The sequence below is a fragment of the Nostocoides sp. genome (assembly GCF_037045025.1).
Taxonomy (GTDB): domain Bacteria; phylum Actinomycetota; class Actinomycetes; order Actinomycetales; family Dermatophilaceae; genus Nostocoides_A.
Window position 1 is genome coordinate 227586 of sequence record NZ_JBAOHM010000007.1, and the last position, 227667, is coordinate 455252.

The 227667-nt window shown below is 69.0% G+C and carries 220 protein-coding genes, 5 tRNA genes and 8 pseudogenes (2 of these 233 running past the window's edge); 126 read left to right on the top strand and 107 right to left on the bottom strand.

From position 1 onward, the window contains the following. Positions 1-17, top strand: the end of a protein-coding gene (locus V9G19_RS05715; protein ID WP_462284524.1) for a type II toxin-antitoxin system Phd/YefM family antitoxin. It extends 229 nt beyond the left edge of the window; 17 of the gene's 246 nt are visible here — the last part of the coding sequence; its start codon lies beyond the left edge, outside the window; its stop codon occupies positions 15-17. Then, entirely contained in the window at positions 14-271 is a 258-nt protein-coding gene (locus V9G19_RS05720) for a Txe/YoeB family addiction module toxin (RefSeq protein WP_462284525.1), read from the top strand. The genes V9G19_RS05715 and V9G19_RS05720 overlap by 4 nt, the downstream gene beginning before the upstream one ends. 48 nt (positions 272-319) lie before the next feature. Here V9G19_RS05720 and V9G19_RS05725 read toward each other — a convergent pair whose 3' ends face one another. From V9G19_RS05725 to V9G19_RS05745, 5 genes and pseudogenes are all read right to left on the bottom strand, one after another. Further along, complete coding sequence (locus V9G19_RS05725) at positions 320-1696, bottom strand: ABC transporter permease (RefSeq protein WP_462284526.1); 1377 nt, start codon at positions 1694-1696, stop codon at positions 320-322. A 25-nt stretch (positions 1697-1721) separates the two neighbouring features. Continuing rightward, a pseudogene (locus tag V9G19_RS05730) lies at positions 1722-2231 on the bottom strand (FtsX-like permease family protein); the annotation flags it as partial. After that, on the bottom strand, positions 2228-2908 hold the full coding sequence (locus V9G19_RS05735; RefSeq protein WP_462284527.1) for an ABC transporter ATP-binding protein: 681 nt from the start codon (positions 2906-2908) through the stop codon (positions 2228-2230). The pseudogene V9G19_RS05730 and the gene V9G19_RS05735, both read right to left, overlap by 4 nt. Then, a complete protein-coding gene (locus V9G19_RS05740; protein ID WP_462284528.1) occupies positions 2905-3522 on the bottom strand; it encodes a PadR family transcriptional regulator in 618 nt (205 codons plus the stop codon). Before V9G19_RS05740 ends, V9G19_RS05735 begins: the two co-directional genes overlap by 4 nt. Positions 3523-3708: 186 nt before the next feature. After that, a complete protein-coding gene (locus V9G19_RS05745; RefSeq protein ID WP_462284529.1) occupies positions 3709-4872 on the bottom strand; it encodes a DUF4349 domain-containing protein in 1164 nt (387 codons plus the stop codon). Between the two features lie 136 nt (positions 4873-5008). Here V9G19_RS05745 and hemG point away from each other — a divergent pair, with 136 nt between their 5' ends. Genes hemG through V9G19_RS05760 form a run of 3 tightly spaced genes read left to right on the top strand, consistent with a single transcriptional unit; the run spans position 5009 to position 7806 of the window. Continuing rightward, complete coding sequence (hemG, locus tag V9G19_RS05750) at positions 5009-6430, top strand: protoporphyrinogen oxidase (protein ID WP_462284530.1); 1422 nt, start codon at positions 5009-5011, stop codon at positions 6428-6430. 4 nt (positions 6431-6434) lie between these two features. After that, complete coding sequence (gene hemQ, locus V9G19_RS05755) at positions 6435-7166, top strand: hydrogen peroxide-dependent heme synthase (protein ID WP_462284531.1); 732 nt, start codon at positions 6435-6437, stop codon at positions 7164-7166. A 1-nt stretch (position 7167) separates the two neighbouring features. Continuing rightward, positions 7168-7806 carry a M23 family metallopeptidase gene (locus V9G19_RS05760; RefSeq protein ID WP_462284532.1) on the top strand — a complete coding sequence of 213 codons (639 nt, stop codon included), beginning with the start codon at positions 7168-7170 and terminating at the stop codon, positions 7804-7806. A gap of 24 nt (positions 7807-7830) precedes the next feature. Here the strand turns inward: V9G19_RS05760 and msrB are convergent, their stop codons facing one another. After that, complete coding sequence (gene msrB, locus V9G19_RS05765; RefSeq protein ID WP_462284533.1) at positions 7831-8259, bottom strand: peptide-methionine (R)-S-oxide reductase MsrB; 429 nt, start codon at positions 8257-8259, stop codon at positions 7831-7833. A gap of 104 nt (positions 8260-8363) precedes the next feature. Between msrB and V9G19_RS05770 the strand changes: the two genes are divergently transcribed. Further along, the gene (locus V9G19_RS05770; protein ID WP_462284534.1) at positions 8364-9572 is read left to right on the top strand and encodes an alpha/beta hydrolase family protein; all 1209 of its coding nucleotides are present in this window, start codon (positions 8364-8366) and stop codon (positions 9570-9572) included. A 305-nt stretch (positions 9573-9877) separates the two neighbouring features. On the opposite strand, the gene V9G19_RS05775 is transcribed toward V9G19_RS05770, so the two are convergent. Beyond that, positions 9878-10984, bottom strand: a complete 1107-nt coding sequence (locus V9G19_RS05775; protein WP_462284535.1) for an IS110 family RNA-guided transposase — start codon at positions 10982-10984, stop codon at positions 9878-9880. A 455-nt stretch (positions 10985-11439) separates the two neighbouring features. Further along, complete coding sequence (locus tag V9G19_RS05780) at positions 11440-12138, bottom strand: dihydrofolate reductase family protein (RefSeq protein WP_462284536.1); 699 nt, start codon at positions 12136-12138, stop codon at positions 11440-11442. Positions 12139-12185: 47 nt separating this feature from the next. Between V9G19_RS05780 and V9G19_RS05785 the strand changes: the two genes are divergently transcribed. Beyond that, positions 12186-13169: a polyphosphate kinase 2 family protein gene (locus V9G19_RS05785; protein WP_462284537.1), complete on the top strand. Its 984-nt coding sequence runs from the start codon at positions 12186-12188 to the stop codon at positions 13167-13169. Here V9G19_RS05785 and V9G19_RS05790 read toward each other — a convergent pair. Next, on the bottom strand, positions 13166-14812 hold the full coding sequence (locus V9G19_RS05790) for an acyl-CoA dehydrogenase family protein (protein WP_462284538.1): 1647 nt from the start codon (positions 14810-14812) through the stop codon (positions 13166-13168). The two genes, V9G19_RS05785 and V9G19_RS05790, sit on opposite strands and share 4 nt — an antisense overlap. Before the next feature lie 113 nt (positions 14813-14925). Here V9G19_RS05790 and V9G19_RS05795 point away from each other — a divergent pair, with 113 nt between their 5' ends. The 6 genes and pseudogenes from V9G19_RS05795 (at position 14926) to V9G19_RS05820 (ending at position 17601) form a co-directional block, all read left to right on the top strand. Beyond that, on the top strand, positions 14926-15453 hold the full coding sequence (locus tag V9G19_RS05795; RefSeq protein ID WP_462284539.1) for a hypothetical protein: 528 nt from the start codon (positions 14926-14928) through the stop codon (positions 15451-15453). Between the two features lie 119 nt (positions 15454-15572). Further along, positions 15573-16331: pseudogene (locus V9G19_RS05800) on the top strand (YihY/virulence factor BrkB family protein); the annotation flags it as partial. A gap of 225 nt (positions 16332-16556) precedes the next feature. Further along, positions 16557-16629, top strand: a tRNA-Gly gene (locus V9G19_RS05805). A gap of 21 nt (positions 16630-16650) precedes the next feature. After that, positions 16651-16721, top strand: a tRNA-Cys gene (locus V9G19_RS05810). Positions 16722-16740: 19 nt separating this feature from the next. Next, positions 16741-16812: transfer RNA gene (locus V9G19_RS05815), tRNA-Val, on the top strand. A gap of 234 nt (positions 16813-17046) precedes the next feature. Continuing rightward, the gene (locus V9G19_RS05820; RefSeq protein WP_462284540.1) at positions 17047-17601 is read left to right on the top strand and encodes a hypothetical protein; all 555 of its coding nucleotides are present in this window, start codon (positions 17047-17049) and stop codon (positions 17599-17601) included. Here V9G19_RS05820 and V9G19_RS05825 read toward each other — a convergent pair. The 15 genes from V9G19_RS05825 to V9G19_RS05895 form a co-directional block, all read right to left on the bottom strand. Next, complete coding sequence (locus tag V9G19_RS05825) at positions 17570-18613, bottom strand: hypothetical protein (RefSeq protein ID WP_462284541.1); 1044 nt, start codon at positions 18611-18613, stop codon at positions 17570-17572. The genes V9G19_RS05820 and V9G19_RS05825 overlap by 32 nt on opposite strands. 464 nt (positions 18614-19077) lie before the next feature. Beyond that, positions 19078-19848, bottom strand: coding sequence for an IS21-like element helper ATPase IstB (gene istB, locus V9G19_RS05830; RefSeq protein ID WP_462284542.1), 771 nt, complete (start codon positions 19846-19848; stop codon positions 19078-19080). After that, positions 19845-21257 (bottom strand): IS21 family transposase, encoded by a 1413-nt coding sequence (gene istA / locus V9G19_RS05835; protein ID WP_462284543.1) that lies wholly within the window; start codon positions 21255-21257, stop codon positions 19845-19847. The genes istB (V9G19_RS05830) and istA (V9G19_RS05835) overlap by 4 nt, the downstream gene beginning before the upstream one ends. 79 nt (positions 21258-21336) lie before the next feature. Then, positions 21337-22077, bottom strand: a complete 741-nt coding sequence (istB, locus tag V9G19_RS05840; protein WP_462284544.1) for an IS21-like element helper ATPase IstB — start codon at positions 22075-22077, stop codon at positions 21337-21339. Next, the gene (istA, locus tag V9G19_RS05845; RefSeq protein WP_462284545.1) at positions 22074-23597 is read right to left on the bottom strand and encodes an IS21 family transposase; all 1524 of its coding nucleotides are present in this window, start codon (positions 23595-23597) and stop codon (positions 22074-22076) included. Before istA (V9G19_RS05845) ends, istB (V9G19_RS05840) begins: the two co-directional genes overlap by 4 nt. 220 nt (positions 23598-23817) lie before the next feature. Beyond that, entirely contained in the window at positions 23818-24126 is a 309-nt protein-coding gene (locus V9G19_RS05850) for a hypothetical protein (protein ID WP_462284546.1), read from the bottom strand. A gap of 383 nt (positions 24127-24509) precedes the next feature. Further along, complete coding sequence (locus tag V9G19_RS05855; RefSeq protein ID WP_462284547.1) at positions 24510-26315, bottom strand: bifunctional DNA primase/polymerase; 1806 nt, start codon at positions 26313-26315, stop codon at positions 24510-24512. Then, positions 26308-26688: a hypothetical protein gene (locus V9G19_RS05860; protein ID WP_462284548.1), complete on the bottom strand. Its 381-nt coding sequence runs from the start codon at positions 26686-26688 to the stop codon at positions 26308-26310. The genes V9G19_RS05855 and V9G19_RS05860 overlap by 8 nt, the downstream gene beginning before the upstream one ends. Beyond that, positions 26685-26834, bottom strand: a complete 150-nt coding sequence (locus tag V9G19_RS05865; protein WP_462284549.1) for a hypothetical protein — start codon at positions 26832-26834, stop codon at positions 26685-26687. The genes V9G19_RS05860 and V9G19_RS05865 overlap by 4 nt, the downstream gene beginning before the upstream one ends. Before the next feature lie 14 nt (positions 26835-26848). Then, positions 26849-27109, bottom strand: a complete 261-nt coding sequence (locus V9G19_RS05870) for a hypothetical protein (protein ID WP_462284550.1) — start codon at positions 27107-27109, stop codon at positions 26849-26851. Positions 27110-27462: 353 nt separating this feature from the next. Then, positions 27463-27867 (bottom strand): hypothetical protein, encoded by a 405-nt coding sequence (locus V9G19_RS05875; protein ID WP_462284551.1) that lies wholly within the window; start codon positions 27865-27867, stop codon positions 27463-27465. Further along, positions 27864-29015 (bottom strand): tyrosine-type recombinase/integrase, encoded by a 1152-nt coding sequence (locus tag V9G19_RS05880; RefSeq protein WP_462284552.1) that lies wholly within the window; start codon positions 29013-29015, stop codon positions 27864-27866. Before V9G19_RS05880 ends, V9G19_RS05875 begins: the two co-directional genes overlap by 4 nt. 221 nt (positions 29016-29236) lie before the next feature. Further along, positions 29237-29683 (bottom strand): TA system VapC family ribonuclease toxin, encoded by a 447-nt coding sequence (locus V9G19_RS05885; protein ID WP_462284553.1) that lies wholly within the window; start codon positions 29681-29683, stop codon positions 29237-29239. Continuing rightward, on the bottom strand, positions 29680-29934 hold the full coding sequence (locus V9G19_RS05890) for a hypothetical protein (protein WP_462284554.1): 255 nt from the start codon (positions 29932-29934) through the stop codon (positions 29680-29682). Before V9G19_RS05890 ends, V9G19_RS05885 begins: the two co-directional genes overlap by 4 nt. Before the next feature lie 52 nt (positions 29935-29986). After that, a complete protein-coding gene (locus tag V9G19_RS05895; RefSeq protein ID WP_462284555.1) occupies positions 29987-31963 on the bottom strand; it encodes a hypothetical protein in 1977 nt (658 codons plus the stop codon). A 281-nt stretch (positions 31964-32244) separates the two neighbouring features. Here V9G19_RS05895 and V9G19_RS05900 point away from each other — a divergent pair, with 281 nt between their 5' ends. Then, positions 32245-32661, top strand: a complete 417-nt coding sequence (locus V9G19_RS05900) for an ester cyclase (protein WP_462284556.1) — start codon at positions 32245-32247, stop codon at positions 32659-32661. A gap of 28 nt (positions 32662-32689) precedes the next feature. Here V9G19_RS05900 and V9G19_RS05905 read toward each other — a convergent pair whose 3' ends face one another. Beyond that, positions 32690-33331 (bottom strand): CoA transferase subunit B, encoded by a 642-nt coding sequence (locus V9G19_RS05905; protein ID WP_462284557.1) that lies wholly within the window; start codon positions 33329-33331, stop codon positions 32690-32692. Between the two features lie 3 nt (positions 33332-33334). Then, complete coding sequence (locus tag V9G19_RS05910) at positions 33335-34126, bottom strand: CoA transferase subunit A (protein WP_462284558.1); 792 nt, start codon at positions 34124-34126, stop codon at positions 33335-33337. A gap of 173 nt (positions 34127-34299) precedes the next feature. Between V9G19_RS05910 and V9G19_RS05915 the strand changes: the two genes are divergently transcribed. Genes V9G19_RS05915 through mnhG form a run of 6 tightly spaced genes read left to right on the top strand, consistent with a single transcriptional unit; the run spans position 34300 to position 40633 of the window. After that, positions 34300-37185, top strand: a complete 2886-nt coding sequence (locus V9G19_RS05915; RefSeq protein ID WP_462284559.1) for a Na+/H+ antiporter subunit A — start codon at positions 34300-34302, stop codon at positions 37183-37185. Continuing rightward, positions 37182-37688: a Na(+)/H(+) antiporter subunit C gene (locus tag V9G19_RS05920; RefSeq protein WP_462284560.1), complete on the top strand. Its 507-nt coding sequence runs from the start codon at positions 37182-37184 to the stop codon at positions 37686-37688. The genes V9G19_RS05915 and V9G19_RS05920 overlap by 4 nt, the downstream gene beginning before the upstream one ends. After that, complete coding sequence (locus tag V9G19_RS05925) at positions 37685-39397, top strand: Na+/H+ antiporter subunit D (RefSeq protein WP_462284561.1); 1713 nt, start codon at positions 37685-37687, stop codon at positions 39395-39397. Before V9G19_RS05920 ends, V9G19_RS05925 begins: the two co-directional genes overlap by 4 nt. Further along, on the top strand, positions 39394-39951 hold the full coding sequence (locus tag V9G19_RS05930; RefSeq protein WP_462284562.1) for a Na+/H+ antiporter subunit E: 558 nt from the start codon (positions 39394-39396) through the stop codon (positions 39949-39951). Before V9G19_RS05925 ends, V9G19_RS05930 begins: the two co-directional genes overlap by 4 nt. Then, complete coding sequence (locus V9G19_RS05935) at positions 39948-40277, top strand: monovalent cation/H+ antiporter complex subunit F (protein WP_462284563.1); 330 nt, start codon at positions 39948-39950, stop codon at positions 40275-40277. The genes V9G19_RS05930 and V9G19_RS05935 overlap by 4 nt, the downstream gene beginning before the upstream one ends. After that, the gene (gene mnhG / locus V9G19_RS05940) at positions 40274-40633 is read left to right on the top strand and encodes a monovalent cation/H(+) antiporter subunit G (RefSeq protein WP_462284564.1); all 360 of its coding nucleotides are present in this window, start codon (positions 40274-40276) and stop codon (positions 40631-40633) included. The genes V9G19_RS05935 and mnhG overlap by 4 nt, the downstream gene beginning before the upstream one ends. 44 nt (positions 40634-40677) lie before the next feature. Here the strand turns inward: mnhG and V9G19_RS05945 are convergent, their stop codons facing one another. From V9G19_RS05945 to V9G19_RS05955, 3 genes are read right to left on the bottom strand one after another with little or no spacing between them, the layout of a single operon-like run. Continuing rightward, entirely contained in the window at positions 40678-41139 is a 462-nt protein-coding gene (locus tag V9G19_RS05945; RefSeq protein WP_462284565.1) for a hypothetical protein, read from the bottom strand. Further along, a complete protein-coding gene (locus tag V9G19_RS05950; RefSeq protein ID WP_462284566.1) occupies positions 41133-41387 on the bottom strand; it encodes an LLM class flavin-dependent oxidoreductase in 255 nt (84 codons plus the stop codon). Before V9G19_RS05950 ends, V9G19_RS05945 begins: the two co-directional genes overlap by 7 nt. Positions 41388-41406: 19 nt before the next feature. Further along, positions 41407-43386: a spermidine synthase gene (locus tag V9G19_RS05955; protein WP_462284567.1), complete on the bottom strand. Its 1980-nt coding sequence runs from the start codon at positions 43384-43386 to the stop codon at positions 41407-41409. Between the two features lie 50 nt (positions 43387-43436). Here V9G19_RS05955 and V9G19_RS05960 point away from each other — a divergent pair, with 50 nt between their 5' ends. Continuing rightward, complete coding sequence (locus tag V9G19_RS05960) at positions 43437-43916, top strand: acyl-CoA thioesterase (RefSeq protein WP_462284568.1); 480 nt, start codon at positions 43437-43439, stop codon at positions 43914-43916. Positions 43917-43981: 65 nt separating this feature from the next. After that, positions 43982-44503 (top strand): methylated-DNA--[protein]-cysteine S-methyltransferase, encoded by a 522-nt coding sequence (locus V9G19_RS05965; protein ID WP_462284569.1) that lies wholly within the window; start codon positions 43982-43984, stop codon positions 44501-44503. Positions 44504-44585: 82 nt separating this feature from the next. Here the strand turns inward: V9G19_RS05965 and V9G19_RS05970 are convergent, their stop codons facing one another. From V9G19_RS05970 to V9G19_RS05980, 3 genes are all read right to left on the bottom strand, one after another. After that, a complete protein-coding gene (locus tag V9G19_RS05970) occupies positions 44586-46127 on the bottom strand; it encodes a catalase (protein ID WP_462284570.1) in 1542 nt (513 codons plus the stop codon). A 126-nt stretch (positions 46128-46253) separates the two neighbouring features. Further along, positions 46254-47954 (bottom strand): CSLREA domain-containing protein, encoded by a 1701-nt coding sequence (locus V9G19_RS05975; RefSeq protein WP_462284571.1) that lies wholly within the window; start codon positions 47952-47954, stop codon positions 46254-46256. A gap of 180 nt (positions 47955-48134) precedes the next feature. Next, entirely contained in the window at positions 48135-49829 is a 1695-nt protein-coding gene (locus V9G19_RS05980; protein ID WP_462284572.1) for a right-handed parallel beta-helix repeat-containing protein, read from the bottom strand. Positions 49830-49998: 169 nt separating this feature from the next. Between V9G19_RS05980 and V9G19_RS05985 the strand changes: the two genes are divergently transcribed. After that, complete coding sequence (locus V9G19_RS05985) at positions 49999-50736, top strand: DNA-3-methyladenine glycosylase I (RefSeq protein WP_462285033.1); 738 nt, start codon at positions 49999-50001, stop codon at positions 50734-50736. Here V9G19_RS05985 and V9G19_RS05990 read toward each other — a convergent pair. Continuing rightward, positions 50729-51976 (bottom strand): annotated as a pseudogene (locus V9G19_RS05990) (family 4 glycosyl hydrolase); the annotation flags it as partial. The gene V9G19_RS05985 and the pseudogene V9G19_RS05990 overlap by 8 nt on opposite strands. Before the next feature lie 18 nt (positions 51977-51994). Here V9G19_RS05990 and V9G19_RS05995 point away from each other — a divergent pair. Further along, complete coding sequence (locus V9G19_RS05995) at positions 51995-53104, top strand: carbohydrate kinase family protein (RefSeq protein ID WP_462284573.1); 1110 nt, start codon at positions 51995-51997, stop codon at positions 53102-53104. A 267-nt stretch (positions 53105-53371) separates the two neighbouring features. Then, a complete protein-coding gene (locus V9G19_RS06000; RefSeq protein ID WP_462283955.1) occupies positions 53372-54682 on the top strand; it encodes an ISL3 family transposase in 1311 nt (436 codons plus the stop codon). A 6-nt stretch (positions 54683-54688) separates the two neighbouring features. Here V9G19_RS06000 and V9G19_RS06005 read toward each other — a convergent pair whose 3' ends face one another. From V9G19_RS06005 to V9G19_RS06030, 6 genes are all read right to left on the bottom strand, one after another. Next, on the bottom strand, positions 54689-55540 hold the full coding sequence (locus tag V9G19_RS06005) for a carbohydrate ABC transporter permease (RefSeq protein ID WP_462284574.1): 852 nt from the start codon (positions 55538-55540) through the stop codon (positions 54689-54691). 1 nt (position 55541) lies between these two features. Next, entirely contained in the window at positions 55542-56447 is a 906-nt protein-coding gene (locus tag V9G19_RS06010) for a carbohydrate ABC transporter permease (protein WP_462284575.1), read from the bottom strand. Further along, the gene (locus V9G19_RS06015) at positions 56444-57754 is read right to left on the bottom strand and encodes an ABC transporter substrate-binding protein (protein ID WP_462284576.1); all 1311 of its coding nucleotides are present in this window, start codon (positions 57752-57754) and stop codon (positions 56444-56446) included. The genes V9G19_RS06010 and V9G19_RS06015 overlap by 4 nt, the downstream gene beginning before the upstream one ends. A gap of 478 nt (positions 57755-58232) precedes the next feature. After that, positions 58233-59201 carry a zinc-binding dehydrogenase gene (locus tag V9G19_RS06020; RefSeq protein ID WP_462284577.1) on the bottom strand — a complete coding sequence of 323 codons (969 nt, stop codon included), beginning with the start codon at positions 59199-59201 and terminating at the stop codon, positions 58233-58235. A 132-nt stretch (positions 59202-59333) separates the two neighbouring features. After that, entirely contained in the window at positions 59334-60476 is a 1143-nt protein-coding gene (locus V9G19_RS06025) for a CapA family protein (protein ID WP_462284578.1), read from the bottom strand. A 44-nt stretch (positions 60477-60520) separates the two neighbouring features. Next, positions 60521-61012 (bottom strand): DUF2231 domain-containing protein, encoded by a 492-nt coding sequence (locus V9G19_RS06030; protein ID WP_462284579.1) that lies wholly within the window; start codon positions 61010-61012, stop codon positions 60521-60523. A 79-nt stretch (positions 61013-61091) separates the two neighbouring features. Here V9G19_RS06030 and V9G19_RS06035 point away from each other — a divergent pair, with 79 nt between their 5' ends. The 5 genes and pseudogenes from V9G19_RS06035 (at position 61092) to V9G19_RS06055 (ending at position 66179) form a co-directional block, all read left to right on the top strand. After that, a complete protein-coding gene (locus V9G19_RS06035) occupies positions 61092-62108 on the top strand; it encodes a chorismate-binding protein (RefSeq protein ID WP_462284580.1) in 1017 nt (338 codons plus the stop codon). Further along, positions 62105-62902 carry an aminotransferase class IV gene (locus tag V9G19_RS06040; protein ID WP_462284581.1) on the top strand — a complete coding sequence of 266 codons (798 nt, stop codon included), beginning with the start codon at positions 62105-62107 and terminating at the stop codon, positions 62900-62902. Before V9G19_RS06035 ends, V9G19_RS06040 begins: the two co-directional genes overlap by 4 nt. Before the next feature lie 48 nt (positions 62903-62950). After that, positions 62951-63424, top strand: a complete 474-nt coding sequence (locus tag V9G19_RS06045; RefSeq protein WP_462284582.1) for a TIGR02611 family protein — start codon at positions 62951-62953, stop codon at positions 63422-63424. Between the two features lie 110 nt (positions 63425-63534). Beyond that, a pseudogene (locus V9G19_RS06050) lies at positions 63535-64827 on the top strand (acetyl-CoA C-acetyltransferase). Positions 64828-64829: 2 nt separating this feature from the next. After that, a complete protein-coding gene (locus V9G19_RS06055; RefSeq protein ID WP_462284583.1) occupies positions 64830-66179 on the top strand; it encodes a 3-oxoacyl-ACP reductase in 1350 nt (449 codons plus the stop codon). 64 nt (positions 66180-66243) lie between these two features. Here the strand turns inward: V9G19_RS06055 and V9G19_RS06060 are convergent, their stop codons facing one another. Next, positions 66244-66552, bottom strand: a complete 309-nt coding sequence (locus V9G19_RS06060; RefSeq protein WP_462284584.1) for a hypothetical protein — start codon at positions 66550-66552, stop codon at positions 66244-66246. Positions 66553-66683: 131 nt separating this feature from the next. Between V9G19_RS06060 and V9G19_RS06065 the strand changes: the two genes are divergently transcribed. The 3 genes from V9G19_RS06065 (at position 66684) to V9G19_RS06075 (ending at position 68530) form a co-directional block, all read left to right on the top strand. After that, a complete protein-coding gene (locus V9G19_RS06065) occupies positions 66684-67034 on the top strand; it encodes a MaoC family dehydratase (RefSeq protein ID WP_462284585.1) in 351 nt (116 codons plus the stop codon). A gap of 90 nt (positions 67035-67124) precedes the next feature. Beyond that, positions 67125-67198, top strand: a tRNA-Val gene (locus tag V9G19_RS06070). Positions 67199-67849: 651 nt separating this feature from the next. Next, a complete protein-coding gene (locus V9G19_RS06075) occupies positions 67850-68530 on the top strand; it encodes an alpha/beta fold hydrolase (RefSeq protein WP_462284586.1) in 681 nt (226 codons plus the stop codon). An 85-nt stretch (positions 68531-68615) separates the two neighbouring features. Here the strand turns inward: V9G19_RS06075 and V9G19_RS06080 are convergent, their stop codons facing one another. Together V9G19_RS06080 and V9G19_RS06085 are read right to left on the bottom strand one after the other, a co-directional pair. Further along, entirely contained in the window at positions 68616-69344 is a 729-nt protein-coding gene (locus V9G19_RS06080) for a response regulator (protein WP_462284587.1), read from the bottom strand. 17 nt (positions 69345-69361) lie between these two features. After that, on the bottom strand, positions 69362-70990 hold the full coding sequence (locus tag V9G19_RS06085) for a sensor histidine kinase (protein WP_462284588.1): 1629 nt from the start codon (positions 70988-70990) through the stop codon (positions 69362-69364). A 124-nt stretch (positions 70991-71114) separates the two neighbouring features. Between V9G19_RS06085 and V9G19_RS06090 the strand changes: the two genes are divergently transcribed. Genes V9G19_RS06090 through V9G19_RS06105 form a run of 4 tightly spaced genes read left to right on the top strand, consistent with a single transcriptional unit; the run spans position 71115 to position 74591 of the window. Further along, positions 71115-72134: a Bug family tripartite tricarboxylate transporter substrate binding protein gene (locus V9G19_RS06090; protein ID WP_462284589.1), complete on the top strand. Its 1020-nt coding sequence runs from the start codon at positions 71115-71117 to the stop codon at positions 72132-72134. Continuing rightward, positions 72131-72658: a tripartite tricarboxylate transporter TctB family protein gene (locus tag V9G19_RS06095; RefSeq protein ID WP_462284590.1), complete on the top strand. Its 528-nt coding sequence runs from the start codon at positions 72131-72133 to the stop codon at positions 72656-72658. Before V9G19_RS06090 ends, V9G19_RS06095 begins: the two co-directional genes overlap by 4 nt. After that, complete coding sequence (locus tag V9G19_RS06100) at positions 72659-74191, top strand: tripartite tricarboxylate transporter permease (protein ID WP_462284591.1); 1533 nt, start codon at positions 72659-72661, stop codon at positions 74189-74191. It begins immediately after the preceding gene. A gap of 1 nt (position 74192) precedes the next feature. Then, entirely contained in the window at positions 74193-74591 is a 399-nt protein-coding gene (locus tag V9G19_RS06105; protein ID WP_462284592.1) for a universal stress protein, read from the top strand. A gap of 47 nt (positions 74592-74638) precedes the next feature. Here V9G19_RS06105 and V9G19_RS06110 read toward each other — a convergent pair whose 3' ends face one another. After that, positions 74639-75241: a DedA family protein gene (locus V9G19_RS06110; protein ID WP_462284593.1), complete on the bottom strand. Its 603-nt coding sequence runs from the start codon at positions 75239-75241 to the stop codon at positions 74639-74641. 133 nt (positions 75242-75374) lie between these two features. Further along, a complete protein-coding gene (gene idi / locus V9G19_RS06115; protein WP_462284594.1) occupies positions 75375-75977 on the bottom strand; it encodes an isopentenyl-diphosphate Delta-isomerase in 603 nt (200 codons plus the stop codon). Between the two features lie 132 nt (positions 75978-76109). Between idi and V9G19_RS06120 the strand changes: the two genes are divergently transcribed. Both V9G19_RS06120 and V9G19_RS06125 read left to right on the top strand, forming a co-directional pair. Next, positions 76110-78485: an ATP-dependent DNA ligase gene (locus V9G19_RS06120; RefSeq protein WP_462284595.1), complete on the top strand. Its 2376-nt coding sequence runs from the start codon at positions 76110-76112 to the stop codon at positions 78483-78485. Between the two features lie 23 nt (positions 78486-78508). After that, positions 78509-78856, top strand: coding sequence for a hypothetical protein (locus V9G19_RS06125; protein ID WP_462284596.1), 348 nt, complete (start codon positions 78509-78511; stop codon positions 78854-78856). On the opposite strand, the gene V9G19_RS06130 is transcribed toward V9G19_RS06125, so the two are convergent. Together V9G19_RS06130 and V9G19_RS06135 are read right to left on the bottom strand one after the other, a co-directional pair. Beyond that, complete coding sequence (locus V9G19_RS06130; RefSeq protein WP_462284597.1) at positions 78844-80205, bottom strand: GH1 family beta-glucosidase; 1362 nt, start codon at positions 80203-80205, stop codon at positions 78844-78846. The genes V9G19_RS06125 and V9G19_RS06130 overlap by 13 nt on opposite strands. A 36-nt stretch (positions 80206-80241) precedes the next feature. Continuing rightward, positions 80242-81156, bottom strand: coding sequence for a hypothetical protein (locus tag V9G19_RS06135; protein ID WP_462284598.1), 915 nt, complete (start codon positions 81154-81156; stop codon positions 80242-80244). A gap of 78 nt (positions 81157-81234) precedes the next feature. Here V9G19_RS06135 and V9G19_RS06140 point away from each other — a divergent pair, with 78 nt between their 5' ends. Then, positions 81235-81873: an HIT family protein gene (locus V9G19_RS06140; protein ID WP_462284599.1), complete on the top strand. Its 639-nt coding sequence runs from the start codon at positions 81235-81237 to the stop codon at positions 81871-81873. Here V9G19_RS06140 and V9G19_RS06145 read toward each other — a convergent pair. Continuing rightward, positions 81791-82672, bottom strand: a complete 882-nt coding sequence (locus V9G19_RS06145) for a hypothetical protein (RefSeq protein WP_462284600.1) — start codon at positions 82670-82672, stop codon at positions 81791-81793. The genes V9G19_RS06140 and V9G19_RS06145 overlap by 83 nt on opposite strands. Next, the gene (locus V9G19_RS06150; RefSeq protein ID WP_462284601.1) at positions 82669-83163 is read right to left on the bottom strand and encodes a hypothetical protein; all 495 of its coding nucleotides are present in this window, start codon (positions 83161-83163) and stop codon (positions 82669-82671) included. The genes V9G19_RS06145 and V9G19_RS06150 overlap by 4 nt, the downstream gene beginning before the upstream one ends. A gap of 97 nt (positions 83164-83260) precedes the next feature. Here V9G19_RS06150 and pgsA point away from each other — a divergent pair, with 97 nt between their 5' ends. The 6 genes from pgsA (at position 83261) to V9G19_RS06180 (ending at position 88129) form a co-directional block, all read left to right on the top strand. Beyond that, a complete protein-coding gene (gene pgsA / locus V9G19_RS06155; protein WP_462284602.1) occupies positions 83261-83872 on the top strand; it encodes a phosphatidylinositol phosphate synthase in 612 nt (203 codons plus the stop codon). 9 nt (positions 83873-83881) lie between these two features. Further along, the gene (locus V9G19_RS06160; protein WP_462284603.1) at positions 83882-84799 is read left to right on the top strand and encodes a phosphatidylinositol mannoside acyltransferase; all 918 of its coding nucleotides are present in this window, start codon (positions 83882-83884) and stop codon (positions 84797-84799) included. Continuing rightward, the gene (locus tag V9G19_RS06165; RefSeq protein WP_462284604.1) at positions 84799-85944 is read left to right on the top strand and encodes a glycosyltransferase family 4 protein; all 1146 of its coding nucleotides are present in this window, start codon (positions 84799-84801) and stop codon (positions 85942-85944) included. The genes V9G19_RS06160 and V9G19_RS06165 overlap by 1 nt, the downstream gene beginning before the upstream one ends. Further along, complete coding sequence (locus V9G19_RS06170) at positions 85935-86513, top strand: hypothetical protein (protein ID WP_462284605.1); 579 nt, start codon at positions 85935-85937, stop codon at positions 86511-86513. The genes V9G19_RS06165 and V9G19_RS06170 overlap by 10 nt, the downstream gene beginning before the upstream one ends. Positions 86514-86712: 199 nt before the next feature. Then, positions 86713-87612, top strand: coding sequence for a pyridoxal 5'-phosphate synthase lyase subunit PdxS (pdxS, locus tag V9G19_RS06175; RefSeq protein WP_462284606.1), 900 nt, complete (start codon positions 86713-86715; stop codon positions 87610-87612). After that, on the top strand, positions 87602-88129 hold the full coding sequence (locus tag V9G19_RS06180) for a hypothetical protein (protein ID WP_462284607.1): 528 nt from the start codon (positions 87602-87604) through the stop codon (positions 88127-88129). Before pdxS ends, V9G19_RS06180 begins: the two co-directional genes overlap by 11 nt. Before the next feature lie 47 nt (positions 88130-88176). Here the strand turns inward: V9G19_RS06180 and V9G19_RS06185 are convergent, their stop codons facing one another. Both V9G19_RS06185 and V9G19_RS06190 read right to left on the bottom strand, forming a co-directional pair. Then, complete coding sequence (locus V9G19_RS06185) at positions 88177-88638, bottom strand: N-acetyltransferase family protein (protein ID WP_462284608.1); 462 nt, start codon at positions 88636-88638, stop codon at positions 88177-88179. Positions 88639-88845: 207 nt separating this feature from the next. Continuing rightward, positions 88846-90300, bottom strand: a complete 1455-nt coding sequence (locus V9G19_RS06190; protein ID WP_462284609.1) for an MFS transporter — start codon at positions 90298-90300, stop codon at positions 88846-88848. Between the two features lie 139 nt (positions 90301-90439). Here V9G19_RS06190 and V9G19_RS06195 point away from each other — a divergent pair, with 139 nt between their 5' ends. Next, the gene (locus V9G19_RS06195; RefSeq protein ID WP_462284610.1) at positions 90440-91282 is read left to right on the top strand and encodes a TetR/AcrR family transcriptional regulator; all 843 of its coding nucleotides are present in this window, start codon (positions 90440-90442) and stop codon (positions 91280-91282) included. Next, positions 91275-91886 carry a pyridoxal 5'-phosphate synthase glutaminase subunit PdxT gene (gene pdxT, locus V9G19_RS06200; protein ID WP_462284611.1) on the top strand — a complete coding sequence of 204 codons (612 nt, stop codon included), beginning with the start codon at positions 91275-91277 and terminating at the stop codon, positions 91884-91886. Before V9G19_RS06195 ends, pdxT begins: the two co-directional genes overlap by 8 nt. A 170-nt stretch (positions 91887-92056) precedes the next feature. Here pdxT and V9G19_RS06205 read toward each other — a convergent pair whose 3' ends face one another. Together V9G19_RS06205 and V9G19_RS06210 are read right to left on the bottom strand one after the other, a co-directional pair. Then, positions 92057-92302, bottom strand: a complete 246-nt coding sequence (locus V9G19_RS06205) for a hypothetical protein (RefSeq protein WP_462284612.1) — start codon at positions 92300-92302, stop codon at positions 92057-92059. Further along, entirely contained in the window at positions 92283-93074 is a 792-nt protein-coding gene (locus V9G19_RS06210) for a type IV toxin-antitoxin system AbiEi family antitoxin domain-containing protein (RefSeq protein ID WP_462284613.1), read from the bottom strand. The genes V9G19_RS06205 and V9G19_RS06210 overlap by 20 nt, the downstream gene beginning before the upstream one ends. A 368-nt stretch (positions 93075-93442) precedes the next feature. Between V9G19_RS06210 and V9G19_RS06215 the strand changes: the two genes are divergently transcribed. From V9G19_RS06215 to V9G19_RS06255, 9 genes are all read left to right on the top strand, one after another. Next, on the top strand, positions 93443-94198 hold the full coding sequence (locus tag V9G19_RS06215) for a YebC/PmpR family DNA-binding transcriptional regulator (RefSeq protein WP_462284614.1): 756 nt from the start codon (positions 93443-93445) through the stop codon (positions 94196-94198). Between the two features lie 132 nt (positions 94199-94330). Continuing rightward, positions 94331-94948, top strand: a complete 618-nt coding sequence (ruvC, locus tag V9G19_RS06220) for a crossover junction endodeoxyribonuclease RuvC (RefSeq protein ID WP_462284615.1) — start codon at positions 94331-94333, stop codon at positions 94946-94948. Beyond that, positions 94945-95535, top strand: coding sequence for a Holliday junction branch migration protein RuvA (ruvA, locus tag V9G19_RS06225; RefSeq protein ID WP_462284616.1), 591 nt, complete (start codon positions 94945-94947; stop codon positions 95533-95535). The genes ruvC and ruvA overlap by 4 nt, the downstream gene beginning before the upstream one ends. A 95-nt stretch (positions 95536-95630) precedes the next feature. Beyond that, positions 95631-96737, top strand: a complete 1107-nt coding sequence (ruvB, locus tag V9G19_RS06230) for a Holliday junction branch migration DNA helicase RuvB (RefSeq protein ID WP_462284617.1) — start codon at positions 95631-95633, stop codon at positions 96735-96737. 303 nt (positions 96738-97040) lie between these two features. Continuing rightward, a complete protein-coding gene (gene yajC, locus V9G19_RS06235) occupies positions 97041-97451 on the top strand; it encodes a preprotein translocase subunit YajC (protein WP_462284618.1) in 411 nt (136 codons plus the stop codon). Next, positions 97451-99325 carry a protein translocase subunit SecD gene (gene secD / locus V9G19_RS06240; RefSeq protein WP_462284619.1) on the top strand — a complete coding sequence of 625 codons (1875 nt, stop codon included), beginning with the start codon at positions 97451-97453 and terminating at the stop codon, positions 99323-99325. Before yajC ends, secD begins: the two co-directional genes overlap by 1 nt. Then, entirely contained in the window at positions 99322-100632 is a 1311-nt protein-coding gene (gene secF / locus V9G19_RS06245) for a protein translocase subunit SecF (protein ID WP_462284620.1), read from the top strand. The genes secD and secF overlap by 4 nt, the downstream gene beginning before the upstream one ends. After that, entirely contained in the window at positions 100629-101186 is a 558-nt protein-coding gene (locus tag V9G19_RS06250) for an adenine phosphoribosyltransferase (RefSeq protein WP_462284621.1), read from the top strand. The genes secF and V9G19_RS06250 overlap by 4 nt, the downstream gene beginning before the upstream one ends. 94 nt (positions 101187-101280) lie before the next feature. Next, the gene (locus V9G19_RS06255) at positions 101281-103683 is read left to right on the top strand and encodes a RelA/SpoT family protein (protein ID WP_462284622.1); all 2403 of its coding nucleotides are present in this window, start codon (positions 101281-101283) and stop codon (positions 103681-103683) included. On the opposite strand, the gene hisS is transcribed toward V9G19_RS06255, so the two are convergent. Then, entirely contained in the window at positions 103657-104973 is a 1317-nt protein-coding gene (hisS, locus tag V9G19_RS06260) for a histidine--tRNA ligase (RefSeq protein ID WP_462284623.1), read from the bottom strand. The genes V9G19_RS06255 and hisS overlap by 27 nt on opposite strands. After that, positions 104970-105677, bottom strand: a complete 708-nt coding sequence (locus V9G19_RS06265) for an MBL fold metallo-hydrolase (RefSeq protein ID WP_462284624.1) — start codon at positions 105675-105677, stop codon at positions 104970-104972. Before V9G19_RS06265 ends, hisS begins: the two co-directional genes overlap by 4 nt. Before the next feature lie 169 nt (positions 105678-105846). On the opposite strand from V9G19_RS06265, the gene V9G19_RS06270 reads away from it, so the two are divergent. From V9G19_RS06270 to der, 11 genes are all read left to right on the top strand, one after another. Continuing rightward, on the top strand, positions 105847-106677 hold the full coding sequence (locus V9G19_RS06270) for a peptidylprolyl isomerase (protein ID WP_462284625.1): 831 nt from the start codon (positions 105847-105849) through the stop codon (positions 106675-106677). Between the two features lie 3 nt (positions 106678-106680). Then, positions 106681-108300, top strand: a complete 1620-nt coding sequence (locus V9G19_RS06275; RefSeq protein WP_462284626.1) for a DUF349 domain-containing protein — start codon at positions 106681-106683, stop codon at positions 108298-108300. A 395-nt stretch (positions 108301-108695) separates the two neighbouring features. Continuing rightward, entirely contained in the window at positions 108696-109811 is a 1116-nt protein-coding gene (ald, locus tag V9G19_RS06280) for an alanine dehydrogenase (RefSeq protein WP_462284627.1), read from the top strand. After that, complete coding sequence (locus tag V9G19_RS06285) at positions 109808-110749, top strand: site-specific tyrosine recombinase XerD (RefSeq protein WP_462284628.1); 942 nt, start codon at positions 109808-109810, stop codon at positions 110747-110749. Before ald ends, V9G19_RS06285 begins: the two co-directional genes overlap by 4 nt. Positions 110750-110809: 60 nt before the next feature. Further along, positions 110810-111700 (top strand): ParA family protein, encoded by an 891-nt coding sequence (locus tag V9G19_RS06290; protein ID WP_462284629.1) that lies wholly within the window; start codon positions 110810-110812, stop codon positions 111698-111700. 5 nt (positions 111701-111705) lie between these two features. Further along, the gene (locus tag V9G19_RS06295) at positions 111706-112569 is read left to right on the top strand and encodes a segregation and condensation protein A (protein ID WP_462284630.1); all 864 of its coding nucleotides are present in this window, start codon (positions 111706-111708) and stop codon (positions 112567-112569) included. A gap of 109 nt (positions 112570-112678) precedes the next feature. Then, positions 112679-113254: an SMC-Scp complex subunit ScpB gene (gene scpB / locus V9G19_RS06300; RefSeq protein ID WP_462285034.1), complete on the top strand. Its 576-nt coding sequence runs from the start codon at positions 112679-112681 to the stop codon at positions 113252-113254. Then, a complete protein-coding gene (locus tag V9G19_RS06305; RefSeq protein WP_462284631.1) occupies positions 113251-114105 on the top strand; it encodes a pseudouridine synthase in 855 nt (284 codons plus the stop codon). Before scpB ends, V9G19_RS06305 begins: the two co-directional genes overlap by 4 nt. A 30-nt stretch (positions 114106-114135) precedes the next feature. Next, on the top strand, positions 114136-115230 hold the full coding sequence (locus V9G19_RS06310) for a prephenate dehydrogenase (RefSeq protein ID WP_462284632.1): 1095 nt from the start codon (positions 114136-114138) through the stop codon (positions 115228-115230). Between the two features lie 69 nt (positions 115231-115299). Further along, positions 115300-116004: a (d)CMP kinase gene (gene cmk / locus V9G19_RS06315; RefSeq protein ID WP_462284633.1), complete on the top strand. Its 705-nt coding sequence runs from the start codon at positions 115300-115302 to the stop codon at positions 116002-116004. Further along, positions 116001-117443, top strand: coding sequence for a ribosome biogenesis GTPase Der (gene der / locus V9G19_RS06320; RefSeq protein ID WP_462284634.1), 1443 nt, complete (start codon positions 116001-116003; stop codon positions 117441-117443). The genes cmk and der overlap by 4 nt, the downstream gene beginning before the upstream one ends. Here der and V9G19_RS06325 read toward each other — a convergent pair. Next, on the bottom strand, positions 117440-118066 hold the full coding sequence (locus V9G19_RS06325; protein ID WP_462284635.1) for a hypothetical protein: 627 nt from the start codon (positions 118064-118066) through the stop codon (positions 117440-117442). The genes der and V9G19_RS06325 overlap by 4 nt on opposite strands. A 95-nt stretch (positions 118067-118161) precedes the next feature. Here V9G19_RS06325 and V9G19_RS06330 point away from each other — a divergent pair. After that, a tRNA-Pro gene (locus V9G19_RS06330) sits at positions 118162-118238 on the top strand. Positions 118239-118386: 148 nt separating this feature from the next. Here V9G19_RS06330 and V9G19_RS06335 read toward each other — a convergent pair. Both V9G19_RS06335 and V9G19_RS06340 read right to left on the bottom strand, forming a co-directional pair. Continuing rightward, positions 118387-120723 carry an ATP-binding protein gene (locus tag V9G19_RS06335; protein WP_462284636.1) on the bottom strand — a complete coding sequence of 779 codons (2337 nt, stop codon included), beginning with the start codon at positions 120721-120723 and terminating at the stop codon, positions 118387-118389. 287 nt (positions 120724-121010) lie between these two features. Next, entirely contained in the window at positions 121011-121541 is a 531-nt protein-coding gene (locus tag V9G19_RS06340) for a YbhB/YbcL family Raf kinase inhibitor-like protein (protein ID WP_462284637.1), read from the bottom strand. Positions 121542-121670: 129 nt separating this feature from the next. On the opposite strand from V9G19_RS06340, the gene V9G19_RS06345 reads away from it, so the two are divergent. Further along, complete coding sequence (locus V9G19_RS06345) at positions 121671-122714, top strand: chymotrypsin family serine protease (RefSeq protein ID WP_462284638.1); 1044 nt, start codon at positions 121671-121673, stop codon at positions 122712-122714. Between the two features lie 102 nt (positions 122715-122816). Here V9G19_RS06345 and V9G19_RS06350 read toward each other — a convergent pair whose 3' ends face one another. Continuing rightward, positions 122817-123962, bottom strand: coding sequence for a MalY/PatB family protein (locus V9G19_RS06350; RefSeq protein WP_462284639.1), 1146 nt, complete (start codon positions 123960-123962; stop codon positions 122817-122819). A gap of 45 nt (positions 123963-124007) precedes the next feature. Between V9G19_RS06350 and V9G19_RS06355 the strand changes: the two genes are divergently transcribed. The 13 genes and pseudogenes from V9G19_RS06355 to V9G19_RS06415 all read left to right on the top strand — a co-directional run bounded on the left by V9G19_RS06355 (position 124008) and on the right by V9G19_RS06415 (position 133603). After that, positions 124008-124610: a CDP-alcohol phosphatidyltransferase family protein gene (locus tag V9G19_RS06355; RefSeq protein WP_462284640.1), complete on the top strand. Its 603-nt coding sequence runs from the start codon at positions 124008-124010 to the stop codon at positions 124608-124610. Continuing rightward, positions 124607-125464, top strand: a complete 858-nt coding sequence (locus V9G19_RS06360; RefSeq protein ID WP_462284641.1) for a DUF881 domain-containing protein — start codon at positions 124607-124609, stop codon at positions 125462-125464. The genes V9G19_RS06355 and V9G19_RS06360 overlap by 4 nt, the downstream gene beginning before the upstream one ends. Further along, positions 125461-125793 carry a small basic family protein gene (locus tag V9G19_RS06365; RefSeq protein ID WP_462284642.1) on the top strand — a complete coding sequence of 111 codons (333 nt, stop codon included), beginning with the start codon at positions 125461-125463 and terminating at the stop codon, positions 125791-125793. Before V9G19_RS06360 ends, V9G19_RS06365 begins: the two co-directional genes overlap by 4 nt. Beyond that, positions 125790-126572, top strand: coding sequence for a DUF881 domain-containing protein (locus V9G19_RS06370; protein ID WP_462284643.1), 783 nt, complete (start codon positions 125790-125792; stop codon positions 126570-126572). The genes V9G19_RS06365 and V9G19_RS06370 overlap by 4 nt, the downstream gene beginning before the upstream one ends. Before the next feature lie 63 nt (positions 126573-126635). Then, on the top strand, positions 126636-127025 hold the full coding sequence (gene gcvH / locus V9G19_RS06375; RefSeq protein ID WP_462284644.1) for a glycine cleavage system protein GcvH: 390 nt from the start codon (positions 126636-126638) through the stop codon (positions 127023-127025). A gap of 50 nt (positions 127026-127075) precedes the next feature. Continuing rightward, positions 127076-127576 (top strand): FHA domain-containing protein, encoded by a 501-nt coding sequence (locus V9G19_RS06380; RefSeq protein ID WP_462284645.1) that lies wholly within the window; start codon positions 127076-127078, stop codon positions 127574-127576. A 10-nt stretch (positions 127577-127586) separates the two neighbouring features. Further along, positions 127587-128279 (top strand): transcriptional regulator FtsR, encoded by a 693-nt coding sequence (ftsR, locus tag V9G19_RS06385; RefSeq protein ID WP_462284646.1) that lies wholly within the window; start codon positions 127587-127589, stop codon positions 128277-128279. A gap of 74 nt (positions 128280-128353) precedes the next feature. After that, positions 128354-128836: a bifunctional nuclease family protein gene (locus tag V9G19_RS06390; RefSeq protein WP_462284647.1), complete on the top strand. Its 483-nt coding sequence runs from the start codon at positions 128354-128356 to the stop codon at positions 128834-128836. Between the two features lie 140 nt (positions 128837-128976). After that, positions 128977-129555: a MerR family transcriptional regulator gene (locus V9G19_RS06395; RefSeq protein ID WP_462284648.1), complete on the top strand. Its 579-nt coding sequence runs from the start codon at positions 128977-128979 to the stop codon at positions 129553-129555. A 76-nt stretch (positions 129556-129631) separates the two neighbouring features. Next, positions 129632-132507: pseudogene (gcvP, locus tag V9G19_RS06400) on the top strand (aminomethyl-transferring glycine dehydrogenase). An 87-nt stretch (positions 132508-132594) separates the two neighbouring features. After that, positions 132595-132792: pseudogene (locus V9G19_RS06405) on the top strand (sigma factor); the annotation flags it as partial. 94 nt (positions 132793-132886) lie between these two features. Then, positions 132887-133264, top strand: a complete 378-nt coding sequence (locus V9G19_RS06410) for a hypothetical protein (protein WP_462285056.1) — start codon at positions 132887-132889, stop codon at positions 133262-133264. 18 nt (positions 133265-133282) lie between these two features. Then, on the top strand, positions 133283-133603 hold the full coding sequence (locus V9G19_RS06415; RefSeq protein WP_462284649.1) for a hypothetical protein: 321 nt from the start codon (positions 133283-133285) through the stop codon (positions 133601-133603). A 27-nt stretch (positions 133604-133630) separates the two neighbouring features. On the opposite strand, the gene V9G19_RS06420 is transcribed toward V9G19_RS06415, so the two are convergent. Both V9G19_RS06420 and V9G19_RS06425 read right to left on the bottom strand, forming a co-directional pair. Further along, entirely contained in the window at positions 133631-136816 is a 3186-nt protein-coding gene (locus tag V9G19_RS06420; RefSeq protein ID WP_462284650.1) for an AAA family ATPase, read from the bottom strand. A gap of 1 nt (position 136817) precedes the next feature. Then, complete coding sequence (locus tag V9G19_RS06425) at positions 136818-137999, bottom strand: exonuclease SbcCD subunit D (RefSeq protein WP_462284651.1); 1182 nt, start codon at positions 137997-137999, stop codon at positions 136818-136820. 133 nt (positions 138000-138132) lie between these two features. On the opposite strand from V9G19_RS06425, the gene V9G19_RS06430 reads away from it, so the two are divergent. After that, positions 138133-139605, top strand: a complete 1473-nt coding sequence (locus tag V9G19_RS06430) for a glutamate--cysteine ligase (protein WP_462285035.1) — start codon at positions 138133-138135, stop codon at positions 139603-139605. A gap of 40 nt (positions 139606-139645) precedes the next feature. Here V9G19_RS06430 and V9G19_RS06435 read toward each other — a convergent pair whose 3' ends face one another. Then, positions 139646-140281: a histidine phosphatase family protein gene (locus tag V9G19_RS06435; protein WP_462284652.1), complete on the bottom strand. Its 636-nt coding sequence runs from the start codon at positions 140279-140281 to the stop codon at positions 139646-139648. A 94-nt stretch (positions 140282-140375) separates the two neighbouring features. Here V9G19_RS06435 and V9G19_RS06440 point away from each other — a divergent pair, with 94 nt between their 5' ends. From V9G19_RS06440 to V9G19_RS06450, 3 genes are all read left to right on the top strand, one after another. Further along, on the top strand, positions 140376-142307 hold the full coding sequence (locus tag V9G19_RS06440) for an alpha-amylase family protein (protein ID WP_462284653.1): 1932 nt from the start codon (positions 140376-140378) through the stop codon (positions 142305-142307). A 61-nt stretch (positions 142308-142368) separates the two neighbouring features. Next, the gene (gene tpx, locus V9G19_RS06445) at positions 142369-142866 is read left to right on the top strand and encodes a thiol peroxidase (protein ID WP_462284654.1); all 498 of its coding nucleotides are present in this window, start codon (positions 142369-142371) and stop codon (positions 142864-142866) included. 4 nt (positions 142867-142870) lie between these two features. Then, positions 142871-144469 (top strand): fatty acyl-CoA synthetase, encoded by a 1599-nt coding sequence (locus V9G19_RS06450; RefSeq protein ID WP_462284655.1) that lies wholly within the window; start codon positions 142871-142873, stop codon positions 144467-144469. A gap of 24 nt (positions 144470-144493) precedes the next feature. Here the strand turns inward: V9G19_RS06450 and V9G19_RS06455 are convergent, their stop codons facing one another. Further along, entirely contained in the window at positions 144494-145627 is a 1134-nt protein-coding gene (locus V9G19_RS06455; protein ID WP_462284656.1) for a methyltransferase domain-containing protein, read from the bottom strand. A gap of 34 nt (positions 145628-145661) precedes the next feature. Here V9G19_RS06455 and V9G19_RS06460 point away from each other — a divergent pair, with 34 nt between their 5' ends. The 3 genes from V9G19_RS06460 to V9G19_RS06470 are packed head-to-tail and all read left to right on the top strand — an operon-like array spanning position 145662 to position 147632. Further along, positions 145662-146282, top strand: a complete 621-nt coding sequence (locus tag V9G19_RS06460; RefSeq protein ID WP_462284657.1) for an L-threonylcarbamoyladenylate synthase — start codon at positions 145662-145664, stop codon at positions 146280-146282. A gap of 7 nt (positions 146283-146289) precedes the next feature. After that, the gene (locus V9G19_RS06465) at positions 146290-146802 is read left to right on the top strand and encodes a MaoC family dehydratase (protein WP_462284658.1); all 513 of its coding nucleotides are present in this window, start codon (positions 146290-146292) and stop codon (positions 146800-146802) included. After that, a complete protein-coding gene (locus V9G19_RS06470) occupies positions 146799-147632 on the top strand; it encodes an HpcH/HpaI aldolase/citrate lyase family protein (protein ID WP_462284659.1) in 834 nt (277 codons plus the stop codon). Before V9G19_RS06465 ends, V9G19_RS06470 begins: the two co-directional genes overlap by 4 nt. Here V9G19_RS06470 and V9G19_RS06475 read toward each other — a convergent pair. From V9G19_RS06475 to V9G19_RS06485, 3 genes are all read right to left on the bottom strand, one after another. Continuing rightward, complete coding sequence (locus tag V9G19_RS06475) at positions 147604-148440, bottom strand: SDR family NAD(P)-dependent oxidoreductase (RefSeq protein ID WP_462284660.1); 837 nt, start codon at positions 148438-148440, stop codon at positions 147604-147606. The genes V9G19_RS06470 and V9G19_RS06475 overlap by 29 nt on opposite strands. Positions 148441-148614: 174 nt before the next feature. Next, the gene (locus V9G19_RS06480) at positions 148615-150891 is read right to left on the bottom strand and encodes a dehydrogenase (RefSeq protein WP_462284661.1); all 2277 of its coding nucleotides are present in this window, start codon (positions 150889-150891) and stop codon (positions 148615-148617) included. Between the two features lie 88 nt (positions 150892-150979). Continuing rightward, positions 150980-152443 (bottom strand): WS/DGAT domain-containing protein, encoded by a 1464-nt coding sequence (locus V9G19_RS06485; protein WP_462284662.1) that lies wholly within the window; start codon positions 152441-152443, stop codon positions 150980-150982. A gap of 105 nt (positions 152444-152548) precedes the next feature. Between V9G19_RS06485 and V9G19_RS06490 the strand changes: the two genes are divergently transcribed. After that, positions 152549-154189 carry a succinic semialdehyde dehydrogenase gene (locus V9G19_RS06490; protein ID WP_462284663.1) on the top strand — a complete coding sequence of 547 codons (1641 nt, stop codon included), beginning with the start codon at positions 152549-152551 and terminating at the stop codon, positions 154187-154189. A gap of 23 nt (positions 154190-154212) precedes the next feature. Here the strand turns inward: V9G19_RS06490 and denD are convergent, their stop codons facing one another. The 6 genes from denD to V9G19_RS06520 form a co-directional block, all read right to left on the bottom strand. Further along, positions 154213-155223: a D-erythronate dehydrogenase gene (gene denD / locus V9G19_RS06495; protein WP_462284664.1), complete on the bottom strand. Its 1011-nt coding sequence runs from the start codon at positions 155221-155223 to the stop codon at positions 154213-154215. Between the two features lie 30 nt (positions 155224-155253). Next, positions 155254-156693 (bottom strand): four-carbon acid sugar kinase family protein, encoded by a 1440-nt coding sequence (locus V9G19_RS06500; RefSeq protein ID WP_462284665.1) that lies wholly within the window; start codon positions 156691-156693, stop codon positions 155254-155256. A gap of 69 nt (positions 156694-156762) precedes the next feature. Then, the gene (locus tag V9G19_RS06505) at positions 156763-157617 is read right to left on the bottom strand and encodes an N-acetyltransferase family protein (RefSeq protein WP_462284666.1); all 855 of its coding nucleotides are present in this window, start codon (positions 157615-157617) and stop codon (positions 156763-156765) included. Positions 157618-157726: 109 nt separating this feature from the next. After that, positions 157727-158158, bottom strand: coding sequence for a TA system VapC family ribonuclease toxin (locus V9G19_RS06510; protein WP_462284667.1), 432 nt, complete (start codon positions 158156-158158; stop codon positions 157727-157729). Next, complete coding sequence (locus V9G19_RS06515; protein ID WP_462284668.1) at positions 158155-158400, bottom strand: hypothetical protein; 246 nt, start codon at positions 158398-158400, stop codon at positions 158155-158157. Before V9G19_RS06515 ends, V9G19_RS06510 begins: the two co-directional genes overlap by 4 nt. 523 nt (positions 158401-158923) lie before the next feature. Beyond that, positions 158924-159073: a hypothetical protein gene (locus V9G19_RS06520; RefSeq protein WP_462284159.1), complete on the bottom strand. Its 150-nt coding sequence runs from the start codon at positions 159071-159073 to the stop codon at positions 158924-158926. Between V9G19_RS06520 and V9G19_RS06525 the strand changes: the two are divergent. The 4 genes and pseudogenes from V9G19_RS06525 to V9G19_RS06540 form a co-directional block, all read left to right on the top strand. Then, positions 159051-159803, top strand: a pseudogene (locus V9G19_RS06525) (transposase); the annotation flags it as partial. The gene V9G19_RS06520 and the pseudogene V9G19_RS06525 overlap by 23 nt on opposite strands. A gap of 5 nt (positions 159804-159808) precedes the next feature. Then, complete coding sequence (locus V9G19_RS06530) at positions 159809-160471, top strand: transposase (protein ID WP_462284669.1); 663 nt, start codon at positions 159809-159811, stop codon at positions 160469-160471. A gap of 191 nt (positions 160472-160662) precedes the next feature. Next, on the top strand, positions 160663-161226 hold the full coding sequence (locus V9G19_RS06535) for a transposase (protein ID WP_462285036.1): 564 nt from the start codon (positions 160663-160665) through the stop codon (positions 161224-161226). A gap of 15 nt (positions 161227-161241) precedes the next feature. Beyond that, positions 161242-161637, top strand: coding sequence for a hypothetical protein (locus tag V9G19_RS06540; RefSeq protein WP_462284670.1), 396 nt, complete (start codon positions 161242-161244; stop codon positions 161635-161637). 451 nt (positions 161638-162088) lie between these two features. Here the strand turns inward: V9G19_RS06540 and V9G19_RS06545 are convergent, their stop codons facing one another. The 7 genes from V9G19_RS06545 to V9G19_RS06575 form a co-directional block, all read right to left on the bottom strand. Continuing rightward, on the bottom strand, positions 162089-162421 hold the full coding sequence (locus V9G19_RS06545; protein ID WP_462284671.1) for a helix-turn-helix domain-containing protein: 333 nt from the start codon (positions 162419-162421) through the stop codon (positions 162089-162091). Continuing rightward, a complete protein-coding gene (locus V9G19_RS06550) occupies positions 162418-162768 on the bottom strand; it encodes a tyrosine-type recombinase/integrase (protein WP_462284672.1) in 351 nt (116 codons plus the stop codon). The genes V9G19_RS06545 and V9G19_RS06550 overlap by 4 nt, the downstream gene beginning before the upstream one ends. A 186-nt stretch (positions 162769-162954) precedes the next feature. Next, positions 162955-163212 (bottom strand): PIN domain-containing protein, encoded by a 258-nt coding sequence (locus tag V9G19_RS06555; RefSeq protein WP_462284673.1) that lies wholly within the window; start codon positions 163210-163212, stop codon positions 162955-162957. Beyond that, complete coding sequence (locus tag V9G19_RS06560) at positions 163209-163463, bottom strand: type II toxin-antitoxin system Phd/YefM family antitoxin (protein WP_462284674.1); 255 nt, start codon at positions 163461-163463, stop codon at positions 163209-163211. The genes V9G19_RS06555 and V9G19_RS06560 overlap by 4 nt, the downstream gene beginning before the upstream one ends. Before the next feature lie 233 nt (positions 163464-163696). After that, on the bottom strand, positions 163697-164056 hold the full coding sequence (locus V9G19_RS06565) for a cysteine hydrolase family protein (protein ID WP_462284675.1): 360 nt from the start codon (positions 164054-164056) through the stop codon (positions 163697-163699). A 236-nt stretch (positions 164057-164292) separates the two neighbouring features. Then, complete coding sequence (locus tag V9G19_RS06570) at positions 164293-164685, bottom strand: TA system VapC family ribonuclease toxin (protein ID WP_462284676.1); 393 nt, start codon at positions 164683-164685, stop codon at positions 164293-164295. Beyond that, complete coding sequence (locus V9G19_RS06575) at positions 164682-164912, bottom strand: hypothetical protein (protein WP_462284677.1); 231 nt, start codon at positions 164910-164912, stop codon at positions 164682-164684. Before V9G19_RS06575 ends, V9G19_RS06570 begins: the two co-directional genes overlap by 4 nt. Before the next feature lie 191 nt (positions 164913-165103). On the opposite strand from V9G19_RS06575, the gene V9G19_RS06580 reads away from it, so the two are divergent. From V9G19_RS06580 to V9G19_RS06615, 8 genes are all read left to right on the top strand, one after another. After that, positions 165104-165394 (top strand): EutN/CcmL family microcompartment protein, encoded by a 291-nt coding sequence (locus V9G19_RS06580; protein WP_462284678.1) that lies wholly within the window; start codon positions 165104-165106, stop codon positions 165392-165394. 7 nt (positions 165395-165401) lie between these two features. Next, positions 165402-166850: an ethanolamine ammonia-lyase reactivating factor EutA gene (locus tag V9G19_RS06585; protein ID WP_462284679.1), complete on the top strand. Its 1449-nt coding sequence runs from the start codon at positions 165402-165404 to the stop codon at positions 166848-166850. 60 nt (positions 166851-166910) lie between these two features. Next, positions 166911-168275, top strand: coding sequence for an ethanolamine ammonia-lyase subunit EutB (locus V9G19_RS06590; protein WP_462284680.1), 1365 nt, complete (start codon positions 166911-166913; stop codon positions 168273-168275). Between the two features lie 4 nt (positions 168276-168279). Beyond that, entirely contained in the window at positions 168280-169197 is a 918-nt protein-coding gene (eutC, locus tag V9G19_RS06595; protein ID WP_462284681.1) for an ethanolamine ammonia-lyase subunit EutC, read from the top strand. Then, on the top strand, positions 169197-169853 hold the full coding sequence (gene eutL / locus V9G19_RS06600; protein WP_462284682.1) for an ethanolamine utilization microcompartment protein EutL: 657 nt from the start codon (positions 169197-169199) through the stop codon (positions 169851-169853). Before eutC ends, eutL begins: the two co-directional genes overlap by 1 nt. Position 169854: 1 nt before the next feature. Further along, positions 169855-171360 (top strand): aldehyde dehydrogenase family protein, encoded by a 1506-nt coding sequence (locus V9G19_RS06605; RefSeq protein WP_462284683.1) that lies wholly within the window; start codon positions 169855-169857, stop codon positions 171358-171360. A gap of 76 nt (positions 171361-171436) precedes the next feature. Continuing rightward, positions 171437-171697: a BMC domain-containing protein gene (locus V9G19_RS06610; protein ID WP_462285037.1), complete on the top strand. Its 261-nt coding sequence runs from the start codon at positions 171437-171439 to the stop codon at positions 171695-171697. A 31-nt stretch (positions 171698-171728) separates the two neighbouring features. Continuing rightward, positions 171729-172403 carry a cupin domain-containing protein gene (locus V9G19_RS06615; RefSeq protein ID WP_462284684.1) on the top strand — a complete coding sequence of 225 codons (675 nt, stop codon included), beginning with the start codon at positions 171729-171731 and terminating at the stop codon, positions 172401-172403. On the opposite strand, the gene V9G19_RS06620 is transcribed toward V9G19_RS06615, so the two are convergent. Further along, complete coding sequence (locus tag V9G19_RS06620; RefSeq protein WP_462284685.1) at positions 172376-172762, bottom strand: hypothetical protein; 387 nt, start codon at positions 172760-172762, stop codon at positions 172376-172378. The two genes, V9G19_RS06615 and V9G19_RS06620, sit on opposite strands and share 28 nt — an antisense overlap. Beyond that, entirely contained in the window at positions 172759-173211 is a 453-nt protein-coding gene (locus V9G19_RS06625) for a hypothetical protein (RefSeq protein ID WP_462284686.1), read from the bottom strand. The genes V9G19_RS06620 and V9G19_RS06625 overlap by 4 nt, the downstream gene beginning before the upstream one ends. A 233-nt stretch (positions 173212-173444) precedes the next feature. Here V9G19_RS06625 and V9G19_RS06630 point away from each other — a divergent pair, with 233 nt between their 5' ends. From V9G19_RS06630 to V9G19_RS06645, 4 genes are all read left to right on the top strand, one after another. Next, positions 173445-174071 (top strand): hypothetical protein, encoded by a 627-nt coding sequence (locus tag V9G19_RS06630; RefSeq protein ID WP_462284687.1) that lies wholly within the window; start codon positions 173445-173447, stop codon positions 174069-174071. After that, the gene (locus V9G19_RS06635; RefSeq protein WP_462284688.1) at positions 174058-174192 is read left to right on the top strand and encodes a hypothetical protein; all 135 of its coding nucleotides are present in this window, start codon (positions 174058-174060) and stop codon (positions 174190-174192) included. Before V9G19_RS06630 ends, V9G19_RS06635 begins: the two co-directional genes overlap by 14 nt. After that, positions 174167-174379 carry a hypothetical protein gene (locus V9G19_RS06640; RefSeq protein ID WP_462284689.1) on the top strand — a complete coding sequence of 71 codons (213 nt, stop codon included), beginning with the start codon at positions 174167-174169 and terminating at the stop codon, positions 174377-174379. Before V9G19_RS06635 ends, V9G19_RS06640 begins: the two co-directional genes overlap by 26 nt. 111 nt (positions 174380-174490) lie before the next feature. Continuing rightward, positions 174491-176086 (top strand): amino acid permease, encoded by a 1596-nt coding sequence (locus V9G19_RS06645; protein ID WP_462284690.1) that lies wholly within the window; start codon positions 174491-174493, stop codon positions 176084-176086. Between the two features lie 27 nt (positions 176087-176113). Here the strand turns inward: V9G19_RS06645 and V9G19_RS06650 are convergent, their stop codons facing one another. Continuing rightward, the gene (locus V9G19_RS06650; protein ID WP_462284691.1) at positions 176114-177088 is read right to left on the bottom strand and encodes a DUF6895 family protein; all 975 of its coding nucleotides are present in this window, start codon (positions 177086-177088) and stop codon (positions 176114-176116) included. A gap of 85 nt (positions 177089-177173) precedes the next feature. Here V9G19_RS06650 and V9G19_RS06655 point away from each other — a divergent pair, with 85 nt between their 5' ends. Together V9G19_RS06655 and V9G19_RS06660 are read left to right on the top strand one after the other, a co-directional pair. Beyond that, positions 177174-177344 (top strand): GntT/GntP/DsdX family permease, encoded by a 171-nt coding sequence (locus tag V9G19_RS06655; protein WP_462285038.1) that lies wholly within the window; start codon positions 177174-177176, stop codon positions 177342-177344. Between the two features lie 148 nt (positions 177345-177492). Beyond that, the gene (locus V9G19_RS06660; protein WP_462284692.1) at positions 177493-178404 is read left to right on the top strand and encodes a universal stress protein; all 912 of its coding nucleotides are present in this window, start codon (positions 177493-177495) and stop codon (positions 178402-178404) included. A 24-nt stretch (positions 178405-178428) separates the two neighbouring features. Here V9G19_RS06660 and V9G19_RS06665 read toward each other — a convergent pair whose 3' ends face one another. Genes V9G19_RS06665 through V9G19_RS06675 form a run of 3 tightly spaced genes read right to left on the bottom strand, consistent with a single transcriptional unit; the run spans position 178429 to position 180546 of the window. Further along, positions 178429-179526 carry an SIS domain-containing protein gene (locus V9G19_RS06665; protein WP_462284693.1) on the bottom strand — a complete coding sequence of 366 codons (1098 nt, stop codon included), beginning with the start codon at positions 179524-179526 and terminating at the stop codon, positions 178429-178431. Further along, positions 179412-180248: a glutamine--fructose-6-phosphate aminotransferase gene (locus tag V9G19_RS06670; RefSeq protein ID WP_462284694.1), complete on the bottom strand. Its 837-nt coding sequence runs from the start codon at positions 180246-180248 to the stop codon at positions 179412-179414. The genes V9G19_RS06665 and V9G19_RS06670 overlap by 115 nt, the downstream gene beginning before the upstream one ends. 28 nt (positions 180249-180276) lie before the next feature. Beyond that, the gene (locus tag V9G19_RS06675) at positions 180277-180546 is read right to left on the bottom strand and encodes a hypothetical protein (RefSeq protein ID WP_462285039.1); all 270 of its coding nucleotides are present in this window, start codon (positions 180544-180546) and stop codon (positions 180277-180279) included. 125 nt (positions 180547-180671) lie between these two features. On the opposite strand from V9G19_RS06675, the gene treS reads away from it, so the two are divergent. Next, positions 180672-182909, top strand: coding sequence for a maltose alpha-D-glucosyltransferase (treS, locus tag V9G19_RS06680; RefSeq protein WP_462284695.1), 2238 nt, complete (start codon positions 180672-180674; stop codon positions 182907-182909). 21 nt (positions 182910-182930) lie between these two features. Here treS and V9G19_RS06685 read toward each other — a convergent pair whose 3' ends face one another. Further along, a complete protein-coding gene (locus tag V9G19_RS06685; protein WP_462284696.1) occupies positions 182931-183476 on the bottom strand; it encodes a single-stranded DNA-binding protein in 546 nt (181 codons plus the stop codon). Positions 183477-183815: 339 nt separating this feature from the next. Here V9G19_RS06685 and V9G19_RS06690 point away from each other — a divergent pair, with 339 nt between their 5' ends. After that, entirely contained in the window at positions 183816-185141 is a 1326-nt protein-coding gene (locus V9G19_RS06690) for a D-alanyl-D-alanine carboxypeptidase family protein (RefSeq protein WP_462284697.1), read from the top strand. Between the two features lie 88 nt (positions 185142-185229). Further along, positions 185230-186621: an MFS transporter gene (locus V9G19_RS06695; RefSeq protein ID WP_462284698.1), complete on the top strand. Its 1392-nt coding sequence runs from the start codon at positions 185230-185232 to the stop codon at positions 186619-186621. Positions 186622-186685: 64 nt separating this feature from the next. Here V9G19_RS06695 and V9G19_RS06700 read toward each other — a convergent pair whose 3' ends face one another. From V9G19_RS06700 to V9G19_RS06730, 7 genes are all read right to left on the bottom strand, one after another. Then, positions 186686-187042, bottom strand: coding sequence for an RNA polymerase-binding protein RbpA (locus tag V9G19_RS06700; protein WP_462284699.1), 357 nt, complete (start codon positions 187040-187042; stop codon positions 186686-186688). 309 nt (positions 187043-187351) lie between these two features. Further along, complete coding sequence (locus V9G19_RS06705) at positions 187352-187864, bottom strand: FxsA family protein (protein WP_462284700.1); 513 nt, start codon at positions 187862-187864, stop codon at positions 187352-187354. After that, a complete protein-coding gene (locus V9G19_RS06710) occupies positions 187849-188658 on the bottom strand; it encodes a polyprenol monophosphomannose synthase (protein ID WP_462284701.1) in 810 nt (269 codons plus the stop codon). Before V9G19_RS06710 ends, V9G19_RS06705 begins: the two co-directional genes overlap by 16 nt. Next, the gene (gene lnt, locus V9G19_RS06715; protein WP_462284702.1) at positions 188630-190228 is read right to left on the bottom strand and encodes an apolipoprotein N-acyltransferase; all 1599 of its coding nucleotides are present in this window, start codon (positions 190226-190228) and stop codon (positions 188630-188632) included. The genes V9G19_RS06710 and lnt overlap by 29 nt, the downstream gene beginning before the upstream one ends. Before the next feature lie 51 nt (positions 190229-190279). Then, entirely contained in the window at positions 190280-191872 is a 1593-nt protein-coding gene (locus V9G19_RS06720; protein WP_462284703.1) for an SLC13 family permease, read from the bottom strand. A gap of 93 nt (positions 191873-191965) precedes the next feature. Then, positions 191966-192310: a hypothetical protein gene (locus V9G19_RS06725; protein ID WP_462284704.1), complete on the bottom strand. Its 345-nt coding sequence runs from the start codon at positions 192308-192310 to the stop codon at positions 191966-191968. A 117-nt stretch (positions 192311-192427) separates the two neighbouring features. Further along, positions 192428-193738 (bottom strand): ISL3 family transposase, encoded by a 1311-nt coding sequence (locus tag V9G19_RS06730; RefSeq protein ID WP_462283955.1) that lies wholly within the window; start codon positions 193736-193738, stop codon positions 192428-192430. Between the two features lie 151 nt (positions 193739-193889). On the opposite strand from V9G19_RS06730, the pseudogene V9G19_RS06735 reads away from it, so the two are divergent. Further along, positions 193890-194393: pseudogene (locus V9G19_RS06735) on the top strand (ISAzo13 family transposase); the annotation flags it as partial. A gap of 300 nt (positions 194394-194693) precedes the next feature. Here V9G19_RS06735 and kal read toward each other — a convergent pair. The 5 genes from kal to V9G19_RS06760 all read right to left on the bottom strand — a co-directional run bounded on the left by kal (position 194694) and on the right by V9G19_RS06760 (position 201274). Further along, positions 194694-195083 (bottom strand): 3-aminobutyryl-CoA ammonia lyase, encoded by a 390-nt coding sequence (gene kal, locus V9G19_RS06740; RefSeq protein WP_462284705.1) that lies wholly within the window; start codon positions 195081-195083, stop codon positions 194694-194696. Beyond that, positions 195080-195913: a lysine 5,6-aminomutase subunit beta gene (gene kamE / locus V9G19_RS06745; protein WP_462284706.1), complete on the bottom strand. Its 834-nt coding sequence runs from the start codon at positions 195911-195913 to the stop codon at positions 195080-195082. The genes kal and kamE overlap by 4 nt, the downstream gene beginning before the upstream one ends. Further along, the gene (kamD, locus tag V9G19_RS06750; protein ID WP_462284707.1) at positions 195910-197499 is read right to left on the bottom strand and encodes a lysine 5,6-aminomutase subunit alpha; all 1590 of its coding nucleotides are present in this window, start codon (positions 197497-197499) and stop codon (positions 195910-195912) included. The genes kamE and kamD overlap by 4 nt, the downstream gene beginning before the upstream one ends. 242 nt (positions 197500-197741) lie before the next feature. Further along, positions 197742-198653 (bottom strand): type IV toxin-antitoxin system AbiEi family antitoxin domain-containing protein, encoded by a 912-nt coding sequence (locus tag V9G19_RS06755; RefSeq protein WP_462284708.1) that lies wholly within the window; start codon positions 198651-198653, stop codon positions 197742-197744. Positions 198654-198856: 203 nt separating this feature from the next. After that, positions 198857-201274, bottom strand: coding sequence for a phosphoketolase family protein (locus V9G19_RS06760; protein WP_462284709.1), 2418 nt, complete (start codon positions 201272-201274; stop codon positions 198857-198859). 131 nt (positions 201275-201405) lie between these two features. Here V9G19_RS06760 and V9G19_RS06765 point away from each other — a divergent pair, with 131 nt between their 5' ends. Both V9G19_RS06765 and mgrA read left to right on the top strand, forming a co-directional pair. Further along, positions 201406-203124 carry an NAD-dependent malic enzyme gene (locus tag V9G19_RS06765; protein WP_462284710.1) on the top strand — a complete coding sequence of 573 codons (1719 nt, stop codon included), beginning with the start codon at positions 201406-201408 and terminating at the stop codon, positions 203122-203124. Positions 203125-203158: 34 nt separating this feature from the next. Beyond that, positions 203159-204205 carry an L-glyceraldehyde 3-phosphate reductase gene (mgrA, locus tag V9G19_RS06770; protein ID WP_462284711.1) on the top strand — a complete coding sequence of 349 codons (1047 nt, stop codon included), beginning with the start codon at positions 203159-203161 and terminating at the stop codon, positions 204203-204205. A gap of 376 nt (positions 204206-204581) precedes the next feature. On the opposite strand, the gene kdd is transcribed toward mgrA, so the two are convergent. Then, positions 204582-205649 carry an L-erythro-3,5-diaminohexanoate dehydrogenase gene (gene kdd, locus V9G19_RS06775; RefSeq protein ID WP_462284712.1) on the bottom strand — a complete coding sequence of 356 codons (1068 nt, stop codon included), beginning with the start codon at positions 205647-205649 and terminating at the stop codon, positions 204582-204584. Between the two features lie 89 nt (positions 205650-205738). Between kdd and V9G19_RS06780 the strand changes: the two genes are divergently transcribed. From V9G19_RS06780 to ybaK, 6 genes are read left to right on the top strand one after another with little or no spacing between them, the layout of a single operon-like run. Further along, on the top strand, positions 205739-207184 hold the full coding sequence (locus V9G19_RS06780; RefSeq protein ID WP_462284713.1) for a KamA family radical SAM protein: 1446 nt from the start codon (positions 205739-205741) through the stop codon (positions 207182-207184). Between the two features lie 56 nt (positions 207185-207240). Then, positions 207241-208305 (top strand): biotin synthase BioB, encoded by a 1065-nt coding sequence (gene bioB, locus V9G19_RS06785; RefSeq protein ID WP_462284714.1) that lies wholly within the window; start codon positions 207241-207243, stop codon positions 208303-208305. Between the two features lies 1 nt (position 208306). Continuing rightward, positions 208307-209653, top strand: coding sequence for an adenosylmethionine--8-amino-7-oxononanoate transaminase (bioA, locus tag V9G19_RS06790; protein ID WP_462284715.1), 1347 nt, complete (start codon positions 208307-208309; stop codon positions 209651-209653). Beyond that, positions 209650-210927: an aminotransferase class I/II-fold pyridoxal phosphate-dependent enzyme gene (locus V9G19_RS06795; RefSeq protein WP_462284716.1), complete on the top strand. Its 1278-nt coding sequence runs from the start codon at positions 209650-209652 to the stop codon at positions 210925-210927. The genes bioA and V9G19_RS06795 overlap by 4 nt, the downstream gene beginning before the upstream one ends. After that, on the top strand, positions 210924-211598 hold the full coding sequence (gene bioD, locus V9G19_RS06800) for a dethiobiotin synthase (RefSeq protein ID WP_462284717.1): 675 nt from the start codon (positions 210924-210926) through the stop codon (positions 211596-211598). Before V9G19_RS06795 ends, bioD begins: the two co-directional genes overlap by 4 nt. 46 nt (positions 211599-211644) lie before the next feature. After that, the gene (ybaK, locus tag V9G19_RS06805; protein WP_462284718.1) at positions 211645-212139 is read left to right on the top strand and encodes a Cys-tRNA(Pro) deacylase; all 495 of its coding nucleotides are present in this window, start codon (positions 211645-211647) and stop codon (positions 212137-212139) included. A gap of 1 nt (position 212140) precedes the next feature. Here ybaK and V9G19_RS06810 read toward each other — a convergent pair whose 3' ends face one another. After that, on the bottom strand, positions 212141-212563 hold the full coding sequence (locus tag V9G19_RS06810; RefSeq protein ID WP_462284719.1) for an Lrp/AsnC family transcriptional regulator: 423 nt from the start codon (positions 212561-212563) through the stop codon (positions 212141-212143). Between the two features lie 70 nt (positions 212564-212633). Here V9G19_RS06810 and V9G19_RS06815 point away from each other — a divergent pair, with 70 nt between their 5' ends. Continuing rightward, positions 212634-213566, top strand: a complete 933-nt coding sequence (locus V9G19_RS06815) for a 5'-3' exonuclease (RefSeq protein ID WP_462284720.1) — start codon at positions 212634-212636, stop codon at positions 213564-213566. Here V9G19_RS06815 and V9G19_RS06820 read toward each other — a convergent pair. Next, a complete protein-coding gene (locus tag V9G19_RS06820; RefSeq protein ID WP_462284721.1) occupies positions 213558-214505 on the bottom strand; it encodes a GlxA family transcriptional regulator in 948 nt (315 codons plus the stop codon). The genes V9G19_RS06815 and V9G19_RS06820 overlap by 9 nt on opposite strands. 334 nt (positions 214506-214839) lie before the next feature. Between V9G19_RS06820 and V9G19_RS06825 the strand changes: the two genes are divergently transcribed. Further along, positions 214840-215835 (top strand): TolB family protein, encoded by a 996-nt coding sequence (locus V9G19_RS06825; protein WP_462284722.1) that lies wholly within the window; start codon positions 214840-214842, stop codon positions 215833-215835. Positions 215836-216097: 262 nt separating this feature from the next. On the opposite strand, the gene V9G19_RS06830 is transcribed toward V9G19_RS06825, so the two are convergent. After that, the gene (locus V9G19_RS06830; protein ID WP_462284723.1) at positions 216098-217093 is read right to left on the bottom strand and encodes a right-handed parallel beta-helix repeat-containing protein; all 996 of its coding nucleotides are present in this window, start codon (positions 217091-217093) and stop codon (positions 216098-216100) included. 266 nt (positions 217094-217359) lie between these two features. Between V9G19_RS06830 and V9G19_RS06835 the strand changes: the two genes are divergently transcribed. After that, the gene (locus V9G19_RS06835) at positions 217360-218352 is read left to right on the top strand and encodes a TolB family protein (protein ID WP_462284724.1); all 993 of its coding nucleotides are present in this window, start codon (positions 217360-217362) and stop codon (positions 218350-218352) included. Positions 218353-218593: 241 nt separating this feature from the next. Then, positions 218594-219364, top strand: a complete 771-nt coding sequence (locus tag V9G19_RS06840; protein WP_462284725.1) for a TolB family protein — start codon at positions 218594-218596, stop codon at positions 219362-219364. A 19-nt stretch (positions 219365-219383) separates the two neighbouring features. Here V9G19_RS06840 and V9G19_RS06845 read toward each other — a convergent pair whose 3' ends face one another. The 6 genes from V9G19_RS06845 to V9G19_RS06870 all read right to left on the bottom strand — a co-directional run bounded on the left by V9G19_RS06845 (position 219384) and on the right by V9G19_RS06870 (position 226576). Beyond that, positions 219384-222134: a DEAD/DEAH box helicase gene (locus tag V9G19_RS06845; RefSeq protein WP_462284726.1), complete on the bottom strand. Its 2751-nt coding sequence runs from the start codon at positions 222132-222134 to the stop codon at positions 219384-219386. 14 nt (positions 222135-222148) lie between these two features. Beyond that, positions 222149-223048, bottom strand: a complete 900-nt coding sequence (locus V9G19_RS06850; protein WP_462284727.1) for a diacylglycerol/lipid kinase family protein — start codon at positions 223046-223048, stop codon at positions 222149-222151. 34 nt (positions 223049-223082) lie between these two features. Next, complete coding sequence (tatC, locus tag V9G19_RS06855) at positions 223083-223928, bottom strand: twin-arginine translocase subunit TatC (protein ID WP_462284728.1); 846 nt, start codon at positions 223926-223928, stop codon at positions 223083-223085. A gap of 3 nt (positions 223929-223931) precedes the next feature. Further along, on the bottom strand, positions 223932-224234 hold the full coding sequence (gene tatA / locus V9G19_RS06860; RefSeq protein WP_462284729.1) for a Sec-independent protein translocase subunit TatA: 303 nt from the start codon (positions 224232-224234) through the stop codon (positions 223932-223934). A 153-nt stretch (positions 224235-224387) separates the two neighbouring features. Then, positions 224388-225587, bottom strand: coding sequence for a helix-turn-helix transcriptional regulator (locus V9G19_RS06865; RefSeq protein WP_462284730.1), 1200 nt, complete (start codon positions 225585-225587; stop codon positions 224388-224390). Further along, positions 225584-226576 carry a helix-turn-helix transcriptional regulator gene (locus tag V9G19_RS06870; RefSeq protein ID WP_462284731.1) on the bottom strand — a complete coding sequence of 331 codons (993 nt, stop codon included), beginning with the start codon at positions 226574-226576 and terminating at the stop codon, positions 225584-225586. Before V9G19_RS06870 ends, V9G19_RS06865 begins: the two co-directional genes overlap by 4 nt. Positions 226577-226626: 50 nt before the next feature. Between V9G19_RS06870 and V9G19_RS06875 the strand changes: the two genes are divergently transcribed. Next, a protein-coding gene (locus V9G19_RS06875; RefSeq protein WP_462284732.1) for a DUF3866 family protein crosses the window boundary here: on the top strand, positions 226627-227667 show its 5' portion. It continues 75 nt past the right edge of the window; the window shows 1041 of its 1116 coding nt (coding positions 1-1041); its start codon is at positions 226627-226629; its stop codon lies off the right edge, out of view.

Genomic DNA, 227667 nt, shown 5'->3' on the forward strand with positions numbered 1-227667 from the left:
ACGAACTTGCCGAGTGAGGCTCGTCTTCACGCCACACGGATGGGATGACTACAAGCACTGGCTTCATGCGGATCGACAGATCCTCAGGCGCATCAACCGGCTTATCGATGACGCCCTCCGTGATCCGGCTGCCGGAATCGGGAAGCCAGAGCCGCTCAAGCACCTGCTCGCGGGCGCGTGGTCGCGACGGATCACCGATGAGCACCGGTTGGTCTATCTGGTCGATGGTGAAGACCTGGTCATCATGCAGGCGAGGTTCCACTACAAGTGATCCCCTGAGGTTGTCGGCGGGTCCCCAGATCGGGTCTCGCTCACCGGGCTATTCGCGCCGGAGCAGCTGCGGGGTCAGCCCGCGACCGAGACCGAGGACGCTGATTCCCGCAACGATTGCCGCGCCGACGAGCGAGGCGAGCAGCATCGCCACGACGGCCCCGGTGGGCCGTTGGCTGCTCCGGTCGTAGCCGAGATAGGCGCTCAGCGCGAGGTAACCCAGGGCGATCGCCGCGAGCTGCCCGACGACCAGGGGGACGAGCACCTGCAGGGCCTGACTGAGTCGCAGGATGCGCCCCGGGACACCGAGCGCGCGTTGCGCCGCCACCTGGCGCCGGCGTTCGACCGCATGGTCGATCGCGGTGAGCAGCACCGACGTCAGGCCGATGCCGAGGACGATCGCCGCGAGCGTCCACAGGAGCACGGCATACCCGTTGACGACGTCATAGTCCTCCATGGGCTGGAGGTTGATGCCGAGCCCCATCCGCTGGGTGGTTGCCGTCAGCCGGTCGCGGACCGCAAAGCCGGGCCCCGACAAGATCTCGTATGCCGTGGGCTCGCCGGCGAGGGAGGCCAGCCCGGGGTAGTCGGGCGGGACGATCGCCGCCGGATGCGTGTCGTCGGGGAAGATCTCCTGGGTCGCCGCGATGTCGACGTCCCAGACAGCGCCCTTGATCGCCAGGGTTGCCGCCGCTTGCTGGGTGTTTCCCAGGTCCCTCGTGATCTCGAAGTTGCCGGATGCCGGACGGGGAGCCGCTTGGCCGTCCGGGTTCGATAGCAGCGCCGCAATGCCATCTCGGCAATCGGGCACCACGACCCGCAAGGCCAGCTGGGCACAGGATCCGACGAAAACTTCGCCGCAGATGTCTATCCCGTCGTCTTTGCAGGCTATCCAGATCGAGTAGTCGGGGTGCACGTCGAGGACCCCGTCGACGTCTCGGATCGCGGCGGCCTGCTCGGGGGTGGGCGTGGGACCCCCGACTTCCCACGGATTGTCCCCGAGATGGTGGTGCTGGGGTCCGTGCTCGATCGCATGCGCGGGCCGGCGGTATTGGCCCACCGACTCGAAGGCGGTGAGCACGCCGAGCGCACCGGTGACCAGGAAGCTCGAGACGGCCAGGCCGGCGATGACTCGGGCGGTGGCCGTCGGCGTGGTCTGCAGGGTGCGGGCGGCGAGCTGGATCGCGGGCGAGGGGCTCCACCGGGCGCCGAGGTCGGCCACGGCGCGGCCCGTGGGCGGGACCGCGATCGGAACGGACAAGCCGGTGATCGCGATCCCCGCGAGGAGGGCTTTTGCAACGCCGGCCGCGCCCACGGCGGAGGTGTCGCTCACCTGGTAGTGGATCACCCAGGTCAGGACGCCGGCCCCGACGGCGAGTGGAAGCAGCCGCCACAGGGACGGTCGTCTCGGGGCACCCCTGCGCACCCCGAGCGACCGTCCGGCGAGAGCCCCGGGTCGGCGCCAGCGACACGATCATCGACAGCACCGCAACCGCCGCGACGACGGTGAGGGTCGGCGTGAGGCTCGCGTGGATGTCCCGCTGGATCCAGTTGCGGGCGAGCGCAATCCGGGAGACGAGCGGAGCGAGAACGACGCCCAGTCCGGCGCCGACTAGGGAGCCGGCCAGGGCGAGCAGGCCATTCTCCAGCGCAGCGATGGTGCGGGTGCGACCGGGCGTGACGCCGATCAACCGCAGGGCGGCCAGGCGCCGGTCCCGGGCCGACGCGCTCAGCCGGCCGATGCTCAGCAACAGGACGGCGATCGGGACACACAGGAAGACGACGACGACCTGGACAAGGCGCCGATGGCTGGGATCGAGCGTGCCGGCGCTTGCGGCTCGCGGGATCGCCACTGCGAGAACGAGAATCAGTGCGCCAATGGCGTTGCCGAGCACGACCGCCACGCCGCGGCGGAGCCCGCCGGCCCGGGCGAGCAGGACGGCGAACTGCAGCGACCTCATGCCACGACCCGGTCGGAGCCGACGACCTGCCCGTCACGCAGGACCACTTCGCGAGCGGCATACGAGGCAATCCGATGGGAGTGGGTGACGACGAGGACGGCGCTGCCCTGCTCGGTGGCCGCACCCACGAGGGCGTCCATGACGACCTCGCCGGAGAGGGTGTCCAACGATCCGGTCGGCTCATCCGCGAGGACAACCGCGGGAGTATGCGCGAGTGCCCGGGCCACGGCGGCGCGCTGGTGTTGTCCGCCGGAGACTTCCATCGCCCGGCGGTCGGCGACCGCGTCGATGTCGAGTCGCCGCAACAGGTCGCGGGCGCGGTGACGCACGGTCGACCTCGGCGCGCCGGCGAGCCACAGCGGGAGTTCGACATTCTCCCGCAACGTCAGCTCGGGGACGAGATCGCCGTTCTGGAAGACGAACCCGATCCTGCGCAGGCGCCGGTCGCTTCGGGCGCGCTCGCTCTGGGTGTCCAAGCGGGTTCCTTCGAGAAACACCTCGCCCGAGTCGGGACGAATCAGCCCGGCGAGGCAGTGCAGCAGGGTGGACTTGCCCGAGCCGCTCGGCCCGAGCAGCGCGACCACCTCACCAGCCTCGATCGCGATGTCGACGCCGCCGAGCACGAGCGTCGGGCCGAATGCGAGCGTCAACCCCTTGCCCTCGGCGGCGGTGGTCACTGATCGGCCTCCCCCGCGGCCGTTGGGTTCTGGGGCCCGCTCGCGGTGTCCTCGGGCGCAATCACGGTGTCCTTGGGCGCATTCACGGTGTTCTGGGAAGCAATTTCCGGGTTCTCGGCCAACCGCCTGCCGGCCAGTTCCACCCACGCCAGGTCGGCCTCGAGGTGGGCGAGTTCCAGGTCACGGGCGAGTCGGTCGACGACATCGCCGCTGCCGCGGGCTCCGGTGAGTTCGCGCATCCGGGCGAGGTAGACCGCGCGGTGGGAGTCGAGGACCTGGGCGGCCGAGCGTCCCGAGATCAGCGCGAGCACGACGCGAGTGAACAACTGCCCCGGGCGGCCACCCGGGAGCTCGGGCGTGGCGAGCCACTCCTCCAAGGCGGTGACCCCCTCCGCCGTGATCGCATAGAGCTTGCGGTCGGGCGCCCCTGCTTGTTCCACCCCGACCCCTCGGGCGAGCCCGTCGCGTTCGAGCCGGACGAGCGTCGAGTACACCTGTCCGTACTTCAGCTCCTGCCCACGGCCGAGAACATCGTCGTAGCGGTGTTTCAGCGCGAAGCCGTGCGCCTCGGGCGTGCTGTCCAGCAGGGCAAGAAGGGCCATCGGCACGGTCATGGAGCCTGATTATACACTCAGTGTATTCACTCAGGGGGTTCCGGAAGTCGAGCGCGCCGCGTCGCCAGAGGCGGTCGTCGAGTCGCTGCGCCCGAAGCGATGTTGTGGTGGCTTGTGGCCACGGCTTCCCCAAACCACCACAAGATCGCGCTCGTCGGGGCCTCCGCTCGGTCCCGAGATCCGTGACTACCGGGCGCCGGCGGGTTCCTTGGGCGCCGGGGCTGGGTCGGGTTGCGGCTCACCCGGGTGGTTGGGTGGGGCCGGGCTCGCGCCGGACGGGCCGCTGGGGCCTCCCGGGCCCCCTGAACCTCCCGCGTTTCCCGGGCCTCCCGGGCCTCCGGGGAAGCCGTGCGGACCGGACGGTCCGGAGGGGCCGGGCGGGGGATAGTAGGCCGTGGCGACCGGACGCTTGGGCCGGCGGGCGCGGACGCGTCGCCACAGCCAGATCAGCGGGATGCCGACCAGCGCGGCGAACAGCACGAACGGCAAGAGCGCCCCGACGATCGCCATCAACGCGACGAGCGAGGCCACGAACGCCTTCCACCCGGCCTTCAGGCCACCGACGAAACCCTCCGCTGGCGTCGCGCCGTCGTCGATCAGGTCGGGCTCGGTCGCCAAGTTGATGGTGATCGGCGAGCGGGCCGTCTGGCGGTCCAAGCTGGCCAGCCGGGCCTCGACCGCCTCCAGGTCGGCTTGCCGCTGCGAGAGTTCCTGCTCCAGGCGCATCAACTGGTCGATGTCGTTGGTCTGGTCGATCAAATCCTGCACCCGGGCGACCGACTTGTTCATCGAGCCCACGCGCGCCTGGACATCGACATATTCCGCGGTGACATTTTCGGTGTCGGAGCGACGGTCGAGAACCTTGCCGACGTTCTGCAATTCGTCGAGCGTCGCATCGAGCTTCCCGACTGGCACCGAAATCACGAGCACGGCATACGTGCTCGGGTTGACGCCCTCCTTGGGTTCGGTGGCAGCGTCACGATAGCTGCCGATATTCTCCGAAATAATCACGCCGTCGGCTGCCACGTTCACGGCCCGCACCTTGGCGGTCGCCTCACCGATGTCCTTGACCTGCAGAGACAAGGTGGCATTGCGAACGAGCTTCTGAGCGGCAACCTCGGTCGTTGTCTCACCGGCCTTTGCCCCGGAGGCGCCACCACTTCCCTGACTCGCCGCGGAGCCGCTGTCGGCGGCGCCGCCCTCGGCAGCCGGGGCCACGCCACCTTGAGTCTGCGCCGACGTCGAGTCACCGCTGCCGCTGCACCCGGCGAGCAGGGCGGCGACCGCAACCCAACCGGCGACGAGAACCAGCAGGCGCCGCCAACGCGGCGGTGCCGGCGCTGAACACACGGGCCCTGAAGACGAGGGGTGAGGTGATCGCATCGGCGGGATCCTTTCGCGCAAGTGTCGATGGCGCTGGGTGTCGATGGCGCTGCGACGCACCCTGCCTGCAAACCGTTCCCCAGGGGCGATCTAAGTTGGAGATATGCACCGGATCGTTATCGTCGGCGGCGGCATGGCCGGGCTGACCGCCGCCGTCGACCTCCTCGCCAGCTCCGCCGGCACCGACTTGGACGTCACCGTGCTCGAGGCGACCGATCGCCCGGGCGGCAAGCTGCGCCAAGAGACCATCGCCGGGCACCTCGCCGACGTCGGCGCCGAGGCGATGCTCGGGCTGCGCCCAGAGGCCCGCGACCTGATCGAGCAGATCGGCGCCGTCGACCAGATCGTCACCCCGGCCACGATGGCCGCTTCCATCTATTCGTATGGCGCCCTGCACCCCATGCCGCCCCGCTCGCTCATGGGCATCCCCAACTCCCCGGACGACGCCCGCGGCATCCTGAGTCCCGAGGACCTCGCCCGGCTCGCCGCGCCCGTCCAGCAGCCGCCAATCGACGGCGACGCCTCGGTCGGGGATTATGTCGCCGCCACCCTCGGCGACGCCGTCGTTGACCGGCTCGTCGACCCGCTGCTCGGCGGGGTGTATGCCGGATCCGCCCGCGACCTGTCCCTCGCCGCGACGCTGCCGATGCTCTATCCCCGCGCGCTCGCCGGGGAGCCACTGCTCGGCGCCGGCGCCGGCGCCGCGCCGGCCCGACCGGCCAGCCGCACCGCGGGAAGCCCTGCGCCGCCGCCGGCGTTCATCGGCCTGCGCGGCGGCGTCGGCCGCTTCCCCGACCTGCTCCAAGAGGCGATCGAGCAGCGCGGCGGGACCGTCCGCACCGGCGTGACCGTCCGCGAGCTGCGCCGCACCGACCGCGGAACCTGGTCGCTGACAACCGGATCCACCACCGACCCCGCGACCGTAGAGGCGGACGCGGTCATCCTCGCCACTCCGGTCGCCCCCACCCGCCGCCTGATCGCCGACCTTGCCCCCGCCGCCGCGGAGCAGCTCGCCGGGATCGAGAGCGCGTCGATGGTTGTGGCGACCTTCGCCTTCCCGGCCGCAGACATGCCGCCGCTCGATGGCTCCGGCTTCCTCGTCCCGCCAGTCGAGGGCCGCTTCGTCAAGGCGAGCACGTTCAGCTCCAGCAAGTGGGGGTGGCTGCCGCAGCTGGCCCCCGAGGTCGTCTATGTCCGCGCCTCCTTCGGCCGCCACGGCGAGGAAGCCGCCCTGCAGCGTCCCGACGACGAGCTGCTCCACGCAGCGCTCGCCGACCTCACCGGCATCCTCGATCTTGCGCTGCCCGATCCCATCGACACCCACATCCAGCGCTGGGGCGGCGGCCTGCCCCAGTATGCCGTCGGCCATCTTGACCGGATCGCCTTGGTGCGCAAGGCGATCAGCGAGGTGGAGCGGCTGGAGGTGGCCGGAGCGGCATACGACGGAGTTGGCATCCCCGCCGTGATCGGCTCGGGGCGGCGGGCGGCTGGTGTCATCCGCGCGCAGCTCGGCTTGCCAGACTAGGGGCATGAGCGAACGCCCGACCGAACGCCCGACCCCGAGCAAACCGAGCCCCGCGCGGATGCGCGAGATCAACGACACCATCCGGTATGCGATGTGGTCGGTCTTCGCCGTCGAGACCCGCCTCGGCGACGCCGACCGGGCCGCCCTCGCCGGCGAGGTCGAGGACCTGGTCGGCAAGCTCGCCGCCGACGGGGTCGTCGTGCGCGGGGTCTACGACCTCGGCGGGATGAGGGCCGATGCGGACCTGATGATCTGGTGGCACGCCGAGCGGATCGAGGCGCTGCAAGCGGCATACCGCGCGCTGTTGAAGACCCAGCTCGGCGCTCACCTGAAACCGGTGTGGTCCAATGCCGCGCTGCACCGGCCGGCGGAGTTCAACAAGAGCCACATTCCGGCGTTCCTCGCCGACGAGGAGGCCCGCGACTTCGTCTGCGTCTATCCGTTCGTGAGGTCCTATGACTGGTATGTCATCGACGACGACGAGCGGCGCGACATGCTGCGCGAGCACGGCCAGATGGCCCGCGACTACCCCGACGTGCGGGCCAACACGATCGCCGCGTTCGCGCTCGGCGACTACGAGTGGATTCTCGCGTTCGAGGCCGACGAGCTGCACCGCATCGTCGACCTGATGCGCGAGCTGCGCGCCTCCCGCGCCCGGCTGCACGTGCGCGAGGAGATCCCGTTCTTCACCGGCCCGCGTATGCCGATCGCCGACCTGGTCGTCGGGCTGCCCTGACGTGTCGGCACCCGGGCTGGTCCTGCGCTTCCCGCTCGACGGGCCCTGCCTGGTGCAGAACAGCCCGGCCAACCGGGTGCCCAGTCACGGCAGCGACGCCTTCGGCAGCTCGCACGCCATCGACCTGGTGCCGCTCGGGGCTCACGGCCGATCGGCGCCGAGCAGCTGGCGGCGCTGGCTGAGCAGCGAGCAGCCGGAGATCTTCGCGGGCTTCGGTATGCCGGTGCTCGCCCCGCTCGCCGGATCGGTCGCGGCCGTCCACGACGGCGAAGCCGACCACGAGGCGCGTCGCTCGGTGCTGACGACGATCCCGTATCTGCTCACCCAGGCCGGGCGGGCGCGCGGTGGCGCGGGTGCGCTGGCCGGCAACCACGTGGTCATCGCGGCCGGTCCCACTGGTCGGTATGTGCTGCTCGCCCACCTCCAGCGCGAGAGTGCGGTGGTGGCCGTGGGTCAGCGGGTCGAGGCCGGCGAGGTGATCGGCGCGTGCGGGAACTCGGGGAATAGCACCGAGCCGCACGTGCACCTGCAGGTCAGCGACTCCCTCGACTGGGCGAGCGCCCGAGGCGTGCCGTTCGCATTCGAAGGCCCCTGCGGGCCGTGGCTGCCCCGCAACGGCGAGATCGCCGAGCCCACCTGAGCAGGTGTCCTGTCGCCTGCGCGGCTACTCGGCCGGCTTGAGCGTCAGGCTGATCGAGTTGATGCAGTAGCGCTGGTCGGTGGGGGTGGGATAGCCCTCGCCCTCGAAGACGTGCCCGAGGTGGCTCCCGCAGTTCGCGCAGCGCACCTCGACGCGGGGGCGTCCGAACAGCGAGCGGTCCTCGATGTATTCGACGCTGTCCCCGGCGAGCGGCGTGAAGAAGGACGGCCAGCCGCAATGACTTTCGAACTTGGTCTCGGAGGTGAACAGCTCGGCCCCGCAGGCTCGGCAGGCGTAGACACCGGTCGTCTTGGTGTCGGTGTATTCGCCGGTGAACGGTCGTTCGGTCCCGGCCTGACGCAGCACGTGGAACTCCTGCGGGGTCAGCTCGGCGCGCCACTCGTCGTCGGTCTTGGAGACGGCATAGCGGCTCGGCTCGGTGCTTGCGGTCATCAGCGCTCCTGCCACGAAGGGGACATGACCGACTCATTATCAGGGACGAATTTCCGCTCGTGCGATGGGGAAACGCGGTGGGAATGCAGTGCGAGAATGCGCGCATGACGGAGCGGTCGGTCGCGCGCAAGGCGGTGACGGGTGTCGCCGTCGCGTCCGCGGGTGCGGCGATGGGCACCGGCGCGGCCTCACTCGCCGGCGCCGCCTACTTCGCCCGGCGGGTGTTGACCCCTGACCGGCGCCGCCCCGACGACACGAATGTTGTTGACGTGACGGCCGATTATCTCGACCTCGAACTCACTCCCGAAACCGTCGTCCCGGGCCGGTATGGACTGTGGATCGACGGGGGCCGTGGGCATCTGCGACTCGGCGAGATCCTCGCCGTCGACGAGCGGCGCGGCGTGGTGCGGCGGGTGGTGGAGGGCGTCGACGTGGGGGAGCCCGTGCCCGGGCCGGCCCGGTGGAATGGCTACTACTACGGCACGGCTCCGGATCGAAGCCTCGGCGTTCCCCTGGACCACGTGGCGATCGACAGCCAGGTCGGGCCGATCCCCGGGTGGGAGATCCCCGGAGCGGACCCGAGCCGCTGGGCGATCCTCGTGCACGGCCGGGGCGCGACCCGGCACGAGTGCTTGCGGGGGGTGGCCGCGGCGCGGGAGCTGCGGCATACCTGCTTGATCCCGGCCTATCGCAACGACGAGGACGCGCCGGCCGGGCCCGACGGCCGCTACAACCTCGGCCTGTCGGAGTGGCGCGACATCGACGCCGCGATGACGTATGCCGTGGGCAAGGGCGCGACGTCGATCGTCCTGTTCGGGTGGTCGATGGGTGGGGCGATCGTCCTGCAGACCCTCGACCGGTCGGCGTTGGCGCACCTGGTCACCGGCGTCGTGCTCGACGGGCCGGTCGTCGACTGGGTCGACGTGCTGCGTCACCATGCCCGCCAAAACCGCGTGCCGCCGCCGATCCACCGGCTGAGCAGCACGATCATGGGCCGGCAGTGGTCGCGCCGGCTGGTGGGTGTGCACGAGGCCGTCGACGTCGCCCGCACCGACTGGGTCACCCGCGCCGCCGAGCTGCGGCACCGAATCCTGTTGGTGCACAGCCGCGATGACGAGTTCGTGCCCTGTGGTCCGTCGCAGGAGCTGGCCCGGTTGCGGCCCGATCTGGTCACCTGGGTGCCCTGGGATACCGCCCGGCATTGCAAGGAATGGAATACCGACTGGCGGCGGTGGGAGCACGTTGTGCGCGACTTCCTGGGCGGGCTGGAGCAGGGTGGGCGCGGGTCGGGCGAGCCGAGGAACCTCTGCTGATATGTAGGGCCCGTTTGTCAAGTGGCAGGGTGAAGCGGGGTCCTCTCTGGCCGGAGGGGACCCCGCTTCGTCGTTCATCGGAAAGTGGTGGCCGGGAGACAGCGTGTCAATCGACGCGCGGTCAGTCTGATATACGCGGGTTGGTTACCGCAGGGCCCTGGTTTCGGCTGGAGAGTCTCGGCTGGTCTAGGGTCGAGCGTCGCCCCGGCAAGGCTCCGGGGTTACTCATAGCAGGTTCGCTGGTTCTCTCCTCGCGCTGCTGCCCGGACACCAGGGGTGTTCCGTGAACGAGGCGTGGTGTGCGGTTAGGTGTCCATGGTGGCCAAAGACCAGCACCAGCCGGCCAGTTCGCGGGCGATGGCGGTGTTGGCGACGGTGTGCCGTTTCTTGTGTGCGGTCATCCGCTGCCAGGACCGGTGCAGCCGCCGGTTGCCGGCGTCACCGCGTTCAGCGGCCACGGCCGGTGCCAGCGCCCACCGTTGCTGCATGGTTTTCCCGGGGGTGTAGGCCTTCTTGTGGTGCCAGGCGGCCTCGATCAGCAGCCGCCGGGCGTGGCTGTTGCCGGTCTTGGTGATCCCTCCTTGGACCCGGCTGGCGCCGGAGGACGACTCGGACGGCACCAGCCCGAGGTAGGAGCCGATCGAGGACCCGGTCAACCGGTGCCAGTCCCCGATCTCCACCGCTAACGCGAACCCCGTCAGTGTCGAGATCCCCCGCAGGCACCCCAACCGTCGGGTGATCGCGGTGTACTCGCTGTCCGCGGCCAACGCCAGGATCTGCTCATCGAGCCGGTCGCGGCGGGCCAGGAGCTGGGTGACCGCGGTGTAGCCATCATCGAACGCGGCCCGTGTCCCCACGCCGTCAGCCCCCAGCTCGTGCGTGCCGATCCGGCGCAGCCACCGGTCATGGCCACCGGTCCAGGCCTTGCCCTGCAGGTAGACATAGCCGTGCCGCAGCAACAACTTCGACAGCTGGTGGCGGGCGCTCATCAACGCCGCCCGGACATCCTCGCGGGCCCGGACCAGATCCCGGGCCGATTCCTGCGCCGGCGTCGGGATGGTCACCGCGACGATGTCGTCATTGCGGGCCAACCGCGCCAACAACATCGCATCCCGCCGGTCGGTCTTAACCCGCTCCCCGCTCGGACGCAACAACTTCGACGGAGCCGCCACCTGCGTGCGGTGACCAGCGGCTAGCAACCCCCGCGCCAGGCCATACCCGGTCGGGCCCGCCTCATAGGTCACCAGCACCGGACCATGCTGCCGCGTCAGATCCGTGACGAACCCGACCACATCCACGGTCCGCGGCCAGACCACCCGCTCGATCACCTCACCGGTCCTCGTGTCGATCGCGGCCGCCCGCACCGACCGGGCGTGGACATCCAACCCAAGACTTGTACGCTCGGTAAACACCGGAGCCTCCTATCCATCGGCCACCAGCCAGCCCTTCTGGCCAGGTGATCCCCGAGTTGTGGCATACGCGAGGCTCCGGCCACAACCCCCACAAGATCATCCACTCACCGGACCCGGGCCAAACCTGCCAACGCGCCAGAGGAGTCAACGTGGAGCACGCGCAGCGCAGCGAGCATGAACGACGTTGACACCGACAAGCGATGGCAGACAATCACCCGCGCCGGCGAATGGAACCTTGCCGAGACCGAACACCCGGAACACTCGCCAACCCCCATAGGGTCTAGCAGCAGTTCCTCGACCTCCCAATAGGTTGCAAGGTATTGGCAGGCTTGGAACTTCTGCTAGCAGAAGTTCCTTCGGGCGGAGGAGTTCGGGCGGAGGAGTTCGGGCGGAGGAGTTCGGGCGGAGGAATTCGGGCGGAGGAGTGCGGCGGGGACGTGCGGGCCGGGGGCGGCTCAGCGCTGGATGTCCCAGAGGCCGAGCAGCGTCCCGTCGATATCGAGCAGGTGGCGGCGGCTCAGCGTGACGTCGAGCGCGCCGCCGTCGACGATCCGCGGTCCCGGCCCGCCGACCAGGCTCGGCACCCAGGACAGCGCGACTTGCCCGACCAGTCCTTCGGCGAGCAGCGCGGCGTGCAGGCTGGGGCCACCCTCGCACAGGATGCGCGCCCACCCGCGAGCGGCCATCCGGGCCACGAGTTCGGCCAGGTCGACACGGTCGCGGCCGATGCGCCATACCTGCTCCTCTCCCAGTGCCTCGACAGCGCGAGCCAGCGGGGCGGCGGCGATCGACTCGGGCACGACGAGGATCGCCCCGCCGCCTTGCTCGGGCTGGGCCCAGGCGCTTGGAAGCTGGCCGTGATTGCTCGCCGCGACGATCGGCGGCGCGCCGGGGCCGGCCGGGCGATAGCCCTCGGCATCCGCGGTGCGCGCGCCCACGAGGACGACCTGGCACAGCCGCCGGTTCAGGTCATAGACGAGCTTGTCGGCGGCATTGTTGATCGAGCCGGACAGGCCGTTACTGCCCGTCGCGCCGCCGTCGATCGTGGCGACGAAGTTGGTCCGAACCGTCACGCCCGCTGGGAATTCATAGAGTCGCGCCAGTTCTGCCAGCTCCACCGGGGCATCGAGGACGGCAAGCTTGCGGATGTGCACCGGGCCAGTCTGCAGCAATTGTCCGTTACTCCTGACATGATGCGGGGATGGCGAAGGACAAAACGAGCGACAAGGGCAAGTCCAAGGGCAAGAAGGCCAAGAAGCTGAGCAAGGAAGACCAGGTCAAGCTGGCCGCCGCCAGGGCCATCGTCGAGGAAAAGCGCGCCGAGATGGCCAAGGCGCCCAAGAAGGCCAGCCCCGGCGACTTCGCCAAGGCGCTGCGCGCCGGGCCCGGGTTCGTCCTCGCCGACATCGACACCTCGAGCACGCCCGGCTTCTCCGGCGATCGGGCGCTCGGCGAGTCGCTCATGCCCGATCTGGCCGCCGCCGTCAGCGACCTGCAGGAGCGGCTGTATGCCGAGTCCAAGGAGGGCGGCAAACGCGCCGTCCTGCTCATCATCCAGGGCATGGACACCTCCGGTAAGGGCGGAATCATGCGGCACGTCGTCGGGGCGGCCGACCCGCAAGGCGTGCAGATCACCTCGTTCAAGAGCCCGACCGCCGAGGAGCGGGCCCACCCCTTCTTGTGGCGGATCCGCAATGCCCTGCCCAAGCCGGGGATCATCGGGGTCTTCGACCGCTCGCATTATGAAGATGTCCTGATCGTGCGGGTCCACAATCTCGTCCCGCGCGCCCAATGGGCCCGGCGCTATGCCCAGATCAACGCCTTCGAAAAGAAGGCCGTCGCCGACCAGATCACGGTCGTCAAGGTCATGCTGCACATCTCCAAGGACGAGCAAAAGGCGCGGCTGGGAGCCCGGCTGGACAACCCGGAGAAATACTGGAAGTACAACCCGGGTGACATCGACGAACGCGCCAAATGGGACGACTACATGGCCGCCTATCAGGTCGCGATCGACAAGTGCTCCACCGACGTGGCGCCGTGGTATGTCGTGCCCGCCGACAAGAAGTGGTATGCCCGCCTGGCCGTGATGAACCTCCTGGTCGCCACCTTGCGTGGGCTCGACCCGCAGTGGCCACCCGCGGACTTCGACGTCGCCGCCGAGCAGGCTCGCCTGAAGGAGAGCTAGCCGGCCGCGTGGGGCATCGAGCGCTCCAGCAACGTCCGCCCGGCGCGCTCGACGATGCCCGGGTCGAGCGTGCCGAGGATCCGGCCCTCCCCGCCGAGGCGGGAGGCGACGAAGGCTTCGGCGACCTCCGCGGGGGCATGCTGCACCAGCAGGCTGGCTTGCAGGGTCAGCGCGAGTTCGGCGACGAGGGAGCGGGCCTGCAGTGGCGCGTCCGCGGCATACGCGAGCGTGGCGAGGGACTCGATCCGGTCGATCCGGGCGTCCAGCTGGCGGTGGGCGCCGCGGGCCATCCCGGCCTCCTTGGCCAAGGCGGCGACGCTGGCGGGCTCGCGGACCGTCGCGCGCAGCACGTCAAGCGCGTTGACATTGCCCGACCCTTCCCAGATCGAGTTCAGCGGCGCCTCGCGATAGAGCCGGGCGAGGCCGTTCTCCTCGACATAGCCCATCCCGCCGAGGCATTCGAGGGCCTCGGCGGCCATGATCGCGGTGCGCTTGCACACCCAGAACTTGCCGATCGCCACGCCGATCCGGGCGAAGTCGCTTTCGCCGGCGTCGACGGCGTGCGCCAGGCGCAGCGCGAGCAGGGTGGCTGCCTCGGACTCCAGCGCCAGATCGGGCAGCACATTGCGCATCAGCGGCTGGTCGGCCAGCCGGGCGCCGAAGGCCTGCCGGTGGCTGGTGTGGTGAGCCGCCCGCAGCAGCGCCTGGCGCATCGTGGCGGCCGAGCCGAGGATGCAGTCCAGCCGGGTCGCGGCGACCATGTCGATGATCGTGCGGACCCCGCGGCCCTCCTCGCCGACCAGCGCCGCCCAGCTACCGTCGAACTCGACCTCGCTGGAGGCGTTGGCCCGGTTGCCGAGCTTGTCCTTCAGCCGCTGGAGGGCGAAGGCATTGCGGGTGCCGTCGGGCAGGACCCGGGGGAGCAGGAAGCAGGTCACGCCGGCCGGGCGCTGGGCCAGGACGAGAAAGGCGTCGCTCATCGGGGCCGAGCAGAACCACTTGTGCCCGGTCAGGCGGTGGCTGGTCTCACCGAGCGGGCCGGCCGGGTCGGGCGTTGCGGTGGTGGTGTTGGCGCGCACATCCGAGCCGCCCTGCTTCTCGGTCATCCCCATGCCGGCGATCGCGCCGTTCTTGTCCTGCAGCGCGATCAGGCGGGGATCGTAGTCGCGGGAGGCGAGTTTCGGGATCCACGTCCCAGCCAGGGCGGGGGCCGCGCGCAGGGCGGGGGCGGCGGCATACGTCATCGAGATGGGGCATAGGTGGGCGGCCTCGACCTGGGACCACAGGTAGAAGCCGGCCGCCCGGCGCACGTGCGCGCCGCTGTCGGCAGGCGCCGTCCACGCCTGCGCGCCGAGCCCATGCCCGACGGCCACGCTGATGAGTTGGTGATAGGCCGGGTGATAGTCGACCTCGTCGATCCGGTTGCCGACGCTGTCGTGCGTGCGCAATTCGGGCGTATGCCGGTCCGCCTGCGCCGCCCACACCGCCGGCTCGGGGCCGGCCGCGCGCTCGGCGAGGGACCGGGCGTCCCCGTGAGCGCCGGGCGACCAGCGCTCCAGCGCCGCGACCAGGGTTGGGTCGCTGGCGAGCAGGTCGTAGCCGCCGAACGGGGGAGGTTGGTTCAGGACGTCGTGCGTGGCCACCGCGCCAGGGTATGCCCGCCCCGCTCGGAAACCCCGACCCCCTGGGCTCAGGGTGGGACCGGCTGAGTAGTGCGACTCAGGCGCGGGTGAGGGCGTGGTCTCATCCTGGACCCATGCGACGTGGCGCGAGTGCGGTGCTGACGCTGGCCACGGCCGGCGCGCTGACCGGGTGCGGCAACTGGATCACCACCGACATCGTCGGGGCGATCGCCATGACGGCCGACGCCCAGGGCAACCCGGTGGTGATCGTCGCCCGCTGCGGCGCCCCGATCGACATGGTCGAGGTGTCCCAGCACCCGGATGTCGCCTCGGCCACCGGTGGCCCGGACGCCGACCCGATCGTGCTGCGACTGACCGCGCCCGAGCCGCCCAACGACGTCTTCACGGTCTCGCTGACCGATCCGGGACCGCCGTGGCAGGCCGAGGGGCGGTTCGACCCGGCGGCCCAGGAAATGTTCTGGGTCTCCGGCGCGGTGTCCGACAAGGACATGGCGACGACCGTGACGCAGGTGACGCGGGCGGCATACGAGGGCCTGGATGCCGAGCACGTCGTCATCCGCGAGGGCGAGGTGTGGACCCGTGCGGAGTTCGACGCGCGCGCGTGCAACCGTGAATCCTGGCCCGTCGTGACCGAATCGTGACCCGGTGAGGTGACTCGCGTGGGGGGCCTCGACGTGTCGTCACACGGGGAACATCCGTCACAGTTACGGTGGTCGACGTGGTCGAGAAGAAGCAGGCCGTGAAGCGGGCGCTCGCGCGCGTGCCCGGCGGGCTGCTCCTTGCCCGGCTGGTCGCCGAGACCGTCCGCGTCTGCCTGCGTTATCGCGTCACTGGCCTGGCCTCGGAGGCGGGGTTCTTTGCGCTCTTGTCTTTCCCGCCGCTGGTGCTCGGCCTGTTCGGCGGCGTCGGCTACCTCGGCTCGTGGATGGGCGATGTCACGATCGAGAGCTTCGTGCATCAAATCCAGCTGTATGCGGGCAACTTCCTCACCCAGGACATCATCGACGACCTGTTGTTGCCGACCGTCAACGACGTGCTGAGCAGCGGTCGCGGCGACCTGCTCTCGATCGGGTTCCTGCTCTCGCTGTGGTCCGGCTCGCGCGCGTTGAACGTCTTCGTCGACACCATCTCGATCATGTATGGCCAGTCCGGCGTGCGCGGGATCGTCCGCACCCGCGCGCTCAGCTTCAGCCTCTATATCGCGACGTTGATGGTCGGAGTTGTCGTGATCCCGCTGCTGCTCATCGGCCCCAGCCTGCTCGGCCGGATGCTGCCCGAGCGGCTCGACCCGATCGTCTCGCTCTATTGGCCGGTCGTCACCGTGCTCGTGGTCGCCACCTTGACGACGCTCTATCAGATCGCGACGCCCAAGCGGCGGCCGTGGGTGCGCGACGTGCCGGGCGCGGTGTTGACGCTGCTGTTGTGGGTGATTGCCTCGTATGTGCTGCGTGGCACGATCTCGGCATCGCTCGGCGGCAGCTCGATCTTCGGCCCGTTGTCGACGCCGATCGTGCTGCTGATCTGGCTGTATTTCATCGCCATCTCGGTGCTCATCGGGGCGGCGTTCAATGCCGCCACCGTGCAGGTCCGCCCGAGCGAGCGGGAGGCGGTTCGCCTGCGCGAACGCATCCGCCAACCGCTCACCCCCTTCCCCGAGGGAAGCCACCCGCCGCGATTTGGGGATGCGGTCGTGGATCGGCTAAGGTCACTGAGCGCGCGTCACCGCGACCCGGTGGCGCCGCGCGCGGATGTAGCTCAGTTGGTAGAGCGCAACCTTGCCAAGGTTGAGGTCGCCGGTTCGAGGCCGGTCATCCGCTCGGAGGGTTAGCCGCCCCCACGGTGGAGTGGCCGAGAGGCGAGGCAGCGGCCTGCAAAGCCGCGTACACGGGTTCAAATCCCGTCTCCACCTCGTAATACCCGCAAGTCCCGGGCGATTAGCGCAGTGGTAGCGCGCTTCCTTGACACGGAAGAGGTCACTGGTTCAAACCCAGTATCGCCCACTAGTAAAATCGCAGGTCAGGACATGTTTCCTGACCTGCGGTTTTCGTTTGTGCCAAACCCGTGCCAAATGTTGTTCTTCCGGCCTCCGCTTCAGCGCAGGCGCTGAGCCAGTGTGACCTTGGTCCCACCGCAGCGTCACGGTCGGCCGTGAATGGCGGCAAATGGGAAAGTTCGCTACTTTGGCGTTCAACTACTCGGGCGTAGGTGCCGCCCATTCTTGAACGGAAGTGGTCATGAGGAAACTGCTGGTGGCTTTGCTCTTCTCTACGGCGGTGCTCGCTGGGTGCGGGAGCAACGCGCCGACTAGTACCCCGGCCCAGCCCGCCACGTCAGGTTCAGCTGGAGCGACCGCTGCGGGCGACGCAACAAGTGCTCCTCCGAAGGCCGACGAACTCACAAAGCAGTTTGGATCGACCTTTAAGTGGGACAACGGTATTGAGTACACACTCGGTGCGCCCCAGCCGTTCACCCCATCCGAGTTCGTAACGCAGATGATTCAGAACAAGGATCTAACGGAGTACGTCGTGATGGACGCGACCCTGGTGAACGGCACCAAGGAGCCCATCCCCGCGATGGCTGCCGTCCACGAGACCGGCACCACGGGAGATGTTTCCGCCGAACAGATCTTCGACTCCGCTCAGAACGTGGGCTTGCCTTCCGGCGACGTTATGCCTGGAGCAACGCTGAAATGGAAGATCGCTTGGGCGCGCCTGCCCGGTCAGCCCTTCGTGGTGGCTGTCTCGAATATGTCTGACTTCACGTCGAAGAAGGGCTATTACAAGGAGTAGCCACGCGGCGACGAACGAGGATGTGCTCCCACGGCTTCTCGTTGGGCGGCACAGGTGGCCGTCCGGCGCTGGTCTCGCTCAGGTCGTGCCCGGCCCAGCCGATGAGGCGGGGCACCGCGCCTTGGCGGATCGAGGCCACCTCGTCGGTCCTGCCCTCGGACCGTAGCGCTCGCAGGTAGGACCCCTCCATCGCCTCGGCTCCCACCGCCCCGGCCTTGGTGGTCTCGTCGGAGCACACCGGGCAGAGATTGCCCTGCTGGGCCGATGGGGTGCGTGGTCCGCCGAGGACGTGGGCGTTGAACCGGACCGGTCGCCACACGTGCTCTCGGGCTCTGACTGTCCCGCCGTGGCAGTGGACCTCTGCGGCGCTCACCTCGACCGACCCAACCCCGCACATGGCACAAGCTTGGGGGTCTCCCTCGGGCGGGGCCAGTCGCGGCGGCGGGGACACTCGGGCCACCCGGTCGGCCAACAGTGCCCCGTACCCCTCGCGGAGGGCGGCGCGTTGCTCGGTGGTCAGGTGGCTCCACGGGTGCAGGGCTGACGTGGCGGGGTCGGCGTCGGCTGCCATGACCGGCGCGAACCGGGCTGCCCATCGTGCCGACCCACCGGGGATCGTCAGGTGCCGCATCAAGGCGCTGACCTCCGCCGCGTCGAGCTTGTCCGGGGGCCGGTGACCGAGGGCCGCGAGCCCGTCGAGCGCCAGCCTGAGCCGGTGCTTGGCGTTGCCGTGGCCGTACCGCGCCGCGACCCCCGGCAGGGCCACGAGGGCGGCGTGGGCCACATCGTCCCGGTCCCGGCAGGGCCAGCACTCGCGGAAGGTCACGGTCTCCTCTACCGCCTGCACCTTGGTGACCCCGAGAGCGGGGAGGAACACCACCCTCCCCGTCACGTCCAGCGTTGTCACGGCGCTGTCCTCGGGCACACCTTGTCCACAGGCGAGGCAGGCCAGCGACCCGGCGAACAGGGTTGCCACGAGGGGGACGGTGGGCTTGGTTGGGCTGGTGCTCATCGGCTCGACCTCCCCAGTCCTCGGACCTCACGGCGGCGCTGGTCGCTGATGCGTGGCCCACACACGGCGATGTGCTCCATCCGTGCGACCTCCGGCGCTCCTGCCGGGATCGTCCAGCAGGGCAGCCCCGCCCGTGCCTCGTGCGTGGCGCACGGGACCGAGCAGAACCGGAGCAGAGTCCGCCTGTGCATGGCCGCTGAGGCGAGGTCGTCCAGCTCCATCCGTGGCCGGGGCGGCGGCGGTGTCGGGTGTCAATGGCCATGTGGAGGTCCCCGGTTTTGGCCAGGTGAAAGTCCCCACCCTCTGCGGGTTGTTCAGGGGGTCAGGGGCGGTCCTCCTCGACGTTGGCGGGCTTGGAGCATGCGGTAGGACTGGCCGTTGGTGATGACGGTGGTGGCGTTGTCGGCGTACGACCTCATATGTCGTGGGGGGTACGGCCTGACGTGTCGGTCCTGGCGTGGTGATCATGGCATGGGTTCTGTTCCGGTGACCAGGGTGAGGCGGTCTTTGAGGCGGTAGGAGGGCCCGTTGATGGCGATGACGTCGCAGTGGTGCAGGAGCCTGTCGAGGATGGCGGTGGCCAGGACGTCGTCGCCGAGTACGCCGCCCCATTCGGTGAAGCTCTTGTTGCTGGTGACGATCATGGTTCCGCGTTCGTAGCGGCGGGTGATGAGTTGGAAGAACATGTTGGCTTCGGCGCGGTCTAGGGGCAGGTAGCCGACTTCGTCGACGACCAGGACAGCGGGCCGTAGGAACGCTTGGAGTTGTCGGTTGAACCGGCCGGTGGCTTCGGCGGTGCGCAGGCGGCGGACCAGGTCGTCCAGGGTGGTGAAGTAGATGGAGAACCCGGCTTGGCAGGCGGCGACGGCCAGGGCGACGGCGAGCATGGTTTTGCCGACCCCGGGCGGGCCGAGGAGGGCGACGTTGGACTTGGCGCGGATGAACTCCAGGGTGGCTAGGTCGCGGACTTTGCGACCGTCGAGGTCGGGTTGGAAGGCGAAGTCGAACTCGTCCAGGGTTTTGTGGTGGGGCAGCCCGGACAGTTTCAACGCGTTGCGGAACCGGCGGGATTCGCGCAGCCCGACTTCTTCTTCCAGGAGCAGGTCGACGAACTCCAGGTAGCCCAGCTGGGCGGTCTCGGCGCGTTCGACGAGGGCTGTGATGGTTTCGGTCAGGTGGGTCAACCCGAGTCGGGTGGCGTGGCTGCGGATCCGGTCGGTGGTCAGGGCGTTCACGGGTGTTCTCCTTGGGTGGCGGCGGTGTACGTGCTCAGGGGGCGGGTCGCAACCGGGATGTCGGCGCGGTGCCGGGTCAGCACGTCGGCGATCAACGAGGTGGCCGCCGGGGCTGGGGTCGGGCCGGGCCGGTCCGGGCCGGGCGGGTCGGTGGTGACGGCGCGGGTGTGTCCATCGGGCAGGCCGGCCCAGTGGGTGGGGTCGGTCACCCAGGCGCCGCGGAGCTTGGCCCGGGGGTGGCTGGCCAGTTGAGCGCCAGCAGCGCCGGTTTCGGCGGTCAGGGCGTGGATGGTGAGGGTGTCGGCGGACACGCGGACAGCGACGCGTTGGCCGGGGCGGACCCGGGCGGCGGGCACGGAGTACAGCGATGCCTCGAAGGAGATCAAGGCGTCCTTGCCGACCCGCCGCAGGTGTTGTTCGGCGACCAGGTACGGCGTGGCTGGCAGGGGGCCGAGCGCGGCCCGGTCGGTCTCGGCCCGGACGGCGATGACCTGCCCGTGGGTGCGGTGGACCTGGGCCCGGCGGATCGGCAGCCAGGCCGCGAACGCCCCGTCCAGGTCGCCGATCGAGCCGAACCGGCGCCCGGTGATGACGTGCTCGCGCACGATGTTGACCTGTCGTTCGACCCGGCCCTTGCCGGTGGGCCGATAGGCGGCCAACACGTCGATGACGAACCCGTAGTGGTCGGCGAACGCGGCCGCTTCGGAGTGCACAGGGACCGCAGCTCCGGGTGCGACGTGCCGTTTGACGACGGTCTTGGTCCGGTCGTACACGATCGCGCCGGGAACGCCACCGAAGTGGGCGAACGCCCGCCGGTGGCAGTCCCAGAACGTGGCCAGATCCATGCTGGTCGTGTACGCCACGAACGGGTCCCGCGAGTACGACAGGGTCATGTGGAAGGAGTAGACGTTCCCGACACCGACGTGTCCGAGTAGGTCGCCTTCCTCGCCCCAGTCGACCTGGGCCTGCGCGCCCGGGACGACCTCGAAGCGGCGGTGCAACCCGGTCAGCGGGTTCTCGTCCCCGACCGCCAACTCAGCGGCCAGCCGGGGCCGTTCCTTGGCCAGGTACTCCTTGACCCGCTGGTAGGAGCCGGTGAACCCGTACTCGGCAACCAGCCGCTCATGGACCACCGCCCCCTTGATCGTGATGTCGGCGCGCAGCCACGACTCCACCACGGCCACGAACGGGTCGATCAGCCGAGGCTGGGTACCAGCCCGCGACGGCGCCCGAGGCGGGCCGACCAGCCCGTCCTGGGCCAGATACTTCTTCACGGTGCGCCAGTCGCAGGAACATTCTCGAGCGATCTCGGCCAACGGGGTGCCCCGCTCATGCAGGGCACGGAAACGACGGACATTCATCCAGGACACCTCATCGAGGATCATGAGCAGGTCACCCTTCGGGCTCATCACTTGGCAGTGGATGAACCGAAGGGTGGCCCCGCTCAACGGGCGAGCAGAGGACGACTCGCCAGGACCGACCTACACGTCAGCCCGTACCCCGACCTACACGTGGGGTCGTACGCCGACAGGCGTGGTGGAGGAGCCGATCGAGCATGGAGACGGCGGTGGTGTGTTCGGGCAGGAACCGTCCCCAGTCCTCGAAGGAGTGGTGGGAGGCGACGCCGAGGGAGCGGCGTTCGTAGGCGGCGGCGACGAACCGGAACAGGAGCTGTGCGCCGGTGTCGTCCAGGGGCGCGAACCCGATTTCGTCGATGAGCACGAGGTCGTTGCGGAGCAGGGTGTCGATGACTTTGCCGACGGTGTTGTCGGCGAGTCCTCGGTAGAGGGTCTCGACGAGTTCGGCCGCGGTGAGGTAGCGGACGCGGTGTCCGCGGGTGACGGCGGCGTGTCCGAGGGCGATGAGGGTGTGCGACTTGCCGGTGCCGGCCGGCCCGATCAGGGCGAGATTCTCGGTGGCGTGGATCCACTCCAGCGAGGTGAGGTAGGCCCAGGTCGGGGCGGGGATCGAGGATGCGGCCAGGTCGAACTCGTCGGTTGTCTTGACGACGGGGAAGGTCGCGGCCTTGAGGCGGGCTCGGGCGTTGGAGTCGTCGCGGGCGGTGATTTCGGCCTCGACCAGGGCGCGGAGCACCTCTTCGGGTGTCCAGCGTTGGGTCTTGGCCGTGACGAGCAGCTCGGGCGCGAGCTGACGCATCGCGGCGAGCTTGAGGCGGCGCAGGCCCGCGGTCAGGTCGGCGTCCAGGGCCGGGACGGTCGCGGCGCTCACGAGGACACCGCCGTCGGCGCGTACTCGGTCAATGGTCGCGGGTGCGCGACGGGGAGGTCCACGACGAGGGCGTCCCCGGCCGAGCGCGGGCTGGCCACGCCGAGGCCGGCCTGCAGGATGGAGCGGACGTCACTGGCTTTCCACCGTCCGAACGCGACCGCTCGTTCCAGCGCTGCGGTCACCGCGGCTTCGCCGTGGGCGGCGGTGAGGGCATTCAGGTCGGCCAGCTCCGGTCCGAGGCGGGTGTGGCCGGCGGCGGCGGCGCCGGCGATGAACGCCTCCGCGGCGGGTCCGAGCGCGCAGAACTGTTGCTCGGCAACGGTTCTCGGGCGGATCGCACGCACTGGGGTGGCCGGGCGCGGGCCGCCGTAGTGGTCGTCCAGGATCGAGGTGGCACCCGGCCCGAGGAGCGGGTGCTCGGCGTGGACGACACCGGTGGCGGGGTCGATCAGCAGGACCCGGGCCCCGTCGACGATGACCGCGACCTGGGCGCCGACCAGGGCCTTCGGCGCGGAGTAGCGGGCCGAGCCCCACCGGATCGTGGACAGCTTGTCGACCTTCCGGGTCGCCGGCGCCGGCCCGATCCGCGGCCTCAGCGACGGCAACGGCGTCAACAGCCCCGCCTCGGTGACCAGCCGCTCCTTGGGGACCGTGCACGTCTCGGAGTGTTCGGTCGCGTTGACCTGCTCACACCACTCGGCCGCGGCACGGTTCGCCGCGGCCAGGTCGGCCAAGACCGTTGCGGCAGCGGCGGTCTCGTCGCCGCCGAGCCGCTCGGCGTGCTCCAGCAGCAGTGGCCGGAGCAGGTCGGACTTGCCATACCCGACCAGGTTCTCCACGATCCCCTTCGAGGCCGGGTCGGCCGCCTCGCAGAAGTCGGGCCGGAACCGGTAATGCGTCGCGAACCGGACGTACTCACTCGTCGGGACGACCCGGTTGGCGACGACGCCGCCCTTGAGGCAGCCCATCCGGTCGGCCAGCACCACCTTCGGGGCCCCGCCGATCACCTCGAAGCACTCGGCGAGCATGCCCATCGTCGTGGCCGCCTTCTCATCCGCGGCGAACCGGACGAACCGGAACCGTGACCACGCCAGGACCGCGCAGAAGACGTGGACGCCGGCAACGACACCCCAGTCGATGACCAGGTGCTCACCCGGAGTCCACACCGCCGGACGACGCGGGTGTCCCCGCTCGGCCCGGAAGGTCTTCTTCTCCGCCGCGACCAGGCGGCGGAAGTTCCGCGGCGACCCGGCATAGCCAGCCGCGCGGGCCCTGGGCAGGAGCCGCTTGGCGCTGACCCGGCCCCGCGCCGACCGGACGGCCTCGGCAACCAGGTCACGCACGCACTCGTAGTTCGCCGGCCGCGGCTCCCGCCCCGGGCGGACCTCGCCCGAGGCGTGCCGTTCCACGACCCGCTTGACCGTCTTGTGAGTCGTGCCGCACACCTGCGCCGCGCCACGGTAGGTGCCCACGTTCTCGTAGGCGGTGATGATGTCCAACTCTTCCCTCATGTTCTTCAATGGAGCTCCCCTGGGCGGTGCGGTGACTGGCTAGACACCGCCACCGTTCACCGTCCAGGGGCTCAGCTCACGGACGACACGAGCAGAGGGTGGGGACTTTCACTTGGCCACCAACGGGGACCTCACATGGCCACCAGCGGGGACTTTTCCATGGCCACGGACATCGGTGGCCTATTCGTCGGCTTGGTGGTGGCGTCGGTGGTCTGGGTCGTCTGGGTCGTCATGGCTTGGGGTCCTTTCGAGACGCGAACTTGGCGCGCCTCATGGCTGGGTGAGTACTGAGCAGGTAGCGCACGGCCTCCGCCTCTTCGGCGTTGAGCACGAGGCCACCGGGCGGGGCCTTGGTCGCGGGTACCTGGGCCTTGGGTGCCGGGGGCTTGGTGGGTGGCGGCTGCTGCTGCTTGGGCTTCGTCGCGGGGGCTTGGGCCGGTGGTGCTGGCTCGGCCCACCGCTCGTTGTCGGCTCTGGCTCGGGCCTCTGCGGCTGTCGTCCGGTCGTGGCTGGCGACGATGCGCCGGGGCTCAGCCATGACGGATCCCCATGGCCCGAGCCGGATTTTGCAGCGTACTACGGTGACCGGCTCGTCCTTCGGCATAATGGGTACATACCCCTTGGGGGTATCGACTTCGAGGACACGGAGGTCCACCGATGGCCCAGAACCCGAACCCGCCCCAGCGTCCGACCCCAGCGGAAGCGCTGAGGGCATCTGCATCGCTTCGGCGCGTGGATGAGCGCGGCATCGTCATTGGCCCATGGTCCGACCGGGTGATCCGTGCCAACCGGCTGTACTGGTCATCTCCGCGTCGGCTGCGCCGGGTCTGACCCTTCCGTTCCATCCGTTCCGTTCCTAGGGTCTGTCCGTTCCGTACGGAGAGGAGGGGGAGAGACTTCGTCTCTCTCCCCATCCCTCCCTCACTCATCCGAGACGGTTGAGGCATCCGGTCCCACTCCCTCCATGAACTCGTCCCATTGGGTGCCCTTGAAGAGGCCGAGCCGGGGGCGATGCTTGATCACGTGGTTACTGACCAAGGTGTCCTTGATCAGGGTGAACTCCGGCGCTCGGATCTGGAGCTCGTCCCGCGCGGCCTCGACCTTCACCCCCTCGTGGTCACCCACGTAGGCAGCCACACGCCGTCGCTGTTCGACCGGGTCGCTGGCACTGGTGAGGTCAACGGCCACCACGCCGGGATCGGTGGGCCGCAACTGGAATGGGCCACCTCCTCCGAACTCGTAGTCGAGGATCGCCCGGTCCACGTCGTGCAGGCCCTTGCGGTCCTTGGTCACAGTCAGCCGTCCCATGCCGCGACGCTGGCGGCTGATCGGGCTGATGATCTCGGTGTTGAAGAGGGCGTCTGCGAACGCTCCCTTCCGCTGGCTCCCGATGGGGTCGCGGGACTTCCCCTGCGCCTTGGGCACGTGGTCGATCAGGACGATGACGGCCTGAGGCCACTGACCCTTCATCCACATCGGCATGGAGAGTGCCCATTTGGTGGCGTCCATGTCGCTGTTTGAGTCGAGTCCGGCCATGCCCATGCCCATGCCGATGGAGTCGATCACCACGAGGGACGGCGCAGTGTCCTCAAAGCGGCTCAGGATGAGGGCTCGTGCCGCGTCACTGATCGGGCCGGGCGGTTGGAGGTAGACGACTCGCTGGGCCGTCTCTTGTGTGACTCCGAGTTCGTAGAGCCGGCGCATCGACTCCTTGAAAGACATCTCGTAGTCGATGATCGCGGCACGGTTACCCTTGGCGACCTCTTGGGTGACTCCGACGTAACAGAGCCAGGTCTTGATGCTGGCCCGGTCCCCGAACACGATGTTGATGCCCGGCGCGAAGACGTGGCAGCCGGGCGCGTACTCCAACACGCAGGCCACCGGCTCCGGGGTGTCCGGGTCGAAGGTGTCTCCTGTCACCCCGAACCATGCGTCGGCACTTTCTGCCGCCTGGCTCTCGGTGAACTCGATCAGGGCCTGTTCACGTACCCGGAGCCGGCGAACCTCTCGCTCCACGTCTTGACGGAACTCTCGATCCCCGCCGTACTCGCGCCGGACCCTCGTCCACATCTGCTCCGGTGTTGTCTCGGTGTAGGACGGCACGCATCGCTTGAAGGCGTCTCGAAGGAGAACCAGCGCCTCGTCGTCGTGAACGTTTCGGCTCACAAGCGATGAGGCGTAACGAAACAAGGTGTCGTTCCTCGATCCGTTCGGGATCGTCTCCGGCAGCACGAACGAGGCACGCGACAGATCGAGTTCGACTCCGTTGGAATGCCTGTCACGTCGTGGCAGCCGACTCTTGATCTCCTCTGGGAGCGGTATCGGCTCCACGTCACGTTCCAACCCGTAGACGGCCCCGGTCTCGTGAGTCGAGCCAACTGCGAGGACTTGTGACCCATGCGCCCGCACATCAAGGCCGGGCGCGAAGCCAGGGCGATTGATGAACTCGTCGCGGTCATGCCGGAAGTAGTAGTGCTTCCCCTTCCCTGTCGTGACGGTGTAGGTGCTCGGCACGAAGCCGAAATGCCTCTCGAACGCACCCGGCTCGTCCTCATCAATGACGACCAGACCGGACTTGCCGCAGTCGATCCCGGTGTTCACGTCGCCTGACGGCCACTTCTCGCCCCATTGATCGCGTGGCCGCGACTCGTTCCGCCAGTCGGCCACGATGGGGACCTTCCCGCCAAACTTCACCGGCAGCACGGCCCATTGGCTCGTGTCAGTCACTCCCCACCGCCTCTCGGTAGGCGGCATACGCCGCAACCATCTCGGCGCGGATGCTCTCCGGCGTCACGGTCCGAAGGGCTTCCTGCCGCTCTCGCTCCCGTCGGGCGCGCCGCTCGCCGTGGAAGCAAGGCCGCGAGCAGAAGAACCGCCGCGACCGCGTGACCTTGAACAAGGTCCCGCAGTGTCGGCAGGGCTGCACCTTGTAGTTGATCAGCGCCGGGGCGTGCTCGGCGTTCAGCACGAGGCCGTACCGCCAGTCCGTCATCTGGGCCAGTGGGCGTGTGGCCGCGAACTCGGTTAGGGCACAGACGAACTCGCGCTGGTCGTCTACGCTGAGGGTCTTCTCCTTGGATACGAGCGGGGCGGTGATCATCGGCGGTCACCGCCCTTGCTCGTGCCCTCTGCCTTGTCGATGGTGATCGAGAGCAGTTGGGCCACCTTGTGCACCTGGGCATCGGTCAGCGGCGGCAGCGTCGCCGCAATCTCGACGGCGGCGGCTCGGATCTCTTCCTTGGTCATCACTTGTCACCTCCTCACACGTTCTCGGCCCGAACGACTGGGATGATGCGCGACTTCTCGCCGTAGACCTTGCGACCGTCACGGGCCTTGGTGGCGGGCACCATCTGGAGCATCGCCTCAATCTCGTTGAGGTCAACGCGAATCTGGCGAGGCCCGAACCGGAAGCCGGTGATGTAGCCCTGCCCGATCCAGTTCCGGATCGTGCGGTCGGTGACTTGGAACTTGGCAGCGGCCTGCTGCTGAGTCGCGTACTGGCGACGGATTGTGGTGGACATGATGGCGAACTCCTCGGATGCCGAGTGGTTCGCACGCCCGCTGTTGGTCTGGTGACGGCCTGCTCAGCGTCGGGACCGCGCCCTCTGTGGCGGTCGTACCTCCGGCTGAGCACTCTTCCGGGGGCCTCTCATGGGAGCGGCTCCAGCGCGTGCCTCGTGCGATGAGGGGCGTTGTCGGACAACCTTTTTCCCTCGCTTCCGATTCTATCGGATTGGTGGAACGGTGCCTAGTGGCCGATGGCGTCCCGTAGGGCGCTTCTCCCGCGAGTTCGGTTGCCCGGTGGGGGATTCTGCCCGGTCGCTCGGTTTGGGCGTTCCTGAGCGTTTTCCGCTCGACGGTGGGGGCGTCGCCGTCACTCGTCAGCGGGCGGCAGCCGCAGCGCGTCCAGTCGTCTTGTGTCGAAGTCTCGTTGAGGTCCGTAGGTCCTGTCGGCGGTGGCGAGGTTGATGAGGTCGGCGTCAGTCTCTTGCGGGTCGTCGCCCCACATGGCCCAGAACTTCAGGGCACGGGGTCCGAGTTGGATGGAGTCTGCGTAGAGGTAGAGGTTCGTGTACGAGTAGAACTTGCCCGGCTCTCCGAACGTGCGGATCACTCGTCCTGCTCGTAGGCAGTCATCGAGGGTCAGGCCCGGCGTCTTGTTCCCGAGGACGGTGACGTACCAGTGGGGTGCGCTCTTGGCGTAGGTCTTGGCGAAGGTCCATGTCAGGGTGGGCGCTAGGTCTAGCCACCACCGAAGATCGGCCTTCGACACCCTCACGACTTGTTGCCTCCCAGCGCCGCCATCTCGCTGAGCCTCGCGGCGATCAGCGCGTCTCGATCCATCCCCACGTGCTGGTAGCGGAGAGCCGCTTGTGAGGTCGAGTGGCCGAGTCGGCCCATCAACTCTGCGAGCGTTGCCCCGGTCTGAGCTGCCAGCACCGCCCCGGTGTGGCGGAGGTCGTGGAACCGGAGGTCTGGCCTCTCAGCCTTGGCTCGCGCTGGGTAGTAGACCCTCGCCAGACTCGATTGCCTCAGGTGCTCCTTCGGGTCTTGACGGGAGGGGAACAACAGCCCGTCCGGGCCGGGGGCGGTGTGCTGCAACAGGTGCTCGCGAAGGGCTGGGAGCAGGTGTGGCGGGATCGCCACGTCGCGGATGCCGGCGTCGCTCTTCGGCTCCTTCACGATGAACTTGCCATTGGCGAGTACCACGGCACGTCGAACTCGCAGCACCCCTTCCTTGCTGTCCACGTCCGACCGTCGCAACTCGGTCAACTCACCGAACCGGAGGGCGCACCATGCGGCCAGCAGGATCATGAGTCGGTACCGAGCGGGCATGGCCTCGGTCAGCGCCTCCAACTCGGGGAGGGTCGCCGGTCGCACCTTGTGCTTCCGCTCGGCCTGCCCCGCGCCTCTGATCCTCGCGGGGTTCTGGCTCATGTGGCCCTCATCGACCGCGCTGGCGAGGATCGTCCGCAGCAGTGAGTAGGCCCGCGCTCGATAGGTGGACTTGTCCGAGGGGAGGGCGTCGTACCACTTCTCGACCTGCTCACGGGTGATCGTATGGACCGGGTAGGTCCCGAAGGTGTCGAGGATGAAGCGGTCGAGCAGGTCCTGGTATCCCTCGCGCGTCCGGTCTCCCAGCGCTCGGCCCTTGACCTTGCGGTGTTCCAGCCACGCTGGGGCGTAGTCCCGGAACCGGACCGCCGTGCTCTTCTCGGCCGGGTTGTAGGTGCCTCGACTGATGTCGGCGTGCTGCTGGGCCAACCACATCTCCGCGTCCTTGGCGGTCTGGAAGGTCTTGGACCGGGCGAGACCGTCGGGGTCGAGGAACCGGGCTTGGAACTTCTTCGAGGGCAGGTGCCGCAGCCCCTTGCTGTGGGCCTTCCTCCGGCAGACCGAGCACTTCGCGCTCTTGGGGCGTGCCATCCCGGTCCTTTCCGTTGTGCCAAATACATGCCAAATGGCGTTACCCCTCAGTGTACCTTGTTTCCACTCATTTCCAGACTGTTTCCGCAGGTCAAACGGTGTTTTCGCAGGTTGGGGGAATATACCCGATTCTCTTTCAAACCCAGTATCGCCCACCAGATTTCAGGCCCCAGGCTGGGCTAGGGAAACAGTGAGCCGTCGGGGATTCGCCGTCTCGCTGGTCAAGGAGCCGGTGCTCCACGGGTCAGCGGGTCCACCCAGCGAACGCCGGGGAAGCGGCCGAAGTCGCTGTCGTTTGAATGGATCGTGCCGCCGAATTCGATGGCATAAGCCGCGAGTTGGGCGTCGGTGGTCAGGTTGCCGCCCGTGCCAACCCCCTGAAGCAGACCGAGGGCCAACTCGACGTGCCTGGGGCCGGGAGCCAGGAACCGGGCCTGCGGGCGCAGCAACCACTCTCGGACGTACTCGCCTGCTTGGGCCACGGTCAACGGATGCTCATGAACCCGGCTGCTCGTGCCGAGGCGAACGAAGCCGAAAAGCGCCGGCCCGGTGAGGCCGACATCTTCCGAGCCGCTGAAGATCTCGCTGAGCCACGCCGCCGCCCGGGCATGCAGGGGATATCCGTCGAACACCGCATAGACGAGAACGTTGACGTCGGGCACGATCACGGTGACCGGCCGGCCAGGAGTTCGTCGTCCTCCAGCTCGTCGGCCAGGCGATTCAGGGCGGTCATCTCGACGCCGGCACGCACCCCGGAGCGGTGCGGTCGCACCCGGTAGGGAGCGACGTCGGTGCCCGTCTCGAGCAGCCCACGACGCAGAGCCTCGTTGACCACCTGTTTGAACGACTTGCGCTCGCGATGTTGGGTGTCCTGGACCAGGCGTGCCACATCGTCGTCGAGGGTCACGGTCGTTCGCACCCAGGCATCATAGCATCAGAACCGAAGGCATCATGATGCGTCCGGGGAACCCTCAGCGGATCAGGAAGGCGTTCTCTGTGGTCTCGGTGAACCGCGAGCCATCGCTCCCCCGGACGGTGACGCGCAGGTTCGCGGCCGTGCGGCCGGTGGCCTTCGTGGGGACCGTTAGGGTGGCGGCATACGAACCGGATCCGGTGTCCCGCACGGGGACTGACAGCCATCCCGAGCCGTAGTCGACCTCGGCGGTGACCGAGGCGATGCCCGTCGGAACGCGACGGCCGACCTGAGCGACCTCCAATCTCAGCGTTCGCGAGCCCGCGCTCACGTGCCCGGTCAGGTCGACGGGGAGCCGGTAGCCGAGCGTGACCAGGGGAACCACCCGGCAGGCGCCGTCCAGCGGACACTCCCACCCGGCCGGCAGGGCAGCCGCCGAGCGCAGCGGCTGGGACCAGGTCGAGGTGAGTTTCGTCGACGTGGTGAACGGCGCGCCGCGCCGCGAGACGATCGTGGCCCCGAGGACGCGGGTGTTGGCCGGCAGCGTGAACGGACCGTCGAAACTCGCCAAGTAGTCCTCGCCGGTCGCGACATTGCGCCCATCCGCGGTCAATCGCCAGGTGACGTCGGGGCGGCCGCCGGGACGGTCGGCATACACGATGTGCCAGGGGTAGCTGTCCCCGCGGAAGATGTTCAGCATCAGCTTGTCGCCGAAGACGCAGGCGAAGCAGACCGGTTTGTCCGGAGCGAAGACGTTCGGTGTGCTGAAAATGAACGACGACAGGGGGGCACGCAACCACTCCTCGGTGTAGGAGGTCGGGTGGGGCAGCGGCCGCCACTCCGACTCGACGACCCCGCTCTCCTCGCCGGTCGCGGCGTCGAAGTGGCTGGTCAGGAAGGCCTTGGCGCGGACATCCGTTCCCGTGGAGAGGTATTCCGTGATCCGGCCGGGCGTGTCGACCGGTTCGCCGAAGAACCAGCCGCCCAGGTGATACGGCAAGACGGCGCGTTCATACAGGGAGGTGAGCCCGCCGGCGGGTCCGTGGATGACGCTGGCGACCGTGCTCAGGCTGGAGCGTGGTGTCGTCACCGTGAGGGGTGTGGCCGGAATCGCTCCGGAGCGGACCTCGTTCAGCGCATAGCGTCCATCCGCCGCCCCGGAGCGGGCGTAGGCCAAGGTGTTGTTTTGCAGCAGGATCTCGCCGAGGGCCGGCTTCCGCGTCGGCGTGACGAGCACTCGGGTTTGGCCGTCGCCGGCGGTTCCCAACGACGCGCCGGAGCGTTGCTCACCCGTGCCCACCAGGCGCAACAGCGAGGTCGCGGACCGCACATACTCGACCGGCGCGGCCACGCCGAAGGTGACCGGCGTGGTCGCCGAGCGGATGTCGATCCGGGTCGTCGTGGGGCCGGTCACCGCGAAGTCGGGTGTCATCGCCAGCGAACTCATGCCGGTGGTTGTGTTCAGCTGACTGCCCAGCAGGGTGTAGCGGCCGGCGGGCAGGCTGAGCTTGGTCCGCCCGTTGACGATGAACGCGATGGCGCCGCCCTTGGCTGGGTCGTCGACGGCGAGCGCGATGACGATGTCGTTCAACGGTCGGCCGTCCACGCCCGTGGCCTCGATCGTGACCGTATGCATGGGCCACCGCTGTGCGTTCGCCGCTCCTGCGACGGGACCGGCCACGCGCGCGACCCCAGTGAAGAGGTCCTGGGCGGACCGCGTGCTCAGCTGCCGCCGCAACGCGCGCGCCGAGGCTGGTGTGATAACCCCGCTGCCGCGCGTGCCGGACCGGCTGGTGACCTCGACACCCGGCACGGCGGTGGGGCCGGTGGCCGAGGCATAGTCGATGGTGACTGCCGTGCGGCCGCCGGGACGATCAGCCAGGGCAGTGACGTCGAACAACTCCGGGTCGAAGACCGTGCCAATCACCGGCCGCAAGCTGCGCGGGAAGACGTATGCCCGGCCGCCCACCTGGGCCGTCGCCGCGCCACCCCCACTTACCCCTTCCAGGGCGCCGAGCGCCGATGCACCGGGCACGCTTTTGTCGACGCTGACGCGGCGGCGGTGCGTTCACGCCCGGTAGGGCGGTTGCGCTGACTCCGCCCGCGACTGTTGCGGCCACAGCAGCTACGGCGATGAGACCCCGGATTGCTGCGAATCTATGGACCATGACGCCCCGCTTCCGTGACGGCCAGAACACCCTCCGCGCCATCCTCGGCTCCCATACTCAGTATGTCAAGGTTGTGTCGGGGCGATAGCGTGAGTCGGGTTCGCGTGGGCAGACCGGGGATGGCAGTCTGTGCCCCATGGACCCTGAGGTGAACAAGCAGCGCGTCTTTGACGCCATCGAGGCCTTCAACGCCGGAGACCTCGACGGGTATGTCGCCGGCTACGCCCAAGATGCGATTGTGCACGGGCTGCCGGCCGAGTTCGGCAACTCGCCCGAGGGGCACCGCGGCTTCCTCACCGCGATGATGAGCGCGCTGTCCGGCCTGCGGATCGACACGCGCACGGTCGTTGCCGAGGGCGACACCGTCGCGGTCCACCTGACCTATTCGGGCGTCCACGACGGCGGCCTGTTCCTGGGCGTGCGGCCGACCGGCCGGCAACTGCGCTGGCCGGCCATGGTTTTCCGTCGCTACGACGAGGCTGGCCGCGCCGTCGAGCGGTGGATGATCAGCGACACCGCCGTGCTACGCCACCAGCTCGGCATCGACCAGCCCGCGGGCGAGTAGCCACTCCGGCGGCGCCAGTGGCCGCCGCTCAGCCGTCAAGGGCAACGACGAAGTCCGGCCCGGTCTTCTCCCTGACCTCCTCGACCGTGACCCCCTCGGCGAGTTCGCGCAGGACGAGTCCGTCGTCGGTGACGTCCATGACGCACAGGTCGGTGATGATCCGCTGGACGACCCGTTTGCCGGTGAGCGGCAGGTCGCACTCGGTGACGATCTTGTGCGTGCCGTCCTTGGCCACGTGCTCCATCAAGACGATGACGTGCTTGGCGCCGTGGACCAGGTCCATCGCGCCGCCCATCCCCTTGACCATCTTGCCGGGAATCATCCAGTTGGCGATGTCACCCTTCTCCGAGACCTGCATGGCGCCGAGGATCGCGGCATCGACCTTGCCGCCGCGGATCATCCCGAAGCTGGTGGCGCTGTCGAAGAAGCTGGCGCCCTTGCGCAGCGTCACGGTCTCCTTGCCGGCGTTGATGAGGTCGGGGTCCTCCTCGCCGTCGATCGGATAGGCGCCGACGCCGAGGATGCCGTTCTCCGACTGCAGCACGATCTCGACGTCGTCGTGGACGTAGTTGGGCACCAGGGTGGGCAGCCCGATGCCGAGGTTGACATAGGCGCCGTCGGACAGTTCGTCGGCGGCGCGGGCGGCCATCTGCTCGCGGGTGAGGGCCATGGGTCAGCTCATTTCGGTGGTGGTCGGGCGCGGGCGGACGGTGCGGCGCTCGATGCGCTTCTCGACGGCCTGCTCGGGGGTCAGCGCCAGCACGCGCTGCACATAGATGCCGGGCAGGTGGACCTCGTCGGGATCCAGTTGACCGGGCTCGCACAGGTGCTCGACCTCCGCGATCGTCACCCTGCCGGCCATCGCGCACAACGGGTTGAAGTTGCGCGCCGATTGCCTAAAGACGAGGTTTCCGTGGCGGTCGCCCTTCCAGGCGCGGACGAGACCAAAATCACCGACGATCGCGTGCTCGAGGACGTATTCGCGCTCGCCGTGCCCCATGTCGAACAGCCGCGTCTCCTTGGGCGGCGACGCGACGACCACAGCGCCCTCGCTGTCATAGCGCCATGGCAGGCCGCCCTCGGCGATCTGGGTGCCGCCACCGGTCGCCGTCCAAAATGCCGGTATGCCGCAGCCGCCCGCCCGCATCCGCTCGGCGAGCGTCCCCTGCGGAGTGAGCTCGACCTCCAGTTCACCGTGCAGATATTGCCGGGCGAACTCCTTGTTCTCGCCGACATAGGAGGAGACCATCCGGCGGATCCGCTTGTCGGCCAGAAGGATTCCCAGGCCCCAGTCGTCCACGCCGCAGTTGTTGGAGACGACTTCCAGCTCGCTGATCCCGGCGTCGTGGATCGCCCGGATGAGGACGCTCGGTATGCCGCACAGCCCGAACCCGCCGACGGTCAGCGTCATCCCGTCGGCGATTCCCTCGATGGCGGCAGCAGGCGATGAGACGACTTTGTCCATATGTCGGAGCCTAGTGGCTCGCCTCTACCGTGACGGACCGGCCCTGCGCCCGCCGATGCCCGCCCTGTCGGTCGCTGCCCATAGGGTTGGTGAACCTAACCCCAGGCCGACAAACGTAGACCTAGACCACCCGCGGCCTTGGCCACCACGGTCGTCCCGCGACCCGAGCCGACTTGGAGATCGTCCTGCTCGTTCTGCTTCTCGCCCACGCAGTGGCCGGCGCACTCGCGCCCGCCCTCGTCCGGTGGTGGGGGCGCTGGGCATTCGTCGGGTTGGCCATCGTGCCGGGGTCCGCGGCGATCTGGGCAGGGCTGCGGTTCGGCGCCGCGAGGTCGGGAACGGTCGTCGAGCAACTCACCTGGGTGCCGCAACTCCATCTCGACCTCACCCTGAGGCTGGCACCGTTGCCGCGGCTGATGACCTTGATCGTCGGGGGCGTTGGCGCGCTCGTGCTTGGCTACTGCGCCTGGTACTTCACCGACGACGAACCCGGCCTCGGCCTACTCGCCGGCAGCCTCACCGCCTTTGCCGGGGCCATGCTCGGGCTGGTCTGGGCGGACAATCTGCTGATCCTCTATGTCTTCTGGGAACTGACCACGATCTTGTCCTTCCTGCTGATCGGGCACGATCCGACGAAGCGGGCAGCGCGCGTGGCCGCCACCCAGGCGCTGATCGTCACGACCTTCGGCGGGCTGGCGATGCTCGTCGGGATTCTCCTCCTCGGCGCGCGCAGCGGCAGCTACTCGGTCAGCGCGCTGCTGGCGAACCCGCCTGCGCCCACCGCCACCGTCTCGGTCGCGGTCATCCTGCTGTTGCTCGGTGCGATCTCGAAGTCGGCGCTTTTTCCCTTCCATTTCTGGCTGCCCGGAGCCATGGCGGCCCCCACCCCGGTCAGCGCCTACCTGCACGCCGCGGCAATGGTCAAGGCGGGTGTCTTCCTCGTTGCCCTGCTGGCTCCCGCGCTGGCGCCCGTTCCCGGCTGGCACCTGGTTTTGGGCACCTTGGGCGCGGCGACGATGATTCTCGGCGGCTGGCGCAGCCTGCGGCAGTACGACCTGAAGCTGCTGCTCGCCTACGGGACCGTCTCCCAGCTCGGGTTCCTGCTCGCGGTGCTGGGGATCGGGACCCGGGCAGCCGCCCTGGCGGGCCTGGCAATGATGCTGGCGCACGCCCTGTTCAAGGCGGCCCTCTTCCTCATCGTCGGGATCATCGACCACCACGCCGGGACCCGCGACCTGCGCAAGCTGACCGGCCTGCGACATCGGATGCCGGTCGTGGCGGTCGCGGCGGGGCTGGCGGCGGGCTCGATGGCCGGCATACCGGTCCTGCTCGGCTTTGTCGGGAAGGAAAGCGTGTGGGCGGCCCTGGCCACGGTGGCTGCCGAGGGCGACGGGACCGATTTGCAGGGCGGCCGCGGGTGGTTGCTGCTGGCCGCCCTTGTCCTCGGGTCGGCACTGACCGTCGCCTACTCCGCTCGGTTCTTATGGGGTGCCTTCGCCGACCGCCCGCAGGTGCAAGCCACGGCGACGCCGGTTCCGGTGGGGTTCTGGCTGGTTCCGGCAGTGCTGGCCGGCGCCGGCCTCGTCCTCGGGTTTCTCGGGGCGGCGTTGACCCGCCTCGTCGGCCCCTATATTCGCCAGTTCCCACCCGGCGCCCACGACGAGCCGCTCGCGCTGTGGCACGGGCTCGGGCTGCCGCTGCTGCTCTCTGGGGTCGCCGTGCTGGCCGGACTGGTCCTGTTTGCCACCCGGCACGGGTTCGCCCGCTTCCAGGGAGCCATCTCCATTGGGCCCAACGCCGAGCGTGCCTACCAGAGCGTGATCCGCGCCACCGAGCGCCTGGCCATCGAGGTCACCGGGTTCACCCAGCGCGGTTCCCTAACCGTCTATCTCGGCGTCGCCCTGGTGGTCGTCGTGCTCGTTCCGGGCTATGCGCTGACCCAGGCGTCGGGGGCCATCCGGACGACCTGGTTCGACACGCCGCTGCAGGTCCTCCTGGGGCTGCTCATTGCCGCGGCCGCGGTGGTCACCGTGCGCTCGCGGCGGCGGCTGCGTGCGGTCATCCTCGCCGGCGTCACCGGCTATGGCACCGCGCTGCTGTTTCTCGTCCACGGGGCCCCCGATCTGGCGTTGACCCAGTTGCTCGTCGAGACGGTCAGCCTTGTGGTGTCCGTCCTGGTGCTGCGCCGCCTGCCACCGCACTTCACCGAGCGACCGCTGTTGCGGGCGCGCTACTGGCGGATGCTGATTGCCGCTGCCTTCGCCGTCGCCGTGGCCGGTTTCCTCCTGGTGTCCGCGGGGTCGCGGACGGTGTTGCCGCCGACCACGGACCTCGTAGCCGCCGCCGTCGACTTCGGGTCGGGCTACAACATCGTCAACGTCACCCTCGTCGACGTGCGCGCGTGGGACACCTTCGGCGAGATCTCGGTCCTGCTCGTGGCCGCCACCGGCGTCGCCTCGTTGCTGTTCATCGACACCCGCATCGTGCCGATCCGGCGCGTTCACGAGATCCCCTACCCCGAGGGCGTAGACAAGCTGCCCACCCGTCCGGGCCGCCGCGCCTGGCTGCCCGCCCCGCGCACGTTGGCGCCGGAGAAGCGCTCGATCGTCTTCGAGGTCGTCACCCGGCTGCTCTTCCATACGATCCTGGTCGTCAGCGTCTATCTGTTGTTTGCCGGTCACAACCATCCCGGCGGCGGCTTCGCCGGCGGGCTGGTCGCCGGGACCGCGCTGGTCGTGCGCTATCTCGCCGGGGGTCGCTACGAACTCGACGAGGCGGCCCCGGTCGACGCCGGTATCGTCCTCGGGCTCGGCCTGTTCGTCTCGGCCGTGGCCGCCTTGGCACCGCTCGCCTTCGACGGGCACGTCCTGCAGTCCTTCACGCTGGCGGGCGACCTGCCGCTGTTGGGGCAAGTCAAACTGGTCAGCTCGCTGTTCTTCGACATCGGCGTCTACCTCGTCGTCTTCGGCCTGATGCTCGACCTGCTGCGCAGCCTGGGTGGCGGCATCGACCGGCACATCCGCCGTGAGCAACGTGCCGAGCAGGAGGGCGCCTCGTGAGCGCCAACCTCACCCTGATCCTCACCGCGGCGGTGCTTTCCGGCACCGGCGTCTATCTCATGCTCGAGCGGTCACTGACCCGCGTGCTCGTCGGGCTGATCCTGCTCGGCAATGGCGTCAACATCGGCTTCCTCGTCGCCAGTGGACGCGCCGGCGACCCGCCGCTCGTCAACCGCTACGGCACCGGGACGATCAGCGACCCCCTGCCGCAGGCCTTCGTTTTGACCGCGATCGTCATCACGCTCGGCACCACCGCCTTCCTGCTGGCCATGGCCTATCGCAGCTGGCAGTTGAGCGGCCATGACGACGTCCAGGACGACGCCGAGGACGCGGCGATCCGCCGCCTGGCCGCCACCGACGCCGCCTCGGACAGCTTCGATCTGACGGTCGGGCACTCCGCCGACGATGTCGATGAGGTCTATGCCGAGGAGGGCGAGGACGCCGACGAACTGCCCGCCATCGAGGCAACACTCGCGGACGAGGACGGCGGCGAGAACCGGTGAACGCCCTTGTCCCCATCCCGGTGCTGTTGCCGCTGCTCGGCGCCGGCCTGACCCTCGTCCTGGTCCGCCGCCCGCGGGCACAGCGCGCGGTGAGCGTGGCGGTGCTGACCGCGGTCGTCGGGCTGGCGGCATACCTGCTGTGGCAGGTCGACCGGTCGGGGCCGCTCGGAGTGTGGGTCGGGGGATGGGACCCCCCGCTGGGGATCGCGCTGGTCGCCGACCGCCTCTCGACGCTCATGCTGCTCGTCAGCACGACCGTCGCCCTGGCCGTCCTGGTCTATTCCATCGGCCAGGGCCTGACCGGCGACGCCCACGAGACCCCGGTCTCGATCTATCACCCGACCTTCCTCGTGCTGGTCGCCGGGGTCTCGAACGCCTTCCTTGCCGGTGACCTGTTCAATCTGTTCGTCAGCTTCGAGATGCTGCTGTTCGCCTCCTATGTGCTGCTCACCCTCGGCGGCACCGAGAGCCGCATCCGCGCGGGGACGATCTATGTCGTCGTCAACTTGCTCAGCTCGATGCTTTTCCTCACCTCGATCGCCGCCGTGTATGCCGCGACCGGGACGGTGAACCTGGCCCGCCTCTCCTACGCCCTTGGGGTCCTGTCCGAGCCGCTGGCCTTGCTGCTGCAACTGCTGCTGCTGACGACCTTCGCGATCAAGGCCGCCGTCTTCCCGCTCGGATTCTGGCTGCCCGACAGCTATCCGACGGCGCCCGCGCCGGTGACCGCCGTCTTCGCCGGACTGCTCACCAAGGTCGGCGTCTATGCGATCCTGCGGACCCAGACCCTGCTCTTCCCGCAGCGACCGCTGACCGAGCTGCTGTTGTGGGCGGCCCTGGTCACCATGCTCGTCGGCATCCTCGGCGCCGTCGCCCAGTCGGACCTGAAGCGAATGCTGTCCTTCACGCTGGTCAGCCACATCGGCTACATGATCATGGGCATCGGGCTCGCCACCGTCGGCGGGATTTCCGGCGCGGTCTTCTATGTCGCCCACCACATCACGATCCAGACCGCGCTGTTCTTGGTCCTCGGCCTGCTCGAGCGACGCGCGGGCAGCACCTCGCTCGTGCGGCTGGGCGGGCTGGCCAGAATCAGTCCGGTCATCGCTGTGCTCTATTTCGTCCCCGCGATGAACCTCGCGGGCATCCCGCCCTTGTCCGGCTTCCTCGGCAAGATCGGGCTGCTCAGCGCGGGCGTCGCGGCCGGCACTCCACTCGCCTACGCGCTCGTTGGTGCCGGGGTCGTGACCAGCCTGCTCACCTTGTATACGATGGGCCGGGCCTGGGCGCTCGCCTTCTGGCGCACGCCGGCCCAGGCGCACGAGATGGCGATGGCGCTGATCGAGCACGAACAGGAGACAACGCCGCAGGAACGCCGCGGACCGGCGAACATCTCGGGCCAACGGTGGCAACCGGACGCGTTGCGCGAGGCCGAGGCGATGGCGGCGGCCCGGCGTGGGCGTGCGGAGGAGGCGGGAGAGGACGCCTTCGACGAGGAGGACCACGAGACCCTGCACGAGCGCGAGCTGCGCGGCGCCGACACCCGATTGCCCCGGACCATGCTCGGTGCGGCCGCCGCACTCGTCGCGGTGAGTGTCGCCATCTCCGTTGTCGCCGGCCCCATGTTTGGGTTAACCGGCCGGGCGGCGGCGGATCTGAGCGACCCGGCCGTATATGTCGAGTCCGTGCTCCCCGGAGCGACGCGGTGAGCGGCTCGCAGGCCGCCCGGGCAGCGAGCCGGTTCCGGCCGCGTCGGGTCAACCTCGTCCTCGCCGCCTGGATGACCCTCGTCTGGGCCGCCCTATGGCAGGACCTGTCCGCCTTCACCCTAATTTGCGGCGCGCTCTTGGCCGTCGCCCTGCAGCTGGTGTTCCCCATGCCCCCGGTGCGGTTGGACGGCCGGGTGCGGCCTGGGGCGCTGCTCGGGTTCGTCGGCTACTTCATTGTCCAGGTGTTGTTGTCCAGCCTGCAGGTCTCCCGGCACGTGCTGCGCTTCGGGGCGCAACCGCGCAATGCCGTTCTCGAGGTGGATCTGCGCTCGGAGTCCGACTTCATCCTCACCGCGGTCGCGGTCGTCACCTCGCTCATCCCGGGATCGGTCGTCATCGAGGCGCGTCGCTCGAGCCACACCCTCTACATTCACGCCCTCGGGGTCTGCGATGCCGCTGGCGTCGAACGGGAGCGGGCCCGGACCCTGGACACCGAGGCTCGCCTGATCAGGGCCTTCGGCATCCCGGTGGCCGACCGGGGTAGGGCCCCGTGAGTAGCGTCGTCGTCATCGTCTGCGTCGGCCTGCTCGCCGTGGCGGCGCTGATCCTGCTCGCGCGTGCCACCATCGGCCCTACGGTGCTGGACCGCGCGATCGCCTTCGACGTGCTCGTCGCCGTCACGGTCATTGCCGTTGCCCTACAAGGCGCGGTGCGGCGCAGCACCGACACCTTGGTGATCCTGGTCGTGCTGACCCTGTTGGGATTCATCGGCTCGGTCGCCATCGCCCGGTTCATCGACCCGACCCAGGTGGCTCGCCAGGCTGCGGGCGACGACGAGGGTGAGGACGCGGATGACGGTATGCGAGGCGAGTTGCATTGACCCGGATCCTGGACCTGCTGGCGAACGCGTGCTTCCTGGCCGCCGCTGGCTTGTCGCTGATCTCGGCGATCGGCATGTGGCGCTTCCCGGACCTGCTGACCCGAATGCACGCCGCCGCCAAACCGCAGGTCGTCGGTCTCGGGCTGGCCCTGCTCGGGCTGGCCGTGCGGATCCGGGAGCCATTGCCGATCGTGCTGCTGGCGGTCATCGCGCTCTTCCAAGCCGTCACGACGCCGATTGCCTCACACATGGTGGGGCGGGCCTCCTTCCGCGCCGGTCAGGTGCAGACCGACAACCTGGTCACCGACGAGCTATCGCCGACCTATGGCGATGACGAGCCACGGGGCGCTCCGTGATCCGGCTCCGTGGCCCGACTTCGTGAACCGACCCGCCGCTCACCTCAGGGCCGGAAGAGGACCTCGGCGGCCAGACGCTCGAGCCGGTCTCGGCGTTCGGCCGCGCTGTCGCCAAAACCGACCCCGTCGTTGATGCCGAACGTGTCGAAACCGAGGTCGCGGTAGCGTCCGAGCGCATCTTGCAGTTCTTCGGTGCCACCGACGAGCACGCCCCGGGGAATGTCCTGCTCGAGCCAGTGCCGGCGCTCGGCCGCATCATCGGTATGCACGAGACCGCCTGGACCGAGGTCGTCATCCTGTCCGGGTCGCGGCCGGTGTCCGCGCAGGCTCGCCGGAAGTCCGCCAGTCGGGCGCCGGCCGTCTCGATCCCCGCCCAGGTGCCCCACCCGTCTGCCCAGCGGGCGGTCAGGCGCAGCATCCGCCGCCCGGAGGTCCCCCGCGCCCAGCCCCAGCCCGACCCGGCCGCCGCTGACGTGGTCGGCCTGGATGGCGCGCTTGATCAGCACCACCGGGTGATGCCAGGTCTCGGGGAGACCATCGAGACCAGGCGAACGCGGGGGACGAGCGCGCCGAGAGCGCTCAGGACGCTCCAGCATTCCTGCATCGGCCCCGAATCGGGTGAATCGTCGGCGGTGTTGGGCATCAGGTGGTCGGCGAACCAGATCGCCGCGAAGCCGGCCCGCTCGGCCCAGCGCGCCCGCTCCAGCGTCTCCTGCCACGGCCGGGACGGGCTGGTCCACATCGCGAAATCCACGCTGTCAGCCTAGGCTCGCTCAGGCGGCCGCGAGGTGTTTTCGCCCGGTCAGGAACGCCAAGCCGTACAGCAGCGCCACGATCACGAGTAGGGAGTTGAAGCCGAGGATCAGCGAGAGGTATTCGAGCGCGCCGCCGACCATCGCGCCCAGCAGGTTGGCGCCGAAGGCCACGGTCGTGTCACCCACCTGCCGGAAGCGCACGGCAAAGACGAGGTTGGCCAGGAAGATCGGCGCGAAGGCGATCGCTACGCCCGCGGCGAACCGCACTCCCAGCGGCAGGTCGAGCAGCCAATCGCTGGGCACCGCCCAGGCGAGCCCGAGGGCGGCGAGCAGCGCGGCATACAGCAGCAGCGGGCGCCGGATCGAGACCCGGCGGGCGACCTCGATCGCGAGCAGCACCGAGAGCAACACGCCGGCAAAGACGGCGGCGTTGACCACCCAGGTCGTGCCGAACAGCAACGCGAACTGGACGACGTTCTTGGTCTCCAACAGCAAGAACGCGCCGCCCATGAAGAACAGGTCGGCATACGCCCGGATGCCGCGTAGCGGTCCGCCGGCGATGCGCACCGCGGCGATCGAAGCGATCAGGATGAGCGCGAGCATCTTCAGATAGAAGGCCGGGATCGTGCGGGTGCCGAGATACGGAAAGGGACGGTCGTCGACCGACGGCTCCAGCGCAGTGGGGCTGCCCTTCCAGGTGGTCGTGCAGCCGCCAGTGGAAGCGTCCGTGCGCAGCGTGAGCACCGCTTGAGTGCGGTTGCCGTGGGTCGGCCCGAGTTGCACGCAGGGCGCGGCGGCATAGACCGTGGCAATGGTGTTGGCGTAGCGGTCGAGCAGCCACGGCTCGTAGTAGTTGTACATCGCGAACGTCCCGTCGGCGGTGAGCAACTCGCGGGCGCGGGTGAGTGCCTGGGTGGTGAACAGGTAGTTCTCCAGCCGCAGCGCCGACTGGCCGGTGACGATCGTCGCGGAATCGGGCAGGGCAAAGAGGATCAAGTCATAGTGGCGTTTCGTGCGCTGCATGAAGGCCCGGCCGTCGTCGACGTGGACGTGGACCCGGGGATCGGCATACGGACGCTCGGGGTGGCGGGCGCGGCCGATCTCGACCAGCGCCGGATCGATCTCGACCGCATCGACCCGCTTGGCGCCTTGGGCGAGCGCGACCGCGACGTCATTGCCGGTGCCCGCGCCGATCACCAGGACATCGTCGTGCGGGCCGGCATAGGTGTAGGGGTAGAGATAGAACGGGGAGTCCTTGCGGATGTCGGCCACGCTCGCCGAGGTCTGCAGCGGGGTGTTGTTGACGTCGATCCGCACGTTGCCGCCGGGAGCGTCGCGGACCTGGATCTTGTAGTAGGGCGACCACTGGTAGGACCCGGCGAACGACTCCACCCCCAGCAGCCCGACGACGACAGCGAGGGCGGCAACGTGAAGTATCCGCAGCCGGCGGCCCAGCAGGAGCGCCAGGGTGAGCGCGGCGAGCGACCCCCACGCCAGCGGCGGCAGGCGCAGGAAGGACAGGCCGGTCAGGGTGAGGATGCCAGTGAGGCTGCCGAGGATGTCGAAGCGATAGGCATCCAGCGCCGCGAACCGGGCGAAGGTCCGTGCGGTCTCCTGCGCGATCGCCATCAGGCTCGCCGCGGTGAGCGCAAAGATCACCGACAGCGACAGCCACCGCGGCAGCGGCCCCATCCCGAAGCCGCCGACCAGGGCCCAGCCGCGGTCGTTGGTCAGGCCGGTGCGCACCGGAAACGCGAGCACGAAACCGACGAGCAGCGCCAGCAGCAGGGGAGCCCACGGGAGCAGGTCCGGACCGCGGGTGCCACGCAGGAAGCCCACCCCGATGCCGAGGAAGCTGGCCAGCAGCACGAAGTTGGTCAGGTGGACGAGGTAGAGGTTGTTCGAGGAGGTCCAGCGGATCAGCGCCAACTCGACAAACAGCATCAACGCGCTGGCCAGGACCAGACGCGCCCGGGGGCCGGGAAAGCCAGAAGTCACTCGTGCGACTCTGCCACGCGCTCGGTTCGCCGGGCTTTAGGCTGGCCGGTATGCCGAGTGCCCCTCTGCGCGAGATCCCCAGGGTGCGAGCCTTCCCGCTGCTCTGGCCGGTGCAAACCCGGTGGGTGGACAACGACATGTTCGGCCATCTCAACAACGCGGTCTATTACTCCTTGTGGGACACCGCGATCAACGCGTGGATGGCTCGGGACGGGGGCGCCGACCCGATGGCCGATACGGTCATCCCGGTCGTCGCCGAGTCCTCCTGCCGCTATCTGGGCGAACTCGCCTATCCCGCGGATCTCGTCGTCGGCATCGGGGTCGAGCGGCTCGGCACCTCGTCGGTGACCTTCGCCCTTGCCCTGTATGCCGCCTGCGCGGGTCCCGACGATCCCGTCGCCGCGGCCGGACGCTGGGTGCACGTCTACGTCGATCGGATCACCCGCCGGCCGGCGGCGATCCCGCCGACGGCGCGGGCGGCATACGAGCTCCTCGCGGGCCCGGTGAGCAGCGAGGCGGAGCCGCGGTGATCGTGCGTGATTCCTCGGCGGCGCCCGCGCCGGACGGGGCCCCGGCGGGCCGCCACGCTGGCCTCGTGGCTCGGCTCGTGAGCGGGCCGGTGCACGTCGTCCTCGACTCGCCAGTGGGGCCGCTGACGGTGGTGGCCGAGGACGAAGCGGTCATCGGGATCTATTTCGCCGGTCACCGGCGGCGCCATCCGCTGCCGCCGGCCGGGCTGGCGCTGCCCGCAGAGCCGGTGCTGCAGGACACCGCCGGTCAGCTCGCGGAGTACTTCGCGGGCCGGCGCAGGGCATTCGACCTCCCGCTGGCTCCACGTGGAGATGCCTTCCAGCAGGACGTCTGGGCGCTGCTGCAGGACATTCCCTACGGCAAGACCCGCTCCTATGGCGACCTCGCCGCCGCGCTGGGACGGCCGGGCGCGGCGCGGGCGGTAGGCGCCGCAAACGGCGCCAACCCGATCAGCATCGTGATCCCCTGCCACCGGGTCGTCGGCGCCGATGGGACACTGACCGGCTACGCCGGTGGCCTGGATCGCAAGCGCTTCCTGCTCGACCTCGAGCGTCCTCCGCCAGGCGACGACGGGCGCCTGTTCTGACCGGACAGGCGCTGTCTCGGCCGCGCAGTAGTGGGGCGGGGTCCCACGCGTTGCATGGGAGCGGAAGACTTCGCGGGGTTGCTTAGAGCAGGTCGCCGTCGAAGGAGGGGTCCTTGACCAGGTCGTCGTCGGTGGCCATCGGGTCCTTGCCGGCATCCATGGCCTCGATCGCGGCTCGCACGCCCTGGCCGTATGCCGCGTCGGCCTGTGTGCAGTTGTGGATGTGCCGCTCGATCGTCTCCCGGGAGGCCCTGGTGATCGCCCGGGCGGTGTTCTCGAAGAGGCGCTGCTTCTCGGCGTCGGTGTAGGTCCGGAACAGGGCGCCCGGCTGGCCGAAATAGTCGTCGTCGTCTTCGCGGAAGTTGAACCGGTCGGCGAACGGGTCGATTGCCAGGCCCGGCTCGCGGAAGTCCGGTTGCTCCTGCCAGCGTCCGTAGCTGTTGGGTTCGATGCCGGGCGTGGGCTCGGAGGCCAACCGCATCGCGCCGTCGCGGTGGTAGGAGTTGGTCATCGGGCAGCCGTGCGGGCTGTTGACCGGGATCTGATGGTGGTTGACCCCGAGGCGATAGCGCTGGGCGTCGCCATACGAGAAGAGCCGGCCCTGCAGCATCCGGTCAGGAGAGAAGCCGATCCCGGGGACGACATTGGCGGGGGAGAAGGCCGCCTGCTCGACCTCGGCGTGATAGTTCTCCGGGTTGCGGTTCAGCACAAACTCGCCGACCTCGATGAGGGGATAGTCGGCCTTGGGCCAGACCTTGGTCAGGTCGAACGGGTGGTAGGGCACCGTCATGGCGTCCTGCTCCGGCATCACCTGCACGAACATGGTCCAGCGCGGGAAGTCGCCCGCCTCGATCGCCTCGAACAGGTCGCGCTGGGAGTGTTCGCGGTCGCCGGCAATGATCTCGCCTGCCTCGGCGTCGGTGAACGCCTTTAGGCCCTGTTGGCTGCGGAAGTGGAATTTGACCCAATGCCGCACGCCCTCGCGCGTATAGAAGGAGAAGGTGTGGCTGCCGAAGCCATTCATGTGCCGGTAGCCCGCAGGGATGCCTCGGTCGGACATGACGATCGTGACCTGGTGGAGCGCCTCCGGCAGATTGGTCCAGAAGTCCCAGTTGTTCTCCGGATTGCGCAGATTGGTCTTGGGGTCACGCTTGACGGCGTGGTTGAGGTCGGGGAACTTCAGCGCGTCGCGGAAGAAGAAGACCGGGGTGTTGTTGCCGACGACATCCCAGTTGCCCTGGTCGGTGTAGAACTTCAACGCGAAACCGCGGATGTCGCGCTCGGTGTCAGCGGCGCCGCGCTCCCCGGCGACGGTGGAGAAGCGGCCGAACATCTCGGTCTGCTTGCCGACCTCGGCGAAGATGCTCGCGCTCGTGTACTGGGTGATGTCGTGCGTCACCGTGAACGTGCCGTGCGCTCCGGAGCCCTTGGCGTGCATCCGCCGCTCCGGGATGACCTCGCGGTCGAAGTGCGCCAGCTTCTCCAGGAACCAGACGTCCTGCAACAGCATGGGGCCGCGGGCGCCGGCGGTCAGGCTGTTCTGATTCTCCCAGACGGGGGCGCCAGCGACGGTGGTCAGTGGCGCGGTGTTGCCGGGGTCCTGGCGAGGTCCTTCGACGGTCATGTGGGTGCTCCGATCGGGCGGGTGCGGTCGGTTCCAATCAATCACCTGAAGTGGAATCAGTCAAGAAAGGACAACGCTGCCCCCGCCGATGCGGGGGCAGCGTGGGGTTCGGTCGACCGGGGGTGCTCAGGGCTTGGCGAGCACCGGAACGGCGAACACGGAGGTGTTGCCGGCCGCGTCGGTGGCGGTGGCGGTGATCGGCGTGCCGCCCGGCTGGCCGGTGTTAGCCGACCAGTTCCCGGCCGCATTGGCGGTGACCGTGCTCAGGTAGGTCTTGCCCATCTTGCCGGTCTTGGTGGCCGCCACGAACACCTCGATCGTGCAGTTGCTGCAGGCCGTGCCGGAGACCATGCCGCCGGCCTGGGCGGTGATCGTCGGCGGCTGGATGTTGTCCTGGACGAGCGCGGCGCTGGTGCCCCAGGTGAACTGGATGCCGGTGCCAGCCCAGGTGCTGTTGCGCGAAATAGTGTTCTCGTGGGTCTCCTGCTCGGGACCGGACGGGTTGTAGCCCTTGGACGTGATCCGGATGCCGACCGGGTTGTTGGCGACGTGGTTCTGCTTGATCAGCAGGCCATATGGGCCGCGCTGGACGTCGATTCCCGCCGTACCATTGCGACCCGCCGCACCCGAGGGGGTCACGCCCACCCAGTTGTCCTGGATCGTGACGTGGTTGTGGCCCTTGTCGATCAGGATGCCGCCGCGGCCGTTGGAGACCACGACGTTGCCCGTGGCGGAGTTGTCGTGTGGCAGGCCTTCGGCGACGGCGGCATTGGTGCAGCCCCCGGGGTTGGGCCGGGCCGGGTCGCCGCAGAACTTCGGGCCCTCGAAGCGGATTCCGAACTTGACATTGCCGGAGTAGCCGGTGACGTTGCCGAACGGGTCGGTGCCGATGAGGTTGCCGTTGACGACATTGTCGTGAGTGTTGCTGCCGTGGGAGACCTCGACGCCCGCGCCGCGGTTGGCCGACAGGACGTTGCCCTCGTTGGCGCCGAGGCCGCCGACGAAGTTGCCGCTGGTGTAGTTGATGTCGACGCCCTGGGAGCCATTGCTCAGGGCCGCTGTGCCCGCGGGGTTGAGGCCCATGATGTTGTTCTGGATGTAGTTGCCCGAGGTCGGGGCGAAGGACAACGTCACCGCCCGGTGACCGCATCCGGAGAAGACGTTGCGATCGGCCAGCGCCGGCGTGCCGATGTGGTTGCCGCTCGGGCCCCGGTCCAAGACCATGCCGAGGCTCTTGGTGTGCGTGCTCGGGTACTTATAGGTGCCGGCCGCATTGGTGCAGATGTAGTTGCCGACGATGTCGTTGTTGTCCGCGGCGTTCCCGGACAGGGCTAGGTGCTTGGCGAACAGGTAGATCGACAGCCCGCGGATGGTGTTGTTGGGGGTGGTGATCGAGAGCCCGTCGAAACCGTTGGGGCCTTTGCCCTTGATCTCGATCATGATCGAGGCATTGCTGATCTTGGCGGCCGTGTTGGGGCTGGCCCCGGGCTGGGTGTATCCGTCGATCGTGGTCCCGGCCGGGTTGGTCAGTCCGGGAAGCTTGGTCGCCGGGGCGATCGTCTTGACGCCGCCTCCCGGGATGTTGAAGTCGATCTCGGCGTGACCGCTCGCGCGGCCGGCCTCGGTGAGCGCGGCGCGCAGGGTGCACACATTGGTCGACGTCTTGCACAGGCCGTCGTTCGCGCTGTCGGGCGCATCCGCGGTGGAGTTGACGACGAAGGTGGCGACGGGAGCGGCGGTTGCCGCAGGCGCCAGGGCAGGGCCGACGCCAACCGACACCGCGGCAGTGGCGGTCGCGAGCAGGCCCGCGCGGACGGTTTTGAACATACGAAACTCCATAGCTGGTGAAACGGGTCCCCCCGGACGGCACACTCCGGCCCGCCGCGAAGTATTGCACGCGATTCTGTGGGGAACAACCGGCGCCCACGAGGAATCGAGTCCACGAGGAACCGAAGGGGGCCGCCCGATCGGCGGCCCCCTCCCGTGCTGGTGGATCGGATCAGCTGGTCAGCGCAGCGTCACCGGGGCCTGGAACTGCGAGGTGTCCTTGGTGCTACTGATGGCCACCCCCGTGATGCGCGACCCGGCGGGAGCAGATAGTGCGGTCGTGCTGAAGCTCCCTGAGCTGCTCGCGGTCACCGTGGAGACCAGGGTCTTGCCCGCTTTGACGCTGCTGCCGGAAGCAACGAACAGCTCGACGGTGCAGCCGCCGCATGCCTTGCCCGTGATCTTGCGACCTCCGGCGGCCGTCAGCGACGGTGGCTTGATTCCGTCCTGGACCAGAGCCGGGTTGTTGAAGTTGAATTGGATGCCCGTCGTGACGTTCCACATGCTGTTGCGCGAGATGAGGTTGTCATAGGTGCGCTGCTCCTTGCCAGTGGGCGATCCCCCGAGCGAAGAGATTTGCACCGCGAAGCCGGTGTTGGCGATCCGGTTGTTCGTGATCTTCAGGCCGTAGGGGCCACGCTGGACGATGATGCCGCCGGTGTTGTTGCCCGCGTTGGCGCCGCTGCGGGTCACGCCGATGTAGTTGTCGAGGATCTGGACCCGGTTGTGGCCCTTGTCGACGAAGATGCCGCCGTGCCGGTTGGACACGATGACGTTGCCGCGTGCGACGTTGTTGTGGGGGAGCCCCTCGGCGACTCCGGCGTCGGTGCATCCGGACGGGTTGGCCTGGCCGGTGCGACCGCAGTGGTAGGGACCCTCGAACCGGATGCCCCACTGGCCGTTGCCGGCGTAGGACGCCGACCCTCCGCTCGGGGTGGCGCCGATCAGGTTGTTCTCAAACTTGTTGTCATGGTTGCCCATGCCGTGGGAGTCCTCGGCACCCGACCCGCCGTTGCCGGACATGACGTTTCCGGTGATCAGGTTGTTCGAGGTGTAGTTGATGTCGATGCCGTTGGACTTGTTGGCGAGCGCCCGCGTGCCACTGGGGGCCAGCCCGACGAGGTTGTTCCGGATCGTGTTGTTGACCGTGGGCAAGAACGACAGGTTGACCCCACGGTTGCCACAGCCGGAGACGACATTGCGGTCGCCCACCGCGTCGGTGCCGATTTGGTTGTTGCTCGGCCCGTTGTGCAAGAAGACGCCCATCTGGCCGGAGCCCGAACCGGAGAACGTGCCTGCGGCGTTGGTGCAAACGAAGTTGCCGACGACCTTGTTGTTGTCGGCGTCATTGCCGGTCAGGCGGATCTGGGCGGCGAAGTTGTAGACCGCCAGCCCCCGGATCACGTTGTTGTCCTTGGTCACCGTGAGCCCGTCGAAGGTCTTGGGGCCCTTGCCCTTGAGCTCGATGAGGATCCGGGCGTTGCTGGCGGTCGACGAGCTGTTCGCGCGCGAGCCCGGCTGGGAGTAGCCGTTGATCGTGATGCCGCTGGCGTTGGCGACCGCAGGCAGCCGCTTGCCGACGTTGATCGTCTTGACGCCGCTGCCGGAGATGTTGAAGTTGATCGTGACCGGCTGGCCGGTCCAGTTCGCCTCCATCAGCGCGGCCCGCAGGGTGCAGACGTTGCCGGAGGTGCGGCACTGGCCGTTCTTGCCCGAGTCGGCCGCGTCTCCGGTGCTGTTGACGGTGAATGTGACGGCCGGTGCGGCGCTGGCCGGGGCATTCGCGGCGATGGCGAGGGCAGCCACGGCAGCCGGAATGGTGCCGATGGCGGCCAGGCGGCGTGCGCCGCCGCTGAAAAATCGTCGATTGAGCATAGTTGAGAGGCTCCGCTCGTGTTCGGTGTCGTCCCCAGTCCCCTGACGTGGGGACCCACGGCTATTGAGGCGTGACTGCGGCCACGCCCCTGGGACGGTACCACGCCGTTGTGGTGATCGTCCCCGACCTCCAGGTCGAGGTCGGAGGGTCCTGACGGACGGGAGCGCTATGGTCGCAGGGGTGAGTTTGATTCTCGGCCTCGATGGCCTGGCACGGCCGGCGTGGGCCGCCCATGACGCCCTGCTCCAGGCCTACTACGACACCGAGTGGGGTATGCCGGTGCGCGACGAGCGCGGGATGTTCGAGCGGCTGTCGCTCGAGGCCTTCCAGTCGGGGCTGTCGTGGGCGACGATCCTGCGCAAACGCCCGGCGTTCCGGGACGCGTTCGCGGGCTTCGACCCCGACCGGGTGGCGGCATACGGCAGCGCGGACGTCGAGCGGCTGATGGGAGATGCGGGCATTGTGCGCAACCGGCGCAAGATCGAGGCGACGATCGGCAATGCCGCAGCGACCGTGCAGTTGCGCGCCGAGGGTGGTCTCGCGGAGTTTGTCTGGTCATTCCAACCGGCGCGGACCCCGCAGCCGCAGACGCAGGCGGAGGTGCCCACTCAGTCTCCGGAATCAATCGCCTTGTCGAAGGCGTTGCGCAGCAAGGGATTTTCCTCCGTCGGGCCGACAACGATGTTTGCGCTGATGGAGGCCATCGGGATCGTGGACACCCACCTGGTCGGCAGTCACCGGCGGGGAGCTTCGGGGTCTGGCCCGAGAAGACTGCGTCGACGAGCGGGATCGCGAAGCGGTAGCCGGCGAGCAGGGCCCGCGCGCTGGACACCGAGTCCACGAGGGGATGCAGGGCAAAAGCTGCCACGGCCCGGCCAGGGTCGCCGGTCAGCGCAGCGTCGATGACCAACCGGTCGACCGCCTTGACCTGCTGGACCAGCCCGAGCGCGGGGCCGTCGAGCGTGGGGGTCGGCATCGGATGGACGCCGGCTGCATCGGCGCGGCAGGGGATCTCGACCACCGCCTGGTCGTCCAGGCCCGCGAGGGCACCGCGGTTGGCGACATTGAGGATGAGCCGGGCAGGCACGCCGTGGGTGAGGGCACGCATGAGCGCTAAGGCAACGCCCTCGTAGCCGCCGCTGACGATGTCGTCTTGGTCGCGGGCGACACCGTCCCCGCGCTCGGTGCTCAGGTAGGTCGCGTTGCGCTCGGCGAGGGCCGACTCCCAGTGGGCCAGGGCCAGCGTCGGCTCGCTCGGCGACTCGACATAATAGCGATGCTGTTGGGCCGCAAGGAATTCGCCGCGAGTCAGCGTGGCCGCGCGTGCAGCAGTGATGGCTTCGCGAGAGTAGTAGTAGAAGTAGAGGTACTCGTTGGGGATTGCGCCGAGCTGACGCAACCACTCGGCCCCAAAGAGGTGGGTCTCCTCGATCGGGGCGAGGGCGGCGTCGTCGGCCAGCAGGCGGGGGAGCAAGTCGACTCCATCGACGCTCAGCGAGCGCAGCCAGCCCAAGTGGTTCAGCCCGGCATACCCCAGATCGACCTCGGCCAGGGAGTGCCCGAGAGCCCGTGCTGCCCGTCGGCCCAGGGCGATCGGGGAGTCGCAGATCCCGATGACCCGGGAGCCGAGGACGCGCTGCATCGCTTCGGTGATCATTCCCGCCGGGTTGGTGAAATTGATAACCCAGGCGGTGGGGGCGATCTGGGCGATCAGGTGGGCGAGCTGGGTGGCTGGCCCCACCGTGCGCAGGCCAAAGGCGATCCCGCCCGGACCGGTGGTCTCTTGCCCCAACAGGCCCAGGTCGAGCGCGATCCGCTCGTCGGCGACCCGACCGGCCAGGCCGCCGACCCGCATCGCGACGAAGACGACCCCGGCGCCCGTCAGCGCGGCGCCCGTGTCGGTTGTTGCGCTCAGCGCCGGCGCGGCGAGCGCGTCGGAACGCATCCCGTCAAGGACGCGGACGGTGCTCGTCAGCCGAGCCGGGTTGACATCGACGAGCGCCACCTCGTCCACGACCCCCGGCGAGTCGAGCAACGCCCGAAACACCAGGGGCACCCGGAACCCGCCGCCACCGACGATCACCAACTTCACACGCGGCAGCCTAGGGGTGTCGACCACGCGGCTGGGATGCGCGGATGACAGCATGGGCGATCAGGAGGACTGATGCCGGACTTGCGATTTGACCCGCTGGCGCAACTGCGCACGCCCGAGGGCCCCGAGTTCGACCTGTTCGTGCACGGGACGGTGTTCCTCGACATCATCTTCACCGGGCTGCAGCGCACCCCTGCACCAGGAACCGAGGAGTGGGCCGACGGGATGGCCTCCTGCCCCGGGGGGATCGCCAATCTCGCGGTCGCGGCCCGGCGGCTCGGGCTGAGGACAGCGCTCGCGGCGGCGTTCAGCGAGGACGACTACGGTGATTTCTGCTGGCGCACGATGGCGGAGGGGGAAGGCGTCGACCTCTCCCGATCGCGGCGCTTCCCCGAGTGGCATTCGCCGGTGACGGTCTCGTTGTCGGTCGAGCGGGATCGCAGCATGGTCACCCACGGCCACGCCTGCCCCGTCAGCGCCGCGGAGTTGATCGGCCGGCCCCCGCGCTCCCACGTCGTGATGATCGACCTGGCCGCCGAGGACGCCACGGGCGACTCGTGGGTCAGCCTCGCCCGCCAGGACGGGGCGCTCGTGTTTGCCGATGTCGGCTGGGATGCGAGCGAGACCTGGCCGTGCGGGGTCCTGGACCGGCTGGAGGGCTGCCACGCGTTCACCCCGAATGCTGCCGAAGCGATGGCCTATACCCGGACCGACACCGTCCAGGAGGCGCTCTATGCACTGGCCGACCGGGTTCCGCTGGCCATCGTCACCAACGGCCCCCACGGCGCCGTCGGGATCGACGCGACAACCGGCGAAGAGGCATCGGTGCCGGCGCTGCGAGTCAACGCCTTGGACCCGACCGGAGCCGGTGACGTCTTCGGCGCGGCCGTGGTCCTGGGGAGCTTGGCCGGATGGCCGCTGGCGGACCGGCTGGCCTTCGCCGCGCTGTCCTCGGCGTTGGCGTTACAGCAGTTCGGCGGCTCGCTCGCCGCGCCCGGCTGGGGGGATGTCGCCGACTGGTGGCACGCGCTGCAGTCTTGCGGGGCCAGCGGGAGTTATCACGCCTCGCTGTTGCGTCGCTATCGCTTCTTGACCGAGATCGTGCCGAGCCTGTCCGATCACGCCTGCCGCCGCGCGACGGCGACGATCGCCCGCCGCGCCGACGTCGAAGGCCTGACTTAGCTTAGATTGTGGGGTGACGAAATCGGGGTGACTAAGTCGGGGTCCCCGGAAAGTATCGGAGCGAACTTGTGAGCGTAGAACTTTGTGGGGTGACTAAGTCGGGGTCCCCGGAAAGTATCGGAGCGAACTTGTGAGCGTAGAACTTTGTGGGGTGACTAGTGGCTCTTCCCAAACGAGAGTGTGGGGGGTGGCGCGTCGCTGCCGGGTTGAGGGTCGAGGTCTTCCGATGATGGAAGCTCTGACACTTCCCATCTGGAAGACCTCGACATGGCTGACGTTACCTTCACCTGCCCCGACCTGGACACCTTCACCGGTGTTGATGATCTCGGTCTGGTCATCACGGGGCAGCGGCTTGAGACCGGTCGTGCGGTGCTGGCCTGCCGGGTCCTCGAGCCCGATCCGTGGTGTCGGCGCTGCGGGAGCGAAGGCCGGGTGCGGGACACGGTGGTGCGCCGGCTGGCGCATGTCCCGTTCGGGTGGCGGCCAACAGTTTTGGAGATCACGGTCCGCCGCTACCGCTGCGGGGCGTGTGGGAAGGTGTGGCGCCAGGACACCAGCCGAGCAGCCGAGCCGCGCGCGAAGCTGTCCCGGGCCGCGCTGGCCTGGGCGTTGGAGGCGTTGGTCCTCTACCACCTGACGGTCGCCCGGGTCGCCGAGGCGTTGGCGGTGGCCTGGGACACCGCGAACGACGCGGTTCTGGCTGAAGGACGCCGGGTGTTGATCGATGACCCGGACCGGTTCAATGGTGTGGCCGTTGTGGGCGTGGACGAGCACTGTTGGCGGCACACCCGCAAGGGCGAGAAGTACGTCACCGTGATCATCGATCTGACGCCGGTGCGGGACAAGACGGGCCCGGCCCGGCTGCTGGATATGGTCGAGGGCCGCTCCTCAGCGGTGTTCGCGACCTGGCTCGCGGAGCGGGACCCGGCCTGGCGGGAGAGGATCGAGGTCGTCGCGATGGATGGCTTCACCGGGTACAAATCCGCGGCCGCCCAAGAACTCCCGTCCGCCACCGCGGTGATGGATCCGTTTCACGTGGTCCGCTTGGGCGGCGACGCTCTCGATCAGACACGCCGCCGGGTCCAGCAGGCCACGACCGGCCACCGCGGCCGCAAAGGCGATCCGCTGTATGCCGCGCGGCGGACCCTGCACACCGGCGCCGATCTGCTCACCGACCGCCAACGCGCCCGCATCGAGGCGTTGTTTGCCGTTGAGGACCATGTCGAGGTCGAAGCGACCTGGGGCATCTACCAGCGAATGATCGGCGCCTACCGCGATCCCGACCGTGCCGCCGCCAAGGCCCGGATGCAGGCTGTCATCGACTCCATCAGCGCCGGCGTCCCGGCCGCGCTCACCGAGATCATCACCTTGGGCCGGACCCTGAAGAAGCGCGCCGCGGACATCCTGGCCTACTTCGACCGGCCCGGCACCTCAAACGGCCCCACCGAGGCCTTGAACGGCCGGCTCGAACACCTGCGCGGCTCCGCCCTCGGGTTCCGGAACCTGACCAACTACATTGCCCGCAGTCTGCTCGAAGCCGGCGGATTCAGACCCCAACTACACTCTCGTTTGGGATGAGCCTGACTAGTCGCCGCCCATGCCGGTGCGTTCGACACCTTCGACGATCCAGCGCTGCAAGAAGAGGAACATCAGCAGCAGCGGCGCGATGGCGACCAGGGCGGCGGCGAAGAGATGGGCCAGGTCGACCGATTGCGCAGTCAGGAAGGTCGAGAGCGCGATCTGGACGGTCCACGTGGTTTGATCACGGCCGATCACCAGCGGCCAAAGGAAGGCGTTCCACGAGCCGATGAAGGTGATCGTGCCGATCGCGGCGGCAAAACCCATCGAGTTGGGAACCACGACCCGCCAGAAGGTCCCCCAATAGCCCAGCCCGTCGAGGAAGGCGGCCTCCTCGATCTCCTTGGGGAAGCTGAGGAAGAACTGCCGGAAGAGGAAGGTCGCCAACGCCTGGAACAGCCCGGGGATGATCAGGCCGCGCAGGGTCGAGATCCACCCGAGGGTCGAGACGAGCACGAAGCTCGGGACAAAGGTGACCGCTGCCGGAATCAGCAGCGTCGCAGTGATCAGATAGAAGACCAGATTCGACCAGCGAAAGGGGATCCGCGCCAGCCCGTATCCCGCCAGGCCCGAGATGGCGAGCACGCCGAGGGTTTGCACGACCGCGATGGCAATCGAGTTGAGCAGGCTGCGGGCCAAGGGCAAGGCCGGGTCGTTGAAGATCGCGCTGAAATTGCCCCACTCCCAGGTCGGCGGCAGCCAACTCCATGTCGGTGAACTGAGCGCGTCCTCGGTCATCAGCGCATTGCGGACGAGCAGGAAGAACGGGACGAGGAAGAGGATCGCTGCGAGGATCAGTGCGGCATACCGAAGAGCCGCAGCGGCTTTGGCCGCCCGTGAGGTGTCGACGACCACCATGTCAGTCCTCCGCTCGCAGGCTGAAGAAGCGGTTGAAGACCAGTGCGGCGATGACGATCACGAGCGTCAAGATGACCGCACCCGCGCTGCCGTGCCCGAAGTCTTGCCCCTGCCCGAGGGCGACGTAGTAGAGATAAACCAGGGGCGGGCGGGCATACGGGGGATAGGTGCCGAAGTTGGCGAGAATGTTGTAGAACTCATCGAAGGCCTGGAAGGCGTTGATGAGCAAGAGCAGCAGCACCGCGGCCGAGGTCGGACGCAGTTGGGGGAGGGTGATGTGCCGGAAGGATTGCCAGCCGCTTGCTCCGTCGATCGCGGCCGCTTCATACAGCGTTGGTGAGATCCGTTGCAGCGCAGCGAGGAAGAGGATCATATAGAAGCCGACCTGCAGCCACAGCCGAGCTGTGACGATGACCAGCCAATACCAGGGCGGCCTGGTCAGCGACAGGAACGGGATCGCGTCGACACCCACAGACCCCAGAGCGGCATTGACCGCGCCGGAGCGGCCGCCGGAAAAGATCGACATCTTCCAGATCAGCGCCGCCACGACGTAGGAGCACGCCGTGGGCAGGAAGAAGACCGACCGGAAGAAGGTCTGCATGACCCGGGTGCGGGCGACCAGGACAGCGGTGAGGAGCGAGAGGGCAAAGGTTGTCGGCACGATGAACGCGGCGAAGACGACGAACGTGCCGAGGCTGGAGCGGAACGACTCGTCGCGCAGCATCGTGACGTAGTTGCCGAACCCAACGAACTTGGTCGGCGTCACGGTGTTGTAGGCATCGAAGAAGCTGAGGTAGACACTCCAGCCGATCGGGATATAGATGAAGACGAGCAACCCGAGCACGAAGGGGCCGACGAAGACCCAGAACCACAGGTTGTGGTTCTGCCGGCCGAGAAGGCGATTCACCCCTTGACGCGGGCGACCTCGGCCTCGGCCACCGTCTTGACCTTGGCGATCTCGGCCTTGGCGTCCGCGCCGTCCTTGACGACCTTGGTCATCATGTCGCCGAATGCGGTGGCGCACTTGGGCGTCCACAGGACGTTGTTCTGCGCGTGGCCGAACTCCTGCGCGAACGCCGCCGCGTCCTTGGCGGGGCCCTCCTTGAGGGTGTCCGCCTGTGCCACCAGGCTGGTGCGGGCCGGAATGTGGAAGCCGTATGCCGTGGCGAAGTCGAGTTGCTTGTCGGTCTGGTCGACCCACAGCCACTTCACGAATTCCTTTGCCGCGTCGACGTTTTGTGACTTGGCACTGACGCACGAGCCGTAGGCCCCGACGACCACCGACCGGTTGCCGCCCGGCATTGAGGGCCACGGGATACAGCCGAAGTCGTCCTTGAGGGACTTGATCAGGTCGGGGAAGGTCCACAGCCCGGTGAACTGCATCGCGCATTGGCCGCTGGTCAGGGCGGAGGCGTCATACCAGTCTTTCGGGGCGCCGAGCAGGAGGGACTTGCTCGTGAACAGCTCCCGCAGCTTGCCGAAGGCGTCCACCGCCTTCTGGTCATCGAAGCCGAACGCGCCGTCGTCGGTGAGGTAGTCGAGCCCGACCGAGAAGAGCATCGGGGCGCCCATCAAGCTGACGCCGCCGTCGTTGCCCAGGAAAAGGCCCTTGACGTCGCCGGAGGTCAGTTTGTCCGCGGCGGCGATGAGGTCGTCGATCGTCTCCGGGGGAGTGACCCCGGCCGAGTCCAGCATGGACTGGCGATAGACGAGCAGTTGCATGTCGATGACCTGGGGGACCGCCCACAGTTTGCCCTCATAGGTCATCCGCTTGAGGATTGCCGGGTTGAAGTCGGACTCGGCATCGCCGAGCAGTCCGCTCAGGTCGGCCACCTGGTTGCCTTTGATCATGTCGATCGTCGGGCCGTTGCCGTATTCGAAGACATCGGGCCCGCCGCCGGTCAGCAGCGAGGCGGCGGTCGTCTGGTCGTAGTCGCCCGGCTTCCACGTGACCTTGACGTCGGCGGCGGTGTAGGCCTTGGCGTAGCCCTCGACCGCCTGCTGCGTGCCCTCCTCGCCGTACTGGTGATACCACTGCTGCAGCGTGGCTTTGGCGCCGCCGGATGCCGACCCGCCGCCACCGCTGGCCGAGGAACTGGTGGCGCGGCCGGTGTTGCCACCGCAGGCCGCGAGCGCTCCGGCAGCCGCGACTCCACCGCCCAACGCGAGCAACCGGCGCCGATCGAGATGGGCGGAGAAGGTGGTCGGCGACATGCGATCCTCCGAGGTCGGGCACGCTGGCCGAGCGCGCACGCGGTATGCCGGATTGGCGGCTCCGTTCAGGCTAGTGCGCCCGCGGTGCGCCCGCCCGCAACGACACGGACCGACCCCGGCTCCTGTGGGCGCACCCCACCCACTTTCGGATCAGTGACCCGGGCCGCCCCGGCGGGCGGCCACCGTGGGGGCGGCAAGAGGGGGCCTCTGGTCGCTATCCATGTCCCGCGGACGTGCTCGGCCCGCCGTCACCCGGCCCCGACGCTACGCCCGGGCCAACGCCAGCCCCGTTGCTGACCAGGCCCGTGGGTCGAGAGGACTCGGTCGCCACGATTCTGGCCGGCAGAAAACGTGCCGACACGCTCCTCTCGACCCGGCCGGGCCGATCATCCGCCGTTCCGGGACAACGTGACAGTAGCTCTTCGTCTGGCCCTCGGCATCGGCCCAGTCACCACGCCACTCACCGAACTCCCGCGAATCAGGTGAGCAGGACGATCTTGCCGCCGACCTCGCCGGATGCCAGCTTCTCGAAACCCGCGCGCGCCTCGTCGAGCGCAAGCACACTGTCAATGCGCGGCTGAATGCCAGCGGTGACAACGAAATTGGCCAGGCGCTCCAGCTCGGTGCGGGTGCCCATCGTCGAGCCGATGACGCGCAACTGCTTGAAGAAGATCTTGGTCAGCTCGGCCTTGGGCGGGGCGTCGCCGGACGTCGCCCCGGAGATGACGATCGTGCCGCCCGGGCGCAGCGAGTTCACCGAGTGCGACCAGGTCGCCGCGCCGACCGTCTCCAAGACCGCGTCCACCCGCGCGGGCAGTCGGGCGCCGGCCTCGAACGCCTCCTCGGCGCCCAGCTCCCGGGCGAGGTCCCGCTTGGCCTGGTCGCGGCTGGTAGCCCACACGCGCAGACCGGCTGCGGCGCCAAGCTGGATCGCTGCGGTGGCCACGCCGCCGCCGGCGCCTTGGACCAGAACGGTGTCGCCGGGGTGGACCGCGGCGTTGGTGAACAGCATCCGGTATGCCGTCAGCCACGCCGTCGGCAGGCACGCCGCCTGCTCCAGGCTCAGTCCCGCCGGCTTGGGAACGAGGTTGCGTGCCGGCACCGCCACTCGCTCGGCCAGGGTGCCGAGGTGCACCTCCGAGAGCAGCGAGCGGCGCGGGTCGAGGGTCTCGTCGCCGGACCAGCCGGGGGAGGAGATCACGGCATGCACCAGCACCTCGTTGCCCTGCGGATCGCGGCCGACGGCATCGCAGCCGAGGATCATCGGCAGCCGGTCGGCGGGCAGGCCAACCCCCTTGAGCGACCACAAATCGTGGTGGTTCAGCGCGGCGGCCTCGACGTCGACGAGCACCCAACCGTCCGGCAGCTCAGGCTCGGGTTGGTCCCCGATCACGAGACCGGAGAGTGGATCCTCGGTGGACTGGCTGACGGCGGCGACGGCGAGCATGCCTCCACGGTAGCCCCCGCCCCGCCGGGTTAGCGGGTGGGTTGCGACCTGGCGCGCGAGCGGAAGGGTGTCCCGCAATAGGTGAGGTATACGGCACCTCCTGCAGGACGGGCCGCCCCACGAGGATCAGGTTCAGCGGGTGGGTTGCAGCCCCGAGCAGGCGCTGGCCTGCTCCCACAAGGCATGGAGTCGCTCGCGGTCGGCGGGCGGGGGCTCGGCCGGTATGCCGTCGCGCCCGATCAGCAGCGGGCCCCAGCTGGCTCCACTGACCACCGAGGCGGTGCGGGCACCCGGGCGAGCCGCCTTGGCAGCAACCGGATCGACGGTCACCGTCAAGATGCCCGTGCGGGAGTCGGGCTCGGCCGAGCGCCACCAGACGAAGTTGCCGAGCCCATAGTCGACATAGGCCCGGCCGAGCCAGCCGGCGCCGCCCACCCGGTGGCTGTGCGCGCCGACGATGACGTCGGCGCCGGCCTTCTCCAAGTCAGCTGCGGTGGCGGTCGACCGCTGGTCGGGGCACTCCTGATAGTCGATCCCCCAGTGCAGATAGACGACGACCACGTCGACCTGATCGCGAACCGCGGTGACCGCGGCGACGATCCGGTTGGTTGGCATGCTGCTCGCGACGCCCGGCTTGGCGGGACCGGCCGAGAAGTTGGCGAGGGTCTCCTCGGCCACCTGGGTGGCGCCCAAGACCGCGACCTTTAGCCCGGCGACGTCGAGCACGCGCGGGGCGAAGGCGTCCTTCTCGTCGCCGCCGATGCCGACGATCGGGACCGGGCTCTTGGCGCGCGCGGCGAGCGTCTCGGTCAGGCCGGCAGCGCCATAGTCGGCGGCATGATTGTTGGCTTGGGTTAGCACGCTCAGGCCACCGCCGGCGAGCGTCTCCAGCGCGGAGGCCGGTGCTTTGAAGTTGAACGCCTTGGGGAAGGGCGTGGTCTGCTCGGTGATTGCCGTCTCGAGGTTGGCCATCCGCAGGTCGGCGTCACCCCAGAGCGGGCGCAAGGCCGTCAGTCCGGCGGGATTGGTCGCCAGCGGAGCGAGATAGTCGGCAAAGTGAATGTCGCCGCCAAAGGCCAAGGTGACTGGTCGGGTCGGTGCGCTCGCCGACCCGCCACCGGCGCCGGACCCGCGTGCCTCGCCAGAACCCCTCGGCTGGACGGAGTCACGCGCCTCGCCGGGGCTGCCGCTGGCCAGCGAGCACGCGGCGGGCAGGCATCCGGCTAGCACGATCGTCAGCAGCGCGAGGCCCCGACCGGCACGCGTCGGCGCCACATTCGGCTGCACGCCGCGTGGCCGCGTGCCCCGGGGACCGGCGGTCACCCGCCGGTCGACGTACTTGTGTTGGCGACGTCTTCCTCCCACACGTTCTTGGCTCCGGTGTGTCCGGCGAGCATGATTGCCACGATCGCAAAGCCGGCCGCCAGGACGGTCAACACCACCGCCGGGACGGTCCCGCGGGCCGGTGCGGGCTGGCTACCGACCTGCCGCGCCACGCGGGCCACGATAAGGATCACCACGACGGCGACACCGAAGAGGACATAGAGGCTGATCGCCGCGAGATCACCGCGCTCAGCGTGGTCGAAACCCGGCTCGCCGACCCGGTGCTCCAACTGCTCGCCACTCTCGGTTGCGACAAAAGCGCTCCCCGCGGCGATCGCGGACAACAGCAGCGTCGGCCAGCGCAGGCCGACCCGCCAGCGGGGCACCGCGGCATACGCGACCAGGCACAGGGCAGCCAGTGGCCCGAGGACGACCACGGCGTGAATGATCAGAGGGTGCACCGGCAAGCCGATGATCACATCGAACATGCCGGCCACAGTACGACTGCCCGCTGTGAAATCGGAGTAACGAAACGCTGCGCCGGGCGGGAGTCCCTAGGATCGGCGGGTGGCGTGGGCGCGGTTCGGCAACCGGACGGCATACGAGCTGGTTGCCGTCAGCCACGACATCGACGAGGTGACCGCAGGCTTTTGGGCAATCGTCATCGACTTCGAGGGGGAGCTGACCGCGCTGCGTTTCGCCAACCACGGCCGGGCGACCCTGCGCCGGCCCCCTGACTACCGGCGCTGGCAGCCCCTGACCGGGCCATGGGAGACGAGCCTGGACAGGGCGGCATACGTGCGCGGGGTCGAGACCATCCGGGCCGGGATCGCCGCCGGCGAGGTCTATCAGGTCAACCTCTGCCGCGTGCTCAGTCATCCGCTCACCGAGGAGCACTACCTGCCGGCGCTGGCTCGGCTGCTGACTCGCGGAAACCCGGCGCCCTATGCCGCGATGATCCACGCCCCCGAGCACGGCGTCGACATCGTGTGCGCCTCGCCCGAGCGCTACCTGGGCCGCCACGCGGAGCTGCTCACCTCTAGCCCGATCAAGGGCACCGCGGTGACCGCAACACAACTGCTACCCAAGGATTATGCCGAGAACGTCATGATCGCCGACCTCGTCCGCAACGACCTCCAGCACGTATGCCGCCCCGGCAGCGTCCGCGTCGACCACCTGTGCGGCGTCGAGCAGCATCCCGGCCTGGTCCACCTCGTCACGGACGTGACCGGTCGCCTCGCGCCCGGCGCGTCGTGGCGGGCTATCCTCGATGCGACCTTCCCGCCCGGATCGGTCTCCGGCGCGCCGAAGTCATCGGCGCTACGCATGATCGGCGAACTCGAACCGATTCCACGAGGGCCCTATTGCGGGGCAATCGGCTGGATCGACGCCGATGCCGAGTCCGCGGAACTCGCGGTCGGCATCCGGACGTTCTGGGCGATGCAGGGACGGCACGGTCGCCAGCTGCGGTTCGGCGCGGGGGCCGGGATCACCTGGGGATCAGATCCGCAGGCCGAATGGGAGGAAACGCAGTTGAAGGCGGCACGGCTGGTGGGCCTGGCATCGGGGGATTTGGCACCATGAGTTCCGTGGTCCGGGTGTGGGTGAACGGTGAAATATGCGACGACGACGCCGCGTCGCTGTCGGCGATCGATCACGGCGTGACTGTCGGCGACGGCGTCTTCGAGACGCTGAAGATCCGCGACGGTGAGGCCTTCGCCCCGACCCGGCACCGGGCTCGCCTCGAGCGCAGCGCGGCGGGTCTCGGCCTGCCCGCCATCGACCACGACCTGATCGACCAGGGCGTCAAGGCGATCCTCGGAAGCGGTGAGCCGATCGCTCTCGGGCGGCTGCGGTATACGGTCACCGGCGGACCCGGCCCGCTCGGCTCCGACCGCGGCACCGCGCCGCCCACCTATATCGTCACCGCTGCACCGATCGAGCCGGTCGTGGGGCCGGTGGCGCTGGCGGTCACCCCGTGGACTCGCAACGAGCGCTCGGCGGTCGCCGGCCTGAAAACCACGTCGTATGCCGAGAACGTCGTCGCCCTCGCCTATGCCAAGGAGCGCGGCGCGGTCGAAGCGGTATTCGCCAATACCCGCGGGGAACTGTGCGAGTGCACCGGCAGCAATATCTTCGTCGTCGTCGGCGGGGAGATTTTGACCCCGCCGCTGTCCTCGGGCTGCCTGGCCGGGATCACCCGGGACCTCACCATCGAATGGTGTCGGGAGGCGGGCCTGCGGGTGCTCGAGGAGGCGCTGCCGCTCAGCGTCCTGCATACCTGCCAGCGAAGTGTTCATCACCTCCAGCACCCGGGATGTGCTAGCCGTCGGGCAGATCGACGGGCGCCGGCTGCCGGCGCCCGGCCCGGTGACTGAGCAGGCGGCGGCGGTCTTTGCCGCGCGAGCGGATGCCGAGGTGGACCCATGAGCCCGCGACAGCCGGACGACGTCGACCGCAACGAAATCGGGCGGCACGACCACAACATCCTGCTCGATCAGTATGACGACGACTGGGCCTGGCGACGCAAGCTGCGGAGCAACCCGACGACCGCGCGGCTCTACCGGCTTGCGGTCGGGGCGTTGGGCACGGTCATCGTCGTCGGCGGCCTGTTGCTCGTGCCGCTGCCGGGGCCGGGCTGGCTGATCGTCTTTGCCGGCTTGGCGGTCTGGGCCAGCGAGTTCGAGTGGGCGCAACGCCTGCTCGACTGGGTGCGCGCCAAGGTTCGGGCCTGGAACGACTGGATTCGCGCTCAGGCGCGGTGGCTGCAGGCGCTCGCGGCCGTGGTGACGGCGGCCTTCGTGGTCGCCGTGATCTGGGCCGTGCTGCGGGTCTCGGGTGTGCCGGGGTTCTTCCCGGACGGGCTCGAGTCCTTCCTGCACGCCAACCTCGGCCTGTGACCTGGGCCTGCGATCCAGGCGAGGTGACGTGCGTCCTCTCGGCGCCCGGATCATAACGGCGCATTGCTACCGTCGATACCGGTCAATCGAGCCGAGCCCTGGAGAGCCCCATGAGTCGATCCGCCCCGCGCCGCGCCGCCGTCCTCGGCGGCAACCGCATCCCGTTCGCCCGCCAATTCGGCGCGTATGCCGAGGCCTCCAACCAGGACATGCTCACCGCCGCGCTGGACGGGCTTGATTGCCCGCTTCGGGCTGGCCGGGGAGCGGCTCGGCGAGGTGGCCGGCGGCGCGGTGATCAAGCACAGCCGGGACTTCAACCTGGTGCGCGAGAGCGTGCTCGGGTCGGCGCTGGCGCGCGACGACCCCGGCATACGACGTGCAACAGGCGTGCGGGACCGGTTTGGAGACCACGATCCTGGTCGCCAACAAGATCGCGCTCGGCCAGGTCGAGTCCGGCATCGCCGGCGGCGCCGACACCTCCTCGGACGCGCCGATCACGGTGTCCGAGCCGCTGCGGCATACCCTCCTTAAGGCCGGCGCCGGGCGCTCGACGATGCAGCGGATGCGGCCCTTTGTCGGCGTGCGGCCGTGGCACTTCACGGTGGCCACGCCGAGCAACGCCGAAGCTCGCACCGGCCTGTCGATGGGCGAGCACATGGCGGTGACGGCCAAGGAGTGGCGGATCTCGCGCGAGGCGCAGGACGAGCTGGCGATGTCGAGCCACCAGAAGCTGGCCGCGGCATACGAGCGCGGGTTCTTCGATGATCTGATGACCCCCTATCTCGGGTTGACCCGTGACCAGAACCTGCGCGCCGACAGCTCGATGGAGAAGCTCGCACGGCTCAAGCCGGTCTTCGGCAAGGGCGAGGGTGCGACGATGACGGCCGGCAACTCGACGCCGCTGACCGACGGTGCCGCAACGGTTTTGCTCGGCTCGACGGAGTGGGCGGCCGAGAAGGGCCTCACGCCGCTGGCTTATGTGGTGGACGCGGAGACGGCCGCGGTTGACTTCGTCACGGGCACCGACGGCTTGCTGATGGCTCCCGCGTATGCCGTGCCTCGGCTGCTTGCCCGCAACGGAATGTCGCTGTCGGACTTCGATTTCTATGAGATCCACGAGGCGTTTGCCGCGACCGGTGCTGTGCACGTTGACGGCGTGGGAGTCCGAACCCTTTGCCCGGGATCGGCTCGGCCTTAAGGCGCCGGTGGGCTCGATCGACCGGGCGAAGCTCAACGTCAACGGGTCGTCGCTGGCTGCCGGGCACCCGTTCGCGGCGACCGGCGGACGGATCGTCGCGACTCTGGCAAAGATGTTGCACGAGAAGGGCTCCGGGTCGCGTGGGCTGATCTCGATCTGCGCGGCCGGTGGGCAAGGCGTCGTCGCGATCCTCGAAGGAGCCTAGCCATGGCTGATCGCTACAGCGCGCTCGTGAGTTCTGGGATCGGCAAGCAGGTCGCGACCGCTCTCGGCTTGCCTCGCCCGAGCCGGTTGCGGCGCCACGAGGTCGGCGCGGCCGTGATGCCGGGCGCCGTGCTCGTCGCGGGCGCTGCGGATTCCCCACTGGCCGAATGCATCCGGGAGTTGCTCGGTGGGTGGGACGTCGCAGTTGCCACGCAACCGTCGACCTCGGTCGCCGGGGTCGTGCTCGACATGACCGGGATCATGACGCCCGGCGTCCTGGAGCAGTTGCGGTTCGCCTTGGCGCCGGCGCTCAAGACCCTGCAGCCCAGCGGGCGGGTCGTCGTTCTCGGCCGGCCACCGACGATGGCGAGCACGCCTGAGCAGGCAGCGGCGCGGCAGGCACTGGAAGGCATCGTCCGCTCGGTCGCCAAGGAGATGCGCGGTGGGGGGACCGCGAACCTCGTGCGGGTCGCCGAGAGCGCCGATGCCAATATCGCTGCGACGCTGCGGTTTTTCCTGTCCGGTCGGTCGGCCTATGTGTCGGGTCAGGTTGTCGAGGTGGGCGCGGGCCGGCCGGGTGGCGAGGTGTCGGCGCCGGCGGATTGGGATGCCCCGCTGGCCGGCAAGGTCGCCGTGGTCACCGGGGCGGCGCGGGGCATCGGCGCCGAGATCGCGCGGGTGTTGTCGCGGGATCGCGCGAGCGTCGTCTGCGTGGACATCCCCGCTGCGGGAGCCCCGCTCGCTGCGCTGGCCAACGAGATCGGTGGCAGCGCACTGCAATTGGACGTCACGACCCCGGATGCGGGGGATCGCATTGCCGATCACGCGCGCAGCCGCCACGGCGGCCTCGACATCGTCGTGCATAACGCCGGCATCACTCGCGACAAACTGCTCGCCAACACCGACGCCGACCGGTGGCACGAGGTGCTCGACGTCAACCTGCTGTCGGTGCTGCGGATGAACGAGGCGCTGCTGGACGAGGACGGCATCGCCGACGACGGTCACCTGGTCCTCGTCTCCTCGATCGCCGGGCTCGCCGGCAACCGCGGGCAGGCCAACTATGCCGCCTCCAAGGCCGGGATCGCCGGGCTGACGCGCGCGCTCGGCGCGTCGCCGGAGTTGCACGGTCGCGGGATCACGGTCAACGCCGTCGCGCCGGGGTTCATCGAGACCGAGATGACCGCCAAGATCCCGTTCGCCACCCGCGAGGTCGGTCGCCGGCTGAACTCGCTGGCCCAGGGCGGGCTGCCGGTCGATGTCGCCGAGACCATCGGCTGGTTGTCGTGGGATGCCAACGCCGGCGTCACCGGGCAAGTGGTCCGCGTGTGCGGGCAGAGCCTGTTGGGGGCGTGACCGGATGGAGATCACCGAGCTGACCGGTCCGCCCCGGCTCGCGCCGCTGCTCGCCCGTGCCGCATTACCGCTCGGCAACAGCGGCGGCGAGCAGGTGCCGCAGCGGGGCTACCGGCTCACGGCATACGAGATCGAGCGAAGCAATCTGCTTGCCTATCAACGGATCTGCGGCTTCGCCGTGGACGACCGGCTGCCCGTGACCTATCCGCATGTGCTGGGGTTCCCGTTGCAGGCCAAGATCATCTCGGCCGGTGACTTCCCGCTGCCGATGGCCGGCCTGGTGCACATCGAGAACACGATCACCACCCACCAAGTGGTCACCGCGAGCGATGTCCTTGACCTGACGGTCACGCCCGGGGAGCTGCGTCCGCACCGGCGTGGGCGAACGATCGAGTTGGTGACGATCGCCGAGGTGGGCGGCGAGGTGGTGTGGGAGGGCCGCAGCAGCTATCTCGCCCGGGGACGTGGCGAGGAGTCCGCCCCGGAGGGGAGCCGGCGCCGGAGGTGCCCAAGCGGCCGGTCGCGCAGCAGTGGCGCCTGTCCGGTGACCTCGGCCGGCGGTACGCCGCGGTCAGCGGCGACGTCAACCCGATCCACCTGCACCCGCTCACCGCCCGGGTCATGGGCTTCCCCAAGGCGATCGCCCACGGCATGTGGACCTATCCGCGCACCCTCGCCGCCCTCGGCGCCCGGCACGCGTATGCCGGTTCCAGCCACGTCTGGTTCCGCAAGCCCGTGCTGCTGCCCACCACCGTCGCCCTGGTGGCGCAGCCGGCCGCCGATGGCTCCGTCGTGGCCGCCCTGGTCGCCCCCAAGGAGCCCAAGCGCGTCCACCTGGTCCTGCGCACCAGCTAGGCGACCAGCCAGCAGGCGCGACTCCGACCGGTGCTGGTTCGGACGCGAGACCCCACCTGAGGTATGGTGGCTCGGCCGCGACGCGGCCATGGACGTGTAGCTCAGTTGGTTAGAGCGTTCGCTTCACACGCGAGAGGCCAGGGGTTCGAGTCCCTTCACGTCCACTCACTCCGTTCGCGGTCGTGCTGGGGCCCACCTTCACGACCACCCGAAAACGGCCCTTGACCTGCGGAAACGAGAGGTCAGGGGCCGTTCGCCTTTCCGCGCGTGTCGGATACGTGTCGGATCGCGAGTGACCTTCCGACCTCCCGACAACAAGGGAAGGTCAGCAATCACGACAGCAGCAGTTGCGCCACGACGGGGCGGGTGGGATCGGCGCGAGCGCGGCTTCGTCGCGGAGTTCGCCGCCGAACAGGAGGCGGGGCAGTGGCGGCGGGAGAACGTCAACCGGCATCTGCAGGTGCGCCGGGTGGCGCAGGTTCGGGGGTGCGCGATGACCGCCATGCCGATGGACGTCGAGGTGGAGACGGTCCCCGGTGCCGGATGCCGGCCGCCCGTACTGGGCCTCGCGAGTTCGAGGCTTACGACGCGGGCTCGGGGGCGGTCTATGTCCTCGCCCGCCACCGGTTCGTGCATCCGTACCCGCGATGACGGACACCGCCGCGATCCTCGTCACCCACAACGACGGTCAACACGCGGGCGGCAGCGGGCAGGGAGATTTCGCGCTCGACCGGTTGCAACACGGCGCTCGCGGACCACCGCCCCCACATAGGTGGCCGGTCTAGGTCCGCATGCAGCCATGCGACATTTGACCTGTGTCCATCGAGACGGTCGTCACCGACGACGGGTGCCAGCTCTGGAGCGAGGTCCGCGGCCACGGCAACGCCATAGTCCTCAACCACGTAGGGCCGGGTCTTGCTGATAACCTCGGCGCCCTCCAGGAACGCCTCGCGCCGAGCCACCGCGTAGTCCGCTGGGACCAGCGCGGGTGCGGGCGCTCGGAACCACGCGGGCCGTACAGCATCGAGCGCTCCGTGGCTGATCTCTCCGCCATCGTGGCCCGGCAAGGTGGACGTGCGGTTCTCGTCGGCCATAGTTGGGGCGTGACCCTGTCGCTGCATTACACGCTCGCGAGGCCGGAGTCGGTCCGCGCCCTGGTGTACGTGAGCGGGACGGGTACGGGGCAGGGTTGGAAACCAGAGTGGAGGCGCACCGCGGCTTCCCGCATGGGCCCAGAGCAACTGGCCCGCGTCACCGGCCTGGCGTCGCGTGGGCGGTCGGCGGCCGAAGATCGGGAGCTGGCCTGCTCCATCAACCACGACTGCAAGGTCGCCATCAACGCCGAGACCTCGCTCATCCGCGAGACGGACCTTCTCGATCGATGCCGCTCCCTTTCCCTGCCTGTGCTTGTCGTCCAGGGCCCGCGAAGACCCGCGACCCGTGGCTGCGATGCCTTCGACGCGATGCTGCGGGAGTTCCTCGACGACGAAAAGTAGCTCCCGACGTGCGCGCTCGGGGTCGTGTCCTGAACAAGCCGGGGACGACCGGCATGCTGCGGTGCGGACATCACACGAGTCGGCCTCAGGGCGTGCCGGGAGGCGGTTCGCAATCGTGCTGGGGCAACTGGGCGCTAAACCGTCGCTCCGGCCGGCCGGTGGCGCCGTAGCGGTGGCGGACGTGGGCACGGCCGGCGTCGACCAGGTGTTCCAGATAGCGGCGGGCGCTCGAACGAGACAGGCCGACCACCTCGGCGCATTCCTGCGCGGAGATGTCGTCGGTCGCCTCCCGCAGGGCTCGCACCACCAGCTCGATCGTCTCCGTGCTGATGCCCTTGGGCGGTTCCTTGCCGAGACGCACCTGTCCGGGCCGGAACAGCCGGTCGACATCATCTTGGTGCGCCTCCGTGACGGCATCGACCTGACTGCGAAAGACGGCATACTCGCTCAGCCGCAGACGCAGCGCCTCGATGTCGAAGGGCTTGATCAGGTAGTGGAACACCCCCGCCTGCTGCGCCATGCGCACGGTCTCGATGTCCTTGGCCGCCGAGAGCATCAGCACGTCCGGGCCGACGCCGCGATCGCGTCGCAGTTTGCGCAACACCTCGATCCCCGTCATGTCCGGCAGGTAGACGTCCAGGAGGAGCAGGTCGGGATTCTCCTTGCGTGCCAACGAGATCGCCTCCGCACCCGTGCGCGCCGATCCGACCACCTCGAACCCGGGCATTCGGGCGATCACGCCACCGTGCAACCGGCCGACCATGAAATCGTCATCGACGATGAGCACACGATAAGCGCCCGCTGTTTCGGCCATCCTGGTGATCCTGCCAGTTACGGGCTCGCGGCATCGCTTGCGGCCAGGAGTGGGATGGACCGCAAGGTCGCGACAAAGACCGCACCACCGTCGTTGTGGACCTCGACATCGCCGCCGCGGGCGCGGCACACGACTTGCACGAGGGCCAGACCGATGCCGTGCCCGTGCTGACCGACCGGCTGCTTGGTCGTGAACCCGCGCTCGAAGAGCTGACCCGCGACGGTGGCGTCGACGCCAGGACCGGAATCGCGCACCGTGACGACGACGACCTCGACCTCGTCGAAGGCCTCGGTGCGCAACTCGACATCCACGTGGGGGTCTGCGCTGGCGGCGGCGGCGTCGAAGGCATTGTCGACCAGATTGCCCAGCACCGTGTTCACGTCCGCCGACATCTCCGAGCACATTCGGGGCAGCCGGGTGGTGGGTGCGATCGTGAACCGCACGCCGCGTTCGCCCGCCTGGCTCACCTTCGCCAGCACGAGCGCCGCAACCGCGGGATCGGTCACCGATTCGGTCACTGACGCGGCCAACTGAGACTGGGCCTCGGTGATCTGCTGGATATACGTCCGCGCCTCGTCGTACTCCTCGATGGTGATCAGCCCGGTCACCACGTGCATCCGGTTGCTGAACTCGTGAGCCTGCGCGCGCAACAGATCCGTCGCCGACCTATTCAGGTCAAGCTCCCTCTGGAGTTCAACCAGCGCCGTGCGGTCGCGCAGCGTTGCCACCCAACCGATCTGCCGACCCCGGCTTTGCACGGGCATCCGGTTGACGGTCACCAGCCGGGGTCCGACCGGAAGGACCCGGTCGGTCGTCGGGGCGTCATCGTCGAAGATGGTCGCGAGGATCGCGTGATCGCCGAACTGCGTCACGGACGCACCGACCGAGAGCATCGGTATGCCGAGGAGCCCGGCCGCCTGCTCGTTCACCATCGTCAGCCGCCGGTCGAGATCGACGGCGAGGACGCCCTCCTTGATGCCCGACAAGAGCGCCTCGCGATGTTCGACCAGGCCGGTGATCTCGCGAGGTTCGAGGCCGAGGGTTTGCCGTTTGACGCGCTGCGACAACAGATACGAGCCGACGATCGCCAATAGGGAAGCCAGGCCGACATAGGTCAGCAGGTTGGGCAGGACCGAGCGCAGGTTGGACAGCACCGACGGGTAGGCGCGCGAGACCGTCACCACCCCGATCGTGCTTCCGCTGGCGACCTCGATGATCGGGGCCATCGCCATGGCGTCACCGGTGCCGTCCTCGGTCCCGGTCCAGGAGCGGCCGTTGAAGGCATCGCTGCGCTGGACATCTTGACCCACCACCGGTGGATCGGTCGCGGCGATGATCCGGCCCCGCGCGTCCGTCAACGTCACCCGGGTCGCGCCGGTCAGCGCCAGATTCGAGGTCATCGCCGACCGTGCCTGCGCGAGATACCCGGGCTCGCCCGTGACGACCGATTCGCGCACACCGGGACTGGAAACGAGGAACTCCGCCAGCGACAGTGCCCGGCGTCCCTCGGTGGAGCGCTGGGCCGCTGCCAGTTGGGCGATCGAGACCGCGCCGACTCCGATCAGGACGAGCAAGACGATTCCCAGCTGGAAGGCGAGCATCTGGCCGGCCAAGCTGAATCGCCGCCGGCGCCAGGCCCCTTGCATGCCCCCAGTGTGGCGTCACCGTGCGCACAATGCACACAACGCACACTGCCGACGCAAGCGTGACGGGAGTAGTGCCTCGTTGGCAGCCTGACCGCGATCGCATTCCAGACACAAGGAGTTCTCCGTGCGTGCACACCCCAAGGTCACCCGTCGAGCCGCCGTGGTCGTTGCGCTGGCGCTGAGCCTATCCGCCTGCGGCGTCAGCAAGAAGGAGTCGGGCAGCTCGGGCAGCAACGGTTCCGCAGCGAGCGCCGCCCCGATCGAGGGCCTGCGCATCCTCGTCCCAAACTCTGCTGGCAGTGGGTATGACGTGACCGCGCGGCTCGTCGCCAAGGACCTCCAAGACGCCGGGCTCAGCAAGACCGTCGAGGTCTTCAATGTCGCCGGCGCCGGCGGCACTGTCGGCCTGCAGCGCACGGTGAACGAGAAGGGCAAGGACGATCTGCTCATGCAGATGGGCCTCGGCGTCGTCGGTGCGTCCTACACCAACAAGTCCAAGGCCACCTTGAACGACACCACCCCGATCGCCCGGCTGATCCAGGAGTCCGAGGCCATCGTCGTGCCCAAGGACTCGTCATACGACGACCTGGCGTCCCTCATCGAGGCTTGGAAGGCAAATCCCGGAAAGGTTCCCGTCGGCGGCGCCTCCAACGCCGGCGGTCCGGACCACCTGACGCCGATGCTCATGGCCAAGGCCGTCGGGCTCGACCCCAAGCAGGTCAACTATGTCGCGTATGACGGTGGCGGTGAGCTGATGACCGCGCTCCTCGGCTCGAAGATCGCCTTCGGCGCCACCGGGATCAGCGAGGTCGCCGAGCAGGCCAAGGCGGGTGAGGTCAAGGTTTTGGCCGTGACCAGCGAAAAGCCGGTTGATGGCGTGGACGCCAAGACGCTTACGGATCAGGGCGTCGACCTCACCTTCGTCAACTGGCGCGGCATCGTTGCGCCGCCGGGGATCTCCGACGCGCGCAAGGCCGAGTTCATCGACCTGTTGACCAAGATGAACGCCTCCGAGCAGTGGAAGAAGACGCTCGCCGAGCAGGGTTGGACCGATGCGTTCATCACCGGCGATGAGTTCAAGGCCTATCTCACCTCCGAGAGCGACCGGGTCGCCGGGGTGCTGAAGGAACTGGGCTTGGCATGACCTCCGACTCGACGCTCGCCCCGCGCGACGCCGAGCCCGGTGTTGGGAGCAACCGCGCCGAATACGGCGTGGTTGCCCTCCTGCTGGTCATGGGCCTGTGGGCGATTCTTGCCACCGTAGGCATCGAGGACCGGGCGGCACGCGGGTTCGTCACCGCCAAGACCCTGCCCATCGCCGTTGGGATCATGTTGATCGCGACGGCAGTGTTCCTGGCCATCGACATCGCCCGCGGGGGTCATGGCGAACAGGAGGAGGGTGAGGACGTCGACCTGTCGCACGGCAGCGACTTCCGGACGGTCGCCCTGCTCGTGGCCGCCTTCGCGTTCAACGCCGCCCTGATCGAGTCAATCGGCTGGCCGATCACCGGAGCGGTGATGTTCTTCCTGTGCACCGTCGCGCTCGGCGGGCGCCATTACCTCCGCACCGCCCTCATCGCGGTCATTCTCTCCTTCGGGTCCTGGTACCTCTTCTACCTGGCGCTGGGGATCAACCTGCCCCTGGGGCTGCTGGACGGGGTGTTGTAGGTGGACGGCATCACCTCGCTCATCGAGGGTTTCGGCACCGCCTTGACCCTCCAGAACCTGCTCTATGCCTTCCTCGGCGTGGCGCTCGGCACGGCCATCGGCGTGCTTCCGGGTATCGGCCCGGCGATGACCATCGCGCTGCTGATGCCGATCACGTTCACCTTGGAGCCGACCCAGGCGTTCATCATGTTCGCCGGCATCTACTACGGCGGCATGTATGGCGGGTCGACCACGTCGATCCTGCTCAACACCCCGGGCGAAAGCGCCTCGGTGGTCACGGCCATCGAGGGAAACATGATGGCCAAGAAGGGCCGCGGTGCCGCGGCGTTGGCGACGGCGGCGATTGGATCGTTTGTTGCCGGCACCATCGGAACCCTCGGGCTGGCGCTGCTCGCGCAGCCGGTCGCCAAGATCGCCATCAATCTCGGGGCGCCGGACTTCTTCGCCATCATGGTGATGGCGTTCATCGCGGTCACAACGGTGCTCGGGTCGTCCAAGGTGCGCGGGCTGGCGGCCCTCGGGCTTGGCCTGCTGATCGGCACGATCGGCATCGACAAGACCTCCGGACAGCAGCGCCTCACCTTCGGCATACCCGAACTCGCGGACGGCATCGATGTTGTCGTGGTCGCCGTCGGGCTCTTCGCGATGGGCGAAGCCCTCTGGGTGGCTGCTCACCTGCGCCGCCATCCGGTGCAGGTGATCCCGGTCAAGGGCGCCACGATGACCAAGGAGGATTGGCGCCGCTCGTGGAAGCCGTGGCTGCGGGGCACCGTCATCGGCTTCCCGTTCGGGGCCATCCCGGCCGGTGGCGCCGAGATCCCGACCTTCCTTTCCTATGTGACCGAGCGGAAGCTGGCCAAGAACAAGGACGAGTTCGGCCACGGCGCGATCGAAGGCGTGGCCGGTCCGGAGGCCACCAACAACGCCTCCGCCGCGGGCGGACTGGTTCCCTTGCTCACGTTGGGGATCCCGACGACCGCCACCGCCGCGATCATGCTTGGCGCTTTTCAGCGCTACAACATCGAGCCCGGGCCGCGGCTGTTCGACACCCACGGCGAACTGGTGTGGGGCCTGATCGCTAGCCTGTTCATCGGCAACCTCATCCTGCTCGTGCTCAACCTGCCGCTCGCCGGCGTCTGGGCTCGGCTGCTGCTCATCCCGCGCCCCTACCTGTATGCCGGCATCCTGTTCTTCGCCGCCATCGGCGCGTATGCCGCCAATGGCTCGGCGACGGACCTGTGGCTGCTGCTCGTCATCGGTGCGCTGGGATTCCTGATGCGCCGCTTCGGTATTCCCGTCCTACCGACCATCGTCGGCGTGATCCTCGGACCGCTGGCGGAAGCCAAACTGCGCCAAGCCCTGCAGATCAGCGACGGGTCGCTGTCGGGTCTGGTGAACACGCCGTTCTCGATCCTGGTCTATGTCATCTGCGCGCTGATCGTCCTCGTGCCGATCGTCATTGAACGGCGCCGCGCGGCCCGGGGCCAGGCGCCCGTGGACGTCACGCACGCGAATTTCGAAGGAGGCAACTGAGATGGCCATTGTCGTCGGCTATGTGCCCACCCCCGAAGGGGCCGCCGCGATCGACTTCGCGATCGAGGAGGCTCGTCGCCGGCAGACCCGGATGATCGTCCTCAACACCAGCACGGGGGATTCCCTCGTCGATCGACGGTATGCCGGGGACAGCGACTGGCACGCCCTGCAGGAACGCTTGAACGCCGCCGGCGTGGAGCACGAGCTCAGCCAGTCCGTCAGCGCGGGCCGGGATGCTTCCGATGCCCTGATCGACATCGCCCAGCAGGTCGGCGCCGACCTGATCGTCATCGGCGTGCGCCGCCGCTCGCCCGTGGGGAAGCTCATCATGGGCAGCCAGGCGCAACGGATCCTGCTGGAGGCGGACTGCCCGGTAGTGGCGGTGAAGGCCGCGCGGTGACAACGCCGGAGCGATGCAGCCCGGCGGCCACGCGCTGCCCGGGGACGTCAATGGCCGTGCGAGCGCCGAAGGTGCCAGACGGTGAGTGCGATCACGACGACCAGTGCTAGGACCACCGCTGAGCCGGTGCCGAGCCAGTGGGCGACTCGCTGGTAGCTGGCTCCAGCCAGGTGGCCGGCGACGACCATGACAATGCCCCACAGGATTCCGCCAACCGCGTTCCAGGCCAAGAACGTGCGGTAGGGCATCCGTGCCGCGCCCGCGAGTGCGGGGATGAGAGCCCGCAGGAACGCGGTCCAGCGCCCGAGGAACACCGCGCTGGCACCCCGTCGGCGCAAGCTGCCTTGCGCTGCATCGACTCGTGGCCGGTGACGGGTCAGCCGCGGATTCTCCAGCAGCCGACCGCCGAGGTGGCGCCCGACTTCAAAACCCACGCTGTCCCCGACGATCGCGGCCGCACACACGATCACGATCATCCACGTCAGGCTGGTGTGGCCCAGCGCCGCGCTCACCCCGCCGAGAATCGCCGCCGACTCCCCGGGCATCATGAAGCCGACGAACAGGGCGTCTTCGGCGAACACGACGAGGCCAACGACGAGGTAGACGATCCACGCCGGCTCGCTGAGCAATCGGGTGAGCAGGTCCTGCACGATTCCATCGTCCTCGGTATGGCTGGGAATTCGGTGGTTCGCGCGGACGGGAGAAGCGCAGAGGTCACGATTGGCGACCGCCGGGCGACAACACCATGGACGAAGACCGCGGAAGGGCGGCGATTGCTGAGCGTCACTTCGCGCGGAGTGCGGGCGGGAGATCTGCGGGATCGGCCTGCGGCCAGGTGGCCGGGTCATCGCCGAGGCCGGCGAGCAATAGCGACTGCTCGTGCGCCCACGCGGAGATGACCCGCCGGCCGCTGGCGATGTCTGCGCGCAGCTGGTCCCACGGCACCCAGTCGAGATCGGCGACTTCGGCCGGTTCGGGGGTGAGGTCGACGCCACCTCGGACCCGGGCCACCAGGACGGGACAAATCTCGTTCTCGACGACCCCGTCCTGCTCGGCCCGGTAGCGGAAGTCCGGAAGCACAAGCCGTAGGGGTCCCACGTCCAGCCCGAGTTCGTCGCGGCACCGGCGCCGCACCGCGTCGCCCAACTCCTCCCCGGGTGCCGGATGCCCACAGACGGCGTTGGTCCACACGCCCTCGAACGTCTTCCCGGGGGCCCGTCGGGTCAGGAGCACACGTGCCGCGTCGTCGAAAACCCAGCAGGAGAAAGCCAAGTGCAGCGGTGTGGCTGAGCCATGGACCCCGCTCTTGGCCATTGAGCCGACCACATGACCGTCCTCGTCGAGCAGGACGACACGCTCGACGTCGTCGATTGCCGCAGCCTTCACCTGGTCACCTTAGCGGCCTGGTTGGCTGGGAACGCAGCTCCCCGCCCGCGATGAGAACCCGGCCGACTTTTGCCGCATCTCGTCCCGACACGTGCAAAGGCCAGGGCAACCGGAGGGGCCAGACTGTCCCCCATGGCGCGAACGAGCGGCACCCGGGTCACGGTCGATGGTCACCAGATCACGCTGACCAACCTCGACAAGGTCATGTATCCCGAGACGGGCACGACCAAGGGCGAGGTCATCGACTATTACCGCGCGGTCGCGCCCTGGTTCATCCGGCACAACGGGCGCCGACCGGCGACCCGCAAGCGCTGGGTCAACGGCGTCGGCACCGCCGAGCACCCCGGACAGGCGTTCTTCACCAAGAACCTTGACTCCGGAACCCCGTCGTGGGTGGACACCGTCACCCTCACCCATCGTGAACGGGAGGCCGCCTATCCGCTCGCCGACAACCCCGCCACGCTCGTCTGGTTCGCCCAACTGGCGGCGCTGGAGATCCACGTGCCGCAATGGCGTATCGGGCCGCGCGGCGGGCACCACAATCCCGACCGCCTGGTCCTGGACCTCGACCCGGGTGACGGCGCCGGCCTGGCCGAGTGCGTGCGAGTCGCGTTGCTGTGCAAAGAGATCCTCGACGGCATGGACCTCCCGAGCGTGCCGGTCACCAGCGGCAGCAAAGGAATTCACCTGTATGCCGCCCTCGACGGCGCCACCACCTCCGGCCAAGCGACCACGGTCGCCCGCGAGCTTGCCCGGGCGCTGGCCGCCGACCACAAGGACCTGATCGTCGCCGAGATGAAACGCTCGCTGCGCGGGGGCCGGGTGTTTATTGACTGGAGCCAGAACGACGGCAGCAAGACCACCGTCGCTCCCTATTCGCTGCGCGGCCGTGCTCAGCCGTATGCCGCGGCCCCCCGCTCCTGGGACGAACTCACCGCCGACCTGCGCCAGCTCACGTATGCCGAGGTGCTCGACCGACTGCAGACGTTCGGCGATCCGCTGGCCGTCCTGCTGCCGCCGGAGGAGGACAAGCTCACGACATACCGGAGCATGCGCGACGACGCCAAGACCCCCGAGCCGGTCCCCCCCGCCGCTCCCACTGCCGGAGAAGGCAATTCGTTCGTCATCCAAGAGCACCACGCCCGCCGCCTCCACCACGACTTCCGGCTGGAGCACGACGGCGTGCTCGTCTCCTGGGCACTGCCCAAGGGCCCGCCGACCGATCCCAAGAAGAACCACCTGGCCGTGATGACCGAGGACCACCCACTCGAATACGGCAGCTTCGAAGGCACGATCCCCAAGGGCCAATACGGCGGGGGAGAGGTGACGATCTGGGATTCGGGCAGCTATGACTGCGAGAAGTGGATCGCCGGCAAGGAGGTCATCGCGACGCTGCACGGCCGCCCGGGCGGCGGGCTTGGTGGCAGCGCGAAGTTCGCGCTCATCCATACGGGCAAGGGGGGCAAGGACAACCAGTGGCTCATCCACCGGATGGCCGATCCCGCACCGGCCCAATCGAATCCAGGCCAACCCAATCCGGCCCAACCCCAGCCGGCGGCCACCGCTCCAACCGACCTGCCCCGGATCACGCCCATGCTCGCGACCCTCGGAACCGTGGCAGACCTCGCCGGACGCGACTGGGCCTACGAGAGCAAGTGGGACGGCTACCGCGCCATCGCCGAGGTGGCTGGCGGCCGGGCAATCTTCCGCAGCCGCAATGGGATTGACGTCAGCGGGACCTATCCGGAGTTGCAGGAGATCGCGACGGTCATCGGCCAGCACGCGGCGGTCCTCGACGGCGAGATCGTCGCCCTCGACGCCGACGGCCGTTCCAGCTTCGGCCGCTTGCAGAACCACGGCGATAAAAGGGCAAGCGCCGCAGCGCATTACATGATCTTCGACATCCTTCACCTGGACGGCCGCTCGCTGCTGCGCACGCCGTATGCCGAACGCCGCGCCCTGCTCGACAACCTCGCTATCGCCGGCCGGCACGTCCATGTCCCGGTCACCTTCGGCACTGACCAGGACCTCGCGCTACGCACCAGCCGGGAGCTGAAGCTGGAGGGCGTGATCGCCAAGACCACCGACGGGATCTATCAGGCCGGCGGCCGTGCCAAGAGCTGGCTCAAGATCAAGAACCTGCGCACCCAGGAGGTGATCGTCGCCGGCTGGACCCCCGGCGCCGGCCGGCGCGCCGGCACCATCGGCAGCCTGCTGCTGGCGGTCACCGGCAAGGACGGGCTCGTCTATGCCGGCAAGGTCGGCACCGGATTCACCGAGAAGGCGCTGCAGCAGATCCAGGCCAAGCTCGCGTCGATCGAGCGAAAGACCCCAACCCTGGCCGACGTCCCGCGCCCGGACGCAAAGGACGCCCACTGGGTCACACCGGCACTCGTCGGTGAGGTCGCGTTCACCGAGTGGACCGACACCGGCCGGCTGCGCCATCCTGCCTGGCGCGGCTGGCGCCCGGACAAGCACCCCGACGAGGTCGTGCGAGGCGGCGGCTAACCGCGTGCGGGACAATGAGCGCCATGAGCCAGTCGCTGACCGTCCTCGCCATCCGGACCCACCCGGTCAAGGACGAGCCGAGCGTCGAACTCGACGCGGCGCAAATCGACCCCGAGGGGCTGCGCGGCGACCGGCGCAAGAAGGCGCCGGTGCACCTCGTCGGGAACGATGCTCCCGAGGCCCGGGCCAACCTCGTCCTCGACGTCCCGAGCGCCGACCTCGCCGAATTGGTCGGCGGCACACTGACCTTCGGCGAGGTCACCCTCGGGATCGCCCGCACCGCTGGCAACTGCGCCGGGGTGTATGCCGATGTCCTCCACCCCGGGACCATCTCCCGGGGCGCCGTGGGCACGCCCGCTCAGACTCCCTGAGGTGCACTCGCCCGGGTCGCGGCGATGTAGTCGCGATACCAGGCATAGGAGTCGCGCGGGGTCCGCGTGCCGGTCTCCAGGTCGATGTGCACCAGCCCGAACCGCTTGGTGTAGCCCTCGGCCCACTCGAAGTTGTCCATCAGCGACCAGCAGAAGTAGCCGTCGATCCGGGCGCCCTCCTCCCGCGCCTGGGCAACCGCGGCCAGGTGGCCGTCGAGATAGGCAATCCGCTCCGGGTCCGCCGCGCGCCCACTCGCGTCCGGCTCGACGGCATCGGCGCACCCGTTCTCGGTGACATACATCGGCGGGAGGTGCTCGGCATACCGCTGCTGCAGCTGGACGAGCAACTCCCGCAGCCCGTCCGGGACGACCGGCCAGTCGAAGTCAGTGCGCGGATAGCCCTCAATGCGGTGGATCGTGAACGGCAGGCCGCTGGTGTCGATGGCGGGATCACCCGCCCCACCCGGCGCCCCGGCGAGAGTCGGGAAGTAGTAGTTGAACCCGTAGAAATCCAGTGGGGCGGAGATGATTTCCAGATCGTCGGCCACCGGCCCGGGCACGAGGGCGGCGAAGCCGTCGGGATAGCTGCCGAGCAGCATCGGATCGGCGAACAGCCGGTTGTGCAGGGCGTCATAGAACTGCGCCCCGACCAGGTCGGCCGGCTCCTGCGAGAGCGGCCATACCGGCGTGTGGTTGTTTGCCGCACCCACCGCCGCCGCCCCGGCCGCACGCAGCGCCGCCACCGCCAGCCCGTGGCCGAGCAGCAGGTGATGCGCGACCGGCAACGCCCCCAACCCGAGCGTCTTGCCGGGCGCGTGCATCCCGTTGCCATAGCCGAGTTGGGTGACGATCACCGGCTCGTTGACCGGGCACCACATCGCCACCCGGTCCGCGAGTCGTTCCGCGACGACCTGCGCGTATGCCGCGAACGCCTGCGCCGTATCCCGCTCGACCCAACCGCCGACCGCCTCGAGCGGGCTCGGCAGGTCCCAGTGAAACAGGGTCGCGCACGGCTTGACGCCGGCGTCGCACAGGGCGTCGACCAGCCGGTCGTAGTAGTCGAGACCGGCCGGGTTCACCGCGCCGGTCCCGTCCGGGATCACCCGCGGCCAGGCGATCGAGAACCGGTAGGCGTCGGCACCGAGCCCACGGATCAAGGCGACGTCCTCGGCATACCGGTGATAGCTGTCGCAGGCCACCGCCCCGGAGGAGCCGTCGACGATCGCGCCGGGCCGGTCGCAAAAGTCGTCCCAGACGCTGCGGCCGCGGCCGTCGGCAGTGACCGCACCCTCGATCTGATAGCTGGCGGTCGAGACGCCGAAGACGAAATCAGCTGGCAGCGCACCCATACCGCAGCACGCTAGCGGACACCGGCCGGCGGCAGGTCAGTCCTGGGCGGCTTGCGCCCACGCCGCCGCAGCGGCGGCCGCGGCACTCGTGCCCGGGGCGAGCCAGGACATCAGGTCCGGGTCGGGCGCCGTCGCTCGCAGCGCGTTGTCGAGTGTGCTCGGCAGGCGGTAGCGCAGCACGTCGCTGTAGCGGCCCTCGCTGCTGAGATAGATCGTGTTGTCGCGCATCAGCGCCAGCCCCTCACCCTGCTGTTGCGTCGGCAGCGTCGCCGATCCGATCTTGCGCAACCCGGTCAGCGCATAGACGTGCGCCTTGCCGTAGGTGCGCAGCACCAGGTGGCAGCCGTCGGCGTCGAACGCGCCGTCGGTGACCACCGAGGCCACGCTCCCGACCCGGCTGAGCCGGTTGACGATGCCGGCGCGCAAGGTGGGCGGAGCGGCATACAGGCTGGCGCCGACGAACTCCTTGGTGGCGATATAGAGCCGGTGGGTCACCGGGTGGACGAGCAGCGCCTCGGCGTTGTGCGGCCCATCCGGATAGGCAAGGGTGTAGGCCGACGGCGTGACGGTCCGGGTGCCGCGACCGACCGGGACCTTGCCCACGGAGATCGTCGACCGTTGGGCGTGGTTGTCGCCGATGTCGCCGACCCAGACACTCCCCGGGCCAGCGGGGGCGACGGCTTCGACATCGCGCGGACGCTGATTCCACTTGGTGACCCCGACCGTTGAGCCCGAGCTGTCGACCGTGAAGACCCGGCCCTCATCGCCATTGTCGTTCGCGGTGACAAAGAAGCCGCTGACCAACGCCAAGCCACTGGACTCGGTGATATTGGGGTCGCGCCAGTGGAAGGCGACGCTGGCGCGCTCATCCTGGCTCGGATCGGCACCGGCGGGCGCGGCACCAGCGACGAGGGCACCGGCGCCGAGCAGGCAAGCGAACAGCTTAAACATCTTCACGCTTATCGACGGTAACATCCGCTGTCCAATCGGGCGGCGAAACGGGCCGGGCCAGCCACCTAGGATGACGTCATGGTGCGCGCGCAGGACCGCGATCCCGCAGCCGCCGGGCAACGCCTGGAGGATCCGCGGGATTTCCCGGGATCGGACGACGGATTTGAACGCCTGTGGACCCCGCACCGGATGGCGTATGTCAGTGGCGAGCGGCCCTCGCCCGACGCCGGGGACGGCTGCCCGTTCTGCCGCGCGCCCGGGCGGGATGACGAGGCCGGCCTGATCGTCCACCGCGGGGAGCACAACTACGTCGTGCTCAACCTCTTCCCCTACAACCCCGGGCATGTGTTGATCTGCCCGTATCGCCACATCTCGCTGTATGTCGATCTGACCGCTGCCGAGACCGCCGAGTTCACGACGCTGACCAAGACGGCGATCCACGCCCTGCGGCTGTCCTCGGCGCCGCACGGGTTCAACATCGGCATGAACCAGGGCGCCGTCGCCGGCGCGGGCGTGGCCGCCCACCTGCATCAGCACGTCGTTCCCCGCTGGGGCGGTGACGCCAACTTCCTGCCGATCATCGCGCGCACCAAGGCCATGCCGGCCCTGCTGGAGGATGTCCGCCAGTCGATGCTCAGCGCCTGGCCCGCGGCCGCGCAGGCAGCCGCGGACGAACCGAACGAGCCCACCATGCCGGGATCCGCTCCATCGGCATGAACGCGGTCAAGCACACAACCAGCGGCAGGAAGTGAATCCGCAGCAGGTAGTAGGTGCTCGCGTGAAAGCCGAGGAAGAAGAGCAATCCAGCGGCGAGCGCCCGCCCGCGCAGCCACAGCAGCGCGGGCGAGAGGAACTCGGCGCACAGGATCAGCCATTGCAGCCCATGCGTCAGCGCCGGACGCGAGCCGATCCACGGCCCGATCCCGTTGGGCCGGCGGGTCAACGCCCAGATCAGCGTCGAGCCGTTGGCCCAGCCCCAGGTGCCGAACCGCATCTTGGCCCAGGCCGACAGGAAATAGATCGACACCGCGGCCGCCTGAATCGTGCGGATGACCCACCCGGCCGCCTCCGAGCGAATCGCCGCGTCACCAAAGCGCACCCGCGGCACGGTCGGCAGCACGCACAGCGCGACGATCAACGCGAAATGGTCGTGGTCGACCTTGCTGTAGGAGAAGGCATTGCTCACCCAGTCGATCATCCCGAACGCACAGACCGCGCCGGCCAGCCGCGGCAGCCGCCCGGTCGCCGCGACCGCTGCGCTGAGCACGATCACAACAAACAGCACACGCACGTATGCCGGGTTCGGAGCGGGCAGGTGCAGCACCTCCCGGATCCACACCGGCCGGTAGAGCTGCTCGGGGACGTCGCCGTGCGGGATCGGGTCCTTGACCCACTGCAGGACATCCCAGATCACATAGGAATAGATGACCAGCCGCAGCCAGGCGATTCGCGCCAGGGGGAACGGCCCGAACAGGAATCGCCGCGCAGGGCTGGCAACCCGGTCCCCCGCGGTCACGGGACGTCCCCGATGTCGAAGGCCTCGGGGTCGTCCGGGTCGACCACCCGCCAGTGCGCCAGGTCGATGATCTTCTCGGTGCGATCGGCATCGAGCACGGTCTGCCGGTTACGCAGGAAGATCTCGGCATACCGCGGCTGGTCGGGCTGGACCCGCACGCGCAGGACGGCGATCGCCTGCAACAGCCGGGGAGTCTTGATGAACCGCGGCAACTGCCCCTCGACCTCGGCCCGCTCCAGGCCCAGCCCGGTCGGGCTGAGCGGGACGCGCACGAGGTCGCCGTCCACCGTCAACGCCTCCATATAGATGCTGTTGATCACCCCGTCGTTCTTGACAAGGAAGGCGTATTGAGACATCGGCGCGAACGGCCACCACTCGTCGTTGCCGCGGGCCGTGCCGAGCGTCACGGCGATCAGCAGCGCGATCGTGAGCGCCGCCCGCCAGGACAGGGAGGCCCCGGACAGTCGAGGCACCACCCCCCGGTCGCTCATGGCGTGATCCTCGCATGCGCCGCGTGCGCGGCACGGCGGCCACGCCGCGGCGCCGCATCCCGGTCGGCCCGCTGGCGATGGCTACGCTAGGGCCACCATGCTCAATCGATTCGCCCGGGCCTTCTTCACCAGGGTCTTCACTCCGGTGGCCAAGCTGTTTCTCAAGCTGGGCATCAGCCCGGACATCGTCACGATCGTCGGAACCCTCGGAGTCTGCTTCGGCGCGCTGGCCTTCTATCCCCGGGGCGAGTTCTTCATCGGGACGATCGTTATCACCGCGTTCGTCTTCTCCGACACGATCGACGGGGTGATGGCCCGGATGTCCGGCCGGTCGGGCAGATGGGGCGCCTATCTCGACTCGACGCTCGACCGGATGGGCGACGCCGCGATCTTCGGTGGGCTGGTGCTCTGGTATTCCGGCACCGGCGACGACAACCTGATGGCCGGCCTCGCGCTCGCCTGCCTCATCCTCGGCAGCGTCGTCTCGTATGCCCGCGCTCGCGCCGAGGGACTGGGCATGCGCGCCGACGTCGGCATCGCCGAGCGCGCCGACCGGTTGGTGGCGACCCTGGTCACAACCGGGCTGGTCGGTCTCGGCCTGCCCGAGGTGGTGTTGACGATCGTGCTCGCGCTGCTCGCCCTGGCCAGCCTGATCACCATCGTGCAGCGGATGTGGGCCGTCCGCGTCCAAGCCATCTCCCAGGCCTAAGGAGGCGACGTGAGCCGCGTGACCGACCGGCTCACGGTCGCCGGGTTCCGGGCGGGCTGGGCGGGCGTGCGGATGCTGCCGGAGCGCGCGGCATACCGGCTGTTTGATGTGATCGCGGACGTCGCCGTGCGCCGGCGCACGCGTGGGGTGCGCCGGTTGCGGGCCAACTATGCGCGGGTTCGCCCCGAGCTGAACGACAGCGACCTGGATGCTCTCGTGCGCGCGGGAATGCGCGCCTACCTGCGCTACTACTGCGAGGCCTTCCGGCTGCCGGCACTGACCGCGGCCCAGGTCGACGAGCGGGTCGTCGCCGTCGGTGACGGACCGGTCAGGGAGCAGCTCGCGCTTGGCCGGCCGGTTGTCTGTTTCCTTGGGCACATGGGCAACTGGGATCTGGCGGGTGCCTGGTGTTGCCGGGCGCTCGGGCGGGTGGTCACCGTCGCCGAGCGACTGGAGCCGGCCGAGGTGTTTGCCGAATTCCTCGACTTCCGGACCGGCTTGGGGATGACGATCATCCCGCTCACCGGCGCCGGGGATGTCTTCGCCGAGTTGCAGCGGGAGATGGCCGCGTCGGTCGTCGTGCCCTTGCTCGCCGACCGCGACCTGACCGGCGGGGGGCTTGAGGTCGACTTCTGCGGGCACCCGGCGCGGATGGCGGTCGGCCCGGCGGCCCTGGCCGTCACCGGCGATGCGGTGCTCTTCCCGGTCTCCATCCGCCACCTTCCCCGCCGGCGCGGCTGGGGCATCGAAATCACCTTCCACGACCAGGTCCGCGACCCGGGCGTCGGGACGGCTCGCGAGCGGACCGCGGCGATGACCCAAGCGTGCGCCGCCGCGCTGGGAGCGGCGGTGCAGCGGCATACGGCCGATTGGCATATGTTGCAGCGCGTGTTCAGCGCCGACGTGACCGCGCCGCGGGGGCCGTGATGCGCGTCGGGATCGTCTGCCCTTATAGCTTCGATGTGCCCGGCGGCGTGCAATTCCACGTGCGCGACCTCGCCGAATACCTGCTGGCCGCGGGGCACGAGGCCTCGGTGCTCGCGCCGGCCGACGAGAGCGCCACGCTGCCGCCGTATCTCGTCTCGTGCGGTCGGGCGGTGCCGGTGCGCTACAACGGCTCGGTCGCCCGGCTCAGCTTCGGCCCGGTCACCGCGACCCGGGTCAACCGGTGGCTCGCTGAGGGGAACTTCGACGTCGTGCACATCCACGAGCCGGTGACACCGAGCGCCGCTGTCTTGGCGTTGTGGGCCGCCGAGGGGCCGATCGTCGCGACCTTCCACACCTCCAACCTGCGTTCCCGGGCGATGCAGGCGGCCTACCCGTTGATCCGCCCGTCGCTGGAAAAGATCAGCGGCCGGATCGCGGTGAGCGAAGACGCGCGCCGCACCGTCACCACCCACCTCGGGGGCGACGCCGTGGTCATCCCCAACGGCGTGAAGGTGGCCAACTTCGAAGGTCGCGCACCCGCGCCGGCCTGGCAGGGGGATGGGCAGCGTCCGACGATCGCCTTCTTGGGGCGGATCGATGAGCCCCGCAAGGGCCTGCACGTCCTCGCCGGCGCCTTGGATCGCGCCCTTGCCCGTGTGCCGGGGGCTCGCCTGCTGATCGCCGGTCCCGGACCGATCGAGGAGGCCCGCGCCCGGATGACCCCCGCCGTGGCGCGGGCCAGCGAATTCCTCGGCACGGTGAGCGACGCCGACAAAGCGGCGCTCTTTGCCGCCGCGGATGTCTATGTCGCCCCGCAGACCGGCGGGGAGAGCTTCGGCATCGTCCTGGTCGAGGCGATGGCCGCCGGGGCCGCGGTGATCGCCTCGGACCTACCGGCGTTCGTGCGGGTGCTGACCGGGCCGTCGGGTCAGCAGGCGGGGGTCAGCTTCCCGACGGGGGACGCCGAGGCCCTGGCCGAGCGGATCCTCGCGCTGCTCGCCGACCCCGGCGAGCGGTCGCGGCTGGCCACACTCGGTCACGCCCGGGCGTGGGACTTCGACTGGTCGGTCGTTGCCGAGGACATCATCGCCGTCTATGACACCGTCACCACCGTCCCCGGCGAGGAGGGACACCGATGGAACTGATCACCTGGGCGGTGCTGGCCGTCGCCGTCCTGCTCGCGATCGCTTGGTATCTGTCCTACAGCGCCTCCCGGCTTGATCGGCTACACGCCCGGGTCGAGGGCGCCCTCTCGGCGCTCGATGCCCACCTGGTTCGCCGCGCCGAGGCGACCTTGGAGCTGGCCAATACCGGCGCGCTCGATCCGGCGTCGGCGTTGCTGCTTGCCTCCGCCGCCTCCCAGGCGCTGGAACGGACGACCGACCGGCTTGGTGAGGATCTGCTGGAGGGCCAGCACTTCGGCGGCCGGGAGAGCATCGAGTCGGAGCTGACCGAGGCCCTGCAGCTGGCCCTCACACCGCCGGTGCTGGCGGGTATCGCCGCCCAGGACGGGCCCGCCGCGGACGCCCTGGAGCGGGTCGAGGCCGCCGGCCGTCGCGTGCAGTTGGCTCGCCGCTTCCACAATGGGGCGGTCAAGGACGTCCAGCGGGTGCGCGGCAAGGTCGTGGTCCGAGCCTTCCGGCTGGCGGGGCACGCCGACCTGCCCCAGACGGTGGAGTTCGACGACGCGCTGCCCGGCGAGCGCGCGCCCTAGATTGATCGGTTCCACGGTGGCGCGGGTGTGGCTTCCGTCGCGGACACTCAAACGATCAAAGGGTTTCAATCCACCCCAAATGCACGATCAAATCGGCGGGTGAGGGGCCCATTGATGGTTTGACTGTCCGGCCCGAAGGTGACCGAGCGAGACCTACACTGACGGGCAGGTCCGCATTCCGACGCTCAGTGAGGCACCGATGTCCCAGACCACCACGCCCGATGTCGGCACCGCGCGGGTCAAGCGCGGCATGGCCGAGATGCTCAAGGGTGGCGTCATCATGGACGTCGTCACCCCCGAGCAGGCCCGCATCGCCGAAGACGCCGGCGCCGTCGCGGTCATGGCGCTTGAGCGGGTGCCGGCCGACATCCGCGCCCAGGGCGGGGTCTCCCGGATGAGCGACCCCGACATGATCGACGGCATCATCGCCGCCGTCTCGATCCCGGTGATGGCCAAGGCCCGGATCGGCCACTTCGTCGAGGCCCAGGTGCTGCAGGCGCTCGGGGTCGACTACATCGACGAGTCCGAGGTGCTGACCCCGGCCGACTATGCCAATCACATCGACAAGTGGGCCTTCACGGTCCCCTTCGTCTGTGGCGCAACCAATCTCGGCGAAGCCCTGCGCCGGATCACCGAGGGCGCCGCGATGATCCGGTCCAAGGGCGAAGCCGGCACCGGAGACGTCTCCAATGCGACCACCCACATGCGCCAGATCCGCGGCGAGATCCGGCGGCTGCAAAACCTCCCGGAAGACGAGCTCTTCGTCGCGGCCAAGGAGTTGCAGGCCCCCTACGAGCTGGTCAAGGAGGTCGCGACGGCCGGCAAACTGCCCGTGGTGCTCTTCACCGCCGGCGGCATCGCCACCCCGGCGGACGCGGCAATGATGATGCAACTGGGCGCCGAGGGTGTCTTCGTCGGCTCGGGCATCTTCAAGTCCGGCAACCCCGCGCAGCGGGCCGAGGCGATCGTACAGGCGACGACCTTCTATGACGACCCGGACGTTGTCGCCAAGGTCTCCCGCGGCCTGGGTGAGGCCATGGTCGGGATCAACGTCGAGGAGATCCCGCAGCCGCACCGGCTCGCCGAGCGTGGGTGGTGACCTGAGCATTCCTGATGCGGCGACGCTGGTCGTCAGCCTCGTCGCCGTCGCGATGGCGGCCTTGCTCGGGTTCGGCCTCTATTCGCTGGTGCGCGTGCGCCACCCCCGCATGCCGGTGCTGCCGCCCGCCCCGCCGGGTGAACTCGGCGTGTCCGCAAGTGCCGTGCCGGCGGGGGAGTGGAACGCCAAGGTCGACGCGGCGACGGACGGTTTGCGGCCGCTGTCGGGCTTCGGCCGGCTGCGGCTCACGGAGGGGGTGTTGATGTTCGTCCCCGACGGTTCGGCGGCTGCGGTGTGTCAGGTGCCGGCGCGCGAAATCCGAGCGGGCCTGCATCCCGCCCTCGCCCGGGCCCAGCTGTGGCTCATCGAACCAGCTGTCGGGCAGTTGGACGTCAGCGTGAGCCGGAAGCATCTCAACCGGCTCGCCGAGAACGACCTGAAACGCTTGCGCGAGAACCGGTATGCCGATGAGTTCCGCTACGCCCTGCACGGCGCCGGCGCCACGATCGAGCGATAGGCGGCCCCACCCCACTCACCCGGACGCTGCGTCGGGCGCCGAGTGGCTCACGGCCAGCGCATGAGGACGTCGGGGGCGCCCTCGTCGTTGTCGCCGTCGGTCCAACGGACCTGCCGGAAGCCGTGACGCTCATAGAACCGGATCGCGTCCGTGTTGGCCTGGAAGGCCCACAGCTGCAGGCCGCGGGGGAAACATTCCTTGGCGAGCGCCATCAGCCGGGCACCGAGCCCTCGGCCGGTGTGCTCGCGGGCAAGGTAGAGGTGGTTGAGGTGATCGGGTTCGGCCAGCGCGAGAAACCCGACAATGGTCCCGCCGGCGTCGATGGCCACGACCACCTCAGTGTCCTCGATCTGCTTGCGCAAGAACGGCTCTACGCTCTCGCGAGGGTGCACGATCATCGGGATGGCAGGCACGCACTCCTGCCGGATCCGCCAGAAGAGTCGGGCCAGCTCAGCGGAGTCCGCGGGCCTCGCGGGCCGCACGAGTGGCTCGGCGGTGATGCCTCCCATGGCCGCCAGCCTCGCAGGACCAGGCGTTCGGTGTCGAGGCCTTATCCGGCGTCGCCGGCGAACCGGGTCAGGGCGGCCATCGCGGCCAGGTAGGTGCCCGGCCCCGAACCGATCCGCGCCACACCCGCGGCCGCGTTCGCGCCGAACCCGCCCTCCCGGTCGACCGTGCGGCGCCGTCAGTGCCCCGCACCGTCAGTGGCCACGGCGTCAGTGCCCGACGGCGTCGGGGCGGGCCCGCCTGGGCAGGAGGAAGGTGAGGAGGAGGGCGGCCGCCATGAAACCGGCCGCAAGCAATAGCGCGGCGGTTGCCGCGGTGCGGAAACCCTCGAGCGGGGAGGCGGCGCCGGAGCCCGCGAGGGTGTGCCAGAAGAGGGTGCCGAGGGCTCCGACACCGATGGCGCCGCCGAGTTGCTGCACCGAGGACAGCACCCCGGACGCCGACCCGGACTCATGCTCTTCGACCCCCGCAAGGGCGATGTCGAAGTAGGGAGCCATCGTCATACCGAACCCGAGGCCGAGGGCGGCGAGCGCCGGGGCCAGGTGCCAGGCGTTCAGGTCGTCACCGGCCAGGCGGATCGTCATGGCCAAGCCGCCGAGCCCAGCGATAGCCACTGCCTCGCCGATCTGCATCACCGTCCGTCCGAGGCGCGCCATCAGGGGCTGGCTGACGATGAACCCGACGACCATCCCGAGCGCTTGCGGTATGCCGGCGACGCCGGCCTTGGTGGGCGACCAGCCGAGGCCCACTTGGACGAGCAGGGTGAAGACGATCATCATGCCCATGAGGGAGCCGAACAATGCCGTCCCGGCGGCCACGCCTCCGGTGAACGCACGCTTGGTGAACAGGCTGGGGACGATGAGCGTGACGCGGCCGGCTCGTTCGCGGCGGCGTTCGACGAGGGCGAGGAGCGCGAAGCCCGCGACACCTGCGGCAATCAGGGCGAAACACCATACGGGCCAACCCAATTCGTGGCCCTGGATCAGTGGGTAGACGATTGCCACCATGGAGGCAGCGGCGATTGCGGCGCTGGTGGTTTCGATGTGCAGTGACCGGTTGGGCCGTGAGGGAGGCAGGACGCGCAGCCCGACGGCGAGGGCGACCAGGCCGATGGGGATGTTGATGGCGAAGATCGTTCGCCAAGCCCAGCCGAAGACGTCGGCGTCGACCAGGACACCGGCGAGGATCGGCCCACCCACCGAGCTCAACCCCATGATCGGCCCGAACATCCCGAAGGCCTTGCCGACCTCCTGGGGCGGGAACATCTCCTTGATCAGGCCGAGCCCTTGCGGCAGCATCATCGCTCCGACGAACCCTTGGATCGCGCGGAGCGTGACGAGTTGGCCGGGGGACTGCGCGAGAGCGCAGGCGGCCGAAAGCGCCGTGAAACCGGCCATGGCCATCAGGAACATGCGCCGGCGGCCATAGATGTCGCCGAGCCGGCCCCCGAGCAGCAATCCGCCGGCCATGGCCAGGGTGTATGCCGCCGTGAGCCATTGGATGAGCGTCTCGCCACCGCCGAGGTCACGCACGATCGTCGGTCCGGCAATGGAGGTGATGAGGGCATCGAGCAGGTCGAGGATCTCGGCGGCGAGGACGACGAAGAGGGCCGGCCAGCGCAGCCGATAGCCGATGGTGATGGGTGGGGATGCGGTGGTGGTCATGAGTATACGTCCTTTCGAACAGTGTTCGTGTACGAACACTGTTCTACAGCGAACAATGTTCGTTGTCAAGGGAGGGGAGAGCGCGGCGGGAGCCCGTGGGCCAGGCCCGATGGGCCGGTCGGTGCCTACACTCACCCGTATGCCGCCCCAGCCTCGCCGTCCCTCCGCCACCCGAGGCCGCGCCCGCGGGGTGCTCAGCCTGGCTGCCATCGTCGACGAGGCCATGCGCATCATCGATCGCGAAGGCATCGACGAGGTCTCGATGCGCAGGATCGCGGGGGAGTTCGACACCGGTCCCGCGAGCCTTTACGCCTATGTCGCCAACAAGGATGAACTGCTCACCCACTGCCTGCGGCGAGTGGTCTCGGAGACGCCCATGCCGCGGGGGGAGACGTGGCCCGAAGTTCTCCGGTCGTGGGCCGTCGGCACCCGCAATACCCTTGCGGCACACGGCGATATCGCCCGGCTTAGTTTCGGGGTCATCCCGGAGGGCGACGGATTCATCGAAATCATGGAACGCATCCTCGGCGCCATGCAGTCGGCAGGAGTGCCGGCCCGGGTGGCGACCTGGGGCGTCGATGTGCTCTCGCTCTACGTCGCCGCGGATGCCTACGAGGGCTGGATCATGGGACGGATCTTCGAGGACGGGTCCGGGCGCTCGACCGAAGAGGTCGGCCAGGAATACTTCCGCGAATTCGGGGAGCGCCTCGCGGCCCTACCCCCGGAGCGCTATCCGGCGATCGCCTCGAACCTCTGGAGCATGATGTCGGGCGGCGGCGACGAGCGTTTCGCCTTCGGCGTCGACATCTTCATCGCCGGCATTGCCGCCCAGATCCCGGCTGACCTCGGCCCACCCGCCCGGGTCCCCGCTGCCCAGATCCCCGCCACGCAGGGGAAATCCGGCGACCGCCAACCCCCCGCCAAGCGATCCAAGCGAGTATCCGCGGCCGGCAATACTCCGGCGCGAGGCCGACGTGGCTGAACCCACCGTCGGCGTGCTCGCCGTGCAAGGGGACGTTCGCGAGCATCTCGGCGCGCTTGAGGCGGTCGGAGCCCGAGCGATCCGGGTGCGCCGGCCGACGGAGGTCGAGGCGATTGACGCTCTCGTCATCCCGGGCGGGGAGTCGACCGTCATCGACAAACTGGTGCGGATGTTCGGCCTCCACGAGCCCTTGCGCGCGCGGCTGGCGGGCGGGATGCCGGCATACGGCTCGTGTGCCGGCATGATCATGCTCGCCGACCGCGTCGAGGACGGCCGCCCCGACCAGCAGACGCTCGGTGGCCTCGACATCACGGTGCGTCGCAACGCCTTCGGCCGTCAGGTCGACTCCTTCGAGGACGACCTGCACATCCGCGAACTCGGCCCGCAGCCGCTGCGAGCGGTCTTCATCCGGGCCCCCTGGGTCGAGGTGGTGGGGCCCGAGGTCCAGGTCCTCGCCCGGGTCGAAACCGGCCCCGCTGCGGGCCGGATCGTCGCGGTCCGCCAGGGCACCCTGCTGGCCACCTCCTTCCACCCGGAGGTCACCGGCGACCACCGCGTCCACCGCTACTTCGTCGAGATGGTGGGTCCCGCCCGACCTGACTGAAACACGCAGGCTCGACCCCTTCCTGGACCCCACCGCAATCCCAGGTTGCTCGCCAGTTCTGCGGTTGCTCGCCAGTTTCACGGCGTTCAAACTGGCGAGGAATCGCGAACCTGGCGAGCAACCTGGGACTGGACGGAGGCGGGGATGGGGACGGGGAGAGGGGGGCGGGATCACCAACCCTGCTGGAGAAGGGGGTTGGGCGTGAGATCCGCTGTCGTCGACGCCGGGAACCCGGCGAGTATCTGGGCGAAGAGTTGGGCGGGGTTGGCGAGATCCTGCCGGCGGCGGCGCTTGATGAAGACGTTCACCTCGCGGAGGGCATCCTCGCGCTCCTTCTCCGCCAGAACAGGCGCGAGTGGGTCCTCCTCGGGGGCGGTGCGGTACTTGTCTTCGCCGTCATACTCCTCGGCGATCACCCACTGCTGCCCCCTTGGTCCGCACATCCGCCAGGCCGCATCGGGGTAATACGTCTTGCCCAAGACGGGGACCGGCAGTTGACAGATCGGGTCGGGGAGCCCGCCTGCCACGGCGACCCAGCGCCCGCCGGATTCGCCGGACGACTCGGCGAAGCAGTCCCGCATGCGGCACGATCTCGCGAGCCAGCGGGACGCCGTCACACCACACGAAGCGCCGGAGCTTCTGCGTCAGCTCGGCACGGATATCCGTCATCGCCTCCCGGGCTGGGTCTTGGCGTGTCCGGTCCGGCCGAATCAATGCCCGCAAGCCACTGTCCGCGATGGCCAAACCCCACCGGGGACGACACAGGCGCGCGCAGTCCAGGATGGTCCGCATCAGGCTCGTAACCAGAGTGCCGTAGATCTCCACGATGTCCTCGTCGGGGAGCCGAGCGACGTGCCGGCGGATATCGCTGCGCTGATGCGATGGATTGGTCGGAGTCGTCACATGAGTGCGCCCATCCCACGGGCCGACCCAGAGCCCGTGATGCCTCGCCGCCGAGGTGATGCTGACCACGCCTTCCTTCGGCATTTGTCGTGCCGTCGCAGCGATCGCGGCCACCTCCATGTGCTCGTCGCGCTGCCATTTGTGGCCCTCGGGCGGGTCGGTGTAGATCCCCCAGCCGACACGGACGAGTTCGTGATCGTGGAGCGCATCGCGCAATGCCTTGGGGGAGAGGTCTCGGGTCAGGACAATCCGCGGCAGTTTGCGCGGCGTGGGGTATTCAGTCATGACGTCAGCGTGCCCGGCACGGCGCCCATGCGCACCGCCACACGCGTTGTTGTGGATAACCCTGCTGATATCGACTCCGGGTCCGCTTCCCTGCCACCTCTTCCCATCAACCCCACACCGCCCTTGCCCACAGCTTCCTCGCCAGTTTGACGGTTCCTCGCCAGTTTCACGGCCTTCAAACTGGCGAGCAATCGTCAAACTGGCGAGCAACCCGGGGGTGGGAGTCGGGCAACCCGGGGGTGGGAGTCGGGGAACCGGGGGTGGGGGCGAGCAACCCAGGGGTGGGGTGCCGCGCCGGTAGGATCGATCCTCAGTCCACACGTGGGCACGCACCACGATCCACACGCACCGACACCGAAGGACGAGGCATGTCCGGCCACTCCAAATGGGCCACCACCAAGCACCAGAAGGCCGCCAAGGACGCCAAACGCGGCAAGCTGTTCGCCAAGTTGATCAAGAACATCGAGGTCGCCGCGCGCCAAGGCGGCGGCGATCCCGAAGGCAACCCGACGCTGTGGGACGCGATCTACAAAGCCAAGAAGTCCTCGGTCCCCAACGACAATATCGACCGAGCCGTCAAGCGCGGATCCGGCGCCGAAGCCGGTGGCGCCGACTGGCAGACGATCACCTATGAGGGCTACGCGCCCGGTGGGGTCGCGCTACTCATCGAGTGCCTCACCGACAACCGCAACCGCGCCGCCGCCGAGGTCCGCACCGCCTTGACTCGCAATGGGGGCAACCTCGCCGACCCGGGCTCGGTCGCCTACATCTTCAACCGCAAGGGCGTCGTGATCGTCCCCAAGGGTGCCACCACCGAGGACGACATCCTCGAGGTCGTGCTCGACGCCGGCGCCGAGGAAGTCAACGACAACGGCGACAGCTGGGAGATCGTTTCCGAGGCCAGCGATGTCATCGCGGTCCGCACGGCGCTGCAGGACGCCGGGGTCGACTTCGACTCGGCGGAGGCCTCCTGGGTGCCGAGCCTGCAAGTCCCGCTCGACCTCGACGGCGCCAAGAAGATGATCCGGGTCGTCGATGCCCTCGAGGACAGCGACGATGTGCAGAATGTCTTCGCCAATGGCGACATTCCCGACGACGTCCTCCTCGCTCTCGAGAACGACTAAGACCGGGCCGTATGCCGCCGCGCCGGCTCCGCGTGTCGGCCGCCCTGCCGCGGTCCGGCGAGGTACGGTAGCAACCGAACAGGCGTTCGGCGTAGCCGGACGCACCCGGTCCACGCCTCCCAGGAGCATCCGTTGCGCGTCCTCGGCATCGATCCCGGCCTGACACGCTGTGGCCTCGGCGTCGTCGACGGCAGCAGAGGGCGGGCCGCGATGGTGGCGGTCGGTGTCGTCCGCACTCCGTCCGGCGACGACCTCGGACCTCGCCTGGTCTATCTCGAGGAGCAACTGGATGTCTGGCTCGACCGGTTCGTGCCCGACGTCGTGGCGATCGAGCGAGTCTTTGCCGATGTCAACGTCGCCAGCGTGATGACGACGGCCCACGCCAGCGCGATCGCCGCGCTCGCTGCTGCCAAGCGAGGGCTGCCGATCGCGTTTCACACACCCACCGAGGTCAAGGCTGCCGTCACCGGCTCCGGACGGGCTGGCAAGGCCCAGGTGGCCGGCATGATCACCCGCATCCTGGGTCTCGATGCGCCGCCACGGCCCGCCGATGCCGCGGATGCCCTGGCCCTGGCGATCTGTCAGGTATGGCGCGGGCCGGCCCAGCAGGAGGTCGACCGTGCGGTCCGCGCCCAGCACGAACGCCAGGCCCGCCAAGAACGCCGGGCCCAGCACGAACGTCAGCTCCGGCAGCAACTTAGGAGCCAGCAGGACCAACCAGGCCGGCCGCAAGCGCGGGTGGGCCGGTGATCGCCAGCCTGCGGGGCATCGCAACCCAGGTCGGGCTCGACCGGGTCGTCGTCGAGGTCGGGGGCGTGGGTCTGCTCGTGCACACCACGCCGGCGGCGGCCGCCGCCACCCGGACCGGGAATGAGGTGACCTTGGCCACCAGTCTCGTGGTGCGCGAGGACAGCCTGACGCTCTATGGATTCCCGAGTGCGGGGGAGCGGGAGATGTTCGAGACGGTCCAGACCGTCTCGGGTGTCGGGCCGCGGCTCGCCCTGGCCATGCTCTCGGTGTTGTCGGCGCAGGCGCTGCGGCAGGCGATCGCCACGAGTGATCTCGCGACCTTGACCAAGGTCCCGGGGGTGGGTCGCAAGGGCGCCGAGCGGATCGCGCTCGAGCTGCGCGACAAGGTCGCCGCCGACGCGGCCGGGCAGGAGACGTCACCGGCGGTCGGCGCCGGCGCCAAGGAGCAGGTGGCCGAGGCCCTCGCCGGCCTCGGCTGGTCGGCCAAGGCGGCGGCAGACGCGGTGGACACGGTGTTGGCGGGTGACGCCGCACCCGAGGATGTCGCCGGGCTGCTGCGCGCGGCCTTGCGCGAGTTGGGCCGCTGATGGAGGGCTACTCCAACGAGATCCGGGCCGGCGGGACTGGGGCCCATGAGAGCCGGACAAATGAGAGCCGGGCAATTGAGAGCCCGGCCAACACGATGCCCACCGCCGGAAGGTATGGCGCCGAGCCCGGCGAGGGCCCCGAGACCGCCCGGGTGGTCGACCCCAATCGCGATGCCGACGAGCAGCTGATCGAGGCGGCGCTGCGCCCCAAACGGCTGAGCGAGTTCGACGGCCAGGTCCGTGTCCGCGAGCAACTCGACCTGGTGCTGCGCGCCGCCAAGCAGCGCGGCAGCGCCCCCGACCACATCCTGCTCTCCGGGCCTCCCGGGCTGGGCAAGACCACCTTGGCGATGATCGTGGCCGCCGAGCTGGAGCGCCCGATCCGGGTGACGAGCGGCCCGGCGATCCAACACGCCGGCGACCTGGCGGCGGTGCTGTCCTCGCTGGCCGAGCACGAGGTGCTTTTCCTCGACGAGATCCACCGCATGTCCCGGGCGGCCGAGGAGATGCTCTATCTGGCAATGGAGGACTTCCGGGTCGACATCGTCGTCGGCAAGGGTCCCGGCGCCACCGCGATCCCCCTGGAGCTGGCTCCGTTCACGGTCGTCGGGGCCACCACCCGGCAAGGCCTGCTCCCGGCTCCGTTGCGGGATCGGTTCGGGTTCACCGGCCACCTCGACTTCTATGACCCGGCCGAACTCGCCCAGATCCTGCGCCGCTCGGCCCGGCTGCTCGCGGTCAGCGTCTCCGAGGACGCGATCGAGGAGATCGCCGGGCGCTCCCGCGGCACCCCGCGCATCGCCAACCGGCTGCTGCGCCGGGTGCGGGACTGGGCTCAGGTTTACGGCGATGGGCGGATCGACGCGGCGGCCGCCCACGCGGCGCTCGACCTCTTCGATGTCGATCCCATCGGCTTGGACCGCCTCGACCGGGCGGTGCTGGAGGCGCTCTGTCGCCGCTATGGCGGCGGACCGGTCGGCATCACCACCTTGGCGGTGGCGGTGGCCGAGGAGCCGGACACCGTCGAGACCGTCGCCGAGCCCTATCTGGAGCGCCAGGGTCTGATCCGCCGCACGCCACGCGGGCGGGTCGCCACGCCCACCGCCTGGGCCCACCTCGGCCTGACCCCACCGGCTCCACTGCCCGATCAGGCCTACCTGCCGCTGGACGAGGATCCCGCGGGCGGCCGGTTCACCGAATAGCCCCTCACCGCCCGTTCCCTGAATAGCCCTCATCGAACAACGACCGAAGAGCCGATCTGCGGGAGGCCGACACCGACAGCAGGCGCGCCGGAGTATGCCGATTACCTCGATAGGCGGATCCAACGCGGCCGGTGAGACTCGTCCGGGGGCGAGTTCGACCCGCAGTGCGCCTGCTCGGAACCAGGGCATCCCGCGTGGCCGTTGGGAGGGTCGGCGTCTCGTCACCTAGACTGCCGGTAACGGCGGCCTTTGCAGATGCCGCGTTTTTGTATGCCCACGGCTTGTCACTAAGGACGTCCCACGATGTACTCGGGCCTCGCGCTCGCCGCCTCGCAGGGGTCGGGAGTCGGCAGTTTGCTGCTCCTGCTCCTGCCGTTGGCGCTGCTCGTCTTCCTCATGCTCGGTCAGCGCCGCCGCTCCCGCGAGACCCTCGCGATGCAGCAGTCACTGAACGTGGGCGATGAGGTCGTCACCACCGCCGGCATGTTCGGCCGCATCCAGGCGCTAGGTGACGGCGAGGTCGACCTCGAAATCGCCCCCGGCGTCATCGTGCGCTTCGACCGGCGCGCCATCGGCGCCCGACGCAACGCAGCCGACCCGCCTGGTCTGCCCGCCGAACCGGGGGCCGCTGAAGACCCGGTCGCCGACGGGCCCGTCGCTGACAACCCGGCCACCGGCGACCGCACGCCCGACAACCCGGGCAAGGAGTCGTGATGGCGCGCCGATCGACCGCGGCCAAGCCGAATCACGCGCTGCGCACCCTGCTCGCGGTGCTCGCCGTCACCGCCGCGCTTGCCGGCCTGCTCGTCGGCGTCCACCTCGGCGGCACGGCATCGCTGGCGCCCAAGCTCGGCCTCGACCTTGAAGGCGGCACGCAACTCGTCCTCACCCCCCGCGTTGTGGGGGACCAGCGGGTCACCGCCGAACAGGTGTCCCAGGCCCGCGACATCATCAGCGAGCGCGTCGACTCCCAGGGAGTCAGCGGCGCCGAGGTGACCACCCAAGGCGCCAACAACATCGTCGTCAGCATGCCCGGCGACCCGACGCGGCAGCAGGAGGAGAACCTGCGCCGCTCCTCGGCCCTGCAGTTCCGGCCGGTGCTCGATGTCCAGCAGGGAAGCCCGCCACCCGCCGCTCCCTCGGCCACGGCGAACCCGAGCGGATCGGCGAGCAAATCCGGGTCGGCAACCACATCCGGGTCGGCCACCTCCTCGGGATCAGCGAGTTCGAGTGCGTCGGCCTCCGACTCGGCGACGTCCACGGGCACCTCGACCAGCGCCTCTCGCTCCCGCGAGCGCTCGGCCATCCCGGCGGCCGAAAGCGCGAGCGGCTCGGCGAGCACCACCGGCGGCACCTCGTCCGGGTCGGCCACCAAGTCCACGAAGTCGTCCTCGGCCACCGCCTCGGCGTCCGCGACGCCCGCAGCCAAGCCGACGAGCCCGACCGACCCCGCGTGGGCCACTACCGACGTGGTTGCCGCATTCACCAAGCTGAATTGCTCCGACCCGGAGGCGCTGCGCAATCTGGTCGATGATCCGACCACGCCGCTGGTGACGTGTTCCTCCGAGGGCGATGCCAAGTACCTCCTCGGTCCCGTCGCTGTCGGCGGCCAAGACATCACCGATGCCGTCGCCGGTTATGTGCCCGGTCCCAACGGCCAGCCAACGCCCGAGGTCGAAATCCGGCTGTCCTTCAGCTCCAAGGCCACCAAGGTCTATGGCGATCTGTCCAAGGAAATGATCTCGCTGCCGAGTCCCCGCAACCAGCTGGCGACCGTCCTCGACTCCCGAGTGCTGATCGCCCCGACGTTCAATGCCGTGATCCCGAACGGGCGGGCATCGATCACCGGCGGGTTCACCTTCGACAGCGCCACGGAGTTGGCCAAGCAGCTGAAGTTCGGTGCCCTCCCGCTGTCCTTCGACCTGCAGACCCGCAGCCAGATCAGCCCGACCCTTGGTGAGGAGCAGCTGCGTCTCGGTCTGCTCGCGGGCCTCGTCGGCCTCGGCCTGGTCGTCCTCTACTCGATTGTCCAATACCGCGCGCTGGCGCTGGTGACCGTCGGCTCGATCGTCATTGCCGCAATCCTCACCTATCTGACGATCACGCTGCTGGGTTGGGCGCAGAACTACCGCCTCGACATGGCTGGGGTGACCGGCCTGATCGTCGCCATTGGTGTCACCGCCGACTCGTTCATCGTCTATTTCGAGCGGATCCGCGACGAGGTCCGCGACGGGCGCACGCTGCGGACCGCGGTCGACACCGGCTGGGCACGGGCCAAGCGCACGATCCTGATCGCCGACGGCGTCAACTTCCTTGGCGCCGCGGTGCTCTATTTGCTGGCCTCCTCCAGCGTTCGCGGGTTCGCGTTCACCCTCGGGCTGACCACGCTGATCGACATCCTCGTCGTCTACTTCTTCACTCATCCGCTGGTCTCGCTGCTGGCGGGCAGGCACTTCTTCGCCAGCGGCCACCGCTGGTCGGGTGTCGATCCGGAGCGCCTCGGCGTCACCACCTCCTCGCGGTATGCCGGACGGGGCCGGTTCACGACGCCGCGACCGGCGGCCAGCGGCGAAGGGAGCCGAGCATGAGCAAGTTCGCCCAATTCGGCAACGATCTCTACACCGGCAAACGCTCGATCGATTTCATCGGCCGGTCCCGGACTTGGTATGCCATTTCCGCCGTGGGACTCATCCTGGCGTTGCTCGGCCTCGGGGTGCGTCACCTCAATCTCGGGATCGAGTTCACCGGCGGCTCGGAATTCCGCGTGTCCAACACCACGGTGACCGATGACTACGAGCGGCGCGCCGAGGACGCGGTCGCGGCGGTGGCGCCGGACACGACCGCCAAGGTCAGCCGCCTCGGCTCGGAGACGGTCCGGGTCCAGACCGAAAAGCTCGACGACGCCGCCAGCGCCCAGGTCCGCACCTCGCTCGCGCGTGCCTTCGACGCCCCGCAGGCCAACGTGTCGGCGAGCTTTATCGGCCCGTCCTGGGGGGAGTCGGTCAGCAAACAGGCGTTGCGCGCCCTGATCGTCTTCCTGATCCTTGTCGCCCTCGTCATGGCCGTCTACTTCCGGACCTGGAAAATGGCGGTCGCGGCGCTCGCCGCGCTCATCCACGACCTGATCTTCACCGTCGGCATCTATGCGCTGACCGGCGTAGAGGTGTCCCCGGCGACGATGATCGGCTTCTTGACCGTGCTGGGCTATTCGCTCTATGACACCGTCGTCGTCTTCGACAAGATCCGGGAGAACACCGACGCGGCCTTTGCCAACCACCGCATGTCGTATGCCGCGGCCGCCAACCTCGCGGTCAACCAGACCCTGGTCCGCTCGATCAACACGACGGTCGTCGCGGTGCTCCCGATCATCGCCGTCCTCGTCTTGGCGTTCACCCGCCTCGGCCCCGGGACCTTGATGGACCTGTCGCTGGCCCTGTTCATCGGAATGACGGTGGGCGCGTATTCGTCGATCTTCATCGCCCCGCCGGTGCTCGTGCACCTGCGGGCCCGCGAGGAGGAGGTCGTCAAACTCGCCAAGCAGGCCGAGCGGCACGAGAGCCGCGTCGCCGCCTCGGCCGCCAAGCGGGAGGCTGCGCCGGTCGCCGCGGGTGCCGTCGCGCCCGCCGGAGGTAGCCGAGCCGGCAACTCCCGCGCGGGAGCGACCCGGGCCGGGGCCACGGTGGCAGGGGCCGGCGCCGCGGCCAGCGTCCGTTCCGGGCCCCAGGACGCGCCGGACCACACGCCCGTTGACACGCCGATTCACGACGCTGCCGATCACGCAGCCGGCGATCATGTCGACGGCGCCGCCGACACCCTGACCGGCAGGAAGGTCCATAAATACGCCCAACAGGGCCCGCGCAACCAGCCGCGCCGCGTCCCGAAGTCGAAGCGATGAGCGAGCACCTGGGCGAGCCCCAGCACGCCCCGCCGGCGCTCGCGGACTTGGTCGCGTTGCGCCTGCGCGATGTGCCGGACTTCCCGCGCCCGGGGATCTTGTTCAAGGACATTGGTCCGCTGCTCGTCGATCCCATGGCGTTCGACGCCGTGATCGAGCACTTCGCCGGGCGCCACCATGGCCGCATCGACCTCGTCGCCGGGGTGGAGGCTCGCGGCTTCATCTTTGGGGCGGCCCTCGCCCACGCCCTCGGTGTGGGCTTCATCCCCGTCCGCAAGGCCGGCAAGCTGCCCGGCCCGGTCATCGAGCTGCCCTACGAACTCGAGTACGCCCAAGCCCGGCTCGCCGTCCAGGCGGGGGTTGTTGATCCCGGTCAGAAGGCCGTCGTGGTCGACGATGTGCTCGCCACCGGCGGGACCGCGGCGGCCGCGTGTGAGCTGATGGGCCAGATCGGCGCCGAGGTGGTCGGCGTGGACGTCGTCGTCGAACTCGCCCAGCTCGATGGCCGTGCCACGCTCGCCGGCCGTTCGGTCTACAGCGTCTTTACGACCTAAGCACCGACCCTCCCGAGCCGCAGCCAAGCCGCGCGCGCACCCGGACCCTGCCGCGTGATTCTTGACACTCGACCGAAGCGACTACCCTTCGGTTATGAGCGAGGACTCGGTTGGGGCGACCGCAGCCTCGGTGCCGAGCGCCCGAGGGCGAGCTTTTGCCCGATTGGAGTGGATCAGCCGACCGCGGTTGACCTATGACCCGGTCCTCGAACCGCTGATGTCGCTGGTGCGGCATACCCATCCCAAGGCCGAGACGAGCATCATCCAGCGCGCGTATGTCGTCGCGGCCGAGGCCCACTCCGGGCAGACCCGCCGCTCCGGCGACCCTTACATCACCCACCCCCTGGCCGTGGCGATGATCCTCGCCGAACTCGGCATGACCCCGGTCACGCTCGCCGCGGCGCTCCTGCACGATGTCGTCGAGGACACCGGCTACCCGCTGGCGCGGATCGAGGAGGAGTTCGGCGCCGAGGTCGCGCACATGGTCGACGGGGTGACCAAGCTCGACAAGGTGAAGTTCGGCGAGATGGCCGCCGCCCAGACCGTGCGCAAGATGATCGTGGCGATGGCCGGCGACATCCGCGTGCTGGTCATCAAACTCGCCGACCGGCTGCACAATGCGCGCACCTGGGACCACATGTCGCGCGAGTCCGCTCAGCGCAAGGCCACCGAAACCCTGGACATTTTCGCGCCGCTGGCCCACCGGCTCGGGATGAACACGATCAAGTGGGAGCTGGAGGACCTGTCCTTCCGCACCTTGTATCCCAAGGTCTACGAGGAGATCCGCCGCCAGGTCAGCGAGCGGGCGGGGGAGCGCGCCGACTATCTCGGCGTGGTCCAAAACCAGGTCCGCGCCGATCTCGCCGAGGCCAAGATCAAGGCCACGGTGACCGGCCGGCCCAAGCATTACTACAGCATTTACCAGAAGATGGTCGTCGGGCACCGGACCTTTGACGACATCTACGACCTGGTCGGCGTTCGGGTGCTGGTCGAGACCACCCGCGACTGTTATGCCGCGCTCGGTGCGCTGCACGCCCGGTGGAAGCCGATCGGCGGGCGGTTCAAGGACTACATCGCGATGCCGAAATTCAACATGTACCAGTCCTTGCATACCACGGTCATCGGGCCGTCCGGGCGCCCGGTCGAGATCCAAATCCGCACCAACGCGATGCACCGCCGCGCCGAATATGGCGTTGCGGCGCACTGGAAATACAAGGAGGACCGCACCGACGGCGTTGGCGGCCGGGCCATGGTGCGCGAGAGCGACACCGGGCCGATCACCGACATGGCCTGGCTGCGCCAGCTGCTCGACTGGCAGCGCGAGACCGAGGACCCGAGCGAGTTCTTGGAGTCGCTGCGTTATGAGATGAACGCCCGGGAGGTCTATGTCTTCACCCCCAAGGGCGATGTCATCGTGCTGCCGGCCGGGTCCTGCCCGATCGACTTTGCGTATGCCGTACACACCGAGGTCGGCCACCGCTGCGTCGGCGCCCGCGTCAACGGGCGCCTGGTCGGCCTGGAGTCGACCCTCGAGAACGGTGACGTCGTTGACGTGCTGACCTCCAAGGCCGAGGGCGCCGGCCCGTCCCGGGACTGGCTCGGCATCGTGCGCTCCCCGCGGGCCCGCAACAAGATCCGGCAGTGGTTCTCCAAGTCGCGCCGCGAGGAGAAGGTCGAGGTCGGCAAGGAGGCGATCGCCAAGGCGATGCGCAAGCAGCACCTGCCGCTGCAGCGGATGATGACCGCCCAGCACGTCACCGCGATCGCCAAGGAGCTGCGCTACACCGACATCGAGGCCCTGTATGCCGCCGTCGGCGAGGGCCATGTCTCCGCCCAGAGCGTGGTCGCCCGGTTGGTCTCCTCCTTCGGCGGCGAGGAAGGAGCCAAGGAGGACCTCGCCGAGTCGGTCCATGTCGACCGGCCGATACGGCGCCGCAGCGGCGAGCCGGGCGTCATCGTTCGCGGCATGACCGGCGAGGTCTACATCAAGCTCGCCCGCTGCTGCACCCCGGTGCCCGGGGACGAGATCATGGGGTTCGTCACTCGTAGCGCCGGCGTCTCGGTGCACCGGGTCGACTGCACCAATGCCCAGTCGCTGCGCAGCCACCCCGAGCGGATCATCGACGTCGAGTGGGACCCAGGTGCGGGCGCGCTCTTCCTCGTCCAGATCCAGGTCGCCGCCCTCGACCGCGAGGGGCTGCTCTCGGACATCACCCGGGTGCTCGCCGACAATGGCGTCAACATTCTCGGCGCCAATGTGACGACGACCAAGCAGCGGTTTGCGGTCTCGACGTTCATGTTCGAGATGGGCGACCCGGCCCACCTGGAGCACGTCATCAGCGCCGTCCGCGGCGTCAACGGCGTCTTCGACGTGGTGCGTGGCTCCAGCGCACCGGGCGTCACGAGCGGCCCCGACGAGACCCCGGCCGAGGCTGACGCCCACGCCAGCCCAGAACAGGGTGCGCCCGACTCACCTGAGCACGATAGCGGCGCGTAGGTCGTCGTCCGGCGGGCTCCACTCGGCGGCGTCGACGGGAGTCTGATCGCCGCTGCGAATGTCCTTGACCTGATCGCCGTCGGCGTGCGGGAACCAGACGAACGGGATGCCCCGCCGATCGGCATACCGAATCTGCTTGCCGAATTTGTCTGCCTTGGGCGCCACTTCGCACGGTATGCCGCGTGCCCGCAGGGCGGTCGCGATCGCGGTCGATCGCGGCCGGTCGGCCTCGTCGTTGACCGCGACGAGGACGGCGCTCGGCGTCGCGCGCGAGGCGGTCAGCCGGTCGAGCCCGAAGAGCAGCCCGAGGATGCGGCTGACGCCGATCGAGATCCCGACCCCGGGATAGGTCGTCTTGCCATCGGAGGCGAGGGCGTCATAGCGGCCACCGGAGCAGACCGCGCCCCAGGATTCCTGGCCGACGATCTGGGTCTCGTAGACGGTGCCGGTGTAGTAGTCCAGACCGCGGGCGATCTTAAGGGCGGCGACAACCTTGCCGGGGGCGTTGTGCGCGGCGATCTCGATGACCTGGGCGAGCGCGTCGATGCCCTCGTCGAGCAGCGGGTGCTCGACGCCGAGGGCGCGGACCTGCTCGATGAAAGCAAGGTCGGGAGTGCGGATCTCGGCCAGCCGCAGGCAGGCCTGAGCCTGGGCCGCCGAGGCACCACCTTCGATCAGCAGGTCGCGGACGGCGTCGGGGCCGATCTTGTCGAGTTTGTCGATGATGCGCAGCGTGCCCGCGATGTCAGCAATGCCGAGCCCGGCGAAGAAGCCGTTGGCGAGCTTGCGGTTGTTGACCTGGATGACGAAGTCGCCGATCGGGAATTTCGCGAAGACGTCGGCGACGACCAACGGAATCTCGGCTTCGAAGTGCGGCGCCAGCATCCCGACGTCGACCACATCGATATCGGCCTGGGTGAACTCCCGATAGCGGCCCTCCTGCGGCCGTTCGCCGCGCCACGCCTTTTGGATCTGATAGCGGCGGAACGGGAAATCGAGGGTGCCGGCGTTCTCCAGGACGTAGCGCGCAAACGGGACGGTCAGGTCGAAGTGCAGGCCCCAACGGACCTCCTCGGCGTAGGCGGCCAGCCGGGAGATGCCGTAGATCTCCTTGTCGGCGTCCTCGCCTTGCGCGCGCAGCCGCTCGACCGGCTCGATCGCCCGGGTCTCGATCGAGCAGAACCCGTGCAGCTCGAAGGTCTCCCGGATGACGTCGAGGAAGCGCTGCTCGACAATGCGCTGGGCAGGCGAATACTCCGGGAAGCCCGAGATGGGCGCGATCTTGCTCACCCGGCCAATCCTCGCAGGAAGGGATTGACGGCGCGCTCCCTTTTCATCGTCGTCGCCGGGCCGTGGCCGGTCAGTAGGAGGGTGGAATCGGGCAGCGGCAGAACGACATCGCGTAGCGAACGCTGCATCGCCCGGTCGTCGCCGCCGGGCAGGTCGGTGCGCCCGATGGAGCCGGCGAAGACGACGTCACCGGTGATCATCGTGCGGTCCAGCTCGTCGGGCACCCCGTCAGGAACGGCGTCGATGCCGAACATCACCGAGCCCTCGGTGTGGCCGGGAGCGAGCAGCACGCCGAGGTCGATACCCGCGATGGTGAGCTGCTGGCCGTCGGTGAGGGTGCGAATGTCCTCGGGCTCTTGCCATTTGTGCGCCGGGCCGAACTCCTGCTCGAACATCTCGCGCAGATCGGGACCGAGGGTCGATACCGGATTGGTCAACCGGTAGCGGTCGTCGTCGTGGATATAGGCGGGGAGGAAGGCGGCGCCGCCGGAGCGGCATACGGGAGTGACGGAGTAGACGTGATCGAGGTGACCGTGGGTGAGGATCACGGCGGCCGGCCGCAGCCGATGCTCGTCGAACACCTGCCGCAAGGTGTCGACGACCCCGATCCCGGGGTCGACGACGAGGCACTCCTCTCCCAGGGCCCTCGCGATCACAAAGCAGTTCGTCGCGAACGCCATGGCCGGGAAGGAGAGCACGAACACGAGCTGACCCTATCGAGCCGAGATCAGGGCGGCTGGCCCCCATTCCCCCGAGGTCTGGTTTTCTTGCCGAGGTCGTACTACCGATCATCAGACCTCGGCGAAAACACCAGACCTCGGCGCAATCCCTACTGGCGAGTTCGGCCTCGGGTGCCGTGACAGACTGACGGCCGTGACAAAGGAGCAGGAACGCGCCCGCGCCAAGCGGCGCTACGAGCGCCAGCAGGTCCGCGAGGCAAAGAAGGCCGCCGAGGCCAAGCGGACCCGGCAGGCCGCGATCGTGACCGCCGTGATCATCGGCATGGTCGCGCTGTTCATCGTCATCGCCAAGAGCGTCGGCGGGGGCACGAGCACGGCCGGGCAGTCCTCGAGCACGACGAGTGCGTCGGTGGAGCCGAGCGCGGGTGCCCTGGCCGCCGGCTGCCACGCCCCGCCGGGAGTGCCGGGCAACACCGCCCAGCTGAGCAAGCCCTCCGCAGGGGACATCAAGGCGGTGACCGGCAAGACCATCCGGGCGCGGATCACCACCAACTGCGGCGACATCGTCATCGACCTGGACGGTGCTAAAGCGCCGCAGGCAGTGGCGTCCTTCTTGCAGCTCAGCCGCAACGGCTACTGGCAGAACGCCCCGTGCCACCGGTTGACCACGAAGGGGATCTTCGTCCTGCAGTGCGGCGATCCGACCGGCACCTCCCAGGGCACGCCAGGCTACAGCTTCGGGCTGGAGAACACCCCCAAGGACGATCTCTACAAGCGCGGCGTCCTCGCGATGGCGCGGCCGGGCAACAATGCGGAGGGCAACGGCGGCCAGTACTTCATCGTCTACCAAGACTCGACGATCCCCGCTGACGACGCGGGCGGCTACACGGTCTTTGGCACCGTCACGTCGGGGCTCGATATCGTGGACGAGATCGCCGCGGGCGGGGTGGTCGGTGGGGAAGTGGATGGCTCGCCGATCTTCCCGATCAGTACCCTGTCGATCACCACGGAGACGAAGGACTGACCAGTGAGCGACACGCCCACCCCACCGGCTGCGGACGCCGACCCGCAGCCCACCGCGCCCGCTGCCGACGCCGAATTCGCCGTTGACCAATCGTCGGTGGCCGCGCCCGAGGAGAGGTTGGCGAATTCGGAGCCCGTCGAGCCGGAGCCGAAGCCGGTGGCGGGGGACATGGAGGCCGTCGCCGAGGTGAGCGAGCCCGAGGGTGTCGAACCTGAGCCAGTGGCTGAGGTGGCCGAGGTGGTTGAACCTGCCGCACCCGAGCCGGTGGCCGAGCAGCCAGCTTCTCACGCCGTGCCGATGCCGAGCCCGGCGATGTTCGCCGCGCGGCCCAAGCCGGCGGCGACCCCCGCGGCGCCGGCACTTCCGCGGTCGGACTCGGCCCGCTTCGGGCGTGTCGGCGAGGACGGCACCGTCTATGTCACCGGGGCAGAGGGCGAGCGAGCGGTCGGCTCCTATCCGGGCGCCACCGCCGACGAGGCGCTGCAATACTTCGCGCGCAAGTACGACGAGCTGTTCGCCACGGCGGACTTGCTGCACCAGCGCGCGGTCGTCCCCGAGGTGGCCAGCAAGGATCTGGCCGACGGCCTGAAGGCGGTGCGCGAGCACGCCGCCGGAGCGAATGTCGTCGGTGACCTCGCCGCGCTCGATGCGTTGCTGACCTCGATCGAGACTGAGGTCGCCGCGAAACGGGAGGCCGAGACCCAGGCCCGGCAGCAGGCCAAGGCCGAGGCGATGACCGTCCGCGAGGCACTGGTCGTCGAGGCCGAGCGGATCGCGGCGCAACCCCCGGAGCGAGTGCAGTGGAAGTCCTCCGGAGAGGCGATGCGCGCGCTGCTGGATCAGTGGAAGGACCAGCAACGCGGGCGGGTGCGTCTCGATAAGGAGGCCGAGGCGGCGTTGTGGCAGCGATTCAGCCGTGCCCGCAACTCCTTCGACAAGGCCCGCCGTGCCCACTTCGCCGACCTCGAGGCGACCCGCTCGAGTGCCCGGGCAGCCAAGGAGCGGTTGGTCAAAGAGGCCGAGGCGTTGGCGGCCAGCAAGGACTGGGCGGCCACCGCCGGTGCCTTCAAGCGGCTGATGGATCAGTGGCGCCAGGCCGGGCGCGCGTCCCGCAGCGAAGATGACGCGCTGTGGGAGCGGTTCAAGGCCGCCCAGGACAGCTTCTTTGCCGCCAAGGATGCCGTCGTGGCCGCCGAGGACGCGGAGTTCCGGGCCAACCTCGAGGTCAAACTTGGGCTGCTCGCCGAGGCCGAGCGACTCCTGCCGATCACCAACCTCGATGCCGCCAAGGCCGCCCTGCGCACGATCCAGGACAAATGGGAGCACGCCGGCAAGGTGCCACGCGCCGACATCGACCGGACCGAGAAGGGCCTGCGCCGGATCGAAGGCGCGATCCGGGACGCCGAGGAGAAGAAGTGGCGCCGCACCAACCCCGAGGTCGCCTCGCGGGCCCACTCGCTGGCTACGCAGTTGGAGGCTTCGGTCGAGAAGCTGGAGAAGCAGCTCGCGGCGGCCGAGAGCGCTGGCAACACCAAACAGGTCGCCGACCTGACCGCCAAGCTGGCGGCGCAACGCTCGTGGCTGGAGCAGGCCCGCGGCGGGCTGGCGGAGTTCAGCGGCTAGAAACACCACAAAGCTCTCCGCTCCTGCCCACGCAGAGCGTGGGACCCAGTCGCTCCGATACGTTTCGGGGACCCCGACCATAAACAGACCCTTAGACGCGCCGCTCGCACGCCACACGCGGTTTCGGGGTTGGCTCGGCCGGTTCGGAACGATCCCCCGGACGGCGCCGGCCGCCGCAGTCCGCGGCTCAGCGCACGTTGGTCATCCTCCCCCTAGGCAGCAGCCTATTGCTCAGCCAGTAACCTCGGTTAGCAGAGGTTCCTCGCTGAGGGAAAGGATCACGATCGGGGAAGGGGGCCCGGGCCGCAATAGACTGCCGAGGACCGGCCCATCACCGGGCAGGGTGACCCCCGAGCGGGCGTCACGATCCGATCGCGAAGGAGCGAGGAGTCCCCGTGAAGGTTGGCGTCCCCAAAGAGGTCAAGAACCACGAGTATCGGGTCGGCATCACGCCGGTGGGGGTCAACGAACTCGTGCGGCACGGGCACGAGGTGCTGATCGAAAAGGACGCCGGGGCGGGCTCGTCGTTCACCGACGAGGAGTTCGCCGCGCAAGGAGCCCGCATCCTCGACTCGGCCGACGATGTGTGGGGCGAGGCCGAGATGGTGCTCAAGGTCAAGGAGCCGGTCGCCGAGGAATACCACCGGCTGCGGCCCGACCTGATCCTGTTCACCTACCTCCATCTCGCGGCCGACCAGCCGCTCACCGAGGAGCTGATGGCCAAGAAGGTCACCTCGATCGCCTACGAGACCGTCCAGCTGCCCTCGGGCCTGCTGCCGCTGCTCTATCCGATGTCGGAGGTCGCCGGGTGCCTGGCGCCACAGGTCGGGGCCCACGCGATGATGAAGCCGCAGGGCGGCCGAGGGGTGCTGATGGGCTGTGTCGGCGGCGTCGCCAACGCCAAGGTCGTCGTCCTCGGCGCCGGCGTCGCCGGCCAGAACGCCGCCAATATCGCGCTCGGCATGGGCGCCGAGGTGACCCTTCTCGACACCGACCTCGACAAGCTGCGGATGAGCTTTTGGCGCTACGACAACCGGGTGCGGCAAATCGCCTCCAACGCCTTGTCGGTCGAGAAGGAAGTCCTCGCGGCCGACATGGTCATCGGCACCGTGCTCATCCCCGGAGCCAAAGCCCCCAAGCTGGTCACCGACGCGATGGTCGCGGCGATGAAGCCCGGCTCCGTGCTCGTGGACGTCGCGATCGACCAGGGCGGTTGCTTCGAGGGCAGCCGGCCGACGACCCACGCCGACCCGACCTTCCCGGTGCACGAGTCGGTCTACTACTGCGTCGCCAACATGCCCGGGGCGGTGCCCAATACGTCCACGTGGGGCCTGACCAACGCCACGTTGCCGTATGCCGTTCGCCTCGCCGACCGCGGTTGGCAGGAGGCCCTGCGGGCCGACGCGGCACTGGCGCTCGGGCTCAACACCCACGCCGGTGAGGTCACCTGCCCGGGTGTCGCCGAGGCCTTCGGCCTGCCCTGCACCCAGCTAGCGACCGCCCTGGCGTGAGCACCGCCGGCGCCCGGCCCGATGGCCTCGGCCGGGCGCTGGCGGGGTGGCTGACCCAGCTTGACGTCGAGCGGGGGCTGTCGCGGCATACGCTCGCGGCTTATCGACGTGACGGGCGGCGCTATCTCGCCTTCCTGCGGGCCCGCGGGATCGACGATCTCGCCGCGGTCACCGAGGCCGACGTGACCGCCTTCCTCGCCGCGCTGCGCGCCGGGGATGCCGAGCACCAGCCGCTCGCCGCTTCCTCGGCGGCGCGCACGCTGGTTGCCGTGCGGACCTTCCACCGCTTCCTCACCCTTGACGACGCGCTGCCCGACGATCCGGCCGCCGGAGTGCGACCCCCGGCCGGGCCGGTTCGTCTCCCCAAGGCGATCACGCTCGAGGAGGTCACGCGTCTGCTGGAGGCCGCGTCGCTGGGGGATACGCCGGCGGCGTTGCGGGACCGCGCCTTGGTGGAGGTGCTCTATGGAGTTGGTGCTCGCATCTCGGAGGCGACCGGCCTGGACGTCGACGACCTTGACCTGCCCGAGGCGGTGGTGCGGCTGCGCGGAAAGGGCGCCAAGGAGCGGATCGTCCCGATCGGGTCGTATGCCGCCGCCGCCGTCACCGCCTACCTGGTGCGCGCCCGCTCGGGCCTGGCCACCCGCGGACGGGGCACGCCGGCGCTCTTCCTCAACCAGCGCGGCGGGCGGCTGACCCGGCAGGGCGCCTGGGGCATCCTGCGGGTGGCGGCCGAACGAGCCGATCTGGGGGGGAGGGTGAGCCCGCATACCCTGCGGCACTCCTTTGCCACCCACCTGCTGGAGGGGGGCGCGGACGTGCGGATCGTCCAGGAACTGCTCGGGCACGCCTCCGTGACGACCACCCAGATCTATACCAAGGTGAGCATCACCCAGCTGCGGGAGGTGTATGCCGGCAGTCACCCACGGGCACGCTGATAAGGTCGGGTTCGATCAGCGGGAGGCTGACCAGCACTGACCCCTGGAGGCAAGAGCACCGTGGACCGCGCCGACGTGCATTTGCTCGGCACCGAGGAAGCAGCGTTGGGGCAGTATGGCCCGACCGGTCGGCCGTTGCCCGCCTTCCCCGAGCCGGCGCCGCTGAGCGAGCACGGTCCGGCCCGGGTGATCGCCATGTGCAACCAGAAGGGTGGCGTCGGCAAGACCACGACGACGATCAACCTCGGCGCCGCGCTCGCCGAATACGGCCGCACCGTGCTGCTCGTCGACTTCGATCCGCAGGGCGCCCTGTCGGTCGGGCTCGGCATCAACGCCAACGAACTCGATGTGACGGTCTACAACCTGCTCATCGAGCGTGGACACGACATCAACGAGATGATCCGCCCCACCCGGGTCTCGGGCCTGGATCTCGTGCCGGCCAATATCGACTTGTCGGCCGCCGAAGTGCAACTGGTCGGCGAGGTCGCCCGCGAGCAGGTGCTCGCGCGGATCCTGCGACCGGTGCTCGACCGCTACGACGTCGTGCTCATCGACTGCCAACCGTCCCTCGGGCTGCTCACCGTCAATGCGCTCACCGCGGCGCACGGGGTGATCATCCCGCTGGAGACCGAATACTTCGCGATGCGCGGGGTCGCCCTGCTCGTTGAGACGATCGAGAAGGTCACCGACCGGCTCAATCCGCGCCTGCAGGTCGACGGGATCCTCGCGACCATGTATGACGGGCGCACCCTGCACGCTCGGGAGGTCGTCGAAAGCGTGGTCGGGCACTTCGGTGACCGGGTCTTCCATACGGTGATCTCGCGGACGGTGAAGTTCCCGGACGCAACCTTGGCCGCCGAGCCGATCACGACGTACGCCTCGGCGCACCAGGGGGCGGCGGCATACCGGCAGCTGGCTCGCGAGCTGATCGCCCGGGGCGGGGCCCCCTAGCCGCCATGGACGCCGACACCATCACCGCGCAGGTGACGGTCCCCGGCGGGGTGATCACCCGCCGCGCTCCTCAGGTCGCCTTCCACGTGCATCTGGACAACTTCGAGGGACCGTTCGACCTGCTGCTCGGCCTGATCGCCAAGCACAAGCTGGACATCACCGAGATCGCGTTGGCGCAGGTGACCGACGAGTTCATCGGCCACATCCGCCAGCGCCGGAATGCGGGGGACTGGGATCTGTCCCAGGCCAGCGAGTTCCTCCTCATCGCCGCGACCTTGCTCGACCTGAAGGCTGCCCGCCTGCTGCCTCAGCTCGACCCGGAGGACGACGACGATCTCGCGCTGATCGAGGCCCGGGATTTGTTGTTTGCCCGGCTGTTGCAGTATCGCGCGTTCAAGCAAGTCGCCGCGCTCTTTGACGACCGGATGCTGCGCAGCGCCGCCTTCGTGCCCCGCCAGGCCGGCCCGGAGCCCCGCTTTGCCGACCTGTTGCCTGAGCTGGTCATGGGTGTCACTCCGCAGCAGCTAGCGATGATCGCGGCCCGGGCGCTCACCCCGAAGGCGCCGCCGAGCGTGGGTGTCGAGCACCTGCACGCCCCGGCGGTCAGCGTCCAGGAGCAGGCCGCTCTGATCGCGGACCGGCTGAGGGACGAGGGCGCGGTCTCCTTCCGGGAACTGGTTGCCGATGCCGACACGACGCTGGTGATCGTGGCCCGCTTCCTCGCCCTGCTCGAGCTGTATCGGGAGGCGGCCGTCGCTTTCGAGCAGCCGCAGGCGTTGGGCGAGTTGACGATCCGCTGGATCGGCCCGAGCCTGGGCGCGGTCGCGGTGAGCGCCGAATTCGACCAGGAGGCGCGCGGTGACAACTGACAACAACCCCGTCAACAATCCCGTCAACAACCCCGCCGAGGTCGTCACTTTTGGCCGAGGTCTGACTACAAAACCACCGACCTCGACGAAAAATGACGACCTCAGCGGATTGAGGGAGGACGGCGCGGAGGGGGATGGCGCGACAGGGATCAGCGCAGCGATCGAGGCGATCCTCATGGTCGTCGACAGCCCGGTCGAGGAGGTCGCCTTGGCCAGCGCCTTGGCGGTGCCCGTCCCCGTCGTGATCGAGGCGCTCGCGGCGTTGCAGGCCGACTACGAGGGGCGCGGGTTTGCGCTGCGCAAGCTCGCCGGCGGCTGGCGGATCTATTCCCGCCCGGAGTATGTCGGCGCTGTGGAGAAGTTCCTGCTCGACGGTGCCCAGGCCAAGCTCACCCAGGCGTCGCTGGAGACGCTCGCCGTCATCGCCTATCGCCAGCCGATCTCGCGCGGCCGGGTCAGCGCGGTCCGTGGGGTCAACGTCGACGGCGTGGTGCGCACCCTGCTGACCCGTGGCCTGATCGAGGAGACCGGCACCGACCCCGAGAGCGGCGCCGTGCTCTACGGCACGACCGGCTACTTCCTCGAGCGTCTCGGCCTCAGCGACCTCGGTGAGCTGCCCGCCCTTGCGCCCTATCTGCCCGATGTGGACATCATCAACGAACTTGCCGAAAGAGGCTCCGAATGACCCCGCCCCACAAGCGTTCCGGAGGCAAGGGCGGCGCGTCCAAGCCGCGGCGCACCGGCAAGACCAAGCCCAGCCAGCCCACCCGCCCCCCAAAGCGCTCGCCGGAGGAGCACGTCGACGTGCACGTGCCCGACGGCATCCGGCTGCAGAAGCTGCTCGCCGCCGCGGGCGTCGGCTCTCGCCGCAAATGCGAGCAGCTGATCGCCGACGCCCGGGTCGAGGTCGACGGCCACCTCGTCACCGAACTCGGCGTGCGGGTCTCACCAACCGCGGTCGTGCACGTTGACGGCGAACGCGTCCAAACCGATCCCGAGCGGGTATACCTCGCGTTCAACAAGCCAGTCGGCGTCGTAACAACGATGAGCGACGACCTCGGCCGCCCCAACATCGGCGATTATGTCGCGCGCCGCCGGGAGCGGCTCTTCCACGTCGGCCGCCTCGATGTCGACACCGAGGGCCTGCTGCTGCTCACCAACGACGGCGAGCTGGCCCACCGGCTGCAACACCCGGCATACGGCATCCGCAAAACGTATGTGGCCCAAGTCGACGGGCCGATCCCGCGTGACCTCGGCAAGCGGCTCAAGGAGGGAGTCGAGTTGGAGGACGGACTGGTCACCGTCGACTCCTTCCGGCTGGTCGATGCCCTGCCGGGCAAGGCAATCGTCGAGATCGTGCTGCACGAGGGCCGCAAACACATCGTTCGGCGGCTGCTGGAGGCCGTTGGCCATCCCGTGCGTGCGCTCGCGCGCACCCAGGTCGGCCCGGTCCGCCTCGGTGACACCAAACCCGGCAAGTTCCGGCCGCTGACCTCGCGCGAGATCACCAGCCTGTATGCCGAAGCGGGCCTGTAGATGCCGCGTCGAGCGCCGCTCACTGGGCGCGTGCCCGAGCGCGTGCACATCATCGGCACCGGGCTGATAGGCACCTCGCTCGCCATCGCCTTGACTCAGCACACCGTCGAGGTGACCCTCGCCGACGCCTCACCGACGACCGCGGCCCTAGCCGCTGACCTGAGCGGCGGGGAGGTCGCCGACGGACTGGCCGCCGACATCGTCGTCGTGGCCACCCCGCCCGATGTGACGGCGGCGGTCGTGGCGGCGGCGTTGGCGCGGCACCCGGAGGCAACGGTGACCGATGTCGCCTCAGTCAAGGGCGTCGTCCGGGCGGAGCTCGCCGCCGCAGGCGCACCCGGCCTCGGCCGGTATGTCGGGGGCCACCCCATGGCCGGCCGCGAGCGGTCCGGGGCGATCTCGGCGCGCGGGGACCTGTTCGAGGGCCGCCCGTGGGTGGTCGCCGCCGTGGCGGACACCGAGCCGGACGCGGTGGCACTGGTCAAGGGGATGGCCGAGGCGGTCGGATCGGTCGTGACGCTGCTCGATCCGGGCGAGCACGACGAAGCCGTTGCCGCCGTCTCGCACGTGCCGCAGATCGCGGCTAGCTTGGTCGCGGCGCGGCTGGCCGACCTACCCGACACGGCCGTGGCCCTGGCCGGGCAGGGGGTGCGCGATGTCACTCGGATCGCCGCGAGCGACCCGCAGCTGTGGACCCAGATCCTCGCCGGGAACGCCCCGGCGGTCGCCCGAGTGCTCCGCGCAATCGCCACGGACCTCAGCGGCCTCATCACGGCATTGGAGGCCCTCGGGCCGGAGCCGACCGGAGCGGTCGTGGCCCCGGGGGCACGGGCGGCGCTGGCCGGGGCGATCCAGGCCGGCAATGCCGGGCACGCCCGGATCCCGGGCAAGCATGGGGCGGCACCGACGGCATACGCCAAGGTTGTGGTCTTGATTTCCGACCGCCCGGGGCAGCTCGGGCGGCTATTCCAGGATGTCGCTGACGCCGGGATCAACCTCGAAGAACTCGTTCTCGAGCACAGCCTGGGGGCCCAGTTCGGGTTGCTCGAGCTGTCTGTGCTGCCCGGTGTCGAAGCCGAGCTGCGGACCGAGCTGACCCGCAAGGGCTGGCGGCTGCATGCCTGAGTCACCCCACAGTCACCTCGCGACGGCCAAGGCCTGCGTGCCCCGGGCCACCAACTAGGCTGAGCGCCCATGAGCCGGCCCCTCGTCATCGCGATCGACGGGCCGTCCGGCTCGGGCAAATCCAGCGTGTCCAAGGCGATCGCCCGGCACTTCGGCATCGGCTACCTCGACACGGGCGCCATGTACCGCGCCGTCACTGTCTGGTGTCAGCGCCAGGGCATTGATCTCGGCGACCAGGCGGCGGTCGCCGCCGCGGCCGACGACCTGCCGCTTGCCCTCGGGGCCGACCCCAACGACGCGAGTGTCGAGCTGGACGGCGAGGATGTGTCCGAGGTGATCCGCAGCAGCGCGGTCTCGGCGGTGGTGTCGGCGGTGGCGACCAACCTCGACGTCCGCGCGATCCTGCAAGGCCAGCAGCGGGCGCTCATCGAGGCAATCGGCGAGGACTGGGGTGGGGTGGTCGCCGAGGGCCGCGACATCACCACGGTCGTCGCCCCGGACGCCGACGTGCGCGTGCTGCTCACGGCCAGCGAGGCCGCGCGCCTGGCCAGGCGCAGCACCGAACTGCACGGGCGCGCCGACGATGATACGGTCGCCGCTACCCACGACGAGATCGTGCGCCGGGACAGGGACGATGCCACCGTGTCCGAATTCCAGGTTGCCGCCGATGGTGTGGTCACGCTCGACACCTCCGCCTTGAGCTTCGCGCAGAGCGTGGCCGCGGTGATCGCCGTGGTCGAGGCACGGCAGCACAACGTGGAGGACCCACGGTGAGCACCGAGAGCGACCTGACGACTGCCCTGCGCGCCGGGCTGGCCGACTTCGAGCTGACGCCCGAGGACCAGGCGCTCGTCGACGGTCACCTCGTCCACGGGGGGGAGGAGGACCAGGACGGGCCGCTCCCGGTGCTCGCCATCATCGGTCGGCCCAATGTCGGCAAGTCCACGCTCGTCAACCGGATCCTGCGCCGCCGGGAGGCGGTCGTCGAGGACGTCCCCGGCGTCACCCGCGACCGAGTGGCCTATGCCGCCGAGTGGTCCGGTCGCCGGTTCACGATCGTCGACACCGGCGGCTGGGTCCTGGATGCGACCGGCATCCACCTGCGGGTCGCCGAGCAGGCCGAGGTCGCCGTCGAGCTGGCCGACGCCGTCCTCTTTGTCGTCGACGCGACCGTCGGCGCGACCGATGACGACGAGGCGGTTGTGCGGATGCTGCGTCGGGCCGGCAAGCCGGTCCTGTTGGTCGCCAACAAGGTCGACGACGAACGGACCGAGGCCGACGCGATGACGTTGTGGAACCTCGGGCTCGGCCAGCCGCACCCCGTCTCCGCGCTGCACGGCCGCGGATCAGGTGACCTGCTCGATGCCATCCTCGAGGTGCTGCCCGAAACCTCCGCGGTCGCCGAGGCGTATCCACGCAGCGGCCCCCGCCGCGTCGCGCTGATCGGGCGGCCCAATGTCGGCAAGTCCTCGCTGCTCAACAAGCTGGCCGGCACGGACCGGGTGGTCGTCGATGCGGTCGCCGGGACGACCAGGGACCCGGTCGACGAGCTGATCGAGCTCGGCGGCCAGACCTGGCGGTTCGTCGACACCGCGGGGATCCGCCGACGGGTGCACCAAAGCCGTGGCGCCGACTTCTATGCCTCGCTGCGCACCCAGACGGCGCTGGAAAAGGCCGAGGTCGCGATCGTCCTCATCGACGTCAGCGAGCCGATCAGCGAACAGGACATCCGCGTGGTCCAGCAGGTCATCGACGCCGGCCGGGCACTGGTCATCGCCTACAACAAGTGGGATCTGCTCGATGAGGAGCGGCGCTACTACTTGGAGAAGGAGATCGAGCGCGAACTGGTCCAGGTCACCTGGGCGCCGCGAGCGAACATCTCGGCCCGGACCGGGCGGCATACGGACAAACTGGTTGCGGCGCTGGAGACGGCGCTCGGCTCCTGGGATCAACGGGTGCCGACCGCGCGCCTGAACGCCTTCCTCGGCGAGGTTGTTGCGGCCCAACCACACCCGGTTCGCGGCGGGAAGCAGCCGCGGATCCTGTTCGCGACCCAGGCGGGCACCCGCCCGCCGCGGTTCGTCATCTTTGCCTCCGGCTTCCTCGAGGCCGGCTATCGCCGCTTCCTGGAGCGCAAACTGCGCGAGCAGTTCGGGTTTGACGGCACGCCGATCGAGATCTCGGTCCGGGTGCGCGAGAAGCGTCGCCGCTAGCCGCCGAGCACCGCGCCGCCGAGCACCACGAGCGCGCTCAGGCCCGCGAGCCCGACCAGCCACGCGAGGGTATGCCGCTGCGCCGCGCCGTAACCAGCCGCCGCTCCCGAGAGGACCGTTCCGGGGATGAGGAAGTGCCCGCCGAGCGCATTGGTCGCCCAGGTCGCGCCGACCGCGATCGCGACGGCGATCGCCGCGGGATTCCGGGTCGCCGCCCGCTCGGCCATGGTCGCGGCAAGCGTGGCCACGACCATGGCCGCGCCGGCATACCAGATCGCGTGGCCGGCCAGCTCGTCCCACAAGAACGCGGCTGCGCTCGGCTGGGCGTTGCCGATCGAGTTGGCGGCCAAGTGGATCCCGTGACCCTGGGTGTAGAGGAGGCCGGCCACCCCAAACCCGATCCAGGTCCGCCGACCCACGCCCGCCGCGAGCAGCGTGCCAGCGGCGAGCCCGAGCACGGCATACGGGAGAAGCAGATCGGCCCAGTCCACCCAGCTGCTCCCGCGCCAGCGCGCGTCTCCAGGCGGCAGCACACCAAGGTGATGCCCGAGACCGTATGCCGCTCCTGTCGCGAGCAGGCGCCGCCGGTACTCACCCTCCTTCGCTGCCTGCTCGCCCGCCATGCGCACATCATCGCGCCGCACGGAACCGATTCGAGGCGCGGGCACGCCGTGGGGTAAGGTGACGACCGCCTCCCGCTGCGTGGGGGGCATTGCCACGGGCTGTGGCGCAGCTTGGTAGCGCACTTGACTGGGGGTCAAGGGGTCGCAGGTTCAAATCCTGTCAGCCCGACCACGTAGTTCAGCGGCTTTGACCGCTGGGCGAGTTCTCCTGCCTGCTGAATTCTTCCTCCACAAGGACCGGTAATCAGATTTTCGGGACTACGGGGAAAGCAGTACCGATGGTTCCCTCGCCTCGTGCATATCAGGCGATAGCTGTGGGCTTATGCGCCGAGAAGTTCCAGCGTTCGGTCGAGCACGTCCTGTTCGGCCGTGGGCACGGGCGCCCCGATCTGCTCACGCAAGCCGGTGGCTTCGGCCAGTCGGTCGGCGGCCTCATCCACGTCCCCGGCGAGCGCGGCGAGCAGGGCGAGTTCCTCGGCAGAACTGGCCTGGCGCCACCGGTCCCCGAGGCGGCGGTGCTCGATGAGCGCGGCCTGCTGCATCCGGCGGGCCCGCTGCTCATCCCCGCGCAGCCTGGCGATGACGCCGCGCTGGTTGAGGCTCCAGGCGATGCCTTCGGGGAAGTCGTGGCGCTCGCTGATGTCCTGGGCCCGGCGCAGCAGGGCGTCGGCCTCGCCGAGCCGGCCCTGCAGGCGGGCGATGACACCGCGGTTCATAGCCGCCCACACGGTGACCTCGCCCTCGGGCAGGCGGGCGGCTGCGCGCTGAGCGCGTCCCGCCTCCGTCACGGCGCTGTCGATATCACCGGCTAGCCACTCGACGAGGACGAGCGCGTTCAACTGCTCGGCCAGGCTGAGCGCGGCCGGGTTGTCGGGCGTGGGCTCCTCGGCCAGATCCTCCAGGATCGCCAGCGCCTGGCGATGCCATGCGCGGGCCGCGACATACTGGGCGCGTTCCCGGCAGATGGCTCCCAGCCGGCCCAGCGCCCACGCCTCGGCCGAGCGTTCACCGCCGGCGTGGAAGAGCGCGCGCGCGGCGTCGACCGCCGGGTAGGCGTTCTCGTAGTCGCATTCGAGAAAGGCCAACCCCCCGGACACACCGAGGGCTCGCGCCCGCAGCTGGTGAAGCCGATCGTCCTCGTTCAGCCCGGCAGCCGCCGCGAGGGCCTCTCGCGCCCACGCCCGCCCCTGGGCGTAGCGGCCGCGAAGGTAACACCATCGCCATACCGAACCCGCGACGCGCAACGCCAGCAGCGGATCGTTGAGGGCAGCCCACGCCATCGCCGCATCCACATCCTCAGCGCTCGCGTCCAGCGCCCGCAAGATGGCATCGGCCGATTCACCGGCCAACTGCGGGTCGGCGCCGGCCAGCTTCGCAGCGACCAGCTCGGTATGCCGCCGCCGCACCAGATCCGTCTCGCCGCGCCCGGCCAGTTCCCGCGCCGCGACGGCGCGCACGACCGAGAGCATCCGGAACATGGCTTGACCATCCAGATCCGGGGCCCGGACCAGCAACGAGGTGGCGACCAGGGTCGAGAGCCCGGCAGCCGTGTCGGCGGCTGATATCCCCAACAGCTGTTGGGCGTCCGCCTGACTGAACGCGGCAGCAAAGACCGACAGCCGGGACACGATGTCGCGCTCATCCGGCCGCAACACCTCCCGGCTCCAACCGACGACGCCCTCGGCGAGCGTGCTCGTCAGGTCGTCGGGCTCGGCGAGGCGGACGAAGCGATCGTCGGCCAAGCTGGTGGAGACGGCGGCGGCCAGCTCGGGCAGGCCCATGATGTCGGTGCGTCTGGCCACCACCTCGATGGCCAGTGGCAGCCCGTCCACCTGTGCGCAAATCCGGTGGACCGCATCGACATCCGCCAGGCTCATCGACCGGCCCGGCGGGCGGTCGGCCACGCGCAAGAACAGCTCGGTCGCAGGCGCAGCCCGCAAGTCCTGCTCGGTCTGCGGCCTGCACGCCACAGCAAGCGGAAGGAGGGCGTGACTGCGTTCGCCGGGGATCCGCAACCGCCGCCTGGAGGTGACGAGGAATTGCAGCCCCGGTGTCCGGGACACCAGGGCCACAACGAGGTGCCGGCAGCGGTCCAGCACGTGCTCGGCGTTGTCGCAGACGACGAGCATCTCCCGCCCGGCGACGTTCGCGGCCAACGACTCCACGCTTCCTCCGCAGCGGACCCCGAACGCCTCGGCGATCCCGTCCCACCAGGCCTGCGGATCGCGCAGGGTCGCCATCCGGATCCACACCACGCCATCGGGCCGGCCGGCGCTGGCCCGCTCGGCCACGGCCGCGGCGCACCGGGTCTTGCCGACCCCGCCCGGCCCGGTGAGCGTGACGAGGCGGCTGCCGGTATCCAGCAACTCGCTGACTGCGGCGACATCGCCGTCCCGCCCGACCAGGTCCCCGACCCACGTCGGCACCGGCGGCGGGGCGCTACCTCCGGCGTCGGGCACCCGCAGCCACGACGACCGCTCGCTCTCGTCGAGTTCCATGGCCTCGGCGAGGAGGACCAGGGTCGAGATCCGCGGGGTGCGGCGGCCCCGCTCCAGCAAGGAGACGCCCTCGACACTCATGCCGGACAACTCGGCCAGGTCGGCTTGGGTCAGCCCACGGCTACGCCGCAGCCGGCGCAGCTCCTCGCCCAGGGCCATGACCGGATCCCGCCCTCAGGACGTGGCGGTTGTCGTCATCGGCCCAGGTTAGCGAGCCCCCGCGGTCGGGCACAGCACCCGGACAGCACCCGGACAGTCTTCGCCGCTGCACGGATGGGGCATCGTCCCGGCACACGGGCTGCCTAGCGTAACGGCCGTCCAGGTGGGACGAGGACGCCAGACATGAGCATGGTGAGGGGCAGACATGCGTTACACACCAGTCGCGCAAACAACACGCGGGGCTCGCGGCACGCGCCACCGCAGCTACTTCTGGGGCGGTTAGGCACTCAACAGGCGTAGGTGCCGTGCACAATTGCCCGGCCAGCGGTCTTGAAGGCGAGGTTGAACGACACGACGGCGCCGCTGGCGTTCTCATCGACACCCAAAGACTCCTCGGTCACCGCGTGCACGACGAAGTAGTAGCGGTGCGGGAAGGCGTCCCCTGAAGGGGGCGCGGCGCCCATGAACGCGTGCTCCCCCATGTCGTGCTTGCACATGAACGCTGATCCGGGCAGCGCCGCGCCCGCGGCACCCGCGCCTGCGTCGAGGCTGGTCACGTCGGCGGGCACGTCCACGAGGATCCAGTGCCAGAAGCCACAGGGCGTCGGGGCGTCCGGGTCGAAGCAGGTGACGGTGAAGCTCTTGGTGCCCTCCGGGGCGCCCGACCAGGACAGTTGCGGCGACCTGTTGCCGTGGGCGGCGACCTGATCGTCCTTGAGTGGCTGGCCATCGGTGACGTCGGAGCTGGTGACGACGAAGGACGGCACATGGGGAAGGAGCGGGTAGGGATCGGGCGACTGAGTACGTTCGAGGCTCATGGCTCCAACCTAGCGCCGGCCGGCCGGGAGAAAAATGTAACCGGACAGGTATCAGGTAGGTCAGCAGCCGCTCTTGATCGTCAGTGCGCCGCAGCACGAGCGAGCACCGACACCCGGAGGGAAAGACCAATGTCCACGATCAGCAAGCGAACCCTGTTGAGCGCCGTCACCACCGTCGGCGCGTTGGGCGCAATCGCTGCCAGCAGCGTGCCGGCCGGTGCCGCGAGTCAGGGGTCCAAGCCGGTTCCTGCACCCCCGACCAGCGTCGACCGGTCCATCCTCGCCACCGAGGCCGCCGCGGGAGCGCGGGTCTCGACCCCGGCGAACGGCCGCGCCGCCGAGACCCTGGTCCGCAAGCGGATCGCCGCGTATGTCGCCAAGCACGGCACGACGTACTCCTTCGCCAGCTACCTCGATGTCAGCACGGGCAAGGTCGTCGTCGAGTCCGACGCACCCGCCGCCCTGGTCGCCAAGCTGACCGACCTCAGTGGGCAGCGCGCCGCGGCCGGGGCGCGGATCACGACCACATCGACCGGCACCGATGATCTGTACAGCCGACGCGACGATGTCGCGCCGTTCTATGGCGGCGGCGGCATCCGTTACGGCGGCGGCCTGTGCTCCTCCGGATATACGATCATCGACTCCGCCGGGTTCAGGTACATGGTCACCGCCGGGCACTGCTTCCCCGTCAATGCGGCGGTCACCACCGAGTCCGGCGCCAATGCGTACGGCACGATGGTCGCCCGGGTACTGCCTAACAACGGCGGCGGTCCGCGCGACATGGGCGCGATCTATGGGGCGTCCTACTCCTACCGGATCTTCACCGGCGGGGTCTGGAGCGCCAGCAGCCTGCCCGTCGTCGGCGCGGGCGATGCCGTGCAGGGCTACGCCAACTACTGCCACAGCGGCCGGGCCACCGGCGAGCGCTGCGGCCACCGGGCCGCCAATGTCAACGCCCAGGTGTGCACCAACACCGGCTGCAAGTATCCCGTCGTCGCGTTGAAGGGCGGCACAATGGCCAAGGCGGGCGACTCCGGAGCCCCGTACTACGTCAAGGACAGCTCCAACGTGTGGATTCGCGGGCACGTCATCGCCGGCAACCGCACGACAACCTTTGCGGAGAAGTGGGGCAAGGTGGCCGCCTACTGGGGCGTGACGATCGCTACCAGCTGACGAGTCCGCGGCCGAACCATCGAGTGAGCGCGAAGCGCCGCAGTCCGCCCAGGACGGTCACGGCGGTCGCGTTCACTCGATCGGTCATCCCATGCATTACCGTCACCTGAACGTTGAAGCTACGGCAATCCGGTCGATAATCTCGGCCAAGATCTCCGGTGAGGTCGCGATATTCAGCCGGGCGTGACCCTCGCCCGCCGGCCCGAAGCTAGGCCCCGAGTTCAGCGCGACCTTGGCCCGGTCGCGGAAGAAGGTGGCCGGATCCTCCCCGAGGCCCAGGGCCCGGCAGTCCAGCCACATCAGATAGGTCGCCTCCGGCATCCGGACAGCGACGCCCGGCAGCTGCGCGGCCAGCCGGTCTACGACCAGCCGCCGGTTGGCATCGAGTTCGGTGAGCAACTGCACCAGCCAGGCGTCGCCGTGGTTCCACGCCGCCGCGTGCGCATAGACCCCAGACAGGCTGGCGTTCGGGCCGTGAGCCATCCCGGCAAAGGCGCCCGTGTCCCCGGGCGCGGCCACGACCACCCCGGCCTTGAGCGCCGCGAGCGAGAACGTCTTGGCCGCCGAGTGAACGGCAAAGCCCCGCTCGATCCCGGGAAGGCTCAGATACGGCGTGAACCGCGCCTCGGCATACACCAACGGGCCGTGGATCTCATCGGAGATCACGCTGACGCCGTGCTGGTCGGCGAGCCGGGCGACCTCGCTCAACTCGGCTTCCGTGTGCACCACACCCGTCGGGTTGTGCGGATTGCACAGCAGGTATGCCGCGCGCCGCCCGCCTGCAGCCGCACCCGCGAACGCCTCCTCCAGCCCGGCCAGATCGAGGCGACCGCTCTCGGTCATGGCCGCCCGCCGCACCTGTCGGCCGATCAGCGCCGGGAAATGCTCGAAGGGCGGATATACCGGATCGTTGATCACGACGACATCGCCGGGATCGGTCACCTGGAGCAACACGACGAGGATGCCCATCATGACGTCCGGCGAGAGCACGGCCCGGTCCGGCTCGACGGCCCAGTCCCAGTGCCGGTCGGCGAACGCCGCGAACGCCTCGACGTAGCGATCCTTGAGGGGATAGCCGGTGTCGCCGAGTTCGAGCATGCGGCGAATCGCGTCCTGGACGGGCTCGGCGATCGTGCAGTCCATCTCGGCCACCCACGCCGGGATGATGTCGTCGGGATAAAGACGCCATTTGGCGCTCACCCGCTCGCGCAACTGCTCGAGGGGCAAACCAAAGATGGGCTCGGGCATGGGGGCGAATGTAGTCGACCCCGCACGAACGTTTAGGCTTCGTCCGTGCAGGCGGCAGGGAGTTCAGGCGCAGCTGCGGCCCCGTCCGATCGCGTCTGGACGATCCCCAACATCCTTTCGATGGTGCGCCTGGTCGGCGTCCCGGTCTTCCTCTGGGCGATCCTGAGCCGGCACGACACGCTCGCGCTCGTCATCCTCATGCTGTCCGGGATCACCGACTACCTGGACGGCAAAATCGCCCGGACATTCGGGATGATGTCCAAACTCGGCGAGGTCCTCGACCCGATCGCCGACCGGCTCTACATTTTCGCCACCCTCCTCGGACTGGGCTGGCGCGAGATCATCCCGTGGTGGCTCGTCGGCGTCATCGTCGCCCGCGAAGCGCTGCTGACAATTCTGCTCCTGATCAGCCGCCGCGACGGCCTGCGTGAGCTGCCGGTCAACTTCGTCGGCAAGGCGGCCACGTTCAACCTCCTCTACGCCTTCCCCTGCTTGCTCCTCGCCGAGGGGAGCGGCACCCTCGCCAGCTGGGCCCGGCCGATCGGCTGGGGCTTCGCCTGGTGGGGTGTCAGCCTCTATTGGGTTGCCGGACTGATGTATGTCGTGCAGTTGCGCCGCTTCCGGGCCGCGGTGCGCCCCCGCACATGACTCGCGCTTCGGCCAGCGGGCCGCCTGCCCGCCGGCTCGATGAGTCGATGACCTTGCTCACCTCCATGCAGGAGCGCCCCCTCGATCCCGGATATGCCGCGGCTGCGCAGCGGCGCCGACGTAGCGGCCAGCCAGCGTCGGTCTCGGTCCGCACCCCCGGAGCATTCGCGGCGGCGCTGCTCGTGGGGCTCGTCTTGTCGGTGGGCGCGATGGCGCTGCGCTCGGGTGCCTCCGATTCAGCCGTGGTGCGCGCGAACCTGATCGAGCGCATCGAGAGCCGGCGCGTCGAGGCTGACGACCGCGCCGCGCACATCGCCGCCACCGAGGGAGAGATCGCCGGGCTGGAGAGCGCGGCCTTGGAGCAGGGGCGCTTCGGGGGGGTAGCGGCCCGCGTCGAGCAGCTGCGGTTGGCCGCTGGCACGGTGGCGGTGACCGGTCCGGGGCTGGTCGTCACGCTCGATGACGACCCCCGCGCCCGGGACACACCGGCGGACGGGGAAGGCATCGTCCTGTCGCGCGATCTGGCCATCGTCGTCAACGCCCTGTGGGCGGCCGGGGCCGAGGCAATCGCGATCGACGATCAACGGCTGTCGGCGCGTTCGGCGATCCGGTTCGCGGGGGATGCGATCCTGGTCAACTTCCGGCCCCTGGTGCCTCCCTATGCGATCGAGGCCATCGGTGACCCGGAATCGCTGCCGGCGGCCTTCGCACAGGGCGACGGCGCGGCATACCTGAAGTCGCTGAGCGACAATTTCGGGGTGGTGACCGATGTGACGATCGCTGATCACGTGGATCTGCCCGCAGCGAGCGGCCTGACCACGAGCCTGGCCAAACCGTTGGAGCCCGGCCGATGATCCCCGCGCTTGGCCTGATCGCGGGCATCGTCATCGGGGTGGTCTTCCGGCCGGACGTCCCGATCTGGCTGCTCCCTTATCTGCCGATCGCGGTGATCGCCGCCCTCGATGCCGTCTTCGGCGGCGTGCGCGCCGTCCTGGACGGCATCTTTGACGACAAGGTCTTCGTCGTCTCGTTCCTGTCCAATGTCCTGGTGGCCGCGTTCATCGTCTTCCTCGGTGACAAGCTCGGCGTCGGCTCCCAGATGTCGACCGGTGTCATCGTCGTGCTCGGGGTGCGGATCTTTTCCAATGTCGCCTCGATCCGGCGTCACCTGTTCCACGCATGACACCCCGAGAACGCGACCGGTTGGGCGGCGCCGCGCCGGCATCCACGGCCGCTATCTGGCGGCGCCTGGCGCGCATGGCCAGCCCGCGCCTAACCCGGGCCAATCTCTTCGTCACGGCGTTGGCCACGCTGCTCGGCTTCGCCATCGCCACCCAGGTGCAAGCCAATCGCACCCAGCCGCTGGAGACCTTGCGCGAGGACGAACTCGTGCGGGTCTTGGAGGACGTCACCCAAAATGGGCAACGACTCGGCGCCGAGGTGCGCGAGTTGGAACGGACCCGAGATGCCCTGCGCAATAGCGCGTCGGACAGCACCGCGGCCCTTGACACTGCCCGTGAACGGGCCGATGCGTTGGGGATTCTCGCGGGCACCGTGCCGGCGATCGGCCCGGGAATCCAGATCACCATCACCGACCCCGGCCACAAGGTCACGTCCACCCTCCTGCTCGACGCGGTCCAGGAGTTGCGTGACGCCGGGGCCGAGGCGATCCAGTTGGGCGAGGTGCGGGTGGTTGCGTCCACGGCCTTGACCGATGCCGACGGGGGAGTGCTGGCGGCGGGGGAGACGGTCAGCGCCCCCTACTCCTTGTGGGCCATCGGTGACTCCGCCACGTTGGCCTCCGCGATGGAGATCCCGGGAGGAGTAGTCGAGTCCGTCCAGCGCCTCGGCGGGACCGCCGACGTGCGCCCGCGCGAGACCGTCCGGATCACCGCGCTGGCCTCGCGTGCCAGCATGCGGCACGCCGCGCCGGCGTCCCCGTCGGGGAGTCCGACCACGTAGCCGGGTGTGCGCGTCGCCGCGGCCCGTTAAGGTGATCACACCCCACCATCAAGGAGACCTGACGTGAGCGAATTCGATTATCCCGAGGAACTGCGATACACCAGTGATCACGAGTGGGTGCGCGTCGGGGCCGACGGCCAGGTCCGCATCGGGATCACGGCTTATGCGCAGGACGCCCTGGGCGACGTGGTCTATGTCTCTCTCCCCGCGACCGGCGACACGATCACCGCTGGGGACGCCTGCGGGGAGATCGAGTCCACCAAGTCGGTGAGCGACCTCTCCGCACCGCTGTCCGGCACGGTCACGGCCGTCAACGCCGCCCTCGAGGACGCCCCAGAGCTGCTCAACAGCGACCCCTATGGTGAGGGCTGGTGCTATGAGCTGGAACTCGATGATCCCGCAGCCCTCGATGCGCTGATGGATGCAACCGCCTATAAGGCCAACCTCGGATAATCAGTCATGCCGCACCCGCACCCGGGTGTGGCGGCAGGAGAGCAGCAGTGATGAGCGAGAACCCCCCGGGTCCCGGTCAACCGCCTCCCGGTCAATCCGGGCCCGGGCAGGAGGCACCGGAGACAGCTCCGTCGCCGCGCCCAGATCCGGCCACCCAGCGCATTCCTGCGGCCGGGACCGAGCCGGCCGAGTGGGCCGACTACGACGTCGGGATGACGAGGGAGGACATCGGCTTGATCGATGCCCTCCGACCCGGCACCGCGTTGCTGATTGTGCAGCGTGGCGCCAACACCGGCGCCCGCTTCCTGCTGGACAACGCCGTGGTCACGGCGGGGCGCGGCCCAGACAGCGACATCTTTCTCGACGATGTCACGGTCTCACGTCGGCATGCCGTCTTCTCGCGGGAGGACGAACGCTTCAGCGTGCGTGATGTCGGCTCGCTCAACGGCACCTACGTCAATCGCACGCGGATCGATGAGGTTGTGCTCGCCAATCGTGATGAGGTGCAGATCGGCAAGTTCCGGCTGGTCTTCCATCAGGCCAAGGGCTGAGCCAGCACTCGTGCACCCGTCTCGTTCGTCCCTGCTGAGCATCGGCACCGTCCTGCGGCGGTTGCAGGAGGACTTCCCCGATCTCACCCTGTCCAAGATTCGGTTCCTCGAGACCGAAGGGCTAATCACGCCGGTGCGGACAGCATCGGGCTATCGCCAGTTCACCGCCGCCGACGTTGACCGGCTCCGCTTTGTCTTGACGGCGCAGCGGGATCGGTTCTGGCCGCTGAAAGTCATCCGGGAAGCACTCGACGCCAAGGACCGGGGGTTGCCGATCCCGGGTGATACCGCCGTGAGCGGGCGGCCACGAGTGCCGGCGGCGAGCGCGGACCCCGACCTTCCCGACAGTTCCGCGCTTCGAGTGTGCGACGGGCCACGGCTGACCGCGGCCGAGTTGGCCGAAGCAGAGGGGGCCAGCGCGGAGCTGATCGGTGAACTCGCCAACTTCGGGCTGCTGCGCCCAGATCGAGATGGGCTCTTCCCCGGAGAGTCGGCGCGGATCACGGCGGCCGCGGCCCGGCTGGTGGCCGCGGGGATCGAGGTCCGCCACCTGCGCCCCTTCCGCGTGGCCGCCGAACGGGAAGTCGGCTTGATCGACTACGCGGCGGCGACCGCCGGCCGCCCCGATCCGGCGGAGATCGCCCAGGCCGGGCTCGCCTTGCACACGGCCTTGGTCAAGGACGAGTTGGCTCGTCGGCCCTGATCCGGCTGCGCCAATCCCGGCTCGCCCGGGCCCGGCGTCAGCCGGGCGGGCAGCGGCGAGGGTACGGTGGTCAGATGAAGCATCTCGACGTCCTCGGCGTGCGGGTCGAACTTCCGACCAATCAGCCGATCGTCCTGCTGCGGGAGCGGGACGGCGCCCGGCACCTGCCGATCTGGATCGGCGCCGCGGAGGCCACTGCCATCGCCTATGCCCAGCAGGGGGTCGTGCCGCCGCGGCCGATGACCCATGATCTGCTGGCCAGCGTCATCGCCGCCCTGGGCAGCCGGATTCAACGGGTGCGGATCGACAAGCTGACCGACGGGGTCTTTCACGCGACGCTGGTTTTCGACGGCGGCGTGGAGGTCGATTCCCGGTCCTCGGACGCCATCGCGCTGGCGATCCGCGTCGGCGCCGACGTCGTCACGACCGACGAGGTGCTCGACACCGCGGGGATCACGATGGCCGAGGAAAGCGACGACGAGGTCGAGCGCTTCAAGGAGTTCCTGGACCACGTCTCGCCGGAAGACTTCGACCAGGCCCAGCCCGACAATCCTTAAAGGTTAACTTTATGGTCATGTTACAAATGGGATTCATGTGGCGCGACACGCCCGAAGGGTCAGTTGAGCTTTGGTCGTTGACGCGAGACTGGCGACGTCTTACCGTCTGAATCACACCCCGGTTATTCTCTGGAGGCAGCGTGGGCACATCGACGAACGGGTCGGAGGATGCAGGCCTCGTGCACGCCACCCAAGACGTGCTCTTCGACGACCTGGAGAATGCCTATGAGGACGTCGGCTATCGTGGCGTGACCGCGTGCAAGGCGGCCGGCATCACCTACCGGCAGCTCGACTATTGGGCGCGCACCGGGCTCGTCGAGCCCTCCGTTCGCACGGCCAGCGGCTCGGGGTCGCAGCGGCTTTACGGCTTCCGCGACATCCTCGTCCTCAAGGTCGTCAAACGCCTGCTCGATACCGGGGTTTCCCTGCACCAGATCCGGCTGGCGATCGAGCATCTGCGCGAGCGCGGCGTCCACGACCTCGCTCAGGTGACCCTGCTTAGCGATGGGGCGTCGGTGTTCGAGTGCACCTCGCCCACCGAGATGTTCGACCTGCTCCAGGGCGGGCAGGGCGTCTTTGGCATCGCCCTGGGCAAGGTCTGGCTTGAAGTCGAGGGCTCGCTTGCGCATTTGCCAAGCGAAACCCCCGATGGTGGCCCCTCCATCCCGGTGCATCCGGGCGACGAGTTGAGCGCTCGCCGCGCCGCGCGCGTCGGATAACCGCTCGACGCACTGCCCCATACCCCCGCGGGTTGGTATCTTGGCTGGCGCTGCAGCACCGACCCGATGAGGAGCCCTGGTGACGACCGACCTGCCCGAATTCAGCTTCCGTCACATCGGGCCGGGCACGGCCGATGTCGAGGCCATGCTGCAGGTGGTGGGTCAACCGAGCTTGGTGGCGTTGGTTGACGCCGCGATTCCCCAGACGATCCGCTCGAGCGAGCCCCTGGACATTGAGGCCGCGGTCTCCGAGAACGCCGTACTGGACGAACTTGCCGCCTATGCGGACCGAAACCGGATCGTGACGAGCATGATCGGCCAGGGCTACTACGGCACTTTCACGCCGGGCGTTATCCAGCGCAACGTGCTGGAGAACCCGGGGTGGTATACGGCCTATACGCCCTACCAGCCCGAGATTTCGCAAGGCCGCCTGGAGGCGCTCGTCAACTTCCAGACGATGATCACCGACCTGACCGGGTTGGACATCGCCGGGTCTTCGCTCCTGGATGAGGCGACCGCCGCGGCCGAGGCGATGACCCTTATGCATCGCTCGACCCGGGCCAAACCCGGCGCCGCGCTGCTTGTCGATGAGCACGTGTTTGGCCAGACGATGGCCGTCATCCGCACTCGCGCCGACGCCATCGAGATTCCCGTCGTGGTCGCCGATCTCAGCGGAGTCGACACGGCCGACGCGTTGCGGGAGGCTGCTGGCGGCGCCGACGTCTTTGGCGTCCTGGTGCAATATCCCGACGCCCGTGGTGCGATCCGCTCCTGGGCGGCACTCACCGAGGCCGCTCATGCGGCCGGAGCCCTCGTCACTGCGGCCTGCGACCTGCTGGCCCTCACGGTGATCGCGCCGCCGGGGGTGTGGGGCGCTGACATCGCCGTGGGTTCCGCCCAGCGCTTCGGCGTGCCCATGATGTTCGGTGGCCCGCACGCGGGCTTCATGAGCGTCCGCAAGGGGTTGGAGCGGACGATGCCCGGCCGCCTGGTCGGTGTGTCCGTCGACGCGGCCGGTTACCCGGCATACCGGCTGGCACTGCAAACGCGCGAGCAGCACATCCGCCGGGAGAAGGCCACCTCGAATATCTGCACCGCCCAGGTTCTGCTCGCGGTGATGGCGTCGATGTATGCCGTCTACCACGGCCCGGCGGGCCTGCAGGCGATCGCCGAGCGCGTCCACGGCTACGCGGCGCAGCTGAAGGCGCGGTTGGGTGCGGCGGGCTTCGGCCTGGCCCACGAGGACGGCTTCTTCGACACCCTCTGCCTGGCGGTTCCGGGCAGGGCCGATCAACTCGTGGACGCGGCGCTGCAGCAGGAGATCAACATCTGGCGAGTGGACGCCGACCGGGTGTCGATCAGCGTCGACGAGACCACGACGACCGAGCAGGTCCGGCGGCTGCTGACCGCCTTCGGTGGCACCGACGCCGAGCCCGGTGAGGCTGCCGAGGATGCGATCGCCGAGTTGCGCCGCACGCCGGGACCGGATGGCGCACCGGACTTCTTGACCCATCCGACCTTCCACGCCTACCGCAGCGAGACCGCGATGCTGCGCTATTTGCGGACGCTCGCCGACAAGGACTTCGCGCTCGACCGCGGCATGATTCCGCTGGGGTCCTGCACGATGAAGCTCAATGCCACGACCGAGATGGCCGCAATCACCTGGCCCCAGTTCGCCAACCTGCATCCGCTGGCGCCCGCGGATCAAGCCGACGGCTATCACGCGCTGATTGCCGAGTTTGAGGCGTGGCTGTGCACGATCACCGGCTACGACGCCGTATCGGTCCAGCCCAACGCCGGCTCGCAGGGTGAGTTCGCCGGCCTGCTCGCCATCCGCGCCTATCACCGCGCCCAGGGCCAAGAACACCGGCGGGTGTGCCTCATCCCGCAGAGCGCGCATGGCACCAACGCCGCCAGCGCGGTCATGGCCGGCATGAAGGTCGTCGTCGTCGCCACCGGCCCCGGCGGCGACATCGACATGGTGGACCTGAAGGACAAGATCGCCCAGCACGGGGACAACCTCGCCGCCATCATGGTGACCTACCCATCCACCCACGGCGTCTATGAGGACACGATCGCCGAGCTGTGCGCCATGATCCACGACGCCGGCGGGCAGGTATACGTCGACGGAGCCAACCTGAACGCTCTCGTCGGGCTCGCCCAGCCGGGCAAGTTCGGCTCCGACGTCTCTCACCTGAACCTGCACAAGACCTTCTGCATCCCTCATGGCGGCGGCGGCCCCGGCGTCGGTCCGATCGGCGTTCGCGAGCACCTGGCTCCGTATCTGCCCGGCCAGCCCACCGCGGCAGGGCCGTGCAGGGTGCCCAAGTGGCGGCCGCGGCTTATGGCTCGGCCGGGATCTTGCCGATCTCGTGGGCGTATCTGCGGCTGATGGGTGGGGCTGGGTTGACCCGGGCGACGCAGGTGGCGATCCTGAACGCCAACTACATCGCCGCCCGGCTCGGCGATCACTACCCGATCCTGTACACCGGCAAGAACGGTCTCGTCGCGCACGAGTGCATCCTCGATGTCCGGCCGCTGACCAAGCAGAGCGGCGTCACGGTCGACGACATCGCCAAACGGCTGATCGACTACGGCTTCCACGCGCCGACCATGTCCTTCCCGGTCGCCGGCACCCTCATGGTCGAGCCGACCGAGAGCGAGGACCGCAGCGAGATTGACCGCTTCTGTGACGCGATGATCGCCATCCGGCGCGAGATCCAGCAGGTTCTCGACGGCCAGCTGGGCATTGGGGACAGCGTGTTGCGCCACGCGCCGCACACGGCGCAGGCATTGGTGGGGGAGTGGCCGCATGCCTACGACCGGGTGACCGCCTGCTTCCCCCAGGGGCTGCACGTGGCCAAGTACTGGCCGCCGGTCGCGCGGATCGATGGGGCCTACGGCGACCGGCACCTCGTCTGCTCCTGCCCACCGCCGGAGGCGTTCGAATAGCTGCATCGCGCCACCGCAAACCTCGGCTCAACCTTTTTGGCCCCGTCCCGGTATCTAGAGGCGTCAGCCCCAAACCGGGAGGTAGCCATGGGACAGCGGGACGAGGTCGCTTTTGCCAGTTTTGTGGCCGCGAGATCGCCGCGCCTGCTCAAGCTTGCCTGGCTGCTCACCGGCAACGGCGTGGACGCCGAGGACCTCGTCCAGGGCACGCTGGAGCGTTGCTATGTCCGCTGGTCGCGAATAGACGCCGGCGGCACGCACGCCTATGCACGCCGGGTGCTGATCAACCTGCGGCGTCTCCGCTCGGCTGGCCAGCCCCGGCCTGGGCGGCTATCTGGTCGGCGCGCTGCCGGACCAGCCGGTCGCCGAGGGCCTGCCGATGAGAGCGTTCGCGGGGGCGCTTCCGTTGGCCGACCGGGACGGCGGCGGCTTCGGGTCGCTCCCGGTGCTGATCAGCCCCGCGACGGCGACTGTCGGGTATCCCGACGGCGCCGCTGCACGCGCGGACGAGCAGGTCGTCGCCCTCGGCCGCGGCTGGGTGGCCAGGTTGGTGCACCCGTCGGTTGAGGCCACGCCGACCGGATTGGCGCCACCGGGTGCGATCACCGTCGACGGCGCGCCGGTCACCATGGAGCAAGGCGTCGTCCTCGGCACCGCCGGAGTTCGGGTCGAGTATCCCGACATCACCCACACGCAATCCTTCCCGTTCACGGTCGACGGGCAGCGGGTCACGGTGACCGTCTCTACCGGCGTGTAGGAGCGAGCACCCGGTCGGATGGACCACGTCGTCGTCAACCCTGCGGATCTGGAGCCGGGCGTGGTGAAACTCGGGCACAGCATCGCCCGCTTCGCGCCCGTTGGTCGCGGCCCGGCGATTTGGGCCGCGCAGAGCAGCCCGGGTACGACCCTGGCGCCGTGGGCGATCCTCGGGGTCGCGAGCGCCGGCGTGGAACGCTTGCGGGTCTCCTATGCGGGCGCCGAGGAGATCGTCTCGGCGCGCCCGCTCGGTGACAGCGGCTATGTCATCTATCTGACCGCACCCCGTCCCGGCTTGGTAGACGGCGCCGAGGCCCCAATCTTGACCCCGGTGGGCTGACTCCGCACGGGCCCGGGAGTCAGCCGGTCAGGCAGCCGGAGGGACCCTGGTGATCAAGCGCGCCTGGGAGCCGTGCGGCGACTTGTGCACCTGCAGCCGCATCGGGATGCGGTCACGCAGGTCGGCGAGATGACTGACGATGCCGACCGCCCGGCCGCCATCGCGCAGCGCGTCGAGCAGGGCCATGACCGTGTCCAGACTCTCCTCGTCGAGGCTGCCGAAGCCTTCGTCGACGAAGAGGGTTTGGACCTCGAAACCCCCGCTCGCTTCGCGGATCGCCTCGGCGAGCCCAAGAGCCAGCGCGAGCGATGCCATGAACGACTCACCTCCGGACAGGCTCGCCGGCTCGCGGGCAACCCCGCTCCATTCGTCGAAGACGACCAGCCCGAGGCCGCTGCGCGCTCCGCGGGCGGCCCGGCCATCGTCGTGCTGCAGCCGGAAGCGGCCCTGGCCCATGTGCGCGAGCCGGTCGTTGGCCAGGTCCACGACACGTTCGAGGCGGGCAGCGAGGACGAATGCGGAAAGCCGCATGCGCAGCAGGTTGTCCGGCCCGGTGCCGCCGACGAGATCGGCGAGTGCGGTGATCTCGAGCTGGTGTGATCGCGTGGCCATGAGCGTGGCTGCCGCGGGAGCCAGGTGCGCCAGCACGCCCTGAGCCAAGGTCGCGACCCGTTGGGCGGCGGCGGCCTCGCGGGCGATGCCGAGGTGGGTGTGGCGAGCCTGTTCGTGCGTGGCACGTGCGTGCTCGGGATCGACCGGTGCGGTGTCGGCGAGAGCGGCTTCCACGTCGGGGTCGGCGAGCGTGGCGCGGTGGACCGCGACGTCCTGCTCGTGGGCGCGGGCCCGCGCGGCCAGCGTGGCCAGGTCCGCGTCGGACAGGAGCGCTGTCTCCAGCTCGGCCCGTCCGGTGAACCCGTTGGTGGCCAAGGCCTTCGCCAAGGCAACACCGGCCTGCTCGTGTGCCGCCGTGACCACATCGAGCTGGTGGCGGGCGACGCCGACGGCCGCCGCCGCGGTCGCGCTGCGCCGGTGGCGAGCGTGCGCAGCCTGCAGGGCGGCCGCGAGATCCTGGGTGGACCGGCTCTCGTGCTGCGCCGCACTCGCTGCGGCGGCCGCGGTAGCGCGCGCCTGCGGGCCGGCCGGGGCGGAGCACGGACAGCGGCGATTGTGCTCGGCCAGGGCCGCCTGGGCCCGCTCCACCACGTTCGTATGCCGCTGCTCCAGCGCATGCGCGCGCGCTCCGGCAGCCGCGGCCGCCAGCTCATGGTCGGCCACCTGGGCGGTGAGCCGGGCGTGTTCGGTATCTGCCGCCGCCAGGGTCTCGCGGGCGAGCTGCAGATCGGAGGCCGCTTGGACGGCCTCGGCGTGGGCCCGCCGGGCGTGGGCGAGTTCGTCCGGGAGCCGACCGAGCGCGCTCGGGTCAAGGCCGAGTTCGGCCAGCGTGGCCGCCACATCCTCGGCGCGGGTCTCGCGGAACATCCGGGCAGCTGCATGCTCGCTGGTTCGCTGCTCGACGGCTGCCTCGCTCGCGGTTCGTCGGTCTGACGCCGCCGCGATCAGCTCGGGGCTCCACGTGCCACCGCGTGACCGCGGCACCGGGTGGGAGCGGGATCCGCACACGGGGCAGGGCTCGCCCGCGACAAGGCCGGTCGCCAGTTGGGCGGCCAGGTCGCTCACGCGGGCTTGCTCCAAAGCGAGCAGAGCCTGGCCGGCCTCCAGGAGGCCTTCGCGCGCAGCGAGGAGTCGCTTGTCTGCGGTGGCCTCTTGTGCCGTCGCAGCCGACAGCTGATCACGCATCCGGGCCAGGCGCACAAGGAGCTCCAACCGGTGGGCCCGATCGGAGCACGTCGCTGCGAGCGCAGCCTGGGCGTCGGCGGCATCGGCGGCTTCGCGCACGTCGACCTCCCAGGCCCGCAGGGCGACCCAGCTGGCGGCATGGTCGGCCTGGGCGACGGCGAGCGCCGTCTGGGCGGTGTCGTTGTCAGTGGCAGCCTCCCGTGCAGCCTCGACGTCGTGGGCGGCAGCAGCGAGATGAGCGTTTCCCCGGTCAAGGTCGCCAACCAACCGGGGCAGGCCGGCGCTTGCAGCCCGGTCGCGGCCGGGCAACGCTGCCGCGAGCATCTCCTCGACTCGGCGCAGCTCGTCGGCAGCCCGCTCGGCTTCGGCCGAACTGGCCTGCAGGCGTCGTAGGTCCCCGGCGGCGCGCTGTGCCCGGGACGCGCTCTCAACCCGGACCCGGATGCGAGAAACGTCTGCGGACTCGCCGGCGAGCCGATCCAACTCGATGGACGCAAACTGCCCGCGCTGGCGCCTGCCGGCCCGCTCCAGCGCCTCCTCGAGACGCTCGGCCGTCTGCCGCTCGACGGTCTCGGCGGCGGAACTGGCCGTCATCCGCTCGGCTGCCCAATGCTCGAGCGCGCCACCGATCTCGGCCCCCACCTGGTGCCATCGCTCGAGCGGCATATGGGTCAGATCCGCCGGCAGCACCGGCCCGGCAGCGCCGGACTCAACGAGGGCACGGCTCTCGCTCGCCGCCGCCATCGGGAGGGTGGCGATCAGGTCGGTGAGCTGCCCGACGGTGGCCGCGAGGAAACGCTCCTGCACCAGAGCCCGTTGGCCGAGGCAGCGCCGTTGCTCGCTCAGCCACTCCTCGAGGTCGGTGAAGCAGGTGACGTCGAACAGCCGCTCGAGCAGTGCCCGTCGCTCCTCCGGGCTGGCGGTGAGGAAGGCCGCGAAGTCCCCCTGGGGCAGCAGCGCAACCCGCCGGAACTGGGCCAGCCCCAGCCCGAGGAGATCGTGCACAATGTCGGCGCTCTCATCGATGCGGGTGCTGACGACCCGCCAGTCGGTGCCCAACCGCTCCTGCAGCGCAACGCTGCTGGCCACTCGAACGAATCCGGTCCCGCGCTTCTTGGGCCGCTGATGCTCGGCGCGGCGGGTGATCCGCAGCCGTCGGCCGCCCGCGGTGAAGTCGAGGCTGACCACCGCCGGTTGCTCTGCCGGGGCCAGGTCACTGCGCAAGCCGCGCGCCTGCCGGTCACCGGGCACGTCGGCGAACAGGGCGAAACAGACGGCATCGAGGATGCTGGTCTTGCCCGCGCCGGTGGCGCCGTGAATCAGGAAGAGCCCGCCGGAAGCAAGCGTGTCGAAGTCGATCTCCTGCGCCTCGACAAAGGGCCCGAAGGCCTCGACCGTGAGCGTGTGCAGCCGCATCCTAGGCGACCTCGCCGTCCGCGGCCGCCGCCACCGCCGCGGACGCGGACTCGGTGTCGGCGGTGTGCCGGCCGATGCGGGCCGCCTCAAGCGACTCCCGCAGCAACCGGCGCTCTGCCGGGCCGGCAGCCAGGCCGCCACGGACGTGCTCGAGGAAGTCGCAGCAGATGTCCAGGTCGCTGCGGTCGGTGACGCGCGCGGCATACGGCCGGTGCACCCGCTCGCCCTCCGGGACCCAGTCGAGTTTGAGCGCGTGCGGGAAGCGGCGGCGCAACTGATCCATGGCGCCGAGAGGGCGGATCGGATCGGTCAACGTCGCGGCGACCCAGGCGCGCTCGGCACCGGCGTGTCGGGGGTCGGTGAGCAGCTCGGCCAGTCGACCGCGCAGCACCGCGAGCGGGCGATCGACCGGGGCGGAGACCAACTCGACCCGCGGGTGGCGCCCGGTCTCGATCTCGACGAGGGCATAGCCCTTGACGTGCTGGGCTTCGCCAAAGGACATCGCGACGGGTGAGCCGCTGTAGCGGACATTGTCGGCGACGCGCTGTGGCCGGTGCAGATGACCCATCGCGACATAGGCCGCGCCCGCGAAGATATCGGGATTGACCGCGCTGACCCCGCCGCTGGAAATGTCCCGCTCCGACTCGCACCCGGTGGCGCCCGTGACGAAGCCGTGCGCCATCACCACGACGGGCCGATCGCCACCGCTGACCTCGCCGATCCGGCTCAGAACCGACCGCAGCACCGCCGCGTGCGTCCGCTCGGTGGCACCGACGTGGTCAGCGGCGACTGCCGGCTCGAGATAGGGGATGGGGTGGACGACGACGTCGCGGATGACCACGGGGTCGGCGGCCGTGGACAGCGCGGTGCGGACATGCACACCGGCGTGGGCGAGCAGGCCGGACGCGAAGCCGAGCCGAATCGCCGAGTCATGGTTGCCGCTGGTCACGACAACCTGCGCGCCGACCGCAACCAATCGCTCCAGGGTCTGTGACAGCAGGGCGACGGCATCGGGGTTGGGCAGTGCCTTGTCATAGACATCGCCGCTGATCACCACGGCGTCGACCCGCTCCGCGGCGGCGGTCGCAACGAGATGGTCGAGCACACCGGCCTGGGCGCCGAGCAGGCTGACGCCGCAGAGCGCGCGCCCGAGGTGCCAGTCGGAGGTGTGCAGGAACCGCATGCTTGGCAGACTAGGAGCTGGCACCGACAACCCCCGGGCATTCGCGTCGGTGAGCCGCGCACCAGCTCGACCATCGCTGAGAAGCACGCGTGCTCGTCTGGCGATCGCCCTAACCGTGTGGTTGGGTGAGCGCGTGGGCGTCGAGGTCGAGTCGAAGAGCTATTCGCGCGAGGAACGGCAGCGCTATCGCGAAAAGGTGCGGCAAAATCTCGACGTTTTCGAGCGGATGTTGGCCAGCAGCCAGTTCGAGTTCGAGCGGCCGATGACCGGCATGGAGCTCGAACTGAACCTCGTCGACGACAACTACCAGCCCCGATTCGCCAACGCCGAGGTGCTCGCGGCGATCGCCGACGCCGATTTCCAGACCGAGTTGGCGCAATACAACATCGAAATGAACGTCCGGCCGCGGCCGCTGCCCGGGGATGCCGCCCTGGAACTGGAGGAGGATCTGCGCGCCTCGCTGAACGCCGCCGAGGCCAAGGCGCGAGAGACCGGGGCGCGGATCGTGCCCATCGGCATCCTGCCGACGATCATGCCGGAGCACTTTGCCGGCGAGTGGATCACCGAGAACAATCGGTATGCCGCGCTGAACGACTCGATCTTTTTCGCGCGCGGGGAGGATATCTTCATCGAGATCGAGGGCCCGACGGGCGAGCGGGTTGCGGCCTACAGCGACACGATCGCCCCCGAGTCGGCGTGCACGTCGATGCAGCTGCATCTGCAGGTCTCCCCACACACCTTCGCCGACCATTGGAACGCCGCCCAGGCGCTGACCGGTCCCCAACTCGCGCTGGCGGCGAACTCGCCGTTCTTCTTCGGCAAGCGGTTGCACGCCGAGACCCGGATCGAGTTGTTCAAGCAGGCGACCGACACCCGGCCGATCGAGTTGAAGAACCAGGGCGTCCGCCCGCGGGTGTTCTTCGGCGAGCGGTGGATCACCTCCATCTTCGACCTGTTCGAGGAGAACGTCCGCTATTTCCCCGCCCTGCTCGCCGAGTGCGCCGACGAGGATCCGGTCGCGTTGCTGGAGCGCGGGGAGGCACCGTCGTTGCCGGAGTTGCGCCTGCACAACGGGACCGTCTATCGCTGGAACCGGCCGATTTATGACGTCGTCGGGGGCCGGCCGCATCTGCGGGTCGAGAACCGGGTCCTGCCAGCCGGGCCGACGATGATCGACGTCCTGGCCAACGCGGCCTTCTATTACGGCGTCATCCGCGTGCTGGCCACCGAGGATCGGCCGATCTGGACCAAGATGAGCTTTGCGGCGTGCGAGGAGAACTTCCACCGGTGCGCGCGCGACGGCATCGATGCGCGGATCTACTGGCCGGGCTTCGGCGAAGTCGGCGCGGACGAGTTGGTCTTGCGCCACCTGTTGCCGCTCGCCCACCAGGGCCTGCAGGAGTGGGGGGTCTCGGAGAAGGTCCGCACCCGCTACCTGACGGTGATCGAGGGCCGGTGCACCACCCGGCTCAACGGGGCCGTGTGGCAGACCGAAAAGGTCGCGCAGCACGAGGCGGCCGGCGCCGACCGGCCGACCGCGCTGCGCTTGATGCTCGCCGAATACGTCGAGCGGATGCACACCAACGAGCCGGTGCACACCTGGTAGTCCCGCGGGGGTTTAGCGGCGTGAGACTCGGGGCGCGGGCTTAGTCGGTGGGCAACGACGGCAGCCGGTTCCAGGTCCGAACCGCCGGCTGCTCCCGCTCGAACTGCAGCACGCTCACCGAACCGGCGTCGAGCAACAGCTGCGCGGCCATCCGCACCTCCTGGCGCAAGAAGACCGTCGTGAGGATGCGCAAGGCGTGTCCGTGCCCGACGAGGGCGACGTCGCCGTCGGCCAATGCCGGGATGACGCGGGCGAGCACCCGGGAGGCGCGGGCGGCGACCTCTTCGACGGTCTCGCCCGGGGTCTGACCGGGGACCACCCCGTCGCGGAAGACCGACCATGCATAGCCGAGTTCGGCGCGAATCTCCTTGGTCGTGCGCCCCTCATATCCGCCGTAATCCCACTCGAGGAGGTCCTCCTCGGTCTGCGGGCTCAGGCCGGCGAGCTGCGCGGTTCGTTGTGCCCGTTGCAGTGGAGAGGCCAGTTGCAGGGCGAAGTTGTAGCCGGTGAGCAACTTCCCGGCCGCGCGGGCGAGCACCTCGCCGTGCTCGGTGAGCGGCAGATCCGTGCGCCCGGTGTGCTGCCCGGACTTCGACCACTCGGTCTCCCCGTGACGCAGCAGGACGAGCTTTCCCGCCGCCTCGTGCGGGTGCGTGGGGGGTGGGGTGGCGCTCACCGGGTCAGCCTACGTCGCCAGGCCCGAAGACCCGGGGAAGCGGCCCGCGGACCAGGTCGCGAGCCGCGCCATGCGGGTGCGCTTGAATGGGCGCATGCGCCAGCCCCTACCACCCTCGGTGACCGCCCAGGCCGACTCCGTCCTCGCCTCGGTCGACCCCCTCAGGCGGGAGGAATTCCGGCTCCGGCTCGACCGGTGGGGTGACGACCTTCTCGACGGCCTCACGGCGCTCTACGGCGCCGACCGCTGCGCGCAGGTGGCGTCGGACTTGCTTGCCCGCGCCGCCCAGGCGTATGCCGAGCGAGACTCCGACCTGCTGACCCATGACCGGGAGCGGCTCTTGACCCCGGACTGGCTCCAACAGCCGGACGTCATCGGATATGCCTGTTACGCCGACCGATTCGCGGGGACGATTGCGCAGGTTGAGGCGCATCTGGATTATCTTGCCGAACTCGGCGTCACCTATCTCCACCTGATGCCCTTGTTGCGCCCGCGCGCGGGCGACAACGACGGCGGATATGCCGTAGCCGACTATCGACAGGTCCGCACCGACCTCGGCTCGATCGACGATGTGCGCGCGCTCGCGGCCGAGATGCGGCACCGAGGGATGTCGCTGGTCATGGATCTCGTGCTCAATCACGTTGCCCGCGAACACGAGTGGGCGCAGCGGGCACGAGCGGGTGAGCAAAAGTATCGCGACTACTTCCATGTCTTTCCCGACCGCCAGCAGCCGGACGCCTACGAAGCCACTCTCCCTGAGGTTTTTCCAGACTTCGCACCCGGCAGCTTCACCTGGGACGAGGAACTAAGCGGCTGGGTGTGGACCACCTTCAACTCGTGGCAGTGGGACGTCAACTGGTCCAACCCACAGGTGCTGATCGAGTATGCCGAGATCATCTTGTTCTTGGCCAACCTCGGCGTCGAGGTCATCCGGCTCGATGCCATTGCGTTCACCTGGAAGCGGCTCGGCACCAATTGCCAGAACCAGCCCGAAGTGCACGATTTGACCCAAGTTCTGCACGCTGTGGCCCGGTTGGCGGCTCCGGGTGTTGCCTTCAAGGCCGAGGCGATCGTCGGTCCTCGCGACCTCATCCAGTATCTCGGCACCGGCTCCCACGTCGGTCGGGTCAGTGACCTGGCCTATCACAACTCGCTCATGGTCCAAGGCTGGTCGATGTTGGCTGCCGGAGACACCGTGCTGAGCAGGCGGGCGCTGCGCAATCTGCCCGAGACACCTTCGTCCGGCACGTGGATCACCTATGTGCGCTGCCACGACGACATCGGTTGGGCGATCGATGATCGGGACGCCGAGGCGGTGGGGCTCAACGGCTTTTTTCACCGTCGCTTCCTCGCCGACTGGTATGCCGGGAATGTCGCCGGCTCGTGGGCGCGTGGACTGGTCTTCCAATTCAACGAGGAGACCGGGGATAGGCGAACGAGTGGCACCACGGCGTCCCTCGCCGGGCTTGAGGCCGCCACGACGCAGCCGGAGATCGACCGGGCGATGGCGCGGATCTTCCTCCTGCACGCCATTGCCTTCGGGTGGGGCGGGGTGCCGGTGCTGTGGTCGGGCGACGAACTCGCGCTGTTCAACGATCCCGGCTGGGCGGCGGTCCCCGGCCACGAGGGGGACAACCGGTGGGCACATCGACCGGCGGTGGACTGGGCCCGTGCCGCCGAGCGCGAGGACCTGCGCACCGTGACTGGGAAGGTGTTCCAGGGGCTGTCTCACCTGGCGCGGGTGCGTAAGTCGTTGAGTCAGTTGCACGCCAGCGCCGACACCGAGGTGCTCGACGAGGGAATCGATCGCGGCGTGTTCGCCACCGTTCGTCAGCACGCGTCCGGCCCCATGCTCGGCCTGTACAACGTCACCGAGGATTGGCGACCATTCCCGTGGAGCGTGATCGCCGGGTTGGGAATGGGCGCGCCGGTGAACGCGCTGGGCAACCGGCACTCCGTCGCTGCCGAGACCGATGGCAATGTGTGGCTGCCGCCGTTCAGCGCGTGGTGGGTGGTGGACTCCTGACGGCAGCCCGGGAGATGGGAGTGGGGTCCCCCCGGACGGCCAAACGTGCTAGACACGGTGCATGGCCCAAACAGCATTCCAGGGAAACCCCGTCCAGACCTCCGGCGAGCTGCCCGCCAGTGGAGCATCCGCCCCGGCGTTCGAGCTGACCGGAACCGATTTGAGCGACGTCACCTCCGCGGGCCTGCACGGCCGCCGCGTGGTCTTGAACATCTTCCCCAGCGTTGACACCGGCGTTTGCGCGACCAGCGTGCGCAAGTTCAACGAACTCGCGGCCGGGCTCGACAATACGACGGTCGTCTGTGCCTCGGCCGATCTGCCGTTTGCGCTCGGGCGGTTTTGCGGCGCCGAAGGCATCGACAATGTCGTCGCGGCCTCCAGCTTCCGCAGCGGCTTCGGCGCCGACTATGGCGTCACGATGACCGACGGCCCGTTGCGCGGCCTGCTCGCCCGGTCGGTGGTCGTCCTCGACACCGACGGCTCGGTCCTGCACACGGAGCTGGTTCCCGAGATCACCCAGGAACCCGACTACGACGCCGCCGTCGCAGCGCTCGGCTGACGCCGTGACGGTCAGTGAGCTCGTTGCCCGCGTCCGAAGCCACTCGCTCGCCGACCTGGTCCACCGCAGCGCCTGCCGGTTTCCCGACCGGTTGGCGATCGCCGACGGGCAGACGCGGCTGACGTATGCCGAACTGGACGCCATGGTCGACGGCGTCGCCGCCGCGCTCGCCGAAGCTGGCCTGGTCAAGGGCGACCGGCTGGGGCTGCTGGCCCGCAACAGCTGGCACTTCGCGGTGCTCAATTTCGCCGCGGCCCGCATCGGCGTCGTTCTCGTGCCTGTCAATTTCATGCTGGGCGCGGGCGAAATCGCGTTCATCCTCGACCACAGTGGCGCCAGCGCGTTCGTCGTTCAGGCAGGCTTCCTGCCCATCGCCACCCGGGCGCTCGAGGCCTCGTCCTCGGGCGCCGTCCGAGTGCGTGGGGTGCTGGCCGACGGCGGGGGATCTTCCCTGCCGGAGACGCCGCCCGCGGGCTGGGCCGATGCCGGAGCCTGGTTCACTCCGGGTGCCTCCGCGCCGGATGTCGTTGTCGGCGACGACGATCCGGTGCGGATCATGTATACCTCCGGCACGGAGTCCCGGCCCAAGGGGGTGCTCTTGTCCAGCCGGTCGCTGCAGTGGCAATACGTCAGCTGCATCGTCGACGGGCACATGGAGCCCGGCGACATCGAGCTGCATACGCTGCCGCTCTATCACTGTGCCCAACTGGACTGCTTCCTCGGCCCCGATGTCTATCTCGGGGCGAGCAGCTTCCTTCTTCCCGCGCCCGACCCCGGACAAATCCTGGCGACAATCGCGCGGGAACGAATCACGAAGTTCTTTGCGCCGCCGACGATTTGGATCAGCCTGCTGCGGCACCCCGAGTTCGACTCCACCGACCTGACGAGCCTGCGCAAGGGCTACTACGGCGCCTCCCCGATGCCTGTCGAAGTGCTCAAAGAGATGCAACAGCGGCTGCCGCAGGTCGCGCTGTGGAACTTCTACGGCCAAACCGAGATGTCACCGCTGGCCACGATCTTGCGTCCGCACGAGCAGCTCAGCCACGCCGGCTCGGCCGGCCGAGCCGGGCTCAACGTCGAGACTCGGATCGTCGACGACGCCGATCGGGAGGTCGAGGCCGGCACGATCGGAGAGATCGTGCACCGCAGCCCACACGCCACGCTGGGCTACTACAACGACGACGAGAAGACGGCCGCCGCCTTCGCCGGCGGGTGGTTCCACTCCGGTGACCTCGGCTATATCGACGGGGACGGGCACCTGCATGTCGTCGACCGCAAGAAGGACATGATCAAGACCGGCGGCGAGAATGTCGCCAGCCGCGAGGTCGAGGAGGCGATCTACGGCCTGGAGGGGGTGGCCGAAGTCGCCGTCTTCGGTGTCCCGCATCCGGTCTGGATCGAGGCGGTCGTGGCGGTCGTCGTCCCCAAACCGGGGGCCGAGCTGAGCGAGGATGACGTGATCGCCCACGCCCGCTCCGTGCTCGCGGGGTTCAAGACCCCCAAGCAGGTCGTGATCGCCAACGCGTTGCCCAAGAACCCCAGTGGCAAGATCCTCAAACGCGACCTGCGTCAGACGTATGCCGTTGCGTCGCAGGACGCCTAACCGCTTGACTTCCCCCGCAGCCGGTCACCGGGTGCACAGCACGGCCACCTCGTGGTGACTGGTCTGCGGGAACATGTCGAACAAGCGCGCCTCACGGACTCGCCAATCCGCCAGGGCATCGAGGTCGCGTGCCAGCGTCGCCGGATTGCAGCTCGAATAGACCAGTGCCGTGGCGGGAGAGGCGGCGATCCACGCCGTCACGGTCGGGTCGAGCCCACGCCGCGGCGGATTGACGACCACGAACTCGGGAGCCTCGACCACCAGCGTGCCGGCCTCCCCGGCGTCACCGGCGACGAAGGTCACGCCGTCGACGACCTGCGGTGCCAGCGCCCGCAACGACATCCGCGCGGACGCGATCGCCTCGCCACTGACCTCCACACCGACGACCCGCCTCCCGGGCGCCGCGGCGTGCAGCGCGAATCCGCCCACACCGCAGTAGAGATCCCAGACCGAGCCAGGCGCGGACGCGTCGATCCACCACCGGGCCTGGCGATACAAGGCAGCCGCGACGGCCGAGTTGGTCTGGAAGAAGCTGCCCGGCCGCAGGAAGAGGGCAATCCCGTTGACCGACAGCTGCAGCGCCTCGCACTCGGTGAGCACGATCTCGCGCTGACCCTCCAGGATCGCGGCGTGCGCGGGCTGGATGTTGACCGAGACCACCTGCGTCGTCGGCAGTGCGGCGAGCAGCCGGGGCAGCCGGCTGCGCAGGCCGGCCAGATGGTGGGTGCTGCGCAGCACGAAGCGGATCATCAACGCCCCTTCGGGCGCGGCGGTGACCACGATGTGCTTGACTTCGCCGCGGCGCTCGGGAACGGCATACGGAATCAGCCGGGCGTCCTCGGCGAAGGCGACGATCGCGGGGATGGCCGCGCTGAGCGCGACCTCATAGAGGCCGCAGGCCCGCAGATCGACGCCCTGGCCAGCGGTGTCGAGGATGCCGGCGGTGAGGGCACCCACCTGCCCGCCGATGACCAGTTTGGCCTTGTTGCGGAAGCCGGTTGGCACGCTGGCGACGGGTTCATGCCAGGCCGCCGAGGGGACCACATCGGCGAGTTGCTGCGCGAGGTGGGCCTGCTTGCGGGCGAGCTGCTCGGCATACGGCATCTCGAGGAGCGTGCACGAGCGGCAGCGGCCGGTGTCGTGATAGTCGCACTGCACGGGTGATGAAACCTCCTGGCTCTAGGGTGATCGTATGGCGCGCTACCTCGATATCCACCCGGTCGACCCGCAGCCGCGGCTCGTCGGGCAGGCCGTCGCGGCGCTGCGCGACGGCGGATTGATCGCCTACCCGACCGACTCCGGCTATGCCCTCGGCGCGGCGCTCGGCAATCAGCACGCCAAGGATCGGATCCGGGAGATTCGCCGGCTTGATGACAAGCACCATTACACCTTGGTGTGCAAGGACTTCGGTCAACTCGGCCAGTTCGTCATCCTCGACAATGACGTCTTCCGGGTCATCCGTGCCGTGACTCCAGGGCCCTATACCTTCATCCTCCGGGCGACCAAGGAGGTGCCGCGGCGGCTGCTGCATCCGCGCAAGAAGACGGTCGGTGTGCGCATCCCCGATCACCGCGTTGCGCTGGCGCTGGTCGAGGAACTCGGCGAGCCGATGTTGAGCAGCACGCTGATCCTTCCCGGCGAGAGCGAGCCGATGACCGAGGGATGGTTGGTCAAGGAGGAGCTCGACCACGCGGTCGACGTGGTCGTCGAGTCCCCGTGCGGCAGCGACCCGACAACGGTCGTGGATTTCAGCACCAATGTGCCCGAGGTCGTTCGGCATGGCGCCGGCGACCCATCTCGATTCGAAAGGTGAGGCAGCGATGAGTGAACAACCCCGCCGGGTTGTCCAAAGGGGTTTGTGGTTCGAGGAGTTCGAGGTGGGGACGATCTATGTCCATCGCCCAGGACGCACGGTCACCGAGGCCGACAACGTCCTGTTCACGACGTTGACGATGAACACCCAGCCGCTGCATCTCGACGCCGCCGAGAGCGAGGCGCAGGGGCCGTTCCACTCCCGCCTGGTGAACTCGATGTTCACCCTCTCCACGCTCGTCGGGCTGTCGGTAGCCCAACTGACGCAGGGAACGATCGTCGCCAACCTCGGCTTTTCGGCGATCGCCTTCCCCAAGCCGGTCTTCCACGGTGACACGCTGTATGCCGAGACGCTGGTCAGCGACAAACGTGCGTCCGCGAAACGGCCGGGGGAGGGGATCGTCTCCCTCGATCACACCGCCCGCAATCAACACGGTGACGTGGTCGCCACCGCCAGCCGGCAGACGCTCGTCCGCATGCGCCCGTCGGAAACACCTGAGCACGAAGGGAATCCGTCATGACTGAATGGCAGCCTGGGCCTGCCTGGCTGTTCTGTCCCGCCGACCGGCCGGAGCGCTATGGCAAGGCGCTGGAGCGCTCCGATCTGGTGCTCCTCGACCTGGAGGACGCGGTCGCGCCGACCCGCAAGGCCACGGCCCGCGAGGCGGTCCGCGCCCTCGACGGCATCGATCCGCAGCGGACCGTGGTGCGGATCAACGCCGCCGACACGGCCGACCACGCCCTTGACGTCGCGTTGATGGGGGAGCTCGGCATCCCCCGGGTGATGCTCGCCAAGGCCGAGCGCGCCGCGGACATCGAGGCCCTGGCGCCGCTGGAGGTGATCGTCCTGGTCGAGTCGCCAGCTGGCATCGACCGGGTCCGCGACCTCATCGCCCCGGCCAACGTCGTCGGGGCGATGTGGGGCGCCGAGGATCTGGTCGCCGGCCTGGGTGGGTCGAGCAGCCGGTTGCCGAGCGGCACCTATCGCGATGTTGCCCGGTTCGCCCGCTCCGCCACGCTGATAGCGGCCAAGGCACGCGGTGTCCTGGCGATCGACTCGGTGGTGCTCGATATCACCGACGCCGACACGATGGCCGCCGAGAGCGCCGACGCGGTCGCGATCGGCTTCGACGCCAAGGCGGCGATCCACCCGAGTCAGGTGGCGGCGATCCGCGCGGCATACCGGCCCGAGGCGGCCGACGTCGAGTGGGCACAGGCGGTCACCGAGGCGGCCAAGGAACACGACGGCGGCGTGTTCACCTTCGCCGGCAAGATGGTCGACGGCCCGGTGCTCAAGCACGCCGCCGGCATCCTGCGCCGGGTCACGACTTCTGGTCCGAGCGGCCCTTGAAGTCGTCCATCGTGTGATAGATCCCGATGACATTGTCGGCGATGAAGTCGCGCACGCCGATCGGCACCAGACCCTTGAGCATCTCGGCCAGCAGGACGGTGCGGGGGAGGACGAGGAAGGAATTCCCGGCGCACATCGCGTCCCAGGCGCCGTTGACGACGTCGTCGGGTTCGAGGATGGGAAGCAGCGGGGCCGACTTGGCGCCGTCGAACATCCCGGTGTTGACATAGTACGGACAGACCGTGGTGACCTTGATGTGGTCCAGGCCGGCCTGTTTCAGCTCCAGCCGCACCGAATCCGACCAGCCGATCACCGCCCACTTGGATCCGGCATACGCGGCCATCCGAGGGTTGGGGGTGAAGCCGGCGGCCGAGGCGAGGTTGAGGATCCGGCAGTCCTTGGCGTCGGTGACCATCGCCGGGAGGAAGGCGTGCGTGACATACATCGGCGCCAGCGTGTTGACGTCGATTGTCAGCTTGGTGTCGGTGATCGGGTCGGACTCCCAGAAGTACTTGTTTCCCCGGACGACCCCGGCGTTGTTGACGAGGATCTCGACCGGGCCGATCTCCTGCAGGACGTCCTGGGCGCTCGCCTCGATCTCGTCGGGCTCACCCACGTTGACGACATAGCCATGCACCGGGACCTCGGTCCCGGAAAGATCGGCGAGCGTGGCGTTGAGCGTGTCCTCGTTAATATCCCACAGGATGACCGCCGCGGCCTTCTCGGCGATCGCCCGCTCGGCGAACAGCCGTCCCATCCCCATCGCCGCGCCGGTGACAAGCACGGTCTTGCCCTTGACTGACTTCACGGTGACTCCTTCGTCGGCCCTGGAGACCATCCTGGCACTCAGGCCGCGCCCGGCCACCATCGGTCGGACGTGGGCTAGGTCGCGTCTGCCGATCGTCGGGGTCCCCGCGAAGTACCGGAGCGACGTTCCCACGCACGCGCTGCGTGGGAAAGAGCGCAGAACTTCGTGGGGTGACTAGGTCGCGTCCCGCCCCGCGTGCCGCTTGGTCGGCCGCCCGCTGGCGCTGACACACGGGGCGTCGCCGCTCGCTCCACAGCGCGGGCAGGCCACCTGCTTTGCTTCGGTATGCCGCTTGACCGCGCGTTTCGGCGCAGCCGGCTTCTCTTCGCTGGCGGTGTTGCCCTCGCCGGTCGTCTGGTCCCGGTCGGCGGTGTTGTGCCCACTAGCGGCCTTGTCCTGGCCGGACTCTCCCTCCTTGGCCGCCCGGGCGGCGAGCGCGGCCGAGCGGATGCGGTCGAAGTCTGCGTCGGTGTAGACCCCGTTGACTCCGGAAATGGTGGCGAGCTTCATCCCGTGCTTGAGGCCGAGTTCGTAGATCTCCTTGACCTTGGGCCACTCGATATTGCGTCCGACGGTGAACGTCTCATACCGCCCCTCCAGGGCCAGGACGATCGTCTCGGCCAGGCACGCGTAGGCCACCCCCTCGGGCAACCCGATGTCGCGGATGTGGACCTCACCCGGCAGCTTGACCTCGCCGGACTCGATGACCAGGACATCGGGGCGCTTGGCGATGTCCTCGGCGGACATATCCAACGGGCGGGCCACGTCGGTGATCACGCACCCGGGTTTGACCTTCATGATGTCGAGGACCTTGTTGCCGGCTGCCGAGGTGGCGGTGACGATGACGTCCATGTCGGCGAGCGCCTCGCCGGGGTCGGTGGCGACGTGCAACTCGGCCCGGGGGTTCTCGCGTTGGATGTCCCGTTTCAGCGCCAACAGCTTGGCGGTCTCGGGGGAGACGAGCCACAGCTCGTCGCTGACCAGCGCGAGCAGCCGCGCGCAGACGGAGCCGATCGCGCCCGAGGCGCCGACGACCATGGCCTTGCCGCGCAGCCTGCCCATCTCGTCGACCTCGATCAGTCCGAGCCGGCGCACGGCCTCGGCCGCGGCCCACAGCGCCCCGGAGGCGCTGTAACTGTTGCCCGTGGTGATCGGCAACTTGGCCTGCTTGGCCACGGTGACGCCGGCGTCACCGACGACCTTGGTGAAGGCGCCGAGGCCCATGATCTGGGCGCCGAGCCGCTGCCCGAGTTCGGCGGCTTCGAGCAGGCGGCTGTAGGTGAACTCGGGGGAGTGGGCGAGCATCTCCTTCGGGGTGCCCCCGACCGTGATCAACCATCCCTCGGCCTCGGCGCCGGTGGGCGATTTCACGCTTGGGATGTGGGCATAGAGGAAGGGCGGCAGGTAGGCCATCGACTTCTCGACGACCGTCGACATTCCGGGGACCTTCTGGACGGCGCCGAGCGGTTGGACGTTGTTGAAGTACTGCGTCGACAGCGGGTGGATGACGAAGGCGAAGCGGCTCTTGCGCCGATCGCCATTGGGACGCAGAACCCGCGGTTCGAGCCCGCCCTTTTCGATCATCGTCACAACGTGATCGGTCGCTAGTTCGTGGTTGGGCCCAAGGAGGGCCGCGGTCATGGCTTCGAGCATTGCCGTGACGACCATGAATGGGAAGGGGCGCGGGGTCGCGTCGATCACGAGATCGACGCCACGCGCGGCGAGCGATTCGAGCCGTTCGTCGGAGACCGCGTTGGTGATCACGGTGCGCCCGGCCAGATCCTCCAGGCCGAAATTGTCGATCTCGACGAAGGTGCCGACGATGATGTCGGCGTCCTTCGCCGCAGCGTGGGCGAGCTTGTCGCTCACCCATTCGGCGGGGGCGTGAGCCTGCTCCTTGACGAACTCGGGCGTGCTGCGCCACGACCGCATGCCCAACTCCACCACGCGGGAGGCGACGGGAATCGTGCTTAGCGCCACGGGGACATCGGTGCGCAGCATCGGATCGGTGAAGTCGATGTTGTGGGTGAACTCGCGCAGCACCTCGGCCGTATGCCGCATCCCGTCGCCGACGACGACGACCCGGGCGTTGTTGAAGTATCCGGGCATCTCGGCCTGGACATGGCGGATGGCCCACTCCTGCAGGACATCCGCAAGCATCCGGCCGTTTTGGATCGGCACTCGTTTGGTGGTGCGAGCCACCTTGCGGACTTCGGCGAGGTCGCCGTGAAAGAGCCCGACGGCGGCGGCCTCGCGTCCGCCGGTGACGGCGATCGCGTCGGCGGTCAGCGACCAGCGCCAGACGAGATCCTCGGCAGCCTTGACGTCACCGCTGGTGCCCACGCGCACCAGCCGGTAGTCGCGGCCGGCGAAGCTCACCTCTTCGTCGTAGTCCCACTCATTGCTTTGCAGGGTGACGTTGACGACGAGGAGGCGTTTGCGAGGCGGCATACCGATCACCTATGGGAGAGCTGGGCGAAAAGCGATTGCTTCCGGGAAGCCGACCCTAACGGACGCCGGGCCCGGCAGCCAGTCACGGTCAGCCGCGGGCTAGCCGGGTGATGTTCCGGCGGATCAGCTCACTGATGTGCTCCGGGTCAGGGACCATCCGCGCGTCGCTCGCGATGCCGACGGCGACCGTCCCGTTGTAGCTGAACAGACAGATGCCGAGCGGCTGGTCCCCGGAGGTGGGCACCCAGCCGATGATCGAGCGCACCGGGTGCCCGACGAAGTCGAGTTGAACCCGCGGCCCAGGGACGTTGGACAACTGGCCGACCGTCTTGCCGGAGAAGAAGTTGGTCACGCGGCGCGCAACCCCGAGGGGCGATTCGGCGATGAACCGCTGCATACCGAAGGAGACGACCGGCTCGACGCTGTTCTTTAGCCGGGTGGAGCGCAGATGGATCTCGGCGATCAACTCGCTCGGGTCGCGGATGCCGAGCGGCATCTCAAAGAGGATGACCGCGAAGTGATTGCCCAGCTGGTCCGGCAGGCTCGCATCAATCGGCCGCAGCGAGATCGGCATCATCCAGCCGAGGTCGGTGATCTCCTCGACGCCGCGCTCGTCGAGGTAGTCGGTCAGCGCGAGGGAGACGGCCGCCATCAAGGTGTCGTTGATGGTCGACCCGTGGCGTTTCGCGGCGGCCCGCACATCGGCGAGCGAGAGGCCTTCGAGCCAATCGACCTTCTTGGCCACCCCCGGGTGACCGCTCCAGGCTCCGCCGGTGTCCGCGCGGTCGTGCAAGAGCAGCCGGGACAGCTCGCGCCAGGAGTTGGAGAACTCGTTGTCGTCCGCCGCCACCGAAGTGACCGCGTCGATGGCCTTCACCGGGTGCCTGGCCAGGTCGGCGACCCTCTCCAACTGGTGGGGGAAGTCCAACGGGTTCAAGGTGGCGAAGATCGCGCGCCCGTGGTGAGCGACGGCCTCACCGGCGTGCTGCACATAGTCGACCGTGTCGCGCACGGTGTGCTCGGCGAGGTGGAGGACACGGTCGGCAATGCTCGCCGTGTCGCCGCGGCCGACCTTGCCCGGCATGGCGTCCTCACGCGGATCGCACATGCCCATGAGCAACTGCACGAGGCGGATGCCGTCGGCCAGGCCGTGGTGATGGCGGGTGAGGATGACCCCGGCCGTGCTCTGCTCGGGCGGTCCGCTGATCACCTGGTATTCCCACAGCGGGCGGCTGCGGTCGATGGGCCGCGAAAACTGGGCGCTCACATGAGCGCGCATGGTTTCCGGGCGCGCGTCTTCCAGCACGATCCGCGGCACGTGGCGGGCGATGTCGAAGTCGACGTCGTCCTCCCAATACCACCGACCGCGCTTGTTGACCGGGATCTGGCTCATCACGCGGTACTTCGAGACGACGCGGTCGAAGACGGCCTGGCGGATCTCCTCCAGCGGCGGGAGTTCATCGAAGGAGAACAGCCCGTGCACCTGCATGAGGTTGTTGGGTCGGTCCATCAGCAGCCAGGTCAGGTCCGACACTGCGATCTGGGTTGCCATGACTTCCCTATCCTACGGGGAAGGAGGACGTGAGTGTGGTCACGCTGAGGCTTCTGATCCGCGCTGGCTCTTACCCTCGGGGGCATCCATCCCTAGCCTGGGAGGGTGACCAATCCGCAGGCCAAAAAGGTGACCAGAACGACCAAACGGAAGGCGGCCCTTCCCGGCGGCCCGCTGGATCCCGAGCACGACGTTGCGGCCAGCTACGCCCTGGATCAGAGCTTTGTGCGCGGCCTCACGCGGCGCCTGGTGGCGACCTCGGGGGTGACGACGACAATCCACGCGCCCGCGACCGGACAGCCGCTGGGTGCGGTGCCCAAGTCCGGCGCGGAGGACGTCCCGGTCGCCTTCGCGCGGGCGCGGGCGGCCGCTAAAGATTGGGCTGCCGCGAGTTTTAGTGAGCGCTCCGCGGTGTTGCTGCGGCTACACGACCTCATCCTGGATCGGCGTGAAGAAATCATGGACCTGATCTGCTGGGAGTCGGGCAAGGCGAGGATCCACGCCTTCGACGAGCCGCTGCACGTCGCGCTGACCGCCCGCTACTATTCCCGGACCCTCAAGCGGCATCTGGAGCCGAAGCGGCGCGACGGCGTCGTGCCGTTCCTGACCCACATCGAAGAGCACCGCTTGCCCAAGGGCGTCGTTGGCATCATCTCGCCGTGGAACTATCCGTTCACGATGGCCCTCGCCGACGGCATCGCGGCTCTCGCGGCGGGCAATGGCGTGGTCTCCAAACCCGACCACCACACACCGCTGTCGGCCCTGCTTGGACTCCAGTTGCTCGAGGAGGCGGGTATGCCGCCGGGGCTGTGGCAGATGGTGGCGGGGGAGGGGCGCGTGCTCGGCGGCCCGATGATCGAGCACGCGGACTACATCTGCTTCACCGGCTCGACCGGCACCGGCAAGATCATTGCCCGCCAGTGCGCGGAGCGGCTGATCGGGTGCTCGTTGGAACTGGGTGGCAAGAACCCCATCCTCGTCCTCGCCGACGCCGACCTGGATCGGGCCGCCGAGGGCGCCGTCCGCGCGGCCTTCTCCAATGGCGGGCAGTTGTGCGTCTCGACCGAGCGGCTGTATGTCGCTCACGACGTCTACGACGACTTTGTCGGCAAGTTCGTCGCACGGACCGAGGCGATGCGGCTGAGCCCGTCGCACGACTGGGGCGTCGACATGGGATCGCTGATCTCGGCCGAGCAGTTGGCCACGGTCGATGAGCACGTCAAGGATGCCGTCAAGCACGGGGCGCGCATCCTGGCGGGCGGGAAGCCCCGCCCCGACCTCGGCCCCTACTTCTACGAGCCGACGATCCTCGAGGGCGTCACCGCGGACATGGCCTGCCATGGCGATGAGACCTTCGGCCCGGTGATCTCGGTTTATCCGTTCACCTCCGAGGACGAAGCGATCGCCTTGGCCAATAGCGGCGACTACGGCCTCAATGCCGCGGTCTACAGCCGCGACAGCAAGCGGGCCCGCCGTGTCGCCAATCAGATCAAGTGCGGCACGGTCAACGTCAACGAGGCGTTCAGCGCGACCTTCGCGAGCATTGACGCCCCGATGGGTGGCATGCGTTCGTCCGGTATGGGGCGCCGCCAGGGCGCCGAGGGCATTCACCGCTACACCGAGGTCCAGTCGGTTGCGACCCAGCACTTCCTGCGGTTCGGGCCGCACTGGGGGCTGACCGACCAGGCCTACGCCACCGTCATGACCGGAGCGGTGCGCCTCCTGCGCCACCTCGGTCGCGCCTGACGGTTATTGCGTCCGCAGGGAGGCTATTGCGTCCGCGGGGTGGTTATGCCGTGGTCGTCGAGGTAGTGCCGGATCACGTCCGCGACGTCGAGGTCGGGCTCCAGGCCGAGCGCGCGTGCCCGGGCGTTGTCGAAGCGGGCCGGCCACGACCTGACGATCGCCTCAATGGCGGGATCGGGGGAGTGGATCACGCGGTCGGCGACCGCGTCGCCTGCCACGGCACGTAGGGCGTCCACCATCTCGCCCACAGTCACCGTCAGCGCGGGCAGGTTGACCGGCAGGCGACCGGACAGCTGGCCCGGGCCGTCGCCGCGCTCGACCTCGGCGATGCGCAAGATGCCCGCGACCGTCCGGCGCGGCGAGGCGATCGCCAGCTGCACATCCCGACCGACGGGGCACGGCGCTTCCACCCCGGCCAGCGGCTCCCGGATGATGCCGGAGACGAAAGCGGAGGCGGCGGCGTTGGGTTTTCCCGGCCGGACAGCGACGGTCATCAGCCGCACCACCCGTCCGTCGACGAACCCCTTGCGGGTGAAGTCGGCGAGGACTTGCTCGCAGGCGAGCTTCTGTGTGCCATAACTGGATTGGGGCGTCGGCAGCGTCGTTTCGGAGACGACCGGCGGTAGCGGCACGGCCGGATCCGAGCCATAGACCGCCACGCTGGAGGAGAACACGACGGTCGCGAGCGGGCCGCCCTGCGCGCGTTGCGTCCGAGCGGCATCGAGCACCGCGAGCGTCGATGCGAGATTGGCGCGCATGCCCAAGTCGAAGTCGCGCTCGCACTCGGCCGAGACGGCCGCGGCCAGGTGGGCGACCGCGTCGACCGGCTCGGCAAATGCGGCCGGCAGGGTGTCGACTAGCTCGCCGCGGATGGTGTGGATCAGGGGGACCCCATCGAATGCCCCCGGGGGCGCGACCTTGTCGAGGAGCACGATGGAGTCCACGGCCTCGCCACGGAAACGGCCTCGCCGCAGCAGTTCCGAAGTCAGGGCCGAGCCGACGAAGCCGTGTCCACCGGTGACGACGATGCGCATGGGCGGGCCATCCCTTCCAGAGTGCGGAACTCACGAGGCCGACAACGTGCGGACAATCTCGGCGAGCGATCCGGGATCGCCGACATTGCCGGGAAAGACGGCATACGGTATGCACCGCGCCGGGCCGTCCATCGGTTCCCACAGCGACACCATGCCCGGCAGGAGGGATCCGCGAACCATCGCCCGCTCGATCGACAGGCCCCGAGCGGCGACATCGGAGGCGGTGATGCCCCCCTTGGCGACGACGAATCGGGGCGCCCTCGCCGCGAGCACCCGCTGCACCACCGAGACGACCGCATTCGACACGGACCGGGCGATCGCCAGCGACTCCCGCGGGTCCTCGGTCCGCGCGAGGGTCCGGCTGGTGGACAGGACGACGTTGCCTCGGGTGAGGGCGGCCGCCACCTGCGCCGCGACGGCCGCCACGTGCGCATCGAGCGCCTGGGGATCGCCCCCAGAGATGACGGCGACGTCCAGTTCGGCCTGTGCGGGACGATCGCGGGCGAGCAACTCCTCCAGCTGGCGAGTGGTCAGCGACACGTGCGAGCCCACGACCACCAAACCGCCGCTCGCCTCCATAGCGCCGCCGCGGATCTCGGTGATGTCGGCGGGTTGTAGCGGCTGCCGGGCTGGTTGACCGATCAGCGCCCGCACGAAGGGCGGACCAACGCGAAAGACCAGCGTGCTGCCGGCCGCCTGCGCGGCATACAGGGCTGTGGCGAGCCGGCGCAGGTCGAACTCGTCGACGATGTCGCACACGATCGGTTGGCGATCGGTGAGCGCCGTGAGTGCGGCGACGACACCCTCGGGATCGGTGCGCAGGGTGCGCAGGTCGATGCGGGCCACGTCGGCGGCGGCATACCTGCCTCCGGACTTTTCCTGAATCCACTCGCGCAGGTCGGAGCTGCGATAGCCGAAGGTCGCGTCGCGGGCGAATTCGGTCTCGCCGACCGGGGTATAGCCCTCGATCGGGTTGCCGGCGTAGTGGATTGAGTCGACGGTGATCCTGCCGGCGTCGCCGAATGCGGGCACGACGACGAGGCCGTCCACCGGTATGCCCCTCGCCTGCTCGACCTCCTCGGCGAGCGCCAGCGGCTCGAGCGGGAAGTGGCCGCGCAGGGTGGAATCGGAGCGAGAGACCAGCGCGATGTCCACGCCGGCGACGGCGGCGGCAGCGAACGCAGCCCGGGCGGCGTCGCGGTTGCGACGCTCGGCGTCGCCCGCGTCGAGGCTGCGTGTGTTGGTCAGGACAAAGACGGCGGGCGCACCCTGGCGCAGCGCCCAGGTGAGCGAGGCGATGCTCCAGTCCAACACCACCGGCAGGTCGTGCACGGACTGGGTGCCGGTCGGATCGTCGTCGAGGACGACGAGAACCCGGTTGGCCGCCTGGGCGAGGGCCGCGATCTCCGTCGCCGGAACCTCTCGCGCCGCGGGCATACCGGCGAGGAGGTGATCGAGCGGGACAGGCACAACCAGGACCCTACCGAGCGAAAGGGGTTGCGGCGCCTGGGCCTAGGCCGGTGGTGTTGGGGGCTGTCGCTAGGGCGTGCGCTCGTAGAGCCACCGGCAGATGTGGTCGCGTCGACGCAACGCCAGACGCCATGGCTCGATGTGTTTCGCCGGTGGCGCCTCGGGAGGTGGCGCCGTGGTGTCTTCGACATTGAGTCGCACCAGGATCGTCCCGGAGCCGAGTTCGACCTCCCGGGTCGGCCCGATGTGCCGAAGCATGCCCAACGATGCCTTGTTGCCGGCGAGCACGAGCGTCTCCAGTTCCTTCACCCCGTGCGGTCGCCGCTGAACGAGAAGGCGCAGCAACGCCGTCCCGATGCCGTGCCCCTGCAAGGAATCGTTCACGGTGACTGCCGCATCGGCCACCGCGGGGTTTTGCGGGTCTCGGACGATACGGCCGATCGCCGTGGGGAGTGCCGAGTCCTCGTCTTCGAGGAAGAGGAAGTAGCCGACATGGTTGACGCCATCGACCTCGTCCACGAGCCGCTGGAGGAGGTCCTCGGTCAGGTGCGGAACACGCCCGAGGAAACGCTTGTACTTGGAATCGTCCGAGAGCCGCTCGAAGTTGGCGACGTGCAGGTCACGGTCGGTCGGGAGGATCGGGCGGATCCACGCCTTGGTGCCATCGGGCAGGATGAGTTCCTCCGGAGGCGGCGGCCCGTCCTTGTCGTCCGGCTGCCGGCTCGGTAGCCAGGGAGACCACCACCACCAGGCCCAGCCGATGACCCGTTCCGCGGCGTCCCACAAGTCATCGACGGAGCGGGCCTTCTGCTGATCGACGCTCACGCCGGCTTGCTCCCTTAGGTTCTCGTGCCACGCTGCCGCTCGGTCATCGAAGTCGGTGTCGAGAACCGGCCGATGGTCGAACACGTTGAGGGCAACCATACGGTGTAGCGGGGTAGGTGTGGCGTAGCGTGCCTGGGCCCTACTGGAGAGCCTGCGTATCGAGGTCAGTCGTATTGCCCACGCGCTCATCCTGTGATGCCGATCGACGCTACGCCAGGAGCGGGTTGATAACGGCCAGGCCCGGGTAACGACGGGCGATCTTGGTGTCGAGGGTCGCGAACGAGTGGTTGCCGGCGACTGCGAGCGCGGCGAGATAGTCGTCGGTCCACAGTTTGTGACTGCGGTCGCCGTGGGCTGCGTGCGAAGCGAAGTGCGTGTCGATGTCCTCGGACTCCTCGATCCACCCGAAGCGTGCGTCGGTGAGGACGGAGGCGACGAAATTCCAGGCATCGCGCCGGGTAAGTGCGTCCTCTCCGAGCACGGCCGGGTTGGTGAGGTGTCGCAGCCAGCCGAGGTGGACGATCCGGCACAGGCCGAGGGAATCGTCCTCGGCGCGATCAAACCAGTTGCGGGCCTGCTCATGGTGGAGGTGTCCGGCCCAGAATCCAACCAGGCAGATGCTGACGTCGAGGAGGATCACACGACGTCGCGGTCGAGGTCGTCGTCACCCAGGACCTGCTCAAGCTCGGCGGGAGTGATGCTGGACCTGCCGGGCCGACTTGAGCCGATAACTGGGAGCTTTCGTCGCTGCTTACGGGCGGCGCGGTCGAGCTCCTTGGCCAGCGCGCGGGTGAAGAGTTCTTTAAGGCTCTCGTCGCTTGCCGCTGCGCGCACGCGGGCCGCGCGAATGAGGTCGTCAGGCAGGTCGATTGTCGTACGCATAAACCCATATTAGCATCAACGGCGCGTATTGCTGGGGAGCCTGCGTATCAATGCGGCGCATATTCAAGCAGCGGCTTCCTTGGTTTGAAGTATCTGTTGGTTGTTCGGGAACCGGCAACAAGAGTCTGGATGGTTCGTTGCGCTGCGCGGATAGTCCGACCGTTGGGTCCCGGATCTTGAGTCCGAGACCCAACGGGGATCAGCGGTGAGCTGGCCTCGATCGTGCACGGGTTATCGGCGCGCCTGGGGGGCGGGAGTACGGAAGTGCCTGTCCTGCAACGGGATAATTGGACTTGCGACAGTCAATGCTCCTGAGCGGGAAGGCACTCCGTAGGTGAAGCGTACTTCGTGGTCGTCCGGGTTGGCGGTATCTGGTGACGGCCGCGGTGTGGTTGCCCACGCGGGTAGTGTCGCGGTGCGGTTGCTGGCTGATCGGGTCGGTCTGAACCCGGATCCGCGAGTAGTGGTGGGGTGATCGGCGTGTGATGTGACGAAGGTGCTTGTCCTACTGGGAGAATCGGGGTTACGAAGCCTTCGATTGGCCAGCGAGGAGAAGCACCTTGTCGATGAAGAGAGTACGTGGTCGTGGCCGGGTGCGGAAGCGGGTGCGGATCGGCGCGCCGGATCCGTCGTTGACCGGGACCTCGGGGGTGGCAGCGCTCGCGGAGTTCATCGAGAAACTGGACCTGGTCGGGCGCCTGGACCGGGGGATCGGTGCGATCAAGGAGCGGGAGCGGGGCGCGACGGCCGGGCAGGTGCTGGTGTCGCTGGCGCAGTGCCAGCTGCTCGGCGGGGATGTGCTGGCCGCGTTGGACCGGCAGCGCCAGGATGTGGCCGGGTCCGCGTTGTCGGCGGTGCCGGTGTTGGCCTCGAGCACGGCGGCGGGGTTGGCCCGCCGGTTCGGGCCGGCGCAGCTGGCCGCTGGAGGGTGCGGTCGCGGACCTGACCGGTGTCATGCGGTCGGGTTGTTGCCGGATTCCCGCCGGGCGGTGCTGGCCGCGGCGGTGACGGTGGACTTGGATTCCACCGATGTGGAGGTGTACGGGCCGACGAAGCAGGGCGTGGCCTACAACTATCACGGTCAGCGCGCGGGCCGTCCGCATCTGGGGACCTGGGCCGAGGCCGGGCTGACCCTGGCCGCGGAGTTGCTCGCGGGGAATGAGGATGTGAGGCCCCGGGCCGCTGACCTGCTGCGCCGCACCCTGGCCGGGATCCCCGAGGACATCCGCTCGGCCGCGGCCGACTGGGATCGGTTGCGGGTGCGCGCGGATGCCGGCGACTTCACCGCCGACCTGGCCCACGCCGCGGTGGCGGCCGGGTGTGACTTCGCCATCGCCGCGAAACGGAACACCGCGATGTGGCGCGCCTACGCCGCCATCCCCGAGGACGCCTGGGGTGCGCGGAGGGGATGCCCGGCGCGCAGGTCGCCGCGGTCGACTACGCCCCGCAGGGGTGGCCGCCGCACACGTACACCATCGTGCGCCGGGTCCGCATCGAGGCCGAGGACATCTCCGACGACCCCCGCTCACGGCGTCGACGCACCATCGAGAAGAACCAACTCACCCTCGCCTTGGAGGGCGCGGCCACCCACGCCCACGCCGTCTCCTTCATCGCCACCAATATCCCCGCCAACGACCACCCGGCCAACCCCACCGAGCCGGCCGAGCCGGCCGAGCCGGCGGAGCCGGCGGAGCCGGGTGAGGCGGCCGCACCGGTTGCCTCGATCACGCAGGTCGAGTCCTGGTTCCGCCGCCGCACCGACATTGAGGACCGGATCCGGGAAGCCAAACTCGGGGCCGCGCTGCGGCACCTGCCGTCGGGCGACCACGCCATCAACACGGTGTGGATGTGGGCTGCCCTGCTCGCCGGGAACATCTCCGTTCTGCTGCAAGCCCTGACCGGGATCGACCAGCGTCACCGCGCCCACGGCGCCCGCCTACGCCACGAACTGCTCTGCGTCCCAGCCCGCATAGTCCACCACGGCCGCCAGCTGATCCTGCGGCTGCCGCCCGACCGCCAGCTCCTGCCCACCGTCCTGGCCCGGATCCGGGCCTTACCCACCGCGGCCTAACCCGCCGCGCCCCTGCCCCGACGACCCAGGACCCCGAAGACCCGCCCACCCGAGCGCCACCGGGCCATCCGCGCTGCCCGCACCCAAAAACACACTGCCACAACACAAAATCTAACTGCCATTCAACGACCGCCCAACCCACACGCAAGCTACTCGCGGATCCGGGTCTGACCGACACGCTCTCGGGCGCGCTGGGACGGCGGGATTTCACGCCGGGTCATGACCGTGGCCGGGTCCTGGTGGATGTGGCTACGATGCTGGTTGCTGGGGGTGAAGCGATCGCCGATATCGACACCTTGCGGCATCAGGACCAGGTCCTCGGGCCGGTGGCGTCCCCGGCGACGGTGTGGCGTGCCCTGGACCAGCTCGCTGATCCCCCAGCGAAGCGGGTCGCGGCCGCGCGGGCGAAGACCCGGGCGCGGGTATGGGAGCTAATGCCGGACGGGCTCCCGGCGGCGCGGGTGGCCGACACCCTTTTGCCGACGGATCTGGTCGTGCTGGATGTCGACGCCACCATCGTTCTCGCGCACTCCGAGAAGGAACACGCAGCCCGTACGTTCAAGAAAACCTTTGGGTATCACCCGCTCGGGGTCTGGTGCGATAACACCGGCGAACTGCTCGCCGCCCGCCTGCGGCCGGGGAATGCTGGCTCGAACACCGCCGCCGACCACAAGCAGGCCCTGACCGAGGCGATCGCGCAAATTGCGGTGCGTGTCGTCGGCCCATTGGCCAGCCACTCGTCGATGTCTTGCTGAGTGCAGGTGCTGGCGGTGCGTTCGTATGATGTATGTTTCGTGGAGCCAGAGGAGGAACCTCACGGTTTCGGTGATCTCCTGTTTGGCAGCGTGCACCGGTCCTCGTGTCGGTGCGCCAGCGGTCGCTTTCGCGCGGATGCGTTGCAGGTGATGCCAGGTGGCGAAGTGCCGCACCGGCTGGCGGACCTCTTCGGGCAGACCTGCGAGCTTGGCATCGATCCATTGCTCGAAGCGAGGCAGGTATTCGTCGCGGTGGGGGAGGAGACCATGGTGTTGCATGATCGCCCGCAGGTGCTCGGTCGGTTTGCCGGGCACCGTGTCGAGTCCTTTGTGGGCGACGGGGATCGAGCCGTCGGCGAGGGAGCGGAGAAGGTGTTGGACTTTCGCGGATCGCTTCCAGACAAGGAGTGATTCGGGTCGCTCGGCGGCGCAGAGCGCGTCGACGAGCCCTATCAGCGCGGGGTCAGTTGGTTTGCCGCCGAGGATGTCGTAAAGGTCATCGCGCAAAGCACACCGCGCGCACAATCGACCGCGATGGTGACCGGCTTCAAGACCGCATCGTTCGCAGTGAAAGTCATCGGGGATGGAGGCGCAGGTCGAGCAGCGCCGTTGTCCGTTGGCGTCAGGCGGTCCGGGCAGCAGCCGCTCTTGACCGCATCCAGGACGCGTCCCGCGCGTGTGCACGGCATCGAAGTAGCAGGTGAAGCAGAGCCGTCCTTCGGGCCAGCTCGCTGCCAGGCGCGGCATGTGACGACCACAGCGTGCGCACGGGTCGTTCCGGTCGCCGGTGGTGCGTGGGCGGCCACGGACAAGGCGGTGAGGGGAGAGGCCAGCGGGTTGCGGGTCCATAGCTGCCACAGGCCTATTCGTCCAGGATGTTCGCGCGGCGGGGCCGGACGGTGCGATCCAACCGAACAACGTTCGGCGACGCGGCGGTACCTGTCTTGCGGACACGTGCGTCGGCTGCGGTGGTCGTGAGCACATCGGCGGGTGTGCAGTCGAAGATGTCGCACAGAGCAGCGATCACCTGCAGGGAGACGCGTTCGGGGCGCTGGTTCACCAAGCGGTAAACCTGCGGCCGGGACAAGGTGATGTCGCGTTCGGCGAGCAGGGGGATGAGGTCAGTGGTGTTGTGCAAGCCGCGAGCCGCCATGAGCTCGGACAACCGCCACGTGTAGTCAACCTTCCGCTTCATGATGTCCCGTCCTCGGTCGTGCGTGTCATGGCTTCCCTCACCGTACGGTCCAGCGCACTCCGAAGAGTGGACCGACGGAACTCGTCGGACACGAACTGATAGATGCCGGTGGTCGAGGCGTATTCGTGTCCAAGCTGGTCCTGAACGAAGCGTGGATCCCATCCGGCCTCGAGCAAGTGTGTTGCGTAGGAGCGGCGGAACGAGTGCAGACACCGAAGGCACCGAACTCCCGGGCATGCGGGTTGCGGGCGAAATCGACTGTTTGGAGGTGGCGCAGCTCGTTGAACCGGAGCCCGTAGGCGTAGGCGACCTTCATCATCACGGCGAATCGGTAGGCGGCCCGCCACCCCTTGCGGCCGGATCGGCCGATGCGTCCGACCCAACGGCCGTAAGGTTGCCGGGGTAGTGGCGTGCGGACACTGGTTGATTCATCTGCTGCGATACGCAGACGAGAACTTTACATAATCATCATTATCGGCGGAGAATCGGGAGTTGCCGCACATGCGAAACGAACTTCCGTGTCCCAGTCGGCGTCACGCAGAGACGTCGCGGACGTTTAGCTGCTCGCGCCGCCAAGCGGCGAGCAGTCGCTTGTCTCCCGAGGCGGCTACGAGCTCGGCGTCGCGCATCTGGATGGCGGCTGCAAGGTGCGTGGCGTCGTAGCCGCGGAGGCCATGGTGAACCGCACGTCGGGAGGCGTCGTGCATGTCCCAGAGTTCGCCGCAGGCCGTGGACGTGGGCTCCTCGATCATCAGTGGTACCAAGGCCGATGTATCGAGGTAGACGATCACCGGCGCTGCTTGTCGACAAGGTCGCTGACGGTCGCCGTGGTCTTGATCGGCTGAGGGCGCGACGACTTGCGGCGCGCCGCTGGAGTCACCTTGCCCTCGGCAATCAATTGCTCCAACCTCGACGGCACGCCCACCGGGACGATGCGCGCAACGGGTCGACCGTGGTCGGTCACGGTGATCGTGTGTCCCGCGCGGACGAATGCCAAGTGCCGGCTCAGCCCGTCACGCAACTCCCGAACCCCGATGTCCATCGCGGCCTCCTGTGGCGATAATCGATGACGAGAATATCGCCATTATGGCAGTCCACTCCCGTCTCACCAACTCCCGCCGCCGGCGCCGACGTGATCCTCAACGGGCGGGCCATCCTGCAGGAGGTGCCGTCGCGAGCCGCCGTCCTGCAAGAGGTGCCGTATACCTCACCTATTGCAGGACACCCCCCGCTGGGCTGCTTGGCCGACCTGCACGTGGCGAGTCAGTCGGACGGCTACCGAACGACTCTCGTGAACGCGATTCCGCTGACCGACGCAGGCGCCGACACGGCATCGCCCAGGGACCACGCCGCGACGCGGCTCACGTGTGCGGCAGGGACGGCGATGCCGCCGTGGTCGGCAGGAATCGGATAGGTGCCGTGCGCGTCCCGCGGCAGCACGACCGACAAGCCTCGCTGCATCGCCCCTCGCGCGGTTGCCGCCACGCACATCTCGGATTGGATGCCACAGAGCACCACGGTGTGCACGCCGTGCTTGACGAGCACCGACTCGAGGTCGGTGCCGGCAAACCCGTCATCCCCGCGCTTGCGGACCACCAGCTCCTCCGCGGCCGGGGGGGGAAGACTAGCGTCCATCCGTCCGTGCCGGGCTCATCGGCGGCGCCAACAGGTCCGTCATTCGGGAGGTGGACGACCAATGCCCCGGCAGAGCGCGCGGGCGCAAGAAGACGACTGATGGCGCGGGTCAAAATTCGGCTCCCGGCACTGCGGTCGAGCCCACCACGAAGGCGCGCTGCATGTCGATGATAAGCAACGCGTCTGCGGGGGCGGTCATGACCGGAGTGTAGAAACCTCGAGAGTGGGCTCGCCGCTTAGGTCACCAGGACGGCTGTTCCGGGAAAGCGCAGCGCCAGTGCTCGATCGAACGTCGCCAGGTGTGCTCCCCGGGCGCCGGCGAGTCCCGCGAGATAGGCAGCCGTCACCTGCCGGTGCCCCCGGATCTCGACGAGGTCGACATCGGCATACGAGAGCTCGTCCGGCCAGAACTCACACCGCCTACTTCGCCGCACGCCCTCGAGCACCGCTGCGGCCGTTGGCGCCGTCTCCCCCACCCGGATCAGGAACCGGATCAGGGCACCCTCGACGATCGGGCACAGGGCGAATTGGCCAATACTGCCCAACCAGGCGCTTGCGGTGTCGTGGTGCTCGTGCTCGCGCACGGTCAGGGCGATAAGCACGTTGGCGTCAAGCAGATGCACCCTCATTCGTCGTCCAGGACCTTCTCGACCTCCTCGCTCGTGATGCGGCGCCCCAAGGACAACACGGGCAACCCGGTGCGCTGGTCGGTATCGAGGGTGACCTCCCCATCGCACTGCGCGAGACCGCGCACGGTGAGGTCCGCGATCACGGCTGAGAGTGACATTCCGCGTTGCTCGGCGAGTTCCCTCGCTCGGCGATGCACCCCGGGTGGCAGGTCAACGGTGGTTCGCACCCGTGCATCATACCTGATGCACCCGTGATGCGGCGGTGATCACCAGCGCCCGTCGGCAATCGCGCAGCGAGGACCCAGCGACACGGAAGCCGGGAGCCGGCCTCCCTGCGGCAGCGCCGTGGCCAGGGGTCGTAGCGCGCGCGGGCACGCGCGGCCTAGAGTCGGCCCCATCCAGGCCCTCAGGAGGGAACATGCTCATCGCCCGTGTCCGCGGCGCGGCGGTCTCCACGATCAAGGACCCCAGCCTGTCCGGTCACAAGCTGCTGCTCGTCCAGCCCTGCGACGAGCACGGAAGCGCGACCGGACCGATGCAAGTGGCGGTCGACGGGGTGGGCGCCGGCAGCGGCGAACTCGTTCTCGTCGCCCAGGGCAGCGCGGCCAGGCACGGGCAGCACAACAACGACCAGGCCAGCGACGCCCTCGTCGTCGGCATCCTCGACTCCATGGATGTCGACGGCACGGTCACCTTCCGGAAGGACTGACCCGCTCGTGCCGCTCGCAGGCCGCGATGTCCTCAGCGTCGGCATCGACGTCGGTACTAGCACCACGCAGGTCGTCTTCTCCCAACTCAGCCTGCACGACGTGGCCCGCCCGGGGCAGATCCCACGCCTCCAGGTCGACGAGAAGTCGGTCCTGCACCGCAGCCCCACGCACCGCACTCCCCTGCTGGGACCGGACGAAGTCAATGCCCCCGCACTCGCCGAACTCGTCCGGGGCGAGTATGCCGCGGCCGGCATCCGTCCCGAGCAGATCGAGACCGGCGCGGTGATCATCACCGGCGAGACTGCCCGCACCCGCAACGCCGACGCGATCTTGGCGGCCCTGTCGTCGCAGGCCGGCGACTTCGTCGTCACCGTCGCCGGGCCCAACGCCGAGGCCCAGATCGCCGGACGCGGCTCGGGCGTTGCCCGCTGGTCCACCGATCACTACCAGCAGGTCACGACCATCGACGTCGGTGGCGGCACCGCCAACGCCGCCATCTTCACGATGGGCCGCCACCTGTGCTCCTCCGCGCTTGCCGTGGGGGGCCGGCAGGTCGAGATCGACCCCGACGGCCGGGTGCTGCGCCTGCCACCTCCCGGCCGGGCCATCGCCGCGGCATTGGGATCGGACCTGCGCGAGGGCGCGACAACCAGCCTGGCGAGCCTGCGCCGGTTCACCGACCGGATGGCCGACCTGCTCGCCGATCTCGCCGACGGCACCGCCGTCGACATCCCCGAGGTGCAACTCACGCCGCCGCTCACCGGGACCAAGGCCTCGACCTCGCTGTTCTTCACCGGCGGCATCGGCGCCTCCTACTACGAAACCGCCCCCTGCGACACCGTGGCCCAGGTGGCCGCCCACGGCGACGTCGGTCCCCTCCTGGCCGACTCCATGCGCCGCAATCCCCGGCTGCAAGCCCACACCATCCGGCAACCGCCCGAGACCCGCCAGGCGACCGTGCTCGGTGCCGCCGGCCAAACCGTCACCCTCAGCGGGTCGACAATCTGGGCCGACGCCGCGCTGCTGCCGTTGCGCAATCTGCCCGTGGTGCGGCCGGCGCTGAGCGGCCGCGGAGGACCGGTCTCGTATGCCGATGCCGTCCGGCAGGCCCGCGCCCGCTGCGACCTCACCGACGACGCGCTCGCGGCAACCGTCGTGGACCTGCCCCAGGGTTTGGGCTACGACGAGCTGACCGCCGTCGCCCGCGACATCGTCGCCCACCACCAACACAACGGTGGCGCCCGGCCCCTCGTCCTGGTGATGACGCAGGACTACGCCCAGGTTCTCGGCCAGACCATCCGGGCGGCACGCCCCGATCTGCCCCTGCTGGTGGTGGACCAGGTCGGGCTCGGTGAGGGAGACTTCGTCGACATTGGCCTGCCGATGCTTGATGGCCGAGCCGTGCCCTTGTCCATCAAGACGCTGGTGTTTTATGACCAGCACACCAATGACTAGCACACCGATGAGCAGGGCACCGATGACGGACGGACCGACGAACGCAAGGAGGCGGCGGTGATGCTGGCCGCGACCCTGTTCGGACACCGCTACGAGTTCCGGGACGTCAAGGACCTGCTCGCCAAGGCCAACGAGGAGAAGTCGGGCGACCGCCTCGCGGGAATCGCCGCCGAGTCGGCGGCCGAGCGGATGGCTGCCAAACACGTTCTCGCCGAGGTAACTTTGGAGACTCTCCGGCACAACCCGGCGGTTCCGTATGACGCGGACGAAGTCACCCGCGTCATCGACGACGCCGTCGACGACACCGTCTACCAGGAGTTCCGCTCGACCACCGTCGGCGATCTGCGCGAGTGGCTGCTGGCCGACACCACCACCGAGGAGATGATCCACCGCCTCTCCGCCGGGCTGACCGCCGAGATGATCGCCGCGGTCACCAAGCTGATGTCCAACCTCGACCTGATGTATGCCGCGAGCAAGATCCGTAATGTCAAGAAGGCCAACAACACCATCGGCCTGCGCGGGACGCTGGGGTCGCGCTGCCAGCCCAACCACCCCACCGACGCGGTCGAGGGGATCCGCGCGGCGATCTATGACGGGCTCAGCTACGGCAGCGGCGACAGCGTCATTGGCATCAACCCCTCCGACGACTCCCTCGGCAGCGTCTCCCGGCTGCTGGAGATGACCCACGAGATCATCACCCGCTGGGAGATCCCCACCCAAAACTGTGTGCTCGCCCACGTCAGCACACAGGTCGAAGCCATGCGCAAGGGCGCCCCAGCCGGGCTGGTCTTCCAGTCGCTCGCCGGGTCGCAGACCGGCTGTGAGTCCTTCGGCATCTCGGTCGGAATGCTCGATGAGGCCCACGAGGTTGCCCAGAAGCACGGCGTCGCTGCCGGGCCCAACCGGATGTACTTCGAGACCGGCCAGGGCGCCGAGCTGTCCGCCGACGCCCACCACGGCGCCGACCAGGTCGTCATGGAGGCCCGCTGCTATGGCCTGGCCAAACGCTACGACCCCTTCCAGGTCAACACCGTCGTCGGCTTCATCGGCCCCGAATACCTCTACGACTCGGTCCAGATCATCCGCGCCGGCCTCGAAGACCACTTCATGGGCAAGCTGACCGGCCTGTCGATGGGGTGCGATGTCTGCTACACCAACCACGCCCGGGCCACCCAGAACGACAACGACAACCTCGCCGTGCTGCTGGCCGCTGCCGGTGTCAACTTCGTCATGGGTATCCCGATGGGTGACGACGCGATGCTCAGCTACCAGACGACCAGCTACCACGACGCCCCCAGCCTGCGCCAACTCCTCGGGCTGCGCCCGCTGCCGGAGTTCGAGGCGTGGATGGAAGGGATCGGCCTGCTCCGCGGCGGCCGGCTGACCGAGAAGGCCGGCGATGCCTCCTTCTTCCTGGGGCGCTGATCGTATGCCGCAGCCCACCCCCCAGCGCTACACCGAGTCCGAGGTCCGCGCCCTGGTCGCCGAGGTGCTCGCCGAACTCGCTGCTGGTCCAACGCGGGCGGCGACACCTCCCGCTGCCGCGCCCCCCGCCTCGCCCGACATCGACGTGCCGGACCCGACCACCCCCACCTCCCGCCGCGTGCCCGGTGTCGTCAACCCGGCCAACCCGGCCGGGCTGGCCAACCTGGTCGGCTCGACCACCGCTCGGATCGGTGTCGGCCGCGCCGGGCCGCGGCCACGCACCGCGGATCTGTTGCTCTTCCAGGCCGATCACGCCGTCACCCAGGACGCGATCTTCGGTGACGTGCCGTCGGCGCTGCTCGATCGGTTCGGGCTGTTCACCGTGCAGTCGCAGGTGACCGACCAGGAGGAGTTCCTGCTGCGCCCCGACCTCGGCCGACGGCTCGGCGACGAGGGCCGCGCCCACGTGCAACAGCGCTGCGCCACCGGCGCTAACGTCCAGATCGTCGTCGGCGACGGGCTGTCCGCGGCCGCCATCGCCAACAACCTCGACCGCATCTATCCGGTGCTCACCAACGGCTTCGCCGCGGCTGGCCTCACCCTGGGCACCCCCTTCTTCGTCCGCTACTGTCGGGTCGGGATCATCAACGACATCAACGAGATCGTCCGGGCCGACGCCGTGGTGCTGCTCATCGGCGAACGCCCCGGTCTCGGCGTCGCCGACGCCCTCAGCGTCTACTCCGGCTACCGGCCCGGGCCCGGGAAGTCCGACGCCCACCGCGACGTGGTCTGCATGATCACCGAGCACGGCGGCACCAACCCCCTCGAGGCCGGCGCCTACGTCGTGGAACACATCAAAACCGTTCTTGCCCAACAAGCCAGCGGCGTCGAGCTGCGGCTGAAGCAGCACGGTGATCGCTGATGGCCATCCTCGATCCGATCCGCGCCACGGTGCTCGCCAGCCGGGTGATCCCCGCCGTGGAGCGGCCACTCGCCGACAAGCTCGGCCTGACTCCGGACGAGCGGAGCATCGCGCTGATCACCAGCACGAGCGACGACGTCCTGTATGTCGCCCTCGACGAGGCCACCAAGAAGGCCGACTGCCGGGTCGCCTATGCCCGCAGCTTCTATGCCGGCTCCGCTCACGCCTCCGGCCCGCTGTCCGGTGAGATCATCGGCATCCTCGCCGCCCCCGACCCCGCCGAGGCTCGCGCCGCCCTGACCGCCTGCGTCGACCACGCCGAGCACGGCGCCTGGTTCGAGTCCGCCGACGCGGCCGGCGAGCACGCCTTCTTCGCCCACCCCATCGCCCGCACCGGCAGCTACCTCAGCGCCGAGGCCGGGATCGCTGCCGGCGAGCCGCTCGCCTACCTGATCGCTCCCCCACTGGAGGCGACCATCGGCCTCGACGCCGTCCTCAAGGCCACCGCCGTCGAGCTGAAGGTATGGTTCGCTCCCCCCAGCGAGACGAACTTCTCCGGCGGCCTGCTCACCGGCGAGCAGAGCGCGGTGCTGGAGGCGTGCAACGCCTTCCGGGATGCCGTGCTCGGTGTCGCCGCGGCGCCGAGGGAGGCGTGAGATGACGGCATACGACCCCGATCTGCGATCGATCCAGCAGGCCCGCGAGCTGGCCACCGCCGCGCGCGCGGCCCAACGGGAGTTCCTGTCCTTCAGCCAGCAGCAGGTCGACCGGGTCTGCCAGGCGATGGCCGATGCGGTGTATGCCGATGCCGCCCGCCTCGGCCAGCTCGCGCACGACGAGACCGGCTACGGCGTCGCCGCGCACAAGCGCCTGAAGGTCGAGTTCGCCAGCCGCACCGTGTGGGAGTCGATCAAGGACCAGCCGACCGTCGGCGTGATCCGCCGCGACGACGAGCGACGGATTCTGGAAATCGGCTGGCCGATGGGGGTCGTCGTTGGGCTCACCCCGTCGACCAATCCGAACTCAACCGCGGTCTTTAAGGTGCTGATCGCGGTCAAGGCGCGCAATGGCATCGTCATCGCGCCGCACCCCTCGGCGGTGGAGTGCACGTTCGAGGCGGTGCGCGTGATGATCGCTGCCGGGGAGCGAGCCGGTATGCCGCGCGGCCTAGTCTCGTGCCTGACCGAGGTCCGCCTCGAAGGCACCCAGGAGCTGATGCGCCACCACGCCACCTCGGTCATCCTCGCCACCGGAGGGACGCCGATGGTGCGGGCCGCGCACTCCACCGGCAAGCCCGCCTTCGGCGTCGGCCCGGGCAATGTCCCGGCGTATGTCGACCGTAGCGCCGACATTCCCGCCGCCGCCCGGTCGATCGTCAACAGCAAGGCCTTCGACTGCTCGGTGATCTGCGCGACCGAGCAGGCGGTTGTCGCCGACCGGCCGATTGCCGCCCAGCTGCGCGCCGCGATGGCGGCCGAGGGCGCCTACTGGGTGCCCGAGGCGGACAAGGCCAAGCTGGCCGCGGTCTTGTTCACCCCGACGCTCGGCATGGACGCCTCCGCGGTGGGGCGCACCCCGCAGGTGCTGGCCGCCAAGGCCGGTATCGACGTCCCCGACCACGCCCGCATCCTGGTCGCCGACTTGCACGCCGTCGGCCGGGAGGAGCCGCTCTCTGGTGAGAAGCTGACCACCGTGCTCGGGTTCTACGAGGCCGACGGCTGGCACGCCGGCTGTGACCGGGCGCTGGAGCTGTTGCGCTACGGCGGTGACGGGCACTCGCTGGTCATCCACGCCACCGACGACGACGTCATCCTCGCCTTCGGGCTAGAAAAGCCCGCCTTCCGGATCATCGTCAACGGCTGGGGCACCCTCGGCGCCATCGGCGCGACGACCGGTGTCATGCCGTCGATGACCCTCGGGCCGGGCGGGGTGGGCGGCGCCGTCGTCGGCGACAACATCACCACCCGCCACCTGCTCAACGTCAAGCGGGTGGCGTGGCCGCTGCGCGAGCCGCCGGCGGTCGCCTACGAGCTTGCGCCCGGCGTGCGCGCGCAGGGACGCGCCGGCCGCCCGCTGGCCCCAGCGGCGAGGCCGGGACCCGACGACCCCCAGCTGGACCGCATCGTCGCCGCCGTCATGGCCCGGCTCGGCCAGCAGACCTGACCACCCCACGAAGTAGCAGCACCACCCCAGGAAAGGAACGGAAGTGGCACCCACTCCCCAGCTGATCGCGCTCGGCATGATCGAGACGCGCGGCCTCGTCGGAGCCATCGAGGCCGCCGACGCGATGGTCAAGGCCGCCAATGTCACTCTCATCGGCAAGGAGGTCATCGGCGGCGGGTATGTCACGGTGATGGTCCGTGGCGACGTCGGGGCCGTCAAGGCCGCGACCGACGCCGGCGCCGCCGCCGCCCAGCGCGTCGGCGACCTGGTCAGCGTGCACGTCATCCCGCGCCCGCACTCCGACGTCGAGCAGATCCTGCCCAGCACCGGCGTGTGAACTCGCTGGTATGCCGCGCTGAGGCCGCGCGGTGAGCGCTTCCCTGCCCGGCGAGCCGGCGCCGGTCTCGCGCCGGGTGTTCACCGCCGAGGACGTGCTGCGACTGGTGCGCGAGGGCGGTCGTGAAATGGTCGTCGGCCCCGACGACCGGCTGACCGCGCTCGCCCGTGACACCGCCCGCGAGCGCGGGGTCACGATCGTCGTGGCACCCGTCGGGGCCAACACCGTCGGGGCACCTATCAGCGGGGCGCACGCCAACCCGAACGCCGCCAGTCGCGCCGCGCCGCCCGGGTGGCCAGCACCGCAGGCCGGGCCGACACCGACCACGGCCGGCACGTTCGCAGGTGAGCCGCGGATCACGCACGTGGCGCAGGTCGGGCGGCTCGGCCTCGATCCGTTCCCCGCCGACATCGGACGTCCCGAAATGGATGTCCGGCTGCGCGATGTCGTCACCGGCCGCGACGGGCTGCCGATCGCGGCCGGAGTGCTCAGCCTGCGGGCCGGCGCCTTCCCGTGGCGACTCGACTACGACGAGATCGAATACGTCCTCGAGGGGGAGCTGCACATCACGACCGCGACCCAGCGCGTCGTCGGGCTGCCCGGCGATGTCATCGCCGTGCCCAAGGGCAGCTCGATCACATTCGGCACCCCGAGCTGGGCGAAGTTCCTCTATGTCACCTATCCGGCGGACTGGAACCCGGCATGACCGGCCTGGACGAAGTGATGGGGCGCGCCGCCGCCGTCATCCACGACGACCGGCCGGTGTCCCACAGCGACCGGAGGGTGCCCCAGGATGACCCGCCGGCGTCCCGCGGCGGCACAGGGCTCTCCCTCGATGACGCAGGGCTCCCCCAGCATGACGCAGGGCTCCCCTGGGACGGCCTGACATCCGGTGCCGGCGGTCGGATCAAGGTCGGCGTCGACCTCGGCACGGCCTACACGGTCGTGCTCGTTCTGGACGAGCACGACCGGCCCCTCGCCGGCGCCAGCGCGGCCGCCGACGTCGTGCGCGACGGCGTCGTGGTCGACTTCACCGGAGCCGTCGACGCTGCTGCGCTCCCTCATCGACCGGGTCGACCGCCCGTCTGGGCCGCGGGTTGCAGCAGGCGCACGGCGCCTATCCGCCGGGCATCCCCGAGGCCGACGCCCGCCCGGTGCGGCACGTCATCGAGGCCTGCGGCCTCGAGTGCTCCGGCCTCGTCGACGAGCCCACCGCGGCCAACGCGGTGCTGGGCCTGGGCGATGGCGTGGTCGTGGACGTCGGCGGGTGGCACCACCGGCATCGCGGTCGTGCGCGGGCGGCGCGGTCGTGCATACCGGCCGACGAGCCGACAGGCGGCCACCACTTCTCCCTCGTCGTCGCCGGCGCCCTCGGGCGTCTCCCTCGACGTGGCCGAGAAGACCAAGGCCGACCCCGCCCGGCAGGCCGAGCTCTTCCCTCTGGTCCGGCCGGTCATCGAGAAGGTCGGGGCGATCGTCGCGCGGCATACCGCGGATTGGCCGGGCGGCGCCATTCACCTTGTCGGCGGCGCGGTCGCCTTTCCTGGATTCGCCGAGGTGGTCACCGAGGTCACCGGCCGCACCGCGCTCGTCCCGCCCCATCCCGCTCCTGGTCACCCCGCTCGGGATCGCCCGCAGCGACTCACCGCCCTGACCCGGACACCAACCAGTCGACAGCCGACCCCGACCACCGACCAGCCGACCCCGACCACCGACCCACCGAACAACCCCACCGAAAGGACCCCCGATGGCCGCCGAGGAGCTCGAACTGCGCGCCTACTGCTATCTGGACCGGATGCAGCCGCAGTATGCCTCGTTCGTCGGCACGGTCACCCAGGGTGACCTGCCGGTGGAGGGAATGGCCGCGCTCTATGTCGAGATGGCGCCGGGCAATCACGTCTTCCGGGTCGTCGACGTGGCGGTCAAGGCCACCGAGGCCCGTCCCGGCGCCCAGATCGTCGAGCGGCAGTTCGGGATGTTCGAGCTGCATTCGCAGTCGCAGGCCGAGGTGCTCCAGGCCGGGGAGGTGGTGCTCGCCGAGCTCGGGCTGCAGGCGAGCGACCGGATCCGGCCGCAGATCGCCTCGCTGCAGGTGATCACCAATGTGAGCCCCTACCAGTCGCAACTGCTCAACCGGTTCACCCGGGGCATGATGCTGGTGGCCGGCCAGACCATGCTGGTCGTCGAATGCACGCCGGCGGCATACATCAACCTGGCCGCCAACGAGGCCGAGAAGGCGGCGACGGTCAACCTCATGCACGTGACCTCGGTCGGCGTCTATGGCCGGCTGTGGATGGCCGGCAGCGAGGCCGATGTCATGACCGCCCGGGACGCGGTCGTCAAGGCCCTGGAGAGCCTCGATGGCCGCGCCTGAGCCGACCCGGCGGCGGTTCGTCACCCGTGCCGACGTCGAGGACGCCAAGGCGGCCGGGCGCGGGGTGGAACTCGGGCCGCGGGACGTGCTCACCGATGAAGCGGCGCACCCGCGCGCGTGACCTCGGCGTCGATGTCACGCGCGTGGGAAGCACTCCGGGACAAGGACTCTCAGCGAGCGCGTCAGGCATCACCAGCGACGATGCGCTGCGTGCCGCTCTCCGCTCCGCCGTGGCGGCCGAGCTGGGCCCGGACACGCCCGGCGTCGACGCGGCGATCGACCGGGTCCTAGCCGCGGCGGCGACATGACTGACACGGCCCCCGAGGTGCTGGACTAAACGGGCCGGGAAGCTCTTTGATGTCCAGCAGACTCACCCGACAACGCGGTCGGGAAGTTCTCCAACGAAGGGTTCCACCGTCATGCCTGAGCCGGTCGTCGAGCTCACCGAGGACGAGAAGCATCTCGCCAAACTGGGCTACCGCCAAGACCTCGACCGGTCCTGGTCGGGATTTTCCAACTTCGCCATCTCGTTTTCGATCATCTCGATCCTGGCCGGGTGCTTCACCAACTTCGGTGCCGGCTTCAACAACGGCGGGCCGATCTCGGTGTCGTGGTCGTGGCCGATCCTCGGCGCGCTGATCCTCGTCGTCGGTTTCACGATGAGCGAGCTGGTCTCGGCATACCCGACCTCGGGCGGAATCTATTGGTGGGCGGCCAAACTCGGCGGCCCGGCGGCGGGTTTCTTCACCGGGTGGCTCAACCTCATCGGGCTGATGGCGGTGACCGCGGGCGTCTCCTATGGCTGCGCCACGTTCATCGACCTGACCCTCAGCACCTTCTCCGAGGGGTATGCCGCGGGCTACTCCCTCACCCGGGTCTTCCTGATCTTCCTCGTCGTCTTGGCCATCGGCTCGGTGCTCAACATCATGCGCGCCCACCTGATGGCCGTCCTTAACAACATCTCGGTGTGGTGGCACGTCTTCGGCGCCCTAGCCATCGTGGTGCTGCTGGTCGTCGTCCCCGACCAGCACCAGTCCTTCGGCTACGTCTTCACCGAGCGGTTCAACAACTCCGGCTTCGCCGACGGCGACACCAGCGGCGGGACGTTCTGGTTCATGATCGTCCCGTTCGGCTTCCTGTTGACCCAGTACACGATCACCGGGTTCGACGCGTCGGCGCACCTGTCCGAGGAGACCTCGTCCGCCTCCAAGGCGGCGGCCAGAGGGCTGTGGCAGTCGATCGCGTATTCGGTGCTCGGCGGCTACATCCTGCTGCTCGCGGTCGTCTTCGCGATCCCGGACGACGCCGCGGGCAATCCCGACAATGCCGGGGTTGGTGCCGGCGGCGTCGCCTACATCTTCACCCAGGCGCTCGGCACCAAACTCGGGGCGCTGGTGCTGTTCATCTCGGCGGCCGGACAGTTCTTCTGCGCGATCGCCTGTCAGACCTCGGCATCCCGGATGACGTTCGCGTTCGCCCGCGACGGCGCCATCCCCGGGTCGCGGCTGTGGCAGAAGCTCAACCGCAGCAAGGTGCCGTCGATGTCGGTGTTGCTGGTCGCCGTGGTCTCTGCCCTGGTGACCTTGCCGGCGTTGATCCGCGTCAACCTCGGCACCGAGGAGGCCCCGCTCATCGTGCCGGTGGCCTTCTATGCCGTGACCTCAATTGCCGTCATCGGGCTCTACTTGGCCTTCGCGATCCCGATCTATCTGCGCTGGAAGCACGGTGACAAATTCGAGGCTGGCTCGTGGAACAACGGCGCCAAGTACACGTGGATGAACCCGCTCGCGGTGGCCGAGATCCTCATCGTGTGCACCTACCTGATGCTCCCGTTCGTCCCGCAAGCGGTCCCCGGAAACGAGAACTTCGGCTGGAAGTTCGTCAACTACGCGCCGATCGTCACCCTCGGCGCCCTGCTCGCCCTGGCCGTATGGTGGTTCGCCTCGGCGCGCCGGTGGTTCACCGGTCCGAAGCACACCGTCGACCAGGCGGTCATCGAGGCCTTCGGGGAGTAGGACGCATCTGGTAATTTGGCTGGCAATTCAGGCCGCGCGGGCGGCGAACGGACCGGTGCCGCTAAGTTCATCGATAGCCAAAGCGAGCGCCGAGTCCGCGGCGACGCCGTCGGCCGCGATGTCCAGGACGGCGCGCAACTGCCGGTGATCGTCGGCGCGTAGCACGGCGGCCGAGACCAGAAGAGTGGCATCGACGACCGGCCCGCCGGCACCCAGCCGATCGCGCACTCGCAGATCGACTTCGCTCGGCGTCCAGGGCTGCGGGATCGGGCCGTGTTCCAGCGCGAGGGACAAGGCGAGCGCCAACGCGATGCTCGGTCGGGCCACCGTCCGCAGCAACTCGTCGCGCGCGGCGGCGACCGGCCCGGTCGTCGGGGGCAAGAAGCCGTATGCCGCGCGCGCCGCCAACAGCCGATCGAGAGCGCACCGGGCCGGCGCGGTCCACGGAGCGCCGAGCAGCGGCCAGGTGGCCAGCAAGCGGGCGGTCAACTCGTGATCCTGGGCGACGACGGCATCCCCGAGAACTGCCTCGGCGTCGGCGAGGATCTTCGGGACGGGCGCGGGTAACCACTGCAGGCTGCGCCCGGCCTCGGTGACATCGGCAAGCATGCGGCAATAGAGGATGACTTCGCCGCGGCCGGCGCGCAGCAGGTCGGCTGGCATGGTCACTTGTGGTGCCGCGGCCGGCGATCCGGTTGCGTGCGCCGCCTCGAGTGGCCAGGCCCGCCGGACGGCATCGACCGCGGACGCCAGGTCCGGCTCGGCGGCATACGCACGGGTGCGGCGCGCAACGATATCGACGGTCATGTCGATCTCGGCGTCGAGGACGTCCGCATCGCGGGCGCCACCGTCGCGCACAACCCGGCGCGCGTCCACGACGATCTGCAGGGTCTGGGCCAGTGCCCCGACCAGGTCGGCTCGCGCCCGCAGGGAGTGCTCGGAGTGCTCGGCTCGGCTTTGGCTCTGCTCCATGTCGTCCGCCTCCTCGGCTGCTAAATTCATCCAGCGTGCGTCAACCCCCACGGCGAGCGAATCATCCGGCTGAGGGCAGCGGCATACGGAATCTGCCGTAGGCCCGACCACCCAGATCGCCGCGGGCTCGCTCTTTGCCCTGCACGTCAACTCGAATTTCTTCTGGATGTTCAAGTCCCTGCTCGGCCTGTCGACCACCGGCGCGCTCAAGTCCCTCACGACCGTGACCGCGATGGCGTCGCTGGTCTCCCTGCCGGCGATCATCCTGCTCGGGATGACCGTTTAAACACGAGGTCAGCAGATGCGCACCCTCCCGAGGCGTCGGTCACCCTCCGGGATCGTCACGGGTCGGTGAACGCTAGGCTCGAATGGTAGCTACCGGACTGGTGCTCCTGCCTGATCGCCAGTCGGGGAACGATGACGAAGGGAAGAGCATGGCCAAGGGCGGTACCGGGATCCTCGTGGGTTTCGATGGGTCGAAGGAGTCAGCACTAGCGCTCGATTGGGCTATCGCCACCGCCCAGCGCGATGGCCACGAACTGATCCTCGTCCACTCCTTGCCGGTCGAAGTCAACTCCAGCTTTGACCCGGTGACCGAATGGCTACCGCTGGGGCCGGGCACCGCGCCGTGGCTCGAAGCCGACGGTCTCGCACCGGCCGTCACCGCGCTCGGGGATGACCGGGTCCGGGTTGTGCGCGTGGTCGGGCCGCCCTCGGCCCACCTCGTGGAGCTATCCCGGGAGGCCCACCTCGTCGTGACCGGCACCCGGGGACGGGGAGCCTTGGCTGCCGGTGTCCTCGGATCCACCGCGTATGCCGTTGCCGCGCACGCCCACTGCCCGGTCGTGATCGTTCGGGGATCGCAACCAGCGGGTCACGCGCTCCAGTCCGGTCCGGATCACCCGGTCCTGGTAGGTGTCGATGACGTCGAGCACACTGGCGCCGCCTTGGATGCAGCGGCCGACGAAGCCGTCAAGTCCGGTGCCGAGCTGCGCATCGTGCGGGTGGTCCATTTCGAACCCTGGGCGTGGGCCTACGCGGAATCCAAGGACGCCGAACAGCTCTATTTGTCGGCCCTAGAGCGCGAAGCCACCGAGATCCTGCGAGAAGCGCAGGAGCGGGTCCAGGCCCGCCAGGTCGGGCTCAACGTCACGACCGCGATTCTTCGCGGGAATCAAGGTCACGCCTTGGCCGATGAGGCCCGCGATATCGACGCCGGGCTGGTTGTCGTTGGCTCGCGCGGGCGCGGCGGCTTTGCCGGCCTGGCCCTGGGGTCGGTCAGCCACGCCGTGATTCACTTCATGGCTCGACCGGTCATGGTCGTGCGCAGCGAGGTGTCCGGCTGAGATCGGCCGCCTGGCTCCCGGTGACTATTCCACGGTTACCGACTTGGCCAGGTTGCGGGGCTTGTCGATGTCATGGCCCAACGTCAGCGCCGCGTGATAGGCGAGCAACTGGGTCGGGATGATCAGCAGGATCGGGTCGAGTTCGGGCTCGGACTTCGGCACGTCGATCCGCTCGACGTCCATGCCCTGGAGGTCGACGTTCGGATGGGTGATCACGACGACGCGTCCACCACGCGCCTGAACCTGCTGGACGGCAGCGATATTGCGCTCGGTCAGATCGTCGTCGGGGACGATCGCCACGGTGAGCAGCTGGTCGTCGATCAGAGCGAGCGGGCCGTGCTTCAACTCGCTGGTGGGATAGGCCTCGGCATGCACATAGCTGATCTCCTTCAGCTTCTGCGCGCCTTCCCGGGCGACGGGATATTGCCGGACCCGGCCGATGTAGAAGGCGTTCGAGGCCTGCGCCAAGGACTTGGCAACGAGCTTGATCGACTCGTCCGCCTCGAGAATCTGCTGGATCTGGTCGGGGATCCGCTTAAGGGCCTTGAGGATCCGCTGACCGTCGGCGACCGATAGATCGCGCAGCCGCCCGAGGTGCAGGGCAAGCATGGCGACGGCCATCGCCATGTTGGTCAACGCCTTGGTGGACGCCACGGCGATCTCGGGTCCGGCGTGGATATAGATCCCCCCCTGGACTTCCCGCGCGATGGTCGATCCGACGGCGTTGACGACGCCAACGACGGTGCCGCCCTTGCGAGTGATCTCGGCGACGGCAAAGGCCGTGTCCGCCGTCTCCCCGGACTGGGAGACCACGACATAAAGCGTGTCCGGCTCGATGAGCGGATTCCGATAGCGGAACTCCGAAGCCGCCTCCGCATCCGCCGGCATCCGGGCCAAATCCTCGACGAGTTGGGCGCCGATCTGACCGACATAGAACGCCGAGCCGCAGCCGAGGAATTTGACCCGCCGGAAGGCGCGCAGCTCGCGCGGGCTGAGGTTGAGCCCGTTCAGCCGGGCGGTCGCGAACCGGTCGTCGAGCCGGCCCGGATCACCGCGGCAGCCTTTTCGGGCTGCTCGAGGATCTCCTTGAGCATGTAGTGCTGGTGACCGGTCAGCTCCCATTCGGTGGCTGCAATGTCGATCTCCTCGGCCCGGCGACCGGTGTCGCGGGCATTGCGGTCAAAGGTGCGGAAGCCGCCGGCTGTGACCGTCGCGAGTTCGCCGTCGTCGAGATGGACGACCTGAGAGGTATGCCGCACCAGCGCCGCCGCGTCGCTGGCAACCAGCGTCTCCTTCTCCCCCACCCCAAGGATCAGCGGCGACCCATTGCGCGCCACCACGATCCGGTCCGGACGATCGGCGTCCATGACCGCGAGGGCATAGGTCCCGGTGATCTTGCCGAGGGCATCCAGGACGGCCCCCTCGAGGGTCGGCGCCGTCGAACGGGCGACGAGGTGGGCCACCACCTCGGTGTCGGTGTCGCTGCGCAGGGTGACCCCGGCGTCCTGGAGTTCGGTGCGCAGGATCACCGCATTGTCGATGATGCCGTTGTGAACGACCGAGATCCGGCCGTCCTCGCTGCGATGCGGATGCGCATTGGCCTCGGTCGCCGGGCCGTGCGTGGCCCAGCGGGTGTGGCCGATTCCGGCGCGCCCACTCAGCCGCTTGGGCAGTTTGGCCTCCAGCTCGCGAATCCGTCCGACCGCCCGGACCACCGTGGCCCCCTTGGCACCAAGCACCGCGATCCCCGCGGAGTCGTAGCCGCGGTACTCGAGGCTCTTGAGGCCCTCGATGAGGAAGGGGGCGGCCGGTTGGTCGCCGACATAGCCGACGATTCCGCACATATCTGGTTCTCCTTGGGTGGGTGGTCGATCAGCCGTAAACGAGTCGGCGAAGCTGGCGGTGCGAGAGCCGTGGCGCTGCCACGACGCGCTCGGCCAGTTCGACCGCGATGAGTTCGAAGGCTTGCTCGTTGCGCACCCCGTGCCGATGCAAGGTGGCGTGGCGGCGCCGAACGTAGTCTTCGACCGATTCGCGATACCAGGCCAAGACGTCGTCAACGACCCGGCCGGCCTCGCGCGCGCCGAGCCCCGTGGTCGCGCTGACGTGAGCGACAAGTTCGGGGTCGGGCACGACGCACATCATGCCTCGCAGGGCGCGGAATACCAAAACGCTGCCCGAAATCGGGCAGATCTGGCGAAAAAGGTAACCGCGCTACGCCACCATTACCGGCACCCACCCGCCGGACATCTCTACCATGGTCACTTGTGACCGATAAAGAACCACCGGACACCCCGGCGACCGAAGAGCAGCAGGCCAGCGAACCCGTGGCGGAGGAGGTCAGTTTCGAGCGCGCGTTTTATCCGGCGCGCCCCGCTCGGCTGCGCCCGCGCGCCCGGCTGCGTGACCGGCTCTGGCAGCGCAAGCCCAAGCAGCCGGGCTCCCCCAGCGGCGACAACCCCGACTATGTCAGTTGGCTGGAGTCGGAGTCGATGCTCTCCGATGCCCGCGCCTTCGCCCGCCAGTTCACCGGCCAGGGCAGCATGTGGCAAAACCCCTATGCCGCTCCCGACCCGCGGGCGGCCATCGAAAAGGCCCCGGTCTGGTTCACGGCATACCCGATCTCGATGATCACCCGCGACGGTGCAACCTTCCTCGCCACGCTCGGCGACCCCCAGCTGTGGCGTGCGTTCCAACAGATCGGCATCACGGCCATCCACACCGGGCCGGTCAAGCGCGCCGGCGGCATCAGCGGTTGGGACACCACGCCGAGCGTCGACGGCCACTTCGATCGGATCTCGACGCAGTTCGATGAGACGTTCGGCACCGAGGACGAGTTCCGTGCCATGTGTGAGGTCGCCGCCGAGCACGGGGGCATGGTCATCGACGACATTGTTCCGGGCCACACCGGCAAGGGCGCCGACTTCCGGCTCGCGGAGATGAAGGTCGGGGATTACCCGGGCATCTACCACATGGTGGAGATCCTCCGCGAGGACTGGGACCTGCTCCCGTCGGTGCCCCGGGGACGCGACTCGGTCAATCTCGATCCCGTCGCCGAGAAGAAACTGACCGACGCCGGCTACATCGTTGGCGAAATGCAACGGGTGATTTTCTACGAGCCCGGGGTGAAGGAGACCAACTGGTCGGCCACCGACGCGGTCCTCGGCCCGGATGGTGTGGAGCATCGCTGGGTCTACCTGCACTACTTCAAGGAGGGCCAGCCGTCGCTCAACTGGCTCGACCCGACCTTTGCCGGGATGCGCCTGGTCATTGGTGATGCCCTGCACTCCCTCGGTGATCTCGGCAGCGGCGCGTTGCGCCTGGACGCCAACGGCTTCCTCGGCGTCGAAAAGAGCGCCAGCGGCGGCCCGGCCTGGTCGGAGGGACACCCGCTCTCGGAGGCGGCCAATCAGCTGATCGCCAGCATGGTGCGCAAGGTCGGGGGGTTCACCTTCCAAGAGCTCAACCTGAGCATCGATGACATCCACAACACTGCCGAGCGAGGCGCCGACCTCTCCTACGATTTCGTCAACCGCCCCGCGTATCACCACGCGATGGCCACCGGGGACACCGAGTTCCTCCGCCTGACGATGCGGGCGGCCCGCGAGATCGGGGTTGACACCGCCTCACTGGTCCACGCCCTGCAAAATCACGACGAGATGACCTATGAGCTGGTTCACTTCGCCAGCCTCCATCCCGCGGACACCTTCACCTTCCGGCGCCGGGAGATCTCCGGCGCTGACCTGGCCACGCTCATTCGGGCGGAGCTGACCGAGCGACTGACCGGCGATGCCGGCCCCTACAACGCGGTGTTCACGACCAATGGGATCGCCTCGACGACCGCCTCGATCATCGCCGCCTCCCTCGGGATGACCGACCTGGCAGCGTTGACCGACGCCGACGTCGAGGCGATCACGAAGGCGCACCTGTTGCTCGCGATGTATAACGCCTGGCAACCCGGGGTCTTCGCCCTGTCCGGCTGGGACCTGGTCGGCGCCTTGCCGCTGGAGCGCCGTCAGGTCAGCGCGCTGATTCGACACGGCGACACCCGGTGGATCCACCGCGGCGCCTACGACTTGCTCGACTTCCAGCCCGAGGCGACCGAGTCGGCATCGAAGATGCCGCGCGCACGCTCGCTTTATGGTCCCCTCTCGGAACAGTTGGCCGACGACGCCTCGTTTGCCTCCCAGTTGCGCCAGATCTTGGAGGTGCGTGCCCGCCACGGCATCGCCACGGCCCGGCAACTCGACATCCCGGCCGTCTCCAACAAGGGAATGCTTGTGCTCGTCCACCGGCTGCAGCAGGCCGACCAGGTCACCGTGCTGAACTTCACCGCCACCACTGTCTCTGGCAGCGTGCGCTCGGAGGAGCTTCAGCCGGGCAGCACCGTGATCGACATGGTGACCAACTCCACGGTTGGGGAGGTGGACGACCTGCACAGCTGGCACGTCCTGCTGCAACCCCACGAGGGCCGGTCGCTGCTGATCGTCCCGCCCGAGGAGTGAGCCTGGGAGCGAGCCTCCCAGTCACGGCGGCGTCTGAGCGGCGGCTCGCGCCCGGCGCACCGTGCTGACCTCGACCTCGTAGCGGCTGGCCACGGCCCCACCGAGCCGAAAGAACCGGCGGCGGAGCGCGCCGTGAACCTCGACCTGATCCCCCGTCTGGAGCCGGGCGACCGCTCGCCGGGTGCTGCCCGACCAACACACGCAGTCGATGGTGTCGACGGTTGTCTTGGTCTTGACCTGGCCCCTGGCCCGCTCGGGTCGAGGCACCACCAGGCGGAAGGTGCGCAGGACGTCGCCGCTGGGCAGCGCCCGCTCGTCATCGACGCCGCTGACCCGACCGCTGAGTTGGACGCTGTTCAGCCCATCCGGCCGGCCCGGGCCGCGTGCCCGGTCATTGGACCCGCTGGCGTGGCTCTCCCTGCTGTGTTCCGGAGTGTCCGATTTCGTGGTTGGCTCGTTCGTTCGTCGGCGTTTCCGGGCGCCGCGGGTCAGGCTGTCGTTGGAGACGCTGTCGGTTGTCACCTTGTCGGTTGTCACCTTGTCGTTGGTGACGCTGTCGGTTGACACGCTATCGAGGTCGTGCTTCAACCCCGTCCCCCTTTCTGGTCCCCGCGGCCCATTGGATCGCGGTCACCCTAGCCTGCCGATGCCCACCGACAATCGGCGACCGTCAGCCGAGTCAGCTGTGGAAAAGTGCGGCGCGTGAACCGGAGAGCCTGTGGATAACGGACTTGCTGTGTTTTCCCGGTGAATTCCTCCCCCCGGGCTATTGCTGGGGAGAGGTCACGCTATGATTACGGGCGGTCCGGATCGCATGAAGAGCCTCGCGCTAGTGCGCCCGCCGGCCCCGTCCGTCAGGACAGTTCGAGCAAGAAGTGTCCGTCAGGGCGTTTGGTGAGGTTCGGAGTGAGTGTGCGCAAACGGCTGGTCTCGACGGTGGTCCTCGCGGCTGCCGCCCTCGTGGTCGGGCCCTGCCTCAGCGCGGCGGCCGACACCAGTTCACCCCCGCCGTCCTCCCCCTTCGCCAGCAACACCTCGGGCAACTCCTCAGCGACCTCCTCCTCCACCTCCCCCACCGGTTCCGGCAGCGAGGGACCCGCAGGTGAGCCCCGGCTGTCGCCGGAGGAACTGGCCAAGCAGATCGCCCGCGCCGGTGAGCTGCGCGATCAGCTGCTCGCCGCCAACAAGGACCTTGCCGCCGTCCTGGCCAAGCTCGACAAGGCCGTCAAGAAGGCCAACGCCGCGCTTGAGGCCTATAGCACCGCCAAAGCCGCGGCCCAAGAGGCCACCGCCGAAGCCGCCCGTCAGGACGACATCGCCCAGGCCTTCCAGGAGCGGCTCGACAAGGCGCGCGACGGGCTGCGCGAATGGGCCGTCAACGCCTACACCCAAGGCGGGGAGTGGGCCGACGCGCTGTCCTTCCTCGATGCCCTGGGCAAGGACGCCAACGAGGCCTCCAACCCGCTCAACGACCTCAACTACCTGACCGACAACCAGATCCGCTCGGTCGAGGAACTGCGCGAGATCACCGTTCAACAAAAGCTCGCGTCGATGAAACGCGACGAGGCCCGCGAGAAGGCCACCAAAGAGGCGGCGAAGGCCAAGAAGGCCAAGATCGCCGCCAACGAGACGGTCGAGGCGCTGCACAAACAGCAGAGCGAGATCCAAAAGACCAACCAGGACGCGCTGGCCGAGGCCGGGCCGCTGGCAACGATGCTCCTGGGCTCAGGCGACCCGGGGGCCGAGGATGCGGCGATGGCCCTGTCTGCCGCGCTGAAGTCGGCCAATGTCGACGTCTCCGATCTCAAGCTGACCCCGTGCACCGACAAGACCGGCACCTGGCCCAATGGGCAGATCCCCCCATCGGCACTGTGCCCGCTCGTCGGCTCTGCCGACGAGTTCCTCATCCCCGACGCCGCGGCCGCGTTCAACGCGATGAGCAAGGCCTATGCCGAGGAGACCGGCTCGTTCATCTGCGTCACCGACGGCTACCGCTCCTATGCCGAGCAGGTCGCGATAAAGGCGATCCGAGGCCCGTGGGCCGCCACACCTGGCACGAGCGAGCACGGCCTCGGCAAGGCGGTCGACCTCGGCTGCGGCATTAACGACTACTCCAACCCGGCCCACTTGTGGATGCAGCGCAACGCTCCGCTGTATGGCTGGTTCCACCCCTCGTGGGCCGCCCAGGGCGGCACGCTTCCCGAGCCCTGGCACTGGGAGTTTGCTGGCTAGGGCCCCCTGGGCGCCTCGTCGCTGACCCGCGGCACGTCGCCAGCCGCGCTTGGGCGAACGCGGCATACGGATGTGTCAGAGTCTGACCATGAGTTCCGCGCCGGCCGATCTGGCCGACAGCCCCGACTATGCCGCCAACGTCAAGTACATCCGCCCCTGGTACTGGTATGACTGGGCGAACTCGGCATTTGTCACCACGATCGGCACGGTCCTGTACGGCCCCTACATCACCACGATCGCCAAGGCGGCCGCCTGCCCCGGTCAAGACAGCGACCTGGAGTGCACGACCAATCTCAGCGTCCTCGGCATACCGATCGCCCCGGGATCGCTAGCTCCCTACACGACGACGTTCGCGACGATCCTGTCGGCGATCGTGCTCATCTTCGTCGGCGCGATCGTCGACCGGATGGACCGCCCCGCACGCTTCCTCGGGTTGTGTGCCTGGGGTGGTGCGCTGAGCGCGGCGGGCCTTTTTCTCGTCACCGGGACCAATTGGCAGCTCGGCGCGATGTTGATGATCCTCGCGACGGTCTTCCTCGGCTCCTCGCTGGTCACCTACGACTCGATCCTCAACTTGATCGCGCACCCCGACGACCGCGACCGGGTCTCCTCGCGCGGCTGGGCGCTGGGCTACCTCGGCGGCGGCCTGCTGCTCGCCGCCAACCTGGTTCTGGTCACGATGAAGCCCTTCGGGCTCAGCACGGGTATGGCGGTGCGGATCAGCATGCTCAGCGCCGCGCTGTGGTGGGCGATCTTCGCGATCATCCCGGTGCGCGGCATGTGGGAGTTGCGCCACCGCGACAAGCCACCCGTGGCACCCGGCGAGAGCGCGGTCGGCGGCAGCCTCGCCCAGCTGAGCAACACCTTCGGGGACCTACGCCGCCACCACCCGCAGACCTTGCTCTTCCTGTTTGCCTATCTCTTCTACAACGACGGCATCCAGACCGTCATCGCCTCCTCCAGCCTGTATGGCGCCGAGGAGCTGAAGTTCGAACAATCCCAGCTCATCGCGCTCATCCTGCTCGTGCAGTTCGTCGCCTTCGGCGGAGCGCTGCTCTTTGGCCGGGTGGCCGCCCGAGTCGGCGCATCCAAGACCGTGCTCGGCTCGTTGGTTTTGTGGACGTTCATCGTCGCCGCGGCCTATTTCGTGCCTGAGAAGGCCTTCCTTCCGTTCATCGCGCTCGGTGTTGCCATCGGGATCGTCCTCGGGGGATCACAGGCGCTATCGCGCAGCCTCTACAGCCAGCTCGTCCCCCGAGCACGCGAGGCCGAGTACTTCGCGCTCTACCAGGCGATGGAGCGCGGGACGAGCTGGTTCGGGACGCTGCTCTTTGGGGTCGTCTATCAGCTGACGCACACCTACCGGCTGGCGATCATCGCCTTGATCGTCTTCTTTGTCCTCGGCGGCGTGCTGCTCGCGCGCGTCGATTTCCGCGAGGGTATCCGCCAGGCCGGCAACGAGCAGCCCGTGCTCGTCTGATCGGCCCCGGGATGACGAACGGCCCGCCACCCCGGGGAGTGGCGGGCCGTTTGGTTCACGCGCCCTAGGCGCTGCGCTTGCTCGGCTTCTCGCCGCGGGCGGCGCGCAACAGCTCCAGGCGCTCCTCGAGCAATTCTTCCAGCTCGGGGATGGAGCGGCGCTCGAGCAGCATGTCCCAGTGGGTGCGTGCGGGCTTGACCGGCTTGCGGTCGGGTAGCGCGCCGTCCAGGAGCAGTGCCTCCTCGCCGCACCGGCATTCCCACGTTGCCGGGATCTCCGCCTCGATCGAGAACGGCAGCTCGATGCGGTGCTCCTGCGGGCAGACATATACGACGATCTGGCGCTCGCTGGGGACGACATTTTGGGACGTCTCCATGCTGAACGACACCATGCGGCTACCGCGAAGCGTGCGATCGGCCATGACGGGGTTCTCCCTACTAACGTGCTTGACAAAGGTGCCAGCTGGTGGTGGCACTTCAGGTGAGTCAACGCACGACGCGCTGACGGTGTTCCGACGCTTCTGAGCGGGTAAAGGTTTCCTGCCCGAGATCCCGGGGCGGGCCCGGGAGGTCGGCCGTGGTGTCGCGCAGCGTCGCGCGGACGATCCTTCATGGTACCAACGCGCATGGTTAACGATCAAATTCCGGGGGTAACCAGCCGGGGTCTGTCCTCCCGCGTAAGGTCTGACGCTCGGGAGTGCGACCTCCACGGATGCACGGACCTCGGCGTGCTAGCGGCGGGGGTCGTCGACGATCGTGCCCTCGACGGTCTGGGCGCCGGCGGACGAGCCGGGTGGGCGGGCCCAGCCGGGCATCGGCGCGCTCGCCAGCATGTGGGCGCGCACCACCTTCTCCAAGAACCCGCGGGCCAGCGGGCGGGTCAGGGGCAGAATGAAAAAGAAGCCGACAATGTCCGTGACGAAGCCCGGCGTGAGCAGCAAGGTGCCGCCGATGAGAACGAGCGCGGCGTCGGACAGCTCCCGCGAAGGCATCCGCCCGGTCTGCAGCGCCTGGTTGAGCGCCACCCAGGTGCGCCGTCCTTCCCGGCGCATCAGCCAGGCGCCGAGCAGCGACTCGAAAACCAGCAGCCCGAACGTCGGCCAGCCACCGATGACCTTGCCGACGGCAACAATCGCCGCGATCTCGATGATCGGGACCAAGAGCAGGGCGAGGAAGACGACCCGGAGCCAGCGCGGGCGGCGCCCCCGCGCGGCATACGGCGTGGCGCCTACAGGGTGTGCCATTTCGCGTCCCGTCCCATCGCCCGGCGAGCCTGCGTCAACCGGTGTTGCACTCCCCAACGCGTGATCCGCTTGAGGGATTCCGAGGCGACGTCGGAGTTCATCTTCGAATCCCCGATGGCGCGTTCGACGAAGGTGATCGGCACTTCGACGACGCGCAGGCGCTCCCGGATCGCGCGGCGGGTTAGGTCCACCTGGAAGCAATAGCCCTGTGAATCGACCGTCTCCAGCCGCAGCCCACGCAGCGCGCTCGCGCGATAGACCCGGTAGCCCGCGGTGGCGTCCTTGATCGGCATACCGAGCAGGATGCGGGTGTAGACATTGCCTCCCATGCTCAGCGCCTTGCGGCTGGCCGGCCAATTGACGACCCCCCCGCCGGGCACATAGCGAGAGCCGATGACGACATCGGCGTCCGCCGCAGCGGCAAGCATCGCGCCCAGGTGCTCGGGCTGGTGCGAGCCGTCGGCGTCCATCTCGACGATCGCGTCGTAGCCGTGCTCCAACGCCCAGTCGAAGCCGGCGAGATAGGCGCGGCCGAGGCCCTCCTTGCCCAGCCGATGCAGCACGTGGACGTGCGGGTCGGCCGCGGCCAGCTCGTCGGCGACCTGGCCGGTGCCGTCGGGGCTGTTGTCGTCGAGGACGAGGATGTCGGCGCCGGGAGCGTGCTCGCGGACCCGCGCCACGATCCGCGGGAGGTTCTCGCGTTCGTTGTAGGTCGGAATGCAGACCAGGACGCGCTCGATCGGCTCGCGCGTGGTCGTGGCAGGCTCAGGAGGCAACGAGTTCCTTCGGGACATCGGGCGAGGCGGATGGGCCATTATCGACGCTTGGGCGGCGCCGACCCAACCCCACAGCGAGCAACAGCCCGAGCAGCGCGAGGTATTCCGGCGCTCGCCCGATCCGGTCGGCGAACGTCAACCCGGCGAGCACGGGCACGGGGGCGGCCGCGGCATACGGGGTGAACAGCCGCGACGGAGGTGAGCTGGCGCCGTCCGGGGCGATGAAGCCGCTGATCCCGACCGTCGAGACGTGCACGACGGCGCGGCCGTGCTCGATCGCGCGGATCCGGGAGATCGCGTATTGCTGCTCCGATTCGGCGGTGTAGCCGAAGGTGGCGTTGTTGGTCTGCACGAGCAGCACGCTCGGGAGCTGATCGTTGCCGGTGACCCCGGCGCGCACGAGTTCGTCGTAGGCGACTTCGAAGCAGATCGTCGGCAGCACGGCGAAGCTGGCTCCGTCGGCGGTGGCGAGTTCGAACGAGCCGACCCGATCACCCGCGGCCATGCCCGTCCGCACCAGGTCGACCTTGTCGCTGAAGTGCCGGAAGAAGTCCTTGTATGGGATGTATTCGGCAAAGGGCACCGGGTGCTGTTTGACATAGCGTTCCGGGTCCACCACGCCGGGGCGGTAGAGCAGCGACGCATTGGACACCAGCGGCCGTGGCTCGTCGAGCAGCGCGCCCAGCAGGAGCGGCGCCCGGATTGCCCGCAGTGCCTGCTGGATTGCGGCCGCGGCGTCGGGATTGCGCAGCGGGTCGATGTCGGCGGCGTTCTCGGGCCAGACGACCAGGTCGAGCCCGCCCGCCTCGGTCTGCGCAAGCCGCTCGGTCTCGCGGACGTGATTGTCGAGCACGGCGCGCCGCTCGGCGTTGAAGTCCAGCCCGGGTTTGGGGACATTGCCCTGGACCAGGCCGATACGAGCGGTGACCTGCTTGGCCCCGACGTTGAGCGTGATGGCGAGCGGGGCGAGCGCGACCGCCGCGGCCAGGCCCGCCAGCATCCAAGCGGTCAGGGGCCGAGGGCGCAGGGCGCGGGCAGCGGCATACAGCAGAACGCCGATCGTGGCGACGGCGGCGCTCAGCAGCGGTGCGCCGCCGAGGCTGGCCAGATTGCGGATCGGGGCGTCGGCCTGGCTGAACGCCAGCCGGGCCCATGGGAAGCCGCCGAAGGGGGTCGTGCTCCGCGCCCACTCCCCCACGACCCAGCCCAACGGCACCACGCCGTATGCCGCCCACTCCCGGCCGCGGGCGACCAGGCGCCGCTGCAGCCAGCCGACGACCCCAACCATGCCCGCGACATAGACGGCCTCGACGGTCGCGAGCGCGAGCCACGGCAGCGGACCGACATAAACGCCCGACCACGACAGCGTCGGTACGAAGTACGCCAGCCCGGCGAACAGCCCAACGAGCACGCCGCGGCGGAAGCCGGCGGCCCAGCCAGCGGCGGCGAGTAGCGCGCAGCCAAGCTGTGCGGCATACCAGAGGTTGTGGGATGGGAAGGCGAGCCAGATGAGCAGCCCGGCCGCCAGCGCGAGCAGCAGCCGCGCGGGCAGGATCAGCCCGGCGCTCGCAGCAGGCTCACGTTTCACGGATCACACGGTAGTTCCTCGGCTCGCGCGGGTAGGTCCTCAACTCGCGGGTCAGGCAATGCCGACAAGGTGCGCCATGATCGTGACGCCGGCCACGATGAGCGCCGCGCCGATGATGTCGAAGACGATCCCGGACCGCACCATCTTGGTGATCGGGACCATCCCGGAGCCATAGACGATGGCGTTCGGGGGCGTCGAGACCGGAAGCATGAAGCCATAGGAGGCGCCGAAGACGGCGGCCAGGGCGGGGATGACCGGACTGACTCCGGCCGCGACCGCGATCGGGATGATGATCGGCACGACGATGCCGACGCTGGCGGTATTGCTCGTCGTTTCGGAGATGAGGATCGCAACGACGGTCGCGAGGATCGTCAGCGACAACAGACTGGTGACGCCCAGCCCCTCGGCGACGGCCTCGCCGATGGTCTTGGCCAGACCGGTGCTGGACAGTAGCGAGCCCAGCGTGATGCCGCTGCCGAACAAAAGGATCGTGCCCCAGTCGATCTGTGCGGCTTGATTCCAGGTGAGCGTGAATTGCCGCTCTTTCCAGTTGGTCGGCAAGAAAAAGAGCAGCGCCGCCCCGAGAATGGCGACCACGCCTTCATCGAGGCGCTCGCCCAGCACGGTCGCGATGTGTGAATCCTCGCCGGCGACCAGCGACATGAAGCCGGGGAAGAACCAGAAGAACACAGCGAAGACGAAGACGAACATCGTGTTCTTCTCGCCCCGAGACCACGGTCCGAGTTCATTGCGCTCCTCGGCGACATATTCGCGCACGCCGGAGATCTTCCCGACCTCGGGCCGGTTGAGCAGGATGAGGATGACACACAGCGCGACGAACATGAGCAGGACGATCGGCAAGGCGGTGATGACCCATTCAAAGAACGAAATCTTGTTGCCGGTTTGCTTCTCGATGAAGCCGAGGCCGATGAGGTTCGGCGGGCTGCCGATCGGGGTGGTCAATCCACCGACGCTCGCGCCATAGGCGATCATGAGCATCAAACAGGTGCCGAACTTGAGCCGACTGGTGTCGGTGTCGGTGCCGGATTGCTCCTTGACGAACCGTCCGAGCGTCCCCATCATGCCGAGGCCGATGGGCAGCAGCATCGCCGTGGTCGCGGTGTTGGAGATGCCCACGAAACCGTGGCACATGGCGATCAGCCCGAAACCGACGATGACGCCATAGGTCGAGCCGCCGACCCCGGGCAAGGACAGCACCCACAGCGCGAAGCGGCGGTCCAACCCATGTCGCGACATCGCCTTGGCGATGATGAAGGCGCCCATGAAGAGGAAGATCGTCGAGGAGGTAAAGCTGCCGAAAACGACCGCACTCGCGCTCTTCTCCTTGTCGGCCGGCACCTGGAAGAAGACGCACAGCGCGAGAGCGAGGATCGCTGTGACGGGGATCGGAATTGCCTCGGTCAACCAGTAGATCATGACGAAAACAAAGATCGCGGCGAGCGATTTCTGATTGGGCTCGAGCGGCAGCGGCGCGAGCAACATTGCGAAAAGCGCGATCGGCCCCAGGAACAGACCGATCGACTGCCGGGCCCGCTCAAAACGCTGTTCGCCCGCAGTCAGAACTTCACGTTGCTCATCGAGGGTGCGATATGTCGCCCGGGCATCCATGGTCTCCTCAGGCACAGCCACATCCCCTCACGTCGTCGTGTTGGGTTGAGAGTACTAATGCAACTCCGCTTGTGCAATGCCGGCGCGGACGAACCGAAATGGGTTCGGTCACATTTCTATTACGCCGTGGCATCCGAGGTCCGGGGGCCCCAGAGCGGGGCTGCGCGGATCGTCGAGCAGCCGCCCGAGCCCGAGCAGGACCACACGGGAAGCGGTGCGCCCGCTGAGGGCCTGCTCCAGTTGTGCCACCGGGCCGGGTCCGTCGGCGTCGAGATCGACCACGACGCCGCCGTCGGCCACGATGTCCCGAGCCACGGCTCGCGTCAGCGCCTCGTGATTGCTGACGACCAGCGCCAGCGAGAATCCGTGGGCGCGGCGCAGGTGGCGGCGCAGATAGTCCAGCTCGACGGCGGCCGCGCCGGCCAGTCCCGTGACGCCGGGTGCCCGGGTCACCGCGAGACTCCGAGCCACGGATGCGGGGCATACCAGTCCTGCTCGTCGTCCTGGTAGGCGAGGATGTAACCATTGCGGAGCAGCCGGAAGAACTCCTCCGAATCGAGCCTTGCCGGCTCATCCCAAACGAGAGTGTAGTTGGGGTCTGAATCCGCCGGCTTCGAGCAGACTGCGGGCAATGTAGTTGGTCAGGTTCCGGAACCCGAGGGCGGAGCCGCGCAGGTGTTCGAGCCGGCCGTTCAAGGCCTCGGTGGGGCCGTTTGAGGTGCCGGGCCGGTCGAAGTAGGCCAGGATGTCCGCGGCGCGCTTCTTCAGGGTCCGGCCCAAGGTGATGATCTCGGTGAGCGCGGCCGGGACGCCGGCGCTGATGGAGTCGATGACAGCCTGCATCCGGGCCTTGGCGGCGGCACGGTCGGGATCGCGGTAGGCGCCGATCATTCGCTGGTAGATGCCCCAGGTCGCTTCGACCTCGACATGGTCCTCAACGGCAAACAACGCCTCGATGCGGGCGCGTTGGCGGTCGGTGAGCAGATCGGCGCCGGTGTGCAGGGTCCGCCGCGCGGCATACAGCGGATCGCCTTTGCGGCCGCGGTGGCCGGTCGTGGCCTGCTGGACCCGGCGGCGTGTCTGATCGAGAGCGTCGCCGCCCAAGCGGACCACGTGAAACGGATCCATCACCGCGGTGGCGGACGGGAGTTCTTGGGCGGCCGCGGATTTGTACCCGGTGAAGCCATCCATCGCGACGACCTCGATCCTCTCCCGCCAGGCCGGGTCCCGCTCCGCGAGCCAGGTCGCGAACACCGCTGAGGAGCGGCCCTCGACCATATCCAGCAGCCGGGCCGGGCCCGTCTTGTCCCGCACCGGCGTCAGATCGATGATCACGGTGACGTACTTCTCGCCCTTGCGGGTGTGCCGCCAACAGTGCTCGTCCACGCCCACAACGGCCACACCATTGAACCGGTCCGGGTCATCGATCAACACCCGGCGTCCTTCAGCCAGAACCGCGTCGTTCGCGGTGTCCCAGGCCACCGCCAACGCCTCGGCGACCCGGGCGACCGTCAGGTGGTAGAGGACCAACGCCTCCAACGCCCAGGCCAGCGCGGCCCGGGACAGCTTCGCGCGCGGCTCGGCTGCTCGGCTGGTGTCCTGGCGCCACACCTTCCCACACGCCCCGCAGCGGTAGCGGCGGACCGTGATCTCCAAAACTGTTGGCCGCCACCCGAACGGGACATGCGCCAGCCGGCGCACCACCGTGTCCCGCACCCGGCCTTCGCTCCCGCAGCGCCGACACCACGGATCGGGCTCGAGGACCCGGCAGGCCAGCACCGCACGACCGGTCTCAAGCCGCTGCCCCGTGATGACCAGACCGAGATCATCAACACCGGTGAAGGTGTCCAGGTCGGGGCAGGTGAAGGTAACGTCAGCCATGTCGAGGTCTTCCAGATGGGAAGTGTCAGAGCTTCCATCATCGGAAGACCTCGACCCTCAACCCGGCAGCGACGCGCCACCCCCCACACTCTCGTTTGGGAAGAGCCCCTTTGCCCCGTCCCCGGCGACTTGGTGCAGGACGTCGACGAGTGATCCGACGCTGACCACGGATTTCGATGCGTTGATCGAGCCGGTCACCCGTGGGGACCCGATGACGGCGTTGCGGTGGACGAGCAAGTCGATCCGGACCGGGACGCCCAGTTCCACTACCTGGCCGCCCAGGCCAGCGACCACATCGGCGGCGGGAACCCGGTGATCAGCGTGGACACCAAGAAGAAGGAACTGGTCGGCGAGTTCAAGAACGGCGGCCGAGAATGGCACCCGAAGGGCCAGCCCGAGCGGGTCACCGTCCACGACTTCCCCGACAACCACCTGGGCAAGGTCACCCCCTACGGCGTCTACGACGTGGCCCACAACTGCGGCTGGGTCAGCGTCGGGACCGATCACGACACCGCCGCCTTGGCGGTGCACACCATCGACACCTGGTGGCAGCGGATCGGGTCCGCCGCTTCACCCGGGCGCCACCCGGCTGTTGATCTGCGCCGACGGCGGCGGCTTTAACGGCTACCGCAACCGGTTGTGGAAGAAGGAACTCGCCGACCCCCTCAGCGCCGAACTCGCCCGCCTCGACCCCCAACCACAACCGGCGCTGGAACGCCGACAGAGCGGCGCCAGCACGGCATACCGACGACCCAACAACTCCGACACCGTCTCCGCGGACGTACCACAACCGTCGCCGCCACAACCCACGAAAACGACGCTATTTCGTCACAGGCCCATAGAGTGCGGTCTCCTGAGGTTCCAACGGACGCAGCGGATCGAACTGCTGGTAGAGACGATCCGCGAAGTCCGCCATGACGCGATGGTATGCCCCTCGCAGCGGCCGAATGGCGGGTCAGCGCGGTGGCACGACGACAACGCCGCGCGCCGTGGTGGCGAGGATCGGCGGGTCGAGCACATCGGCGGCGGACTCGCCGCGGGCGGGGTTGCCGCGGGCGACGACCCGCACCTCGAAGTCCATCTCCCGGCTGCGCGAACCGACGCGCACGAGCCGGGCGCTGATCTCGATGCAGTCACCCGCTCGGACCGGGGCCCGGAACTGGACGTCGGAGTAGGACGCGAACAGCCCCTCGTCACCATCGGTGCGGATGCACATCTCGGTGGCGACGTCGCCGAACGCGGCCAGCGAATAGGCACCGTCGACCAGATTGCCGGCGTAGTGCGCGTGCGAGTAGGGCACGTAGCGCCGGTGAACAACCTCCAGGCCAACCGTTGCCGTCGTCATGAGCGTTTTCCCTTCGCTGTGGGCTGAACGAGCGCGTGCACGAGATAGGAGGCGACCTCGCCGGGGGTCGTTCCGCGCCCAAAGATCCGGTCGACACCGAGCGCGGCCGCCGAGCCCTCCTCGAAGCGCGGGCCGCCGACGATCAGGTGCGGCACCTTCCCGGCCGGGAAGGCCTCGCGGAAGGCGGCGCTCATTGCCTTGGTGTTGTGGATGTGGGCATCCTTTTGGGTGACGACCTGGGAGACGAGGACGGCGTCGGCGTTGAGGTCGACGGCCGCGTTGACCAAGTCGGGGATGGCGACCTGGGCGCCGAGATTGTGGACGTCCAGTTCGCGGTAATACTCCAGGCCCTTCTCCCCGGCGAAACCCTTGATGTTGAGGATCGCGTCGATGCCGACCGTGTGCGCGTCGGTGCCGATGCAGGCGCCGACGACGACGAGTTCACGACGCAGGTGCTTCTTGATGGCCGCGTTGACCTCCTTGGAGGACAGCAGCTCGTATTCCCGCTCCACGAGCTGGAATTCGCGGATGTCGACGAGGTGCTTGACCGGTCCGTAGACGACGAAGAAGGTGAAGTGCTTCCCGATCGCCTTGGCGTGCACCAGCAATGCCGGTTCGATGCCCATCTGCATGGCGAGCTTGACCGCGGCACCTTCGGAGCGCTTGTCGTGCGGCAGCGGGAGGGTGAAGGAGACCTGGACCATCCCGTCGCCGGTCGTGTCGCCATACGGACGAACGATCGGGCCGGGCTCCTGCAGGCTGAGTTCACCGGGGAGCGCGTTCTCCCGCCGGCGGCGGGCCTCGTGCGCGTCGGTGCGGCGGGCGCTCATCGGTCGGCCCCGCTCTCCAGGAGGGTGATCGCCGGATTGTCGTATGCCGCGGCCTTGCGCACCACGCCCTCCAGCCCTTTGCCCTTGGTCGGGGGTCGCTTCATCGCTCCGAACGTCCCGTCGGCGATCGCCGCGAGCAGCGGCGGGTCGCCGGCGGTGTCGCTGTCGCTGACGATGTCATCGAGCAGGTCGATGCCTTCGCCCAGGACCTGCCGGGCGCGGATTTGGATCACCCCGTCGCGTGGCGGGTGGAAGTCCTCGGTCAGCCCGCCGGCTGCTTCGAGCACATAGCGCACATTCTGCAGGGCGAGGTCTCGGTCGGAAATCCACGGTGTCACAACGGCTTCGGTCATCATGCCGACGAGGAGAATGCCTTGGCCGGTCATCGCGCCGGCGAGGTTGAAGAAGCCGTCGAGCAAGTAGCCGCGGAAGATGTCACCGGTCATGTGCTTGGTTGGCGGCATCCACTTCAACGGGGCCTTGGGAAAGAGCGTGCGCGCCAAGAGGGCGTGGGCCAACTCGAGCCGGAAGCTGTCCGGGATGCTCGGGTCGATCTCGAAGGCGTGCCCCAGGCCGAGCTGCCAGTCCTGCAGGCCGGCCTCCTTGGCGAAGTATTCGTTGAGCAACTGGCTGACCGTCACCGTGTGGGCGGCCTCGACGGCATCCGCGGTCGTGAGGTAGTTGTCCTCACCGGTGTTGATGATGATGCCCGCACGGGCGTGGATCTGCCGTGAAAAGCGCTGGTCGACAAAGGTTCTGATCGGGTTGATGTCGCGGAAGAGGATGCCGTACATGGAATCGTTGAGCATCATGTCGAGCCGCTCGAGGCCGGCGAGGGTGGCGATCTCCGGCATACACAGGCCCGAGGCGTAGTTGGTCAGCCGGATGTAGCGGCCAAGTTCCTTGCTCGTCTGATCGAGCGCGGCCCGCATGAGCCGGAAATTCTCTTGCGTCGCATAGGTTCCGGCGAAGCCCTCCCGCGTCGCGCCTTCGGGGACGTAATCGAGCAGGCTCTGCCCGGTGCTGCGGATCACGGCGATGACGTCGGCCCCCTCCCGGGCCGCGGCCTGTGCCTGCGGGATGTCCTCATAGATATCGCCGGTGGCGACAATAAGATAGATCCACGGCTTCTGCTTCGGATCTCCGTGGCGGGCAATGAGTTTGTCCCGCTGCGTGCGCTGTTTGTCAATTGCCCGTATGCCGCGAGCCACGGCCGTCCGCGCCTTGCGTTGTGCGGCACGGGCTTTGGCACCCTCGGGGATGTCGAACATGACCGCTCCCCCTGAGGCTCTTTGGGCCAGCGTCAGCAGGTCGGGCGCCTCGCCGCGGCGCAAGGCATCCCACACGGGTGTGGTCACGCCGTGCTCGAGCCCGACCTGGGTGCGCACCGCGTCGACGAGGTGGTTGACCCAGGGGATGTTCTCATGATCGGCGCCGCTGAGGCCGGCCAGTCGCAGGGTGGCTCGTTCCACCGACACGGTCGTATGCCGCTTGGCCAGGCCGACGACCGGCCGCCCCGCTCGGCGCGCCAGCGCCCGCGCCTGTTTCACCTGACCGGGATCGAGTTCGAGTTGCCGCAAGACCACCGGTCAACTCTACCCTATGCGCAAGATTCTCCGGTCTACTGCACATACAACAGGAGCATGTTTGGTTGGGGCGAGCATCGTCCGCAACTTCCTTCTCGCGCGGCTCGCCGAGCACGCGGACACTCAAACGATCAATAGGCCCGGATCAGCGTGATTTGCACGATCAAATCCCCGGCCCAGCCGCGCATTGATCGTTTGAGTGTCCGCCGGTGACCGGCACCGCGCGACGGCGTGGGCGCAACTCAACCGACGTCGCGCACCGAGGGGAGGTTCGCCGGAAGTGGAGGCGTGGGCCGACCGGCATCGTGTGCAAGGAGAGCCTCCACGCACCACCGCACCCACTCGGGATGGCGCATCACGTCGATCCACACGAACGGCAGCATCCGCCAGCCGTGAATCGTCAACTCGGTGTAGCGGCGTCGGTCGCGCACAAACCCGCCCTTGGTCCCGTGATGTTCGAATCCTTCCGCCTCCAACACCAGATCGCGCCCGCGGTCGGCCAGATCCACGACGGCGAACAACCCGGGCTCGGCAATCTCGGCCTGCAGCTCCAACCGCAGACCAGGTATCTCGGACACAATGGCGCGCAACACCGAATCAAACGGGTTGGCGGCGCGGCCATCCGCGTGCCTCGCAACCCGTCGCACCGCGGCGCTGCCGGGGCCACGTGCGCGCTCGGCAGCCTGACGCAGCTGTTTTGGGCCCACATCCCCCGTGCGCAGGGCCTGGTCCGCCACCGCGAGGGCGGCGTCGAAGGGAAGCGCGCGGGCACAGTCCAGCACCGTCCGAAGCGGGGCAGTTGTCCCCGAGCGGCGCTCCGCGGGAGTCAGTTCCGCCCACGAGAACCTCCCAATGCCGGCCATGTCGGCGGGCATCTTGCGGCCGCGTGGCACCGTGAGCCAGGCCCCCTCGGGTGGGTCCTTAACCTTCCACCCGTGCGCCTGCGCAGCGCTCAGATGCGACCGGACAGCCGAGTGTTCGTGAGCCAGCCCCCGGTGCTCCTCGACCGCGGCAAGCGCGTACCGTCCCCGCGCGAGCCTGACGATGCTGCCGCTTGCCACGGCGGCACGAATCGCACGCCGGGAGTGTTCCGCGCGCAGCTCGGCATACGAGCAGACGCCGCCCAGGCGGGTGAGCGTGGCGCAAACCGACATGCTCCGAGCCTGCTCCCACCTGCGTCGTCGCGCAGCCGGAGCCGACCCGGCCTGTGGATAACTGGACCGGACAGTCAAACGATCAATGGGCCGGCCACGGCTGGGTTTGACCGTGCAAACCCGCCCGCAGGGAGCCGATTGATCGTTTGACGGCCCGCCGCGCGGCGCCGAGACGGATCCCGGCGCCGCGAGCGGGTTGGGCCCTAGATATTGGCGCCGGCGCCCCAGGTCCAGTTCGCGATGTCGGGCATGTCGGCGAGGTGCTCGGTGATGTAGACCTCGTGCTCGGCGAGACGCTGGTCGCAGTAGCGGACCAGTTCGTTCCAGCCGGCCGTACGCCGCGCGGAGCGTCGCAGGGCTTCCTTGGCCAGGTGGAATCGGCTCATCCGGTTGAGCACCACCATGTCGAATGGCGTTGTCGTCGTGCCCTGTTCGTTGAACCCGCGCACGTGGAAGCGGCCCGGGTTGGTCCGGCCGTGGACGAGCTGGTGGATGGCCCGCGGGTAGCCGTGGAAGGCGAAGACCACGTGCTTGTCCTTGGTGAACAGGTCATCGAACTGGGTGTCGGTGAACCCGTGCGGATGGTCGTTCTCGGGCAGCAGCGCCATGATGTCGACGACGTTGACGAATTTCACGCGCAGATCCGGCGTGAAGTGCCGCATCAGCTCGGCCGCGGCCAGCGCCTCCTGCGTGGGGACATCGCCCGCGCAGGCGATGACGATGTCGGGCTCTCCCGATTCGTCGAGGTTGGAGGCCCAATCCCAGGTCCCGGCCCCGGCGGCGCAGTGATCGTGCGCCTCTTCCAGGGTGAGGAACTGCAGGTGCTTCTGCTTGTCGACGACGATCAGGTTGACGTGGTCCTTGGACTTGAGGCAGTGGTCCATGATCGACAACGTCGTGTTGGCGTCCGGCGGCAGCCACACCCGGACCACGTCCGGCGCCAGCGGGATGAGGCAGTCGATCAGGCCGGGGCCCTGGTGGCTAAAGCCGTTGTGGTCGTTGCGCCAGCACGTCGAGGTCAGCAGGATGTTCAGCGAACTGACCGCCTCGCGCCAACGCAGCGTCTGCTGGTGCTGCATCCACTTGACGTGTTGGATGGCCATCGACGCCGAGACCATCGCGAACGCTTCGTAGGTCGCGAACAGCCCGTGCCGCCCGCTGAGCAGATAGCCCTCGAGCCAGCCCTGGCACAGGTGCTCGGAGAGCACTTCCATCACGCGCCCGTCCGGGCCGATCTGCTTGTCGGTCGGGGCCGAGGGCGCCATGAAACAGCGATCGGTGACCTCGAAGACGTCCTGCAGCCGGTTCGAGGCGGTCTCGTCCGGGCAGAACAGCCGGAAGGTGCCGCCGCCGTCGGGACGCCGGTCGGCGGCATAGATGTCGCGCATGAGCGCGCCCGAGGACTTGGTGTTCTCGAACCACACGGCGCCGCGGTTGTCGGCGATGTCGACCTCATAGTCGGGCAGCTCAGGGATCGGCAGATCGCGCCGCAGCTTGCCCCCATTGGCGTATGCCGTGGCCGACATCCGCTTCTCCCCCACCGGATTCAGCGCCTTCAGCTCCGGAACGAGGCGGCCGGCCTCGTCGAAGAGTTCCTCGGGCTTGTAGGACTTCAGCCAGCCCTGAAGGATCTTCAGGTGCTCGGGGTTGTCGATGACCCCGGACAGCGGGACCTGGTGGCTGAGGTTGGTGCCCTCGACCTGGACGCCGTCGACCTCGTGCGGTCCGGTCCAGCCCTTGGGCGTGCGGAGCACGATCGCCGGCCAGGTGTAGCGCTGGTGCGGGCTGGCGCCCCCGAGTGCCTCGTCGCTGCGCGCCTCGGCCCGCATCGCGAGGATGTCCTGCTGGGCCTTGGTCAAGGCGGCATACAGCTCGGTGAAGACCTGGCGCGGGTCGTCGCCCTCGACGAAGACCGGGTCCCAGCCCTGCGCGGTCAGGTAGTTGGCGACGTCCTCGTCGCTGGTTCGGCCGAAGACGGTCGGGCCGGCGATCTTGTAGCCGTTGAGATGGACGATCGGGATGACCGCGCCGTCGCGGCGGGGGTTGAGGAAATAGGGCAGCCGCCACGAGCCGGACATCGGGCCGGTCTCGGCCTCCCCGTCGCCGACCACGCAGGCGACGAACAGGTCGGGGTGGTCCATGGCCGCCCCACCGGCGTGAATGAGCGCGTAGCCGAGTTCGCCGCCCTCATGGATCGAACCCGGAGTCTGGACGCTGACATGGCTGGGAATGCCACCGGGAGAAGAGAATTGACGACACAGCCGGCGGATCCCGGCCGCGTCGTCACCGACGCGCGGATAGACCTCGGAGTAGGTGCCTTCGAGCCAGGCAGCGGCGACGAGGCTGGGTCCGCCATGGCCGGGGCCGGTGACATAGAGCCAATCGGAGTCGGTCTGCTTGATGATCCGGTTCAGCAGGGCATAAATCATCGACAGACCCGGGCTGGTCCCCCAGTGGCCGAGCAGCCGTGGCTTGATGTGGTCGTTGGCGAGGGGTTCGCGGACCAGGACGTTCTCTTGGAGATAGATCTGGCCGACGGTCAGATAGTTGGCGGCCGCCCACCACCTCAGGTCGAGGTCAAGGTCCGCGTCGGTGTAGGTCGTTCCCGATGGTGTTCCCATGCCCCCCATCCAACCCCTGTTCATCCCATCGCGCCAACGGTGGCAGGCGGCGTGCAGGTAAACGCGAGGTTAACTCTGGGCGGCCACGCCGAACTCGTGTCGTCGACTCGCGGACTGCGTATCGTGGCAGCATGCCGAGCAGCGACTACACCCAGGACACGACCACTGGATTCGGGCCGCTGCGCATCCGCGCGCGCGGCCGCGCGGTGATGACCAACCCGACGACCAATCGGGGGACGGCCTTCACCCACGAGGAGCGCCGTGAGCTGGGCATCGACGGCCTGGTGCCGACGGGCGTCACTACCTTGGAGAACCAGGTCCGCCGGGTCTACCAGCAATACCGCCGGACGACCACCAACCTCGGCAAGTACCTCCACTTGAGCAATCTGCGCGACCGCAACGAGGTCCTGTTCCACCGCCTGCTCACCAGCAACGTCGAGGAGATGCTGCCGATCATCTACACGCCGACGATTGGGGAAGCCATCGAGCGATTCAGCCACGAATTCTCTCGTCCCCGAGGTGTTTTTTTGTCAATCGACCACCCCGAACTGATGGAGAAGTCGTTCCGCAACTTCGGCCTCGAGCCTGACGAGGTCGACCTGGTCATCGTCACCGACAGCGAGGGCATCCTCGGGATCGGCGACCAGGGCATCGGCGGGATCCAGATCGCAATCGGCAAGCAGTCGGTCTACACCGCGGCTGCCGGCCTCCATCCGCGCCGCTGCATCCCGGTCGTTCTCGACGTCGGCACCGACAACCTCGGCCTGCTCAGCAACGAGATGTACCTCGGGGAGCGGCACGCTCGCGTGCGCGGCGAGAAATATGACGTGTTCCTCGACCTTTTCGTGCGCGTGGTCACCGAGCTGTTTCCCAATGCGATGCTCCACTGGGAGGACTTCGGCACGACCAACGCCCACCGGCTGCTGACGAAATACCGCGACCAGATCTGCACCTTCAACGACGACATCCAAGGGACCGCCGCGGTGGTCTTGGCGGCCATCCTGGCCGCCGTTGACGTGACCGGTCTGCCGCTCGACGACCATCGGGTGTGCATCTTCGGGGCCGGCAGCGCCGGTATCGGGATCGCCCACCTCATTCGCGACACGATGCTCCGCACCGGCGCCTCGGAGACCGAGGAGGAGGCCTACGCCCGGTTCTTTGCGATCGGCATACAGGGGCTGTATGTCGATGATCACGCGGACCTGCTTCCCTTCCAGCGTCCCTGGTCCCGCGCCCGAAGCGAGGTCGCGACCTGGGCGGTTGCCGACCAGTCGCACATCACGCTGGCGGACGTGATCCGCAACGCCAAACCGACGATCCTGATCGGCACCTCGACGCGCGGCGGGGCGTTCACGCGTGGGGTCGTCGAGGAGATGGGCTCGTATTGCGCCCGGCCAATCATCTTCCCGCTCTCGAACCCGACCAGCCGGGCCGAGGCGACCCCGGCGGACCTGCTGACCTGGACCGAGGGCCGAGCGCTGGTGGCGACCGGCAGCCCGTTCGGGCCGGTGGACTTCGACGGCGACCGGTATGCGATCGCCCAGGCCAACAACGCGCTGATCTTTCCCGGGCTCGGGCTTGGCGTCGCGACCTGCATGGCCACCCGGATCAGCGAGGGGATGATCGCCGCCGCGGCCGAGGCCCTCGCCGGGATGGTCAACGCCTACCGGCGTGGCGCCCCCCTGCTGCCGACGATCAGCCAGCTGCGCCAGGTCTCGGCCACCGTCGCGGTCGCGGTCGCCAAGCAGGCCGCGATCGAAGGCCTGGCGCGGGAGCCCCTCACCGACCCGATCCAGCAGATCTATGACCGGATGTGGCAGCCCTTCTATCCGCAGGTCGAGGCGGTTTAAGCAGACCGGTCGGGCGCGCTGCTAACGTCGCGAAATGACCTTCCACGCCGACGAATACCAGGCTGCAGCGGATCGCTACGACGCCGGTATGCCCTATCGCCCACTGGGCCGTTCCGGCCTGCGCCTGCCGGCGATCAGCCTTGGGATGTGGCACAACTTCGGCGATGACGTGCCGCTTGATCGCCAGCAGGCGACGCTGCGTCGCGCCTTCGATCTCGGGGTGACGCACTTTGACCTGGCCAACAACTACGGGCCGCCGTATGGCAGTGCCGAACGCAACTTCGGCGTCCTCATGGCGCGCGACTTCCGGCCCTACCGCGATGAGCTGATCATCTCCTCCAAGGCCGGCTACGACATGTGGCCCGGGCCGTATGGCCAAGGCGGGGGTTGCCGGAAGTATCTGCTCGCCAGCTGCGACCAGTCGCTGCGGCGGATGGGCCTGGACTATGTCGACATCTTCTACAGCCACCGCTTCGACCCCGACACCCCGCTGGAGGAGACGATGGGCGCCCTTGACCACATCGTGCGCTCCGGCCGGGCACTGTATGCCGGGATCTCGTCCTACAGCGGCGCCAAGACCAGCGAGGCGGTCCGGATTCTGCGTGACCTGGGCACCCCACTGCTCATCCACCAGCCGTCCTATTCGATGCTCAACCGGTGGATCGAGGAGGACTTGCTCGACGTTCTCGGTGACACCGGGGTCGGGTGCATCGCGTTCAGCCCGCTCGCCCAGGGGATGCTCACCAGTAAGTACCTGAACGGCATCCCGGAGGGGTCTCGGGCCGCGCAGGATAAGAGCCTCGACCAGTCATTGCTCAGCGAGGAGGCGCTGAACCACATTGCGGCGCTGGACAAGATCGCCAAGAAGCGGGGTCAGACCCTCGCGCAGATGGCGATCGCCTGGGTGCTGCGCGACCCGCGGGTGACCTCGGCGCTGGTCGGTGCCTCATCGGTCAAGCAGCTGGAGGACAGCCTCGCGGCGGTGCGGCAGCTCGACTTCACCGACACCGAACTCGCCGCGATCAACAAGCACGCCGTCGACTCGGGAATCAACCTGTGGGCGGCCTCGTCCGCGACCTAGGGAGATCGTTGGGGAGTCAGCCGGCGGGCTTGGCCTTCGGGCGCTGCTTAGGGTCGACGGCCGTGTCGAGGACCTCGCGCGGGACAGCGTCGGCGAGCGGATGATCGGTCGTGACGGCCCGGTAGCTCAGCTGAGCTCCGACGAATCTCTCCTCAACCAGGTCGGCAGTGGCGGTGCCGAAGCTCTCGAAACGGTGTCCTGTGAGCCGCGCTGGGCCTCGGTGATGCTGAGGTGGACGGACTTCCCTGCGGGGCCTCATCCATTCCAGCCTCCGGGTTCGCGTGGTCTCATGCCGGGTAATGTCCGGCCAGCCGTGATTATCGCGTCCTCGCCCGAGATCACATCCTCACCGTCCGGCCATGTTGGGCGGGTGGGGTCAGCCGCCCAGGCGGGCCTCGAAGAGCGCGCGGACGCCGGGGTTGGCGCGCACCAGATCGAGCGCGTATGCCGCATGCCCCGGCACATAGCCGTTGCCGACGAGCATGGTCACGTCGGCGGCCAGGCCCTCGGCTCCCAGCGCGGCCGCCGCGAAGTTGGTGGCCATCGAGAAGAAGATCACCGTGCCGCCCTGGGCGGTGCTGAGGATCGCGGGCTGCTCGCAGCCGGGGACGTCGACGCAGACGACGGTGATGTCCGCGGGGCCGCCGGCCGCCTCGACCGCCTGGGAGAGGCCGAGCGGAGAGCGGGCGTCGGCGATGATCACCTCGTCGGCCAGGCTGGTCGCCCGCAGCGCGTGCGCCTCGGTGTCGGTGGGCACGACCGCGATACGCCGGCCGGCGCCGGCATCCGCTGCCGCGGCGAGAGCGAGCGAGCCGGACTTGCCGGCGCCACCGAGGACGAGCACGGTGGGGGGGCTCGCGGCATACGAGCCGACGACCCGGCGCACGAGGGCAGGCGCACCGCAGACATCCATGACCATGAGCGCAAGCTCGGGATCGAGGTCGTCCGGCAGCCGCGCGGCAATCGAGCGGCCGAAGAGGATCGCGTGGCCGGCCGTGGGGATGCGCTCGCCGCGGCCGTCCCAGCGGGCCAGGCCGTCGGTGATGACGAGCGGGGTGAGCGACAGCGACACCAGGGTGGCGACGTGGTCACCGACGGCCAGGCCCAGCGTCGATTCCGGACCCACCTCGGCGACCCGCCCGATCAGCATCCCGCCCGATCCGGTGACCGGGTTTTGCATCTTGCCGCGCGTGGCGACGATGTCCAGCACGGTCGCCTTCAGCGCGCTGGCATCGAGGTCCCCCGCCGGGTCGCGGTGGCTCTCGGCGAGCTGGCGATAGGAGGCGGCGTCGAGGTTAAGGGTCTCGACGTCGATCCGCACCTCGTCGGGCCAAATCTCGCGGCGCGCATCGAGGCGGCGCGCCGCTTGCGGAAGGGCCTGGCCGGCCGGCTCCAGGACCCGGTGCAGGCCGACGGGGGATGTTGCCGCGGAAGGACTCGACACGAAATATTCTCCTTGTTCTGCGACCTATAACCGTAGTTCTTGCGTTGATATGTCGCGCAAACGGGATAGTCTCCTCTATCCTGTCACGCATGAGTACGCACGTCGAGCAGCCCTACGCCTACCGCCGCCGCGCGCTGGTGGAGCCGGATTGGACGCGACTGCCCGGGTGGCGCGGCGTCACCGAGCAAGAGTGGGCCAGCGCGCAGTGGCAACGCGCCCACTGCGTCAAGAACGTCAAGCAGCTGCGCGAACTCATGGGCGATCTGCTCACCGACGACTTCTATGCCGACCTGGAGCGCGATCAGGCCGATCGCGCGACCATGTCGATGCTCGTTCCGCCGCAGATGCTCAACACGATGGTGCCGGCGACCGAGGGCGAGATGCCTTGCGCCGGAGCCGATTTTACCGCCGCCTTCCTCGCCGACCCGGTGCGCCGCTACATGCTGCCGGTCTTCTCCGACCGCCGGACCGACTGGCCGAGCCACCCGTTCGCGACCCGCGACAGCCTGCACGAGCACGACATGTGGGCCGTCGAGGGGCTGACCCACCGCTATCCCACCAAGGTCCTCGCCGAGATGTTGCCGACCTGCCCGCAGTATTGCGGCCACTGCACCCGGATGGACCTGGTGGGCAACTCCACCCCCCAGGTCGCCAAGCTCAAGCTGGCGGGCAAGCCGGTCGACCGCTACTCGGCGATGCTCGGCTACCTGCAATCCACCCCGAGCGTGCGCGATGTCGTGGTCTCCGGCGGTGATGTGGCGAACATGCCGTGGAAGAACCTCGAAGCCTTCCTCGACAAGCTGCTGCAGATCGAGAACATCCGCGACATCCGGCTGGCGACCAAGGCCCTGATGGGGTTGCCGCAGCACTGGCTCCAGGAGGACGTCGTCGATGGCGTGGGGCGGGTCGCGGCCAAGGCGTGCGCGCACGGGGTCTCGCTGGCCATTCATACCCATGTCAACAACGCGGCCTCGGTGACGCCGCTGGTGGCCGAGGCGGCCAAGGCGATGCTCGCCGCCGGCGTGCGCGACGTCCGCAACCAGGGCGTGCTGATGCGCGGGGTCAACGACTCCCCCGAGGCGCTGCTCGACCTGTCGTTCGCGCTGCTCGACGAGGCGATGATCACGCCCTACTACTTCTACATGTGCGACATGATCCCGTTCAGCGAGCACTGGCGGATGTCGCTGAAGGAGGCCCAGGAGCTGCAGCACGCGATCATGGGCTACCTGCCCGGCTTCGCGACCCCGCGGATCGTGTGTGACGTGCCGTTCGTCGGCAAGCGCTGGGTCCACCAGGTCGAGGACTACGACACCGAGCGCGGCATGTCGTTCTGGCGCAAGAACTACCGCACCTCGATCGAGGGCGACGACGTCGAGGCACTCTCGCGCGAATACGTCTACTACGACCCGCTCTACACCCTGCCCAAGAAGGGGCAGCAGTGGTGGCGCACCCAGGGCGACGCCCTGGAGGCCCACAAGGCCGCGGTCGAGCGGGCCACCTCCTCGCGCGAGGCCTCCCTGCTCGTGCTGCACTGAGGCTGGCCCGGTGGACACGACGCGACCGGGCGTGGGGTAGCGGCTAGGGTGGCCCGGTGATCGACTTCGCCGCCCTCGCCGACCAGCAGCTGGCCGGAGGCACGCTGAGCGTCGCCCAAGGCCTCGACATCCTGCGATCCACCGACGCCGACCTCCTCGACCTGGTCGCGGCCGCCGCCCGGCTGCGGCGAGCCCACTTCGGCAACCTCGTCAAGGTCAACTACCTGGTCAACCTCAAGTCCGGTCTGTGCCCGGAGGACTGCTCCTACTGTTCGCAACGGCTTGGCTCCGAGGCCCCGATTCTCAAGTACAGCTGGCTGAAATCCGACGATGCCGTCGAGCAGGCCGGCCACGGCATCTCCGGCGGCGCCTCCCGGGTGTGCCTCGTCGCCAGTGGCCGCGGGCCAAGCAACCGCGACATCGAGCGCGTGAGCGGGATCGTCGAGGACATCAAGTCCAGCCACCCCGGCGTCGAGGTGTGCGCCTGCCTGGGCTTGCTCAAGGACGGCCAGGCCGAGGCGCTGCGCGAGGCCGGTGTCGACGCCTATAACCACAACATCAACACCAGCGAGTCCAACTACGCCGAGATCTGCTCGACCCACACGTATGCCGATCGGCTGGAGACCATCGAGCACGCCAAGGGCTCGGGGATGTCGGCCTGCTCCGGGCTGATCGCCGGGATGGGCGAGAGCGACGAGGAGCTAGTCGAGGCGGTTTTCGCGTTGCGCGCCATCGATTCCGACTCGATCCCGGTCAACTTCCTCATGCCCTTCGAGGGCACCCCACTCGGCCAGGACTGGAACCTCACCCCGCAACGCGCGCTGCGCATCCTCGCGCTCGCGCGCTTTGCCTGCCCCGACCGCGAGGTCCGGATGGCCGGCGGCCGCGAGATGCACCTACGCACCCTGCAGCCGCTCGCGTTGCACATCGCCAACAGCCTCTTCCTCGGCGACTACCTCACCTCCCAGGGGCAGGCCGCGGCCGAGGATCTGGCGATGATCAAGGACGGTGGCTGGCAGATTGTCGGCCAGCACGACGAGCGCGAGAGCGCCGACGCTGAGCACGAGCGTCCCGTCATCCGTGAACGGGGCGCCGGCACCGCCGCCCCGGCCAACGCCTGAGGTGACCGCGGGGCCGGCGGCGTCCCCGGCGGACGTCCTCGCTCGCGACCGCGGGCTGGTCTGGCACCCCTATGCGCCGCTGACCGGCACGGTGCCGTATGCCGTTGCCGCCGCCGAGGGGATCTGGCTCGACCTGGTCGCCGACGACGGCGAGCGGTTCCGGTGCCGGGATGCGATGAGTTCCTGGTGGGCGGTCATCCACGGCTACCGCAACCCAGTGCTCGACGCGGCGGTGCGCGAGCAGCTCGACCGGTTTGCTCACGTGATGTTCGGGGGGCTCACCCACGTGCCGGGGGTGGCGCTGGCGGAGGTGTTGGTCGATCTCACCCCGGAGGGCTTGGACCACGTCTTCCTCGCCGACTCGGGGTCGGTGTCGGTCGAGGTGGCGTTGAAGGCGGCCGTGCAATACCAGCGGGCCCGTGGGCGGCGCTCGCGGCACCGCTTCCTCGCGTTGCGCGGTGGCTACCACGGCGACACGCTCGGCGCGATGAGCGTCTGCGACCCGGTCGACGGAATGCACGCTGACTTCCCCGAATACGTTCCTCGCCAGCGCTTTTTGCCGCGCCCTCCCCCGGCGCAGCGGGTGGGCGAGGGCCTGGTTGCCGACGCCGATGCCGTCGCAGCCTGGATCGCCCACGCCGAGGAGACCGTCGCGCGGCTCGAGGGCGAGATCGCGGCAATCGTCGTCGAGCCGGTGCTCCAAGGAGCCGGCGGGATGTATGTCTACGCGCCCGAGTGCCTCGCGGCGCTGCGGCGGCTGGCGACGGCATACGACCTGATCTTGTTGGCCGACGAGATCGCGACCGGCTTCGGGCGCACCGGTCGGTTGTTCGGATGTGACTGGGCCGCAGTCGTTCCCGACATCATGTGCGTTGGCAAGGCGCTCAGCGGGGGCTACCTCACGCTGGGGGCCGTGCTGGTCTCGCGGCGGGTGGCCGAGGCGATCGGCGCCTCGGATCATCCGGCGCTGCTGCACGGGCCGACGTTCATGGGCAATCCGCTCGCTTGTGCCGTCGCGCTCGCGTCGCTGACGCTGTTGCGGCAGAACTGGTTTTGCGACGTGGCGCGCATCGAACCCGCGCTAGCCGCGGCGCTCGCGCCGGCGCGGGAGATCCCCCAGGTCCGGGACGTCCGCGTGCTCGGCGCCGTTGGCGTGATCGAATTGACTGGGCCGGTGGACATTCCCCGGGTGACCCGAGAGGCGGTGGAGCGCGGAGTGTGGGTGCGGCCGTTCCGTTCGCTCGTCTATGCGATGCCGCCCTATGTCTGCAGCGCGGCCGATATCGCGGCGATCGGGGCCGGGATGGTTGCCGCCGTGGCGCAGGTGTATGGAGGAGGGGACCGGTGAACTCGTCAATGATGGACTTCCTCGCCGCTCAGGACCGCACGCGGCGCGAGCGTGGAATCGTCCGCGCTACCCGAATCCGCTCCGGCGCACTGGATCTCGCATCCAATGACTATCTCGGCCTGTCCCGCGACCCGCGCGTGCTCGCGGCCGCGCACGCCGCGCTCGACACCCACGGCGCAGGTGCGCGAGCCTCACGGGTGGTCACCGGAACGAGCGCGGCGCACGAGGAGCTGGAGGCCGAGCTGTGCGCGTTGACCGGGCAGCCCAGCGCGCTCGGCTTCGCCAGCGGCTATGCCGCCAACCTCGGCGTCATTGCCGCGCTCGGCGGCCCGGACCTGCTGCTCGTGCTCGACGCGCACATCCACGCCTCGGTGCACGACGCGGCCAAGCTCGCCCGGTGCGAGGTGCAGTTCGTGCCGCATGGCGACGTCGATGCGGTGCGGGATGCGTTGCGGCACCGGAGTCTTCCGCGCGCCCTGGTGGTCGTCGAGTCGATCTACAGCGTGCTCGGGGATGCCGCGGATGTGGTCGCGCTCGCTCGGGTGTGCGCCGAGTCCGACGCCGTGCTGCTCGTCGACGAGGCGCACGGTCTCGGGGTGATCGGCGGTGGCCGCGGCGGCGTTCATGCGGCCGGCCTGGCCGGGGCCGATCACGTCTATCTCACCGCGACGATGTCGAAGGCGTTGGGCACCCAGGGTGGGGCCGTCCTCGGCCCGGTCGAGCTGCGCGAGCACCTAGTCAACCGGGCGCGCAGTTTCATTTTCGACACCGGCGTGACACCCGCGGCCGCCGCCGGCGCGGCCGAGGCCTGCCGGATCATCGCGGCCGAGCCGGAGCGGGTCGACCAGCTCGCGGCGAACGCGGACGCGATCGCGCGGGTATGCGGCATACCGAGGGCGGCGGGGCCGGTGCAGTCGATCCCCTGCCCGAGCGCCGAGGTGGCCCGGGTGACGACCGAACGCGTCGGGGAGCGCGGGGTGCTCGTCGGCTGCTTCCGCCCCCCGAGCGTCCCCGACGGGATCTCCCGCATCCGGATCACCGCCAACGGCGCGCTCACCCTCGACGCGGCGACGGCGGCGGCCACGCTGGTGCGCGCGGAGTTCGACGCTGTTTGCGCGACCGAGCCGAAGCTCGACGAGGGCGGCGCCGTTCGGGCGACCGAGCCGCACGCCGCCGCGGGCGGCGCGGCGGAGACAGTCGTGGCGGAGACGGTCGAGGCGCACCGAGCAGCACCTGCACAGACAACCGCGGCGGCGGGCGGGGGACCTGCGTGACGCTCGTGCTCTGCGTCACCGGCACCGACACCGGGGTCGGTAAGACGGTGGCTACAGCGGCGCTGGCCTGCGCGTTCGCCGCTCACGGAGCCCGAGTGCACATCGACAAGCCCGTGCAGACCGGCGTCGCCCCGGCGGAGCCGGGCGACATGGGGCACGTGCGGGCCCTGGCCGGCCGGGTCTCGACCAGCGAGGGCCTGCGGCTACGCGAGCCGATGGCTCCCATCCCGGCCGCGGCGATCGACGGCGTCGGCCTGCCCACGATCGCCGCGCACGCCGAACGGTTGCGCTCGCTCGCCGACGGAGTCGACGTGCTGCTCGTGGAGGGCGTCGGCGGGCTGCTGGTGAGACTCGACGCCGCCGCAGGCACCTTTGCCGACCTCGCCGCCGCCCTGGATGCGCCGGTCGTAGTCGTCACCCGGGCCGCTCTCGGCACGCTGAACCACACCGAGCTGACCCTCGAGGCGATCGCCCGCCGTGGCATCGGCGTTGCCGGCCTCGTCATCGGTGCGTGGCCGGCCACGCCAGGACCAGTCGAGACCACCAACCGCGAACACCTGGCCGGCCTCGCGGCGCCCTTCCTGGGCGCCATCCCCGGCGGCGCCGGCGCCTGGGATGGCGCATGCTTCCAGGCCGCCGCGCCCGGATGGCTGGAGCTTCCGGCGCCCTAACCTCCCGGTGCGCCTTGCCGCCTCCCCATCGGCTAGCGTCGAGCGTGTGGCCAAGAAGAGCAGCGGGGGAACACCGGCAACCAAGGCACTGACCAAGGCCGGCATCGCGTTCACCACCCACGCCTACGAGCACAACCCGGCGGTGGCGGCATACGGGCTGGAGGCGGCGGCAGCGCTCGGGCTCGACCCGGCGCGGGTGTTCAAGACCCTGCTCGTCGAACTCGACGACTCGCCCATCACCCTCGGCGTCGGCATCGTTCCGGTGGACAAGCACCTCGATCTGAAGGCGATCGCCGTCGCGCTCGGCGCCAAACGGGCCGGCCTGTGCCCGCCGGTGAACGCCGAGCGGATCACCGGCTATGTCATCGGCGGGATATCTCCGGTCGGGCAAAAGCGCCAACTCCCGACGGTGCTGGCCGACAGCGCCGCGGCATACGACAAGATCTATGTCTCCGGCGGCAAACGCGGCTTCGACATCGGCATCGCCCCCGAGGACCTGATCCGGGCCACCGGCGCCAGCTACGCCCCGATCGCACGGTGACTCACTCCCAGGGGGTCGAGAGCACGATCGTCGTATGCGTGGACACGCTTGCGCCGGTGCGGATCCGGCTGAGCAGGTCCTCCAGGTCGCCGGGCGTGGAGACGCGCACCTTCAGCAGGTAGTTGGCCTCCCCGGCGATCGAATAGCATGCTTCAATCTCGGGGATCTCGCGCAACCGGTCGGGCACATCGTCGGGCGCGGACTGATCGAACGGCGTCACCGCAATGAAGGCCGTCAGGGGGTTGCCGAGCGCCTCGTGCGCGACGCGCGCCGTGTAGCCGCGAATCACGCCCCGTTCCTCCAGCCGGCGCACGCGCTGGTGGACCGCGGACGTGGACAGCCCGACCGCCTTGCCGAGATCGGTATAACTCATGCGGCCGTCCTGGCGGAGCAGGGCAACCAGGGACCGATCGACGTCTTCCACGTGGACACACTAGAGCCCCGGACGGGATTCGGCAGCAGATCTTCCGGTGTGCGCCCCTACGATCGAGCCCATGACGACCTCGCGGTTGATGCTGCTCGACTCGGCCAGCCTCTATTTCCGGGCCTTTTTCGGCGTCCCGGACGACCGTGCCGACTCCTCCCGGATGCCGGTCAACGCGATCCGCGGGTTCCTCGACTTCATCGCCACGCTCGTTCGCGATCATCACCCAACCCACCTGATCGCCTGCTGGGACAACGACTGGCGCCCGCAGTTCCGGGTCGACGCGATCCCGAGCTACAAGACCCACCGGGTCGCGGCCGAGTCCGAGGTGGTCGAGGAAGAGGTGCCCGACGACCTCGCCGTGCAGGTGCCGGTGATCGAGGAGGCGCTCGCTGCGCTCGGCATGTGCCGGCTCGGCGCCGACGGCTATGAGGCCGACGACGCCATCGGCACGCTCGTCGAGCGCCACCGGGGGCGGATGCCGATCGATGTGGTCACCGGGGATCGCGACCTTTTCCAGCTCGTCGACGACGCCGCCGGGGTGCGCGTGCTCTATACCGCTCGCGGTGGAGTCCGCTCGCCCGACATCGTCGACCAGACCTACCTGCGGGAGCGGTATGCCGTCGACACCGGCGATCAGTACGTCGACCTGGCGGTGCTGCGCGGCGATCCGAGCGACGGGCTGCCCGGGGTGGCCGGGATCGGCGAGAAGACGGCGGCGAAGCTGATCGCGGCATACGGATCGCTGGCGGGGTTGAGGGCGGCGATCGACTCCGGCGACCCGGCCCTTAAGGGCGCTCAACGGCGCAATCTTGAGGCCGGTGCTGCCTATTTGGACGTCGGTCCGCTCGTGGTCCGGGTGGCGCGCGACGCGCCGGTGCCCGAGGAGACCGGCGAACTGCCGACCGAGGTCGCCGACCTGCGCACGGTGTCGCGGTTGGCCTCGGAATACGGCCTGACCAGCCCGATCAACCGGGTGATCGACGCGCTCAGCCTAGCCTGAGAAGGCCTTGCGATAGTCGCTCGGCGCCACGCCCACCTGCTGGGTGAAGTGGTGGCGCAGCAGGGCGGCGCTGCCGAAGCCGGTGCGGGCCGCGATCCCCTCGACCGGCAGATCGGTCGCCTCCAACAGCCGGCGGGCATGCTGAATGCGTTGTTGCGCAATCCATTTTGCGGGCGTCGTCCCGACCTCGGCGGCAAAGCGTCGGGCGAAGGTGCGCTCCGACATCGCCGCCCGAGCTGCCAAGCTCCGCACCGGCAGTTCCTCGGCGAGGTGCTCCTGCATCCAGGCCAGGAGCGGCGCCAGGGAGTCGGTGGTGCACTCGGGGACGGGCTGGTCGATGAACTGGCGCTGCCCGCCGTCGCGATGCGGGGGAACGACCATCCGGCGGGCGATCGTGGCGGCGACCGTGGCGCCCTGTTCGCGGCGCACGACGTGCAAGCAGGCGTCGATGCCCGCCGCGGTCCCGGCGCTGGTGATCAGGTCGCCGTCGTCGACGAAGAGGAGGTTCTCGTCGACCTGCGCGCTCGGATAGCGGCGGGAGACCTCGACGGCATTCATCCAGTGCGCGGCACAGCGCCGACCGTCGAGCAGCCCGGCCTCTCCGGCGATGAACACGCCCGAGCAGACGGTGAGCACGACCGCGCCGGCCGCGTGCGCCGACCGGATCGCGTCGAGGAGGGCCGGGCTGAACGTGCGCTCCCGCGTGGCCGGCAGGGCCACCAGATCGGCGCCGTCGAGGCCGTCCAAGCCGTGGGGGACGCTCAGCCGCAGACCGTTGGTCAGCTCGACCGGCCGGTCCGGATTCTCGGTGCACACGCGGAAGTCGACGAGCGGCACACCCTGTTCGGTGCGGTCGATGCCGAACACCTCGCACACGACCCCGAACTCGAAGACGGCCGCCTGCTCGGGGACCAGGACGGCGACGGTGGCGAGCGGCATACGAGCAAGCATGGCAGGAAATTGTTGGTAGGCGACATTTGCGCCACTGGTGGCGCGATCTGGTCGAGAGAAAACTTCCTGCCATGGATGCTCTCGTGATCGTGCTTGTTATCGCCGTTCTCCTGGTCCCGGTCGCGCTGCTGGAGCGCACCCACCGGCGCACCCAACACCTCTCCCGTATGCCCTTCGGCTTCGACCTGGAATCCGACCGCGATATCGCGCGCACCCTGGCCGAGGTCGAGGCGATCCGCGCCCGGAGCACCGCAAAGGAGTCTCGTCCGTCAGCCCCTTCCAGCGCGACAACCGTCCGCGGTGCCAACGAAGGAGGACTCCCATGTTCGAAGCCAATCCCACCGTCGTCGATCGGATTGCCCGCAGGGCACAGTCGCGTCCGAGTCGTGGGAAAGGCCGGCGGCTGAGCGTCGCGGCGGCGATCATGTCTCTTGCCGCCGGTGCTTCCGGCGACGCTGCGGCACCGGGGCACGTGACCGGCGCGCCCGCGCCGGTCACCGCGAGTGACATTCTGGTCAACGACAATCACGACCTCTTCCTCGTGCGTCCGGACGGGACGAACCGGCGGCGCCTGACCCGGGTTGGTGACATCGGAGGGGCATCCTTCTCGCCCGACCGCAGCAAGATCGTGCTGTCGCGCAGCTACGACTCGGGGTACTCCGACCTGTTCATGATGCGCTCCGATGGCAGCGACATGACTCGACTCACCTACACGCACGGTGTCGGCGAGGAGCAGCCCCGCTGGTCGCCCGATGGATCGCAAATCGTGCTGAATCGCTGGTCGAACGCCGACCTGCCCATTGAGGGAATCGTGGTCATGGCCCCCCGACCCGGAGCGCGTCCTCGGAATGTTTTCCACGAAAACGCCTCGGTGCCCGGGTGTTCGGACCCCGCATACAACTCCCCGGTCTGGTCACCGACCCGCATGGAGATCGCCGTGGTTGCCAATTGCTTCGGGGACGCAGGAAGCACATCGGTCATTGTTCTCACCCGGCCGACGGGCGGGATCACCAAGGTCCTTCGCCTGTCACCGACTATGTCCCACGGCCTGACCTATGACCCCGCCGGTGACCAGCTCGCGGCCATGAGCGAACTGGGCCTGTTCCGGATCAACCACGCCACCGGCAAGCGCACTCGAGTCACCACCTACGGCTATGCCTCCTCTCCGGAGTGGTCACCCGATGGTCAATGGATCGCGTACTCGAAATACGAAGACAGCAGCAGTTCGGACGTGCGTGCGGTCAGGCCGGACGGCAGCAACGACCGGTTGGTCCTGTCGAGCGACTCGGAGTGGGGCGCTTGGCCGACCGATTGGTGATTCCGGCGGCCGGGTCCGACGCGCGCTACCGCGGCTCGAGGTCGACAGCATCCGCGTTCGAGATCGACGGCTTCAGCGTTCGACGGCCAGGACCCGGGCACGTGCCCTCGCATGGTGCCCGGGCCGGATGCCCGACTGCTGAGAAGAGCCACGGGGCAGCCCGATTGATACACGCAAGCGGGGAAGTGCCGTCACGTGAGTCGCAGCGACCCCATGGCGTCGCTGCGGCTCACGTGACGCCGGGTCAGAGGTTAGGTTGGCGTCAGGAGCAGCGAGTTGGCGTGGAGTTGTCGCCGACGAGGCCGAGCTCCGCGTCGGCGGCGGTGTTGGAACAGGCCACGACGTTGTCACCGAGCGGGTAAAGCCCGAGTCCGAAGCCCGGCCAGTTGCCCTCGATCACGTTGTCGACGAACGTGTTCCGCATCCCGTATCCCTCGGCAACCTGGTGCGTCTGGATCGCGTCCAACGCCTCCCCGCTCGGGTTCGTGATTGTGTTCTCGACGACGACCCAGCCGTTGCCCTTGACGTCGATCGCGCTGTCCGCGGAGTTTTCGCCGGCGTAGCCGGTGTCGTCGAAGACGTTGTCGCGGATGGTGCCGGAGTCGGTGCCCTCCTTGATATCGGCGCCCTCGGCGGGGATGTGCAAAAAGGTGTTGCCCTGGATGACGACGCCCTCGGTGTCGTCCATCTCGCCGTCGCAGGCGTATTTGCCCCAGTTGGAACTCGCCGAGCCGACATAGACCCCTTCACCGAAGCGGCGCTTGACCAGGCCGGTGTCGTGGATCGTCGAGTCGCGCAGCACGCCGTTGCTGGAGCACATCCGGAAGTGCACGCCCTCCTCCCCCACCTGGCCGACGTCGACGCCGCTAATGATCGTGCCGACCGAGCCGTCCAAGACGATGCCCTTGGTGGCATCGCGCACGGAGAAGCCGATCAGCTGCCAGTGGTCGCCGGTCACGTGCAGCCCGTAGTCGCCCTTGGCATCATCGGAGGTCAACACCGCGCCGCGGCCGCCGCGCAGGGTGATCGGCTGCTTCGCGGTGCCGTCGGCGGCGGCGATAAACCGGTCGCCGCCGTCGCGCGTGTAGACCCCGTCGGCCAGGTCGATGATCGTGCCCGGCGTGGCCGACGCGAGCGCCGACCCGAGTGCGGCGACATCGCCCACATGGACGCTCTCGGCTCCGGCCGGGATGGCCGGCTCGGCCGCGGTTGCCGCCTTGCCCAGGGACCGGGTCGCCCCGGTCGGGTCACGGGTCATTGAGTGCGTCGGCGGCCTCGACGTCCGGCTCGATCCGGAGCCGTGCCGACCACTCGAGTCTGTCGGATCGCTCGAGTTGGCAGCGCACGCGGTCAGCACCAGGAGCCCGGCCACGCCGGCACCGAGCGCACGCGCAACTATCACTCGGCCTATTGTGCCGGGTGCTGGCGAGGCCGGTGGTCTCGCCACGTACGCGCTGCGCTTCGTCCGTCAGAGATGGAGTGAGACCCCGGCTCGCCGAGCCGCCTCGTCCGAGAGGAAACCTGATGGTCGACGTCCTGTCCCTCGTGACCGTTCCCGCCGCCCGCATGCCCCTGCCTCGACGGAGCCGCCGGAACGTACGCACCTGCTTCGCTGCGGCGGCGGCGACTGCCTGCCTGCTCGGCGGGACTGTCGCCGCGGCGGCGGCACCAGCCTTGGAAGCACCGGCTGCCAATCCCGACATCCTCGTCAACATGGACGGCGACCTCTACCTCGTCAGACCTGACGGCACCCGCAACCGCCGGCTGACCACCTCTGGAGATATCGGCGGAGCCTCCTTCTCGCCGGACCGCTCCCGGATTGTCTATTCCCAAGGGACCGGCCGGGTCCGGGATATCTACGTGATGAAGTCCGACGGAACCGGCGCGATCAACCTCACCGCCACGCCAGATGTCGAAGAGGGCAGCCCCGACTGGTCGCCGGACGGAACTCGGATCGTGTTCCATCGCTACTGGCAGGTCGATGACGACGTTGTCCACGCCATCGCGATCATGCCGGCCCGCAAGGGCGCCACCCACCGGGAAGTCACCCGCGACGACATAGACATTCGCGGGTGTCACCACCCGTCATACAGCTCTGCTGTGTGGTCACCGACCCGCACCGAGATCGCGATCGAAGCCTCGTGCAGCAACCCCGGTTGGGAGGCCGTCGTCGCCATCTTCCGACCGACCGGCACTTGGGTGAAAACGATCTCACTGGGCGACCGCTGGACCTCCGGCCTCACCTACGATCCGACCGGCGACCAGCTCGCGTCAGCCGACGGTCAGAGCCTATTCCGGATCAACCGGGCCACGGGACGGCTCACCTTCGTATTGCCCAACATGTGGAACCGACCCTATGTCTGGGGTCCTGTGTGGTCGCCCGATGGCCGCCGGATCGCCTATTCGGAGGACAGCAACAACGGCTTCCACCTGCGAAACATCAAGGTGGACGGCACGAACGCCCGAACCATCTTCGCGGGCGCATACGGGTCGGCCGCTTTTGCGCAGGATTGGTGAGTTCGGCCCGGCGATCCGTAGCCGAGCCGGTCGACGGCGACCACGCCGCGCAGGACGCCGTCGATCGCCCTGCGGGCGACCGTGCGCAGGTGCGGCTCGGGGGCGGCGTCGGCGATCTGGTCGAGCCACATCACGGCGACGGCTCACGGCGATGACGACGGGCCCGGCCGCGGCTCGTCCGTCAGGCTCTCTAGGCTGGGACACGCGGCTGGCCAAGCCGCCCGGCAGAGGAGAAAACTTCATGGTCAACACCCCTTCCCGTGTGCCTCGCGTGACCGTTCCGGTCGCTGGCACGCTCCCACCTCGACGCACCCGCCGGACCCTCGGTGCCTGTGTCGCTGCGGCCGCGGCGACTACCTGCCTCGCTGGCGGGGGCGTCGCCGCGACGGCGGCGCCAGCCAGCGACGCGAAGGCGCCGGCGGCCAACCCCGACGTCCTCGTCAACGTGGACCACGACCTTTACCTCGTCAGTCCGGACGGCAGCCACAAGCCCCGCCGCCTGACAACGTCCGGGGACGTCGGCGGGGCCTCCTTCTCGCCCGACCGCTCCCGGATTGTCTATTCCAAAGAGCGCGACCGGTTCACCAATCTCTATGTGATGAGGTCCGACGGGACCGGCGCGGTCAATCTCACCTCCGGATCAGTGGTCGCCGAGCGCGACCCCGATTGGTCGCCGGACGGCACTCAGATCGTGTTTTGGCGCGTTTCGTATCTCGCCTCCGATAATTTCAGCGCCATCGTGACCATGCCGGCTCACAAAGGCGCCGCCTATCGGGTAGTGGCACACAACGAGAGGGACATTCGCGGGTGTGACGCCCCGTTTTACGGCTCGCCGGTCTGGTCTCCGACCCGCGCCGAGATCGCGGTCGACGCCCTCTGCGGCAGCGAAGGCAGGGAGGTCATCGCCATCTTCCGACCGAACGGGACTCTGATAAAGACGATCCCGATCAGCGACTCCTGGACCTCCGGCCCCACGTACGATCCGACGGGCGACCAACTCGCCACAGCCTAGCTTATTTCCTCACAGGCCCTTAGTCGAGCCGGTCGGCGGCGACCACGCCGCGCAGGACACCGTCGATCGCCTTGCGGGCGACCGTGCGCAGCTGCGGCTCGGGGGCGGCGTCGGCGATCTGGTCGAGCAGGTCGACCACCTGCTTGCACCGGCGCACGAAGTCGCCCGCGGCCAGGTCATGCCCGCGTAGCACGACGTCCAAGCGCTGCCCGGACGCCCACCGGTGCACCGCCCAGGCCAGCCCGGAGTCCGGCGGCGCGGTGAGTGGCAGCCCCGCCTCCCGCTCGCGGTCCTCCAAGCCGCTCCAGATCCGGGTCATCTCGACGCCGGCCGCAGCCACGGCGGAGGTCGGCTGCCGGGGGTCGACCTCGGCCTCGTCGTGCCGCGGCTCGTGCACCAGGAGGGAGACCACGGCGGCCAGCTCGGCCGGCTCGAGGCGGCGCCATACCCCCTGGCGGAGGCACTCGGCGACGAGCAGGTCGCGGTCGGAATAGATCCGCCGCAGCCGCTGCCCGTCCTCGGTCAGCGCGTCGCCGCCGGGGGCGAGGTAGCCGATGTCCGCCAGCAGCGTGCAGATCCGCTCGAAGGTCCGCGCGACCGTGTTGGTGCGCCCCTCGACCTGGCGGCGCACCGCCGCGGACTCCTTCGTCAGGCGCCACCACCGATCCGACCAGCGGGCGTGCTGCTCCCGGTCGGGGCAGGCGTGGCACGGGTGGGCCCGCAACTGGCGGCGCAGCTCGGCGATCGCGGCGTCCTCCCCGCCCGCCACCTCCCGCGCAGACACGGCGGGCGCCGGCCGTCCCGGCGCCTTGATCCGCAGCGTCGTCGCCAGGTCGCGGCGCGCCTTGGGTGAGCGGGCGTTGAAGCCTCGCGGCACCGGCATCGAGCCGAGCGCCGTCACCGGTTCGGGGACGTCCTGCAGCGAGACCCGGTGGACGTGCTTGTCCTCGGTGAGCACGGTCGGCAGGCTGGGCTCGCCGCGATTGGTCCGCGCGGGCTCGATGACGACGGCCAGCCCCGAGCGGCGCCCCGACGGGATGCGGAAGATGTCGCCGAGCCGCAGCGTCTCCAGCGACACCGCCGCCTCGGCCCGCCGCGCCGCCGAGCGGGCCTTGGCGCCCTCCTTCTCGAGCACGCCGATCCGGTGGCGCAGCGCGGCATACTCCGCGAAGTCGCCGAGGTGGCAGGTCATCGCCTCGGCATAGCCCGCCAGCGCCTCCTCCTTCTCCTTGCCCGAGCGCACCAACCCGACGACCGACCGGTCGGCCTGGAACTGCGCAAACGAGGTCTGCAGGATCTCCACCGAGCGCGACCGCCCTACTTGGGCAACGAGATTGACCGCCATGTTGTATGACGGTCGGAAGCTCGAGCGCAGCGGGAAGGTCCGCGCCGACGCCAGCGAGGCAACGTGCACCGGGTCCAGCCCGCGCCGCCACAGCACGAGCGCGTGCCCCTCGATGTCGATGCCGCGCCGCCCCGCCCGCCCGGTCAGCTGGGTGTATTCCGCGGGCGAGAGGTCCACGTGCGACTCGCCGTTGAACTTGACCAGCTTCTCCAGCACCACGGTCCGCGCCGGCATGTTGATCCCGAGCGCAAGCGTCTCGGTCGCAAACACCGCGCGGATCTCCCCGCGGGTGAACAGTTCCTCGACGATCTCGCGGAAGGTCGGCAGCATCCCCGCGTGGTGCGCGGCGAACCCACGCGAGATCCCCTGGGCGAACTCCCAATAGCCGAGCACGCCCAAGTCCTCGTCGGCAATCCCCGCCGAGCGTTCCTCGACCAGCCGGCGATTGCGCTCGCCGAACTCCTCCGGGATCAGCCGTATGCCGCTGCTCAGCAGCTGCGCCACCGCCCCGTCACAGCCGACCCGGCTGAAGATGAAGGTGATCGCCGGGAGCAGGCCGGCCCGGTCGAGTTCGCGGACGATGTCGGTCCGGCTGGCGTGGCCGCCGGATGTGGCCCCGCCCACGGTCGCCGACGGGCGGCGGCGCCGGTCGGGGTCGCCGCCGCGGGAGCGGGCCCCGCGGCGGGCGGCGTCCGCGGCATACGAACGCTCCTGGGCCTGGCGGATCGCGTCGGTGAGATAGGGGCTGAGCCGCGGGATGTTACCGTCCAGGCGCGGGCCGGCGGTGGAGTCGGCGAACAGGTCGAACATCCGCTGGCCAACCTGCATGTGCTGCCACAGCGGCACCGGCCGGTGCTCGGAGACGATCACCTCGTGGTTGCCGCGCACCTGCTCCAGCCAGTCGCCGAACTCCTCGGCGTTGCTCACCGTCGCCGACAGCGAGATCAGCTGCACCGATGGCGGCAGGTGGATGATGACCTCTTCCCACACGGCGCCGCGGAAGCGGTCGGCGAGATAGTGCACCTCGTCCATGACGACGAAGGCGAGCCCGGCGAGGGTGGCCGACCCGGCATACATCATGTTGCGGAGCACTTCGGTGGTCATGACGACAACCGGGGCCTCGCCGTTGATCGAGCTGTCGCCGGTGAGCAGGCCGACGTGCTCGGGGCCGTGGCGGCGGGCGAGATCGGCATACTTCTGATTGGACAGGGCCTTGATCGGGGTCGTATAGAACGCCTTCTGGCCGCGGGCGAGCGCCAACTGCACGGCAAACTCGCCCACGACGGTCTTGCCCGCCCCGGTCGGCGCGGCGACGAGGACGCCGCGGCCGGCCTCGACCGCCAGGCAGGCCTGCTCCTGGAAGGGGTCGAGCGGGAAGTCCAGGCCCGCGGCGAAGCGCGCGAACTCGCTCCCGGGCGTTGTCATGGCGCCACGACCAGTCATGGCGCCACCACCGTCAGCGCCCCCGGGACGACCTCGCACGCGACGGGGAGGTCGGTGAACGGCTCCCCGTCGGCAAAGACCGGCACGCCCCGCGCCTCCAGCCGCACCCGGGTGCCGCGCAGCACCGACACGGCCGGGTGCTCGATGTGCGCGCCGGTGAACACCCGCGGGAAAACCCGGAGGAATTCCGCGCGCGAGATCCGGTGGACGATCACGACATCGAGGAGCCCGTCGTCGATCCGCGCGTCCGGGGCGACCTGCATACCGCCACCGTAGGACGCCGCGTTGGCGATCACGACGAGCATCGCCTCGGTCTCGACCCGCTCGGCGTCGACCTCGATGGCATAGGGGATGGGCCGGAAGACCGGCAGCTCCCGCAGGATCGCCAGGTTGTAGCGCATCTGCCCGCGCGGCCAGGACCACCGGTTGGCGCGCGCGTTGACGATCGCGTCGAACCCGGCATACAGGCTCCCGGCGAACCAGGGCCGCTCGTCGGCCGGGGTGTCGCCGCACAGCCGCCCCGCGTCGACGGTGCGGGTGCCCAGCGCCTCAATGGCGGCGACTGCCTGCAGCAGGTTGGCGGGCAGGTAGCCGAGCGCCGCAGCGATGTCGTTGCCGGTGCCGGCGGGGACGACGGCGAAGGGCACGGCCGTCCCGGCGCACGCGTTGACGCCGAGGTGGGCCATCCCGTCGCCGCCGACGACGACGAGCGCGTCGAGGTGGCCGTCGTGGACGGCGGCGCGGGCGCGGGAGAGGGTGTCGACTGCGTCGGTGCCGCTGAGGTCGTGGATCTCGTGGCCACGGCCGGCCAGCATGGCGAGCAGGTCGGGTGCTAACTGCGCGCAGCGTCCGCGGCCCGCGATCGGGTTGACGGCCACGCCGAGGCGATGGCTCACCGGGGTGGCCTCATGATGGGGCACGCTACCTTGACTACAACGTGGAGGCCTCGTCGTCGGCGACACCGATCCAGTCGGGCTCGGCGGCCTTGCGGCGGCGGTCGATCCACAGCCCGATCCCGGCGGCGATGAAATAGAGCAGGATCAGGGGGGCGGCCATGAAGAACATCGTCACCGGGTCGGGGGTGGGGGTCACGATCGCCGAGACGATGAAGATCGTCACCAGCGCCGGCCGCCACTGCCGCAGCAGGGCCCGACCGGGGATCACGCCGACGGCGATCAGCCCGACGAGGAAGACCGGGGTGATCCAGGTGATGCCAAAGATGAGGATGAACCGGGTGACCGTGCGGAAATACAGGGCCGCCTCGGTGAGGTTGGCCGCTCCTTCGGGGGTGAAGCCATAGAGGATCTCCCAGGCGCGCGGCATGATCCAGTAGCCGAAGGCGCAGCCGAGCAGGAACAGCGGGATGGTCGCTCCGATGAACGCGAGCGAGATCCGCTTTTCCTTCTTGGTCAGGGCCGGGAGGATGTAGGCCCACGCCTGATACAGGATGACCGGGCTGGACACGATGATGCCGACCCAGATCGAGAGGTTGACCCGCTGGCTGAAGGCCGCGGTCGCGCCGGCGTAGTTGAGGTTGACCAGGACGCCCTGGATGCCGCGCTCCTCGGCGACCGCCCGGATGGGGGCGGTCAGCTGCTCATAGACCCACTCGTAGAAGATCCAGCCGACGACCGAGCCGAGGAGCAAGGCGATGGCGGATTTGACCAAGCGGCTGCGGAACTCGAGCAGGTGATCGACGAGGGACATCCGGCCCTCGGGGTTGTCCTTGCGCTTGACCTTCTTGCGTTTGGGCATGACCGCGTCGGCGGCGGCCACGGGTTAGGCGATCGGGCCGGACTGGTTGTCCGTCCGGGAGGAATTGTCCTCGCGCACGGCGTTGCCGTCGGCCTCGCGCAGCTGGGAGGGCGTCGGCTGGGCCGGCGGGTTCGGCGAGGTGGGCGGTGGGGCGGCGGCCTGTTTGCGGGCCTCGTCCTCGGCCTTCATCTCGCTGACCTCGGACTTGAACACGCGGGCGGACCGGCCGAGGGAGCGGGCGGCGTCGGGGAGTCGCTTGAAGCCAAAGAGGAGGATCACCACGAGGGCGATGAGGATGATCTCGCCGGGGCCGAGACTGGAAAACATTGGAGGCCTTTCAGCGGTTGGGTCGAGGAGAGTCTAACGCCGGGCCCGGGATGGCCGGTTCTCCAGCAGCCGTGCCCCGCGCATGTGCCGAAACGCCTCGCCCGCCGCCAGGCGTTCCCGTCAGGCGTCGCCGGGGCCGGTTGCACAGCGAATTCATGGTTTGGCGGGTTCGTCGCGGTCGTCGTTCGTGGGGTGTTCGGCGGCGGGTTGGGCCGGGTTCCCGGGGGCGTCGACCACGTCATGCTCGTATGCCGCCAGCGCCTCTCCCGCTGCCGCCGCCACCTGCTCGCCCAGCCCCGCCGGGCTGACCACCCGCACGCCGCCGCCGGCGCGCAGCGCCAGTCGCACCACCCAGCTGGTGTCGCTGGCCCGCAGCGTGATCCGGACCGGTCGCTTCTGAGGGATCGGTCCGCCGCCTTGGATGGATTCGGCGACGGAAACGTCGCCGGTTTCTCCGCCCTCGCCGGATGTGTTGTCGTCATAGTCGTCGGCGCCGGGCTCGTTGCTCTGTACGGATTCGACCGGGTAGTACTCGGCGACCCACTCCCAGGCCGGGTCGAGGTCGAGGGTGACGACCTCATCGTCCGCGGTGGGCACGAAGACGCCCGCGCGCAGGTCGCGCTGGCGCGCGTGTGCCGGCGGGGTGCCGTCGGCGTCGAGGATCTGGGCGTCCTCGACGCGGTCGAGCCGGAAGAGCCGGGTGTCCTCGGCGCGATGGCACCAGCCCTCGAGATACCAGCGGCCGTCGAGATTGAGCACGCGCATCGGGTCGACGTCACGCTCGGTGACCTCGTCGCGGGCGGGCACGACATAACGCAGCCGCAACCGGCGATGACGGCGCAGCGCGTCGGTCACGAGGGCGCGGGTTTCCTCGGCCGAGTCGTCGCTGAGCCGGGCGTCGATCTTGACGGCGTCGATCTTGACAGCATCGATCGTGATGGCGTCGACCCCGAGCGGGCCGGCGGCATCGGGCCCGGCGGCCCCGATCGCGTCCTCGAGCTTGACCAGGGTGCGCTCGACGACGTCGAAGTCGGTGACGCCCTCGGCATACGCGAGCGCCCGCAGGCCGACGACGAGGGTCAGCGCCTCGGCCCGGGTCAGCCGCAGCGGGCGGGCGATCGTCTCGGCGTTGGCGATGAAGATCCGCCCGCCCTCGGTGGAGACGTCGATGAGTTCGTCGGTGAGCGAGCCGTAGCCGCACATGAACAACAGCTCGAGGTCGTCGTGCAGTTGCTCGACGCCGATCCCCAAGTCGCGGGCGGCCTGCTCGATGTCGACGCCCTGCCGGTTGACCAGCCACGGGACCATGGTCAGCAGCCGGGAGACGCGGGCGCTGGCCGCCTCCGGCGTCACGGCGACCCCCCGGCGTGGGCGCGTGCCGCCGCGGCGAGCACCGCGCGGGTGGCGCCGACCATCTCGGGCGGGTCCAGCGCGCGCACCGAGGCCCCATAGGAGGCGAGTTCCTCGGCGAACCGGTCGAGAGCGGCATACGGAATCAGCAGGGTTGACCAGCCGTTCGCGGCGGTCTCGACGGCACTGGCCCGGCGGCGCAGCTCTCCCCCGCGCCCGTCGCGGACGGCGATCCGGGCGCTGCCGGCGGGCTCGGCAGGCAGGTCGGCGGCGAGCATCCGGCGCGGATCGTGCTCCGGCGGCGGGGTGTAGGCGCCGGCGCGCCCGGTGCGGCGCACCGGCCCGGTGATGCGGGAGAGGCGGAAGATGCGCGGCTGCTCGCGGTCGCTGTCGTATGCCGTGAGGTACCACCGGCCGCTGCGCGAGGTGAGCCCCCACGGCTGGACGTGCCGGGTCGTGGCGTTCGACGCTCCCGGTCGGCGATAGTCGAAGCTGACCGGGGCGCGGGCGAGCAGCGCGTCGACGAGCGGGGCGAACGCCGGCTCGCTGGTCGCCAGCCGCGGCTCGATGCCGGTGAGGCTGTCGGGGTCGGGTTCGAGCCCGCTGGCCCGCAGCTTGCGCAGCGCCTGGGCGGCTGGCCCGGCGAAGGTCGCGCGTGACCAGGTGCGCGCGGCCAGGCCGAGCACGGCGAGTTCGTCGGGCGCGAACGCAATGTCCGGCAGCGCATAGTCGCGCTGGTTGATCCGGTAGGCCGGTTCGTCCTCCCACACCGTCGACAACTCCTCGGTGACCAGCGGGATGCCCAACTCGCGCAGATCCTCCTTGTCCCGCTCGAACATCCGGTCGAAGGCTTCGTCGCTGGGCGCCATCCGGTATTGCTCGACGACCTCGCGGATGCGCGCCTTGGTCATCGGACGCCGGGTATAGAGCAGCGTCATGACCAGGTTCATCAGCCGCTCGGTCTTGGCGGCCGGGGAGTTGGGGGCAGGCATCGCCGCCGACGCTACCCCACCTGTGGTGGCGCTGCGTTTAGGCTGCCGGCGTGCATTGGCGAGCCGGCAAGGTCACCGCCCGACTCGGCGGTTGGGGAGACGCGGTCGAGTATGCCGTCGCCCCCGACCCGGGCTCTGGCCTGCCCGATCCGGTGCGGGCGCTGGGCTACGTCTCGCTGGTCGGTGAGTTGGCGGTGGGTGACCGGGTGCTGCTCAATGCCTCGGCGTTGCTGCGCGGCCTCGGGACCGGAGGATATGCGTTCGTCGTCGTGGCCCCGGGCCGGCTGCCGGCCGACCCCCCACCGGGCCCGGGGCACATCGTCAAGGCTCGGTATACCCCGATGCAGCAGCTGTTGCTGGCGATCGATGAGCAGGAGAGCCCGGCGCACGCGGCGATGACCTCCGGCGTTCCTGCCGCCGGTGACTTGGGGGGTATGCCGGTGCTTGTCGCCGACCTGCACTCGGCGCTCGCGCCGATTCTGTGCGGGGTGCGCGACGTGGCGCCGCACGCGCGGGTGGTCTATGTGATGACCGACGGCGGCGCGTTGCCGCTGGCGTTTTCGCAATCGGTGGCCGGGCTCGGTGCATCCGGGTGGCTCGCCGCGACGATCACCGTCGGGCAGGCGTTCGGCGGCGATCATGAGGCGGTGTCGCTGCACTCGGCGTTGCTGGCCGCCCGGCATGTGCTGCGCGCCGACCTGGCCGTGGTGATCCAGGGGCCGGGCAATGTCGGGACCGGCACGCCCTATGGGTTCACCGGGATCGCCGCCGGTGAGGCGCTCAACGCGGTCGACGTCCTCGGCGGCCACGGTCTCGGCGCGCTGCGGGTTTCGACCGCGGACCCGCGCGAGCGGCACCGGGGGATTTCGCATCACTGCCGAACGGCATACGGGAGAATCGTTTTGGGGGCGGCGACGCTGGTTGTGCCGCAGCTGCCGGGGGCGTTTGGGGCGCAGATCGCGGCCGAGGCGCGCGCGCTGGCCGCCTCGGCGCGCGGCCGGCTGACCCTGGCTGAGGAGCCGGTGACCGGGCTGGAGGAGGCGTTGGCTGACTGCCCCGTCCCGCTGGCGAGCATGGGCCGCGGCCTGGCC

Bases quoted from the DNA above. Each gene is read 5' to 3' on its own strand.
- V9G19_RS05795 (WP_462284539.1), top strand. From the start codon at position 14,926: ATGCGACGTGGCGCGAGTGCGGTGCTGACGCTGGCCACGGCCGGCGCG.
- V9G19_RS06130 (WP_462284597.1), bottom strand. From the start codon at position 80,205: ATGGGTGCGCTGCCAGCTGATTTCGTCTTCGGCGTCTCGACCGCCAGC.
- V9G19_RS06425 (WP_462284651.1), bottom strand. From the start codon at position 137,999: ATGCGGTTCCTGCACACCTCCGACTGGCACCTCGGGCGCGCGCTCTGC.
- V9G19_RS06440 (WP_462284653.1), top strand. From the start codon at position 140,376: ATGCGCCAGCCCCTACCACCCTCGGTGACCGCCCAGGCCGACTCCGTC.
- V9G19_RS06380 (WP_462284645.1), top strand. From the start codon at position 127,076: ATGAGCGAGAACCCCCCGGGTCCCGGTCAACCGCCTCCCGGTCAATCC.
- V9G19_RS06820 (WP_462284721.1), bottom strand. From the start codon at position 214,505: ATGCCGCTCGCCACCGTCGCCGTCCTGGTCCCCGAGCAGGCGGCCGTC.
- V9G19_RS05905 (WP_462284557.1), bottom strand. From the start codon at position 33,331: ATGGCCCTCACCCGCGAGCAGATGGCCGCCCGCGCCGCCGACGAACTG.
- V9G19_RS06630 (WP_462284687.1), top strand. From the start codon at position 173,445: ATGGCCGCCGAGGAGCTCGAACTGCGCGCCTACTGCTATCTGGACCGG.
- V9G19_RS06045 (WP_462284582.1), top strand. From the start codon at position 62,951: ATGAGCCCGCGACAGCCGGACGACGTCGACCGCAACGAAATCGGGCGG.
- V9G19_RS06765 (WP_462284710.1), top strand. From the start codon at position 201,406: ATGCCGAGCAGCGACTACACCCAGGACACGACCACTGGATTCGGGCCG.
- V9G19_RS06185 (WP_462284608.1), bottom strand. From the start codon at position 88,638: ATGGGAGGCATCACCGCCGAGCCACTCGTGCGGCCCGCGAGGCCCGCG.
- istA (WP_462284543.1), bottom strand. From the start codon at position 21,257: ATGAGCCCGAAGGGTGACCTGCTCATGATCCTCGATGAGGTGTCCTGG.
- V9G19_RS06460 (WP_462284657.1), top strand. From the start codon at position 145,662: ATGGCGCGCTACCTCGATATCCACCCGGTCGACCCGCAGCCGCGGCTC.
- V9G19_RS06755 (WP_462284708.1), bottom strand. From the start codon at position 198,653: ATGTCGGTTTGCGCCACGCTCACCCGCCTGGGCGGCGTCTGCTCGTAT.
- V9G19_RS06170 (WP_462284605.1), top strand. From the start codon at position 85,935: ATGGAACTGATCACCTGGGCGGTGCTGGCCGTCGCCGTCCTGCTCGCG.
- V9G19_RS05960 (WP_462284568.1), top strand. From the start codon at position 43,437: ATGCCGAGTGCCCCTCTGCGCGAGATCCCCAGGGTGCGAGCCTTCCCG.
- V9G19_RS06005 (WP_462284574.1), bottom strand. From the start codon at position 55,540: ATGGTGGTCGTCGACACCTCACGGGCGGCCAAAGCCGCTGCGGCTCTT.
- kamE (WP_462284706.1), bottom strand. From the start codon at position 195,913: ATGAGCGCCCGCCGCACCGACGCGCACGAGGCCCGCCGCCGGCGGGAG.
- V9G19_RS06465 (WP_462284658.1), top strand. From the start codon at position 146,290: ATGAGTGAACAACCCCGCCGGGTTGTCCAAAGGGGTTTGTGGTTCGAG.
- V9G19_RS06485 (WP_462284662.1), bottom strand. From the start codon at position 152,443: ATGGCAACCCAGATCGCAGTGTCGGACCTGACCTGGCTGCTGATGGAC.
- V9G19_RS06305 (WP_462284631.1), top strand. From the start codon at position 113,251: ATGACCCCGCCCCACAAGCGTTCCGGAGGCAAGGGCGGCGCGTCCAAG.
- V9G19_RS06420 (WP_462284650.1), bottom strand. From the start codon at position 136,816: ATGCGGCTGCACACGCTCACGGTCGAGGCCTTCGGGCCCTTTGTCGAG.
- V9G19_RS06480 (WP_462284661.1), bottom strand. From the start codon at position 150,891: ATGCCGCCTCGCAAACGCCTCCTCGTCGTCAACGTCACCCTGCAAAGC.
- V9G19_RS06350 (WP_462284639.1), bottom strand. From the start codon at position 123,962: ATGCCCGAGCCCATCTTTGGTTTGCCCCTCGAGCAGTTGCGCGAGCGG.
- V9G19_RS06015 (WP_462284576.1), bottom strand. From the start codon at position 57,754: ATGTCGCCGACCACCTTCTCCGCCCATCTCGATCGGCGCCGGTTGCTC.
- V9G19_RS06620 (WP_462284685.1), bottom strand. From the start codon at position 172,762: ATGAGGGAGCGCAGCAGCGTCGACGGCTCCGGTGAAGTCGACCACGAC.
- V9G19_RS06215 (WP_462284614.1), top strand. From the start codon at position 93,443: ATGTCCGGCCACTCCAAATGGGCCACCACCAAGCACCAGAAGGCCGCC.
- V9G19_RS06415 (WP_462284649.1), top strand. From the start codon at position 133,283: ATGGACCACGTCGTCGTCAACCCTGCGGATCTGGAGCCGGGCGTGGTG.
- secD (WP_462284619.1), top strand. From the start codon at position 97,451: ATGGCGCGCCGATCGACCGCGGCCAAGCCGAATCACGCGCTGCGCACC.
- V9G19_RS06210 (WP_462284613.1), bottom strand. From the start codon at position 93,074: ATGACTGAATACCCCACGCCGCGCAAACTGCCGCGGATTGTCCTGACC.
- V9G19_RS06700 (WP_462284699.1), bottom strand. From the start codon at position 187,042: ATGGCCGATCGCACGCTTCGCGGTAGCCGCATGGTGTCGTTCAGCATG.
- V9G19_RS06370 (WP_462284643.1), top strand. From the start codon at position 125,790: ATGACACCCCGAGAACGCGACCGGTTGGGCGGCGCCGCGCCGGCATCC.
- V9G19_RS06560 (WP_462284674.1), bottom strand. From the start codon at position 163,463: ATGGACATCGGGGTTCGGGAGTTGCGTGACGGGCTGAGCCGGCACTTG.
- V9G19_RS06710 (WP_462284701.1), bottom strand. From the start codon at position 188,658: ATGTCCCGAAGGAACTCGTTGCCTCCTGAGCCTGCCACGACCACGCGC.
- V9G19_RS06135 (WP_462284598.1), bottom strand. From the start codon at position 81,156: ATGTTTAAGCTGTTCGCTTGCCTGCTCGGCGCCGGTGCCCTCGTCGCT.
- V9G19_RS06095 (WP_462284590.1), top strand. From the start codon at position 72,131: ATGACCTCCGACTCGACGCTCGCCCCGCGCGACGCCGAGCCCGGTGTT.
- V9G19_RS06080 (WP_462284587.1), bottom strand. From the start codon at position 69,344: ATGGCCGAAACAGCGGGCGCTTATCGTGTGCTCATCGTCGATGACGAT.
- V9G19_RS05740 (WP_462284528.1), bottom strand. From the start codon at position 3,522: ATGACCGTGCCGATGGCCCTTCTTGCCCTGCTGGACAGCACGCCCGAG.
- tatA (WP_462284729.1), bottom strand. From the start codon at position 224,234: ATGTTTTCCAGTCTCGGCCCCGGCGAGATCATCCTCATCGCCCTCGTG.
- V9G19_RS06250 (WP_462284621.1), top strand. From the start codon at position 100,629: ATGAGCGAGCACCTGGGCGAGCCCCAGCACGCCCCGCCGGCGCTCGCG.
- kal (WP_462284705.1), bottom strand. From the start codon at position 195,083: ATGACGACGGCAACGGTTGGCCTGGAGGTTGTTCACCGGCGCTACGTG.
- V9G19_RS06705 (WP_462284700.1), bottom strand. From the start codon at position 187,864: ATGGCACACCCTGTAGGCGCCACGCCGTATGCCGCGCGGGGGCGCCGC.
- V9G19_RS06085 (WP_462284588.1), bottom strand. From the start codon at position 70,990: ATGCAAGGGGCCTGGCGCCGGCGGCGATTCAGCTTGGCCGGCCAGATG.
- yajC (WP_462284618.1), top strand. From the start codon at position 97,041: ATGTACTCGGGCCTCGCGCTCGCCGCCTCGCAGGGGTCGGGAGTCGGC.
- V9G19_RS06325 (WP_462284635.1), bottom strand. From the start codon at position 118,066: ATGGCGGGCGAGCAGGCAGCGAAGGAGGGTGAGTACCGGCGGCGCCTG.
- V9G19_RS06760 (WP_462284709.1), bottom strand. From the start codon at position 201,274: ATGGGAACACCATCGGGAACGACCTACACCGACGCGGACCTTGACCTC.
- V9G19_RS06660 (WP_462284692.1), top strand. From the start codon at position 177,493: ATGGCCAAGGGCGGTACCGGGATCCTCGTGGGTTTCGATGGGTCGAAG.
- V9G19_RS06730 (WP_462283955.1), bottom strand. From the start codon at position 193,738: ATGGCTGACGTTACCTTCACCTGCCCCGACCTGGACACCTTCACCGGT.
- V9G19_RS05880 (WP_462284552.1), bottom strand. From the start codon at position 29,015: ATGGCACGCCCCAAGAGCGCGAAGTGCTCGGTCTGCCGGAGGAAGGCC.
- V9G19_RS06040 (WP_462284581.1), top strand. From the start codon at position 62,105: ATGAGTTCCGTGGTCCGGGTGTGGGTGAACGGTGAAATATGCGACGAC.
- V9G19_RS06505 (WP_462284666.1), bottom strand. From the start codon at position 157,617: ATGGTTGCCCTCAACGTGTTCGACCATCGGCCGGTTCTCGACACCGAC.
- V9G19_RS06580 (WP_462284678.1), top strand. From the start codon at position 165,104: ATGCTCATCGCCCGTGTCCGCGGCGCGGCGGTCTCCACGATCAAGGAC.
- tpx (WP_462284654.1), top strand. From the start codon at position 142,369: ATGGCCCAAACAGCATTCCAGGGAAACCCCGTCCAGACCTCCGGCGAG.
- hemQ (WP_462284531.1), top strand. From the start codon at position 6,435: ATGAGCGAACGCCCGACCGAACGCCCGACCCCGAGCAAACCGAGCCCC.
- V9G19_RS05825 (WP_462284541.1), bottom strand. From the start codon at position 18,613: ATGAGCACCAGCCCAACCAAGCCCACCGTCCCCCTCGTGGCAACCCTG.
- V9G19_RS06625 (WP_462284686.1), bottom strand. From the start codon at position 173,211: ATGGCGCCGCCCGGCCAATCCGCGGTATGCCGCGCGACGATCGCCCCG.
- ruvB (WP_462284617.1), top strand. From the start codon at position 95,631: ATGCCCACCGCCGGAAGGTATGGCGCCGAGCCCGGCGAGGGCCCCGAG.
- V9G19_RS06670 (WP_462284694.1), bottom strand. From the start codon at position 180,248: ATGTGCGGAATCGTCGGCTATGTCGGCGACCAACCGGCCGCCCCCTTC.
- V9G19_RS06030 (WP_462284579.1), bottom strand. From the start codon at position 61,012: ATGTTCGATGTGATCATCGGCTTGCCGGTGCACCCTCTGATCATTCAC.
- V9G19_RS06120 (WP_462284595.1), top strand. From the start codon at position 76,110: ATGGCGCGAACGAGCGGCACCCGGGTCACGGTCGATGGTCACCAGATC.
- V9G19_RS06830 (WP_462284723.1), bottom strand. From the start codon at position 217,093: ATGACCCGTGACCCGACCGGGGCGACCCGGTCCCTGGGCAAGGCGGCA.
- V9G19_RS05910 (WP_462284558.1), bottom strand. From the start codon at position 34,126: ATGGACAAAGTCGTCTCATCGCCTGCTGCCGCCATCGAGGGAATCGCC.
- secF (WP_462284620.1), top strand. From the start codon at position 99,322: ATGAGCAAGTTCGCCCAATTCGGCAACGATCTCTACACCGGCAAACGC.
- cmk (WP_462284633.1), top strand. From the start codon at position 115,300: ATGAGCCGGCCCCTCGTCATCGCGATCGACGGGCCGTCCGGCTCGGGC.
- V9G19_RS06545 (WP_462284671.1), bottom strand. From the start codon at position 162,421: ATGAAGCGGAAGGTTGACTACACGTGGCGGTTGTCCGAGCTCATGGCG.
- V9G19_RS06665 (WP_462284693.1), bottom strand. From the start codon at position 179,526: ATGGGAGCTGACCGGTCACCAGCACTACATGCTCAAGGAGATCCTCGA.
- V9G19_RS06695 (WP_462284698.1), top strand. From the start codon at position 185,230: ATGAGTTCCGCGCCGGCCGATCTGGCCGACAGCCCCGACTATGCCGCC.
- V9G19_RS06020 (WP_462284577.1), bottom strand. From the start codon at position 59,201: ATGCTCGCCGTCGCCGCCGTCAGCCAGTCCACCGAGGATCCACTCTCC.
- V9G19_RS06675 (WP_462285039.1), bottom strand. From the start codon at position 180,546: ATGTGCGTCGTGCCCGACCCCGAACTTGTCGCTCACGTCAGCGCGACC.
- V9G19_RS06140 (WP_462284599.1), top strand. From the start codon at position 81,235: ATGGTGCGCGCGCAGGACCGCGATCCCGCAGCCGCCGGGCAACGCCTG.
- V9G19_RS06515 (WP_462284668.1), bottom strand. From the start codon at position 158,400: ATGCGTACGACAATCGACCTGCCTGACGACCTCATTCGCGCGGCCCGC.
- pgsA (WP_462284602.1), top strand. From the start codon at position 83,261: ATGCTCAATCGATTCGCCCGGGCCTTCTTCACCAGGGTCTTCACTCCG.
- V9G19_RS06255 (WP_462284622.1), top strand. From the start codon at position 101,281: ATGAGCGAGGACTCGGTTGGGGCGACCGCAGCCTCGGTGCCGAGCGCC.
- V9G19_RS05770 (WP_462284534.1), top strand. From the start codon at position 8,364: ATGACGGAGCGGTCGGTCGCGCGCAAGGCGGTGACGGGTGTCGCCGTC.
- eutL (WP_462284682.1), top strand. From the start codon at position 169,197: ATGGCCATCCTCGATCCGATCCGCGCCACGGTGCTCGCCAGCCGGGTG.
- V9G19_RS06605 (WP_462284683.1), top strand. From the start codon at position 169,855: ATGACGGCATACGACCCCGATCTGCGATCGATCCAGCAGGCCCGCGAG.
- V9G19_RS06165 (WP_462284604.1), top strand. From the start codon at position 84,799: ATGCGCGTCGGGATCGTCTGCCCTTATAGCTTCGATGTGCCCGGCGGC.
- V9G19_RS06845 (WP_462284726.1), bottom strand. From the start codon at position 222,134: ATGACAACGCCCGGGAGCGAGTTCGCGCGCTTCGCCGCGGGCCTGGAC.
- V9G19_RS06635 (WP_462284688.1), top strand. From the start codon at position 174,058: ATGGCCGCGCCTGAGCCGACCCGGCGGCGGTTCGTCACCCGTGCCGAC.
- V9G19_RS05975 (WP_462284571.1), bottom strand. From the start codon at position 47,954: ATGTTCAAAACCGTCCGCGCGGGCCTGCTCGCGACCGCCACTGCCGCG.
- V9G19_RS06840 (WP_462284725.1), top strand. From the start codon at position 218,594: ATGGTCAACACCCCTTCCCGTGTGCCTCGCGTGACCGTTCCGGTCGCT.
- V9G19_RS06780 (WP_462284713.1), top strand. From the start codon at position 205,739: ATGAGTACGCACGTCGAGCAGCCCTACGCCTACCGCCGCCGCGCGCTG.
- V9G19_RS06365 (WP_462284642.1), top strand. From the start codon at position 125,461: ATGATCCCCGCGCTTGGCCTGATCGCGGGCATCGTCATCGGGGTGGTC.
- mgrA (WP_462284711.1), top strand. From the start codon at position 203,159: ATGACCTTCCACGCCGACGAATACCAGGCTGCAGCGGATCGCTACGAC.
- V9G19_RS05850 (WP_462284546.1), bottom strand. From the start codon at position 24,126: ATGGCTGAGCCCCGGCGCATCGTCGCCAGCCACGACCGGACGACAGCC.
- V9G19_RS06125 (WP_462284596.1), top strand. From the start codon at position 78,509: ATGAGCCAGTCGCTGACCGTCCTCGCCATCCGGACCCACCCGGTCAAG.
- V9G19_RS06000 (WP_462283955.1), top strand. From the start codon at position 53,372: ATGGCTGACGTTACCTTCACCTGCCCCGACCTGGACACCTTCACCGGT.
- V9G19_RS05870 (WP_462284550.1), bottom strand. From the start codon at position 27,109: ATGTCCACCACAATCCGTCGCCAGTACGCGACTCAGCAGCAGGCCGCT.
- V9G19_RS06870 (WP_462284731.1), bottom strand. From the start codon at position 226,576: ATGCCTGCCCCCAACTCCCCGGCCGCCAAGACCGAGCGGCTGATGAAC.
- V9G19_RS06520 (WP_462284159.1), bottom strand. From the start codon at position 159,073: ATGAACTCCGCGAGCGCTGCCACCCCCGAGGTCCCGGTCAACGACGGA.
- msrB (WP_462284533.1), bottom strand. From the start codon at position 8,259: ATGACCGCAAGCACCGAGCCGAGCCGCTATGCCGTCTCCAAGACCGAC.
- V9G19_RS06360 (WP_462284641.1), top strand. From the start codon at position 124,607: ATGACTCGCGCTTCGGCCAGCGGGCCGCCTGCCCGCCGGCTCGATGAG.
- hemG (WP_462284530.1), top strand. From the start codon at position 5,009: ATGCACCGGATCGTTATCGTCGGCGGCGGCATGGCCGGGCTGACCGCC.
- V9G19_RS06345 (WP_462284638.1), top strand. From the start codon at position 121,671: ATGTCCACGATCAGCAAGCGAACCCTGTTGAGCGCCGTCACCACCGTC.
- V9G19_RS06835 (WP_462284724.1), top strand. From the start codon at position 217,360: ATGGTCGACGTCCTGTCCCTCGTGACCGTTCCCGCCGCCCGCATGCCC.
- V9G19_RS06610 (WP_462285037.1), top strand. From the start codon at position 171,437: ATGATCGAGACGCGCGGCCTCGTCGGAGCCATCGAGGCCGCCGACGCG.
- V9G19_RS06590 (WP_462284680.1), top strand. From the start codon at position 166,911: ATGCTGGCCGCGACCCTGTTCGGACACCGCTACGAGTTCCGGGACGTC.
- V9G19_RS05865 (WP_462284549.1), bottom strand. From the start codon at position 26,834: ATGACCAAGGAAGAGATCCGAGCCGCCGCCGTCGAGATTGCGGCGACG.
- V9G19_RS06390 (WP_462284647.1), top strand. From the start codon at position 128,354: ATGAAGCATCTCGACGTCCTCGGCGTGCGGGTCGAACTTCCGACCAAT.
- V9G19_RS06055 (WP_462284583.1), top strand. From the start codon at position 64,830: ATGGCTGATCGCTACAGCGCGCTCGTGAGTTCTGGGATCGGCAAGCAG.
- V9G19_RS06640 (WP_462284689.1), top strand. From the start codon at position 174,167: ATGAAGCGGCGCACCCGCGCGCGTGACCTCGGCGTCGATGTCACGCGC.
- V9G19_RS05785 (WP_462284537.1), top strand. From the start codon at position 12,186: ATGGCGAAGGACAAAACGAGCGACAAGGGCAAGTCCAAGGGCAAGAAG.
- V9G19_RS06645 (WP_462284690.1), top strand. From the start codon at position 174,491: ATGCCTGAGCCGGTCGTCGAGCTCACCGAGGACGAGAAGCATCTCGCC.
- V9G19_RS05980 (WP_462284572.1), bottom strand. From the start codon at position 49,829: ATGCTCAATCGACGATTTTTCAGCGGCGGCGCACGCCGCCTGGCCGCC.
- V9G19_RS06105 (WP_462284592.1), top strand. From the start codon at position 74,193: ATGGCCATTGTCGTCGGCTATGTGCCCACCCCCGAAGGGGCCGCCGCG.
- eutC (WP_462284681.1), top strand. From the start codon at position 168,280: ATGCCGCAGCCCACCCCCCAGCGCTACACCGAGTCCGAGGTCCGCGCC.
- V9G19_RS06650 (WP_462284691.1), bottom strand. From the start codon at position 177,088: ATGAATTTAGCAGCCGAGGAGGCGGACGACATGGAGCAGAGCCAAAGC.
- V9G19_RS06825 (WP_462284722.1), top strand. From the start codon at position 214,840: ATGTTCGAAGCCAATCCCACCGTCGTCGATCGGATTGCCCGCAGGGCA.
- pdxS (WP_462284606.1), top strand. From the start codon at position 86,713: ATGTCCCAGACCACCACGCCCGATGTCGGCACCGCGCGGGTCAAGCGC.
- V9G19_RS05820 (WP_462284540.1), top strand. From the start codon at position 17,047: ATGAGGAAACTGCTGGTGGCTTTGCTCTTCTCTACGGCGGTGCTCGCT.
- V9G19_RS06295 (WP_462284630.1), top strand. From the start codon at position 111,706: ATGGACGCCGACACCATCACCGCGCAGGTGACGGTCCCCGGCGGGGTG.
- V9G19_RS06195 (WP_462284610.1), top strand. From the start codon at position 90,440: ATGCCGCCCCAGCCTCGCCGTCCCTCCGCCACCCGAGGCCGCGCCCGC.
- V9G19_RS06570 (WP_462284676.1), bottom strand. From the start codon at position 164,685: ATGAGGGTGCATCTGCTTGACGCCAACGTGCTTATCGCCCTGACCGTG.
- V9G19_RS05860 (WP_462284548.1), bottom strand. From the start codon at position 26,688: ATGATCACCGCCCCGCTCGTATCCAAGGAGAAGACCCTCAGCGTAGAC.
- V9G19_RS06190 (WP_462284609.1), bottom strand. From the start codon at position 90,300: ATGACCACCACCGCATCCCCACCCATCACCATCGGCTATCGGCTGCGC.
- V9G19_RS05985 (WP_462285033.1), top strand. From the start codon at position 49,999: ATGGTCGCAGGGGTGAGTTTGATTCTCGGCCTCGATGGCCTGGCACGG.
- V9G19_RS06470 (WP_462284659.1), top strand. From the start codon at position 146,799: ATGACTGAATGGCAGCCTGGGCCTGCCTGGCTGTTCTGTCCCGCCGAC.
- V9G19_RS06815 (WP_462284720.1), top strand. From the start codon at position 212,634: ATGACGACCTCGCGGTTGATGCTGCTCGACTCGGCCAGCCTCTATTTC.
- denD (WP_462284664.1), bottom strand. From the start codon at position 155,223: ATGCGCATCGTCGTCACCGGTGGACACGGCTTCGTCGGCTCGGCCCTG.
- V9G19_RS05970 (WP_462284570.1), bottom strand. From the start codon at position 46,127: ATGACCGTCGAAGGACCTCGCCAGGACCCCGGCAACACCGCGCCACTG.
- V9G19_RS06150 (WP_462284601.1), bottom strand. From the start codon at position 83,163: ATGAGCGACCGGGGGGTGGTGCCTCGACTGTCCGGGGCCTCCCTGTCC.
- V9G19_RS06410 (WP_462285056.1), top strand. From the start codon at position 132,887: ATGAGAGCGTTCGCGGGGGCGCTTCCGTTGGCCGACCGGGACGGCGGC.
- V9G19_RS06335 (WP_462284636.1), bottom strand. From the start codon at position 120,723: ATGGCCCTGGGCGAGGAGCTGCGCCGGCTGCGGCGTAGCCGTGGGCTG.
- V9G19_RS05995 (WP_462284573.1), top strand. From the start codon at position 51,995: ATGCCGGACTTGCGATTTGACCCGCTGGCGCAACTGCGCACGCCCGAG.
- V9G19_RS06565 (WP_462284675.1), bottom strand. From the start codon at position 164,056: ATGGACGCTAGTCTTCCCCCCCCGGCCGCGGAGGAGCTGGTGGTCCGC.
- V9G19_RS06340 (WP_462284637.1), bottom strand. From the start codon at position 121,541: ATGAGCCTCGAACGTACTCAGTCGCCCGATCCCTACCCGCTCCTTCCC.
- V9G19_RS06530 (WP_462284669.1), top strand. From the start codon at position 159,809: ATGCCCGGCGCGCAGGTCGCCGCGGTCGACTACGCCCCGCAGGGGTGG.